Origin of the sequence: Gabonia massiliensis, assembly GCF_001403595.1 — a bacterium.
GTDB classification, from domain to species: domain Bacteria; phylum Bacteroidota; class Bacteroidia; order Bacteroidales; family Coprobacteraceae; genus Coprobacter; species Coprobacter secundus.
This window is the reverse complement of sequence record NZ_LN877940.1, coordinates 376,151-582,575: the sequence shown is the minus strand read 5'-3', so window position 1 is coordinate 582,575 and position 206,425 is coordinate 376,151. Positions and strand designations below refer to the sequence as shown.

General features: G+C 38.6%; 170 protein-coding genes, 7 tRNA genes and 5 pseudogenes (1 of these 182 only partly in view). 106 read left to right on the top strand and 76 right to left on the bottom strand.

What is annotated here, in order from left to right:
• The 4 genes from uppS to ribD form a co-directional block, all read right to left on the bottom strand.
• A partial coding sequence (uppS, locus tag BN2628_RS12415) for a polyprenyl diphosphate synthase (RefSeq protein WP_411267753.1) occupies nt 1-277 on the bottom strand: 277 nt, incomplete at its 3' end.
• Nucleotides 278-351: 74 nt separating this feature from the next.
• The gene (locus BN2628_RS12410) at nt 352-1,026 is read right to left on the bottom strand and encodes a type IX secretion system protein PorG (RefSeq protein WP_044224792.1); all 675 of its coding nucleotides are present in this window, start codon (nt 1,024-1,026) and stop codon (nt 352-354) included.
• Nucleotides 1,027-1,098: 72 nt separating this feature from the next.
• A complete protein-coding gene (locus tag BN2628_RS12405; RefSeq protein WP_044224794.1) occupies nt 1,099-2,667 on the bottom strand; it encodes a DUF6242 domain-containing protein in 1,569 nt (522 codons plus the stop codon).
• A gap of 210 nt (nt 2,668-2,877) precedes the next feature.
• Entirely contained in the window at nt 2,878-3,927 is a 1,050-nt protein-coding gene (gene ribD, locus BN2628_RS12400; protein WP_055097550.1) for a bifunctional diaminohydroxyphosphoribosylaminopyrimidine deaminase/5-amino-6-(5-phosphoribosylamino)uracil reductase RibD, read from the bottom strand.
• A gap of 38 nt (nt 3,928-3,965) precedes the next feature.
• Between ribD and prmC the strand changes: the two genes are divergently transcribed.
• The 10 genes from prmC to BN2628_RS12350 all read left to right on the top strand — a co-directional run bounded on the left by prmC (nt 3,966) and on the right by BN2628_RS12350 (nt 10,442).
• Nucleotides 3,966-4,814 (top strand): peptide chain release factor N(5)-glutamine methyltransferase, encoded by an 849-nt coding sequence (gene prmC, locus BN2628_RS12395; RefSeq protein ID WP_044224800.1) that lies wholly within the window; start codon nt 3,966-3,968, stop codon nt 4,812-4,814.
• A 12-nt stretch (nt 4,815-4,826) separates the two neighbouring features.
• Nucleotides 4,827-5,291 carry a regulatory protein RecX gene (locus BN2628_RS12390; RefSeq protein WP_044224802.1) on the top strand — a complete coding sequence of 155 codons (465 nt, stop codon included), beginning with the start codon at nt 4,827-4,829 and terminating at the stop codon, nt 5,289-5,291.
• Nucleotides 5,292-5,295: 4 nt separating this feature from the next.
• Nucleotides 5,296-5,994, top strand: coding sequence for a ComF family protein (locus BN2628_RS12385; RefSeq protein ID WP_044224805.1), 699 nt, complete (start codon nt 5,296-5,298; stop codon nt 5,992-5,994).
• A 119-nt stretch (nt 5,995-6,113) separates the two neighbouring features.
• Nucleotides 6,114-6,752 carry an orotate phosphoribosyltransferase gene (pyrE, locus tag BN2628_RS12380; protein WP_044225171.1) on the top strand — a complete coding sequence of 213 codons (639 nt, stop codon included), beginning with the start codon at nt 6,114-6,116 and terminating at the stop codon, nt 6,750-6,752.
• 19 nt (nt 6,753-6,771) lie between these two features.
• On the top strand, nt 6,772-7,185 hold the full coding sequence (locus BN2628_RS12375) for an SRPBCC family protein (protein ID WP_055097546.1): 414 nt from the start codon (nt 6,772-6,774) through the stop codon (nt 7,183-7,185).
• A 79-nt stretch (nt 7,186-7,264) separates the two neighbouring features.
• Nucleotides 7,265-8,605, top strand: a complete 1,341-nt coding sequence (gene argH, locus BN2628_RS12370) for an argininosuccinate lyase (protein ID WP_055097543.1) — start codon at nt 7,265-7,267, stop codon at nt 8,603-8,605.
• Between the two features lie 137 nt (nt 8,606-8,742).
• Entirely contained in the window at nt 8,743-9,735 is a 993-nt protein-coding gene (locus BN2628_RS12365) for an aldo/keto reductase (RefSeq protein ID WP_257606481.1), read from the top strand.
• On the top strand, nt 9,732-10,220 hold the full coding sequence (locus tag BN2628_RS12360; RefSeq protein ID WP_055097540.1) for a hypothetical protein: 489 nt from the start codon (nt 9,732-9,734) through the stop codon (nt 10,218-10,220). The genes BN2628_RS12365 and BN2628_RS12360 overlap by 4 nt, the downstream gene beginning before the upstream one ends.
• Before the next feature lie 58 nt (nt 10,221-10,278).
• Nucleotides 10,279-10,354, top strand: a tRNA-Gly gene (locus tag BN2628_RS12355).
• 4 nt (nt 10,355-10,358) lie between these two features.
• A tRNA-Leu gene (locus BN2628_RS12350) sits at nt 10,359-10,442 on the top strand.
• Here BN2628_RS12350 and BN2628_RS16860 read toward each other — a convergent pair.
• The 3 genes and pseudogenes from BN2628_RS16860 to BN2628_RS12340 form a co-directional block, all read right to left on the bottom strand.
• Nucleotides 10,405-11,745: pseudogene (locus BN2628_RS16860) on the bottom strand (recombinase family protein); the annotation flags it as partial. The gene BN2628_RS12350 and the pseudogene BN2628_RS16860 sit on opposite strands and share 38 nt — an antisense overlap.
• A 325-nt stretch (nt 11,746-12,070) precedes the next feature.
• Entirely contained in the window at nt 12,071-12,448 is a 378-nt protein-coding gene (locus tag BN2628_RS17625; protein ID WP_257606480.1) for a hypothetical protein, read from the bottom strand.
• Nucleotides 12,441-12,635: a hypothetical protein gene (locus BN2628_RS12340; RefSeq protein ID WP_007848218.1), complete on the bottom strand. Its 195-nt coding sequence runs from the start codon at nt 12,633-12,635 to the stop codon at nt 12,441-12,443. The genes BN2628_RS17625 and BN2628_RS12340 overlap by 8 nt, the downstream gene beginning before the upstream one ends.
• A 914-nt stretch (nt 12,636-13,549) precedes the next feature.
• Here BN2628_RS12340 and BN2628_RS12330 point away from each other — a divergent pair.
• From BN2628_RS12330 to trpA, 12 genes are all read left to right on the top strand, one after another.
• Nucleotides 13,550-14,824 carry a reverse transcriptase domain-containing protein gene (locus tag BN2628_RS12330; RefSeq protein WP_055097533.1) on the top strand — a complete coding sequence of 425 codons (1,275 nt, stop codon included), beginning with the start codon at nt 13,550-13,552 and terminating at the stop codon, nt 14,822-14,824.
• Nucleotides 14,825-15,420: 596 nt separating this feature from the next.
• A complete protein-coding gene (locus BN2628_RS12325) occupies nt 15,421-15,795 on the top strand; it encodes a hypothetical protein (protein ID WP_055097531.1) in 375 nt (124 codons plus the stop codon).
• The gene (locus BN2628_RS12320) at nt 15,789-16,337 is read left to right on the top strand and encodes a hypothetical protein (RefSeq protein ID WP_154668471.1); all 549 of its coding nucleotides are present in this window, start codon (nt 15,789-15,791) and stop codon (nt 16,335-16,337) included. The genes BN2628_RS12325 and BN2628_RS12320 overlap by 7 nt, the downstream gene beginning before the upstream one ends.
• Nucleotides 16,338-16,868: 531 nt before the next feature.
• On the top strand, nt 16,869-19,769 hold the full coding sequence (locus tag BN2628_RS12315; RefSeq protein WP_257606479.1) for an ATP-binding protein: 2,901 nt from the start codon (nt 16,869-16,871) through the stop codon (nt 19,767-19,769).
• A 219-nt stretch (nt 19,770-19,988) separates the two neighbouring features.
• The gene (locus BN2628_RS12310) at nt 19,989-20,471 is read left to right on the top strand and encodes an SPOR domain-containing protein (RefSeq protein WP_055097523.1); all 483 of its coding nucleotides are present in this window, start codon (nt 19,989-19,991) and stop codon (nt 20,469-20,471) included.
• A 374-nt stretch (nt 20,472-20,845) separates the two neighbouring features.
• Complete coding sequence (gene trpB / locus BN2628_RS12305; RefSeq protein WP_055100357.1) at nt 20,846-22,033, top strand: tryptophan synthase subunit beta; 1,188 nt, start codon at nt 20,846-20,848, stop codon at nt 22,031-22,033.
• 12 nt (nt 22,034-22,045) lie between these two features.
• A complete protein-coding gene (locus BN2628_RS12300) occupies nt 22,046-23,452 on the top strand; it encodes an anthranilate synthase component I family protein (RefSeq protein WP_044224838.1) in 1,407 nt (468 codons plus the stop codon).
• Nucleotides 23,453-23,466: 14 nt separating this feature from the next.
• Complete coding sequence (locus BN2628_RS12295) at nt 23,467-24,036, top strand: anthranilate synthase component II (RefSeq protein WP_055097521.1); 570 nt, start codon at nt 23,467-23,469, stop codon at nt 24,034-24,036.
• Nucleotides 24,037-24,046: 10 nt separating this feature from the next.
• Nucleotides 24,047-25,042 (top strand): anthranilate phosphoribosyltransferase, encoded by a 996-nt coding sequence (trpD, locus tag BN2628_RS12290; RefSeq protein WP_055097519.1) that lies wholly within the window; start codon nt 24,047-24,049, stop codon nt 25,040-25,042.
• Nucleotides 25,043-25,045: 3 nt separating this feature from the next.
• The gene (gene trpC, locus BN2628_RS12285) at nt 25,046-25,831 is read left to right on the top strand and encodes an indole-3-glycerol phosphate synthase TrpC (protein WP_021930292.1); all 786 of its coding nucleotides are present in this window, start codon (nt 25,046-25,048) and stop codon (nt 25,829-25,831) included.
• Complete coding sequence (locus tag BN2628_RS12280; protein ID WP_055097516.1) at nt 25,828-26,460, top strand: phosphoribosylanthranilate isomerase; 633 nt, start codon at nt 25,828-25,830, stop codon at nt 26,458-26,460. Before trpC ends, BN2628_RS12280 begins: the two co-directional genes overlap by 4 nt.
• On the top strand, nt 26,447-27,223 hold the full coding sequence (gene trpA / locus BN2628_RS12275; RefSeq protein WP_055097515.1) for a tryptophan synthase subunit alpha: 777 nt from the start codon (nt 26,447-26,449) through the stop codon (nt 27,221-27,223). The genes BN2628_RS12280 and trpA overlap by 14 nt, the downstream gene beginning before the upstream one ends.
• Here the strand turns inward: trpA and BN2628_RS12270 are convergent.
• Both BN2628_RS12270 and BN2628_RS12265 read right to left on the bottom strand, forming a co-directional pair.
• Nucleotides 27,220-28,119: an energy transducer TonB gene (locus BN2628_RS12270; protein WP_055097513.1), complete on the bottom strand. Its 900-nt coding sequence runs from the start codon at nt 28,117-28,119 to the stop codon at nt 27,220-27,222. The two genes, trpA and BN2628_RS12270, sit on opposite strands and share 4 nt — an antisense overlap.
• Nucleotides 28,098-28,688, bottom strand: a complete 591-nt coding sequence (locus tag BN2628_RS12265) for an RNA polymerase sigma factor (RefSeq protein ID WP_055097508.1) — start codon at nt 28,686-28,688, stop codon at nt 28,098-28,100. Before BN2628_RS12265 ends, BN2628_RS12270 begins: the two co-directional genes overlap by 22 nt.
• Nucleotides 28,689-28,836: 148 nt before the next feature.
• Between BN2628_RS12265 and BN2628_RS12260 the strand changes: the two genes are divergently transcribed.
• Nucleotides 28,837-30,690 carry a YfbK domain-containing protein gene (locus BN2628_RS12260; RefSeq protein ID WP_055097505.1) on the top strand — a complete coding sequence of 618 codons (1,854 nt, stop codon included), beginning with the start codon at nt 28,837-28,839 and terminating at the stop codon, nt 30,688-30,690.
• A gap of 64 nt (nt 30,691-30,754) precedes the next feature.
• Here the strand turns inward: BN2628_RS12260 and BN2628_RS12255 are convergent, their stop codons facing one another.
• Entirely contained in the window at nt 30,755-31,732 is a 978-nt protein-coding gene (locus BN2628_RS12255; RefSeq protein ID WP_074024251.1) for an Acg family FMN-binding oxidoreductase, read from the bottom strand.
• Between the two features lie 83 nt (nt 31,733-31,815).
• Complete coding sequence (locus tag BN2628_RS12250; RefSeq protein WP_055097499.1) at nt 31,816-32,415, bottom strand: TetR/AcrR family transcriptional regulator; 600 nt, start codon at nt 32,413-32,415, stop codon at nt 31,816-31,818.
• Nucleotides 32,416-32,584: 169 nt separating this feature from the next.
• On the opposite strand from BN2628_RS12250, the gene BN2628_RS12245 reads away from it, so the two are divergent.
• A complete protein-coding gene (locus BN2628_RS12245; protein WP_055100353.1) occupies nt 32,585-33,595 on the top strand; it encodes an AI-2E family transporter in 1,011 nt (336 codons plus the stop codon).
• Nucleotide 33,596: 1 nt separating this feature from the next.
• On the opposite strand, the gene BN2628_RS12240 is transcribed toward BN2628_RS12245, so the two are convergent.
• The 4 genes from BN2628_RS12240 to BN2628_RS12225 are packed head-to-tail and all read right to left on the bottom strand — an operon-like array spanning nt 33,597 to nt 37,922.
• Nucleotides 33,597-34,907 (bottom strand): NCS2 family permease, encoded by a 1,311-nt coding sequence (locus BN2628_RS12240; protein ID WP_055097494.1) that lies wholly within the window; start codon nt 34,905-34,907, stop codon nt 33,597-33,599.
• Nucleotides 34,908-34,926: 19 nt separating this feature from the next.
• The gene (locus BN2628_RS12235) at nt 34,927-36,195 is read right to left on the bottom strand and encodes a DUF4861 domain-containing protein (RefSeq protein ID WP_055097491.1); all 1,269 of its coding nucleotides are present in this window, start codon (nt 36,193-36,195) and stop codon (nt 34,927-34,929) included.
• A gap of 17 nt (nt 36,196-36,212) precedes the next feature.
• The gene (radC, locus tag BN2628_RS12230; RefSeq protein WP_055097487.1) at nt 36,213-36,911 is read right to left on the bottom strand and encodes a RadC family protein; all 699 of its coding nucleotides are present in this window, start codon (nt 36,909-36,911) and stop codon (nt 36,213-36,215) included.
• Between the two features lie 15 nt (nt 36,912-36,926).
• A complete protein-coding gene (locus tag BN2628_RS12225) occupies nt 36,927-37,922 on the bottom strand; it encodes a glycosyltransferase (protein ID WP_044224853.1) in 996 nt (331 codons plus the stop codon).
• A gap of 247 nt (nt 37,923-38,169) precedes the next feature.
• Here BN2628_RS12225 and BN2628_RS12220 point away from each other — a divergent pair, with 247 nt between their 5' ends.
• Nucleotides 38,170-39,213: an acyltransferase family protein gene (locus tag BN2628_RS12220; protein WP_044224857.1), complete on the top strand. Its 1,044-nt coding sequence runs from the start codon at nt 38,170-38,172 to the stop codon at nt 39,211-39,213.
• A 21-nt stretch (nt 39,214-39,234) separates the two neighbouring features.
• On the opposite strand, the gene queC is transcribed toward BN2628_RS12220, so the two are convergent.
• Nucleotides 39,235-39,906: a 7-cyano-7-deazaguanine synthase QueC gene (gene queC, locus BN2628_RS12215; RefSeq protein WP_044224860.1), complete on the bottom strand. Its 672-nt coding sequence runs from the start codon at nt 39,904-39,906 to the stop codon at nt 39,235-39,237.
• A gap of 325 nt (nt 39,907-40,231) precedes the next feature.
• The gene (gene efp / locus BN2628_RS12210; RefSeq protein WP_044224863.1) at nt 40,232-40,795 is read right to left on the bottom strand and encodes an elongation factor P; all 564 of its coding nucleotides are present in this window, start codon (nt 40,793-40,795) and stop codon (nt 40,232-40,234) included.
• Between the two features lie 196 nt (nt 40,796-40,991).
• Here efp and rpmH point away from each other — a divergent pair, with 196 nt between their 5' ends.
• Complete coding sequence (rpmH, locus tag BN2628_RS12205) at nt 40,992-41,144, top strand: 50S ribosomal protein L34 (protein WP_055097481.1); 153 nt, start codon at nt 40,992-40,994, stop codon at nt 41,142-41,144.
• An 80-nt stretch (nt 41,145-41,224) separates the two neighbouring features.
• Here rpmH and BN2628_RS12200 read toward each other — a convergent pair whose 3' ends face one another.
• Both BN2628_RS12200 and BN2628_RS12195 read right to left on the bottom strand, forming a co-directional pair.
• Nucleotides 41,225-44,470, bottom strand: coding sequence for a UvrD-helicase domain-containing protein (locus BN2628_RS12200; protein WP_055097477.1), 3,246 nt, complete (start codon nt 44,468-44,470; stop codon nt 41,225-41,227).
• A gap of 17 nt (nt 44,471-44,487) precedes the next feature.
• Nucleotides 44,488-44,832: a translation initiation factor gene (locus BN2628_RS12195; protein WP_044224869.1), complete on the bottom strand. Its 345-nt coding sequence runs from the start codon at nt 44,830-44,832 to the stop codon at nt 44,488-44,490.
• 151 nt (nt 44,833-44,983) lie between these two features.
• Here BN2628_RS12195 and BN2628_RS12190 point away from each other — a divergent pair, with 151 nt between their 5' ends.
• The 6 genes from BN2628_RS12190 to BN2628_RS12165 all read left to right on the top strand — a co-directional run bounded on the left by BN2628_RS12190 (nt 44,984) and on the right by BN2628_RS12165 (nt 53,133).
• Nucleotides 44,984-45,634 carry a redox-sensing transcriptional repressor Rex gene (locus BN2628_RS12190; RefSeq protein WP_044224872.1) on the top strand — a complete coding sequence of 217 codons (651 nt, stop codon included), beginning with the start codon at nt 44,984-44,986 and terminating at the stop codon, nt 45,632-45,634.
• A 37-nt stretch (nt 45,635-45,671) separates the two neighbouring features.
• The gene (locus BN2628_RS12185; RefSeq protein WP_044224875.1) at nt 45,672-46,286 is read left to right on the top strand and encodes a fumarylacetoacetate hydrolase family protein; all 615 of its coding nucleotides are present in this window, start codon (nt 45,672-45,674) and stop codon (nt 46,284-46,286) included.
• A 49-nt stretch (nt 46,287-46,335) separates the two neighbouring features.
• On the top strand, nt 46,336-49,773 hold the full coding sequence (gene porU / locus BN2628_RS12180; protein ID WP_157256060.1) for a type IX secretion system sortase PorU: 3,438 nt from the start codon (nt 46,336-46,338) through the stop codon (nt 49,771-49,773).
• Nucleotides 49,774-49,849: 76 nt separating this feature from the next.
• The gene (porV, locus tag BN2628_RS12175; protein WP_021930798.1) at nt 49,850-51,067 is read left to right on the top strand and encodes a type IX secretion system outer membrane channel protein PorV; all 1,218 of its coding nucleotides are present in this window, start codon (nt 49,850-49,852) and stop codon (nt 51,065-51,067) included.
• A gap of 27 nt (nt 51,068-51,094) precedes the next feature.
• Complete coding sequence (gene ispF, locus BN2628_RS12170; RefSeq protein ID WP_044224880.1) at nt 51,095-51,574, top strand: 2-C-methyl-D-erythritol 2,4-cyclodiphosphate synthase; 480 nt, start codon at nt 51,095-51,097, stop codon at nt 51,572-51,574.
• Between the two features lie 617 nt (nt 51,575-52,191).
• Nucleotides 52,192-53,133 (top strand): malate dehydrogenase, encoded by a 942-nt coding sequence (locus tag BN2628_RS12165; protein ID WP_021930800.1) that lies wholly within the window; start codon nt 52,192-52,194, stop codon nt 53,131-53,133.
• A gap of 143 nt (nt 53,134-53,276) precedes the next feature.
• On the opposite strand, the gene BN2628_RS12160 is transcribed toward BN2628_RS12165, so the two are convergent.
• The 4 genes from BN2628_RS12160 to BN2628_RS12145 form a co-directional block, all read right to left on the bottom strand.
• Nucleotides 53,277-54,305 carry a calycin-like domain-containing protein gene (locus tag BN2628_RS12160; RefSeq protein ID WP_021930801.1) on the bottom strand — a complete coding sequence of 343 codons (1,029 nt, stop codon included), beginning with the start codon at nt 54,303-54,305 and terminating at the stop codon, nt 53,277-53,279.
• Between the two features lie 199 nt (nt 54,306-54,504).
• A complete protein-coding gene (gene priA / locus BN2628_RS12155) occupies nt 54,505-56,967 on the bottom strand; it encodes a replication restart helicase PriA (protein ID WP_055097467.1) in 2,463 nt (820 codons plus the stop codon).
• Between the two features lie 170 nt (nt 56,968-57,137).
• On the bottom strand, nt 57,138-57,746 hold the full coding sequence (locus tag BN2628_RS12150; protein WP_044224888.1) for a porin family protein: 609 nt from the start codon (nt 57,744-57,746) through the stop codon (nt 57,138-57,140).
• Between the two features lie 215 nt (nt 57,747-57,961).
• Nucleotides 57,962-58,576 (bottom strand): porin family protein, encoded by a 615-nt coding sequence (locus BN2628_RS12145; RefSeq protein WP_257606478.1) that lies wholly within the window; start codon nt 58,574-58,576, stop codon nt 57,962-57,964.
• Nucleotides 58,577-58,765: 189 nt separating this feature from the next.
• Here BN2628_RS12145 and BN2628_RS12140 point away from each other — a divergent pair, with 189 nt between their 5' ends.
• From BN2628_RS12140 to BN2628_RS12130, 3 genes are all read left to right on the top strand, one after another.
• Nucleotides 58,766-59,083, top strand: coding sequence for a metal-sulfur cluster assembly factor (locus BN2628_RS12140; RefSeq protein WP_021930804.1), 318 nt, complete (start codon nt 58,766-58,768; stop codon nt 59,081-59,083).
• A 19-nt stretch (nt 59,084-59,102) separates the two neighbouring features.
• The gene (locus tag BN2628_RS12135) at nt 59,103-59,843 is read left to right on the top strand and encodes a UDP-2,3-diacylglucosamine diphosphatase (protein WP_021930805.1); all 741 of its coding nucleotides are present in this window, start codon (nt 59,103-59,105) and stop codon (nt 59,841-59,843) included.
• A 217-nt stretch (nt 59,844-60,060) separates the two neighbouring features.
• On the top strand, nt 60,061-60,975 hold the full coding sequence (locus BN2628_RS12130; RefSeq protein WP_055100345.1) for a magnesium transporter CorA family protein: 915 nt from the start codon (nt 60,061-60,063) through the stop codon (nt 60,973-60,975).
• Nucleotides 60,976-61,042: 67 nt separating this feature from the next.
• Here BN2628_RS12130 and BN2628_RS12125 read toward each other — a convergent pair whose 3' ends face one another.
• Nucleotides 61,043-62,245 carry an acetate kinase gene (locus BN2628_RS12125; RefSeq protein ID WP_021930807.1) on the bottom strand — a complete coding sequence of 401 codons (1,203 nt, stop codon included), beginning with the start codon at nt 62,243-62,245 and terminating at the stop codon, nt 61,043-61,045.
• Between the two features lie 33 nt (nt 62,246-62,278).
• The gene (pta, locus tag BN2628_RS12120) at nt 62,279-63,289 is read right to left on the bottom strand and encodes a phosphate acetyltransferase (RefSeq protein ID WP_055097459.1); all 1,011 of its coding nucleotides are present in this window, start codon (nt 63,287-63,289) and stop codon (nt 62,279-62,281) included.
• Between the two features lie 258 nt (nt 63,290-63,547).
• On the opposite strand from pta, the gene BN2628_RS12115 reads away from it, so the two are divergent.
• Both BN2628_RS12115 and BN2628_RS12110 read left to right on the top strand, forming a co-directional pair.
• Complete coding sequence (locus tag BN2628_RS12115) at nt 63,548-64,894, top strand: helix-turn-helix domain-containing protein (protein WP_055097454.1); 1,347 nt, start codon at nt 63,548-63,550, stop codon at nt 64,892-64,894.
• A 196-nt stretch (nt 64,895-65,090) separates the two neighbouring features.
• Nucleotides 65,091-65,267 (top strand): hypothetical protein, encoded by a 177-nt coding sequence (locus BN2628_RS12110; protein WP_021930810.1) that lies wholly within the window; start codon nt 65,091-65,093, stop codon nt 65,265-65,267.
• A 131-nt stretch (nt 65,268-65,398) separates the two neighbouring features.
• Here the strand turns inward: BN2628_RS12110 and BN2628_RS12105 are convergent, their stop codons facing one another.
• The 7 genes and pseudogenes from BN2628_RS12105 to mnmA all read right to left on the bottom strand — a co-directional run bounded on the left by BN2628_RS12105 (nt 65,399) and on the right by mnmA (nt 73,635).
• Nucleotides 65,399-66,640, bottom strand: coding sequence for a 3-deoxy-D-manno-octulosonic acid transferase (locus tag BN2628_RS12105; protein ID WP_055100339.1), 1,242 nt, complete (start codon nt 66,638-66,640; stop codon nt 65,399-65,401).
• 33 nt (nt 66,641-66,673) lie between these two features.
• Complete coding sequence (locus BN2628_RS12100) at nt 66,674-67,762, bottom strand: hypothetical protein (protein WP_021930812.1); 1,089 nt, start codon at nt 67,760-67,762, stop codon at nt 66,674-66,676.
• Nucleotides 67,759-69,279, bottom strand: a complete 1,521-nt coding sequence (gene gltX / locus BN2628_RS12095; protein ID WP_055097450.1) for a glutamate--tRNA ligase — start codon at nt 69,277-69,279, stop codon at nt 67,759-67,761. Before gltX ends, BN2628_RS12100 begins: the two co-directional genes overlap by 4 nt.
• Nucleotides 69,280-69,380: 101 nt before the next feature.
• Nucleotides 69,381-69,584 (bottom strand): exodeoxyribonuclease VII small subunit, encoded by a 204-nt coding sequence (gene xseB, locus BN2628_RS12090; RefSeq protein ID WP_055097445.1) that lies wholly within the window; start codon nt 69,582-69,584, stop codon nt 69,381-69,383.
• A 7-nt stretch (nt 69,585-69,591) separates the two neighbouring features.
• A pseudogene (gene xseA, locus BN2628_RS12085) lies at nt 69,592-70,913 on the bottom strand (exodeoxyribonuclease VII large subunit).
• A 3-nt stretch (nt 70,914-70,916) separates the two neighbouring features.
• Nucleotides 70,917-72,521, bottom strand: coding sequence for a S8 family peptidase (locus BN2628_RS12080; protein ID WP_055097442.1), 1,605 nt, complete (start codon nt 72,519-72,521; stop codon nt 70,917-70,919).
• 4 nt (nt 72,522-72,525) lie between these two features.
• A complete protein-coding gene (gene mnmA / locus BN2628_RS12075; RefSeq protein WP_074024249.1) occupies nt 72,526-73,635 on the bottom strand; it encodes a tRNA 2-thiouridine(34) synthase MnmA in 1,110 nt (369 codons plus the stop codon).
• Between the two features lie 332 nt (nt 73,636-73,967).
• Here mnmA and BN2628_RS12070 point away from each other — a divergent pair, with 332 nt between their 5' ends.
• A complete protein-coding gene (locus tag BN2628_RS12070) occupies nt 73,968-74,906 on the top strand; it encodes an endonuclease/exonuclease/phosphatase family protein (protein ID WP_055097439.1) in 939 nt (312 codons plus the stop codon).
• Nucleotides 74,907-74,928: 22 nt separating this feature from the next.
• On the opposite strand, the gene BN2628_RS12065 is transcribed toward BN2628_RS12070, so the two are convergent.
• The 4 genes from BN2628_RS12065 to BN2628_RS12050 all read right to left on the bottom strand — a co-directional run bounded on the left by BN2628_RS12065 (nt 74,929) and on the right by BN2628_RS12050 (nt 76,391).
• A tRNA-Gly gene (locus BN2628_RS12065) sits at nt 74,929-75,001 on the bottom strand.
• A 7-nt stretch (nt 75,002-75,008) separates the two neighbouring features.
• Nucleotides 75,009-75,091: transfer RNA gene (locus BN2628_RS12060), tRNA-Tyr, on the bottom strand.
• 29 nt (nt 75,092-75,120) lie between these two features.
• On the bottom strand, nt 75,121-75,612 hold the full coding sequence (ribH, locus tag BN2628_RS12055) for a 6,7-dimethyl-8-ribityllumazine synthase (protein WP_021930819.1): 492 nt from the start codon (nt 75,610-75,612) through the stop codon (nt 75,121-75,123).
• A 92-nt stretch (nt 75,613-75,704) separates the two neighbouring features.
• Complete coding sequence (locus BN2628_RS12050; RefSeq protein ID WP_055097435.1) at nt 75,705-76,391, bottom strand: tetratricopeptide repeat protein; 687 nt, start codon at nt 76,389-76,391, stop codon at nt 75,705-75,707.
• A 207-nt stretch (nt 76,392-76,598) separates the two neighbouring features.
• On the opposite strand from BN2628_RS12050, the gene recF reads away from it, so the two are divergent.
• The 3 genes from recF to BN2628_RS12035 are packed head-to-tail and all read left to right on the top strand — an operon-like array spanning nt 76,599 to nt 78,437.
• Entirely contained in the window at nt 76,599-77,702 is a 1,104-nt protein-coding gene (gene recF, locus BN2628_RS12045; protein ID WP_021930821.1) for a DNA replication/repair protein RecF, read from the top strand.
• Entirely contained in the window at nt 77,699-77,989 is a 291-nt protein-coding gene (locus BN2628_RS12040; protein ID WP_021930822.1) for a DciA family protein, read from the top strand. The genes recF and BN2628_RS12040 overlap by 4 nt, the downstream gene beginning before the upstream one ends.
• A 13-nt stretch (nt 77,990-78,002) precedes the next feature.
• Nucleotides 78,003-78,437 (top strand): acyl-CoA thioesterase, encoded by a 435-nt coding sequence (locus tag BN2628_RS12035; RefSeq protein ID WP_021930823.1) that lies wholly within the window; start codon nt 78,003-78,005, stop codon nt 78,435-78,437.
• A 10-nt stretch (nt 78,438-78,447) separates the two neighbouring features.
• Here the strand turns inward: BN2628_RS12035 and BN2628_RS12030 are convergent, their stop codons facing one another.
• From BN2628_RS12030 to BN2628_RS12015, 4 genes are all read right to left on the bottom strand, one after another.
• Entirely contained in the window at nt 78,448-79,635 is a 1,188-nt protein-coding gene (locus BN2628_RS12030; protein ID WP_257606477.1) for a WG repeat-containing protein, read from the bottom strand.
• Between the two features lie 11 nt (nt 79,636-79,646).
• Nucleotides 79,647-80,765, bottom strand: a complete 1,119-nt coding sequence (locus tag BN2628_RS12025) for a WG repeat-containing protein (RefSeq protein WP_055097428.1) — start codon at nt 80,763-80,765, stop codon at nt 79,647-79,649.
• A 138-nt stretch (nt 80,766-80,903) separates the two neighbouring features.
• Entirely contained in the window at nt 80,904-81,851 is a 948-nt protein-coding gene (locus BN2628_RS12020; RefSeq protein WP_021930825.1) for a glycine N(alpha)-acyltransferase GlsB, read from the bottom strand.
• 19 nt (nt 81,852-81,870) lie between these two features.
• Entirely contained in the window at nt 81,871-82,695 is an 825-nt protein-coding gene (locus tag BN2628_RS12015) for a lyso-glycine lipid O-acyltransferase GlsA (RefSeq protein WP_055097424.1), read from the bottom strand.
• Nucleotides 82,696-83,007: 312 nt separating this feature from the next.
• Between BN2628_RS12015 and rsmH the strand changes: the two genes are divergently transcribed.
• From rsmH to serS, 14 genes are read left to right on the top strand one after another with little or no spacing between them, the layout of a single operon-like run.
• The gene (rsmH, locus tag BN2628_RS12010; RefSeq protein ID WP_055097422.1) at nt 83,008-83,919 is read left to right on the top strand and encodes a 16S rRNA (cytosine(1402)-N(4))-methyltransferase RsmH; all 912 of its coding nucleotides are present in this window, start codon (nt 83,008-83,010) and stop codon (nt 83,917-83,919) included.
• Nucleotides 83,920-83,935: 16 nt separating this feature from the next.
• Entirely contained in the window at nt 83,936-84,349 is a 414-nt protein-coding gene (locus BN2628_RS12005; protein WP_021930828.1) for an FtsL-like putative cell division protein, read from the top strand.
• Nucleotides 84,346-86,466, top strand: a complete 2,121-nt coding sequence (locus BN2628_RS12000; protein ID WP_021930829.1) for a penicillin-binding protein — start codon at nt 84,346-84,348, stop codon at nt 86,464-86,466. The genes BN2628_RS12005 and BN2628_RS12000 overlap by 4 nt, the downstream gene beginning before the upstream one ends.
• A gap of 50 nt (nt 86,467-86,516) precedes the next feature.
• Complete coding sequence (locus BN2628_RS11995) at nt 86,517-87,974, top strand: UDP-N-acetylmuramoyl-L-alanyl-D-glutamate--2,6-diaminopimelate ligase (protein WP_021930830.1); 1,458 nt, start codon at nt 86,517-86,519, stop codon at nt 87,972-87,974.
• Nucleotides 87,975-88,007: 33 nt separating this feature from the next.
• Nucleotides 88,008-89,267: a phospho-N-acetylmuramoyl-pentapeptide-transferase gene (gene mraY / locus BN2628_RS11990; protein ID WP_021930831.1), complete on the top strand. Its 1,260-nt coding sequence runs from the start codon at nt 88,008-88,010 to the stop codon at nt 89,265-89,267.
• 30 nt (nt 89,268-89,297) lie between these two features.
• Nucleotides 89,298-90,635: a UDP-N-acetylmuramoyl-L-alanine--D-glutamate ligase gene (murD, locus tag BN2628_RS11985; RefSeq protein WP_021930832.1), complete on the top strand. Its 1,338-nt coding sequence runs from the start codon at nt 89,298-89,300 to the stop codon at nt 90,633-90,635.
• A gap of 14 nt (nt 90,636-90,649) precedes the next feature.
• Complete coding sequence (locus BN2628_RS11980) at nt 90,650-91,882, top strand: FtsW/RodA/SpoVE family cell cycle protein (protein ID WP_021930833.1); 1,233 nt, start codon at nt 90,650-90,652, stop codon at nt 91,880-91,882.
• 7 nt (nt 91,883-91,889) lie between these two features.
• Nucleotides 91,890-93,005, top strand: a complete 1,116-nt coding sequence (gene murG / locus BN2628_RS11975; protein WP_055097416.1) for an undecaprenyldiphospho-muramoylpentapeptide beta-N-acetylglucosaminyltransferase — start codon at nt 91,890-91,892, stop codon at nt 93,003-93,005.
• A gap of 2 nt (nt 93,006-93,007) precedes the next feature.
• Nucleotides 93,008-94,375: a UDP-N-acetylmuramate--L-alanine ligase gene (gene murC / locus BN2628_RS11970; RefSeq protein ID WP_055097414.1), complete on the top strand. Its 1,368-nt coding sequence runs from the start codon at nt 93,008-93,010 to the stop codon at nt 94,373-94,375.
• On the top strand, nt 94,375-95,109 hold the full coding sequence (locus tag BN2628_RS11965) for a cell division protein FtsQ/DivIB (protein WP_021930836.1): 735 nt from the start codon (nt 94,375-94,377) through the stop codon (nt 95,107-95,109). The genes murC and BN2628_RS11965 overlap by 1 nt, the downstream gene beginning before the upstream one ends.
• Before the next feature lie 9 nt (nt 95,110-95,118).
• Entirely contained in the window at nt 95,119-96,441 is a 1,323-nt protein-coding gene (gene ftsA / locus BN2628_RS11960; protein ID WP_021930837.1) for a cell division protein FtsA, read from the top strand.
• Nucleotides 96,442-96,485: 44 nt separating this feature from the next.
• The gene (ftsZ, locus tag BN2628_RS11955) at nt 96,486-97,820 is read left to right on the top strand and encodes a cell division protein FtsZ (RefSeq protein WP_074024165.1); all 1,335 of its coding nucleotides are present in this window, start codon (nt 96,486-96,488) and stop codon (nt 97,818-97,820) included.
• Nucleotides 97,821-97,853: 33 nt separating this feature from the next.
• A complete protein-coding gene (locus BN2628_RS11950; RefSeq protein ID WP_021930839.1) occupies nt 97,854-98,303 on the top strand; it encodes a GatB/YqeY domain-containing protein in 450 nt (149 codons plus the stop codon).
• A 40-nt stretch (nt 98,304-98,343) separates the two neighbouring features.
• Nucleotides 98,344-99,615 (top strand): serine--tRNA ligase, encoded by a 1,272-nt coding sequence (serS, locus tag BN2628_RS11945; protein ID WP_055097411.1) that lies wholly within the window; start codon nt 98,344-98,346, stop codon nt 99,613-99,615.
• 192 nt (nt 99,616-99,807) lie between these two features.
• Here serS and BN2628_RS11940 read toward each other — a convergent pair whose 3' ends face one another.
• The 3 genes from BN2628_RS11940 to BN2628_RS16855 all read right to left on the bottom strand — a co-directional run bounded on the left by BN2628_RS11940 (nt 99,808) and on the right by BN2628_RS16855 (nt 105,532).
• Nucleotides 99,808-100,395, bottom strand: coding sequence for a DUF3109 family protein (locus BN2628_RS11940; protein ID WP_055100326.1), 588 nt, complete (start codon nt 100,393-100,395; stop codon nt 99,808-99,810).
• A gap of 90 nt (nt 100,396-100,485) precedes the next feature.
• On the bottom strand, nt 100,486-102,003 hold the full coding sequence (gene gpmI / locus BN2628_RS11935; RefSeq protein ID WP_055097409.1) for a 2,3-bisphosphoglycerate-independent phosphoglycerate mutase: 1,518 nt from the start codon (nt 102,001-102,003) through the stop codon (nt 100,486-100,488).
• An 88-nt stretch (nt 102,004-102,091) separates the two neighbouring features.
• Nucleotides 102,092-105,532: a family 43 glycosylhydrolase gene (locus tag BN2628_RS16855; protein ID WP_074024162.1), complete on the bottom strand. Its 3,441-nt coding sequence runs from the start codon at nt 105,530-105,532 to the stop codon at nt 102,092-102,094.
• A 184-nt stretch (nt 105,533-105,716) separates the two neighbouring features.
• On the opposite strand from BN2628_RS16855, the gene BN2628_RS11925 reads away from it, so the two are divergent.
• Nucleotides 105,717-109,682: a hybrid sensor histidine kinase/response regulator transcription factor gene (locus BN2628_RS11925; RefSeq protein WP_074024159.1), complete on the top strand. Its 3,966-nt coding sequence runs from the start codon at nt 105,717-105,719 to the stop codon at nt 109,680-109,682.
• A gap of 98 nt (nt 109,683-109,780) precedes the next feature.
• Here the strand turns inward: BN2628_RS11925 and rplS are convergent, their stop codons facing one another.
• Nucleotides 109,781-110,128, bottom strand: a complete 348-nt coding sequence (gene rplS, locus BN2628_RS11920; protein ID WP_021930844.1) for a 50S ribosomal protein L19 — start codon at nt 110,126-110,128, stop codon at nt 109,781-109,783.
• Nucleotides 110,129-110,483: 355 nt separating this feature from the next.
• Here rplS and BN2628_RS11915 point away from each other — a divergent pair, with 355 nt between their 5' ends.
• The 3 genes from BN2628_RS11915 to BN2628_RS11905 are packed head-to-tail and all read left to right on the top strand — an operon-like array spanning nt 110,484 to nt 115,143.
• On the top strand, nt 110,484-111,350 hold the full coding sequence (locus BN2628_RS11915; protein WP_074024157.1) for a bifunctional metallophosphatase/5'-nucleotidase: 867 nt from the start codon (nt 110,484-110,486) through the stop codon (nt 111,348-111,350).
• Between the two features lie 19 nt (nt 111,351-111,369).
• Complete coding sequence (locus BN2628_RS11910) at nt 111,370-112,131, top strand: 5'-nucleotidase C-terminal domain-containing protein (RefSeq protein ID WP_074024154.1); 762 nt, start codon at nt 111,370-111,372, stop codon at nt 112,129-112,131.
• A 27-nt stretch (nt 112,132-112,158) separates the two neighbouring features.
• Nucleotides 112,159-115,143: a serine hydrolase domain-containing protein gene (locus tag BN2628_RS11905; protein ID WP_055097396.1), complete on the top strand. Its 2,985-nt coding sequence runs from the start codon at nt 112,159-112,161 to the stop codon at nt 115,141-115,143.
• Between the two features lie 103 nt (nt 115,144-115,246).
• Here BN2628_RS11905 and BN2628_RS16850 read toward each other — a convergent pair whose 3' ends face one another.
• Both BN2628_RS16850 and BN2628_RS11895 read right to left on the bottom strand, forming a co-directional pair.
• A complete protein-coding gene (locus BN2628_RS16850) occupies nt 115,247-118,942 on the bottom strand; it encodes an exo-alpha-sialidase (protein WP_074024152.1) in 3,696 nt (1,231 codons plus the stop codon).
• 329 nt (nt 118,943-119,271) lie between these two features.
• Nucleotides 119,272-119,442, bottom strand: a complete 171-nt coding sequence (locus tag BN2628_RS11895; protein WP_021930849.1) for a DUF362 domain-containing protein — start codon at nt 119,440-119,442, stop codon at nt 119,272-119,274.
• A 290-nt stretch (nt 119,443-119,732) separates the two neighbouring features.
• Here BN2628_RS11895 and BN2628_RS11890 point away from each other — a divergent pair, with 290 nt between their 5' ends.
• Nucleotides 119,733-120,437, top strand: a complete 705-nt coding sequence (locus tag BN2628_RS11890; RefSeq protein WP_055100312.1) for a type IX secretion/gliding motility protein PorT/SprT — start codon at nt 119,733-119,735, stop codon at nt 120,435-120,437.
• Between the two features lie 78 nt (nt 120,438-120,515).
• Nucleotides 120,516-120,587: transfer RNA gene (locus BN2628_RS11885), tRNA-Met, on the top strand.
• A gap of 58 nt (nt 120,588-120,645) precedes the next feature.
• On the opposite strand, the gene BN2628_RS11880 is transcribed toward BN2628_RS11885, so the two are convergent.
• Together BN2628_RS11880 and BN2628_RS11875 are read right to left on the bottom strand one after the other, a co-directional pair.
• Nucleotides 120,646-121,281, bottom strand: coding sequence for an HAD family hydrolase (locus BN2628_RS11880; RefSeq protein WP_055097393.1), 636 nt, complete (start codon nt 121,279-121,281; stop codon nt 120,646-120,648).
• Nucleotides 121,282-121,307: 26 nt separating this feature from the next.
• The gene (locus BN2628_RS11875) at nt 121,308-122,975 is read right to left on the bottom strand and encodes a nucleoside kinase (protein ID WP_055097390.1); all 1,668 of its coding nucleotides are present in this window, start codon (nt 122,973-122,975) and stop codon (nt 121,308-121,310) included.
• Nucleotides 122,976-123,176: 201 nt separating this feature from the next.
• Here BN2628_RS11875 and BN2628_RS17815 point away from each other — a divergent pair.
• Both BN2628_RS17815 and BN2628_RS17810 read left to right on the top strand, forming a co-directional pair.
• Nucleotides 123,177-124,017: pseudogene (locus BN2628_RS17815) on the top strand (Na/Pi cotransporter family protein); the annotation flags it as partial.
• A gap of 146 nt (nt 124,018-124,163) precedes the next feature.
• A pseudogene (locus BN2628_RS17810) lies at nt 124,164-124,994 on the top strand (PhoU domain-containing protein); the annotation flags it as partial.
• 483 nt (nt 124,995-125,477) lie between these two features.
• On the opposite strand, the gene BN2628_RS11865 reads toward BN2628_RS17810, so the two are convergent.
• A complete protein-coding gene (locus tag BN2628_RS11865) occupies nt 125,478-126,170 on the bottom strand; it encodes an SIR2 family NAD-dependent protein deacylase (protein ID WP_021930855.1) in 693 nt (230 codons plus the stop codon).
• Between the two features lie 244 nt (nt 126,171-126,414).
• Between BN2628_RS11865 and BN2628_RS11860 the strand changes: the two genes are divergently transcribed.
• The 4 genes from BN2628_RS11860 to BN2628_RS11845 all read left to right on the top strand — a co-directional run bounded on the left by BN2628_RS11860 (nt 126,415) and on the right by BN2628_RS11845 (nt 129,498).
• The gene (locus BN2628_RS11860) at nt 126,415-126,999 is read left to right on the top strand and encodes a BamJ family beta-barrel-assembly machinery protein (protein WP_055097385.1); all 585 of its coding nucleotides are present in this window, start codon (nt 126,415-126,417) and stop codon (nt 126,997-126,999) included.
• A gap of 21 nt (nt 127,000-127,020) precedes the next feature.
• The gene (locus tag BN2628_RS11855; protein WP_055097382.1) at nt 127,021-127,887 is read left to right on the top strand and encodes a BamJ family beta-barrel-assembly machinery protein; all 867 of its coding nucleotides are present in this window, start codon (nt 127,021-127,023) and stop codon (nt 127,885-127,887) included.
• A gap of 89 nt (nt 127,888-127,976) precedes the next feature.
• On the top strand, nt 127,977-128,843 hold the full coding sequence (locus BN2628_RS11850; protein ID WP_021930858.1) for a BamJ family beta-barrel-assembly machinery protein: 867 nt from the start codon (nt 127,977-127,979) through the stop codon (nt 128,841-128,843).
• Nucleotides 128,844-129,027: 184 nt separating this feature from the next.
• Nucleotides 129,028-129,498: an Lrp/AsnC family transcriptional regulator gene (locus BN2628_RS11845; RefSeq protein WP_021930859.1), complete on the top strand. Its 471-nt coding sequence runs from the start codon at nt 129,028-129,030 to the stop codon at nt 129,496-129,498.
• Between the two features lie 43 nt (nt 129,499-129,541).
• On the opposite strand, the gene ribF is transcribed toward BN2628_RS11845, so the two are convergent.
• Nucleotides 129,542-130,471 carry a riboflavin biosynthesis protein RibF gene (gene ribF, locus BN2628_RS11840; RefSeq protein WP_021930860.1) on the bottom strand — a complete coding sequence of 310 codons (930 nt, stop codon included), beginning with the start codon at nt 130,469-130,471 and terminating at the stop codon, nt 129,542-129,544.
• A gap of 303 nt (nt 130,472-130,774) precedes the next feature.
• On the opposite strand from ribF, the gene BN2628_RS11835 reads away from it, so the two are divergent.
• Nucleotides 130,775-130,848 (top strand) — tRNA-Ile (locus BN2628_RS11835).
• Nucleotides 130,849-130,906: 58 nt separating this feature from the next.
• Here the strand turns inward: BN2628_RS11835 and BN2628_RS11830 are convergent.
• Nucleotides 130,907-131,841: pseudogene (locus tag BN2628_RS11830) on the bottom strand (DUF1848 domain-containing protein).
• A 183-nt stretch (nt 131,842-132,024) separates the two neighbouring features.
• Between BN2628_RS11830 and BN2628_RS11825 the strand changes: the two are divergent.
• The 10 genes from BN2628_RS11825 to BN2628_RS11780 all read left to right on the top strand — a co-directional run bounded on the left by BN2628_RS11825 (nt 132,025) and on the right by BN2628_RS11780 (nt 146,579).
• Nucleotides 132,025-133,602 carry a C25 family cysteine peptidase gene (locus tag BN2628_RS11825; RefSeq protein ID WP_055097379.1) on the top strand — a complete coding sequence of 526 codons (1,578 nt, stop codon included), beginning with the start codon at nt 132,025-132,027 and terminating at the stop codon, nt 133,600-133,602.
• A gap of 575 nt (nt 133,603-134,177) precedes the next feature.
• Nucleotides 134,178-137,930: a fibronectin type III domain-containing protein gene (locus tag BN2628_RS11820; RefSeq protein WP_055097374.1), complete on the top strand. Its 3,753-nt coding sequence runs from the start codon at nt 134,178-134,180 to the stop codon at nt 137,928-137,930.
• 261 nt (nt 137,931-138,191) lie between these two features.
• Nucleotides 138,192-138,743 carry a DUF488 domain-containing protein gene (locus BN2628_RS11815; RefSeq protein WP_044227133.1) on the top strand — a complete coding sequence of 184 codons (552 nt, stop codon included), beginning with the start codon at nt 138,192-138,194 and terminating at the stop codon, nt 138,741-138,743.
• A 23-nt stretch (nt 138,744-138,766) separates the two neighbouring features.
• Nucleotides 138,767-139,993, top strand: a complete 1,227-nt coding sequence (locus BN2628_RS11810; protein WP_055100304.1) for a quaternary amine ABC transporter ATP-binding protein — start codon at nt 138,767-138,769, stop codon at nt 139,991-139,993.
• Nucleotides 139,993-140,811 (top strand): ABC transporter permease, encoded by an 819-nt coding sequence (locus tag BN2628_RS11805; protein WP_044227128.1) that lies wholly within the window; start codon nt 139,993-139,995, stop codon nt 140,809-140,811. Before BN2628_RS11810 ends, BN2628_RS11805 begins: the two co-directional genes overlap by 1 nt.
• Nucleotides 140,812-140,877: 66 nt before the next feature.
• Nucleotides 140,878-141,759, top strand: a complete 882-nt coding sequence (locus BN2628_RS11800; protein ID WP_411267752.1) for a glycine betaine ABC transporter substrate-binding protein — start codon at nt 140,878-140,880, stop codon at nt 141,757-141,759.
• A 298-nt stretch (nt 141,760-142,057) separates the two neighbouring features.
• Nucleotides 142,058-143,518: an RNA polymerase factor sigma-54 gene (gene rpoN, locus BN2628_RS11795; protein ID WP_044227125.1), complete on the top strand. Its 1,461-nt coding sequence runs from the start codon at nt 142,058-142,060 to the stop codon at nt 143,516-143,518.
• A 24-nt stretch (nt 143,519-143,542) separates the two neighbouring features.
• Nucleotides 143,543-144,163, top strand: coding sequence for a hypothetical protein (locus BN2628_RS11790; protein ID WP_044226904.1), 621 nt, complete (start codon nt 143,543-143,545; stop codon nt 144,161-144,163).
• Between the two features lie 38 nt (nt 144,164-144,201).
• A complete protein-coding gene (gene purE / locus BN2628_RS11785; protein WP_044226901.1) occupies nt 144,202-144,708 on the top strand; it encodes a 5-(carboxyamino)imidazole ribonucleotide mutase in 507 nt (168 codons plus the stop codon).
• A 26-nt stretch (nt 144,709-144,734) separates the two neighbouring features.
• Nucleotides 144,735-146,579: a 4-hydroxy-3-methylbut-2-en-1-yl diphosphate synthase gene (locus BN2628_RS11780; RefSeq protein WP_044227122.1), complete on the top strand. Its 1,845-nt coding sequence runs from the start codon at nt 144,735-144,737 to the stop codon at nt 146,577-146,579.
• A gap of 279 nt (nt 146,580-146,858) precedes the next feature.
• Here the strand turns inward: BN2628_RS11780 and BN2628_RS11775 are convergent, their stop codons facing one another.
• The 10 genes from BN2628_RS11775 to BN2628_RS11730 all read right to left on the bottom strand — a co-directional run bounded on the left by BN2628_RS11775 (nt 146,859) and on the right by BN2628_RS11730 (nt 156,673).
• On the bottom strand, nt 146,859-147,746 hold the full coding sequence (locus BN2628_RS11775) for a carbohydrate kinase family protein (RefSeq protein ID WP_044226898.1): 888 nt from the start codon (nt 147,744-147,746) through the stop codon (nt 146,859-146,861).
• A gap of 451 nt (nt 147,747-148,197) precedes the next feature.
• Nucleotides 148,198-149,337, bottom strand: coding sequence for a type IX secretion system ring subunit PorN/GldN (gene gldN / locus BN2628_RS11770; RefSeq protein ID WP_257606475.1), 1,140 nt, complete (start codon nt 149,335-149,337; stop codon nt 148,198-148,200).
• A 2-nt stretch (nt 149,338-149,339) separates the two neighbouring features.
• Complete coding sequence (gene gldM, locus BN2628_RS11765) at nt 149,340-150,905, bottom strand: type IX secretion system motor protein PorM/GldM (protein ID WP_055097368.1); 1,566 nt, start codon at nt 150,903-150,905, stop codon at nt 149,340-149,342.
• 31 nt (nt 150,906-150,936) lie between these two features.
• Nucleotides 150,937-151,947, bottom strand: coding sequence for a type IX secretion system motor protein PorL/GldL (gldL, locus tag BN2628_RS11760; protein WP_021930874.1), 1,011 nt, complete (start codon nt 151,945-151,947; stop codon nt 150,937-150,939).
• Between the two features lie 40 nt (nt 151,948-151,987).
• On the bottom strand, nt 151,988-153,409 hold the full coding sequence (locus BN2628_RS11755; protein ID WP_044226892.1) for a T9SS ring complex lipoprotein PorK/GldK: 1,422 nt from the start codon (nt 153,407-153,409) through the stop codon (nt 151,988-151,990).
• A gap of 3 nt (nt 153,410-153,412) precedes the next feature.
• A complete protein-coding gene (locus tag BN2628_RS11750; RefSeq protein ID WP_052431445.1) occupies nt 153,413-154,363 on the bottom strand; it encodes a PorP/SprF family type IX secretion system membrane protein in 951 nt (316 codons plus the stop codon).
• Nucleotides 154,364-154,598: 235 nt separating this feature from the next.
• Nucleotides 154,599-154,955 carry a hypothetical protein gene (locus BN2628_RS11745; RefSeq protein ID WP_044226888.1) on the bottom strand — a complete coding sequence of 119 codons (357 nt, stop codon included), beginning with the start codon at nt 154,953-154,955 and terminating at the stop codon, nt 154,599-154,601.
• A gap of 77 nt (nt 154,956-155,032) precedes the next feature.
• Entirely contained in the window at nt 155,033-155,254 is a 222-nt protein-coding gene (locus BN2628_RS11740; RefSeq protein ID WP_021930878.1) for a DUF2795 domain-containing protein, read from the bottom strand.
• A gap of 65 nt (nt 155,255-155,319) precedes the next feature.
• On the bottom strand, nt 155,320-155,883 hold the full coding sequence (locus BN2628_RS11735) for a cob(I)yrinic acid a,c-diamide adenosyltransferase (protein WP_044226883.1): 564 nt from the start codon (nt 155,881-155,883) through the stop codon (nt 155,320-155,322).
• Between the two features lie 58 nt (nt 155,884-155,941).
• Nucleotides 155,942-156,673, bottom strand: coding sequence for an O-methyltransferase (locus BN2628_RS11730; RefSeq protein WP_052431444.1), 732 nt, complete (start codon nt 156,671-156,673; stop codon nt 155,942-155,944).
• Nucleotides 156,674-156,795: 122 nt separating this feature from the next.
• Between BN2628_RS11730 and BN2628_RS11725 the strand changes: the two genes are divergently transcribed.
• Both BN2628_RS11725 and BN2628_RS11720 read left to right on the top strand, forming a co-directional pair.
• On the top strand, nt 156,796-157,356 hold the full coding sequence (locus BN2628_RS11725; protein WP_021930881.1) for an NUDIX hydrolase: 561 nt from the start codon (nt 156,796-156,798) through the stop codon (nt 157,354-157,356).
• Nucleotides 157,357-157,374: 18 nt separating this feature from the next.
• Nucleotides 157,375-158,277, top strand: coding sequence for an alpha/beta hydrolase (locus tag BN2628_RS11720; RefSeq protein WP_044226880.1), 903 nt, complete (start codon nt 157,375-157,377; stop codon nt 158,275-158,277).
• A 103-nt stretch (nt 158,278-158,380) separates the two neighbouring features.
• Here BN2628_RS11720 and BN2628_RS11715 read toward each other — a convergent pair whose 3' ends face one another.
• The 5 genes from BN2628_RS11715 to BN2628_RS11695 form a co-directional block, all read right to left on the bottom strand.
• Entirely contained in the window at nt 158,381-158,764 is a 384-nt protein-coding gene (locus BN2628_RS11715; RefSeq protein WP_044226877.1) for a VOC family protein, read from the bottom strand.
• Complete coding sequence (locus BN2628_RS11710) at nt 158,761-159,390, bottom strand: HAD family hydrolase (RefSeq protein ID WP_044226875.1); 630 nt, start codon at nt 159,388-159,390, stop codon at nt 158,761-158,763. Before BN2628_RS11710 ends, BN2628_RS11715 begins: the two co-directional genes overlap by 4 nt.
• Nucleotides 159,391-159,413: 23 nt before the next feature.
• Nucleotides 159,414-160,031, bottom strand: a complete 618-nt coding sequence (locus BN2628_RS11705) for a CatA-like O-acetyltransferase (RefSeq protein WP_052431442.1) — start codon at nt 160,029-160,031, stop codon at nt 159,414-159,416.
• A 161-nt stretch (nt 160,032-160,192) separates the two neighbouring features.
• Entirely contained in the window at nt 160,193-161,209 is a 1,017-nt protein-coding gene (locus tag BN2628_RS11700) for a 2-oxoacid:ferredoxin oxidoreductase subunit beta (protein WP_044226871.1), read from the bottom strand.
• A gap of 3 nt (nt 161,210-161,212) precedes the next feature.
• A complete protein-coding gene (locus BN2628_RS11695) occupies nt 161,213-163,063 on the bottom strand; it encodes a 2-oxoacid:acceptor oxidoreductase subunit alpha (RefSeq protein ID WP_044226868.1) in 1,851 nt (616 codons plus the stop codon).
• A gap of 386 nt (nt 163,064-163,449) precedes the next feature.
• On the opposite strand from BN2628_RS11695, the gene BN2628_RS11690 reads away from it, so the two are divergent.
• On the top strand, nt 163,450-163,986 hold the full coding sequence (locus tag BN2628_RS11690; RefSeq protein WP_044226864.1) for a DUF4251 domain-containing protein: 537 nt from the start codon (nt 163,450-163,452) through the stop codon (nt 163,984-163,986).
• Nucleotides 163,987-163,989: 3 nt separating this feature from the next.
• Here the strand turns inward: BN2628_RS11690 and BN2628_RS11685 are convergent, their stop codons facing one another.
• Together BN2628_RS11685 and BN2628_RS11680 are read right to left on the bottom strand one after the other, a co-directional pair.
• The gene (locus tag BN2628_RS11685) at nt 163,990-165,189 is read right to left on the bottom strand and encodes an alanine dehydrogenase (RefSeq protein ID WP_044227106.1); all 1,200 of its coding nucleotides are present in this window, start codon (nt 165,187-165,189) and stop codon (nt 163,990-163,992) included.
• A 90-nt stretch (nt 165,190-165,279) separates the two neighbouring features.
• Nucleotides 165,280-165,828, bottom strand: a complete 549-nt coding sequence (locus BN2628_RS11680; RefSeq protein WP_044226861.1) for a shikimate kinase — start codon at nt 165,826-165,828, stop codon at nt 165,280-165,282.
• Nucleotides 165,829-165,936: 108 nt separating this feature from the next.
• Between BN2628_RS11680 and BN2628_RS11675 the strand changes: the two genes are divergently transcribed.
• The 6 genes from BN2628_RS11675 (at nt 165,937) to BN2628_RS11650 (ending at nt 172,153) form a co-directional block, all read left to right on the top strand.
• A complete protein-coding gene (locus BN2628_RS11675; protein ID WP_044227103.1) occupies nt 165,937-166,596 on the top strand; it encodes a ribonuclease H1 domain-containing protein in 660 nt (219 codons plus the stop codon).
• 151 nt (nt 166,597-166,747) lie between these two features.
• Entirely contained in the window at nt 166,748-167,956 is a 1,209-nt protein-coding gene (locus BN2628_RS11670) for a glycosyltransferase family 4 protein (RefSeq protein WP_044227100.1), read from the top strand.
• 109 nt (nt 167,957-168,065) lie between these two features.
• Complete coding sequence (locus BN2628_RS11665) at nt 168,066-169,241, top strand: glycosyltransferase (protein WP_052431440.1); 1,176 nt, start codon at nt 168,066-168,068, stop codon at nt 169,239-169,241.
• Between the two features lie 14 nt (nt 169,242-169,255).
• Nucleotides 169,256-170,224 (top strand): glycosyltransferase family 2 protein, encoded by a 969-nt coding sequence (locus tag BN2628_RS11660; RefSeq protein ID WP_157256094.1) that lies wholly within the window; start codon nt 169,256-169,258, stop codon nt 170,222-170,224.
• 121 nt (nt 170,225-170,345) lie between these two features.
• A complete protein-coding gene (locus tag BN2628_RS11655; RefSeq protein WP_044226858.1) occupies nt 170,346-171,215 on the top strand; it encodes a glycosyltransferase in 870 nt (289 codons plus the stop codon).
• Nucleotides 171,212-172,153, top strand: coding sequence for a glycosyltransferase family 2 protein (locus BN2628_RS11650; protein WP_044226856.1), 942 nt, complete (start codon nt 171,212-171,214; stop codon nt 172,151-172,153). The genes BN2628_RS11655 and BN2628_RS11650 overlap by 4 nt, the downstream gene beginning before the upstream one ends.
• A gap of 29 nt (nt 172,154-172,182) precedes the next feature.
• Here the strand turns inward: BN2628_RS11650 and BN2628_RS11645 are convergent, their stop codons facing one another.
• The 5 genes from BN2628_RS11645 to BN2628_RS11625 form a co-directional block, all read right to left on the bottom strand.
• A complete protein-coding gene (locus tag BN2628_RS11645; protein WP_082430170.1) occupies nt 172,183-173,208 on the bottom strand; it encodes a glycosyltransferase in 1,026 nt (341 codons plus the stop codon).
• Nucleotides 173,205-174,020 (bottom strand): glycosyltransferase family 2 protein, encoded by an 816-nt coding sequence (locus tag BN2628_RS11640; RefSeq protein WP_044227083.1) that lies wholly within the window; start codon nt 174,018-174,020, stop codon nt 173,205-173,207. The genes BN2628_RS11645 and BN2628_RS11640 overlap by 4 nt, the downstream gene beginning before the upstream one ends.
• 253 nt (nt 174,021-174,273) lie before the next feature.
• Nucleotides 174,274-175,170, bottom strand: a complete 897-nt coding sequence (gene rnc / locus BN2628_RS11635; RefSeq protein WP_082002229.1) for a ribonuclease III — start codon at nt 175,168-175,170, stop codon at nt 174,274-174,276.
• A 1-nt stretch (nt 175,171) separates the two neighbouring features.
• Nucleotides 175,172-176,434, bottom strand: a complete 1,263-nt coding sequence (gene fabF, locus BN2628_RS11630; RefSeq protein WP_044226853.1) for a beta-ketoacyl-ACP synthase II — start codon at nt 176,432-176,434, stop codon at nt 175,172-175,174.
• Nucleotides 176,435-176,455: 21 nt separating this feature from the next.
• The gene (locus BN2628_RS11625) at nt 176,456-176,692 is read right to left on the bottom strand and encodes an acyl carrier protein (protein ID WP_021930901.1); all 237 of its coding nucleotides are present in this window, start codon (nt 176,690-176,692) and stop codon (nt 176,456-176,458) included.
• 352 nt (nt 176,693-177,044) lie between these two features.
• On the opposite strand from BN2628_RS11625, the gene purN reads away from it, so the two are divergent.
• Nucleotides 177,045-177,629: a phosphoribosylglycinamide formyltransferase gene (gene purN / locus BN2628_RS11620; RefSeq protein WP_021930902.1), complete on the top strand. Its 585-nt coding sequence runs from the start codon at nt 177,045-177,047 to the stop codon at nt 177,627-177,629.
• On the opposite strand, the gene pdxB is transcribed toward purN, so the two are convergent.
• Nucleotides 177,609-178,715 (bottom strand): 4-phosphoerythronate dehydrogenase PdxB, encoded by a 1,107-nt coding sequence (gene pdxB / locus BN2628_RS11615; RefSeq protein ID WP_044227078.1) that lies wholly within the window; start codon nt 178,713-178,715, stop codon nt 177,609-177,611. The two genes, purN and pdxB, sit on opposite strands and share 21 nt — an antisense overlap.
• A 114-nt stretch (nt 178,716-178,829) precedes the next feature.
• On the opposite strand from pdxB, the gene BN2628_RS11610 reads away from it, so the two are divergent.
• From BN2628_RS11610 to BN2628_RS11585, 6 genes are all read left to right on the top strand, one after another.
• On the top strand, nt 178,830-179,438 hold the full coding sequence (locus tag BN2628_RS11610) for a DUF4254 domain-containing protein (protein WP_021930904.1): 609 nt from the start codon (nt 178,830-178,832) through the stop codon (nt 179,436-179,438).
• A gap of 22 nt (nt 179,439-179,460) precedes the next feature.
• A complete protein-coding gene (locus tag BN2628_RS11605) occupies nt 179,461-180,501 on the top strand; it encodes a glycosyltransferase family 9 protein (protein WP_044227076.1) in 1,041 nt (346 codons plus the stop codon).
• A gap of 131 nt (nt 180,502-180,632) precedes the next feature.
• Entirely contained in the window at nt 180,633-181,376 is a 744-nt protein-coding gene (locus tag BN2628_RS11600; RefSeq protein ID WP_044226850.1) for a lipopolysaccharide kinase InaA family protein, read from the top strand.
• A gap of 102 nt (nt 181,377-181,478) precedes the next feature.
• Nucleotides 181,479-182,501 (top strand): Holliday junction branch migration DNA helicase RuvB, encoded by a 1,023-nt coding sequence (gene ruvB / locus BN2628_RS11595; RefSeq protein WP_021930907.1) that lies wholly within the window; start codon nt 181,479-181,481, stop codon nt 182,499-182,501.
• 39 nt (nt 182,502-182,540) lie between these two features.
• Entirely contained in the window at nt 182,541-184,043 is a 1,503-nt protein-coding gene (locus BN2628_RS11590) for a lipopolysaccharide biosynthesis protein (protein WP_055097355.1), read from the top strand.
• A gap of 4 nt (nt 184,044-184,047) precedes the next feature.
• Nucleotides 184,048-185,409 carry a TIGR00341 family protein gene (locus tag BN2628_RS11585; RefSeq protein ID WP_044226843.1) on the top strand — a complete coding sequence of 454 codons (1,362 nt, stop codon included), beginning with the start codon at nt 184,048-184,050 and terminating at the stop codon, nt 185,407-185,409.
• A gap of 16 nt (nt 185,410-185,425) precedes the next feature.
• Here the strand turns inward: BN2628_RS11585 and BN2628_RS11580 are convergent, their stop codons facing one another.
• A complete protein-coding gene (locus tag BN2628_RS11580; RefSeq protein WP_044226839.1) occupies nt 185,426-186,502 on the bottom strand; it encodes a mannose-1-phosphate guanylyltransferase in 1,077 nt (358 codons plus the stop codon).
• Between the two features lie 240 nt (nt 186,503-186,742).
• On the opposite strand from BN2628_RS11580, the gene BN2628_RS11575 reads away from it, so the two are divergent.
• Nucleotides 186,743-186,826: transfer RNA gene (locus BN2628_RS11575), tRNA-Leu, on the top strand.
• A 231-nt stretch (nt 186,827-187,057) separates the two neighbouring features.
• Here the strand turns inward: BN2628_RS11575 and BN2628_RS11570 are convergent.
• Nucleotides 187,058-188,086, bottom strand: coding sequence for a DUF4365 domain-containing protein (locus tag BN2628_RS11570; RefSeq protein WP_055097351.1), 1,029 nt, complete (start codon nt 188,084-188,086; stop codon nt 187,058-187,060).
• Nucleotides 188,087-188,466: 380 nt separating this feature from the next.
• Here BN2628_RS11570 and BN2628_RS11565 point away from each other — a divergent pair, with 380 nt between their 5' ends.
• The 11 genes from BN2628_RS11565 to BN2628_RS11515 form a co-directional block, all read left to right on the top strand.
• Nucleotides 188,467-189,075, top strand: a complete 609-nt coding sequence (locus BN2628_RS11565) for a DUF2284 domain-containing protein (RefSeq protein ID WP_052431436.1) — start codon at nt 188,467-188,469, stop codon at nt 189,073-189,075.
• Nucleotides 189,072-189,785: a Dph6-related ATP pyrophosphatase gene (locus tag BN2628_RS11560; protein WP_044226836.1), complete on the top strand. Its 714-nt coding sequence runs from the start codon at nt 189,072-189,074 to the stop codon at nt 189,783-189,785. Before BN2628_RS11565 ends, BN2628_RS11560 begins: the two co-directional genes overlap by 4 nt.
• 43 nt (nt 189,786-189,828) lie before the next feature.
• The gene (locus BN2628_RS11555) at nt 189,829-190,611 is read left to right on the top strand and encodes a Cof-type HAD-IIB family hydrolase (RefSeq protein WP_055097346.1); all 783 of its coding nucleotides are present in this window, start codon (nt 189,829-189,831) and stop codon (nt 190,609-190,611) included.
• Nucleotides 190,612-190,978: 367 nt separating this feature from the next.
• Nucleotides 190,979-193,561, top strand: coding sequence for an AfsR/SARP family transcriptional regulator (locus BN2628_RS11550; protein WP_044226830.1), 2,583 nt, complete (start codon nt 190,979-190,981; stop codon nt 193,559-193,561).
• A gap of 351 nt (nt 193,562-193,912) precedes the next feature.
• Nucleotides 193,913-197,053, top strand: a complete 3,141-nt coding sequence (locus tag BN2628_RS11545; protein ID WP_052431435.1) for a SusC/RagA family TonB-linked outer membrane protein — start codon at nt 193,913-193,915, stop codon at nt 197,051-197,053.
• Nucleotides 197,054-197,064: 11 nt separating this feature from the next.
• Nucleotides 197,065-198,810, top strand: coding sequence for a RagB/SusD family nutrient uptake outer membrane protein (locus BN2628_RS11540; RefSeq protein WP_055097344.1), 1,746 nt, complete (start codon nt 197,065-197,067; stop codon nt 198,808-198,810).
• A gap of 30 nt (nt 198,811-198,840) precedes the next feature.
• Nucleotides 198,841-201,636 (top strand): SusC/RagA family TonB-linked outer membrane protein, encoded by a 2,796-nt coding sequence (locus tag BN2628_RS11535; RefSeq protein ID WP_044226821.1) that lies wholly within the window; start codon nt 198,841-198,843, stop codon nt 201,634-201,636.
• Nucleotides 201,637-201,660: 24 nt separating this feature from the next.
• Nucleotides 201,661-203,382 carry a RagB/SusD family nutrient uptake outer membrane protein gene (locus tag BN2628_RS11530; protein WP_044227067.1) on the top strand — a complete coding sequence of 574 codons (1,722 nt, stop codon included), beginning with the start codon at nt 201,661-201,663 and terminating at the stop codon, nt 203,380-203,382.
• 43 nt (nt 203,383-203,425) lie between these two features.
• On the top strand, nt 203,426-204,706 hold the full coding sequence (locus tag BN2628_RS11525; protein ID WP_044226818.1) for a discoidin domain-containing protein: 1,281 nt from the start codon (nt 203,426-203,428) through the stop codon (nt 204,704-204,706).
• Between the two features lie 79 nt (nt 204,707-204,785).
• Entirely contained in the window at nt 204,786-206,153 is a 1,368-nt protein-coding gene (locus BN2628_RS11520) for a glycosyl hydrolase (protein ID WP_154668470.1), read from the top strand.
• A gap of 5 nt (nt 206,154-206,158) precedes the next feature.
• On the top strand, nt 206,159-206,425 hold the beginning of the coding sequence (locus BN2628_RS11515; RefSeq protein WP_044226812.1) for a hypothetical protein. It continues 1,086 nt past the right edge of the window; the window shows 267 of its 1,353 coding nt (coding positions 1-267); the start codon lies at nt 206,159-206,161; the stop codon falls past the right edge of the window.

Sequence of the window (206,425 nt, the reverse complement as noted above, 5' to 3'; positions counted from 1 at the left end):
GCATACGAGATAAATCACCGATAGCCTGCAACCGTACATTATTCTCCATCAGTGTAGGCGTTTCATTCTCTATCGACATCACCATCAATGCCATCAAAGCATCCACTTCCTCATCGGGACGCTTCCAGTTTTCAGTAGAAAAAGCATACAATGTCAGATATTCAATCCCTATTTCTACAGAGGCCTCGGTCACCATACGTACAGCCTCGGCACCATACTGATGCCCGTAAGTACGTTCCTTGTTCCTCTCCTTCGCCCAACGACCGTTGCCATCCATAATGATGGCGACATGGCGGGGCAAACGGGTTCTATCTATCTGTTCCTTAAATGACATAGTCAACAGGTTGTTTATTACATATCATTATTACAAATTGCACGTTTCCGTCCGAAATCATACGTAACCGAAAACATGGTCAATGAATACCAGTCGGTATTTTTAAATGCAGAACTATCGATACCTACCGGATCGGACAACCGCCATCCGTCCAATTTATCTCCCAACGTTTTCCGCACCGAAAACTCCAAACCAATATTCCAGCGGGGAGCGACTTTATATTTAAGCCCGAACCCCAAAGGTATGTTTACATTAAAATACCCATCGTCTTTTTTAGGCACCCACGTAAATCCTATCCCTAATAAAAGATAGGGAGAAAAACGTTTTGTCCCCAAATACGAATACCCTATTCCATAATGGAAAAAATTAAATTCAGCCTGAGCTCCCAAATCGATGAGTTGCCGGCTAAAATTAAAATCTCCACCCGGAAAACGAGTATCAAAATCACGCGTATCACCCTTGATATGCGCTGTCGCCAAGTCAAATTTTATGGCCCAGCGATAATTTATGGTCCGGCGCAACAATGCAGCGAATGCAGCCCCGGGCTTATGGAACAATGCGCTCTGATTGGCATCTCCCATATAAAATCCTATACCTAAGCCACCACCCGCTTCATATTTATAATCTTGAGCGGTAGCTGTAAGTATCAGCCCCATCATAATTCCCAGTATGAGTCCTATCCTCTTTCTCATAATGATATCTCTTTATAAGAAAAACGAATACGGCAACTGAAAATTATCTTTATGCTCCATTATTTTCCCACTTTAGGGTATGGGAGCAAATGTCAACCGATTTATTACCCCTCTCCACATCTGCTGTTCGAGGTTCCCACCGGAATCTTTTCCACCGAACATATAGATATAGGGTACCAGCCCGTCGGTCAATCCGTCGGCCGATTTCATATATCGAGGCAATTCGGCAACCTTCAAGAAATTCCAGCCTGCCAAACTACTCTTTGTTATCACATTTTCCTTAAACACGACCACCGACGCAAACGACGTAGCCGGGAATGCTTCGGGCAAAGCCAATACCGACCCATCTTTTACCTTATCCCAATATTGCGCCGGATTACTGGTCGTATACATATCTTTGAGGCAATCATACCCATCCGAACCTCCTACGACAAAGAAAGTAGGCCATTCGGTACGAACCCCCGTAGACGAATCGTACGTATATGTGCAATAGGGGAAGAACATGGCTCCTTCTCTCGGAGTAATCAGAGACTTCATGCCCAACTTTGCCCAACCATCAGCCTCTCCATCATACCCCCAAACAGCTGCTGTCAACGAACCGTCAGCCAAACGCCCCCCGACAAATGCAGTCTGAGGCAATCCGTAATCACCCCCATCGTATATTACAATCATATTACTGTAACCTGATACGGGAAAATCATTTTCTATCGTCCGTGGCGCATAACCCTCGGGACGAGGATAACAATCATGCTTATAAGTATCACCATCCTTTATCACACCCAACAATCGGATATCTGCCGGTGCTTCTTCGGAATCGGTCCATACGCCAATCAATGAATAGAACGGTTTATCTATGGCTACACTCTCCCAAGACTTTCCGTCGGCTGAACGGTAAAGCTCTCCCGCATCGCTCAGGGCATATAAATAGTCTGGAGCCGATTGTATCGAACCTACATTCAGGACAAATCCGGGAGTTATCACCTCTTTGTTCCAAAGTGCTATCTCTGAAGGTCTCTGACTGGTAGCCAGTGAATAACTACTCCCATCTCCCGTAAAACAGAACAAAGTCTCTTTATATAATACAGTCTTTTGTACAGTCGGACTCGCGAGGGCAGAAGGTAACTCAGTTTTTGTCAGCTCTTTCCACTGTAACGAATCGGCCACGATCTGGTGCACACGCACATCAATATAATATATCTGTTTATTCCCGTTGGGAGCGGTTACCGTCATTTTTACAGAAGCTTTCTTATCGGTATCGGTCCACGGTTTTCCGGAGAAATCCAACGAATCGGTACTGTTTGTCAGATAGTCTACTGTCGTAACATTTTCTTCGTCCTGCTTGGTATAGGCAATCTCCACTGCCGAAGCAGATGAAAATGTGATATTAGCCACCAAAGATGATATATCGGACTTATAAGGAAGGGAATCGGCATTAAAAATGTATCCGTTCACTGCATCTATAGTAAAGAAACAGCTTGAATAAGGAACATCCGAACCCGATTTATTGCTTAATGAAAAAGATTTTACCAATGTATTTCCGGATACGGTATAAGGCTCCGACTCCTCGTCGCTATTACAACCTATCCCCATCAAAAGGATAAAAAAGGAGAACAGATATATACTTACTTTTTGCAATTTCATTATGAATGACTTTTCTTGATTACAGTTTTAGCTGCAAAAATAGAAACAATTTTTACTTTATGCGAGAGGATAGCATATTATTATAATAATTTAGTGATAAATTAATGAGAATTTTAACCCTTATACATTTTTCCAAATGTAGCAAACGCCAACTATTCACAATTATAAATATCGTCAGAAAACAACAATCAAACGACAAAAAATACATTTTCATCGATTGATGACCTTTATAATCTCCGAATTTCCATGTTTCTCAAAGGCAACTTTTGTGCCGGATATGACCGGAGAGGGGATACCCGCTTCTAACACTTGTTTACCTATTTCTATGTGAGCCTCGTCCCAATACTCCGAATCGATAAAACTCTGCAATGTATAACGCCCTCCTTCTACAATCAAAGACTGAATCTTTTTTTCATACAAGCACTGTAATATTGCCGGAACCACCGGTTTTGAAAAATCGATTGTTATATATTCTACCTCTCCTTCCGGAACATGCTTCCCGGAGGTAAATACCAAAGTCTTTATCCCATCGGTAAAAAGTCTCAGATTACGGGGCAACGACAAGTCTTTATCGATAACCACACGTAACGGGTTATCTCCGGTCCAATAACGCACCGTCAAGGAAGGATTGTCCATCTCCGCAGTCTTACGTCCCACCAATATGGCATCATATAATGACCGCATACGGTGCACCAAAGCAGATGTCACTGCATCGGATATCACACAGGCTTTTTCACTCTTATCCCGCAAGCAATCAATATACCCATCCGCACTTTGTGCCCATTTCAATATAATATAGGGCCTTTTTTTCGTCTGTACGGTTATAAAGCATTTGTTCAATTCAAGACATTCTTTCTCCAATACTCCCACTCTCACATCGAGACCGGCACGGCGCAGCATATCCGCTCCACGCCCCGAGACCTCCGGGAAAGGGTCGAGGCAGCCTATCACCACATGCGGTATTCCGCTGTCTATAATCAACCGGCTGCATGGAGGCGTCTTGCCATAATGAGAACAAGGCTCCAAAGAAACATATATCGTAGACCGCTTCAATAAAGAACGGTCCCGGACAGAATTCACCGCATTCACCTCTGCATGAGCTTCACCGCATTTGCGATGATAGCCCTCCCCTATAATCTTACCGTCGCACACGATAACGGCTCCTACCATCGGATTGGGAGATACATGCCCCTGTCCCAACGATGCAAGCTGCAAACAGCGGCGCATATACAACTCATCAGTCTTTTTCAGATTAGCCATAACATAATTTTATATTATCTTTGCATCAAAGTACTCATATGCAAGACACTATACGACACATAAAAGAGTCCTTAAAAGGATTATATCCACCGGAAGAGATAGGCAGCTTCATAAGACTTATCTTTGAAAAAGTATGCCGGTACTCTACCGTCGATTTTATTTTATGCAAAAATAAAACTTTATCGCCAACCCAGCATCAACAAATCATTGCAATCGTAAAAAGATTGCAAAAATATGAACCTATACAATATATATTAGGCGAAACCTGGTTCTACGGACTACGGCTCAAAACGGCTCCAGGAGCCCTGATTCCCCGACCTGAAACAGAAGAACTGGCCGACCTGATCATCAAACGGCATAAAAACGACATCGGCCGGCTCGTCGATATAGGTACCGGAAGCGGATGTCTGGCCATCGCTCTGGCCTTGAACATGCCCGGAATAAAAACAGAAGGGTGGGATATCTCGACAAATGCCCTAAAAATAGCACAAGAAAATGCATTGTCTTCAAACGCTCCCATAAAATTCAGACAGGTAAACATTCTTGAATATTCTCCCTCTCCGGACGAATATGGGAAATACGACATATGGGTAAGCAATCCGCCCTATGTGAGGGAGTGCGAAAAAAACGAAATGAAAGATAATGTGCTTAAATACGAGCCGTATCAAGCTCTGTTCGTCCCCGATAACGACCCGCTATTGTTTTACCGGAAAATCGGGACAACTGCCCTTGACACAGTAAAGCCTGGAGGAAATTTATATTTCGAGATAAATGCCAATCTAGGGAACGAAACCGTAAATTTGCTGGCCGGTCTGGGATACCGTAACATAGAATTACTCAAAGACATGCAACAAAGAGACCGCATCGTCTCCGCCATCCTTCCATAAAACCAAGCAATCATGCAGAAACAATTATCACCCGAAGAAGCTTTACACCGTGCGGCAGCCCTCTGCTCTGCCGGAGAACAATGTATCTTCGATATCCGTGAAAAACTTTTACGTTGGGGAATCGCCCCAAATGACTCAAAAGAAATTATCGAAAAACTGATACAAGGAAAATTTATTGACGAGGAACGTTATTGCAAAAGTTTTGTCAATGACAAATTCCGATTCAATAAATGGGGAAAAGTGAAAATTATATATGCTCTCCGGCAAAAGGGCATCCCCTCTCAAAGCATCAACAACGCCATAAACTGCATAGATGAAGAAAAATACCTGGAAACATTGCAGGAAACGATACTATCCAAAAGAAAAAGTATAAAAGACGATACTCCGGAAAATGTAAAGGCAAAACTGTTCCGCTTTGCAGCATCCCGAGGATTCGAGCCCGAATACATAAATCTTTGCCTGAAAACTATCCGATAAAAACATGTCCTCTCTCAAGCAACATATAAGTTATCTGGTCGATTTGTTTTATCCCCGCATCTGTCTGGTTTGCGGCCGTGCTCTGCAAAGCCACGAGAAGCATCTATGTATGTATTGCATCCAAAACATTCCCCGCACACAATTCCATTCCCACAGCGAAGACAATATCATGGAGCACCTCTTCCGAGGCAAAGTCCAGATAGAAAAAGCCGTCGCATTTTTCTATTTCACCCACCATGGAGACTACCGTCATCTGATACACCAAATCAAGTATCGGGGAGAAAAAGAATGTGCCCGTTATCTGGGTGAGATATATGCCCGGGAACTCGGAGCAGAATTCTTTACAGATATAGATTTACTGGTTCCCGTCCCACTCCATCCGAAACGGCACAAAAAAAGAGGATACAATCAAAGTGAATGGATTGCCATGGGCATCTCCGATTTCACCGGAAAAGATATCGACCGGTACCTCATCCACAGATGCGGAACAAGCGAAACCCAAACCAATAAAGGTATCTACAAACGATGGGAAAATACTCAAAACATATTCGCTTTAGGAAACACTTCGGATGCAGAAGGCAAACATCTGCTGCTCATCGATGATGTCGTAACCACCGGTGCCACCCTGCTTTCCTGCGCTAATACCTTGTCGAATATTAAAAATATCAAAATTAGCTTGTTAACATTGGCTATGGCACAATAAAAAAATAGAAAAAAGCAGATATAAATTTTCGGTGTACCACCCTTATTTCGTATCTTTGTTTCCCAATTGAAAACATAACGAAAATGGTCAGAAAATCAATACAAAATACAACAAGCAACATGAAAACATTAGAAAGAATCCTCGCTGAAAAACTGTTGAAAATAAGCGCTGTAAAGCTACAGCCTTCCAATTCTTTTACATGGGCTTCCGGCTGGAAATCGCCTATTTATACCGATAATCGCAGAACACTATCATACCCGACATTAAGGACCTTTATCAAAGTAGAGTTGTGTCGCCTTATTATGGAAAACTTTGAAGGAGTAGATGCCATTGCCGGAGTAGCTACCGGGGCTATCGCTCAAGGTGCCCTTGTGGCCGACGAGCTCGGATTGCCTTACGTCTATGTACGTTCGGCACCCAAAGACCACGGGCTGGAAAATCTCATTGAAGGAAACCTCATCCCAGGACAAAAAGTCGTAGTTATAGAAGACCTTATCTCTACCGGAGGAAGCAGCCTGAAAGCTGTAGAGGCTATTCGTAACGCAGGCTGTGAAGTCATAGGTATGGCTGCCATCTTCACGTATGGATTCCCCATTGCCATAGAACGGTTCAAAGAAGCGAAAGTAAAACTGTTGACACTCAGCAACTATAATGCTGTGCTCGAAGTAGCGCTTGAAACAAACTACATCGCAGAGGAAGACTTGGCAACTTTACACGAATGGAGAACCGACCCTTCTATCTGGAATCCTAATAAATAACAATAAAAAGATATTACGAATGGCACAATTCGAAAGTACGGTAAAAATGGTTCCGGCACCTGTCGAAACCATTTTTAATACACTCTCCGACTTGAACAATCTGGAGAAAATCAAAGACAAAATTCCGGTAGACAAAGTCAAAGATTTTTCTTTCGACGCTGATAGTTGCAGCTTCTCCGTCACACCGGTAGGGAACTTGAAAGTCGTTGTTATCGAACGGGAACCGTACAAAACCATAAAATTCGGTACAGAAAATTCGCCCGTTCCATTCTTCATGTGGATACAATTATTGCCTGTTACAGACAATGAAAGTAAAATGAAATTGACAGTCAAAGCCGAGCTAAACCCGTTTATACATAAAATGATAGCAAAGCCTCTGCAAGAAGGCCTTGAAAAAATGGCTGAAGTACTGTCCAACATTTCTTACCAATAAAGAAATGTTGCATAAAAAATACCAAACAATCACTATTCACAGTATATTGATACTGCTTATTATTTTTCGCATATAAACTATGGCTCAGAAACTTTGGGAAAAAAACGTACAAGTAGACCGTGATATAGAAAAATTCACCGTAGGCAAAGACCGGGAAATGGACTTATTTCTGGCCCGTTATGATATCTTAGGCTCTATCGCACATATCACCATGCTCGAAAGCATCGGCTTGCTGACTCGTGATGAACTGGACCGGTTGGTAGAAGAGCTTCGCCGGATATATGCCATCGCCGAAAAAGGAGAATTCGTCATCGAAGATGGAGTCGAAGACGTACATTCCCAAGTCGAACTCATGTTGACCCGAAAATTAGGAGATATCGGGAAGAAAATCCATAGCGGTCGCTCACGCAACGACCAAGTGCTCGTCGACTTGAAATTATTTACCCGTAGCGAAATCAAAGAACTTGTCACTCTTTGTTACCGGCTATTCAACATATTAGTCGACCAAAGCGAAAAATATAAAAACGTATTGATGCCCGGCTATACCCATCTGCAAATTGCCATGCCGTCATCTTTCGGACTATGGTTCGGTGCCTATGCCGAAAGCTTGGTCGACGACCTCACCGTTTTACAGGCTGCTTATCGGGTATGCAATCGCAATCCGTTAGGCTCGGCGGCCGGATACGGTTCGTCATTCCCGCTGAACAGAACCATGACTACCCGCCTGCTCGGGTTCGACTCGATGGATTACAATGTCGTATATGCACAGATGGGGAGAGGCAAGACCGAACGAATCGTTGCATCAGCCATGGCCTCCATTGCAGCAACACTGTCAAAACTGGCTTTCGATGCCTGTCTCTTCAATTCTCAAAATTTCGGTTTTATAAAACTGCCTGATGAGTATACCACCGGGTCGAGCATCATGCCTCACAAAAAGAATCCGGATGTATTCGAGCTGACCCGAGCCAGATGTAATAAAATACAGGCGTTACCATACGAAATTACATTGATATCAAACAATCTTCCTTCCGGATATTTCCGCGATTTACAAATAATCAAGGAAGCATTCCTACCCTCATTCAGCAATCTCAAAGAATGTCTGGTCATGGTTACACAGATGATGACTCATCTCACCGTAAACCAACACATTCTCGATGACGACAAATATAAACTGATATTCAGTGTAGAGGAGGTAAACCGCCTTACCTTGTCCGGAGTTCCTTTCAGAGATGCTTACAAGAAAGTAGGACTCGACATCGAAGCCGGAAAATTCGATCACGACAAAGAAGTGCACCACTCTCATGAAGGTAGCATCGGAAATCTTTGCAACGACCGCATACAACTACTGATGCAACAAATCATAGACGGCTTCAATTTCTATAAAATAGAAAATGCAGAACAAAATCTGTTAGGGAGATGACCTTGCCAAGCCCTGCAACACAATTATACATAAACAATGTTTAAAAGAGGGCTTGTGCATAACAAATTTCCAAAACAGCCGTTATGTAAAAAAGGAACATTCAATTTCAGGATTTTATTAAAAAAATACCGGAAGCAATGATATACAAAGCAAACGAACAACGTTACAGCTCCATGTCCTACAACAAATGCGGCAATAGCGGATTATGGTTGCCAGCCGTTTCCCTCGGACTATGGCATAATTTCGGAGGGACAGACTGCTATGAAAACGGATTGGAAATAGTCAAATACGCATTTGATCACGGCATCACTCATTTTGACCTGGCCAACAATTACGGGCCTCCTGCCGGAAGTGCAGAAGAGAACTTCGGCCGCATGCTGAAAAAAGATTTTGCCCCTTACCGCGACGAAATAATCATTACCAGCAAAGCCGGCCATTTGATGTGGGACGGCCCGTATGGAGACGGCGGCTCAAGAAAATACATCATGGCAAGTATCGACCAAACATTAAAAAGACTGCAAACCGACTATGTCGATATATTCTACAGTCACCGGTACGACCCCAATACCCCTCTCGATGAGACCCTACAAGCCTTGTGCGATATCGTACGGCAAGGCAAGGCCCTCTATATCGGTCTGTCGAAATATCCCATCGATAAACTGTTGTATGCATTTAATTTCCTGAAAAACGCAGGAACACCTTGTCTGGTATACCAGGACAAATATAATATGCTCGCACGCAATGTAGAAGAACATCATTTGCACGCTGTGGAAACTCATGGAACCGGATTCGTCGCTTTTTCACCTTTGGCACAAGGCATGCTTACCGATAAATATCTGCACGGAATACCTAAAGGTTCGCGAGCAGAACGCCCGGAAGGTTTTCTCAAAGCGGAACAAATCACCGATAAGGTCATAACAACCGTAACCCGGCTGCAAGAAATTGCACAAAAAAGAGGCCAAAGCACAGGACAACTGGCCTTGGCATGGGTACTGCGCCATACAGCTGTAACATCGGTCATCATCGGTGCCCGGAATGTAGAACAGCTAAAAGAAAATATGGAAACGCTAAACCACCTATCATTCACCGATGACGAAATCAAAAAAATAGAAGAAATCTTGCAAGCATGAAAATGTATAGAGCCATACCATCTGTCCTATTTTTGATATTCATACTCACCGGATGCGACAAAAATATTTATGACCGTATTCCTACATCGAACGTATATGTCAATATCGATGCTGCCCGATGGGTAACATTCGGTGTACACGGAATGGGCGACTCTCAAACATTTATCCTCAACCAGAAACCCGAAGGTTTCCAATATAATATATCCTCAGCTACCGGATTCGGGGGTATATTACTGGTCGGAGGCAACGAAAACCAGATACTGGCATTCGATATGGCATGCCCGGTAGAACGGTCGGCTCAAGTACGAATACACTTTGATGCCGATGCACTTTGCGCCCAGTGTGACAAATGCGGCTCCACCTACGACGTTTTTTCCGCAAACGGTGCACCCATGAGCGGACAAGCACATACACGCAAATTTTTTCTACAACGATATAACGTTGTTTACAATTCTTTGACCGGTGCATATACAATAACACGATAAAAATTTCACCGTTTATTTTGAAAAAACAAAAAACAGTTCTATATTTGCACTCGCAAATGCGAAAATAGCTCAGTTGGTAGAGCATAACCTTGCCAAGGTTAGGGTCGCGGGTTCGAGTCCCGTTTTTCGCTCCAGGCCGCCCGGATGGTGGAATGGTAGACACGAAGGACTTAAAATCCTTTGGCTATTGCAGCTGTGCGGGTTCAAGTCCCGCTCCGGGTACTCTAAGGGATGAATCATGTTTTTCACGGTTCGTCTCTTTCTTTTTATCCCCGTTATCTGTTGGATATGAATACTTTAGGAGAAAGAATTGGTTCACTCTTTTAGGTTCAATATGCTCGTTGTTTTTGTCGTAAATAAAGCCGTCAGGAAATACGAGCTTTTGCAGTCTTCTTCTTCCTTCTAATCCTTGCAACTCCCACAGTTCAAATAAGTTAGAACGCATTTTAAAAGTAAAATCAATGAATTTATCGAGGTTCAATATTTCTGTGTTCACTTTTGAAAGTTCGGTCTTTAAATCTCTGACTTCTTTCTCTAATTTCGTCATAACCTTTTCGCAAATGCTTTGTTTTTTCGCATCGGTACAGAGTGCATAATTTGTTTCTACTTGTTCCAACTCTTTTTCTTTAGCTTTGATGTTCGCTTTGATAGATTTGGCTCGTTCTCTGTTTTCTTGATTCATATATTCAAATGTGATAGTAAGTTGCATTTTTAAGAGTTCACTTACTTTGTCTGATAGGGCATACTTGTTTACTTCTTCTTCAAAGGCTTCATGCACTTTCTTAGTTGAGCTGTTATATTTGCATCCCTTTCGACAACAAACATAATAGCCTATATCAGTGCGTCCAAATTTCTTTCGCATTTTGGTTGATATGCTGGCAGATAGATTTTTTCCGCAACATGGGCACTTGATACTACCTAATAATGGGGCATATTCCTTGTCTATCTTTTGTTCATATCCGCTATAGTTTTTGGATAACTCCCCGTTTACTTTCAAAAAAATCTCTTTGGAAATCAACGGTGGGTGATTTCCTTGTACAATATCTCCTTGCAGGAATTTATGTGCCATATAGCCGCAATAAAAAGGATTCTTGAATAGTTCAGATAGCTTTTGTTCGCAGATGTGCAGTCCTTCTGCTGCCAGTCTGTACCTGATTTCTTCATTGGATAACTTGTTGTTTGCTTTCCAAAGAAATGCTTTCCGAATTAATTTACCTTCTTCATTGATAGTTATAATTTGTTCCTTCTTGGTCGTTTTTTGGTCATATCCTCTAGGGGCTTTTCCAATCCACCTCCCTTTTAATAATGCTTTTACGCTGTTTTCAATGGTAGTTGCCCGTTTTTCGTCATTCTGAAACCTTGCATTTGCAAGTTCCATGAGTTGCATATACTTTGCTACTGGGGTACGTGGGTCATAGTTGGAGGTTGCAGATACTACGTATGCTCCTCTAGCCTCAACTTCTTCAATGATAGTTGTACTTCCCGTTCTGCCGAAACGGGAGGTACTAAACACTATTACTGTTTTTACGGGTTGGCTGCTGCCTTTCTTATTACTTTGTTATAGTAGTTATTTATGTATGTTTTATCCGAACTATTGGTTATTTCAGCCTTCTTGTTGTATGCTATAAGGGTACTACCTTTGCTCTTATCCTTTATTGCTTTTTTCTACTTAATGTTGACGGTTAAGTATTTATCTTTATCCATATTCCCACTGAAAGTATATGTGATCTCGGGACGGTCTTCTTTGCGGTTGGTGATTCTTTTTCCGTTCAGAAGCGTTGTTATTTGTGGGTTTCGGATAAGTTTTCGTATCAGTCGGGCTATGTCGTTTGACATATCAAGACATAGGTCTAGGGTTGTTTATTATGTAATTCTAGACCTAAATTGCTTTCAATAAAATCTAAATAGTATATCTCATTGCTGTATAATACACGATTGGAAATACTAATCCATGCTTTTTTATATCCGTTTTGGTGGGTATTGCTTTCTTCTTTATTGTCATTGATGCCCAAACGTAGTTCTCCAAACAATTTATCTTTTCCCATGTCATTATAACGTATCTCATAAACAAATTTGAAGTGCTTCCCTTCTATTCGTCTTAGATAGAAGTACAGAAAATCAATTTCTTCTCCAATCTCTTTGTCTTTTATGACATTGATATTGTTGGGTTCTGTCACTTCGTAACAGAGCCTCAACGCATCTATATTTAAACCGTATATTTTATTCATGTTCTTCATTCTTATTTTCATTATTATTAGGTTGGTTGGGTACTGTTGCCCAGTACTTTTTCAATCCATTAGATATAGCTTGGGTGTGAGTGGCTGATTTTGTTCTGCCTCTTAGACTTTGGCTAATCTTTTGTTTGGTTGTATCATTCAGTTGGCGATACTGTCTTTTGTAGTTGTTATTATCCATAGTTTATTTGTTTTATACATATATAAATATATGGTTTAGTAGGAAAGTAAAGTCTAATAGGCTGAATTTTCAAAAAAAATATCTGGAAATTTTTTATGGAAGCCTAACCGTTAGGGCTTTATCATGCCTACTAAAATACTACTAATGGAGTGTCGGGGTACGGTGCTGATGCTTGTTTATCAGCTTGTTATGGCTGTACTCTGTAATGCTATTGATGTTGTTATCCTTATTACTGTACTTGCTAAAAACTCTCTAATATTTTGCAAATTTCTTATTATTTGCTACTTTTGTACCATACTGTAATAGCAAATAGCTCTTTGAGTAACTGGATATATGGATTTCGACTTTAGATTGCATCTTCAATCTATGGTCAGGATTGCCCAAGAACACGTTGGTTCACTTTGTTTAAGAAGTATGTTTGTCTTCTTGCTGTGTCTCAACTTATGTTGTTCTGTGTCTATCTCGTTTGATGCCATTGTGTATAACAGCACATCACATCCTTTAGAGACAGTGGTAACAAGCCATTTTAATGGTAGAGAGGACGGGCAGCCGAGCGATTTTCTTAAAAAACTAAAAAAGTTGCTTTGGTCAAAAAAATGCTTACCTTTGGGTGAGAAGACTATTGTAGAATCTTTAAAAATTAAGGAAATGAAAGAAATCCAAAAAATGTAATCCCAAGCGCCAAAGATTTTAGCTTAAGGATTGAACTTAAGTTTGCGCTCGACTTTAGATTGCATCTTCAATCTATGGTCAGGATTGCCCAAGAACACGTTGGTTCACTTTGTTTAAGAAGTATGTTTGTCTTCTTGCTGTGTCTCAACTTATGTTGTTCTGTGTGTCTATATTGTAAGGTGCTGTTATACGAACATCTGTTTTTCTAAAGGTCTTTGCAACTCAGGTTTAGATTAACAAAAATGAATCTTCTTAACAAAATATCCTCGGTAGAAAGTTTACGTTTGGCATGGGCTAAATTGGAAAAATTTAATAAAGAATCTCATGGACTAACGGGTGAGACTATTGCAGAGTTTGAACTTAATAAAGAGGATAAAATTTTATCCATCTCCAAACGACTTCAAGAAGGAACATATCAATTTTCTCCATATCGTGCTGTACTTATTCCTAAAAGTAAAGGGAAATTTCGTCCTCTTCAAATTCCAGAAGTTTCTGATAGAGTTGTAATAAAAGCAATTGCAATAGAATTGGAAGAACATTTTAAAGAACTTTTAGAAAAAAGTAGAGGGCTAAGTTTTGCATATCAAAAAGGATTGGGGGTTAAAGAAGCTGTTGAAAAAATAAACGAATATTGTCAGAATGGTTATTCTTATGTGTTGGAAGCTGATTTAATTAATTTTTTTGGTACTGTTGATAAAGATTCTCTTCTTAACGATGTTGTTTTTAAGAGATTGTCTGATACTACTATAAATACTCTTATTCAGCAAGCTTTAAATCAAAGTATTGGGAATTTGGATTCATTTAATGTTGAACAAAAAAAATATTTTGAAAATATAGATAAAGGGATTCCACAAGGAAATGCCTTGTCTCCTTTATTATCTAATATATTTCTTTCTCCTTTTGATTTGAGGTTAAAAGATAAAGGATTCAAGTTGGTTCGGTACGCTGATGATTTTGTTATAATGTGTACTTCTGAAAAAGAGTGTGAAGAAGCATATATAGAGTGTTGTACTGTTTTAGAAGAACTTAATTTGAATATTCATAAGTTGGAGGAAGGAGGCAAGACAAGAATCGTGAATTTTAATAAACATGATACTATGGATTTCTTATCTGTTACTTTTGATGGGAATGTGTTCTATCCTTCTTTTGCGAATGTAGAACGGTTGAAGAGTAAAATTAGAGATGTTTGTAATGGCAAAGATAAATATTGTGTTTCAACCTTATTAATTAAAATAAAGAATAAATTGGATGGTTGGGTATCTGCGTTTTATTATACAAATATACAGAGATATTCTTCTGAAATAGACGCTTTTATAAATAGACAACTTTATTTATCTCTTGCAAAAATGGGTTGGAAGTTTACGGCTTCATCTCTAGGAAAGTTGCCGCATAAATTTAGACATAAGAATGAAAGTCCCAAATGTCTTTCTTTTTTGCAAAGAAAAAATTCTGGCATTCCACTTTGTATGGAGTTGGTAAATGCAAAAATCACGGAATTGAAGAAGGCAGAGAAATGAAAAGGGGAAATAATATTTAGCATAACAAAGAAAACGCCAATTACAATATAGTAGTTGGCGTTATATTGTTTATAGTCCTCCAATGAGTTTCGTGATTGAAGAATTAGATTGCAGATAATCTACTATTTCTAGAAAATCATTCCAAAGGTTCAATATTGCATCCGTTAAGGGTACAGAGCTGCAAAAGGAAGAAGTTGATAATCAACGTCTTTTCTTTTTATATAGACCTCTTGTAAAACCATTTCAAATATTCAAAAGACAAATTGCATTTTATAATTCGGCTTTTTGTCTTTTTACATTTTTACTCTAAACCAACATTCTAAAACCGGAACGGAACCAAGAACAAACCATCGGAAAACCAAAAGTAAACCGATGGTTAGAGCGGGAGTTATACATCAATATCAATTGATGCCCCCTATTTTTATATAGTTATTATTATTATAATTATTTATATGGACGTTATATAGGACGATACTTAGAACTATATTATTAAAGAAGATGATTTTTAATATTTATTCACTTATACCCATTTTGAATAGATAAAGCATTTCAGTATCTTTGTTAGAAAGGCAGATAGAAATATATTTCAATAACACATGAACAAGAATCCTTTTATTTTAATCCCCTTACCTATATTACGAAATTTGATTATAGAGCCATATACTATAGAAATGATGTACGATACCGGAATATTCTATACGGCTCAAAAGATAAATATTTCTGAAAAAAACGCACTTAAAGAATTTGTTTATTGCATTTACAGAGCAATGAATGAACTTCCGGCATACCTTATACAAGAATATGAAGACATGGAAGATTTCCCTTACGATGAAGATCTTAACGGCTTTTGTCACGGGCAATTTGATCCTAAACCAGAAATAAAATATCTCTCCGATTACAGCCAATATAATCCGCATTTTTACGACCTGGTCATAGAAGGTACAGTATACGGCAAGTATACAAGATGTTAGATCTCAATACAAGAACCATACCGGTAAACATCTCGGCAATAAACAGTTATCAAAGAACGTATAATCTCAACAATTGTCCCTTTATCCTGCTCAACGCAAAGGTCATGCAGAATCTTTACAACCGTAAAGAGTACATAAAAGCGGACGAACGGGCCTTATGGGCCATGTATATGGGAATACTGTCCATCATCGGTAATAAAGAATTTGCCCAAACAACATCGAGCATGATCAAATGTCGGATGTTCGGAGCCAGAAACAAAGAAGAACTCAACGTATTGCTTAAAGATAAATCACTGAAAAAAGCATATGAAAAATATACGACCAAATACCGGTACAACAAACTCTTGAACATCATCCAAGACCGTAACATGATTACCGAAATCGCTTTGCACAGAAGAACCTATGTCAGTGCCAAATTGAAGAATGCAGATGCCTTAATCGATGCTATATTGACTAAAGAAAAAGAAGTGAAACAAAAAAAATTACGTGATGAGGCAAAAAAGAAAGCACTGAGAAGATACCATCTGGCAAAATCGATATAAAACCATATTCACAAACCTCACCACTACCCTAAAAGGCAATCCTACAAGCCACATAATATACATCAGTAAGGGATTATGTATCGAAATACCTTTGGACTCTCAGAACAATTTAAAAATAAAAAATACATACCCAGTTATATGCAACTATATAATTCACATTTTTCGTTAAATAATCTATAATTTATTCATAAATAACCTTAAAAAGAGAAATATCTTCAAACATTTTTTAACTTATATATTTTTAATGTTTATCTTTGCAACATCATAAATTTCCATTCAGATATGTCTAGAGGCTTAATTTATAATAAAGCTTTATCGATTCGAACATATCGTTCAATCGTTTGCATAATCTTGTTATCTTTTAACATAACAAATTCCTTTGCTCAAAAAAATAGCAGTATAGTACTTGACAAAAATATCCTGATCATAAATTCTTATACCGAATCCTCTTTATGGAGCAATGAATTTATAACTCCTATTTATAACGCTTTCCTATCCCAAAATAATCATGTCTATATCAGCACAGAACATATGAACATGTTACTGACTCAGAACGAGACTGATTTCAATGTTTATAAAAACTCCTTATTCCAAAAATATACAGACTATCATCCCGATTTAATCATATTGTTAGGTAACTCGGCATGGGTTCTATTGAAAGATGACATTGAGAAAAAATGGCCCGGAATTCCGGTCATACTCTGCGCCGAAAAAAATTTTACCGGTAATCGTGAAGCCTACTTAAAAAAAAACAACATTCCAGACAAAGATAAAGTACCTCTAAAAAATTATCGGGGAAACATACCATTAACCATTCTGTACCATCCTGTCTATCTTGAAAAAACAGTAAGCCTAATGGAACGGATGATACCTCAGATACATACACTCCTGTTCTTGTCCGATATGCGGTGCATCAGTGCAATAAACCGCCATGAACTTTCAGAGATTATCCGCACAAACCATCCTCAAATAAAAGTTGAATATCTAACTGCCGGAGAAATTACCGTAGACAGCCTTATCAACCGGCTCAAAAATGCCAACTCCCAAACCGGAGTCTTATTTTATTCTTGGGAAAGACGAGAAAAAGAAATGGGCAATATCATACTAACATCCAATATTTCGGGATTATTAGGCAACTACTCCAAAGCTCCTATCCTTACATTATACAACAAAGCCGAAGGTATCAACGGCCTCATAGGTGGATATTTTTGGGATAAAGAAAATCTAAACAAAAAATTTACCAACTTAGTCAAAGAAAAGCTTAACGGAAAAATCGAAAGGAATACACAATTCGTCTATTGGGGTGTTCCTTCTCCCTCTATAAATTATATAGACCTTATAAATGCAGGATTGTCTCCCGAAAATTGCCCATCAGATACCATATTTTACATGAAACCTCCTACATTTTGGCAACAAAACAAAATATCTATCATATTAGTAGCCTTAATTATCTCATCACTAATATTATACATCATATGGCTCAAGAGAATCAGTGACGAGAGAAAAAAGCAAATCAGTCTGATGAGAAACTACAGGAGCCTATTTGAGAACATGCCCATACTTTATTTGAAAGAAAAACTCCTTTTCGATAATACCGGACAAATAACAGATTTCCAATTTGTCGAAATCAATCCGATATTCGAAAAATATTTCCATATCAAAAATAATTTTATCGGTAAAAAAGGGAGTGAAATCAATTATGATAATTTTAAAGAACTCATCAACCTGTATAATCTGACTATAAAAAATAAAAAAGAGCTGACATTCCAATATTACTTTGCCCCCTCAGATAGACATCTGACAGTCATCATCTCACGCTCTAAACAAGAAGGGTTTATAGATGTATTCTGCGTAGACAATACAGAATTGTCCAAGGCTCAACAGATGCTGCGTTCAGTAAATCACAAACTCTCAATGGCCCTTGATGTCGCCAACATCGTTCCTTGGAAATGGGATATTGAAAAAGGTCAAATTCTCTGTGATGTGAACAAGCCGGTAGAATTGAGCCACGAGATTACTCCTCTCAACGAAGACAAACTCTCTGTACCCGATTATGAATATTTCGCCAAAATCTGTAAAACCGACCGGGAACGGGTGAAAGAATCCTACAAAAAGTTGATTCAAGGAGATGTGGACAAAATCAAAGAAGAGTACAGAGTCATCGTCAAACAGGATAATAAGACTCACTATGAATGGGTAGAAGCCCAAGCTGCCGTTGACAAAAAAGATAAAAATGGAAAAGCTCTTTCGTTGGTAGGCTCGTCCTTGGTGATTACCAAACGGAAAAAAATGGAAGAAGACCTCATAAAAGCCAAAGAAAAAGCAGAAGAATCGAACCGTCTCAAATCGGCATTCTTAGCAAATATGAGCCATGAGATACGCACCCCCCTCAATGCTATCGTCGGATTTTCAGGCATCCTAGCAACGACCCACGATGAAAAAGACAAAGAAGAATATATAAATATCATAGAAAGCAACAATACGTTATTATTACAGCTCATCAACGATATATTGGATATTTCCAAAATAGAGGCCGGAACTCTGGAATTTAAAACGAGTGACACGAATATCGATCATCTGTTCCAAGAACTCGAAAGTACGATACAAATTCACAATCAAAATGAAAATGTAGCAATTTCCTATAAAAGAGAGATGCCTGATTGCCTGGTCAATATAGAAAAAAACAGATTGACTCAGATAATAACCAATCTTATAAACAATGCTATAAAGTTTACCGAGAAAGGAAGTATTACATTCGGATACCATCTCAAAGACACCGATTTCCTATACTTTTATGTTAGCGATACCGGCTGTGGGATACCGGAAGACAAGTTAGACAGCATTTTCGGAAGATTTGTCAAACTTAATAATTTTGCACAAGGTACAGGCCTGGGGCTCTCTATCTGCCAAACAATTGTCGAACATCTGGGTGGACAAATCGGAGTAACATCCAAAGAAAATGTCGGATCCACCTTCTGGTTTACTTTACCCTATAAACCTATTGATAAACTTCCCGACCGGAAATCGATACCATACAAAGTGAAAAAAGCTGAAAAGGAAAAATTAAAGATTTTAATTGCCGAAGATAACGAGAGCAATTACAAACTGTTCTATTCTATTTTACGAAACAATTACGAAATCATACATGCCTGGGATGGAGAAGAAGCGGTAGAATTATTCAAGAAACATAGTCCTCATCTCATCCTTATGGATATTAACATGCCTAAAATGAATGGATACGAAGCTGCTGAAAAAATCAAAGAAATAGCTCCGGCTATACCTATTATTGCTGTTACCGCCTATGCTTATGCCGACGATGAACAGAACATTCTAAACAGCGGTTTCGACGCCTATACGTCAAAGCCTATTAATGCACAAAAACTAAATACCCAAATTATCGACCTATTGAAGAAACGGTTGATTTTTATCTAACAAAGTATTTGAATTTCACAGAAACACATTTATAAACATTGAAATCGCCTCAGAATACCCCAGAATTCAGTTCATTTCATCTTGTTCTGAAATTTTTCACGATAGTTTTTTCCCAATCGCATATCTATCTATAATTTATTTTGTACATTTGTTCCTTAGTTTCAACAGCCTAAAAATGGGTAAGATAAGGTATTAATAACAAGTAAATAAAAACAGATTATGAAGAAAAATTGGTTATTGATTGTCTCGGCCATTGCCATAGCAATAGGAATGGGTTCTTGCAAATCGAAAGAAAGCGCTTATAAGGCCGCATATGAAAAAGCTCAGGAGAAACCTGTGATTGAAGAACCAACAACAGCACCCGAACCTGTAGTCGTAAAACCGGCTACCCCAACGACCACTACGACACCTATACGGGTCAGCAGTGAAAAAATCACGACTGTAAACGCCGGAGATGCTTCAAAATTAAAATTATTTAATGTTGTAGTAGGAAGTTTCACTATGAAAACAAATGCATCCGGACTACAAGAGTCTTTAGTTGCCGACGGATACAACGCTTTTCTGGCACAGAATGCCCAAGGTATGTACCGCGTTATCGTCGGAAGTTTCGACGACAGACCATCTGCTACCGAATTGCGCGAAAGTATCAAAACAAAATATCCGAACCGATTCAACGATGCATGGCTATTGATTAACGAATAATCATATATCAATCGATATAAAGGACAAGAGGAAAACTATGAAAGTTATTCCTCTTGTTTCATTTTAATGCTCAACATCTCCTATTTACAACAACTTTTGTGACTATGGCAAAAGTTTCTTACATTTTTTTATATTTTTTTTCTTCATTCTGTTTGCATTTTATTTTACAATAATTACATTTGTACCCAACAAAAGTCAAACAAGATGAAATCTATTTTAGTAAATGCATATTGGTGGCATCACTTACAACTTCAAAAGTCGTGAGTAAACAGCCTCGTGTGTATATACTAAAACAATATAACCCTATTTAAAAGGCCTGTCGATCACGACAGGCCTTTTTTTATCACCCAAAAATCATTAAATCACATATGAAGATGGAAAATTATCAAGTCAATCAAGACGGTTTTTACGGAGACTTTGGCGGAGCATACATCCCCGAAATACTTTATGGATGTGTTGAGAATCTCAGGAACAACTATTTGAAAATTATCCAAAGCAATGATTTCAAAAAAGAGTTCGAGCAGCTTTTGCATGACTATGTCGGGCGCCCTTCCCCCCTCTATTACGCACATCGCCTTTCGGAAAAATATGGCTGTCGCATCTATCTGAAACGGGAAGACTTGAACCATACAGGAGCACATAAAATAAACAATACTATCGGGCAGATACTTTTGGCCAAAAGGCTGGGAAAGAAACGGATAATTGCCGAAACCGGAGCCGGACAGCATGGTGTAGCAACAGCAACTGTATGTGCTCTAATGAACATGGAATGTATCGTATATATGGGAAAGACCGATGTAGAACGGCAGCATATCAACGTACAAAAGATGCAAATGCTCGGTGCTACAGTCTACCCGGTCACTTCAGGAAATATGACATTGAAAGACGCTACAAACGAAGCTATCCGCGACTGGTGTTGCCATCCGTCAGACACACACTATATCATCGGGTCTACCGTAGGTCCCCATCCCTACCCCGATTTGGTAGCCCGGCTACAATCAGTCATCAGTGAGGAAATCAAAAAGCAACTACTCGAAAAAGAAGGACGTGACTATCCCGATTACCTGATAGCTTGCGTAGGTGGGGGGAGCAATGCTGCAGGCACTATATATCATTACCTCGACAACGAGAATGTAAAAATAGTATTGGCCGAAGCCGGAGGAAAAGGCGTAGACTCCGGACTATCGGCAGCCACCATACAATTAGGGAAAATCGGTATTATCCATGGTGCCCGTACCTTAGTCATGCAAAACGAGGACGGACAAATCGAAGAGCCTTACTCTATCTCTGCCGGATTGGATTACCCCGGTATAGGCCCTATACACGCCAATCTTTCGGCCGTCGGACGAGCACAGGTCCTGGCAATCAACGATAACGAGGCTTTAGACTCCGCTTTCGAACTGACCCGAACAGAAGGAATCATCCCGGCTCTCGAATCGGCTCACGCATTGGGGGCTCTACGAAAAATAAAATTCAATCCCGACGATATCGTAGTCCTTACAATCTCCGGCAGAGGTGATAAGGACATGGATACTTATATCAATTATTATCATCAAAAATAAAATCCGGAAACTATGAAACAATATTCTTATAAGACAATCAGTAAAAAAGTTCTGGGAGACTTGCATACTCCGGTAAGCATATATTTGAAGGTTAGGGATATGTATGCCCAATCGGCTCTTATGGAAAGCTCCGATTACCATGCCGATGAAAACAGCTTGTCATTCATCGCTCTCTGTCCGCTGGCCAGTATAGGAGTAAACAGGAATATCTGCACGACAACTTACCCTGACGGGCATAAAGAGGAACAAGCCATCAACAACGAATTTTCTGTGGAAAAAGCCATCAGGCACTTTATGGAAAAATTCAAAGTAACCGGTGATGACAAACAGGTATGCGGATTATATGGTTATACGACTTTCAATGCCGTAAAATATTTCGAATCTATCCGGATTAAGGAAAGCCACGACGAACAAAACGACGCTCCCGACCTGTTATATGTACTATTTAAATACATCATCGTCTTCAACCATTTCAAAAACGAACTGACATTGGTGGAAATGTTGACTGAAAATGAAAACAGTACCCTCAATGAACTTGAAGCTGCCATCGAAAACCGTAATTTTTCCTCATACAACTTTTCATTGACAGCTCCCGAATATAGCACCATAACCGACGAAGAGCATAAAGCCAATATAAGAAAAGGCATCTCGCATTGTATGCGGGGTGATGTATTCCAGATTGTTTTGTCACGGCGTTTCATACAGCCTTTTGCCGGAGATGATTTCAAAGTATACCGGGCTTTGCGCTCTGTCAATCCGTCGCCCTATCTTTTTTACTTTGATTTTGGTGGATACCGGATATTCGGTTCTTCTCCCGAAACCCATTGCAAAATAGAAAACGGAGTCGCCTACATCGACCCTATCGCCGGGACCACACGTCGTACCGGTGATGTATGTAAAGATAAAGAATTGACCGAAACCCTACTCAAAGACCCCAAAGAAAATGCCGAGCATGTTATGCTGGTAGACTTGGCACGGAATGATTTGAGCAGGAATTGCCGTCATGTGGAAATTCTATTCTATAAAGAACCGCAATATTACAGCCACGTCATACATCTGGTATCGAGAGTATGCGGAAAGATAAATAAGGAAAGCAATTCCATAAAGACCTTTATAGATACATTCCCTGCCGGGACACTTTCCGGAGCACCGAAAGTCCGCGCCATGCAGCTCATTTCCGAGATAGAGCCCCATAACCGGGGGGCATATGGAGGTTGTATCGGATTCATCGGCCTCAACGGAGAACTCAACCAAGCCATCACCATCCGGACTTTTGTAAGCCGGAATAACGAGCTTTGGTACCAGGCCGGAGGAGGAATCGTAGCTCACAGCAATGAAGAAAACGAACTTCAGGAAGTCAATAACAAGTTAGGTGCTTTGAAAAAAGCCATAGACATCGCCGTTACTTTAAAAAACTAAATCTGCAATTCATTATGGAAAAAATACTGATATTCGATAATTACGACTCATTTACCTATAATCTCGTACATTTGGTAAAAGAACTATGCAACGCACATATAGAAGTACACCGAAACGACTGTATTTCTTTAGAAGAAGTCGGACAATTCGACAAAATCATCCTTTCTCCGGGACCGGGAATCCCGGAAGAAGCCGGATTGCTGCTCCCTCTCATCCGGGAATATGCCCCGATCAAAAAGATACTGGGTGTTTGTTTAGGGCATCAAGCCATAGCCGAGGCATTCGGAGCCACGCTTACCAACCTTACCGAAGTTTTTCACGGAGTGCAAACACCTGTAAAGATTATTGGGGATGACATATTATTCAAGGGTTTAGAAAAAGAAATTCAAGTGGGAAGATATCATTCCTGGATTGTCAACAAAACAGGTCTGCCGGATGTGCTCGAAATCACGGCGATAGACGAAGACGGCCAAATTATGGCCCTACGGCATAAGCAGTATGACATACACGGGATACAATTCCATCCGGAATCGATATTGACTCCCGACGGACACACCATTATACGCAATTTCTTAACTGACTAAAACAAGACTCATGAAAGATATTTTATATAAGCTCTTCGAGCATCATTATCTTGACAGGGATGAAGCCCAAAAAGTGCTGCAAAACATTGCAAAAGGGGAATACAACGACGCCCAGATAGCCTCTCTCATTACCGTATTCCTAATGCGGAACATATCGGTAGAAGAACTGGCCGGATTCCGCGATGCCCTTTTGGAAATGAGGGTTCCGGTAGACCTATCGGAATTTGCACCTGTCGACATTGTCGGTACAGGTGGAGATGGCAAAAACACATTCAACATATCGACTACTTCATGTTTCGTAGTAGCCGGAGCCGGTTACCCGGTCGTAAAACACGGCAATTACGGAGCTACATCGGTAAGCGGAGCCAGTAACGTTATGGAGCAACACGGAGTAAAATTCACATCAGACACCGCAATCTTAAAGAAAAGTATAGAAGAAAGCAATATCGCCTATCTGCACGCACCCTTCTTCAATCCTGCGTTGAAAGTCGTAGCACCTGTACGTAAAGCCTTGGGGGTACGTACTTTTTTCAATATGCTGGGACCTTTGGTAAATCCTGTCATACCGGCATACCAACTACTGGGAGTATATAATCTGCCACTGCTCAGATTATACACCTATACTTTCCAACACAGTCATACCCGATTTGCCATAGTCCACAGCCTTGACGGATACGATGAAATATCTCTAACCGATAAGTTCAAAGTAGCATCTTCGGCAAATGAGAAAATATATTTGCCGGAAGACTTGGGCTTCACCCGTTGCAACGAAGCCGACTTGGACGGAGGTAACACTCCGGCAGATGCAGCACGCATATTCGACAACGTATTACAAGGGACAGCTACTCCGGCACAAAAAAGTTGTGTCATTGTAAACGCAGCCTTTGCCATACAAATCATTGAAAAAGATAAAAGTATCGACGAGTGTATAAACATCGCCCGGGAATCCCTCGATAGCGGAAAAGCTTATAACACATTCAAAAAATTCCTGCAAATCAACAGTTGACCTATGAACATCTTAGAACATATCATTGCAAATAAAAAGAAAGAAATCGAACGGCATCAAGAAGCATTCAGTATCGAACGTCTTCTCGAAACGGAACAAATAAACCGCCATACGATATCTATGAGCAAGTCCTTGCAAAAATCGGAAACCGGCATTATTGCAGAGTTTAAAAGGAAATCTCCTTCCAAAGGCTGGATACACCCAAATGCTCAAATCAAAGACACAATTCCTGCTTATGAAAAAGCCGGTGCATCTGCCTCGTCGATACTCACTGACGAAATATTTTTCGGAGGTACTCCGGGAGACCTTTGCCAAGCCAGAAAAATGGTAAATATGCCCCTTCTGAGAAAAGAATTCATCATCGACGAATATCAGATATACCAAGCCAAAGCAATGGGAGCCGATGCTATCTTACTTATTGCGGCAGCCATCTCCACGCAAGAATGCAACCGGTTTGTCCAGCTGGCACATCAACTGGGATTGGAAGTATTGTTAGAATTGCACGACGAGGCAGAGCTGTGTTATATCGAAAATTCCGACACAGATATGGTAGGTATCAATAATCGCGACCTGACATCTTTCGAAACAGACATAAACCGCTCTTTTGAAATGATAAAAAAACTACCTCCCCAAAAATTGTGTATCTCCGAAAGCGGCATCTCCGACCCCAAAACAGTGAAAGAACTAAGAGCTGCAGGTTTCCGGGGATTCTTAATGGGAGAAAATTTTATGAAACACGAATTGCCCGGTTGTGCATTATCAGCTTTTATAAAACAGTTGAAAATATGATTATAAAGGTTTGTGGCATGCGGGACGGCGATAATATACGCCAGATAGAAAAACTCGGAATAGACATTATAGGATTTATATTCTATTCCAAATCGCCCCGCTATATCTCCGAGAGGCCTGCATATCTACCGGAAAACATCCGAAAAGCCGGAGTGTTTGTCAACGAGAATCTTCATTCGATACAGGAAAAAATAAAATTATTCCACCTTGACTATGTACAGTTGCATGGTGAAGAACCTCCCGAACTATGCCAAACATTGCAAAAGAGCGGAGTAAAAATAATAAAGGCTTTTCCTATTGGGGACACTGACGACCTGAAGCCTTGTATCTCTTATTATACATGTTGTGACTTTCTGCTATTCGACACGCGCACTTCAACAGGACGGGGAGGTTCCGGAAAAACGTTTTCATGGGAAATATTGGATAGCTATCATGGTCCCGTCCCTTTTCTCCTGAGCGGAGGCATTGCACCGGAAGATTTCATTAAAATAAAACGGTTTTTCCATCCTAAATTTGCAGGAATAGATTTGAACAGCCGCTTCGAAATCGAACCGGGATTGAAAGATGCGGAAAAACTCAAAAGATTTATCGACCACATAAAATTTACAGATAGAAATGAACAGGATTAATATTCTTTTCGAACAGAAAAAACGGAACATTCTCTCCGTCTATTTCACCGCCGGATATCCTCATACAGACGATACCCGCAAAATAGTATACGAGTTACAAAATCAAGGAGTCGATATGGTAGAAATAGGTATTCCCTTTTCCGACCCTATGGCCGATGGCCCGGTCATACAAGCAGCATCTACCCGAGCTTTAAAAAACGGCATGTCATTAAAACTGCTATTCCGGCAATTAAGTGACATACGTACCGGAATACATATACCTATCATATTGATGGGATACTTAAATCCTATCATGCAATACGGATTTGAAAATTTTTGTCGAGACTGCTCCGGACGAGGTATAGACGGAATGATAATCCCCGACTTGCCATTCCAAGATTACCTTCAAGATTATAAACCGGTAGCTGACCGCTACGGACTGAGAATCATCATGCTTATCACTCCCGAAACGTCTGAAGAGAGAATCCGGTTTATCGACGAACATACCGACGGTTTCATCTATATGGTTTCATCAGCATCTACAACCGGTGCTCAAAAATCTTTTGCAGGTGATAAAGAACTCTATTTCAAACGTATAGAAAATATGCACCTTCGCAATCCTCGCCTTATCGGATTCGGAATCTCCAACAAAGAGACATTCGATACTGCCTGCCAAAATGCATCGGGCGGAATCATCGGGAGTAAGTTTATAGAACTCCTCGAAGAAAAAAACTGTACACAAGATGCTGTAAAAGAGCTATTGTACCGTATCGGACGAACTTAAAACTTCACGACAAACGATGATACCTCACCGGCAGGATTCCAGTCAGGACCGGCCTTAAGTACTCGCATCACCTCTTGGGCAAGTCCGGGAGAAAGGCTTTCGACAACGACAAAATCTCCCGGGCGTCCTTTCTCATCAATCTTAAATTTCAAAATTACAGTGCCCTTTTCTGGTACTCCTACCGAATCTACCGGAACAACAACACTTTTATACAGATAATCATAATACTTTTCATAGCCTATTACCGGAACCGGTTCAGGCAATTTCGGTGCAGCTGCCAATGCCATACTTTGGTTACGGGCTGTAGCCGAAGCTTGGACCAAAGCTGTATCTTTTCGGGTAGAAGACAAGGAGGCAATTTTACGTCGTGAAGAATAATTATCTCTTTTTTCGTCTACCGTAACTATACTTTCTTCCAGTCCGTCTGCCATATCAGAAACGGTTTGCAACTTCCTTTCAGCCGCAACCATCTCTTTTTTTTGAGATTTTTTCGACCGTACCGGCTCTGCATCGGCAACGACCGGAGACTCCTGTTTGCCTATTTGCTCCATATTCCCAGCAGGCATCATAATACTCAATGTATCCACAGTACGGCTCTCTGCCAAAACAGCGAGCTCCTCATCTGGAAGTTCATACCTTGTAAACAAATAGATTGAGACCGACAGGCTCAAAAGCAAAACTGCCGCTACTGCACCATATATAGGAACCCGCCTTTTACGAGTACGCCGGGACACTCTTTCCTGCAACCGAAGCAACCGCTTATCCGTATCTTGCACATCGGCATCATCGTAACCATCAAGTGCTTCCGATAAAAAAGGATCCTGCATTGCTTTACGTTCCAGCTCATGAGCAGCCTTTCCTTTCCTGTCACCTCTTATATAGGACAATAACCCCATTCCTTTGTCGTTTTTTCGATACACAATTTCAGATTTCGTTTTCCATTCTGTATATAGCTTTTCACACTCTTCAACAAATAGCCTGTCTGTTCGGCAATCTCAGCATAAGATTTCTCCGAGAGAAAAAATTCACACACACTGACTCTCTGCTCCTCCGGCAAACGGTCCAAACAATGATGCAAAGCTTTTAATTGCTCCTCATCGCCCTCTTCTTCCAACAAGTCCAAGAATTCGCCCGACTCGGCTACCAACGTATTCCAGTCTGCCGGAAATTCTCTGGCATCTCGACGCAGCAATTGCAAGCAATGATTCTTTGCCACACTGTAAAGCCATGTCTTAAAATTGGAAATCTCATAATGTTTTATCTTATCGGACAACTCCTCAAACAATTGCATCACAGCATCCTCGGCATCTTCCGGAGCATGAAGATATTTCAGACACAAACCGTACACCAACGGGATATAGCGGTTATACAGAATACCGAAATATTCTGCATCGCCCGAACGAAGATATTGCCGCAACAAGTCTTCATCACTCTCTGCTTCTCCTTTACGCTTGAATAAGAACATATTCCTATTTTCTTATAAAGATACATGTTTTGGCAAAATTCCATAAAAAACAGAGACAAAAAAAATTTTCAACCAATTTATGGAATTTACAAAAGTCCTGCATCTATAAAGAAACAAATCGAATCATTCATCATAAAAAAATAAAAATATGAAAACAAAAAATTATTTCAAAGCTCTCTGGTTGAGCATCGTATGTTCATTGGTTTCGAACATCCTTATGGCAGCAGTTCCCGATATAACCGTATCAGGTGTTGTGACCGACGCCTCCACAGGACACCCCCTCGCAGGAGTATCCATTACAATCGACGGTACTCATAAAGCTACAGTCTCTTCTCAGGAAGGAAAATACTCCATAACAACAAAAGTAAATACTTACTTACGCTTCTCCGCAACCGGCTTCAAAACACAGAAAGTCCGGGTAAAAAAAACGGTATTGAATATACGGCTCACACCGGACAATATCGTTCTGAAAGAAGAAGCCGTTACAGAATATGTAAGCTGCGACGAAGTAGCAAGACCCATGGCTAAAATGGTATGCCGGGCAGCATTACCGGCACCGTACCAAACATCATACAGGCCGGCCCACAAAGAAGAATATTCTTCATTTTCAGAAAACCGTTTCTTATCTCCCGACAAAAATCCGTTATCGACTTTTTCTATCGATGTAGATGCTGCTTCTTATGCAAATATGAGAAGATTCATCAATCAAGGCCAACTTCCTCCTAAAGATGCTGTTCGCGTCGAAGAGCTTGTCAATTATTTCTCATACAACTACTCCCTGCCATCGGGCAATCATCCGGTAAATATCGATACGGAAGTAGGAATCTGCCCATGGAACAAGGAGCATCGTTTGGTCAAAATAGGGCTAAAAGCCAAAGAAATACCTTCGGAGAATCTACCGGAAGCCAATTTTGTTTTTCTTATAGACGTATCGGGTTCGATGTATGGACCTACCCGTCTCGAACTGGTAAAATCATCTCTGAAACTTCTGGTCAATAATCTCAGGGAAAAAGACCGGGTAGCCATCGTCGTCTATTCCGGCTCTGCAGGAGAGGTGCTTCCCTCTACCTTAGGAAGCGAGAAACAAAAAATCAAAGACGCCATCGAAAAACTCACTGCAGGAGGCTCGACCGCAGGGGGCGAGGGTATCAACTTAGCGTACAAAATCGCTTCCCAAAATTTCATAAAAGGCGGCAACAATCGCATTATACTCTGTACCGATGGAGATTTCAATGTCGGCATATCTGACGACCAAGCGCTCGAAACTCTTATTTCTTCCAAAAGGAAAAGCGGCATCTATCTTACAATACTCGGATACGGTATGGGAAACTATAAGGATAAAAAAATGCAGGTACTCGCCGAAAAAGGGAATGGAAACCATGCTTATATCGACAACCTTCAGGAAGCCAATAAAGTTCTGGTCAATGAATTCGGCAGCTCGCTCTACACCGTAGCCAACGATGTAAAATTACAAATAGAATTTAATCCGGCACAGGTGCAATCGTACCGTCTCATTGGATATGAAAGTCGTATACTAAACGACGAAGACTTCAATGACGACACCAAAGATGCCGGTGAAATAGGAGCCGGACATACCGTTACAGCCTTCTACGAATTCATACCGGTCGGAGTCAAAGGGAATATACCGGGTACTATCGATGCCTTGAAATATCAGAGCAGCACATCGTTAAATACGCCTCAACTTCTGTCATCGAAAGAAATGTTGACCGTAAAGTTACGTTATAAAATGCCCGAAGAAAAACAAAGTCGACGAATAGAAAAAAGCCTTATCGACAAGGGTGGAGACAACGTTTCGGACGATTTCAGATTTGCTTCGGCGGTAGCCATGTTCGGGCAGCTTCTTCGCGATTCCGATTTCAAAGGAAATGCCTCGTTCGAAAAAGTCATAGAGACTGCACGCAAAGGGCTCGGTGATGACCGTGAAGGATACCGGCACGAATTTATCCGGCTGGCCGAAACAGCCGGAAATCTTAGCAAATAACCTCTGATTTCCGATAAGAGCCCGAAAAATTAAAAATCATTCGGGCTCTCTTTTTCCTTTAAAATTACTTATACCGGATAAATCCGCCGACTTCTTTTCTCAAAGAAAACGGCATCGGAGCTGCATATCCCACTCGTAAAAGAACCACGGGGAAGCGAGTCCCAAGCCCCAGATTCCGGCACAGATTCCCGGAAATATCCTCTATTTCACAAGGTTGGTTCATAAATGCATACGAAATTCCATGCTCAGTCAATTGTAACAACAAACGTTGCAGACACCGACCCAGATTTATCCACTCCTCCGGGACATTATGATTTACAGTAAACAACACGGCATGGGAAGACGATTTCATCTTTTTCAAATCACTTTTATTCTGAGCTTTCGGACGAAGTAAGCCATTCATTATCGTTTTGGATATGAACATCGGCAAATCCGGAGCTCCAAAAACGGCATAACTAAGCCCGTCCCGTTCCCGTTCTGTATGCCGCTTGTTATAACGCATCCATTCTTTCAGTTCTTTCTTAAACGCATCATTTCCCATTTGTTTCTCATTTCCTTGAAAAATCAAATTCCCAATATCCTCATACTCCTTACTTCCCCTTGCATAAGAAAATAACTCGACATTCCCTTCTTGAGACGAATTTATAAGCCTAACCATCAGAGAATCTTCGACACTTTTTCCCGAATACACACTCCGGTTCGTACTCCGCAGTATTATTTGAGGAAATAACGAAGCATACCTATATTTTTTCTCTTGAAGAGAAAAGGAAACCCGTACACATTTGTCATCCGTAACCTTTATATCAAAGCCATACCCTCTTACCGACGCAGCAATAACCAGGTTTTCCAGAGCACAACCCAAAGAGACAAACATCTCCCGATTGTCCGCATCGACAACTGGTAACGATTTTGACATATCCGGTTTCAAAGTTATACCGTCCTCTCCCACTTCAAATATCCACGGTTGGGTATTATGTCCCGAAGGAGCCTTTACTGCCTGCTCTATCATAAACATATAATCGTCTTCCATACTCTTCATCATATTTTTCCCCTTTTCCATAAAATTACTTGCGTCACATACTCCAAATATAGTCCAAAAAAATACCGCTATTATCCGACTTATCCTCATTTCTTATTTATCCAAAGGTCTACCATCAAATCTATTCCCTCCTCTATCTGTTTCCATCCGGCCTCTTCCTGTATACTGATTCCATTATATACCAGACAATTTTCTTCAAGTAGCACCAGATAACTTATAGCAGCTGTCATTACCGAAGCAATAGCCGCCACTTCTTTTCTCGGATGCCCGGACAAGCGACTCACTGCCTCAACCAACCATACCCCTTTCTCTTCCCGACGCTGCCTCAACTTTTCCACTAAAGAATTTTCATGCGACAATTCCCACCGGTACAACCGCCGAAGCGTATAATTCTCTCTCAAAAATGTTATCTGACGATGAAACATCTCCTTTATAAAAGGCCCCAGACCTTCCCTGCCCGACGGCAATGTTCCATTAAAATTTATCCAATAATCATATTGTTGTATATAAGCGGCTATCAATCCTTCCAAAGAACCGAAATAACGGTATATCAACATTTTCGACACACCGGCTTTCGCTGCAACAGCATTGATTCCCAACGCTTCATATCCCGACTCTTCAACCAAAGAATCTACAGCATCCAACAGACATTGTTTGGTCTGCTCTTTATTTCGTACAAATTCCATACTGTTATTTTATATGTTACCATTCGGTTACAAAAATAAGTTACCTATCGGTAACATAAAAATATTCTGAAATATTTTTTAAGCCTGTTCAAATTTTCGCTTAAATACCAGTCAGGCAAACATTGAGCCTTCAAATCTTGTTCTATACTTGTATATTAAAATTTCAGATATGAGTGCCAAAGAACAATATTGGAGATATTCATTAATAACTATCATCCTGGTACTGGGAATCATTCTATTCATAGAATTCATTCCCTTTTTAGGAGGCATATTGGGAGCCTCGACCATCTATATTCTGGTACGAAACCAGATGCTTTACTTGACCGAGAAGAAGAAAATCAGGCCCAGCATGACCGCCATTCTGTTACTGATAGAATCGATATTGATATTTTTGATACCGCTTACCCTCACTGTATGGCTATTTATAAGCAAACTGCAAAACATCAATCTCGACCCGAATGCTTTTGTACGGGAAGTAGAACATATTGTCAACCTGATAGAAAACAAAACCGGATACAATATTTTCGACCGAGATAACATATCATCTATTGTCTCCACGCTACCTCAGATAGGGCAAACACTGATGAGCGGAATCACCGGTTTCGTGGTAAATATCTTCGTACTGCTGTTTGTACTTTACTTTATGATTATAGGCGGGAAAAAAATGGAAAAATACATATACGAAATACTACCTTTCAGTCAAGAAAACAAAAAAAACGTAGTGAAAGAAATCGAACTCATCGTAAAATCGAATGCTATCGGGATACCTTTGCTCGCTATTATACAAGGGCTGGTAGCTCTCATCGGCTACGTGATTTTCGGTGTCCCGAATGCTCTACTTTTTGGTTTTCTTACTTGCTTTGCGACCATTATCCCTATCGTAGGGACATCTATCGTCTGGGCACCCCTGGTCGTATATCTGGCACTGACCGGAAACTGGATTTTTGCCATATGTCTGGCAGCTTACTCTCTCGCCATAATAACAAATGTAGACAACTTGATACGGTTTGTCCTGCAAAAGAAACTGGCCGATACACACCCTCTAATCACTATATTCGGTGTCGTCATAGGATTGTCCTTGTTCGGGTTCATGGGAGTCATTTTCGGCCCGCTCTTGCTATCTATATTCATTTTATGTGTCAATATCTTCAAAAAAGAATATCTCGAAAACAATAAATAGTTCAGATAAGATATTTCAACGTAAAAAACAGGGCCAATAAATACATAGCTACCGACAACTTTCTGCGCTTTCCACAAAACAGATTGACAAGCACATAGCTTATCAGCCCCAACACTATGCCATCAGATATGCTATAAGCCATGGGTATGGTTATAATACATATAAATGCAGGTATTGATTCGGAAAAATCATCCAAATCGATTTCCTTTATAGGCGCAAGCATAAACAGACCTACCAACACCAATACCGGAGACGTAGCTACTCCCGGAATAGAAAGGAACAGCGGAGAAAAAAGTATAGCCGCCATGAAACATAAAGCTACGACAAAAGAGGTCAGTCCCGACCGGCCGCCTTGTGCTACCCCCGACGCACTTTCTACATATGTCGAGACCGTACTTGTCCCCACAAGGGCTCCGAACGTCGTACCGATAGCATCGGCCATGAAAGCCTCCTTCACCCGAGGTATCTTTCCGTTCTGCAACATCCCGGCTTTTGCCGATACTCCGACCAATGTACCGATAGTATCGAACATATCGATAAAGAGCAATGTAAATACTGTAATCGCCATCTTGCCCGTAAACACATTCTCAAAATCAAACTGACAAAAGACGGGAGACAAAGACGGAGGAAGGCTCATGATTCCTTTATATTGTGTTATCCCCATCGGAATACCTATAATGGTCGTCAATACAATTCCTATCAACATGGCCCCCTTTACATTCTTAACCAATAATACCGATGTTATGGCCAATCCGGCAAGTGCCAATAAAGGAGAACGGGAAGTGATGTTCCCTAAAGAAACCAATGTGGCATCATTATGGGTTACAATACCGGCATTCTGCAATCCGATAAACGCTATGAACAAACCGATACCGGCACCAATAGCATTCTTCAATGACATCGGTATGGCATTTACAATAGCTTCCCGCAAATTTGTCAATGTCAATACGATAAACAATATACCTTCTATCAAAACCGCTGTCAAAGCAAATTGCCAACTATTCCCCATTGCCAGACACACCGTAAAGGCGAAAAAAGCATTCAACCCCATTCCCGGAGCCAAAGCAAACGGCAACTTCGCCCACAAAGCCATTACCAACGTCGCAACAACAGAAGACAGAGCCGTCGCTGTAAATACAGCCCCTTTGTCCATCCCTGCTTGTCCCAGAATTTCAGGATTTACGGCAAGAATATAAGACATCGTTAAGAAAGTAGTAATACCTGCTAAAATCTCGGTTCGGACATTCATGCTTTCCACATCGAAACCGAATAGTTTCTGCAGGCAAAAGGCTTTATCTTTAAATAACCACATCTTCTTAAGAACTTAATAGCTATTTCAATATCACTTTATAGGGTCGGTTCATCTTATCAGCATAATCCCCTATCAAAGAAAAGAAATATTCTCTGTCACTAAACTTAGAATCGGTCAGTTCCCATGCCGCATATGCATTAAAATGGTATAAACCTCCCATATCGGGCTTCAAACGGGCACACCATGTCCTTATGATATCCGCACTATCTTTAGGCGCATCAAAGGTTTCTGCTAAATTATCGTTGGGTATAATCAATGCCATCCCCATATACCATTCCTTATTATAGGTCTGCTTGTCATGAGTCATCATTGCTGTATAATCTCCAAATTGCTCTTTCTCATAAGGCATATCATTAAAGTTCGAAACAATACCCGTAACCAAATATGTATTATCAGGTAAAGCTGATGTTCTTACCTTATTCTCATAACCGAATTTTCCTGCCCAGATAGTAACCGTTTCCTTCACATCGATTTTACCTCCCGGCACTTCCCATCCATAAAAATCAAGGTCAAATACCGATCTCACCGGTCCCTCCGCAATCAGAGTATATCGAGTAGAATCGACATTATCGACCGTCTTATCTATAGTCACACCTAAACGTACAAGACTATCTTGAGTCTGCAACGCAAGTCCTCCCAAACCGAACGAATTGGCAGCGCTCATAATATCCCGGCCCCATTCGGCCAATACATGATATGTATCTCCCGGTATACCTTCGGGCCGAATACCAACAGTATCTAAAACCATATCCGAAACTCTCTTGCCGAAAACATCCCGACAATTCCGCCCATCAAAATAATGCCGGAACCCCATTTTGTCATTTTCCCAAGCAATACCATCCATCTGGTAAGGATACCCCTCACCCCTCGCCAGATTGTATTTACCATGCACATCGGTTTTCAATTCCCGGATATCTCCGGGTGCATACATCTTGCCATACCGTACATTCGTACGGGGAGCAAATTGAGGATAATCCTCCGGCTCTACCCATTCGAGAGACAAAACCGCCTTCTGGTCAGGCTCAAGAGAGTATACAAATGCAAATTCATCCCATTTTCCATCACCGTCCATATCATCGGCCTGGCAAGGGACCAACTCTCCTTTTTCATCCCGAATTACGGGAGACAACAACATCTTTCCGGCTTGTAGCTGTTCGCGTGTAAACGACAATGCCTCATCGACATGCGCTCTGCCATCTGTATTCTCTAAAACAATCTGTTTAACTTCCGAACTTCCGCATGCCGATAATACAAAAAGAAACGGAATGCACCATAGCTCTTTTTTCATACCTCCAATATTTTTATTTATAATATACCTTCGTCTGCAAAGCTAAAATAACCATCATCACAAAAGATTATGTGGTCTAAAATGCGGATATCAAACAAGGCTGCCGCCTCTTTTATTTTCCGAGTCAACTCAATATCAAGCCTGCTGGGTTTATTTGTGCTGGATGGATGGTTGTGGCACAATATCAACCCCGAAGCCAACTTCTGTACAGCGGGCTTCAACACCAGTCTTATATCTACCGGAGCAAAAGTCGTACCCCCTTGGCCTACACGGACTTTATCCATCACTTTATTCGATGAGTTTAAAAAAGCGACCCAAAATTCTTCATGCGGAAGGTCTGCCAGTTGAGGGTAAAACAAATCATACACATCCCGGCTCGAAAGTATCTTTTTACGCACCTCAGCCTTTTCGCTTTTCCTTCTCCGGCCCAGTTCCAACGCAGCAATAATACTGATGGCTTTTGCCTCCCCTATGCCATCATAAGTATCAGACAAATCATCCACACTCAACTTACCCAATTGATTCAGACTGTTATTCACATCATTCAATATCCGTTGCGACAGTTCCACCGCCGTTTCTTTCTTGTTTCCCGAACCAATCAAAATAGCAATAAGTTCTGCATTGCTCAATGCCTGAATACCTTTCAGAAGCATCTTTTCGCGAGGGCGGTCTTCTACTGCCCACTCGTTAATATTCAACTTTTCGGCCTTTCCCATGGCAATCTTTACAATTTATTTCCCCTTACGCAAACGTATCTCTTCTGTCTCATCCCGGCCCCTGCCCAACAATATTTTCAAGAAAAACGCCTTCATAAAACCGATACCATAGCCCCCCAACTGTATGACACTGGTTATCACCGATAATGCCGCAATCTTAAGATTCTTATTCGAAAACAGAGAAACGCCAAATATTGCCAACAAATAAAAGAGCAACGGCAATATGGCATATGGCCAAAAAAACGAGGCTATAATCATCGCCAACGAACCCAAGACAAAAGCTGCCGGTAATAAATGTACGATTTTCAAGGTATCGGGATATAAAAGATACAACGAAATCCGAGACATCCCGAATATATAAATCTGCCGGCAAAAAAGCTTCAAACTGGTACGCCGCTTATGATAGACATATGCCGGGCGAATGAGTCTAATCGAAAATCCGGCTTGCCGGATACGCGTACTCATATCGATATCTTCGCTGAACATCTCCCTGAAGCCTCCGACAGATTCGAATACTTTCCTGGAAAATCCCATGTTAAATGTACGTGGAGTAAACTTCTCCAACTGCATCTTTCCTCCTCGTATCCCCCCCGTTGTCAGAAATGAAGTCATCGAATAATTTATAGCTTTCTGTATGTCCGAAAAAGACTCATGTGCCTTATCCGGACCACCGAAACAATCAGCATAATTCCGTTCCAATTCCTTACGGACTATTTCAAAATAGGACTCAGGGATGACACAATCAGAGTCAAAGAAAATGAAATATTCTCCCGACGCCTTTTCCATACCATAATTTCGGGCAATACTTCGCCCCTCATTCTCTTTATAATAATAATGCACATCGAGCTTCTCCGAATAATCATTTGCAACAGAGCGGCAAGGCAATGTCGAGCCATCCTCCACCAACAAAATTTCAAAATCATGAGAAGTCTGATTACTAAGACTTTCCAATAAATCCCGTACTTCATCAGGACGATTATAAACAGGTATTATTACTGAAAAATAGGGCATATATGTATTTGTTCTTGTGATGATTACAAAGATAGGGTATTTTAAGAAACCAATAGAAAAATTTTATATAAAATAAGAGCTTGTTTGAATTTTGTCCGAGAAGAATTCTATAAATAATCTCCCGTAGAATCCAGCTCGGATTTGGCTCCACGTCATCCATACAATATATGCTCAAACCGAAATTTACGGTAACTATTCGATATTTTATTTATATATTTGCTTCTCTATTTCCAATTTCTACTTTTATATGACAGACATCCATAAGAAGCAACGAATAGAATACATAGATATAGCAAAAGGTATATGCATTATCTTAGTAGTATATGCACATATCGACACTACTATCCTTGACTATAAAATCGGTATCTTCTTCGATTCTTTCCGTATGCCTTTATATTTCTTTTTATCAGGTCTATTCTTCAAACAATATTCCGGTATTTTTGAGTTTACCATAAAGAAAATAAACAATCTCATCGTCCCCCTGTTTTTTTTCTTCATATTTTCCTACCTGTTCGACTTTATCTGGGCAGCCATAAATACACTTCATGGAAATAATATGTTGAATAATTTTAAATGGCAATTCTGGGACCCGATTCGGTTCGGAGGGGGAGGCTCCCACAATCCACCCTTATGGTTCCTTACTTGCTTATTCGAAATAAACATCATATACTACATTTTGCACAAGTTTCTAAACTTTACCTTGCTGAACATATCCATTATCATCATATCCGTCATAGGCTGGTATTTGGCTGCTAACGGAATCGTCCTTCCCTACAAAGGAACATCTGCACTTGTCTCCCTGCCTTTTTTTCATATCGGCTATCTAATTCGTAAAAGCGGATTCTTAACAGAAAATAAACACAGAGACAAATATTTATTTGCAAGTATTATACCCATTTCAGTCTTTGTATACTACATTGCCCAACCGGTAAATATTGCCGGGCTGCACCTCCCCGACCACTACTGGATATTTTACACTGCAGGCATCGGAGGAACCCTTTCTATCCTGTTCTTATCCAAATGGATAAAACATCTCCCCGGTATTGCTTATTTCGGACGATACTCACTCATAACATTCGGTACACATTGGTCTATTTTCACGACTGCCGGAGCACTGCTTTATCCGTTGATTTCCGAATCATTCACAAGCTATCTCCTGATTCTCCTGATCGTATTGGCTTGTGAAATGGTACTCATACCCATAGGCATAAAATATTTTCCTCGGTTTACTGCCCAGCAGGAGCTCATCCCCTCCGATTTACTAAACAAAGAGAAAATAAAAAAACAATGACCTATACCATTAACAACAATATCACTCGGTCTTCTTATGCCTGTGCGACAAGTATTTTTCTAATCCGTTTCTCCTAAGTTTACATGCCGGACAATGTCCGCACCCGTCACCCGGAATGCCGTTATAACAAGTCAACGTTTCTTGGCGAACCAAGTCAAAAACACCCAATTCATCCGAAAGTGCCCACACAGCTTCCTTATCCCTCCACATCAAGGGTGTATGTATTTCAAACTGCGCATCCATCGCCAGATTGAGAGATACATTCAGCGAACGGATAAAAGTATCCCTGCAATCCGGATAACCGCTAAAATCAGCCTGAGAAACTCCGGTCACCAAATGCCTGATTCCTCTTTGAAACCCGACAATAGCAGCAAAAGTCAGAAACACCATATTCCGTCCCGGAACAAAAGTATTCGGGTAACTATTCTCCGGTTTTTCCTCATCCATCTTCAACTCCGGATTCGTCAAAGAATTATCAGTCAATTGAGCCATCAACGATACATCGAGCACCTCAAAAGGAACACCGGCTTTCTCCGCAATCTTCCGGGCCATCTCTACCTCTAAAGAATGCTTCTGCCCATATACAAAACTTATAGCCTGTACCGACTCGAAATGTGCCAATGCCCAAAACAAACATGTTGTAGAATCCTGCCCTCCAGAGAAGCAGACCAACACCGTTTCTTTCTGTTTCATTTTCTATTATTATAATGTGTTGATAAAATAAGGGAAAGTTCCGCGGAAAAGCCAGCCATTTATTCATCGAGTCCGGTCAAAATTTTATCAGAGATTACCCCCCTTTCTCCTTAAGAGAAAACATCTGTAAAAAAATCTTCAATAATATCTACACCGGCTCTTATAATCCTTGTTTTTTACGTGGTATAGCAAGCACACGGAAAGGTCCCTTTCAGTAGCAAAGATAATGAATAATCTCTATATAAAAGACATTTGTCCCAATAAAAAAGGCATATCATATAGATATGCCTTCTCATAAGTTATTAGCTAAAATCAATAATTATTTTTATTTCACACGCCCAACATAAGTTCCTTCGCGGGTATCTACTTCTATAATTTCACCTTCGTTGATAAACAACGGAACGCGCACAGTAGCTCCCGTCTCTACAGTTGCAGGTTTCAATGTATTTGTTGCGGTATCCCCTTTCAAGCCCGGTTCGGTATAAGTCACCTGCAATTGCACTTTTACCGGTAATTCTGCAAAAAGGATAGTTTCGGTAGAAGTATCAGATACAACTTCGGCAATCATACCTTCTTTCAAGAAATCAACCCCTGTAATCTGGTCACGTGAAATAGGATGTTGGTCGAAAGTTTCCTGATTCATGAAAATATAATCATCTCCTTCTTGATACAAAAACTGATATGGACGACGCTCTACGCGTACATCTTCCAATTTTTCACCGATGTTAAAACGACGTTCCAAAACGTAACCGTTCACAACATCTTTCAATTTTGTACGCATAAAAGTGTTTCCTTTTCCCGGTTTTACATGCAGGAAATCGATACAGAAGTACAGTTTACCGTCCATACGGATAGCTGTTCCGATTTTAATGTCTTGGGCATTAATCATACTTTTTTAACTTATATGTGATTATTATTAGATTATTTACCTCGTTCGGTTTTTACTCTTGACTGCAAAAGTAATGTAAATCAAGAAAAAACACAAAAAGAATCCACTAAAAAATGAGCCATTACTTTGTTTATTAAAAAAAAGTATCTATTTTTGCAGTCCGAATTTTGAATAATAACGATAAATATATACGGCAATGAAAAGAACATTTCAACCTTCAAACAGAAAGAGAAAAAACAAACATGGCTTCCGCTCGAGAATGGCTACCGCTAACGGCCGCAGAGTATTAGCCAGTCGTCGTGCTAAAGGCAGAAAAAAATTAACTGTATCTGACGAATACAACGGATAAGATATATTTTCACAAAATATACTTATATATATGGAAGCAGGGATTCGATAATCGAATCCCTGCTTCCATATATATAAGTATCATACCTTTTCTATCTTCGACAACTCTACATACCATATGTATCCGGAAACATGATTATATCCCATCTTCTCCACCAACGAGACATACTGCCTCACCTGCCTACGATACGAGTCCCGCTCGGCCATACCGAATTTATAATCGATGACCGAAACTTCATTTCCTGCTATAACCACCCGGTCAGGACGATAAAAGATACCCTCGGACTGTAATATTTCAGCCTCATTAAGCACTTGGATTCCCGGAGCAAACCATCTGCTAACTTCCGGAGATGAAATCCATTTTTGAATATGCCCTTCTACTTCGGCAGCTTCTTCCCGTGTCAGTTGCCCGGAAAAAATATAAGGCTTCAATGCCTGGGACAAATCTTCAGGATAATGAATCGTACTCAATATCTCGTGCATCAAAGTACCATATCGGCGTTCTTCCCGGTCGCCAAAATACCCTTTCCCTTGCAACCGTAACCTCAAACGATTTTTAAAATCTATAGACAAATACTCAGGCATAGCTATTTCTTCGACCACAGACGGCTGCTCCGAAACCGTATGCGTTGCCTTCCCAAATTCAAAGACGCAAGTGTCCGGATTATAAAATGACCTTAAATCTACAAATTCCCGCCCGGTCCCATCTGAAAAAGAATTGGACACACAATAATAAAGCAACGACGACACAGAAGATATCGTATTCCCGCTTTTCGGTTTGGGGGCTATCAATACCAACTCTTCCTTAGCCCGGGTAAAAGCAACGTATGCCAGGTTGAGATTATCGATATACGAGTGCATCTCTTCATTAAAATAATCATAGGCATAAATCGTTTTTTCAAGACGGGAGCTATATCTTACCGGTACCAAAGGCAAGCGGTCAAAAGGAGCACTTCGGGGCCGGCACCACAAAATATTGGCATGTTGAGAATCATTATTATCGAGGCTCCAATCACAAAATGGCATAATCACAGCTTTAAATTCCAGACCTTTAGACTGATGTATAGTCATAATACGTATCGCATCCTGCGAATCGGGAGTCAAAATCGTTTTACTCTTTCCCTTCTCATCCCACCACTGTAAAAAGGACGCCAAATCGGCCGAATGCTTATCGATATAAGAAAGCACTATATCCTGAAAAGCCTGGACATAAACCTCATCGCTCTTATTCACCGGAGGGAAATACTCGATTATCTTCTCGCACATCTCAAAAAGGGGACGAGTTCTCAAATCCTCAAACAGGCTCTCTATCCGGGCAAAAAAGGTCAAATCATTCACATCCTCCCGCAAAGAAAAATAGGTACTCAAAGCATCCGAGGGAGCCTGATGCTCATGAAAAATTTCATACTCATATACTGCTTGCGTACGATTTATCTCAGAATCCGGATTTTGCAAATAATTTAAAATACTTATAATCAACTTGATTACAGGAGCATTTCCCAGATACAAAGCCTCGTCCGAAATAATATCGAATCGATAACGGCTATCCGTATTCTGAGCCTTATATGACAATAATTTATCGGCAATGAGCCGCCCGTCCCTCTTATACCTCACAAGAAAAGCAATATCCTTCAGTCTAAGCCCCTGGTCTTGCAACCGCTTCAATACATCGGGAATATCCTCCAATGCCCTTTCTCTCCAAGGAATTTCGTCTGCCGTATCTTTAAAAAATATGGAAACATGCCCCATATAGTCTTTGTTTTTCGGAGAGACATGTTGATACGTATCAGAATATGCATCGACGATTTTATTCTTGAAATCCTTGACCTCATCATCCGATACAGGTGCATCGGCCATATGGTCATTCAAAATATCCTGCAATACTCGTGACGACATCTGAAAGACAACATTATTAAAAGCTATTACCTGAGATGAACTTCTCCAATTGGTATCCAGTACATTATCCGCCATTTGCCCTGCTCCAAAGGATTGTTTCAAACGGTCATGCAATAATTTCCAATCCGAATTGCGCCATCGGTAAATGCTCTGCTTGACATCCCCCACGATAAGACTATTCTTGCCCCGGTCAAGGCTGTCTTTGAACAAAGGCGAAAAATTGGCCCATTGCATATTCGAAGTATCTTGAAACTCATCTATCATCAGATTATCTATCCGAGTACCTATCTTTTCATATACAAACGGCGTATCGCTACCGTCAATGACACGATTCAGCAATTCGGTCGTATCCGATAACAGCAACAAATTATGTTCCTGCTCATAAGCTCTCACATTCCGGTCGATATCACTTAAAATGCCTAATGTATAAAAATATCGCGAGGTCTCTACTACCGACAGATAACGAGGATACAACTCAAAACATTTCAAAACTTTTTCTATACAATCGTTAAGCCCCCCGTTGTAAGCTTCTTCTATACGGGCACGTATTTCCGGAGCCGTTGTTTTCGTATACCATTGTGCAATGTCACCCGCCAATTTAGCAAAAGTCGCCGTAGGCTCCTTTATTATACCCGACGCCCATTTTTCAAAATGAGAAAATGGAGAATTTTTCCCACCCTTGAAATCGGCCGCCTGCAATTGAAAGCGAGACAATAACCGCTGCCCCTCTTCCCCCAGTTCCTGCAAAAAACTTTCGAACATATTCCGTATCTTGGCAAGTTCCGAGATATACTCTTTCAGCACCTTTTTATCCGCTGTCAGGGCCAACAGTTCACGGCTATATGTCTTATAAGTCTCCTTAAATATCTCCCCGGAAAGAGCCTCAATATCCTTGCGTATATTCCAGCTCTCGGCATTCTCCACTTTTTCCTCAGAAAATTTCAACAACCAACTCAACAATTCTTTGCTCGAAGAGTCTTCCAGTTCAAACAACATCCGGTCTACCGCTTCAGACAATACACGAGAATTATCAATCTCCAGATTATATCCGCCCTGTAACCCTATCTCCCGAGTGAAGGCCCGAGTAGTCTGCTGAAAAAAACGGTCGATTGTATCAATGCTGAAAGATGAAAAATCATGGAGCAAGGAAAACAATATCTCTTTAGCCTTACCTTGCAAATCCGATTCATTAAAGCCGGTAAAAGAAGCCAATTCCTTAAAATAATCCGAACTCCTGACACCATGTGCCAATACAAACAATTCTTGTATGATACGCCGCTTCATTTCTCCGGTCGCTTTGTTAGTAAAAGTCACCGCAAGAATATGACGATATGCCTCTCTCTCTTTTGCAGAAAAAAGCAATTTTAGATACTCCAAAGTAAGCCTGTACGTCTTACCCGACCCTGCCGACGCCCGATATACCGTTAACACGAAATATTATTATTTTTTTAAATGACGCGAGCCTTATAATTCTCACCCAACAACACATCCCTGACTTTTGCCCTGAAATCGCCCTGTATCAAAATCTCTCCATCTTTTGCCGAACCTCCTACTCCACATTTGGTTTTCAACAATTTCGCCAGAGACTTCAAATCTTCTTCCGTACCTACAAAACCGGTTATCAATGTCACCGATTTTCCATTCCGGTTACGCTTGTCAAGTTGTATTTTCAATTGCTGCTTATCCGGCGGAAGAGTCTCTGTTTCCTCTTCGCTACCAGATTCATAATGAAAATTCGGATTTGTAGAATACACAATATTCAACCTGTCTTTCCAATCATTTTTTTTAGCCATTATCTCAATATTTAACTCCGATTATCCCTTAAGTCCTCGATATTCAGTATATTTGCGTCCAAATTTAATACAGATAAAGAAGGTTACCAAACAAAACCTTCAGATTAAAAAAAATTATTACTTTTGTAATAATGCAGAAAAATACGCATTTATGGCTAACGAAAACACTAAAATAAATATTAAATTGCCCGAACCTTCACTTCGTCGTTTGCCGTGGTATCTGGCATACGTCAAGTTGCTGAAAGACAAAGGTGAAGAATACGTCTCTTCTACTCAGATTGCCAAGGAGATTAATGTAGATGCATCACAAATTGCCAAAGATTTGTCTTTTATAAATATCTCGGGAAAAACAAGAGTTGGCTATGAAGTAAATTCTCTGGTAGAAGTATTGGAAAACTTTCTCGGATTTACCAATGTTCACAAAGCCTTTATATTCGGAGTCGGAAGTTTAGGTGCTGCATTGTTACAAGACTCCGGATTAGCACAATACGGGATGAATGTAGTAGCCGGATTCGATGTCAAAAAAGAACTTGCCGGAACTATGATAAATGGAATACCGGTATACCACATTTCCGAGTTCGAACAAAAACAAAAAGAATTGGGCGCAAACATAGGTATATTGACTGTACCGGTAGAACGGGCCCAGGAAGCCACAGAAAACATGATTGCCGGAGGAATAAAAGCAATCTGGAATTTTACCCCGTTCAGAATTCGGGTTCCCAAACATATCGTTGTCCAGAATACATCCATTTATGCACATTTGGCTGTTATGTTCAATCGGTTAAATAATCTAAAAAAATAACACCGTTCCCTATCAACCTTTCAGAAAAGAAAAATAAATGAAGATTATTGCTGTTGGATGGAATTATCTCTCTCACAATAAAGAGATGAATCGTACGTTATTACCTAAAGAGCCTGTCATCTTCTTTAAACCGGAGACTGCTCTTTTAAAAGACGGAAAGCCGTTTTTTCTTCCCGACTTTTCGGAAAGAATTGAATATGAAACCGAACTGGTATTCCGGGTTTGCCGGCTGGGAAAAAATATTGCCCCACGATTTGCGCACCGCTATTATGACGCTGTAACCGTAGGTATAGACTTTACAGCTCGCGATTTGCAAAGCAAATTACGGCAAAACGGTGAGCCTTGGGAAATATCCAAAGGATTCGATTCTTCTGCTGTAATAGGGAATTTTATAGAAATAGAAAAAATTGGAGATACATGCCAGTTGCCCTTTTCCCTATCCATAAACGGGAATACCGCCCAACAGGGGAATAGCAAGGACATGATATTCAATATAGATGATATTATTGCATACGTCAGCCGTTTTTATACGTTAAAAATCGGAGATCTCATTTACACCGGAACACCCGATGGTATCGGACCTGTAAAAATAAATGACCACTTGCAAGGGTATCTGAAAGAGGAAAAAGTCCTCGATTTTTATGTAAAATAAAATTTATATACAGAATATGCCATATCATTCTTTTTTAAGAATATTACTTTTGACCATAAGGACTGATTACACGATAGCATTATTTACTGCCATTGTACTAAGCATATTTACTGCTGGTGCACTAAACGACGGAAACAGATATACTCGTGAATCGGTATTAAACTCGGGTTCTTGGGTACGGGTAAAAGTATATGATAACGGCATATATCAGATTTCATACAGCGACTTGCAACAATGGGGATTTTCCGACCCTTCCAAAGTAAAAGTATACGGATATGGAGGAAAAATGCTTGAAGAAGATTTTACTACCCCCTATACCGATGACCTGCCTGAAATTCCGGTATATCATGCCGGTGATAAAATTCTGTTTTACGCACAAGGTATCATTTCCTGGTCATACAATACATCCAAAAGCATTTTTGTACACGACCGACATGCTTACTCATTGGCCGGATATTATTTTATCACACAAAATGATAACCCGGCGACCGAACTCCCGACAGACAATACACCCGATGACGAAAGTTTGAGTGCGACATCGGTATTCGACGACTACGACCTGTATGAAACCGAATCGGTCAATTTAGGAAAAACCGGAAGAGTTTTTTACGGAGAAGATTTCCGCTACACTACCCAACGGACTTTTTCTTTCGATATTGCAGGTATACCTGAAGACAATAAGACCGTAAGAATGCAAGTCGATTTTGTTGCCAAATCGCCTAATTCCAGCAGGGTGACCATCTCTCATAATGGCAGCAGACTAAATACCTATACTATAAAGGGGATGACCAGCAATAGCGACCTGAATTATAAAAATGCAGAATTACTTTCTGCCTATGATGTATGGGACAGTGACCTCTCGTCTGTAGATAATATTTCTATCGGTTACGAAGGCAGTGATGTAAGGAATGCAAGGCTCGACTTTATCCGCCTGACCTTTAAGCGTAAATTACAATTATACGGAAGCTCGGTCTTATTCCGTAATATAGAAGCCCAATCAAAAAAAATCAGGTATGCCGTGCAAACTGACAAATCGATACAAATCTGGGACATAACAGACCCTATAAATCCGGTATCGGTTCAGACCAAATCTCAAAATGGCGTTTATTATTTCACTGCTAAAGAAACAGGATTAAAAGAATATGTAGCGTTTGACCCAAGTGCCTCTTTTCCCTCGGCAGAGTACGTAGAAAACATGGCAAACCAAAATCTACATGGATGGGAAAAAGCCGATTTGTTTATCCTTGTTCCTCCCGAATTGGCAAGTGAGGCAGAACGCCTGGCGCAACACCATATAGAAAAAGACGGATTGACATGCAGAGTAGTACTACCTCAACAAATCTATAACGAGTTCTCTTCCGGCACTCCCGACGCAACAGCTGTACGACGATTCATGAAAATGTTCTACGACAGAGCCGGTGAAGACGAATCGTTAAAGCCTCGTTATTTATTGTTGTTCGGAGACGGAACATATGACAACAGGCTCATATCAAGTGAGTGGAACAGCTACAAAGACAGTTTTATCATCAGTTACCAATCTGTAAGCGGGCTTAGCGAAAGGAGCTCCTACGTCTCTGATGATTATTTCGGGTTCCTGGATGACAATGAAGGCAAAAATCTGCCCAGTGACAAACTGGACATTGGAATCGGTCGTTTTCCCGTTAGGACACTATCAGAAGCCCAAATTGCCGTAGATAAAGTCATTGCCTATGCCAATAGTACCGACTTCGGTGTATGGAAAAACAACCTATGCTTTGTCGCCGATGACGGAAATTCGTCACAACATATGAGTACATCCGATAAATTGGCCAATTCAGTCGAGACAAATCATCCTGAATTTTATTGCAATAAAATATATATAGATGCATTCAATAAGGTAACGTCGGCAACTGGTTCAACTTATCCGGACGCTAAAAAGAAAATGTTCGATTTGTTAGACGACGGACTGCTCCTCATCAACTATTGCGGACATGGAAGCACCAAAGGCTGGACGGCAGAAAGAATCCTGGAATTAAATGACATTCAGAAAATGTATTTGAAAAGATTGCCACTCTTTATAACCGCGACCTGCGATTTCAGCCGCTTTGACGACGCTGCATATTCGGGAGGAGAATATCTGTTCTTAAATGCCAAGGGGGGAGCCATCGCTCTGTTTACAACCACAAGGGTTGTCGAAACATACGGAAATGAGCTGATGAACATGGGACTCATTTCACATCTTTTCGACCGGGATGAAAACGGAAACCGATTACGTTTGGGAGACGTCATGAAATTAGCCAAAAGGAGTATTTCGGGAAGTGATGATAACAAACTGAATTTTGTATTACTGGGAGACCCGGCTTTGCATCTAACCTACCCGGAACACAAATTAATTGTAACCGAAATCAACGGAATCCCTGTCGAGAACTCTTCCGCTTCAGACATACAACTCCAGGCCCGGGCTATGGTTACAGTCAAAGGTGAAGTCAGGAGTTTTGAAAATAATGGGAGTGGAACGAAACTGACCGATTACAACGGTATCATATATCCCCGACTATATGATTCACAGACGACAGTAACTACCAACGGTAACGGAACCGACGGAAATGATAAGACCGGAGAACCTTTTACCTTTAAAGAACGAACCAACCTATTATATACGGCCAAAGATTCTATTAAAAACGGAGAATTTTCTTTTCAGTTCAAAATGCCTAAAGAGTTAAATTACTCTCTTGAATCCGGATATCTCAATCTATACGCAGGTTCTCTCCTGAATGGGGAAGCATTCGGGGCAAGTACGAATTTTATCATTGGAGGAATGGACAATACTGTGCCTGAAGACAATGAAGGTCCTGTCATCCATTCGATGTATCTTAACACTTCAGGATTCAAAGATGGAGATCTCGTAAATGAAAATCCTGTCTTTTTCGCCGAAATAGAAGACCCGTCTGGCATCAACCTTTCCGGTATCGGTCTGGGACACGATATGACGATAAATATCGATAATTCGGTATATACCGAATATGTTCTCAATGATTACTTCGACCCTCAATCCGGGACATACGGCAAAGGAACCGTGATGTATGAAATTCCGGAATTGGAAGATGGATACCACACCCTTACATTTAAAGTATGGGATACTGAAAGCAACTCCTCAGAAAAAACAATCACATTCTCAACCCAAAAAGGAATAAAACCGAATATTTTCGATTTATGTGTCAACAAAAATCCGGTCAGCGATGTCGCTCGGTTCTATATCGAACACGACCGGCCTAATACGAACATGAGTATCGCCATATCTATTTATAATCTGTTTGGAGAGCAGGTCTGGACCTATAAAGATGAAGGAAAGTCCGATATGTGGACTTCTCCGGTAATAGAATGGAATCTGACAGACCTTGCCGGCCGGCGGGTTACTTCTGGCATATACGTCTATAAAGCGATAATTTCTACAGACAATGAACATGAAGCCACCAAAGCAAAAAAAATAATTGTATTGGGGCAATAAACTAACTAAAAAGCTGTTTTATTTATACGACCAATTATAAAAATTGTCATTAATAGCCCGTTTAGAAGTGAAAAAGATGAAACAAATTCAAAGACTGACCATTTTTATTCTGATAGCCACAATGGGTATGTTTACTTCGATACATGCTCAAAACAATAAAAATACTTCAAAAAATGAATTCAACCCCATTACGACCGGGGTCATGTCTTTAGGTATCAACCCGGATGCCCGAGGTGGAGGTATGGGAGATTTGGGTGTCGCTACCGACCCGGATGTCAACTCCCAATACTGGAATCCGGCAAAATATGCCTTTGCATATAGCAACGCCGGAGTAGCTCTCTCCTATACACCTTGGTTACGCAAACTGGTAAATGACATTAATCTGGCATATCTTGCCGGTTATTGGAAATTCGGGAGTCGTGATTTACAAGCCTTGAGTGCCTCTTTACGCTATTTCTCCTTGGGAGCTATCAACATCACCGATGAAGGAGGAAATACAATCAACTCTATCAATCCGTACGAAATGGCCGTGGACCTGGGATACTCGCGTAAACTATCTCAATCATTCTCAATGGGGGTAGTATTCCGCTTCATTTATTCAGATTTAGGATACAACATGGGAACTGACGGAAGCGCTTCCGATGCGAAAGGCGGGGCTGCCTTTGCTGCCGATATAGCCGGTTATCAAACTTTCTACCCGATTGTAGGTAGAAGCGAATGCCAATGGTCTTGGGGATTCAATATTTCCAACATCGGCTCAAAAGTTTCTTATGACGGAGGGAATTCCAGTGCATTTTTGCCAACCAATTTGAGGCTGGGAACCACATTCCTATTTCCTTTAGCAGATTATAATACCCTCTCCTTAAACCTCGACTTGAACAAACTGTTGGTACCAACAAAACCCAGACAAGAAGACTATGCCGACAAAGAAGCCTATCAAGCAGCAGAAGACAAATACGAAAGCACTTCCCCGATAAGCGGTATATTCAAGTCTTTTTCTGACGCCCCGGGCGGATTCAAGGAAGAATTAAGAGAAATCAACTTCTCCATAGGAGCAGAGTATTCTTACAACCAGCAATTTTTTTTACGGGCAGGATATTACAATGAAAACAAATATAAAGGTAACCGAAAATTCTTCACTTTCGGTGCAGGTTTCGCTCTTAACGTATTCCGCCTTGATGCGGCTTATGTCGTAGCCGCAGCTCAAAGCAGCCCTCTTGACCAGACATTAAGATTCAGCTTGGCATTCGACATGGATGGAATCAAAGATTTAGTAGGAAGACGAAGAAGATAAAAGAACCTCAACAATTTGACATTTAACATGAAAATACGGACAGGATTCGGATTTGATGTACACAGATTAGTAGAAAACCGGGAACTTTGGCTGGGAGGAATACGTATAGAACATCCTATGGGGCTACTGGGGCATTCCGACGCCGACGTTCTCATTCATGCGCTATGCGATGCTCTATTAGGTGCAGCCAATCTGCGTGACATCGGTTACCACTTTCCCGATACAGCCGGCAAATACAAAAACATCGACAGTAAGATTCTACTGACCCGGACAATGGAGCTTCTTCGGAACAAGGGATATGAATTGTGCAATGCCGACATGACCATCTGTGCCGAACGTCCGAAACTCAATCCTCATATTCCTCTCATGCAGGAAACCCTGGCCCAAGTAATGAATGTAGATATCGATACTCTTTCTATAAAAGCTACAACAACCGAAAAATTAGGCTTCACAGGAAGAGAAGAAGGTATTTCTGCATATGCAGTCGTTCTAATTACACAACAATAGATACCTGCCCCCTATTCATTTTCGGACAAAACTCACACGCCATAAATTCCCAAGGCAACTGCTCGTCATTAAATTTATATACACAAGCACTCATGTCAATATCAGCAATATGTTGATATCTATATATTTTTCACCTTTTCAAAACAAACAATTGTTGTTGATAACACAAAAATAAAGTTTATAATAGATTATAATACAATAATTTAATGAGATATAAACAAGTGTTGACAAATATACATCATCAGCTATTTTTGCACATATCATACTTGTTTCCCGGCTGGTCCGGTTGTTAATATCCAAGTTATCAACAGGCATAACTTGCTTCCAAGTCAAAGTTATCAACAAAAAAGGGGTAAATTATAAACATCGACTGTTTATATCTGAATTCAATTTTTTACGTATATTGCTAATAATCAGAAGCATAACATTATCAACACCGGTTAATAAAAATTATAGACGATAATACGACAAATGATTTAACATAGTTAACACTGCAAGGAGATATTTATTAAAAATTTAATACGGAAATTTTTCTGTAATTAGAATAAATTGTACATTTGCGATGTAAAAAAAAATTCAAATACAGAATTTAAACATACAAATAAAAAACATTTATTATGTCAAAAGTAACTGTCGTAGGCGCAGGTAACGTAGGTGCTACATGTGCGAATGTATTAGCTTTTAAAGAAGTTGCCGATGAAATTGTTTTGCTGGATATAAAACAAGGTGTATCGGAAGGTAAAGCACTCGATATGATGCAAACCGCAACATTATTAGGATTTGATTCTAAAGTAATCGGTGTTACGAACGATTACGCAAAAACCGAAGGTTCTGATGTTGTAGTCATTACTTCAGGCATCCCCCGCAAACCGGGAATGACTCGTGAAGAATTGATTGGTGTCAATGCCGGTATTGTAAAATCCGTAGCAGAAAATGTATTGGCACACTCACCCAACGCCGTTATTATCTGCGTCAGCAACCCGATGGATACAATGACATATTTGATTAAGAAAGCAACAAATCTTCCTAAAAATCGTATTATCGGTATGGGTGGAGCCTTGGATAGCTCTCGTTTCAAATGCTACTTGAGCCAAGCTCTCAATGCAAACCCCAATGAGGTAGAAGGTGTCGTTATCGGTGGACACGGTGATACTACCATGATTCCGTTGACACGCTTGGCTACTTACAAAGGAGTACCGGTATCTCAATTCCTGGATGCTGATACATTGGCCAAAGTCGCTGCTGACACCATGGTAGGTGGAGCAACCTTGACCGGATTACTCGGCACATCAGCATGGTATGCTCCGGGCGCTGCAGCAGCATTTGTAGTGGAATCGATTATCCACGACCAGAAAAAACTCGTTCCTTGTAGTGTATATCTGGAAGGCGAATATGGAGAATCAGACATTTGTATCGGTGTTCCGGTTATCTTAGGCCGCAACGGTTGGGAAAAAGTGGTTGACTTCAAACTCAACGCAGAGGAAAAAGCAGCCTTCGAAAAGAGTGCAGCAGCAGTACACAAAACAAACAGTGTTTTGAAAGAAATAAACGCACTTTAATATCGGACAACCTGTCATTATAAAAGCCCTTGGTTTTACAAAACCGAGGGCTTTACTTTTTTACTCCCATGAATAAACCGGACAAAAAAACGAGGGTAACAAACTAACTACCCTCGTCTAAATATTACAGACTATAACAATACTTATCGTCTTGCATTTACCATAACTTTCTTACCGTTTACAATATAAATACCTTGTGGCAAATCATTAGTGGCCGAAGCAGCTTCAACTTGACGACGTACCAATATTCCCCCAAGTGTATATACATCTACTTTTCCATTGTCTGAAACCTTCACATCTTCAATAGACGAAAATTCACTGCCGAATTGCACTTTTATTACTTGACTAAGAGCCACCATATTTATATCAATATTACAATATAGTTTATCACCCTTAAACTTCCCGGTCATATCGATGGGAACCGGTCCTAAATTCGGGCCCATCCAACTCTCTTCCGGGTCATCACCCTTCTGAATCGTTACACTTTCATTGAAGGTCAATGTCGTAAATCCTTGTGCATCAGTCTCACCCTTAACACCTTCCAAAATAATGCTACCCACCGGCAATTCTATTTCGCCCATAGACAATTTAAAATTTTTCAGAGAGAAAGTATATTCCCCATTTCCTGTTTCGGTTACAGTTACCGTAGTAGACTGAGCAGGGGTACTATCCTCATTTACTTTAACCACCAAATCATCGGTAAATACATAAAATGGATTTCCAAACTGCACCTTTATTACTTGGCCAAGGGTTTCCATATTTATATCAATATCGCAGTATAGTTTATCATCCTTAAACTTTCCTGCCATTTTGATGGGAACCTCTCCTAAGCCCGGTCCCATCCAACTCTCGTCTGAGTCATCACCCTTCTGAATCGTTACACTTTCATCGAAGGTCAATCCTGTGACACCCTGTGCATAGGTTTCTCCCTTAACACCTTCCAAAATAATACTACCCACCGGTAATACTATTTCGCCCATAGATAGTTTAAAGTTTTTCAGGGAAAAAGTATATTCCCCATTTCCTGTTTCGGTTACAGTTACCGTAGTAGACTGAGCAGGGGTGCTATCCTCATTTACTTTAACTACCAAGTCATCGGTAAATACATGTTCTTGCGCATCAACGAACATCGTCATCAATGCAGCACATATCAAAAGTAAACATTTCTTCATAATCAATTCGTTTTAATTATTAATCTGATACTGATATTCTCTTTTTTATAAAAAAATATAAGGCAAAGTAATTGCATTCAAAAATCGTGTACAAGGTCTATTTTTAAGATTATATGTTCTAATATTAATATTATAACCTAAAATAAAGCTCTATTGCTCAAAATTTAAATAAAAATATTCTTAAAAATATACGAATTTATCACATAGGATCGACATCATAATACAAAATAACAGACTTAAACCTGTCGTCCTTAAGCATCTCATCCTGCACCTGATGCAACAAATCCTTTACTTTAGGCATAGAAGCCCTGTTTTCTATTTTCAATATTATCTTCCGTATATAGAGAGTTTGTATACGAGCAACAGGAGGATTGTCCGGTCCCAAAATACGCTTTCCGAATACCTGCTTCAGACAGGCAGCGTAAGTACGGGAAAGTGAATTGAGCAATTGTTCATCCCGGTGTTTCAAATAGATATAAATCAGCCTGAAAAAGGGTGGATAAGAAAATTGTTCCCGTTCAGCAATCTGAGTACGATACATCCCCTGATAATCATGATGTATAATCTGATGGATCAATGGGTATTCGGGATGGGCTGTCTGCAATACGACCGTCCCTTTATGATTCTTTCGGCCTGCCCGTCCCGCAACTTGGGCCATCAGCTGAAAAGCCCGCTCATGAGCACGGAAGTCTGGAAAATTCATCATTGTATCTGCACTCAATATTCCTACAACACTGACATTATCAAAATCGAGGCCTTTAGTCACCATTTGAGTACCGATAAGTATCTGCGACTTTCTTTGCTGAAAATCTTCTATAATCTGCTCATAAGCTTTCCGTGTTCGGGTTGTATCCAAATCCATCCGGGCAATCTTATATTCAGGAAAACACTGTTCTGCATCCTCTTCGATACGTTCGGTACCAAACCCCCTTATCTCTATCGAAGTATGCCCACATGCCGGACACTGCCGAGGTATTTCATAAGTATAACCACAATAATGGCAAACCAACTGATTATATCGTTTATGATAGGTAAGACTCACATCACAATGTTTGCATTTGGGAACCCAAGCACAAAGTTTACATTCTACCATCGGAGCAAATCCCCGCCTGTTTTGAAACAAGATAACCTGCTCTCCCCGTTTTAATGCTTCAGAAGACAGTTTCAATAACAAAGGAGAGAAATTTCCCGGCATTTGACGTTGCCGACGGAGCTCTTGCGTATTGGCAATACGTATCTCCGGTAATTCCATGCCTTCATACCTGGAATTCATCTCTACCAGTCCAAACTTACCTTGCAAAGCATTATAATAACTTTCGATAGAAGGAGTTGCTGTACCCAACAAAACCTTTGCCCCATGCATGGATGCCAGTATAATAGCAGCATTACGGGCATGATAACGAGGTGCCGGGTCTTGCTGCTTATAGGTATTCTCATGCTCTTCATCGACTATTACCAAACCTAAGTCTTTGAATGGTAAAAAAATAGAAGAGCGTACCCCCAATATAATTTTTATTCCTTTATCCAGCAATAAGCTATTCCAGACTTCGACTCGCTCATTATCCGAAAACTTGGAATGGTAAATAGCCAACGATTTGCCAAATACTTTTTGCAAACGTCCTGTAAGCTGAGTAGTCAATGCAATTTCCGGTACCAAATACAAAACTTGGCGGTTTTGCTTCAACACTTCTTGGATGAGATGTATATACACCTCCGTTTTCCCACTGGATGTAACGCCATGTAATAATGTCACATCTTTGTTATGAAAGGTCGAAATAATATCTTCTAACGCTTTCTTTTGGAATTCATTTAGATGATGAGCTTCTTCTGCCGAATCCATCGAAACAATACGGCTGATTTCTTTAGTGTAGGATACCAAAATGCCTTTCGCCAGTAATCCGTTCAACACCACAGATGTAACATCGGCACGTTTCAACAATTCCTTTTTCGATACTTCCCTTAACTCTCCCCGCTGCATAAAACCTGACATATCGATATATGCCATCAGCAGCTTCAATTGTTTTTTTACCGACGACAGTTGCTCGAATATTCCCCGAAGTTCATCTCTTCGTTCCTTTCCAAAAGACATCTTGATATAAACCTCGGTTTTAGGACGATACTTCGTCTTTACCTGTTCCGAAACAAAAACCGCCTCTTTATCGAGGAGAGTACGTACTATCGGCAATATGTTACGTAACCCACTCTCTTTTTCAAGGTCTTGAACCGAAATTTTTTCATGCCGGCTCAACGTATCCAGCAATGCAGCTTCTCTATCTTTCAGACGATTATCCTCATCTTCTTCATAATCAGGATTAGGAGAAATCAGCGTTTCGCTTTCCAGTTTCAACCCCGAGGGCAAAGCCGCTTTATATACATCCCCTACCGAACACAGATAATACTCTGCAATCCACTCCCAAAATTTCAACTGAGGCCGTCTCAATATCGGGCTCTCATCCAATAATGTCAATATATCCTTCGTCTCATAATCTGCGGGAGCATACGGATGTATATGCACAACAATAGCCGTATAATACTTTTTCCTTCCAAAAGGGACGATGACCCGGCAACCGGGATGCATATCGGACTGTAACTCTTCAGGAATACGATAAGTATAATACTTGCTCAACGGCAAGGGCAATATAACATCTGCAAACTGAAACATAGATAGAATTTAATCACTCAATATAACATAGAACTGCCCAGAAACAAAGCTTTAAAATCCCACATATATAGCCATTCTATATTTTCCAGATACAAATATAAAAAAATAAACGAAGCAATTTACATAGTCGGAAAATTGCTTCGTTCGGTTTATTGCCTAAATATACTTCTTCAGAACAAATATGCCGCTGTAATCGTCCAATAACGATTCTTGCCATTCAGAGTTTCATCCAGTGTCTTTACTTTTAACGTTTTGTTCAATCCCCAACCATATTGGGCGGAAATCTGCACTTTGCCCAATAATTCCAGTCCGGCACCGACATTTATCGAAGTATCAAAATTGCGTTCCTTAAACCCCTCCGATATCTTGTCACCCACCAAAAAGGCAAAGCTCGGCCCCGCAAAAATATACGGTTTGACAAGAGGTAAACCCAATTTATATTTCAAGTTAACGGGTATTTCGATATAATCGAGTTTCGTTGTTGATTTATTACTTCCAATCACATTTCCGGCAGCATCAACTATATCACTAAATTTCAATTCAGACCCTCTTCGGGTATACATCACTGCCCCATCAAGGCCGAAGCCCAACCCGGGAATAATAAATTCGGCCATTACACCTCCGGTAAATCCGGCTACATTAGAGCTCTTTACTTCTTTATTGAATTTCAAACTCGACATATTGGCTCCTGCACGGATACCCAATTTGAACTGTGCTTCAGCAGGCATAATCACGATTAACGCCAAAAACAAAGAAAGAAAAAAAACTTTTTTCATCATACATAATGTTTAAATTCCTACTTGCATTAGATAATTTACAGAAAAAAGTCAAAGTCTGTTTAAATTTTGCTCGAGTCAGTTTTATGAATCTTTGCTTATCAGAAAATTTAAATCAGTTTTTACATTTTCTGTAAATTTTTGTTCCAAATATACAAAAAAAGCAGGACCATCATCCTGCTTATAAAATAAATATCAGATTTTTTTACATTATCATATCAAAACAGATATGCTGCTGTAATAGTCCAGAAACGATTTTTAGCATTTATAGTAGTCGCATCATCACTAAATCGAAGAGTCTTATTCAACCCCCACCCGTACTGTACCGACACCTGCACTTTATTCAATAACTCCAAGCCTGCTCCCAGATTTATCGATGTATCGAATTTTTGCTTTTTAAATTCTTCTGAAATATTGTTCCCCACCAAAAAAGCAAAACTTGGCCCGATAAACAAATAAGGCTTCACAATAGGCAAAGTAAACTTATACTTCAGATTCAATGGAATTTCGATATAATCGAGCTTCTGAGTTTTCGAATTTCCCAGTCCTACCACATTTCCCGCAATTTCCGTCACATCTTTGAACTTCAATTTCGAGCCATGACGACTGTACATCAATGCTCCATCAACACCTACGCCCAAACCCGGAATCATAAACTCGGCCATCACACCTCCGGTAAATCCGGCCACATTCGATGATTTCATAATATCTTTACTGAAAGACAAGTCTGAAACATTGACCCCTGCCCGAATTCCAAACCTTAGCTGAGCCTCAGCCGTAGATATTGTCAAGAGTCCCACTACACACAATAAACCTGTTATCAATCTTTTCATTACATACTTTTTTAAACGATGTCTATATTCCTTATTATTGTAAAACAAACAAACAGGCCAAATAATCAATGAAAAATCAAAAATATTCTGAATAAAGCTAAAGTTCTGCTTCAGAAGTAATCCATTCGACATCTGTTTTTCCTATTTCACAAAAAAAGAGTATCTTCGTTTTATCAAAATCAGAATGATATGGAAAATGAAAATACAACAATAGAAGAAAAGATTGTAAAAATGTTACGAACTGTATATGACCCGGAAATTCCAGTCAATGTATACGACCTGGGGCTTATATACAATGTCGAAGTAGATGACGAGAAAAATGTAAAAATAGAAATGACCTTGACTGCCCCCAACTGCCCGGCTGCAGACTTCATCGTGGAAGATGTCCGTATGAAAATAGAGAGTATAGAAGATGTAAAAAGTGTGGATATACAACTGGTTTTCGAGCCCGAATGGGACAAAGACATGATGAGTGAAGAAGCCAAACTGGAACTTGGTTTTTTATAAAACACATAACCTTCTATCAATGAAGCAAATATATTTCATATCTGATTTGCATTTAGGTGCTCGCACATTAGATAACCCGAGAGAAACCGAGCGGAGAGTCGTCCGGTGGCTTGACAGTGTAAAGGACAATGCTAAAGCCATATACCTAATGGGTGATATCCTGGACTACTGGTACGAATACAAAACTGTAGTTCCCCGTGGATATGTCCGCTTCTTCGGAAAGATAGCAGAACTAACGGATATGGGAATAGAAATTCATTGGTTTATCGGGAATCACGATATTTGGATATTCGATTATATCCCTTCAGAGTTAGGAGTTATTGTACATACAAAACCTGAAATAAAAAATATCGAAGGGAAAAGTTTTTTTCTGGCCCATGGAGATGGATTAGGAAAAACACCTTTCTCATTCCGATTGATACGTAGTATATTTCATAATCGTTTTTGCCAAATTCTTTACAGTGCCATCCACCCCAGATGGACTGTCGCATTTGCCCACAAATGGTCGTCACACAGCAGGCTAAACGCTAAAGAAACTACCTATAAAGGAGAAAGTGAAGAATATCTGGTAAATTTTGCAAAAGACTTTCTATCCAAAGAACACATCGATTATTTCATTTTCGGTCACAGGCATATTATGCTCGACCTGATGTTAAAAAGAGACAGTCGTATCCTGATTCTCGGAGACTGGATAACACTCTTCTCCTATGCCACTTTTGACGGAGAAAACATCAAGCTGGAACAATTTGAAACCGAATAATCGGAACCTGTCTTTTCGCTCAGAATTACTGAAACTCTTCCCGAAAAATTCAGTATATTTTTTATCTGATTTTATTTCTCTTTCAACATAACTTTTTTACCTTTGCCCCGATTCATTAAAAAATACAAAATGGACGATTATCATTCGCGTTATTATTAATTTAAGGCAGAATTTTTCACATTACGAATTCTGCCTGTAAAACATGGAGGATTGTAATATGAAAAATTACATCATGGGAACAAACGGACTTATATTTGTAAAAGAACGGATACCCAATTGCTGGATTAATATAGAAGAACCGACTTCGGCCGAAATCCAATATCTGACACAGGAGCTAAAGGTCCCTCTCTCTTTTTTAAAGGATATAGAAGATGTCGACGAACGTCCACGCATCGAAAATGAAGATGATTGGCAGATTATCATTATACGCATACCGGTACGTAGCAACGATGAGAAGCTTCCGTTTATTACCGTGCCATTAGGCATCATCCTGAAAGGCGATATTATAGTCACCGTTTGCTATTACAAATCCGAGATGTTATCTGATTTTATCTCTTACAGTAATCGCAAAAATATAGGATTCAGCGGGAAATATGACCTTCTTCTCAAGCTCTTGCTTTCCTCTTCCGTATGGTACCTGAAATATCTCAAACAAATAAATATATGCATCAAGTCCTGCGAAAAAGAACTTGAAAAATCGGTACGGAACCAAGAACTCCAAGCGTTGCTACAAATAGAAAAGTGTTTTGTATTTTTCATCACCTCTCTCAAAGGTAATTCCATATTGTTGTCCCGCATCAAAGGTAAGCCGGGAATAGATTCTGATTTATTAGAAGATGTAGAAATTGAGATGAAACAGGCTCTCGAAACGACCAACGTATATAGCGATATACTTTCCGGAATGATGGATGCTTATGCCTCTGTAATAGGGAACAATATGAATAATATAATGAAACAGCTTACACTTATATCTATTATCCTAATGATTCCTACATTGATTGCAAGTTTTTATGGGATGAATGTCCCCAACGCTTTACAAGATAATCCGTTCGGGCTGACGATAATCGTCATTACATCTCTACTTATTTCCTCATGCGGAGTACTGCTATGCCGATACAGAAAATGGCTGTGAAATATAAACAAAAAAGGCCGGATTCCTAAAAGAAAAACCGGTCTTTTTTCATACGTAGTTTTTATAATTAACGGTTTAAGAGAATCTCCTGTGTGTCGGATGCTATCATATATTCTTCATCAGTAGGAATAACAACAACTTTCACTTTTGAGTCGGCAGAACTTATTACTGCTTCAGTTCCTCTTACAGTTTTATTGACCTCCGCATCGATCTTCACTCCCATAAATTCAAGACCTTGGCAGGCAACTTCACGGGTCAGAGTCTGGTTCTCACCCACTCCTCCGGTAAATACTATAATATCGACCCCACCTAAAGCTGCTGCATATGCTCCGATATATTTACGAATACGATAGTCATACATAGACAAAGCCAGACGTGCCCGTTCATTTCCCGCAGCAATGGCCGATTCTATTTCTCTCATATCCGAAGATACTCCCGATACACCAAGAACTCCACATTTTTTATTTACAAATGTCGATAATCCTGCTGCATCTAAATGTTCCTTTTCCATTATAAAAGAAAGGGCTCCGGCATCTATATCGCCCGAACGAGTTCCCATTAATAAGCCCTCAACAGGAGTCAATCCCATTGACGTATCTATCGACTTACCATCTTTAATCGCTGTAATAGAACCACCATTTCCCACATGGCAAGTTATAATACGCTGTGACTCATACGATACCCCCAAAAATTCACAAGCACGACGCGACACATAGCGATGGCTGGTACCATGGAATCCATAACGGCGTATTGCATACTTTTCATACATTTCATACGGGATACCATACATATAAGCGTGTTTAGGCATAGTCTGGTGAAAAGCCGTATCAAATACGGCAACTTGCGGTACATTCGGCAAAATAGCCTCTACTGCGTCTATACCCTTCAAGTTGGCCGGATTATGTAACGGAGCAATATCGATACATTCGACAATCTTATCTTTTACCTCCTTGGTTATCAATACCGACTGGTTGAATTTCTCTCCTCCATGCACGACGCGATGGCCGACAGCATCGATTTCTTCCAAAGATTTTATGCAGCCATACTTTTCACTGGTCAATGTATTCAATATGAAATCTATGCCAACGGTATGTTCTGGAATATCTTTTTCCAGAATCACTTTCTCCCCATCAGGTAAAGTAAGCTTTAAGAAAGCCCCTTTCAAACCGATTTTTTCAACTCCACCCTGAGCTAAAACAGCCTTCGTATCGGTATCAAATAATTTATATTTAATGGACGATGAACCGCAGTTCAATACTAAAACTTTCATGTCTTATCTTTTTATTATTTAAAATGCAATTCACTATTTACTTTTAATTCCGATAGCTTGGTTGGCGGTAATAGCAATCATCTTATATATATCATCCACAGAACATCCTCGCGAAAGGTCATTTACCGGAGCAGCAATACCCTGCAAAATAGGGCCAATGGCTTCTGCTCCACCTAAACGTTGAACAAGTTTGTACGAGATATTACCAGTCTCAAGAGACGGGAACACCAATACATTGGCATGGCCGGCAATAGAACTTCCCGGAGCTTTGCTCTCTCCCACCGAAGGAACAATAGCAGCATCAGCCTGCAACTCTCCCTCGATTTGCAAAGAAGGATCCATTTCTTTAGCAATGCGGGTTGCTTCTACTACTTTATCTACCATTTCATGTTTTGCACTACCTTTAGTCGAGAAACTCAACATTGCAATACGAGGTTCAAAACCTGCAATCGTACGAGTAGTATGGCCGGTAGAAACAGCAATTTGAGCCAATTCTTCCGCATTCGGATTCGGAAGCACTGCACAATCAGCAAATACCATGATACCGTTCTCTCCATATTCCTTATTAGGGACAAACATCAAGAATGCTCCTGAAACAACACTCACACCCGGAGCGGTCTTCACAATCTGGAATGCAGCACGCAACACATTGCCCGTCGTATTCATTGCTCCGGCTACTTCGCCATCCGCATCTCCACTCTTAATCATTAAACACGCCAAGAATAAAGGATCCTCAACTGTTTTTGCAGCCTGCTCCACAGTCATACCTTTTTTCTTACGCAATTCGAACAACAAATTTGCGTACTCTTCCTTTTTCTCGTGGTTTTTCGGGTCCACAATTACAGCCTTGCCAATATTATTCAAGCCATTTTTTTCAGCCAAAGCCATAATCTCGGCACGGTTACCAATCAATATCACATCAGCTACAGCATCTGCAATAACACGATCTGCAGCCTTTAATGTACGTTCCTCCGTTCCTTCCGGGAGGACAATGCGCTGCCTGTCTGCTTTTGCACGCGCAATAATCTGATTTATCAAATCCATAACTAAGGAAATATTTTGTTACACTTTACAAACTCTCCGATTCGCGGTACAAAAATACAAATAAATGCAATATAGAGATAGCAATTTTTAATAAAAATTCCAATCTCTGGTTATCAAAATCAACAAAAAGACTTTCGACACATTATAAGTTTTACATTTATCGGTAAAAAGCCCACCTAAAGTCTTTTCTTCCTTAAAATAAGCAATTATTATCTATTCTTAATTATTATATTTGTATTTTATGATAAGACAATAAGTATGAATATACAGAGCCTCAAACATACCTTTATAATATACATTATTTTGTCTTTTATTTTTACTCACGCTTATGCAAGAGAAAAAATAAAATTCAGACACGTATCTATTTATGGAAATAACCATCCTGTATCATTCCTTCAGACTGATTCTATTATAAAACTCAGGATAATGCCTCCTCACCTGCAAAGTATCATTTGTAAAATACAAAAACAAAAAAATATTATCGAATGCCCCAGAACTCTGTTCTATACCGATTATATTTACTTTTCTGATCCGGACATGAACGCTATTGCATTCAATTTATACATGACCTATTTATTTCTTGACAGAAACGACCGGACACATGCACTTGCTTTGTGCAATAAAATAGAAAACGATTTAGACTCTATTTCTGAAAAATTCCCCCGAGTGAAGTCTTTCTTAAAAGAATGGCTCAACTTATTATATGCAAATATTTATATCGGAAACAAACAAAACCATATCGCAAGACTTTATTTGAAAAGGTTTGACACACATAACAATCCAGCCTTGGATATACCCAAATTGGAAACCTTTGCCCGCTATTATTTTTCATCGGACAAATACGACAAGGCTTTAGCCGTAACAGACTCAATAATACAAAAAAGTCAAAAGTCTTCGATATATATACCCGCTCTTTATTATAAAGCTTCTATATTCGAAAAATGGGAAAACTACGAAAAAGCAAATGAAATATATAAGGAAATCAATCTGACGAAAGATTCTATCCTGAATGAACTAATATCCGAATATTCTATCCTCAAATTCAGAAAATATAATAAAAGCAAACATTTCCATGAAATTTCCGGAGCAACAATAAGCTCTATTTTTCTAATTATCACTTTGATATGTATAGGATTTTTTAATCGTTCTTGGATAGATACATTTTTACATAAACTCATTTCCCAAATACCGAAACGAGTTTCTACCTCCAACAGTAATATACAAAAGGAAAATACAACAAATCATGAAGAAATTCTCTTCAATCAGATACAAGATATCATGAAAAGAAAAAAATTGTTCAAGATACCTTCTTATTCTCTTGAAGAACTGAGCATGGAGCTTTGTACCAACCGTTCCTACATTTCCAAAAGTATAAACAAATATGGACAAATGAATTTTAACCAATGGCTCAATAGCTTACGAATAGACTATATCCTCTCACGATTACCGTCCGACTGCACTTTAGCCAACTTGAAAGAAATTGCCTTTGAGTCCGGGTTCGCTTCTATGGCCACATTTAACAGAGCTTTTTTAGCCGTTACTGGAGTATCTCCAAATCAATATTTAGAACAAAAAAAGGTCAATTTAGAAGAATCCAAATCGTAAAAATGCAAAAATCAAATCGTAAAAACAACATATATCATTGTTTATAAATTATTTATATAACAAATCGGCATTTTGCAATTTTCGCTTGTTTTGTAATTTTAGAATTATATCTACCAAAGAATCTCTTATTTTTGTTATTGGAAAATAAAAGGAGTTACCGCTCCTTATTTTAAAACACAACAAAAATCACATTGCTATGAATGAATTAGTTGAAAAAATCAACCTTCTGTGGGACTCATTTTCTAAAGACGCAGATGCATTAGTTACAAAAGGTAACAAATCTGCAGGCCAAAGAGCTCGTAAAACATCATTAGAGCTTGCAGCTTTATTAAAAGAGTTCCGTGCTCAATCTATCGCAGAATCAAAAAAATAAATTTCTGCGAAAAAGGAAGAACGCTACTCTTCCGGGATTTAGAAAAGTATTTGCTTATAGGTTAAAAAAAGTAGCGATAAAACGCCAAAACCAAGGATATCATCACATTATGAACTGAGGTTTTTTGCGTTTTATTTTTTATACGGAATTTGATATAAATCACGTAAAATAAGCTCTGAGGCTCCGGCATTATTCTTGATATAATCACCGGCAATAGTTCCTCTTGTTTTCAAATATTCAGAATCGGTGAGCAAACGCGATACTATGGGGACGAACTCTCTCTTATTCTTTACCGTAAACGCACCGCCACAAGCTATTAATTCTTTCGCTTCCTTAAATTTTTTAAAATTCGGGCCGAATATCACAGGTAAACTATAAACCGCAGCTTCCGGTACATTATGTATACCGGCTCCAAACCCACCGCCGACATAAGCTATATCTCCATATCGATAAATAGATGATAACAGCCCAAAACAATCGATAATAAGACAATCCGCTTTTTTTACAGATTCCTCATTAGCTTGAGTATAAAACACATAAGGGCGTTTCAGTAAAGAAGTTAAATGCCTAAAGTGTTCCTCATTGATTTCATGTGGAGCTATTATCAATTTAAGCTCCGGAGTATTATTAAAAAACTCGATAAATACATCTTCATCTTTGGGCCAAGAACTGCCAGCAATCATCGTAATATACCCTTGAGAAAAAGTTTCTACCAAAGGCAATTTCTTAGCATGAGCCTGAATCTCCAGTACCCTGTCGAAACGCGTATCGCCAACTACCGTAACATGCTCAACACCGATACCGGACAATAAAAGGCGGGAAGGCTCATCCTGAACATATAGATGAGTAAAATTTTTTAAAATCTTCCTGAAATAGCCGCCATAAGGTCTAAAGAATATCTGTTTGGACCTAAATATAGCCGACACAATATATGTCGGAATATGACGAGATGCCAATTCGTTCAAATAATTGGCCCAAAACTCATATTTAATAAAAATAGCTTGCGAAGGCTTCACTATGTCTAAAAAACGACGAACATTCCCCGGCAAATCAAAGGGCAAATAGCAAATCAGATCGGCATTTGAATAGTTCTTACGAACTTCATATCCTGAAGGAGAGAAAAAAGTAACTAATACTTTTTTCTCCGGCATCGCAGCTTTTATAGACTCGATAATAGGACGTCCCTGCTCAAACTCACCCAAAGATGAAGCATGTATCCATATATAGCCTCCTTGAGGATCGGCATTTTCACTTAAATAACGAAATATTTCTTTATGTCCTTGTATCATCTTTTTTGCCTTCTTATTCTTTAATGAAGCTAATGACACCAATTGCTTATAAACAAATATTCCGAAATTATATCCTACTTTCATGTTCATTACAGGTTTAAGTCTCCAAACAGTGGCTTACAATATATCTTTTAATTTTATACTTTTATTTACCGGATTTTTCCGATTCTTCCACCTCTCACTATCTAAATAAAACCGAACGCTTAATTGTTGCTGATAGCTTATTTTTCCCGGTGTAAAATGAAGATTGAATGACGCTTTACAATTGACAAAACTATTGTGAAATATATAAGCATAAATATCGGTACGATTATAAAAATCTGATTGGAAGAAAGGATCTCCTTGGTTCAATTGACTTCCGAACTGCTCATAAAACGGCATTTGACTTTCCCCCGTATACAACGTATTATGCAAACCGAGCCATCGCCACTCGCCCTGTATGTCACAAAGAAATCCTTGAGGACGATGCCACACCCCAAGACCTCGATGGCGCTCCATGCTCAACAAATAACCACATTTTACAGACAATATCGACAAAGGAGTATATCTCGCAAAGTCTACACCGATATATGGATTTACAATCATATCATCCATCACTGACTGATCATCTCCTGCAGCGATTGTTCGGGCCAGATGATTCATCATTATATGTCCACCCAAGAAAAACACCCCTGGCTGCCATTTACCACTCGCCACAATATTAAATGCTTCTCTTCTCTTTTTTGTCTGCATCTGACGCCAATCAATATACATCTCTATATATCCCCTACTGCCCGAATACTGAAACAAAGCACCGGTAATATTCGGATTATAATAAGTCAAAGAATCATATTGCATATACGAAGGCAACGGCTCTATCAATTGAGTACGGGGGAAAAGGCCAAAAGACATTTGAAAACGAGGCATTACACACCGATAATAAACAGTAGGATCGACTCTGCCTTCTTCTGCTTTCCCTCCAATAGGCTGTATCCAACTTACCCCTGCCATAAGGCGATGTGAGGCTTGCTTGGGACCCGACACAGCAACTCCTATTTCCGGAGACAGCCGAGTTGCAAATAAAGTTTGGGATTTCTGTTTATCGTATTTATATTCCCGATTATCGAAAAATCCATAAAAATCGACATCCCATAAAAAAGACTGTGCCGATACTTTTGTGACCAAAAACATCAGCACAAATAGCATTATATATAAACGATGTATCATCCAAGTATTTTTATTGCCTTGTATAGGCGACGCAATGTTTCTTCTTTTCCAAGCACGGCAGTAAGGTCAAACATCTGAGGGCCTTTTGACTCCCCGACCAAAGCCAACCGAAAAGCATTCATTATATTACCCAAATGATACCCTTTATCTGCAATCCATTCCTTAACCGTACTCTCTGTAGCCTCTACGTCATCAAAATTATCTATCGATTCGAGAATCCCGGCCAGTTCTGTCAGTAATTGGGCACTATCTTCTTTCCAGCGTTTTTTCACTGTTTTTTCATCGTACACTTCAGGCGCAACAAAAAAGAAACTGCTCTGGTCCCATAATTCCTTCACAAAACTTACTCTCGATTTCATTACAGCAACTACCCGAACTACTTTTTCCTGTTCTGCACTTATTCCTCTTGCCGCCAATTCCGGCATAAAAAGAGCAGCTAACTCTTCATTACTCTTTTCTTGAATATATTTGTGATTGAACCATTTTCCTTTTTCGTAGTCAAACTTTGCCCCACTACGGCTACACCGCTCCAACGAGAACAGTTTTATAAGCTCATCCATAGAAAGAATTTCTTGGTCATTCCCCGGATTCCACCCTAACAAAGCCAAGAAATTCACCACTGACTCCGGCAAATAACCGGACTCTCTATAGCCTGAAGATATATCGCCTGTCTTCGGGTCTTTCCATTCCAACGGGAATACCGGGAATCCAAGTCGATCACCATCTCTTTTACTCAACTTTCCATTGCCATCGGGTTTCAATAATAGAGGCAAGTGCGCAAAGAATGGCATTGTATCTTGCCAACCCAACGCTCTATATAACAAAACATGGAGTGGTGCCGAAGGAAGCCACTCTTCCCCTCTTATGACATGGGATACCTCCATCAAATGATCATCTACAATATTCGCCAAATGATAAGTTGGTAAATTATCCGATGATTTATAAAGAACCTTATCATCAAGAATCGATGAATTGATAATAACTTCTCCTCGAATCAAATCATTTACTTTTACATCTTCACCCGGCTCTATCTTTATTCGAACAACATATTGTTCTCCGTCAGAAATTAACTTCTCCACCTCTTTTTCAGACATAGTAAGAGAATTTCTCATTTGCATACGGGTAGAAGCGTCATATTGAAAATTAGGAATTTCTTTTCGCTTCTCTTCCAATTCTGCCGGAGTATCAAATGCAATATATGCCTTGCCATCATTCAGCAGCTGGTCTACATATCGCTTATATATATGCTTCCGTTCCGATTGTCGATAAGGACCGTAATCACCGCCATAGCTGACCCCTTCATCGAAATGTATGCCAAGCCACTCTAACGATTCTATGATATACGCTTCTGCACCGGGAACAAATCGATGTGAATCAGTATCTTCAATACGTAAAATCATATCTCCGTCATGCTGACGGGCAAACAAATAATTATACAACGCAGTTCTTACTCCACCAATATGAAGCGGACCCGTAGGACTCGGAGCAAAACGTACTCTCACTTTTCTTTCTGACATAATCTGCTTTCTTTGAAAATCAGGACAAAATTAACTTTTTTTTTTGATTTACTATCACTGCAAGGTAAAAAGAGTCTCTTTGGATGAAAGATACAAAAACTCTAATCTCCAAGCTCCTCCAATATCTTCTTGACCTCTTTATCCGTCTCAAAAAGTTTTTCTTTACAAAAACGTAACAAAGTCAATGAACGTGTAGTATAACTTTTCAACTCATCGATTTCACACTCATTATTTTGAAGTTTAGAAACAATGGCTTCTAATTCAGCTATTGCCTCTGCATAGGTTTGTTTTTTCTTTTCTGCCATAATTATATCATTTTATTACTTTTGATTTTACTTTTCCATCAGCAAAGTATGTACACAGCTCATCGCCTGAAGTAACTTCTTGAGTCGATTTAACAATTTTTCCATTTTTCAAAGTCAACGTATACCCTTTTTCCAACAATCTTTCCGGAGAAACCAGTTCGACAGTTTTTTCAATCATACTCAACTTGTTCTGCTCATCTTTCACATACCTCGGCAATTGCATTTTCAACGAAATGGTCAACCGCTCCAATTGAGCAAATTTTCCGGTTAAAATCCTTTCCGAAAGCAACGGAAACTGAGCTGCCAAAGATTGAAGATAACGACTGCCATTTTCTATACACTTACCTGNGCCAATATCCTCTCCGCCAGCAAAGGAAGCCATCGAGCCATATTCTGAATATTATGTTTTTCATTGTCCATTTTTTGCCCAGCAAATAAAACAATCGAATCACGAAGTTTCTGCCTATGCACATCGGCCATTTCCATCCTATCAATCAACCATTCAGCCGCAGCAGTAGGCGTCTTTACTCTGACATTTGCAACACTGTCTATCACCGTATCATCCCGGTCATGACCGATACCGGTAATAACAGGTAACGGAAACTGGGTTATATGTAAAGCCAAGTTATAACTGTCAAAACAACTCAAATCCGAAGTAGCTCCCCCCCCCCTAATAATGACTACCCCGTCAAAACAATCGGCACATTCATAAATTCTTTCCAATGCAGCAATAACAGATTCTTCTGCCTGCTCTCCCTGCATAATGGCATGAAACAAGGAGGTATAAAAGCAATAACCGTTCCGATTGTGATGTAACTGGTTCATAAAGTCTCCATAACCGGCAGCAGTAGGAGAAGATATGATGGCAATACGCTGAGGTAGCATGTCCCATTCCAATTCTTTATTCATATCCAGCACGCCTTCATCCTCGAGTTGTCGTAATATCTCGGCCCGGCGACGAGCCATATCACCCAACGTATAAGACGGGTCGATATCATGCACAGTAAGGCTATATCCGTATAACTCATGAAAGTCCATGCTGACTTCAACTAAAATTTTTATTCCGGAGGAAAAAGCCTGTCCTGTCTCTCCCTCAAAATAGGGTTTTAACAATCGATAAGTAGTAGACCAAATCATCCCCTTAGCTTTAGCTATTATCTGTCCGGAAGACGATTTCTCGACAAACTCCAAATAACAATGCCCGGATGACAAATTCTCTCTAACCTCACTCAATTCGGCCCGTACCCAATAACGGTCGGGAAAACTCTTATTTACAACATGTCGTAATAAGTTATTCAGTTCATATAAAGACAATTCATTCTGAGGCATATATCATTTCTTTATCATTTTTTGTATTTTCCTAAAGTTATCACCCATTACCAAAATAAAATATAATCCCGAAGGCAATGATTGCAATGGAATTACTTGCTCTCCACTCTCATGGAAATAGCGATGCAATTGCTCTCCATAAGCAGAATATATATCAATCGTGTAAGGATGAGACGAATACGGTAAATCTCTTAACAATAATATCTCCTCCGGAGCCGAAACTACACAAATTTTTTCCCCCGGATGTTCCTGAGACAATAAGGCAGACTCCCGAGCATACACTTCATAAAAACGAGGCAGACCATATCCCAGCAAAGTATCCGGTCGGTTATATAAGGTGGAACTCTTTCGTATCCGTTCAACAATTTCTTTGTTAGACAGATGCGGTAACGCTTGTCTCAAACAAGCGGTCAATCCTGCCACAACCGGAGCAGAAAATGATGTCCCGTCTGCTTTCACAACTTCACCACCCACTCCCAAAAGCGCCGTTTGTGTCCCTAATGCCACAATATCCGGTTTTACCGTATCATTTTTCGTATAGCCATGACCGGTAAAATCACTGGAAACATCTTCTCCATCTATAGCGCCTACGGCCAATACGCCATACACATCAGAAGGAAATATTATTTTACGCCATGGACGTCTTCCCTCATTACCGGCACTATTAACGACAATCATCCCTTTCTCTACTGCCTTTTTAGCAGCTTTAGAAATAAACGCCGACTCTCCGTTAAAATCTTTATAAGAATGATTCAGCAACGGATCGTCAAATTCAAAATACCCTAACGAACTATTAATGACATCGACACCCACGCTATCAGCAAACTCCGCAGCAGCAGCCCAATAATCTTCTTCGACAGGATACTCCGAATTACTATCCTCAGACCTTAAAAGCCAATAATCAGCCTCCGGTGCCGTACCGCAAAAAACATTCTCAATCTCTCCAAGCATAGCCGACAAAACCAAAGCTCCATGATTATGTACACTGTATATATCAGAATTCGATTCCACAAAATCACGAGTTCCCAAAATCCTGCTTTTATCAATTCCCGGATTTCTATCGACATTCAAAAATCCCGCATCTATTACGGCTATCGTAATACCTTTACCTCTAAAACCTGCAGAATGCAATCTATCTCCTTCAAGATGAGATATTTGCCACAAAGCTGCTCCGTATGGAGACGACATGCCTTTCTCTTTTTTGATTGGAACCGTCGTATCAACAAAAAAATCTCCTCCTACAGCCGTATTTTCCCATACCAGTTCAATTTCACGAACAAAAGGGAATTCCCGCAGAGCATCCAACCGGCTACTGTCCGATACTGAAACAACTACAGTATTCAGCCACTTCGACCGTGTAATCACAGGGAATCCTGCCATTTTCAGCTGTTCCACATACCGGCGGCTGACAGGCAAATCTGTCGAATCGATAGGAATACCATACCTCGCTCTTCTTGCTAAAGCCTTAGATGAAAGAATTCTTTCCGGCTTTTCCAAAGAAAAAGCCGTATCTTTCTTATCAGTAAGCCAAACCCTGAACTTATACTGCTCCTGACCGTAACCAAAAACCAGACAAAACAGAAGACCTATGATACATATATACCTCATCGACCTATATATACTTTTTCAAATACCGCTGGTCATCAATTATACTTCCACCCAATACCCTGTCTCCTCTATAAAACACGGCCGATTGCCCGGGGGTCACTGCCGAAGCTTCATCACAAAAACGGACAATAGCCCGTCCTTCTCCGACAGAACGCAAAGTTGCAGGAAGAGCAGCACTGCGGTAACGGATACGTACTGATATTTCTTCTTCCGGAGACAGCGGAATCGGAAGAAGAACATCCCTAACCAACATCTCTTTCGCCAACAGCTCACTCTTATCCCCCAAGCGAATTGTATTCTTCCGCGCATTTATTTTAATAACATATGCCGGATGTCCCAAAGCTATTTCCAAACCCTTTCTCTGGCCGACAGTATAAAAAGGAAAACCTTTATGACGACCTATTTTTCGACCCTCCTTATCGACAAAAAAACCTCCATTGACTTTTTCCGGCAATTCCGGAACCTCCTGTTTCAAAAATTCCCTATAATCATCTTCTATGAAGCAAACCTCCATACTTTCTTTTTTTTCGACTTTCTCTTTGAAACCTTTCGACAATACATATTTTTTTATGTCTTCTTTCTTCATTTCTCCTAAAGGAAACAACGTACGAGACAATTCTTTCTGTCCCAATCTCCACAGAAAATAAGACTGATCTTTCAACGGGTCGATACCTTTTAATAGATAAAACATATCGTTCTCCTTCCCAATACGGGCGTAATGACCCGTTGCAACCCATTTACACCCATAACGATCGGCCGCTTCAAGAAGATACCTCCATTTAAAATATAAATTGCACATAACACAAGGATTGGGAGTACGCCCCTGCATATATTCTTCGATAAAATCCTGAATGACAGTCTGTCTAAAATCCGATCTGACATCCATTGAATGATGTTCTATTCCCAATTTTTCGGCCAAAGTCCGCGCCTCTAAAACATGGACAGGCTCCATTTGTCCCGAGTGTGGAAAATGCTTGGGTAAATCCCACATGCGTAGTGTGACCCCCACAACATCATATCCTTGCTCCTGCAGCAACATGCACACTGCCGAGCTATCGACACCTCCGCTCATTCCCACTAAAACTCTCTTATCCAGACCTTTACTCTCATTCATTGTTTCGCCTTTGTATAATCCATTACCTTCCATACAAATGTAAGAACTTTATTCTAATCGACGAAATTTCAAAAACAGGCCTACACTATGAAATTAATTCTTTATTTTTGATTTATCTTCAGGACTTTTTCTAAATTTATAAAAACTATTTTGAGAAATCCTCTCAAGGATAATTCTTAAATTGGAGAAGGAAACAATAAGCAGTGCGACAAACAGAATCAAGGATAAAGACCGGAAAAAAAGTCAGAAAACAGACTAAATTACTTTATCAAAAAAATGAAATCAACCCTATGACTACCTATTGAAATAAATATCTAATATTTTTATTTATCATGAAAACTAAATTTATAATTTTTCTTTTGCTCTATTGTACTGGTTCTTTGTGTGCCCAGACTCTTACCATTGGCAGCTACAACCTAAGAAACAAAAATGACTGGGATACCTCCAACGGCAACGGATGGGACCAACGCCTACCCTACATCTGTGGATTGATACGTACCAATTTTTTTGACATCATAGGGACCCAAGAAGTTCTTAATAGTCAACTAAATGACTTACTAAAAGGTCTACCCGAGTACAACTATATCGGTGTAGCCCGAGATGATGGTAAAACCCAAGGAGAATATGCGGCTATATTTTACAGAAAAAGTCGTTTGAAACTATTAGAAAATGGGAATTTCTGGTTATCCGAAATCACCGACCGCCCCAATAAAGGTTGGGATGCGTCCTTGCCAAGGATTTGCACATGGGGAAAATTTCAAGAAATAAAAAGCAAAAAGCACTTTTGGTTTTTCAATTTACATATGGATCATATAGGAATAGAAGCTCGAAAAGAAAGTGCCAAACTTATATTGAAAAAGGTAAAAGAAATGTGCGATGACGATATCGTTATCCTCACCGGTGATTTTAATGTAGACCAGCATAGCGACAGTTACAAACTACTGCACAACTCTAATCTACTAAATGATTCTCACGAAGTAGCAGACATACGTTACGCTCCGAACGGAACATTTAATGACTTCAACCCTACTCTATTCACTGAAAGCCGAATAGATCATATTTTTGTAACAACACCTGTAAAAGTAAAATCATACAGTGTATTGACTGATACATATCGCGTTCCGGTAGCAGAAAGTAATAAAAATCTAAAATCTGGAAATTTTCCCAAAGAAGTTTCTTTAAAACAATATGAAATACGTGTACCCTCCGACCATTATCCGGTCAAAGTTCTTATCGATATAGCAAAAAATAATAAAAAGAAAGCGCACTAACAACTATTAGTGCGCTTATCAGAGCGGGAAACGGGACTCAAACCCGCGACCCTCAGCTTGGAAGGCTAATGCTCTATCAACTGAGCTATTCCCGCAAAAATGTGGGCGAAGATGGATTCGAACCACCGAAGTCGTAAGACAGCAGATTTACAGTCTGCCCCATTTGGCCACTCTGGTATTCGCCCGTCCCAAATGCGGAGCAAAGGTAGAAATTTTATTTTAACTTGCAAACAAAATCGTGCATTTTTATTGCAGTAATTGCTGCTTCGACTCCTTTGTTACCATGAACACCTCCGGCTCTATCAAGAGATTGTTGCATCGTATCGGTAGTTAACACCCCAAATATAAAGGGAATACCAAACATTGTATTCAATTTTGTAATGCCAATCGTCACTCCCTGACATACATAATCAAAATGTGGCGTATCACCCCGGACAACACAACCTAACACGATTACGGCATCAGGCTCATATGTCTCAGCCATCTGTTGAGCGCCAAATGTCAGTTCAAATGTCCCGGGAACCCGTGCGACCAAAATATTTTCACTTTTCACACCATTTTTTTCCAATGCATCACATGCTCCTTCAAGCAGCTTTTCAGTCACATTTGCATTCCATTCTGCACACACGATTGCTACACGCATATCCGATGCATCGGGAACCGAAGCCGGATCATAAGAAGACAGATTTTGATAAGCTGTTGCCATAAAAATTGTATCTATAATAATTTAATTTTAACTCAATAAAAAAGCCACCTTGGCAAAGGTAGCTTTTTTGTACTTATTTTAAAAATTCAATTTTATTTTCCTGCCTCTTCGTCACGAACGATATACTTCTCTATATCCTGATTTGACATTGATTTTGGATAAGAATTTTTTATTTTCTGGTACATTTCCAATGCCTTTTTCTTATTTCCCAACTTTTCATAAACAGTTGCTGCTTTTTTCAGATAAATAGGGCTTAGCATATCATTATCGGCTTTCTTCGCTGCTCTTTCAAAATATCCGACACCTTCTTCATATTTATCCATATTCACATAGCAATCTCCTATTGTACCGATAATTGCCGGAGAGATAAACTCTTCATCAGCATCAAAATTTTTCAAATAAGTAATAGCCTCATCATATTTACCCAGATTATATAAACTCAACCCTGAATATGCAGCAGCCAAATTTCCGGCTTTGGTAGAACTATATTCATCTGCTATTGCCTTAAAACCAATAAAATCGGCTTCATTTCCTTGTAATGCCAATTGGAATGAATCTTTTTCGAAATAAAATACTCCTTTATACATTTCTGCCTGAGCTTTATTTTCGCGAGGCAAAACATAAAAATGACGAACACCGATAATTGCCGATACAATAATAACAATAGCTAAAAGTCCCAATAAAATAGGTTTCTGATACTGTTGTATAAATTGTTCTGAACTGCTAAGAGCGGCGTTTACTTTATCCAACTCGTCTAATTCTTTCTTTTCGTGTGACATATTTCTTTTTATTTATTTCTATAAAACTGTAAGTATAAAGGTTTAATTGGTTGACAAAAGTAATTTATTTCTGTATATAAATAAAATTTCCGCCCTACTTTTTTATATCTGCTACCTTAATATCTCGTTTTTAGCCTGTTTTCACATATTGGAAACTCAAAAAGTAAAAAACTTTATGTACGTTTGCAACAATAAATTTTATTAAAAATGATATTGAATCGCCTTTCTATTCTAAACTTCAAAAATATTGCGCAAGCCGATTTGGAATTATCATCGGGTATCAACTGTTTTTTAGGTAATAATGGAATGGGCAAAACAAATCTTCTCGATGCAGTATACTACCTCTCATTCTGTAAAAGCAGTACGAATGTCATCGATTCGCAAAATATCAAACATGAAGAGAACTTTTTCATGCTGCAAGGATATTATGACAGAGACGGAGTGCCTGAAGAACTATACTGCGGGTTGAAACGAAAACAAAAAAAACAGTTCAAACGAAATAAGAAAGAATACAGCCGCTTGTCTGACCATATTGGATTCGTGCCCTTGGTATTGGTCTCACCGGCCGATTCCGAACTTATAAGAGGCGGGAGTGACGAACGACGGAAATTCCTCGATTTGGTAATTTCTCAATTCGATAAAGATTACCTAAACACACTTATCCGGTATAATAAAGCTTTGGCCCAACGCAATGCCTTACTGAAAGACGAAGTTACCGAAGCATCGCTATACGAAATCTGGGAAGAACAAATGGCTCTATATGGCTTGTCAATCTATAACTCACGCAAGGCCTTCTTACAAGAGTTTATCCCCGTTTTTCAAGAATTTTACAATTATATTTCCATCGGTAGTGAAGAAGTAAAATTAGAATATACATCCGACATTGCGCAAGGTGACCTATCAAAGCAACTCGCGTCAGTCAGAGACAGAGACCGTATTTTAGGTTATACTACCCGGGGTATTCATCGGGATGATTTGGAGATGAGGTTAGGCGAATATCCTATGAAACGAATTGGGTCACAAGGACAAAACAAAACGTTTTTAGTAGCTCTTAAACTTGCTCAGTTTGATTTCCTAAATAAAAACGGCACAACTCCTATACTTCTTCTCGATGATATCTTCGACAAGTTAGATGCCCACCGAGTAGAAAGAATCATAAAACTCGTCTCAGGGGAGCGTTTTGGCCAAATATTCATTACAGATACTAACCGGAAATATCTCGACGAAATTATCAAACAGACAGGAAACAGTTATCATTTGTATAATGTCGATAACGGAAATATAACTCGAAACAAGGAGGATGCTTTATGAAAAAACAAGAAGCTCAATCTATCGGTGAAATAATTTCCCAGCTATTAAAAGACCAAAATCTCGATGTAAAGTTAAACGAAACGAAACTCATAAAGTCTTGGAATAGTCTTCTCGGCGATTCTGTCGCCCGCTATACGACAAAACTCTATATACACAATCGCATATTATATGTGCAACTATCATCTGCAGTACTTCGTAACGAATTGAGCATGTGTCGAAATATGCTGATACAACGTTTGAACAAATACATAGGCACGGAAGTTATTACTGACATAATCTTTAAATAAAAACAATTATAAAATGGAAACTCCAAAATTTAGACATATCGTCCCCCTACAAATAAGATTCAATGATATCGATGCCTTAGGGCATCTCAACAATTCTGTATATTTTTCTTTTTACGATTTGGGAAAAGCCTCTTACTTCGAAACGGTAAAAGGAAAAGAAATCGACTGGAAAGATGCAGATATCGTCATTGCTAATATACACGCAGACTTCTTCTCTCCGGTATTTTTTAAAGATACCATCGCCGTACAAACCACCGTCGCAGAAATAGGCAATAAGAGTATGCGGGTTTTACAACAAATTATCAACACCCAAACAAACGAAATAAAAGCTGAATGCAGTACTATCATGGTCGGGTTCGACGTCAAACTATCTACTGCTAAAGAAATCTCTGAAAACTGGAGAAAATGTATAAGTCAATACGAAGGTAGAGACCTGAGCCGTAAATAGGCTCACTCTATCAATTATCGATACTTTGAGACTCTCCATAAACAGATGTTTCCGATATTGAGTTTGCCAACCGTTCGTTTTGCACATACAAATACGACGAATATCCGTAAGGCAGGCAATACACATCATCATTTATATCATCAAAACACAAAGGTACATGTAGCTCTCCCTGTCCGTTGACAAACCCAATCTTATTATCACTCTGAACAACCGCTACTTTCCCGGTAAAGGATACAGAATTTTCATATTGAGGCATTATCTTCATTTTACCCTTTTTATCGATAAAGCCCCACTTTCCGTTCAGTAGAACAGGAGCCAATGCAAACCCATTAAACGGCCGTACAGCATCATATACGGCATCAATAATTACGCGACCATCTTCATCACACCAACCCCACTTCTTTCCTTGCCGAATCATATAATTATTACTATCTACAGACATTGCATCAAAACGAGGAGTAACGACATATTTCCCGTCACGACCTATCAGCCCGCATTTTCCTCCAACTTGGACAATCGCCTTTTGGTTAGAGTCAAACCTCAGATTCCCCGATTCATATGGGTTATTATAATCTACCCTATTAAAATCTTTCTCAAATAAAGCAGGGATAACCATCGCTCCCGAACAATCTATAAATCCCCACTTCCCTTCCACCGTACGCACAGCAGCCAAACCATGAGAAAACAAATCGGCATCAATATATTGGGGTATAACTATAATTTCTCCTTTTTTATTGATATACCCGAAAAGTGGAGCATTTCGATTTTTTATAACTGAAAAAAGGGCCATCTCATCAAAAAAAGTACTTACAGAAAAAGCACTGTCCAAAACTATCTCAACTTCTCCTGACGTATTAATCGCTTGAGGTACATCCCCCGGAAGAACCACCCATGCCAAACCTTCATTAAAGCACGTCGCCTGGCTGTATCGGGCAGGTATCACAAAATCACCTTCCCTATCAATATAGCCATAATATGTGTTATTCCCTTCTTCTATGGATACGACCGCAAGGCCCTCTCTGAACAAAGATGCAGAACAAAAATTTTTATCAATGGCAACATTTCCATCTGCATCAATATATTGCCAATATTCTCCAGTCTGCACAGGATACAGCTCTATCCGATTCTTTTCACCTGTACAACCCCAAAGAATACAAAAGTATCCCAAAATCAAACTTCGGGTTATAAAATCCATCATAATTTTCATATTTACCGATGGTAAGAATGGTCTGTATCCACTATGACATAATATGATTGACCATCCAATGCATTAGAAATATAATCCCTACTGATTTTATCATATTGAGGATTTATTACATAACGTCCATCCTCATTTATAAAGCCTATACGAGTACCGGTCCACACAACAGCCTGTTTCCCTACAAAAGGCAACGCCATATCAAACTGACGTTTTATCTTGATTTTTCCCTTTCTGTTAATATAGGCCCATTTCCCATCTATCCGTACAGGAGCCAACGGTGCATCATAAAAATTAAAACCTTTCTCAAAACGAGGCTCTATAACTATAGAACCATCTTCATTGCACCATCCCCATTTTTTGTTCTTTTCTATCAAAAGCCATTTCCCGTCCGCACGCATATGACTGTATTCGGGAGCTACAACACCCTCACCTTTTTCATTAATTACTCCCCATAATCCATTCACACAGACAATTGCCCGATCTTCCCGATAAAAAGGCTTCACTTTATCAAACATATAATCGATAATCACCTCTCCTGTTTTATCGATATATCCCCATTTACCTTTTTCATTCATTACTGCAGCTTTCCCAAAAGAAAAACTTCCGGCATTCTTAAAATGAGTATCAATAATTGTTTCCCCATTACGATTTACAAATCCCCAAAAAGAGCCTTTGGGCTCTTTTACAGAATAGGCCGCCATACCCTCACTGAAACATAATACATTCTCTGCCTCACGGAGAGTAAACTTCAACTCACCTTTTTTATTGATGGCACACGGAGCCTCCCCCTGCTTAACGACCCATGCAAGGCCTTCGCTAAACACCGTAGCTCGTTTGTAAAGAGGCGCTACAACAAACTCCCCGTCTCCATCAATATACCCATATTTCTGTTCTCGACCCTGTGTCTGTACAAGTGCCAGATTTTCCCTAAAAAGAGAACTTTCCGAATACTTTCCCCAAAAAACTGATTCGTCATTATCGTTGATATAACGGCATGTATCTTCTGCCCATACAGGTACCAACGAAACAGAATCGATGCGACTTTTACCTTTATTTCCACAAGAAAAAGCTCCGAACACTATCAGCAAAAATAAAGATAAAAAACTTTTTTTTCCAAGAACAACCATAGGACTTATTATTTATGAGAAAATAAAATATTATACATATCACCTGCCTATACAAAGATACATCTTTTTTCAACACAAAAACGGAGAGTAATACATTTTTACCCTCCGCTCACAAAACTCTTTCCTTTATAAAAAATGCTATACAAGCTTGATTGTACCTACTTTATCATAAGTCTCAATATGTCTATTTCTCTTTTCTTCCAAAATTTCATTTACCGCAATCAATATGCCCGATTCCTCTACATCACCAAACTCATCATTGATTGCCGTCCCAAACATTTTCATCATAGGAGACAATCCCATATATGCATTTACCAACGGAGGAATATTATATCCCAAAGCCCGAACCTCTTGATTCAATATCCTATAATTTTCCTTAAAATCATCAGAGGGGAAAAGCTTCTCCATTTCCTTAACATCTGTAGTAGTCTGTAAAGGAGTACGCGGCCATACCAACTTTTCCTTATCAGGGAAATGTTTATTCAAAAAATAGAGAATCATATCCCGTCCACGTGTTGAGTAGCTCGGATACATAGTTACCTTTCCGAAAAAATATTCTATCTGCGGGTAATCTACGGTCAGAGCTCCCAATCCGTCCCAAAGATTATCTAAAACATATAAGCCCTTTGTTCCCGCCCGGGATGACTGATACTCCAAAGTTACGAACGAACGTCCGAGTTCAAGAGTATAAGGCATATATTCCTCTATAAATTTTTTAGAAAAATCAAACATATGGGAGGTTGCAATTATCGGCCTTCCGAGAGAGTCATATTTGACATTCTCCCCCAAAATAAAACGATATCCACCCAATATCTCCTCAGCCTCAGGATTCCAGACAATGAGCTGCTGGCACGGCTCCTCCATAGTATCATACTCATCAATATCACACGGCTTTCCCGTACCACCTCCCGCATAACGGAATGCAATTTCACGTAAACGCCCTATTTCTTTCAAAACATTGGGAGCATTATAACAATTAACGATATAAATTTCATTGTTTGCCTTACGCGTTTGGCGCATAAAACGTTCCGGAGTAAGTTCTGCCTTTATCAGTTTTTTATCCACCGGTGCTATTATCTCTTCCATAATACTGATAATTTTTCTATCATTTTTTTAAATCGTAAACCTGTTTTTTTACCTCCGTAGCCCACTGTCCCAAAGTCTTGGTCCGGTCGAATGTCTGCCAAGGTATCGGTTTACCAAAATATATAGTAAACGTTTTATTTTCACTTTTAAACATTTCGCTGGGTAAATATATCAACTCAATATTGAATTTCAGCCCTAACATTTTCCGAATTCTTGCAAAACGATAAAAGAATTTTGAGTTAAGACCATCAAAATATACCGGAACCACATCCCGTTGATATTGAATCGTTTTTGCGATGAATGTTTTCTTCCACTCTAAATCTTGTACTCCTCCCGGCTGCAACCGCGAACACAATCCGGCAGGAAATACTAAAATCTGATCATCTGACTCATAAGCCTTTCGTATCTCTTCGGCCGAGTCCTTTGCCTGTCCTCCATACTTATTAATAGGCAGAAAAACAGGAGCTAAGGGCTTCACATTCATCAATAAATCGTTGACCAGAAATTTTATTTTAGAATTATACTTGCTTCCTAAAACAGAAACTAAACTTATACCGTCGAGGCCTCCTAAAGGATGATTAGAGGCAAATGTGAAACGTCCCTTTTCCGGGATATTTTCTGTGCCGACAAGGTTGACGGTTACATTTAATTCATGAAGTAATGAATTTGCAAAGTCCACACCTTCATCTCCGTTATAAGTACGTAAGATGTAATTCATGCGCTCCTGGCAAATTGTCTTTTCAAGAAAACGGTAAGCGAACCCAGGGAGTTTTTTCCCCAGCCCCGGGGCTTTCGTCTTTATAATTCGCTCAATGTCTAATTGTAGCGGTAATTCTTTATCCATTTGACCTTTATACAAAAAGAAAGTGCACAAAAGTACATTATTTTTTTTAGAAAAATGCCAGTATTACACAATTCTGTTCTTTTTTTCGGAAATTATTATCGATTTGCCTCTTTTCAACGACTTTTTATACCATTTTTCATATCGCCTTTTTTTTAAATCTTTACAGAAAATAAACATTGCGAAATCCTTAATTATCAAAAACTAACTGTTGATAACTTTTACATAAAAAATCGCTCTTTTCGTAAAGACAGATAAAAGAATTATTTCTAACTTTACCTGCTAAATCCGAGATAGTTTTATTTTTAGGTGAAAATGACGCAAAATCCTATATATCACATACCTGCTTTGCTCAATGAATGCATAGACGGACTACACATTTCTCCTTCCGGGACATATGTTGATGTTACATTCGGTGGCGGTGGTCACTCCAATGCTATCCTGACACAGCTCAATGCATCAGGGCATCTCTATGCATTTGACCAGGATAAAGATGCCGAAAAAAATATTATCAAAGATTCCAGATTTACTTTTATAAGAAGTAACTTTCGATTTCTGAAAAACTTTATGCGTTATCATAATGTACAAGAAATCGACGGCCTATTAGCAGACTTAGGAGTTTCTTTTCATCATTTTGACGATGCTCAAAGGGGATTTTCATTCCGTTTCGATGGGAAACTTGACATGCGGATGAACAATCGAGGGGGAGAATCGGCAGCCGACGTAATCAATAACTACAATGAGGAACAACTCTCAGATATTTTTTATCTCTACGGAGAGTTAAAATCTTCACGAAAAATCGCATCTGCCATAGTCAAGGCTCGAAACAACAGAAAGATAACCGAAACTCATGAGCTTTTAGAAATTATACAGCCATTCATCAACCGAAAACAGGAAAAAAAAGAACTGGCTCAACTATTTCAAGCTCTACGCATCGAAGTAAATCACGAAATGGATAGTTTGAAACGATTGCTAATACAGTCGACAGAATTACTGAAACCAAGGGGAAGACTTGTCGTTCTTACCTATCACTCTCTCGAAGACCGAATAGTAAAAAATTATTTTAAAACCGGAAACTTTGAAGGAAAAATAGAAACCGATTTTTATGGACGGATAAATACTCCGTTAAAACAAATCAATAATAAAGTAATCACCCCCACGGAAGAGGAAATAGAAAAAAATCCTCGTTCCAGAAGTGCAAAGCTCAGAATAGCAGAAAAAATATAACTATCAGTTTCGACATATGGAAGAAGAGACAACAAATAATAAAGAGACAATAAATAATGATGCGCCAGAAGAGAAAAAAACGTTTATGCATTATATAAAAATTTTATATAAAGCCATGACCGATATTTTCAAAGGACGAGGTATTTCAAATGAAGTCCTTATAAATAGATGGAGAAGCATTGCCGTATTTATGATTCTTGTGCTCATTTATATAAGTAACAGATATACCTGCCAGCAAAAAATAGCCGAAATAGGCAGTTTGGAAAAGCAATTGACAGATATCCGGTACGAAGCTCTAACCTTGTCTTCTGAATTAATGGGCAGCAGTCGCCAATCACAAGTACAAGCACTGATAGAATCCAAAGGAATTTCTTTAGAAGAATCGAAACAGCCACCATTTAAATTGATAAAAAAAGCGACAGATAAATGACAGCAGATAAAGGTAACATATTGCTCCGTTATTCTATTATCATCATATGCATTCTTATTGTCTGTATAGCAATATTGACACGTGCCGGACGGACTATTTTCGTCGAAAGAGAGGAATGGCAGAAGAAAGCCGACTCCCTAAAAATCGAAAATGTTACTCTCTATCCCAATCGAGGGAATATATACGCGGCCGACGGTCGCCTGATGGCAAGCAGCATACCCCAATATTATCTGTATATCGATTTTAAAGCCGACGGGTTGAAGAAAGACACATTGATGAAATACATCAAACCTCTGAGCGAGGCCCTATCCAAAAAACTCGGAGACCGTTCCCCTCTCGGGTATGAAAAACATTTGTTGAACGGATATAGAAAAGGAAGCCGCCAATATCCGATTTGCAGAAAAAGAGTTTCATATACCGACATGAAAGAAATAAAGACTTTCCCATTCCTAAGAATGAGTCCTAATAAAAGCGGTTTTTATACCAAACGCATGGTAAGAAGAATCAAACCTTTCGGTTCATTAGCTTCCCGGACAATCGGTGACATATACGGTGAATATGAAAAGGGAGGGAAAAATGGCATCGAATTGGCCTATGACTCTCTCTTAAGAGGGAAACCGGGCTCTTGCACCAAACAAAAAATACGAGGCAGATGGGTAAATATAGCCAATAAAGAACCTATCAATGGATTAGATATCCATACGACCATCGATATCAACATCCAGGATATTACCGAGAAATCCCTTATTGAGATGTTAACAAAAACAGACGCAGAATCTGGCACTGCTGTGGTTATGGATGTAAAAACCGGAGAGGTAAAAGCAATTACCAATATAGGTAAAAATTATGCCGGAGTCTATGCAGAAACAAGGAATCATGCCGTCGCTGACGAATTGGAGCCGGGATCAACGTTCAAAGTCGCATCCATGATGGTCGCATTAGATGCAGGTGTTGTCAGACCCGACGATCCGGTAGATACTGGGAACGGAATATTTATGTATGCAGGCTCACGAATGACCGACCATAATGCACACAAAGGAGGTTACCATGTAATAACCGCAGCTCAATCAATCTGGTATTCTTCAAACATCGGTGTAGCTAAAATCATACTCAACGGATTCGGGAAAAGGCCGCAAGATTTCGTTGACGGTCTGTATGCCATAGGTCTGAACAAAACGGTAAAATTAAACATACCGGGAGAGGGGCATCCAATCATCAAACATCCGATAAAAGACCGGAAAAACTGGTCCATGACATCTCTGCCGTGGATGTCATTCGGATACGAAACCCAGATTCCTCCTATTTATACCCTAATGTTTTATAATGCCATCGCTAATGGAGGAAAAATGATAAAACCCATCTTCGTAAAAGAAATATGCAAAGACGGGGTAAGCTTACAAAAGATGAGTACTGAAATTATAAACCCGCAAATATGCAAACCTGCAACATTGTCGATTATCCAACAAATGCTGGAAGACGTCGTAACGAAAGGTACAGCTAAAGCCGTGCTTTCTGACTATATAAAAATTGCAGGGAAAACAGGTACGGCGCAAATAGCTCAAGGAAGCGCCGGATACCGCGGTGCCGGGAAAAAACATCGTGTATCGTTTTGCGGATATTTTCCTGCAGATAATCCCCAATATTCGGCAATCGTAGTAATAACAGCCCCCCGTATCGGTTATCCTTCCGGAGGAACGATGTCTGGTGGAGTAGTAAAAAACATCGCTGAGCAGATTTATGCCCAAGGAATACAATCCGCCATTACCCCCAACCAACCGGACACTGTTCACAGCCATTTGCCCCGTATCAAAAATGGTAATTTCAAGCAAACGGTCTTCGCCTGCGATAAAATGAATCTCTCTTACGAAGATTTCGTCCGAGACGAGAGCTGGACAAAAGTCAGTGACGACACTCATAAAGTCCTCCTAAAAGGGCTATCGATAGAACCGAAAACCGCACCAGATGTTATGGGTATGGGAGCTCGGGATGCCATATATTTACTGGAGCAAACAGGATTGAAAGTCTCTTTTTCAGGAAAAGGGCGAGTAATAAGCCAATCCATTCCTCCAGGACGTAACATTGTCAAAGGGCAGACGATTGCAATAGTTTTAAAATAAAAAATTCACACCGGAGATATTCTGGTTTTATATAATAAATGAATATAGGAATGACATTAGAAAGATTAGTACAACACATTACCGTAAAACAAATTTATGGTAAACCTGACATAAATATAGAAGGTATAGATTCCGATTCCCGAAATATCAAAGACAAATATCTTTTTATTGCCGTAAAAGGTACATCGGTCGACGGACATGAATTTATCGATAAGGCAATAGAACAAGGAGCAACTGCAATCGTATGTGAAAGCTTGCCACAAAAAATATCAGACAAAGTTGTTTATATTCAGACGAATGACAGTGCCGAAGCATTAGGACGATTGGCCTCGGCCTGGTATGGAGAGCCATCAAAAGAACTGACATTGGTCGGTGTAACCGGTACTAACGGTAAAACGACAACGGCTACTTTACTATATGAATTGTTCCGTCTTTTCGGTGAAAAAGTCGGGTTACTGTCTACTGTATGCAACTATATCGACACCCTTGCCATACCAGCGACACACACGACACCCGACCCCCTCAGCCTGCACAAATTATTGAGAGAAATGGTAGATGCAGGGTGTACCTATGCTTTTATGGAAGTAAGCTCTCACTCTGCCCATCAGAAAAGAATCGCTGGACTCGACTTTGATGGTGCCATTTTTACAAATCTGACTCGCGACCATCTGGATTATCACAAAACAGTAGATGCCTATTTGAAAGCAAAAAAGATGTTTTTTGATGATCTGAAAAAAGAGGCCTTTGCCCTCGTCAATCTGGATGACAAATCAGGGCTGGTCATGCTACAAAATACCCGAGCCCAAAAACATACATATTCTCTACGCACATTGGCAGATTTTAAAGGACGCATTATCGAAAGTCGTCTCGACGGTACTACACTCGAACTAAACGGGCGAGAAGTAGAAGTACAATTTGTGGGAAAATTCAATGCCTACAATTTACTGGCTGTTTATGGTGCTGCCTGCCTTTTAGGAAAAGATGCCGAGGACATCCTTGTAAAAATGAGTCTGCTGGTTCCGGTTGCCGGACGTTTTCAAACATTACATGCCCCTGAAAAATATACAGCTATCATAGACTATGCTCACACTCCCGACGCATTAAACAACGTACTCGGGTCCATCAAGGAAGTTATTGGAGACAAAGGTCATATCATTACTGTAGTAGGAGCAGGAGGAAACCGAGATAAAGGAAAGCGCCCTCTTATGGCCCAAGAAGCCGTAAATGCCAGTGACAAAGTAATATTGACATCTGACAATCCTCGCTTTGAAGAACCCGGAGATATACTGAACGATATGTTAGCCGGATTGGATTCTATTCAAAGGAAAAAAGTTCTTTCCATTGCAGACCGGCGAGAAGCCATACGTACCGCAACTCAGTTTGCACAACCCGGAGATGTCATTTTAATTGCCGGAAAAGGACATGAAGACTACCAAGAGATAAAAGGTGTGAAACACCATTTTGACGATAAAGAAGAAGTAGAAAAAATTTTTCGGGGAGAAATGTAATATCGATGTAAAAAAATAAAAATATATACGAATATGTTATACTATTTGTTCCATTACCTTGACCAATTAGACTTTCCCGGAGCGGGGATGTTCAAATATATTTCTTTCCGTTCAGGAATGGCACTTATCTTTTCGCTGTTTATATCTACGATTATCGGGAAAAAAATTATCGATAAACTCCAATACATGCAAATTGGAGAAATAGTCAGAGACCTCGGATTAGAAGGGCAGATGAGTAAAAAAGGAACCCCAACTATGGGTGGAATTATCATTATCATTGCCATAATCATACCATGCCTTCTATTTGGTCGCCTCGAAAATATATATATGCTTTTAATGCTCATCACAACGGTATGGCTGGGTGCTATCGGATTCCTCGACGATTATATAAAAGTATTCAAAAAAGATAAAGAAGGGCTGCACGGGCGCTTCAAAATCATCGGACAAGTCGGCTTAGGATTAATCGTAGGGCTAACCTTATATTTAAGTCCCGATGTTGTAATTCGAGAAAATGTATATGCCAAAAATACCAATAACGAAGAGGTTATAAAATACATGCCCGAAAATATAAAATCCACACAGACCACCATTCCATTTTTAAAAAATAACAATTTTGACTATGCTGATTTGGTTCCATTTTTAGGAGAAAATGCTCAAATAGCCGGATGGATAATTTTCATATTAGTAACTATTTTCATTGTAACAGCAGTCTCCAACGGAGCAAATCTTACAGATGGACTCGACGGATTAGCTACCGGAAGCTCTGCCATAATCGGAGTTACACTTGGCATTTTGGCCTACCTCTCAGGACATATTGCCTATGCGTCATACTTGAATATTATGTATATTCCCGGGACAGAGGAGCTTGTCGTATTCGCAAGCGCTTTTATCGGAGCGACAATCGGGTTCCTATGGTACAATGCATTCCCAGCACAAGTGTTCATGGGTGATACCGGAAGTCTTACGTTAGGTGGTATAATCGCTGTATTTGCCATACTGATACACAAAGAATTATTAATTCCGGTTCTTTGCGCCATTTTCTTGGTAGAGGACCTTTCGGTAATGATACAAGTAGCCTACTTCAAATTTACCAAGAAAAAATACGGAGAAGGCAGACGGTTTTTCAAAATGGCTCCCTTACATCACCATTTTCAAAAACAAGGAAATTCGGGAATAGATGCCATTATACAACGGCCCTTCCGAGCTATTCCCGAATCTAAAATTGTAGTGCGATTTTGGATTGTAGGCATTATATTGGCTGTAATCACTATCGTAACATTAAAAATGCGATAATAAAAACAACGTTTTTTAAGATAAGAAAAAATGAGTAAACGAATTGTTGTTTTAGGAGCTGGAGAAAGCGGTGCAGGTGCTGCCGTACTGGCCAAGGTAAAAGGATTCGACGTCTTTGTGTCAGATATGTCGCTTATCAAAGACAAATATAAAAACCTTCTCAATCAGTATGATATCGTTTGGGAAGAAGGGCATCACACACAAGAACTGATACTCAACGCCGATGAAGTAATAAAAAGTCCCGGAATACCCGAAAACGCCCCTATAATAGAGGCTTTACGGGAACGGAATATCCCTGTCATTTCAGAAATAGAATTTGCCGGACGATACACGCATGCCAAAATGATATGCATAACCGGCAGTAACGGCAAAACAACGACAACATTACTGACTTACCATATACTCAAAAACGCCGGGCTCAATGTAGGGCTTGCCGGAAACGTAGGGCAGAGCCTTGCTTACCAGGTAGCGACACAAAATTACGATTACTATGTCATAGAGTTGAGCAGTTTTCAACTTGATAACATGTACAATTTTAAAGCCAATATTGCCATTTTACTGAACATAACCCCCGACCACCTTGACCGATATGGATACAATATGCAAAACTATATAGATGCAAAATTCCGTATCACTCAGAACCAAACGGAAGACGATGTATTCATTTATTGGAATGACGATCCAGTCATATCAAAAGAATTGAAAGCCCATCATCTCAAAGCAAAGCTATTCCCGTTTGCGGAAACCCACGAAGATGGAGTCAAGGCTTATAAAAAAGATCATGATATCATTATAGAGGCTCCAGATACCACTTTTTCTATAACTGACCAGGAACTCGCATTACAAGGCAGGCACAACCTGTTCAACTCAATGGCTGCCAGCATTTCGGCCAATGTCCTGGACATAAAGAAAGAAGACATCCGCGCAGCATTGAGTGATTTCCAGGGAGTGGAACACCGGCTTGAAAAAGTTGCACGTATCCGGGGAGTAGAATTCATCAATGACTCAAAAGCGACCAATGTAAACTCCTGCTGGTATGCATTAGAAAGTATGAGAACCAAAGTGGTCCTGATTTTAGGAGGGAAAGATAAAGGTAACGATTATACCGAAATAGAATCACTGGTACACGATAAAGTAAAAGCTATCATTTGTCTGGGAGTCGATAATAGCAAACTTCATGCTTTTTTTGACGGAAAAGTAGATACAATACAAGATGCCTCATCCATGAAAGAAGCCGTCGATAAAGCTTTTGCCGTGGCTCAACCGGGTGATACCGTATTACTATCTCCTTGCTGCGCCAGTTTCGACTTATTCAAAAGTTACGAAGACCGAGGTACTCAGTTCAAAGAATGCGTTAAGAACTTATAAACTCAACAATAGATATGGAAGGAATCAAATCTATCCCCAAAGGAGATAAATATATTTGGGGTATTTATTTTGTCCTTTGCATTATTTCCATTTTGGAGATATATAGTGCATCGAGCACCCTGACTTACAAGATACAGGATTATTTTGCACCCACTGTAAGACATGCATTATTTCTGTTTTGCGGAACAATAGGTGTGCTCATTATACAAAATATCCATTATAAATGGTTCAAGGGAGTAGGTCTGCTCCTCTTGCTGATTTCTTTCATCTTGCTTATTTATGCCTTAGTTGCCGGACAAGTCGTAAACGATGCCAAACGGTGGATTTCCTTTTTCGGAATATCCCTTCAACCATCCGAGTTTGCCAAATTAGGAATGGTAATATTCACAGCTTTCATTCTGGCTAACAAACAACGGCCAAACGGTGTAGAAAAAAACACATTCACAATTATTTCTTGCACAGCCGGAGTATTCTGCCTGTTGATTTTTCCGGAAAACTTTTCAACAGCATTTCTTCTAGCATCTGTCATATTCTGTATGATGCTTATAGGTCGCGTAGAACTGAAAAAACTTTTCGGCATGGTAGGAATCATCGTTCTTGTGGGAGTACTTACATATCTCCTCGTACCTCATTTACCTAAGGAATGGACACTCTTTGATCGTGTGACCACTTGGGAAAACCGTGTCGACCAGTTCTTTCACGGCAGTGAAATACCCGAATATGAAGTCAAAACCGTAGATGGAAATTATCAGGTACATCATGCCCGTATGGCCATCGCCAACGGTGGAGTTTTCGGTAAATTCTGGGGAAACAGCCGAGAACGTGATTTCCTGCCACAAGCTTATTCCGACTTTATTTATGCAATTATAATTGAGGAAATGGGATACATTGGTGGCATATTTGTTATGTTCCTGTATATCTCTTTACTGATACGAGCAGGCATGATAGCGAAAAAATGTACTCGGGCATTTCCAGCATTTCTCATATTAGGAATTGCTTTAATGATTGTATTTCAGGCAATTATAAATATGGCTGTCGCTGTGGGGTTGATTCCTGTTACCGGGCAACCACTACCACTTATCAGCCGAGGCGGGACTTCCACCATCATTACATGTCTTTACTTCGGCATTATGCTAAGTATCAGCAGATATGCAACAATCGAAGGTATCGAAGAAGAGAAAAAATTAACCGGGACTGTAACCGAAATCCCAGAAGATCTTTCGGCTCCCAATCCCAATATGATGTAAAATATATATGGAAAATCATATCAAAGTACTCATTAGCGGCGGTGGTACCGGAGGACATATTTTTCCGGCCATCTCTATCGCCAATGCTATAAAAGCAAAAATACCTGATGCCGATATCCTCTTTGTAGGAGCAGAAAATCGGATGGAGATGGAAAAAGTTCCGGCAGCCGGATATAATATCATAGGTCTACCTGTTTGTGGATTTGATAGGAAAAACGTGCTTAAAAACTGCAAAGTCGTTGTTAAACTATTACAAAGTATAAATAAAGCCCGAAAAACAGTAAAACGATTCCAACCCGATATTGCTGTTGGAGTTGGAGGTTATGCCAGTGGTCCCACACTATGGGCTGCTGCACACATGGAAATACCGACAGTCATCCAAGAACAGAATTCGTACGCAGGAGTGACAAATAAATTGCTAGCATCCAAAGCAAAAAAAATTTGTGTCGCTTATGACAATATGGAAAAATTTTTTCCGAAAGAAAAAATTGTAATAACAGGAAATCCGGTTAGACAGGAATTACTCAACAAGACAATCAGCCAGGAAGAAGCTGTACGTTTCTTCAACCTTGACCCAGAGAAAAAAACAATATTAGTCATAGGAGGGAGCCTGGGAGCCCGCACTATAAATGAAAGCATACTTGATTGGATAACTCGGTCAAAATCCGATGAAGTACAAATCATCTGGCAAACCGGAAAAAACTTTGATGCAAAAGCTCAAAAAGCTTTATCTCAAAAAATTAGTCACCACATAAAGCAAATGCCTTTCATATCCCATATGGATATGGCGTATAAAGCTGCAGATTTGGTCATTTCCCGAGCTGGAGCAAGCTCCATATCCGAACTTTGCCTATTAGAAAAGCCGGTCATTTTAGTTCCATCTCCCAATGTAGCAGAAGACCACCAGACAAAAAATGCACAAGCCTTGGAATACAAAGGTGCTGCCATTCTCATTCGAGACAACGAAGCTCGAGACAAGCTCATGCAAACAGCATTGGCCGTCATAAGGGACAACGATAAGCTGAAAAATATGCAAGACAATATAAAAACGTTGGCTCAAGAAAATTCTGCTGCAAGAATCGCTGATATTATCATCCAAATTGTCAACGAAAGGAAAAAATAAAAATGGAAAATTTTACATCTCTTTATTTTATAGGAGCCGGAGGTATCGGCATGAGTGCCTTGGTACGCTATTTTTTAGCAAAAGGATACCATGTAGCCGGATATGACCGTACTCCCTCCGACCTCACCGAAGCCCTAATAAATGAAGGGGCAGAAATCGTGTATGATGAAAACTCCGCACTCATCCCCGAATACTGTCGCCATCCTAAAACAACACTGGTCGTATATACCCCTGCTGTACCGGAAAGCCACAATGGATTTTCATATTTTCGAGAAAACGGATTTACTATTGTAAAGAGAGCCAAACTTTTAGGTATGATTACCCGTACAAGCAAAGCGCTATGCTTTGCCGGTACTCACGGAAAAACAACAACTTCGAGCATGGCCGCGCATATATTGGCTCAATCACCCCTCGAATGTAATGCTTTCCTTGGCGGTATTTTGAAAAATTATAACAGCAACCTGATACTTTCCAATACCAGCGAATTTACCGTAATCGAAGCAGACGAGTACGACAGGTCGTTCCATCAATTATCTCCATATATGGCTGTAATTACAGCTACTGACCCCGACCATCTGGATATTTACGGTACGGAAGAGGCATATCTTGAGAGTTTCCGCTATTTTACATCATTGATACAACCAGGAGGAGCCTTAGTCATAAAAAAAGGTATCAAAGTACAGCCCGACGTGCAAAAGGGAGTGACTATATACCAATACTCGGCAGACAACGGGGGTGACTTTCATGCCCAGAATATTCGCATCGGAAAAGGAACGATTATATTTGATTTTGTTACTCCCAAAGAAGTTATTTCAGATATAGAGCTGGGAGTTCCGGTGAAAATCAATATAGAAAATAGTGTCGCTGCCATGGCCATCGCCTGGCTAAATGGTGTTGACGCAGTAGATATACGCAAGGCCATGGCATCTTTCAAAGGAGCAAAACGGCGTTTCGACTTTTGGCTGAAAACTGCCAATATAGTGATGATAGACGACTACGCTCATCATCCCGACGAACTAAAAGCCAGCATCACCTCTGTCCGAGCTTTATATCCTGACAAAAAAATCAGCGGTATCTTCCAACCGCACCTATATACCCGTACAAGGGACTTTTACAAAGAATTTGCAGCAGCACTGTCACTCCTTGACGAACTAATCTTATTAGATATATATCCGGCCAGGGAACACCCCATCCCCGGAGTTACATCCAAGCTCATCTTTGACAAAGTAACATGCAGCAATAAAGAACTTTGCCACAAAGATATGTTGTTAGAAAAAATAAAACAACGTAACTTTGAGGTCCTAATAACTCTTGGTGCCGGAGACATAGACCGGATGTTACCGGCGATAAAGGAGATATTGTCAGCCTGATGAAAAAGATATTTAAGTACATACTCGTAAGCCTGATGCCTATCTATTTGATTGTAACACTGGCCCTTTATGCTCCCGAAACCGGGAACATAAAATGCACACGCGTTCACATCGAGCTAGCAGACAGTCTGGAGACCCATTTCACTTCAGTAAAAGAGATTCAACGGGAAATTATGGATAAAGGAATAAACCCGATAGGAAAACTTTATTCACGAATAAACACCGAAAAAATGGAAAATGTACTTAAAAAAAATCAACTTATTGCCTCTGCCGAATGCTTCAAAACTCCATGCGGCACTGTACATATAAGACTGACCCAACGGATACCCATACTCAGAGTCATAAGTAACGGGGAAAATTATTATATCGACAAAGATGCCCAGATAATGCCTACTTCGGGAAACTTTACTGCATATCTTCCACTTGCTACAGGATACATAAATAAAGCATATGCAAAAAACAAATTATATCCTTTAGCCTGTTTTCTTGACCAAGATGAGTTCTGGAATGCTCAAATAGAGCAAATCTATGTCTCTCCTGAACAAGAGATTGAATTAATACCAAGAGTGGGTGATAATTTGATACTTTTAGGAAAAATAGATAACTTTGAACGGAAACTGGCAAATTTACGTTGTCTTTATGAACAAGCTCTGCCTAAAGTAGGTTGGAACAAATACGATACTATAAACATTAAATACGAAAACCAGGTGATATGCACCCGGAGAGCTTTATAACAAAACGCTATGGACGCAGAAAAATATATTGCAGCAATTGAACTCGGAACCTCGAAAATCATAGGTATAGTAGGGCAAAAAAACGAGGATGGCACTCTACAGGTGTTGGCAATCGAACGAGAAGAATCATCGGGATGCATAAAACGCGGATGTATTCAAAACGTAGAAGAAGCGGCCAACCGGGTAAAAAAAATCATTACAAAGTTAGGGAATCGAGTCCCTGGCTCCATCAATAAAATGTATGTTGGTGTCGGAGGACAATCGGTACGTACAATCAGCCACAAAGTACGCAGGCGCCTGGCCGAAGATACTCCGGTAACAGAAGTATTGATAAACTCTTTACATGCCGAAAGTCGTACATTCCCGGTATTCAACGCTGAAATCATGGATGTCGTCCCAAATGAATATTTAATAGACAATCATCTTGAAACTAATCCTGTAGGTACATTTTGCTCCGATATTGAAGCCAATTTGAAACTTATTATCGGGAGACCATCTATAAAGAAAAATATAGAACGGTGCCTATTCGAACGCAGCAAAATGCAAATTGCCGGCTACATCATCTCTGCACAAGCCACAGCAGCAGCATTGCTTACCAGTAATGAAAAAAGCTTGGGCTGCGCATTAATTGATTTCGGGGCCGGAACAACAACTTTGTCCATATATAAAGACGATTTGCTCCGATATATGATAACAATCCCATTCGGAGGGAAAAATATAACGAAAGACATCGGGACATTAAATGTTTTGGATACCGATGCTGAAAAACTTAAAATTGCATTCGGTAGTGCAATCAGCACTCCTATTACAGAAAAAGGCATTCGGCAATTAGGCATAGACGGACTCGATTCCTCAAAAATAAAATACCAGGACCTCTGCCATGTAATAGAAGCCCGTATCGAAGAAATTGTGGAGAATGTAAAAGAGCAAATTGACGCTTCGGGATACGCCGACCAGCTTTCGGCTGGAATTATTATTACCGGTGGGGCATCCCAGTTACGAGAACTACCCGAATTGCTTCACCAAAAAACCGGATTAGAAGTAAAAAGAGGTACTTTGCAAAAGAATATATCATTCGCCAACCGTACCGAAGCAGGAAATCCGGCATACTCTCAAGCAATAGGACTATTATTGCTCGGAGAAGAAAACTGTATGACTAAAAAAGTCTCCGTAACCGAGACTGAATCAGAAGTCGTTACACCTCCGGTTCAAAAAGAAAAACCGAAAAAAACGCCCAAGCCACCTAAAGATCCAGACGGTCCTTCTTGGTGGAAAAATCTAAAAAACAAGGCAGAACAACTTTTTGACGAAAATGATGCCAAACTTTCTTAATAACGAATCATAAAAACAAAAAAGTAATTTAACAATATACAACCATGGACGAATTGACGGATAACTTACCGTGGGATTTCCCCGGACCACAAAGTACTCCTTCCATTATAAAAGTAATCGGAGTTGGAGGTGGAGGTGGAAATGCTGTAAGCCATATGTATAAAGAGGGTATACAAGATGTAACGTTCGTCTTATGTAATACCGATAACCAAGCCTTGTTACGATCCGAAGTCCCCCGCAAAGTGCAACTGGGGAAAACAACGACCGAAGGCCTCGGAGCAGGGAACCGGCCTGAACGAGCTCGACTGGCGGCTGAAGAAAGCATCGATGAAATAAAAGACCTTTTCAACGATGGCACCAAGATGGTATTCATCACTGCCGGTATGGGAGGAGGAACAGGAACCGGAGCCGGACCAGTCATTGCAAAAATAGCAAAAGAGCTAGATATTCTTACTGTCGGTATCGTCACCATACCTTTCCTGTTTGAAGGAGAACGCAAAATATTGCAAGCACGCGAAGGAGTGAAAGAAATGGAACAATATGTCGACGCGCTATTGGTTATCAATAATGAGAATCTACGAAAGATATATCCCGACCTTGACTTTCTTAACGCCTTCGGCAAAGCCGATGATACACTGACTATCGCAGCCAAAAGTATTGCAGAAATTATCACAGTAGAGGGACATATCAATCTGGACTTTGCCGATGTAAACTCTATTCTCAAAAACGGAGGTAAAGCCATCATGAGCTCTGGTTACGGCTCCGGAGAGAAACGTGTATCAAAAGCTATTCAAGATGCCCTTAATTCTCCGCTTCTCAACGACAGCGATATATACGACGCTAAAAAGATACTATTCAACCTCTATTTTAGCAGTACCAACCAGATAAAAATGGAAGAAATAAACGAGGTAAACTCTTTCATGGCAAAATTTGGGAAAAATGTTGAAGTTATTTGGGGAGCAGCCATTGATGACAGTCTGGAAGAAACCGTAAAGATTATCATACTGGCTACAGGATTCAAAGACGGGGCATCCATGGCTTCACAAAACTTTATCGATCCGTTCGAACAGCAAAACGAAGAATCCTTCAATGATACACAAGATTCTATCACAGAGATGTATGGACCCGAAGCTGCAAAGGAAATAGAAAGGAACAGGGTCAGAGCATCTTTTATGATATTAAAAGCTGAGCAAATGGACGACGATGCTTTACTTGAATTGCTCGATAAGTCCCCTACATACAATCGCGACCCACAATTTGCTGCCCGTTTAGCCATCAACAGCAAATCGGGACAAAACAACGAATCGGCTCCGTCAGCACCCCAATCATCCGCCAATACGAATACAGCGGGAACAGCAGAAGGAACAATACGTTTTTAAAATAGTATAACATCATTAAAATCAGAATATAAAATGAATTTATTTGATCAAATCAGCAATGACATAAAAAATGCCATGCTGGCCAAAGACAAACTGAGACTGGAAACTTTAAGAGGAATAAAAAAAGAATTTCTGGAAGCAAAAACGGCTAAAGGTTCAGACGGTGAGCTATCTGATGACATAGCGATGAAAATACTGGTAAAAATGGTAAAACAGCGTAAAGACAGCGCTCAAATATATATAGAACAAAATCGTCCAGAATTGGCAGAAAGCGAATTAGGCGAAGCTAAAGTCATTGAAGAATATCTCCCGAAACAAATGACTGAAGCAGAACTGGAAGCCGAATTGAAAAATATTATCGCTGAAGTAGGTGCAACATCTGCCAAAGATATGGGAAAAGTAATGGGTGTTGCCAGTAAAAAATTGGCCGGACGTGCTGAAGGGAAGGCTATCTCTGCCAAAGTAAAAGAACTATTAGCCTGATAAATATCAGACATATCACAAATACAAACATCATATTTATATGTTAACACTGGCTGCAATAAAAGAAAATCAGGAAGAAATCGTCCGGAAATTAGCCAAAAAGCATTTCGATGCCAAAGAGCTTATTAATAAAGTATTAGATTTAGATAAAACTCGACGCAACTCACAATCCGAATTAGATGCACGTCTGGCAACTCTGAAAAATCTTTCGAGCCAAGTAGGTAAATTAATGAAAGAAGGGAAAAAAGAAGAAGCCGAAAAAGTAAAAACCGAAGTTGCCAGTTTAAAAGAAGGAAATGTTGCATTAGAATCGGCTATGAACGATGCAGAAAAACAGATTACTGATATTCTGCTTTCTATCCCGAATACTCCTTGTGATGCAGTTCCTGAAGGCCGTACTGCCGAAGATAATATTGTAGAAAAAAGTGGCGGAATAATTCCCGACCTTCCGGAAGACGCTCTTCCTCACTGGGAACTGGCAAAAAAATATGACCTCATCGATTTCGAATTAGGGGTAAAAATTACGGGAGCAGGATTTCCTGTATATAAAGGAAAAGGAGCTCGCCTTCAACGCGCTCTTATCAGCTTCTTTCTGGACAACGCCCGGGAAGCCGGTTACCTCGAAGTACAACCTCCTTACGTCGTAAATGCAGCATCTGGATACGGAACGGGGCAATTGCCCGACAAAGAAGGGCAAATGTACCATTGTAACGAAGATGACCTGTATTTGATACCGACAGCTGAGGTCCCGGTTACCAACCTGTACCGCGATGTTATTTTAAATGAATCGGATCTGCCTATAAAAAATACAGCATACTCTGCATGCTTCCGCCGAGAAGCCGGCTCTTACGGTAAAGATGTACGAGGGTTGAATCGTCTCCACCAGTTCGATAAAGTTGAGATTGTCCAGATACAACATCCTGACCATTCTTATGAAGCTCTTCAGGAGATGATTGACTATGTACAAACGTTAGTCGAAAAACTCGAACTCCCGTGGCACATCCTTCGCCTCTGCGGTGGAGATATGAGTTTCACATCTGCCATTACTTTCGACTTCGAAGTATTCTCCGCTGCCCAAAAACGTTGGCTGGAAGTAAGTTCGGTATCCAATTTCGAAAGCTACCAAGCCAACCGTCTGAAATGCCGTTTCAAAGGCACCGATAAAAAAACAAGACTGGTACACACTTTGAATGGCAGTGCTCTAGCTTTACCTCGTATAGTTGCCGCATTATTGGAAAATAACCAGACTCCCGAGGGTATACGTATCCCCAAAGCCCTAGTCCCTTATACGGGATTTGACATTATTGACTAATCTCATTTGTTCCATACTCATCAAAAACCGCCAATGAAAAATTTCTTTGGCGGTTTTTATTTGGTTGGCTCTCGGCATCCACCAATATCAAGCAAATAATAATCACACTAAATATTTACATACATCGGCAATTTATAAAAAAATTAGTTTTTACTCAAAAAATCGTCTCTACTAAACGATTTTTCTGAAAATTCAATCATCTTGAGCCTTTTGACGTTCGTATTCAATAGCAACTCCACAAAGTTCATTATACCACACTTCTCCAAACTTTCGAATCAATGGTTCTTTCAAAAACTGATAAACTTTTACACCCTCTTTACGCCCCAAAACTTCAGCTGCTTTACAAATTTTCCAACGGTTATAATTCACTGCAGTAAAACCACTATACTTCTTTGTTCGTATCGGATACAAATGACAAGATATGGGTTTATAAAAATCGATTCGCCCTTCCTTATACGCTTTTTCTATGGCACAATAACACATGCCATTAGCCCCATAACAGGTAAAAACACAATCCCTACCATTTACTATAGACGTAACCACATCGCCTTCCTGGTCGATATAAGCGACCCCTTGTTCTTGAATGACAGACTGTGCTGCAGGTAACAAATCATCCCAAATAACAGGTAATATCTCTTTAAGCTTTTGGCATTCTTCTTCCTCTAAAGGTGCTCCGGCATCTCCCTCAATACAACAAGCCCCCAGACAGGCTTCCAGATTACATACAAATTCCTTCTCAATAACATCGAGACTAACCAATGTATCTCCTATTTCCAACATAACAGGTTCCATATATAAAAATAACGGACAATGAGTAACGGCATTTATCCGCTGCCCGTTGTCCGCTACCATTTAATTATCGATAACTATTCAGTCTTTAATCAAACAACGTCCGGTCATCTCTTTCGGTGGAGTTATTCCCAATATATGACAAATTGAAGGAGCCACATCGGCCAATATTCCATTTTCGACTTTTGCGTCCTTATTATCTGTCACATACACAAACGGTACAGGATTCAAAGAATGTGCCGTATTCGGAGTTCCATCTTCATTCAAAGCATGGTCCGCATTACCATGATCAGCGATAATAATAGCTTCATAACCGTTAGCTTTAGCTGCTTCTATGGCATCTTTCACACAAGCGTCAACCGCTACTACAGCCTTTTCTATCGCTCCATAAACCCCTGTATGACCGACCATATCACCATTGGCATAATTTACAACGATAAAGTCATATTTATTCTCATTGATAGCCGCAACCAATTTCTCTTTCACTTCATATACACTCATTTCGGGCTTAAGGTCATAAGTTGCAACTTTAGGAGAAGGCACCAAAATACGATCTTCTCCTTCATATGGAGTTTCACGACCACCATTAAAGAAGAAAGTTACGTGTGCATACTTTTCCGTTTCAGCAATATGCAATTGCTTTAATCCTTTAGATGCTATAAACTCACCCAAAGTATTCACAACATTTTCCTTGTCGAAAAGAATATGAACACCCTTAAACGATGCATCATAAGGCGTCATACAATAGTATTGCAAGTTAGGAATCGTGTGCATACCAGCTTCAGGCATATCTTGCTGTGTAAGAACAATAGTTAGCTCTTTTGCACGGTCATTCCGGTAATTGAAGAAAATAACAACATCCCCATCCTTTATCGTTCCGTCAAAGTTCGCATTCACGATAGGCTTTATAAATTCGTCAGTTACTCCCTCATCATAAGACTCTTGCATAGCTTGAACCATACAATCGGCCTTCTTGCCCACACCGTTTACCAGTAAATCATACGCCTCTTTTACCCGTTCCCAACGTTTATCGCGGTCCATAGCATAATAACGACCAATAATAGAAGCTATCTTGCCTGCACTCTTATCGCAATGTGCATACAATTGTTCTATAAACCCTTTCCCACTTTTAGGATCAGTATCTCGGCCGTCCATGAAACAATGGATAAAAGTATTCTCAATCTGATACTCTTTAGCAATATCACAAAGTTTAAATAAATGTTCCAAAGAACTATGTACCCCTCCATCCGAAGTCAGTCCCATGAAATGGATATTCTTCCCGTTTTCTTTAGCATATGTAAACGCAGAAATAATTTCCGGATTCTTCAATATACTATTATCAGCACAAGCCCGGTTAATCTTAACTAAATCCTGATATACAACACGTCCCGCACCAATATTCAAATGTCCTACCTCCGAATTTCCCATTTGTCCGTCAGGCAAACCTACATTTTCGCCCGAAGCTTGTAATTGAGAATTAGGATAGTTTGCCAGCAAAGAATCCCAATAAGGAGTAGGAGTATTAAAGATAACATCATCCTTACCATGGTCACCTATTCCCCAACCATCGAGAATCATCAAAAAAGCTTTCTTGTTCATTTGTGTATCTGTTTTATAGTTTTATATCCTATTCTTTAACCGGGTACAAAGGTACGAAAAAGTATGCGATATTCAGAAATATAACAGATTATTTGACGACCTTAAAAACAGTACCATCTACGTTTACAATGTACACACCATTTTGTTGAATTAAAATTAATCGGTTTGTCATCTCCTGTACCAATAATTTCCCCTCCAGATTAAAGACTTTCACGACTTCTTCTGCTTCACTTTTCACAATAAACCCTTCAGAAGTCTGCAAGATACATTTTGTCGATTGTGACACATCTTCAATTTCAGTAAAATCGGTCTGAGCAAAGGTAAATTTACTTCCGGCATACGACTGGTCCAAAGCTTGCACTCCAACAGTATAATTACCTGCTTCGGGAACAGACATAATATACTCTTTCACAGTCGAAGATAGTGACGTCTGAAGGTCAGTCCCTACCTTCACTCTCCCAGTTGATATATCAGAAGGAATCATCATCCACTCTTTTCCTGTTTTATTATTTTTTAAATAGATATTATAGCGCAAGGCTTCCGTAGGTGTAATATCGTCAGTTGATTCACCCCATGAAATATAGATTTTTCCTTCTTTTTGTACAATATTTACTTTAGATGGAGCACTTGGAGCTCTATTATCGGACAATCCAGCCTCTAAAGGCCGATTTTCATAAATTCGTACTGGAGAACCATAGGCATCTCCGGTATCTGACCCTTTATATCCAGCAATCACAACGTCTATATTATTATCTCCATTCACATCTCCCATATTTATTCCTCCGTCTTTAATCGAAATCAACGGAAAATCTTCATCCAAAATAAATCTTTTTTTATCATCCTGATAAAAAACACGAGTCAAGTCTTTTGTCCCGTCATAACCATGAGCAATCAAATCCATACGTCCATCATTATTAAAATCCGCAATCAATAAATTTGCTTTATTCATAAGCGTTATTCCATTCGCTTCAGACTCAACTAACGTAAATTCAGGAAGCCCAGTCTGAGAATTGACCGTATTATAATAAATCGAAGAGTAGCGTACCCAATTATCACCATGACCAGTAACCAGAATATCCAAATCTCCATCTCCATCTAAATCGGCCAAAACAGATTGGCTTTCGAAAGAACCCTCTATGTTAGAAGGTGTAATATCTTTAAACGTCCCATCCTGCATATTTTTATAAATTCGAATCCCCCTCGATACATCACTATACCCAGTATAGAATATATCGAGCCACCCATCATTATCTATATCCCCAAACATAACCGAACCATTTGAAGCTCCATGAAAAGTTCCCGGGATATCTCCATCTTTCGGAATAGCATTCTGCTGTAATATAAATTTCCCCGAACCCTTATCATTTTTATATAAATCGATTCTCCGAGTATTATTTATATCATAGCACATAATAAGAATATCATTATATCCATCATGGTCATAGTCCCCGATTGAGATAGTATTAAAATACATTTCATCACACTCCTGTACCAAACCTGTATTTCCTACTTTTTGAAACATATAATCATTTTCCTTCCCCATATTCCGGTACAGCAAAGCATATTTTTCACTCATAGGGAAACGCCAATCTCCCCCTTTTCCGACTAAGAGTAAATCTAAATTCCCATCATTATCATAATCAAAAAAAACGCTGTTTGTCCATATCGATTGTTGGATATTCGCATCATATTCCTGTACTAATGAAAAAGTACCATCTCCATTATTTTTTACCAATGCTGCCAATTCATTCCAAACATGCCAATCTGCAAACCCTCCCGGGTCGCTTATTTGATTGACATATTTACCAGGACCATCATACTCATATCTAAACCAATTAAAATGTGCTTTTCCCTCTTCCTCTACCGTATTATAAGAATATATACCTACCCTCGGACCTTTCCAATCGCTCGACTGTAACGAATAAGAAGACTTACACTCGATATAAGTCACATTATCCAAACTATAATAAAGCTGATGATGATTTGTATTTCCGTTTAAATATACCTTAAAATAAAGAGTATTTTCTTGCGTCTCGATAATTTGCTCGGCATCGCCATTCATCTCGACATAAATATAATTTTTACCGCCCTTTCGTTCTACCCCGATTGCATTATATTGACTACCTGCACAAAATAATCCAGCACGTTGACCATCAGCCAAATCATTACAATCTACCTCTGTTGATGCCTCTCCATAATATCCCATTATTTTCTGAGTAAACATATTTTTGGAAGCTTTCAGATGAGAAGCTTTCAATGCTCCGACCGTCAAATATCCGGGTTTCTCGGTAAGTGACCATTTCTCTCCCACCGGATTATGGTTCATTTGCCACTGAATTGCCAAACTCGGTGTCAAAAACTCATCACTCGTCTGCGGACCATAGACTGCAACATCTTTGCCTGTTACAGGTTTGGTCCACTCTTTTACCGGTTCTCCAATACCATTCCCATCTATATCGACCCCAATCATTGGCCAATCGTCTTTCCAACTCACCGGTTGCAAATGTACGACTCTCCCTTGAGGATCTCTCGACTGAAAATGATAAAACCACCATTCCCCATCCGGAGTATCGACCAATGCCCCTTGATGTGGCCCGTTCACTTTACTAACACCGTGTTCTAAAACAATCTTTTTTTCATAAGGTCCATATATATTATTAGAACGTAATATGGTCTGCCATCCGGTAGACACTCCTCCTTCTGGAATGCTGATATAATAATATCCATTTTTTTTGAAAAGCTTTGTACCTTCTGCTGTGGGTCCATTATATACTTCTTTTCCATCGTCCAATAACTGAGTCCCATCGGCACTCATCTTATGTATGATAATAGGGCCTCCGCCTAACTGGCTTCTTCCTAAATATGCTTGCCCATTATCGTCCCACAAAGGGCAAGGATCTTCCCAGCCACTAACATTTTTTACATTGATTAAAGGAGCCCATGGCCCAGCCGGATTTGTTGCTGTAGTCATAAATAGCCCTTCATCAGGAGTGCAAAAATATATCCAAAACTTATTATCATAATATCTGATGGCTGGAGCCCATGCTCCCCCTCCATACCGGTCATTAGAATCATATTCTGGGAAATCGATTTTATTGTAAACTTGCCCGATAATTTTCCAGTTCACCATATCTTCTGACTCCAATACCGGAATACCCATATAATGAAATTCAGAACATATCATATAATACTTTTCTCCCACACGAATGACATCCGGATCAGAATAATCGGCATTAAGAATAGGATTTACATATTTACCATTCCCTTGATCTCCCCAACGGGTATCTTCCAACACCTCTTTCAAATACCAACCTGTCGAACCTCCTAAATCCTGTCCTCCATAAAACAAATCCAAATAACCATTATTCGTAAAATCAGCCATAACCGGACGAGCTCGGTGAGAACCAGGAAACAAATCCTGCACCTTTTCATCCTGACTACCTAACCGATAAAAATACGTTTTTTGTTGTGCCTCCATTTTTACAAAAAACACAAACATCAACCCGAACAACAAAATCTTGTGCTTCATGATAAATCTTAATTATAAAAAGTTACATATAAAAAATCAGTACCTCAAAAGTAGATATCCTAACGTCTTTCCAGCATAACCAAATGTTGAAAAAAATGCCACAAATGTTGAAAGTTTTCTCTTCATATAGGTTTATAAATAGCTTTGTAATTATCTTTGTTCGAGACATACATACAATAAAATCATGAAAATCTACCCAACAATTCTAATACTATTATCTTTCTTATTCCCATCCTTACTACAGGCCGAGGAACACTACCTCTTTTCATCTATCAACAGTAGCAACGGGCTTTCCGGGAATAGAGTACATTGTATAACCCAACTACAAGACGGAAGAATAGTAATCATGACCGACGGGTTAGTCAATCTATATGACGGTACATCATTCCATTATTTACATATTGATGATAAAAACGTCTACCCTCTAAAAGATTATCACGGATATTATCATCCTTATGTAGAAAATGGGAAATATTTATGGCTTAAAGACTATCAACGTTTATTGCTATTCGATTTGGATAAAGAATGTTTTGTCCCAAACTTAGAATATTTTCTGAAACAACAAGGAATAACAACTCCTATATCAAATTTTTTCGTCGATTCTAAAAACCGATATTGGTTTCTGACTCAAAAAAATCAACTTATCTACAAAGACCCCGATTTGAACAACACAAAAATATTTATTTCGGATTTGACCTCCCTATCAGAAAAAACAGACAAACTATTAGAGCTGTCAACCTATGAAGACCAAGTCTTCCTCTCTTTTCAATCAGGTCAAACAATTTGTTTAAACCTCAATACCAAAGAAAAAATCTTTCGATACAATCCATTATCCAAACAAGGAAGAAAAAATCTCAGACAAGTTATATTCACCATCCAACATCGTCAGTACCTCTACCAAATACACAATGGTTCCGAAGGAATCCTGTTACGATACAATATAGAAAAAAAATCATGGGAGACTCTGCTACAACAAAATTATTGGCTGAATACTTTATCTATAGACCTCAACGGAGACATTTGGCTCAGTTGTGAAAAAGGAATATGGCATATTGATAAAACTCTACATAAGAAAGAATTTATTTCTCAGATTCATTTAGTCAACGGCCAAACCATAGAAACGGCAGTAAATACCCTATTTTGTGATAACCAAGGAGGAGTTTGGCTCGGAACTTCCAACCGCGGGCTCTTTTACTACCATCCCAACCGGTTCAAATTTAAAAATATCGGGAAATCATCTTTCGGTATCGACAGTAAAAAAGAATTCCGAGTAAATTGTTTTATCGAAAAAGATAGCAACATTCTGGTCGGAACTCCAATAGGATTATTTCAATACAACCCGAAAAACTCTCTTATAACACGATATAAAAATATTCCACACAAAATACAATGCTTCAGCATGCTGAAAGACCAAAAGAGCCAAATATGGATATGTGCTGCCGAACAAGGGCTTTACTGTATAGATGACAAAAAAATCAAAAACTACACATTCTCTCCTCATAGCGTCTTCTACATGTACGAAAACCCAGACGGCTCATTCTTTCTCTGCCTGGGACATGGTTTTGGCCTCTTTACCCCCGAAACCGGAATATATAAACCTATAAAAGGGACAAAACATCTGAATGTTATCTACCAAATAGCCGAATTTGATAACAACTCCCTGATAGGACTTTCCGACGCTGGAATATTCATCTTCGATCGAACAAAAAAAATATTGCAGCTTACACAGACCTTCGATAAACACAGACCTCCTATATTCCAGCAAAATAATTTTCGGTATGATTGTCTATACACTGATAGCCGGGGACTAACTTGGATAGGAACCCGGGACGGACTCAGTGTATGGAATCCCCAAAAAAAGAAACTACAAATGTTCCATACAGAAAACGGACTCGTTAACAATCGCATCCAAGCAATACAAGAAGACCTGAATCGCAATATTTGGGTTTCCACATCTGGGGGAATCTCCCGTATCGATATAAAAAAAGAGAACGATTCATACCGATATTTATTCTCCAACTACAATCAATACGATGGTATAATCGATAACGAATTCTTTGAAAGAGCGGCATATTGTACCCCTTCAGGACTCCTTTTATGGGGTGGAATAGATGGATTCAATGAAATCTCCCCCCAGAAAATACAAAATACATCATCTTTATTACCCAAACCATTGTTCACAAAACTTTTCATATCGGGAACAGAAATACGGCAAAATGAAAAATACGACGGAAAAGTTTTACTGAAAAAATCTATAACAACTACCACAGAACTGGAATTAGCACATAACCAAAACTCCTTTAGTTTACAATTTACAGCATTAAATTATATGAACCCAACACAAACATTTTATCGGTTCAAATTGGAAAATATGGATAACAGTTGGAGAGAGATAGCTGGAGAAAATGGCATAGGAAAGGCCAACTATACCAATTTAGCTCCAGGAAACTATATCTTTAAAGTATATGCAGCCAATAATAAAGATTGGGGAAAACACTATGCTGAACTTAAAATCAAAATCACTCCACCTTTTTATAAAACCACTCTGGCATATATTACGTACATTATCGGAATATTGGCACTTTTTTACTTGTCAACGTCATATTATCTAAAAAAGAAAAAAAGAAAACTGGAAAAGCAACAAATAGAAAATTTAGACAAAATGAAATACCGCTTTTACACCAATATGAGCCACGAATTACGAACACCTTTAACCCTCATTCTTACTCCATTAGAAATCCTGATAAAAAAAACAGCAGAAATAAGCATCCGGCAACAACTGGTTGGAATCTATCGTAATGCAAAAGAACTACTAACCATAGTTAACCAATTACTCGATTTCCAAAAATTAGAAACAACAGGAGAAACTCTTCGTTTGAGTTATTGTAATATTAATGAATTACTTAACAGCATCTGCCTTCCATTCAAATCTCTGGCACAAAATAAAGCTATCTCATTCGAGTGGAAACAAAACACTGCAAATCTCTTCCTATATGTCGATAAAGACAAATTACACAAAATAATCAACAACCTACTTTCAAATGCCTACAAATTTACACCAAAAGGTGGATATATAAACGTATCATTGAATAAATGCTACATGCCCGATAATACAACCGAGGCTTTCTCTATACGAGTGACCGATACAGGGTACGGCATACCTTCTAAAGATATTCCTCTCATATTCTCAAGATTTTACCAAAGTAACAACTCCAAAGAACTGAATACGGGAAGTGGCATTGGTTTACATCTGTCACAAGAATATGCCAAACTCCATAATGGTATCATACTGGCCGAAAGCAAACCCAATAAAGGCAGTACATTTACAGTATATATCCCGACAAACTTGCAACCGGAAATATCTGAAACAAAAACACATCTCGTTGATAAGAAACATACGTTATTAATCGTCGAAGACAATATCGAATTCCAGGACTTTCTGTGTTCTCAACTGACTAATCAATATTCCATACTGAATGCAAGTAACGGACAAGAAGGTTTAGAAAAAGCTATAACCGGTCAACCCAATATAATCATCAGTGATGTTATGATGCCCGAAATGAATGGATTCGAATTGTGCAGTAAACTCAAACAGAATATCCAAACATCCCACATCCCCATTATTTTACTTACTGCACTCTCTTCCGACGATGAGCAACTCAAAGGCTATGGAGCAGGAGCGGATGCATACATTTCCAAACCTTTCAATATGGAAATATTGCAACTCCGAATACAAAGTCTTATCGACCAGCAAGTAAAATATAAGGAATTATTCAAGAAAGCTATTATTATACATCCAGAATCGGTAACAACTTCGAATATCGATGAAAAATTAATCCGGGACGCTCTACGTTGTGTCGAGAAAAACTTAAATAATCCGCTATATTCTGTAGACCAGTTCGGAAAAGATATGAATATGGACCGAACAGGACTTTATCGTAAACTTATGGCCATTGTAGGACAGTCCCCAGTTGCTTTTATCCGGACTGTCCGGCTCAAACGTGCAGCACAGTTGCTGAAACAAGGATATACTGTATCTGAAGTTGCCGACATGATCGGCTTCGGAACTACCAGCTACTTTAGTAAATGTTTTCAAGAAGAATTCGGCATAAAACCCTCGCAATATGCCAAACAAGAGAAAAGCAATTAAAATATATTCTCTTTTGTGTTGCACATGGTTACTCTATAAAATAAAGGCCGCTTTGAAAATTTTCAAAGCGGCCTTTATTTTGCCTTTGACAGAAAAAATTATATTCTTTTTTCTTTGATACGGGCTTTCTTTCCGGTAAGGGCACGCAAATAGTACAATTTAGCACGACGCACTTTACCGACTTTATTTACAGTAATGCTATCAATGAACGGAGAATCCATTGGGAAAATTCTTTCCACACCTACATTTTCCGACATCTTGCGAACTGTAAAACGCTTTTTGTCACCGTGTCCCGAAATACGGATAACAACGCCCCTATACTGCTGGATACGTTCCTTGTTACCCTCTTTGATACGGTATGCAACAGTAATAGTATCTCCGCTTTTGAATTTCGGATGCTCTTTACCGCTGGCGAATGCTTCTTCTGCAATCTTAATAAAATCCATTTTTAATAGCTATTTAAAATGTTTGTACTGAAACGTAATATAACAGGTCTCTCTTTCCTGACAGAGATTACGAAAAGCGGTGCAAAGAAACAATATATTTGTCAGAAAACCAAATAGAAGCAAGAGAATTTTACAATAATAGTTAATACTCGTTTAAAAGCCTGTTCAAATTCTATAGAAACTTTTTTCTTTTATTTTCATTCTCTTTACAATACAAATAGATAGTTTTCCTCTTCCCAGATAAACCACCGCAGTAAATAAATAAAAGTTAATAAGTGACCAATAGCTTCTCCCCCAAACAAAGTTTTCTTATTTTCGCAATACTTAACCGATAACTGAATAATTCTTATTATATATGAATACCTTTTCTCTGTCTCGGAAAAGTCCGTTCAAAACCATATTTAAATACGGGCTTTTATTCTTTGCTTTCGGCTTATTTTCTCAAGCACAAGCTATTGATAAAACGATTGTTTTTATTCATACAAACGATACACACAGCCAAATCGAAGCTATTTCTAAGAATGCATCTAAAAACGCCGACATGGGGGGGGTATTACGAAGAAAAGCTTTTATCGACAGTGTGCGTGTTGCCGAAAAAAATGTAATCCTTGTCGATGCTGGTGATTATGTACAGGGAACTCCTTATTTTAATTTCTTCAAAGGGAAAGCCGAAATCGACCTGATGAACAAAATGGGCTATGAAATAGCTACTTTGGGCAATCATGAGTTCGACAATGGAGTAGAAGCCCTGACTCAAATGTTAACTCCTGCCAAATTTGACATCGTTTCGGCCAACTATGATGTCAATAACACTCCTTTAAACACTCTGGTAAAACCATACGTGATAAAAGAGATAGACGGAGTGAAAATAGGGATTATTGGCTTATGTGTAGACCCCAAAGGCCTAATCGATAGTAAAAACTGTGAAGGAATCATTTACAAAGACCCCATAAAAACGGCTAACGAACTGGCTGCTAACTTAAAAAAATCGGGAGTAGACCTGATTGTCATTCTTTCCCACTTAGGATTAGAAACAACCCCAGGAGATAAGGAATTGGCCGCAGCCAGTAAAGATATAGATATTATAATAGGCGGTCACAGCCATACTTTACTTTCAGAAGCCATTAAAGTAAAAAACCTTTCGGGAAAAGATGTCCTTATCGGACAAACCGGAAAAAGCGGATTAAATATCGGACTCATAAAAGTCAAACTCAAAAAATAACCAATTCAGAGAAACAAATATGAAAACCATACTATACACACTACTGTCGATATTTCTGACATTTACAACATCGTGCAATTCGCCGCGTTACCGCGTTATCGAAACAGAGGGACACACTATACCTATGGATAGTTTGCAGAAAGAGACAAATGATACAGACTTCATTGCAGCCGTAGACAATTATAAAGCTCAAGTCGACAGTATTGCCAATCAGGTTATCGGTCATTCCGCCATTTTCATGGATATACAGAGGCCGCAAAGTCTTTTATCAAACTATACATCAGACTTACTATGTGACAAAGTCAGCGAATATTCCAAAGAAAAATGTGATTTTGCTATTATGAATATCGGTGGCATACGCACCTCCTTAAATAAAGGGGAAATTACGATAGGAGATATTTTTAATATATTTCCTTTCGAAAACTCCTTATGCTTGATAAAGCTAAAAGGAAATGATGTAAAAAAGATATTCGAATCAATCGCTTCCCGCGAGGGTGAAGGCGTAAGCAAAGAAATACAAATGACCATCACTTCCGATAATAAAATCAAGAATGTGACGATAAACGGGAAAAATATCGATGATAATCGGATATATACGATAGCCACCATCGATTATTTGGCCAATGGCAATGATGGCATGGATGCTTTCAAAAATGCGACAGAACGCAAAGATATACCCGTACATTTAAGAGATGCAATGCTCGATGAAGTTAAAAAACAGGAAGCTGCAAGTAAACCATTGAACTCTAAGATGGATAATCGGTTAATATATGAGAAATAAATCCTAAAACAAAAGAAATTACTCGGAATGAAAAAAGCAGGGCTACTAATAATATATCTAATTTGTTTATCGGTCCATTTGTTTTCTATGGGAAAAGAGCCGTCGTTATATCGCAATATCGATGAAAAACAAATGGAACATTGGGTAGACTCTGTATTCGATTCCATGACGTTTAAAGAACGAGTAGGGCAACTTTTTGTTTTAGGAGTAGACGTCAACCTTTCTGCTCGTAACAAAGAGTTAGTAAAAAAATACATACAAGAACTCAAAATCGGAGGCATTCTGTTTACTAAAGGAACAGCAAAAGCCCAGGCCGAACTGACAAACTATTGTCAATCACTGAGCAAAGTCCCACTGATGATTACTCTTGACGGAGAATGGGGGCTATCCATGCGTCTGACCGACACACCCAAGTTCCCCATAAACATGACATTAGGAGCAATAGAAAATGATAGTCTTATATATGCTTACGGGAAAGAAGTAGGACGTCAGTGCCGCCGGATGGGAATCCATGTAAATTTTGCTCCGGTACTGGATGTCAACAGTAACGAAAATAATCCGGTAATCGGGCGTCGCTCTTTTGGAGAGTCGCCTGAAAAAGTAGCTCACAAAGCCATCGCTTACGCCCGCGGCCTTGAAAGTGAAGGAGTTTTGTCGGTAGGTAAACACTTTCCCGGGCATGGGGATACCTCTGACGACTCTCATAAGACTCTTCCAATAGTTAACCAAACACGGCACCATCTGGAAAAATTCGAACTCGTTCCTTTCAAAAAATACATCAACAGCGGTCTGGGCGGGCTCATGGTCGGCCATTTGAACGTACCGGCTTTCGACAATTACTCTCAACTCCCAGCTTCACTTTCCCCGGCTATCACCGATACTTTGCTACAACAAAAAATGAAATTCAAGGGTCTTGTTTTTACAGATGCATTGGAAATGAAGGGGGCATCAGAATTTCCAAATCTGGCAGCCAAAGCTTTATTGGCAGGAAACGATATTTTATTGAAACCCCTCTCCCCTATCACTAAAATGGATGAATTGCTAAAAGCGATAGATGACGGAGTAATACCTCATTCTCTCATTGAAGAAAAATGCCTTAAGGTTTTAAGATATAAATACATTCTCGGACTCAACCACTATTCTGCCATTCCTTTAAAGAACCTGAACGAAGACTTAAACACTAGACAAACCCAGTTATTAATACAGGAACTATATGCGGCAGCCATCACAATACTAAAAGATACCAAAGAGATTCTTCCGTTAAAAATGCTGGGACAAAGAACCATCGCAGCAGTAGCTGTCGGAAAAAACGATGAAACCCCATTCCAAAAAATGCTGGGAAACTACGCCTCTGTCGAACCCATTTCCTTAACCGGGAAAATGCCTACGGCCAAACAATCCGAAATTATATCACAATTGGATAAATACAACACAATTATTGTCGGTATTCATTCAGGGAAAAAAGCAGATATAACTCTGGCCCGACGTATTTGTCAGAATAGGAATACCATACTCGTATTCTTCACTTCTCCATATCAAATCAAAGGATACCAAGAAGTTATAAAAAAATCACAAGCTGTAATTCTGGCCTATGAAGATAATGTAACAGCACAGGAATATGCTGCCCAAATTTTGTTCGGGGGATACGGTGCACAAGGCAAACTCCCGGTCAATATCAATAATCTATTCACCTTAGGCAAAGGTACTGAAACCCAGGCGACCCGTTTAGGATACACTCTGCCGGAAGCAACAGGGATGAATAGTGACTCCTTGGACAAAATCGCTCCTATAGTAAAAGAGGGCATCTCTGCCAAAGCTTTTCCCGGATGTCAGATATTAATCGCACACAAAGGAAAAATCATATATTCAAAATCATTTGGTTACTTCGACTACGCCGGTACTCATCCAGTACAAAATACCGATGTATACGACTTGGCATCCGTCACTAAAGCCACAGCTACTTTACCTGCAATCATGAAATTATATGATGACCATAAATTATCTTTTCATCAAAAATTAAGCAATTACATCCCTCAGCTAAAAGCGGATACACACAAAAAACAAATCACTATAAAAGATGCTCTTTACCATGAAACCGGGCTAGCAAGCACCTTATCGGTATTTCCCCTATTTCTGGACAGAAACTCTTACGGAAATCATTTGTACCAAAAGAAAAGAGACAACGACTATCGTATACAAATAGACCGCCAATTATATGCGCATAAAGATGCCCGACTACGCAAAGATATGTTTTCTACCAGCCGGTCAGATACCTTTCCCATAAATATAGCAGAAAACTTATATGCCACCCCCAAAGTTCCCGATACATTATTTACCTGCATTGTAAAATCTAAAACAAGAAACAATAAAAACTATTTATACAGTTGCCTTAATTTCATACTATTACAAAAAGCAGTCGAAAACATAACCCAGCAACCTCTGAATCTGTTTTTAAACAAAAATTTCTATGCCCCCTTAGGAGCTACAACTACAACATACCTACCGCTTACACATATCAGCAGAGAACGAATCGCCCCAACTGAGAACGATGCTTTACTAAGAAATCAAATTATTATCGGTTACCCACACGATGAGTTGGCTGCCTTCTCCGGCGGAGTAAGCGGAAATGCCGGTTTGTTCTCAAGCGCCAATGATTTGGCTAAACTTTTACAAATGTATCTCAATCAAGGAGAATACGGTGGAGAAAGATATATCTCTGCCCATACCGTCGCAAGCTTTACCAGGGCCAAAAGTGAAAATAGTCGTAGAGGATTAGGCTTTGACAAACCCAATACCAATAAACCGGAAGCCAGTCCTACCTGCCCCGAAGCCCCAGCCTCCGTATACGGCCATACAGGATTTACCGGTACAGCTTTTTGGGTCGACCCGGACAACGACCTCATATTTATATTTTTAAGTAACCGGGTATATGCCCATAGATGGAACAAAAATCTAATGACCCTGAATATACGTCCTCGCATCCAGTCGATAATATACAGTGCTCTAAAATGACAGTAACTATATAAAACAATCCCCCTATCTGAATTGGATAAGGAGATTGTATAAAATTAGATTCAATTTATCAATGAAACCTCACAAAAGGAAATATTAACAATTATTTTTTAACCAACTTATAATCTCGACTTTCATTATTGTCGGTTAATTTTAATATATATACTCCTGGCATAAATTCAGTTGAATGTACAACTAAAGTTTTAGCACCGGCAACTTTCGAAAATACACAAACGCCAGACATATTATATATCTGAATCAGTGAGCCTGCCGATATGCCATTGACCATAAAACTACCTGTAAAAGGATTTGGATAAATATGAATACCGTTGTTCCACTCATTTGTCAAACTACTAACTAAAGAAAATTCTGCATCAATTACAATATTCTTTTTTACAGTCTGAAGATAAACTCCATCTGATAATAAATCTTTTATCTCATTGTCATTCAATAACAAAGAATGTAACTCATAACCGTCATTTGCAACGGGCTTGATTGATAATACAACGCCATCCTCAACTTTACTGTCATTACCCAACAATTCACCCAATACTCCGTTCTCTGATATACGTACTTCTATCACTCCATTTTCAACTTTTCCCATTGTCAGGGTATGTACTCTTTTAAATGACACAGAAATTCTCAAATCTTTTGTAACTTGATGCTTATAAATACCGTCCTCCAAAAATCCTATCTGTTCATAACCATTTATTTTCAAAGAAGACACTTTATAATTTTCATCAGAAATGGGCTTAATCAGCACTACCGCATTTTCCTGTATCTTGTCTCCATTTTGCAAAAGCTCATCCGAATCTTCCAAACGTACTTCTATGCTCCCATTTTGAGGTTCATCAATAGTCAGGCCATATAAAGTTGCAAATTCCGCAGAAATCATAATATTATCCTTACCTTCCATTACGGTATAAGTATATGTTCCATCTACTGATTTTATATCTTCTCCATTTACCTTGACAGATACCAACTGCAATTTATTAGGTATATCAGAATAAGCATCAATAATCAACTTAGTCCCTATCTCTATTTTATCTCCAGAATTTACAACCACAGGCATAATAGAACCCGATTTTCTATAATACACATCCAAATGAGCACCTATTTGGCTTGGTGTTTCAATAAGGACTGTACGTGGCAATTGCATATGCTCCTCTACCATCACCGGAATATCATATACCATACCTTTATCTACTTCACTACAAGGACCATCCAAATATGCAGGATCTGATGGATTCTTACGATTATGCCATGCATCGGTATATTTAATACGTATACAAGTTTTCCCGATTTTGGCATCAGCAGGTACCCGAAACTCTTGTACGATATTTTCCATCCGCTCCCCATTATTCCAATTATTCGTCACGGAGGGAGCACACTCACCCACCATTGCTACACGCTCGCCATCGGCTTCTGTAAAGTCCCCATCTCCATTCCAGTCTGCAAAAATTTCAGCATGTGTATATTTCAACCCATTACTGGCGGCATTATTTCCTACGAAAGAAATAGTAAATGTAGAAGACTGTTCTACAGTCAGAGACTGATTCAATTTCGTATAAACAACCGCAAGCGGAGCATTGGCCGTATAGTTGATTTCTTCCGTCCCTTCTTTTGCCCCTACAGAAGTAATTGCCGTAAGATATCTTTCATTAATCTTCGTTCCTGCGGGAATACAATATTCCGGACCAGCATCTTCCAAACGTTCAAATTCTACAGTAACAGTAGTAATCCCTGTTACTGTGAACGTGTTAACTCCTGCTGGTAGAGGTGTGCCATTAATCAAAATACTTTTCAATCGATAACCTTCAGCAGGAATAGCTTCAACTGTCAGGATTGTATTCTCTGCAATATTTATGCCACTAATTACCTCTGCATCTCCATTCAATACCTTTAACGTACCTTGAACTTCATCTGGTGAAGTTATAGTCACCGGATAGCGAGATGCCACATCCGGGAAATTAACCAAAATTCCGTCGTGACCATGTCCCGAGATATCCGGTACCGTCGTGCCCGATATATTTGCAAAATCATAAGCAGCAATAAGACCCTCCGTATTCTCACCTACAACAGACGTCATGTCGGCAATAACTTCTTCTCTTGTCAACGCTTTACTATAAAAACGTACATCATCCATCTCCCCATCCATAAAATATGAGGGGACTGATAATGCTCCATTCTCATTGAGCCATCCGGCTCCGACTAAAATATCAAAATTATTGGCCAAAGGTTTTGTTTTAAACGCACCGTCCAATGTTTTATTTTCTTTTTCTACTCCGTCAACATAAGCTATCGTTTTATTATTCACCGCATCGTAAACCCAAGTCAAATGAGCCCATGTATTCTCAGGAAAAGAAATCCCAATGCCATGACCTTTTCCTCCCCATGGATCGCCCTGAGGAGACAAATTCACTGAATACTTTGTATTACCGCTACCATCACCCCATAATTCATAACCGGTTGTACCACTATTGTTTGTTCCTTCATAAGAACGCTTTGCTACAAAACGGCATGTACTACCTGTAAACCCCATTTTTACCTTACAAGTTACTGTAAATGTACCTCCTATTTGTGGATTCAGCTCTTCGGCATTAGGAATACGCATATAACGGTCGACACCATTCAATTGTAATGTATTACTCACTTGAGGAGCCGGTTCTGCATTCCCCGTCAACCAATCCATCGTAAAACGATAAAAAGCAAGTTTAAATCCATCATCACCAGGCAAACTCGAATCCCATTTACCTTCTTCTACCAAAGCACCAATACTACCATCCGGTAAAACAGCCAGAGAAGAATAGGCCGAATATCCCTCAAATAATTGCCTTTTTACTTTCCAAGATTGGCCTTCGTCATAACTCAAATAAACTGTAACATTTTCACGAGTAGTAGAACTCGCCGGCAAAGAATGCAATAGGCAACTTTGCCCATCAGAGGAATACGAATAGCGAATAATATCCCCATTACAAGCAGGGTCGTCCAAATCGGAAACCATATAAGACCGTCCCCATGTCTCCCCCCTATCTGTAGATTTGCAAAATTTTCGATATCCCTTATTCGGATTTCTGATACTCATCAATATATCTCCATTTTCAAGTTCTACAACTTTAGCCTCATCCCCAATAGTTTCCGCAACACCAGACACATCCCATGTATCTCCTCCATCATCCGAATAACAAACATAATTATAAAGCGGACCATTTGAGCGACTATCCGGTCGAACAGCCAACACAAACATTAAACGCCCGTCTCTCAATTGCAGTGCATTGCCAGAACCGGCAAAAGCGGCATACCAATCGGAATGCTCTTTATAAATCTGGTCGGTAATAGCCCGGGGAGCACTCCATGAAATTCCATTATCCATACTCTTTGAGATATAAATACCCTGCCGATTCGAAGGAGCTGCTGTCCATAAACCCTGGTCACCGACAAAAATGCAAAGTAAATGCCCGGAGTTCTTATCCAATACCACAGCCGGGTCTCCATACGTTTTACCATTACCACCTTGCGCTACCACGACCGGAGCCGACCATGTCTTTCCATAATCAGTACTACGTCTCGATACAATACTGATTGTATTGGGCAAGTCCTGCAACGAATTGCCGCGTTTATCTACTACCGCAATTAAAGATTTATCTGCAGCTACTGTCAAAGCCGGAATACGGTAATATTTGGAACCGTCATAGTTCATATCAAAAACCAACGTCCGCTCCGGTAAATTTTGTGCTACTAAATAGGATGAACACAAACATAACAAAAAGAACAATACAAATTGTGTGCTTTTTTTCATGATATTACTATTTTAAATTAAAAAATTAATTTTTGAGGCAAATATAAATAAAAATATTTAATATAATAACTTTAATTATAAAAAATATATATTGTGCTTAACTAATAAATATATTTTTAATATAAAAATAGTGCAGAAATAATAGATTTAAGTATTTTCTCGCGATTAATCAATTTTTTTTATTTTATAGAATACCAAGAAAAAATCCTTTAAATACTCTCTAACAAAAAAGAGAAGAAATAATTAAGACAATAAATCATAGAGCTATTTATCAAAAAATAAGGGATGTGCCGATTGGCACATCCCTTATTTTTTACTTTAATTTCATATCATTCTGCAGGGTGAATTGCTCCGGTCGGACAAGCGTCTGCACAAGTACCACAATCTGCACAAACATCCGGATCGATTTTATAAATATCACCTTCAGAAATAGCTTCAACGGGACATTCACTAATGCAAGTACCGCAAGCAATACAATCTTCACTAATTACGTAAGCCATTGTTTTAAAGTTTTATTGATAAATAGTACTAATTATGTCCTGCAAAAATAATGGATTTTTATCATTATCTCCAAAAAATAGATACTTTTTATGCCTTATTTTATCTCAATATAAATTAGACCAAAAGTAAAGCCCATAATAAAACTCTATCGATATTTATAGTAAGCCCAGATTCTCAAATTTATTCCAAAACCTGATTATGTAAATCATAAAGCAACTTTAAAATGTTATCTTTGCAAACAATAAGCATCAGCATTTACCGTTTAATAGGTATATTTTTCGAAAATAATATGTCCAAACGTTCGCTAATATTTTCTTTATTACTATTCTTTACGTTGGGAGTTCAGGCTCAACGAAACAAAGTACAACGTTTGCCATATATTGACCAAAGACTTCTACATTTCGGATTTTCGATAGGTACTCACGTTCAAGATCTCCGTTTTGTAAACAGAGGGGAACCCGGCGATAACGGAGAAACCTGGTATGCAGAAATTCCCAGCTTTTCTCCAGGATTTAATGTAGGGTTGGTCAGCGACTTATATCTTTGTGAATATCTAAATCTCCGCTTTTGTCCCACTATGTATTTTGGAAATAAAACCATCGAAATGCGAGAGAATACCTCTGACGAACGAAAAATCGTAGATATAAAATCAAACTACCTTTCTCTTCCCATAAGCATAAAATATGGAGCTAAACGCTTGAACAATTACCGCCCCTATATCACTGCCGGAATAAGTCCTACTCTGGACCTTGCCAAAAAGAAAAATGACATATTGCGTTTGAAACCATACGATACTTACTTGGAAATAGGATTTGGATGTGATATCTATTTACCCTTTTTCAAGCTTATCCCCGAACTAAAATTCTGTTTCGGATTGGGCAATATGCTTGAAAAGAAAAGAAATGACCTACAAGACCCACTCGATTATAAATATACTCAATCTCAGAAAAAAATTACCTCCCAGATAGTAGTCCTTTCATTTTATTTCGAATAATATTTTGAAATTAAAAATATTTAACATACAAATTCTTGCAGATAGGACAGATTATTGTACCTTTGCACTCACAAACATCGCGGGGTGGAGCAGTGGTAGCTCGTTGGGCTCATAACCCAAAGGTCGTCAGTTCGAGTCTGGCTCCCGCAACTAAAAAAGAGCGTCAAGTGGTTGACGCTCTTTTTTTATGTCTATCATTCTGGCCTTATCATTTCTGATTTGTATGCAAGCAGGCTTCAACTAATTTATCCAAATCATCTAACGGAGATACCGGACATACCCTGAATCCCATTTCCCAACCAGCCTCAATATTTGCCGGACTGTCATCCAGATACAAAGTTTCTTCAGGCTTCAACCCAGCATCCTTTATCACATAATCGAAAAATGCTTTTTCAGGCTTCGAAGCGCCTATTTCATAAGATAAATATAACTTATCAAAAAAGTCATCTATCGTATGACCTCCGTCCTTAAACAGATGCTCCTTGGTATAATCCATATGGATTTTATTAGTATTACTCACCATATACACTGAATAATTTTTACGTAGCCCCAATAGCAAATCCAGCTTATACAACGGAATGTCTTGTATTATCGCACTCCATGCAGCTCGTAATTCTTCATCTGTTGCCTGCAAACCCAAGGAAAAGTTCAGATTATCAAAAAACTCACGTTCTGTAATTTTTCCATTTTCAAAATCACGAAACATCCCGTCAAAAGACCACGATGCCGGGACAATCTCATCTGCAATTTCTGCACCTAAAGCACGAAATGCAGCAACAGCCTTTTCTCGACTTAGGGTTACCAAAACTTCCCCAAAATCAAAAAGCAAGTTCTTTATCTTCATATTTTTATATATTGTTTCTTTCGATATTAGTATTTAAAACTGCTCCCTCCCAAAAACTCTCTCAACAATGAAGTCGGAGGTATTTCATGCTCGGCCAATGGCAAAAAGAAGTCAAGAAATTTCAATAACCGGTTGGCCTCCCCATATTCTGGACAATCACGAGGGACAGCACTCAATATAGGAGTTGCATGACGTTTCATTACAGCCAGTTCAAACAACAAGGAAGAATTGAACATTGCGTCGGCATTTTCCTGATAAGGAAATATCCATTTTTCTTCACCTCGCCGGACACTCGGCCATCGAGCAATCGTGCTTTGCGCAGTACTACCCCGATATTTATAATCGCGAATGATACGCCGAAGCAATCGATTATCACCTGTAGGTATCCAATTATGATCATCTATTGATATGGATGTCAAAGCCGATACATATACCCGATATTTCAATTTATTTTCTATCTGCGGTGTCAAGTCAGGGTTCAACGCATGTATACCTTCTAAAATCAGAACCGATGCTCTATCCAGCTTCAGTTTATTGCCTCGATAAATACGTTTGCCCGATTCAAAATTATACGTAGGCATATCCACTTCTTCACCTTTTAACAAGCGATTCAAGTCTTTATTAAATAGCTCCAAATCAAGAGCATAGAGTGATTCATAATCATAATCTCCACTCTCATCTTTCGGCGTATTTTCCCGATTGACAAAATAATTATCCAAAGAGATTGTTACCGGACGCAACAGATTAGTCATCAATTGGATAGATAAACGTTTAGAAAATGTTGTTTTTCCTGAAGATGAAGGTCCAGAAATAAGGATAACACGAGCCTCCCCGTTCTTACATTTCTCTGTAATCTCATCTGCAATACCCGCAATTTTTTTTTCGTGCAGAGCCTCTATAACTTTTATAAGATCAGTGGCTCTTCGAGCCAAAATAGCCTGATTCAGATTTCCAACATTCGAGAGACCTACAATATGATTAAAGCGTACATATTCCTCGAAAGCCTTCAACATTTTCTCTTGTCGTACAATTTGAGATGTCACTTGCGGATTGTCCACCGAAGGAGGGACAAGAAGCAATCCCCCATTATATTTTATCAAATCAAACACTTTCAAATATCCGGTCGAAGGGACAAGGCAACTATAATAGTAATCTATCAGATTATCAAGACGATAATAGATAGTATACAGCCTCCTCGAAGTTTCCAATAAAGCTACCTTATCTTCCATTCCCTGACTTCGGAATATCTCAAGCGCTTCTTTAGTCGGACATTCAATTCGTTCAAAAGGCATATCTGCATCAACAATTTCCCTCATCCGCTGTTTTATACGGATAATGCTCTCCTCTGAAATCTTATCTTGAACATTAATTTCACAATAATATCCTTTCGATATAGAATGCTCAATACGCAGTTGCATCCCCGGCATTATATCTTCTATAGCCTTATACAAAACAAAACATAACGAACGGACATAAGCACGGGAGCCCGAACCGTGAGTAATATCTATAAACTCTATCTGCTTAGGATTATATACACAATAATTAAGGTCTTCTGTCTTATTATTCACTCTGGCACACAAAACCTGATGGGGTAATTCAACTCCCAACAATCGGTATATCTCAAGTAAAGTCAACCCTTCACGCACTTGTACCGACTTCTGTAAATTCACGCAATAAATAGTTATATCTTTCATGCATCCTCCTTCTTCAAAAACAAATATTATTTTCCTTTTTTACATTGAATAAATATTGTATTTACATTAAAATTCAAATATATAAACTTACGGCAAATCACTTATTTTTGCTATTTTTGCAAAAAAAATGATTTGACACATTATTTATCAAATATATCAAGAAGTCTTGTATAAAACAACAAATCAAATAAACTAATTGAAATGGAGTACACTTTTTTCGACTTTTTGACCCTTATTGGCTCTTTAGGGCTTTTCTTGTATGGGATGAAAGTCATGAGCGAGGGGTTACAAAAAGTGGCAGGCGACCGGTTGAGAAGCATACTTACGGCAATGACGACCAATCGGGTGACCGGAGTACTGACCGGAGTATTGATTACCGCTCTTATCCAATCATCATCAGCAACAACCGTAATGGTTGTCAGTTTTGTCAATGCCGGACTTCTATCTCTGACCCAGTCTATCACCGTAATCATGGGTGCCAACGTAGGTACCACCGTCACAGCCTGGATTATCTCCATTTTCGGATTCAAAGTCAACATAAGTCTTTTTGCCCTTCCTCTCATCGGATTATCTATCCCATTTATTTTTTCCGGCAGTAGCAAACGTCGTTCCTGGGGAGAATTCATTATTGGCTTTGCATTCTTGTTTATGGGACTCGACTTTCTGAAAAACTCGGTTCCCGACTTACAAAGCAATCCGGAAATCCTATCGTTCCTCAGAGAATACACCAACATGGGATTTTTCTCAGTACTGCTTTTCCTGTTAATCGGAACTATTGTTACCATTATCGTACAGTCTTCCAGCGCTACCATGGCTATTACTCTAATTATGTGCAGCAAAGGGTGGATTTCTTTCGATATAGCCGCTGCAATGGTATTAGGGGAAAATATAGGCACCACCATTACAGCCAATCTGGCAGCTCTATCGGGTAATGTCTCTGCAAAACGGGCTGCCTTTGCACACTTTATGTTTAATATATTCGGTGTCTGCTGGGTTCTCCTCTTATTTTATCCATTCACACGTTTCATCTCGTTCCTGGTGCATGAAATGACCGGTGGTTCCCCTACCGACCTAATGAATCTGATCAGCCATCAAAGTCCGGAGGTTGTAAATAAAATCTCTGCCGAGAATATAAGTAACCTTACTTCCGGGGAAGCGGCTTTACGGTCTCAATTTTTAGCCGCTCAAGTTACCGTCTCATACGCTCTGTCCTTGTTCCATACAGTATTCAATATCATCAACGTACTCATTATGGTATGGTTTGTAAAACTATATGTTTACATTGTGACACGAGTAATTACCGTCAAACACAGCGATGATGAAGAATTTCAACTTAAATTTATATCCGGCGGTCTACTGTCAACTTCCGAATTATCTCTTCTACAAGTAAAAAAAGAAATTGCCGTATATGCTGAACGCACCCAAAGGATGTTAGGTATGGTCAAGGACTTAGTACACGAGAAAGAAGGAAGTGAAGCTTATTCAAAAATATATAGTCGCATAGAAAAATACGAAAAAATAAGTGATCGTATGGAGCTGGAAATTGCAAATTATCTAAATAACGTAGCTGATGGACGTCTAAGTTATGAAGGTAAGCTTCAGGTAAGTGCCATGCTCACAATGACCTCAGAAATCGAAAGTATCGGAGACAGCTGTTTCCACCTGGCTCGGACTCTACTGCGCAAGCAAGAGTCGAAAGCTACGTTTACTGACGAAATCGTACAAGATGTAGATACCATGCTCCGATTGGTCAGCGAAGCTATTGAAAATATGATTATAATTCTCAATAAAAACGATGCTACAGATGCAGATTTCAACAAAGCATACAATAAAGAAATGGAGATAAATAATTATCGTAATCAGTTACGTACACAAAATATAGAAAATATAAACTCAAAAAAATACGAATACCAATCCGGGACTCACTTCATGGATATCATTTCAGAATGTGAAAAATTAGGAGATTACGTAATCAACGTTATAGAAGCCGTTAAGGAAAAACGAGGAATTAAGAATTAGAATCCTGTATTATTGAATACAAAAAACTAAAAAATGCATCATAGATTTTGGTATACTCTTATGATGCATTTTTTATTGCCAGATTACCCGTTCCCCAAATCCCTGATTCAAAGAATAATAAAACTGACAATTACAAAAATTTCCGGTCTATATCGATTCAAAAATAAAATTAACCCTTCTTCATGCTCTTCTTTTTATAATTTTTTTTTAGAAAAATCATGTAATTAAAAAACAAGTACATTTTAACCCCCAAACCGAGAGACTTATCAGTCAAACATTTTACGGCATCGGTCTTAGAGCCTATTGTGCAAAAATCACTCAATTACCATATCCTCTGAAGACACAATCGAACAATTTTCTTATACAAGACTACAAAAGATTTCCTGCCTGCAAAATGGAGGAAAAACAGAAGAACTCAACCTCTTTTTCAATATAATAATCTTACATTAGAAATTACAGAAACTTCAATTCCAATAATCCATTCTAACTATGTAACAATAGCTTTTTCAATTCTATTACACCTTCCGTCGCACCTTTACGGATAACTCGAGTTACATTTCCGGATGGGTCTTTTACTTCATTCGGGTCAATCAAATAAACCGGTGTACCCCGATGCACATAATGCAATAACCCTGCCGCAGGATAGACATTCAAAGATGTACCAATTACCACAAAAATATCAGCAGCTTTTACCCACTCAATTGCCGGCTCTATCATCGGGACAGCTTCTCCGAACCAAACAATATAAGGGCGCAATTGGGCCCCATCATCAGCGACATCGCCTAAATGAATCTCCGGATGTTCGGGCGATAACTCATAGACTAAATTTTCATCCTTTTCCGACCTTACTTTCATCAACTCCCCATGTAAATGCAATACATTATGGCTTCCTGCTCTCTCATGAAGGTTATCAACATTCTGGGTTATAATATATACATCAAAATTTTTTTCTAAATCAACCAATCCTAAATGTCCCCCATTAGGTTGGGAAGAAATAAGGGTTTTACGTAACATATTGTAAAAATTAAGCACCAATCCAGGATTCCTAAACCACCCTTCGGGAGTAGCAACATCTTCTACACGATGTTGTTCCCACAATCCATCACTACTGCGAAAGGTAGATAATCCGCTTTCTGCACTCATTCCAGCTCCTGTCAGTACAACTATTTTTTTCATAATCGACTTTTTTTAAGTTATAAAAACTATAAACCGGCAACTTTCACATCTTCCGCACAAAACAATATTATACTGAAATGTGTTTGATTTTAAAAGTTTGTATTATTCAGTTAGCACAAATTTATATTTTTTTTTAATAGAAAATAAGAGAACTATACAATAAAAACTCTATCTTCGCCCGTAATTTACGGAAATACATAAAATGGGTAGAGAAAATACAATATCCTAATTTTAACAAAAAAATATGGACAAATTAAGTTATGCATTAGGCCTGAGTATGGGCAACAATTTTAAAAGTTCCGGCATACAATCTCTGAATATCGATGATTTTGCCAACGGGGTGAAAGCAATATATGAAAATATAAAACCCGAAATGTCATACGATGAAGCCAAACAAATTATAAATGAGTTCTTTACCCGTATGCAACAAGAGATTACAGAAAAAAATCGTGAAATAGGAGAAAAGTTTTTGGTAGAAAATAAAAAACGTGCAGGAGTAATCACTCTACCCAGCGGACTACAATATGAGGTTATAACCGAAGGTAAAGGGGCAAAGCCTAAAGCCACAGATAGGGTTAAATGCCATTATGAAGGACAGTTAATAAACGGACAAGTATTCGACAGTTCCGTCAAAAGAGGAGAACCTGCCGTATTTGGCGTAAATCAGGTAATTCCGGGATGGGTAGAAGCTCTTCAACTTATGCCTGTAGGCTCGAAATGGAAACTATACATTCCTTCTGATCTCGCTTATGGAGAAAAAGGTGCCGGTGAAGCTATAGCTCCGAATTCGACATTGATTTTTGAAGTAGAATTGCTCGATATAGTATAAACTTTATTATAACAACAAAAAATGAAAAAAACAGTTTTATTTTCAATTATGGCTGCTGGCTGTGTTGCTTTCGGGCTAACATCTTGCGATAGCAAAGCCGGTGCAAATCTAAAAACAGATGTCGATAGTGTCAGCTATGCTTATGGTGTGCTCAATGGTACCGATATGGCTGAAGGCATCAAACAATACCCTAAAAAAATCGAAGCTTCTGAGTTGATTAAAGGTATCGCACAGACATTGAACAGCGATTCTACCAAAATGTCATACGAACTGGGTATGAACATCGGTGTAAACTTGAAACAACAATTCGAACAAATGGGACAGCAAGGTATCGAAATCAATAAAGCTACTTTCCTCGCCGCCCTTAGTAAATCTATAAAAGGAGATTCTACTATCCTATCAAGAAGTCAGGCAGAACAAGTTTACCAAGCTTTTATGACCTCTTTCCAAGAAAAAAGAATGAAAGCCGAAGAAGCGAAAATCGCTGAAAGCCCTGAAGCTAAGAAAAATGCAGCTGAAGGTAAAAAATTCTTAGAAGAAAAATCGAAAGAAGCCGGTGTACAAAAAACTGCGTCAGGATTGCTCTATAAAGTAATCAAAGAAGGTAAAGGTGAAAAACCGACAGCTACCAGCAATGTAAAAATCAATTACAAAGGAACTTTAATCGACGGAAAACAATTTGATGCCAATAAAAATACTACAATGAATGTAGGCCAAGTCGTTCCTGGATTTAGAGAAGCTTTGATGTTAATGACTCCGGGGTCTACATACCAAGTATATATCCCTGCAGAATTAGGTTACGGGTTACGCCAGACCGGCTCTATCCCTGTAAACTCTACATTGATTTTTGACATAGACCTTCTCGAAGTTGAAGCTCCTTCAAAATAAAATGTAAATAACCAGTCTAAATAAAAAGAGAACCGGGATGTTACTCCGGTTCTCTTTTTGTTCGTAACAATAACATAAATACATACCACATGATGAAAAAATATATCTTAATCCTCTGTTGCCTGCTTTCCATTTCTGCTTTTGGCAAAAAGAAAGATAAAACCCTGGCAACTCCTGCCGACAGTACCGGATACGCTTACGGCTTGCTCAACGGTGCAGAAATGGCTGAAGGAATAAAAAAATTTCCTCACAAAATAGAAATGAAAGCCTTCATCAAAGGGTTTAAGGCAACTTTTACAACCGATACAACAAAACGCTCATACGAAATGGGATTAAATTTCGGTATTGGGTTAAAAGAGCAGTTAGAAAAAATGTCTAAAGAAGGGATTAACCTTGATAAACAAGCTTGCCAAGATGCCCTTATTGCAGTATTGAGCGAACAACCAACTCTCTTGGATAAAGAAAATGCCGAAAAGTTATGGACAGAAGTTATGAACACTTATCGTGAAAGGAAACAAAAAGAAATAGAAGAACAGAAAAAAGCCGAAGCCGCCAAAAACTTAGCCGAAGGAAAAGCTTTTCTTACTGAAAAAGAAAAAGAGCCCGAGGTTATCAAAACAGCATCGGGATTATTATATAAGGTCTTAAAACAGGGAGAAGGTCCACTAATCACCTCCAATTGTAAAGTGAAAGTTCATTATACCGGAAAATTAATCGACGGCACCAAATTTGACAGCTCATATGACCGAGGGAAACCCCTTGAAATAGGTGTGACTAATGTGATTAAAGGCTGGACAGAAGCCCTTCAACTCATGAATAAAGGAAGTAAATATATTCTCTATATACCGGCAGAACTAGCATATGGTGAACGAGGAGCAGGCAGAGATATAAAACCAAATTCCGTATTAGAATTCGAAATCGAAATAATAGATGTCACTTGCCCGGACAAAAAATAAAATCATATTTACAATTAAAACTATAATTATGGATAGAAATAGCAAGATAAGTTCAATATATCTTTCTCAAAAACAAACAAATTTCTGATAAAAAGTGAATTTTTGAACTATTTCATTCATAATTTGCATATTTATTCCAAAAAAAGAGTTACTTTTGCTGACATAATGATTAAATTCTTCAGTAATGGAAAAAATTGATAACCTTGATAGACAAATACTAGAAATCATTATGCGCAATGCGCGTATACCATCTAAAGATGTAGCGATAAAATGTGGCGTCTCTCGGGCTGCTATTCATCAACGAATACAACGAATGATTGATATGGGTGTAATTATAGGTTCTGGATACCACGTCAATCCCAAAACTCTTGGATATCGGACTTGCACATATATCGGGGTAAAACTTGAAAAAGGCTCTATGTATAAAGATGTGGTTCCAGAACTTGAGAAAATACCTGAAGTTGTCGAATGTCATTTTACAACAGGCCCGTATACGATGCTTTGTAAATTATATGCACGGGACAACGAACACCTTATGGAACTTCTTAACGACAAAATACAAGAAATACATGGTGTTACTGCTACGGAAACATTGATATCTTTAGAACAAAGTATGAATCGGGAGATTCCCATCAAAAAGAAAGAAGATAAATAAATATAATAAGCTTCTACTCGAATTAAACAAAATTGAGGAAATTCTATTGACTAAGGAGTATACGAAGAGTATGCTCCTTATCTTTTTGTATTTTGGCAATCAACTTCTCTATATTCGAAAACCTCTCTTCCTCCCGCAAAAACGCAATCAAAAAGACCTTCAAGACACACCCATACAAATTTCCCGAAAAATCGAAAAGATTCACTTCTATACTCCTGTCACTTCCATTACTCACCGTAGGCCGTGTTCCAATATTCAACATCCCGTTCTTCAAACTACCGTTCGGCAACTGTACCCGCACAGCATAAACACCATTTGCCGGAATGATTTTATTATTGTCCGTCAATCTGAGATTTGCCGTAGGGAACCCCAATTCTCGACCCAATTTATGCCCTTCAATCACTTCTCCCTCCAGGCAATACGAATAAGTCAATAATGAAGCTGCCTCTTCAACTTTTCCCTGAGACAGTAACGTACGCACTACGGAAGAACTCACATGTTTACCACCAGGATGGTAGGCTTGAGCGCGAATAATATCAACACCTAACTCTTTTCCATACCGTACGTAATCTGAAAAACCTTCCAACCGATTATGTCCAAAACGATGGTCATAACCGACATATAAACAAGAGATACCATAATCTTCTGCTAAAAAAGATATAAACTGCCGGGCAGACAACATGGACATATCTTGAGTAAAATCAAGTACGATACAATAATCGAGTTCTGTTTCCGAAAGATGTTGCATCCGCTCCTCAAAAGAATTAATCAAATGTGGACAGTAATTATTGTGCAATACCTGACGTGGATGGCTCCGGAAAGTAACAACCGCCGAAGACATATTCCTTTCACGAGCTGTCTGGACAATATTCCCAATAAGAGCCTGATGCCCCAAATGGACTCCATCAAAAAAACCGATACCGGCAACCAACATGCCGGGAGAAATAATATTAGGCTTCTCAATTATCTTCATCGCATCATAAATCAGGCATCAAAGATACAAGAAAATTCTTTTTCATACATAAATATAGTTTTATAAAGAAACGAACATTAGTTCATACCGATAAACTCTTCCGAAACCTGCCAACTACACTTTATCCCTAAATCGACAGAAAACTTCGAATAAAAAATTTCAATAAAATTGTTCTGATATATTATTTGTAAACCAACTATTTAGCTTATTCATCAACAAGAAATCAATATAAAATCACAATATTTATTTGGTCATTTCAGAAAAAAGCAGTAATATTGCATCGCTTTTGAGAAAACTCAAGCCGGTCCTATAGCTCAGTTGGTTAGAGCATCTGACTCATAATCAGGGGGTCCTTGGTTCAAGCCCAAGTGGGACCACATCAGAAAAAGACTTACAATAAATTGTAAGTCTTTTTCTATTAATAGAAATCCTAAATTAAAATAATGAACTTTGTTCAATACGAAAGCTCCGAACATTCCGGTCTTTTATGATATCTTCATCAGATACACTTCCAATAAGAAGTGGGGAATTTACATTATGCTTTTCTCCATTACGTCGAATCTTATCGTAACACTTCTTATTGGCATAGCAATATACACAACCATTAAGGCAGCTATCATACATGCCTATATCGAGGCTTTCGATACAATTGCAAAACAAGCGCTGATTTTTATCTTTCCTGGCAGAAATAGAATAACCTGTAATCTGTTCAATAAGACTCTGACTAATACAAGCATCTTCGGAAACTCCCAAATAACCTAAATTTATTTTAGTAGCACACGTATTCAATTTGATAGCAAACTCTGAAGCAATTTCCTGAAAAGCAGAAACTACGTCTTCAATTACTTCTTTCTCCAAAGAATGTATATTGAATTTAGCCATAGCAGGACGAATATGACTATAACAATCTATAAATTCCAGTGTACATCTATCCGTATAATCTTTCAACTCAAATGCAATTCGGGCAAAAGCATCTTTGTGAAAAGATATACTATATTCTTCATTTATAAATATAGGATCATAACGCCAAATCACTCTTTCTTTACCAATTTTGTCAGAAAGGGTCTTAAATATCTTTAAACGTTCTGTCAACGAAGGTAGTTTTCTTTCTATTTCCTGCCCATAAGGATTCAAGGTAAATTGAAAATAATACTTATAATCCCCCAACTGATCTAATTCACCAATCATAGGTGCCGGATTTTTACTCCAAAACACAATACAATCAATCCAAGCCGGCTTTAAGCTAACACGACTTACCATTCTGGGATTATATGGATTAGGAACCAATACATATCCTTCTCTTAGCCGGTTGAAAACCACCGAGAATAAAATGCCGGAATATCAGTTCTTCGACTCGCACTTATTATCATACCATAAAATATTTATTATAAAAGTAAACGAAATGTCATCCAAGCACAATTTTCTTTCCTTAAAATATAAAAATAAATCATCCAAAACTTTACAAAATAATCCATATTCCTAAAAAATCCAAATAAGAAATCGTATGTTTATTCAATTTTTTGTACGTTTGTTATATATAAGTCACATTGAATATGAAAAAAGCTATCAAACTATTCCTTTACATTATACTATGTTTCATACCGACAGTCTTGTCTGCCCAAATGCTAATCGTTTGCGCCCCGGAATTCGCAGATGAAATGAAACCTTTTATCCAATGGAAAACACAGAAGGGCATGAAGGTGGAACTGATAACGATGGATAAAATAGGCTCGACGGCAGCTGAACTTAAGAATTACGTCGCTGATTATTACAAGAAAAATAACAATCGTTACCTTCTATTAGTCGGGGATGCTGAGCAGATACCTGTACATTTTTGTTACGGAATTACCAAGCCCGACCCAAATACCGCTTACTCTGACGCAGAGTACGGTTATATATCCGGTGACGAATATCCGCCATCTGTGCTGGTAGGCCGTTTTTCCGCAAAAACAACAGAAGATGTACGTACTCAGGTAGAAAGAGTTATCTACTATGAACGAGACATAGATGAGTCTGCAACATGGCTGGGAAACAGCATAGGCATTGCCGACCCCTCCTCCAATGAAAAAGGAGATAATGACGAAACAGACATCCAGCACATCCGGACCATAAATGATATTTTGAAAGATAACAACTATACAACCTATGAAATCAGTAAAAAAAATGACCTTGTAGAACAACTTGACAAAGGATGCGGCATTGTCAATTATACAGGACACGGTTACACCGAATCTTGGGCAACAACCGGATTCTCTGTCAACGATGTCAATAAGCTGACCAATATAAACCGGTTACCTTTCATCATTGCTGCCGGCTGTCAAAACGGGCACTTCAGATTGGGGACTTGCCTATCCGAAGCATTTTTGAGAGGACAGACTCAAGAAAGAAAGCCTGTGGGAGCTATTGGAATGTTAGGTTTTACCATTCAGATATACTGGAATCCTCCTATGTTAGGACAAGACGAATTTATAAAAATACTGACATCTGACAACTCCCCAAAAATCCTTGGAGAGGTTATAAACTCTGCTTATAAGAAAGTAATCGAAGTATATAAAGGCAGCGGTTCTGATGCAGCGAAACAATGGTCTCTGTTTGGAGACCCCAGCCTACTTTTACGAAGAAGAACCCCTCAAAACATGAATATCGTTTATGATAAAACTTTGCCCGTCGGCACGTCATCCATAAATATAGATTGTGATACAGACGGCGCTACCGTAGCTTTGTCGGCAAACGATAAACTATTGGACGTACAGACTGTTACCGACGGACAGGCATCTCTTTCTTTTCCGGAAATAGAACAGGATATAACCCTATATGTCACTATAACTGCTCAAGACAAAGTTACACACCAAGGCAAAATCATCGTGGGAAAAGGGTCTGGAATAGAAAAAAACAATATCAATAACTCCGTTCTGATTTATCCCAATCCTTCTACCGGAACCATCACATTATCTGGTATCTCATCTCTTCAAGAGCCTGTATTGGCTCTGATTTATTCTCCTGACGGACAGTTGATAAAAGAAATCGAGATAAAAGAAAATGTTCCTTTTACCCTTTCTGTTGAGCCAGGTACTTATTTTCTGCAAATACCAAACAAATCATTAACCCGGAAAATTGTCGTAATTCATTAATATATCATAAATTAGAAATATAACAGTATCTAAATTTTAAACCGCTATTCTGATTATTTTTTATCCAATTCTTCAAGGTCACATGCAAATTGCTAATTTATTCATTATTAAGAAATCTTCAGGGAAACAACACAAAAAAAACTTCTGCGCCTATATTATACGAATTAATAATAATAAATAAGGAATAATTAATTGTTCATCGTTAGCCATTCATCATTAATATAAAAATAATCCGAGAATAATTATACTTCTTCCTATCAAAGCACCGAATATACCGGGTCTCCATCAATTAAGGAAAAATTAAAGCTTTTTCAACGACTGATTCATATATATAACAGATACTTCCTCCCCTCAGTACCTGATTTCCAATTAATTTTTATTTAAAAATTTGAGTGAAATTATCATACTAATTATCATATATTTAACACCTCATCTATAATTCAAAAAGTAATAAAATTGCAATTCTATTACTCAATGTAGAAGTATAATAACAGAGTTTACCCCAATACTTCCAGCCTATCTATTTACATTTAAAAAAATTTTTATCATCATCACCTTTTAAAATCATACTAATTATGAAAAACTTCCTGTTATTATTTACATTCTTAGCAACAATCACACTGCCCTTGGACGCTGAAATAAAAAAACAAGTCTTGTTTCACGATAGTTCCAGCCCCGAATTTTACGACCAAAGCTGGCTCAATATCAAAGCACCAAGCAGTATTTCTCTACCCACAGGTAAAACCGATAAATTTCCTATATCGACACAGATAAAAAAAGATGGAGACAATGCAATAGAACTAACCTGGACATCTAAACCAAATGGCGAATGGAAAGCTTTAGTCGCAGGTCTAAACTGGGATATGTTCAGAATGGAAGGAGTATCTGAACTCAGATTCTGGATGTATGCCCCCAAAGCTTTTGACATTGAATATTTACCGGACATTAATATGGAAGGCCATTATGGCGGTCAATGCGGCAAATTGAAATTGAGTAATTATATTCAGTCTATCTCCCCTGAAAAATGGATACAGATACGAATTCCAATAAATGATTTCCGCACGGTTTCGAAAGACTTCGAAGGTTTTAATAGCATTAAAGGTGTCTTTTTCCATCAATCAGCTACAGACGGAAATACTCATACTTTATATCTGGATGAATTTGAATTTATTCCCATTTTAACAACCCCAGTTTTCAACAACGATAAACTCGTAGGATTATGGACATTCGACAACTTGGATAACCCCTTTATGGCAACTAAGGGTTCAGATATTGAACCTCATGGAAACTGGAGCAAGACGGGAGGCTATACCGAAACTGACCAAGCTATCGAAATACCCCAAGGGACAAAGAATTATCTGAAAGTAAGCCATACTATTTATCCCAACGGGACAAATGATGGTCAATTCGAACGGGTAAATAGTTACGCAATGCTATATGACATTATGGTAGAAAATGCATCTCAGTGGCACTGTCTTTTCCAGACAGACACAAATAACGATGTAGACGGCACTATATTTATTAATCCCGACGGAAAAATCGGATGCGGAACAACACATTATACGAATAATAGAGTTATCCAGAATAATACATGGACCCGGATTCTCATAAATGCCAGTCTGGCTGGAGATAAAACTATTTATGAATTTTGGGTCGATGGAGAAAAAGTCCTTACAACAGCCTGCAATCTTGCACCAGACAACAATCGTTTTTCTTTAGGTAAAGAATTTTTATTTTTTGCAGACGATAACGGAGACGACGGAGATATAAATGTTGCAGAATTAGTGCTATTTAACCGCCATTTAGATGACTCAGAAATAAAAGCGATTGGAGGTATTTCCCAAGAACTACCAGATTTCAGCCAAGATAACCGAGTCGACGGTTACTGGAATTTCGATGACAAAAACGACTTGAACCAAGCACAAAAAGGAAACAATCTGACTTTAAACAGTATGCAGGGAGAAGAAGTTCTTCAAAAAGCTGTCGACGGTCCGGAAGTGGGAAACGGTGCTATGCAAATAGGTGTTGGCAGTTTTTTGATCTGTACACATAACATCAGCCCGAATGGGCCTAATTTGCCAATATCGAGAGTAAATGAATATTGTATGATGTATGATATCAAATACACAGATATCAGTAAATCCCGTTCTATTTTTCAATCAGACCCAAACAACCAGAAAGATGGAAGTCTTTTTGTCCGAAGTGACGGAGCAATAGGTTTGGCCGGAACTATCGGATATAGTGACGGAGGGTATATTGAAAAAGATATCTGGAACAGAATCGTCATAAATGTTCGTTTAGGAAAAAGTGAAAATTGTTTTTTCTCCGTATATTTAAATGGCAACCTTATTTTTGAAGGTGATAAACCGGAGATAGACAATCCGAATATGTCATTAAAAGATGTATTCCTGTTATTCGCTGATGACAACGAGGAAAACGGGTATGTCGCAATATCTCAATTCGCCTTATTTAACACATGGTTAACCGATACTGAAATTCGGGAACTCGGAGGCTTCATAAAAGAAAAGGAAACTGAAATGTTACCTTACCTCCAGGCTCCAACTCCCCATTCCATCGTGATAAACTGGCATACTATGGAAAAAGAGAATACGCCGACCGTGGTATATGGAACCTGTAAAGATAACCTAAATAACACGATTTCAGGAAACAATGAAATGGTAGGAGATCACATTTGGAATACCGTCAAATTAATCGGACTAAAACCTGACACCGAATATTTTTATCAATGCAAATCGGGACCTTACCAATCGGATATTTGTGCTTTCAGAACTCCTATGGAAGGTAAGGCCTCAAAAGTCCGTCTTATCCTTGTCAGTGATTCCCAAGACAGCGACGAAGTTACTACTCAAATGGTAAAACGCTTCACCGAAATGTTAAAAGTAAAATATGGAAAAGATTTACATAATCATATCAATTTAATTTGTCATACAGGAGATATGGTAAGTGGTGGAGGAGTAATCGACCAATATGAAAATCGCTTCTTCCGCCCATTCTCACCTCTGACCAATGCCATCCCCGTCGCAACTACTCCAGGAAATCATGAAGTAGAAAGTAAATTCTATTATGGATATGTCAAATACGATGATTTTGCAAATGGTATCTCTGGCGTAAATCCGGAAAGCTTTTATACCCTAAATATAAACGGAGTACAAATTCTTATGCTTAACAGTAATACACCGTTAAGATTGCAATCGCAACTCGACTGGCTCAGAACCCAACTCGACAACAGCAAGAACGATAACAATACCGTCTTTTCACTGGGCTTTTGTCACCATGTATTTTATAGCGAATTATGGCCCGGAGGTTCTGGTACAGGATTGACAGAAGATACATATCAGGGAACACCTTATGTAGGAAAGATTATCGATATTTTGAAAAAATACCCCAAAGTACAATCGCTAATTACAGGGCATGTTCACGGATACGAGCGGCATGTTTTACCCGGAGAAAACTGTTCCGGACGAGACTTTCTGGAGATGGTTTTAGGTGGAGCTGGAGGAAATCTCGACCGCTGGGGAAGCAGCTCCACCGGACCGGATATATATGAAGTGAAAAAATCGTTAGATCATTACCATTTTGCCTTATTAGAATTAGACCTTGAACATAATTCCTTCGAAGGAAACATATATAGTTTCGGGAATCCTGATAAACCTCTCGACTGTATCATTGAAGATACCTGGTATGGAAAATTAAATCAGGACGCGCCACAAACGCCATCGATAGAAGCCTATGCAACCGATATAGTTACAGTATCCGATTATCATGGAACTGATAGTTTAATGACTATAGAAATACAAATCGATGAAAAAAATGGAAATTTTAGCTCTCCTATTTACAGTAAAAAAATAGACGCTATAAATATTTATGGAGTCGATAACAAATTTAATCCTGTAAATATCAACGCTGGAGTCAATCTGAAAAATATAGATATATCTCCCGCCGGATTATCCAACGAGAAATCTTATCTGATACGGGTCCGCTTTCGCGATTATAACTTAAAATGGAGTAACTGGTCAGAAACTTATCAGATACCAGTACTTACCTCTACAAAAAACGATATGAATAAGAATGTGAGAGCTTTCCAAAAAGAAAAAGTTCTACATGTGCAGTTACCAGCTACATTATCAGGGCAAGTCCAAATCGCATTGCACGACATATCTTCAAAATGCATCTTTAACAAAAAAATAGAAGGCATGACATCTAACCAAGATATTCCCTTTTCCATCGAAAATTTACCTAATGGAATATATTTTTTATCTGTCTTTTTCGATAATCAGAAAGAACATTTAAAATTACTTTTGCAATAAAACTATCCATTTTCATCTATACATAAACAAGGGTATTCCGATGACAGAATATCCTTGTTTTTATTTAAGCACATATATAAAATTTTCCAAATCTTCTGATAACTTATTATTTAGATCCAACTTCACAAGCCGTATTCTAAAGTATTTTATTACAAATAGTCTCATTATCACTAAATAAATAAACAAAACTCTCTTTTTTAGTGTTTTCATTATAGAACTCGAGAGATGCAACTCATCACTATTGACATTAAACAAACTATAATGAAAAAAGAATCAAAAAAAATATGGACTATCGGACATTCCACGCATTCTTTCGAAACATTTGTTGCAATGTTAGAAAACTTCCAAATAGAAGTATTAGCAGATGTAAGGCGTTTTCCCGGCTCTGAGAAGTTTCCACAGTTCTCCAAATCCTATTTTGAAAGGTACCTGCCTGAAAATGGCGTTAAATATCAGGCAATACCTTTATTAGGAGGAAGAAGAGAGCCAAAAGCTGAATCAGGAAATAAAGTTTGGCAAAATCCATCATTCAAGGGATATGCCGACTATATGGATTCGGAGAGTTTTAGAGAAGGTATTCGTGAGCTCAGCTCTACGGCAATTTATTATAAAACTGCAATTATGTGTTCTGAAGCTGTCTGGTGGCGATGTCACAGAGGGCTTATCTCTGATTATTTAAAAGCTGAAGGCTGGATCGTAATGCATATTATGGGCATTGAACAAATTATCGAGCACCCATATACGCGGACTGCCCGCATCATCAATGGCAAACTTAGTTATTCTCATCCGGTAGACGGAGACGAATGCAATTAATCACACTTACTAAATATAAATTTATGTCAAAAATAGAAATAAGAGATATATCTATCATTTTCGGTAGTGAAAAGACAAAAGCTCGAAAAATGCTCGATGAGCATAAAAGCAAACAAGATATCTTGAAAGCTACAGGATGTACTGTTGCTGTAAAAAATGCCAATCTATCGATAAATGAAGGAGAAATTTTTGTTATTATGGGATTATCAGGCAGTGGAAAATCTACTCTCCTGCGTTGCATCAATCGACTCATAAAACCCACATCCGGCGAGGTATTTATCGATAATATAAACATTATTAGAATCCCCGATAAAGAACTTCTGGGAATTCGAAGGAAAAAGATGTCAATGGTGTTCCAACATTTCGGACTATTACCGCACAGAAGTGTCCTCAGCAATGTCGCATTCGGACTCGAATTACAAGGTATAGATAAAACAGAACGGTTAAACAAAGCAAAGCAAAGTATCGACATCGTTGGTCTCAAAGGATATGAGGAACAAAAGGTAAGTGAACTTTCAGGTGGAATGCAACAACGTGTAGGATTGGCTCGAGCACTGGCAAATAATCCGGAAATACTATTAATGGATGAAGCATTTTCGGCATTGGACCCTCTTATCCGTGAACAAATGCAAGACGAGTTATTGGAATTACAATGCAAGATGCAAAAAACAATAGTATTTATCACACATGATTTAGACGAAGCTATAAAATTAGGGGATAGAATCGCCATTATGAAAGATGGAGAAGCTATCCAAACTGGAACTCCCGAAGAAATATTGACAAATCCCGCAGATAAATATGTAGCCCGCTTCACCGAAAATGTCGACCGTGGCCGGGTAATCACAGCAGCTTCTATCATGATAAAAAGACCCGTAACTGTACGATTGCAGCGAGAAGGCCCGGAAGCCATACTTCGAAAAATGAGAGAAAAAAACCTTTTTGCACTTCCGGTGATTGGCAAAAACGACGAATTCATCGGAGAAATAAGATTAAGAGATGTTATAAAACTACGTGAAAAAGGAGAAAAAAACATCGATTCGATCATATTTACAGAAATTCCTTCTGTTTTAGAAAATACTACTGTGGAAGACATGCTTCCCTTATTGAATAAGGTAAGACAAGCCATTCCGGTAGTAAATGAAAAAGGCCAGTTAGCCGGAATGGTCTCTCCATCATCCGTAATCATTGAAATGACCGGAAAAGACAAAATCGAAATAAACGAAATTATACAAAACGCTATAGACTTATGATAATTAATATAGGAAAATACATTGAAATCGCAATAGACTGGATAACCAAAAACTTTACATCTTTTTTCGATGGAATCGACCATATTGTGGGCAACTTCATCAATGGGTTCCAATATGGACTCAATTGGATACCCTTCTATATAACCATCGCGATAATCGCTCTACTGGCTTTTTATAAAGCAGGAAAAACAATCGGCATATTCACGATATTAGGCCTGCTCCTCATCTACGCAATGGGATTTTGGGCAGCCACTATGGAAACTTTGGCTCTTGTTCTATCTTCAGCAATCATAGCTTTAATTTTAGGCCTTCCATTAGGCATCTGGTCTGCAGAAAACAAGAAAGTAGAAAAAATAATGCATCCGATTCTGGATCTTATGCAGACGATGCCAGCCTTTGTCTATTTAATTCCAGCTGTTCTCTTCTTCGGGTTGGGCAACGTCCCGGGAGCATTTGCCACTGTCATTTTCGCAATGCCACCGGTTGTACGATTAACCACTTTAGGTCTGAAACAAGTACCCAAAGACATAGTAGAAGCCGGATATTCTTTCGGGGCTACCCGAAGTCAACTTCTGTTTAAGATACAGCTACCTCTGGCCCTACCTACAATAATGACCGGAATAAACCAAACGATTATGATGTCTCTATCAATGGTTGTAATCGCAGCCATGATATCTGCCGGTGGTCTTGGAGAAGTTGTCCTGAAAGGTATTACTCAAATGAAAATCGGATTAGGATTCGAAGGCGGTATTGCTGTAGTAATTCTCGCTATTATTCTGGATAGAATCACTCAAGGATTTGTAAAACAAAAGAAATAAACCAAACACGAATATCAAATTAATCCCATATCGTTATGAACAAAATCCAAAATCTATAAATTAAACATTTTACTATTGATTCTGACCACAATTATTTGTCTGCCATCATGTTCTCCCGGAGAAAAAAAGAATAATATATCTATCGTATATCCCAATTGGGCCGAGGGTATAGCTATAAGTAACATGGCTAAAAAAATCCTCGAAAAACAAGGATACAATATCACATTAATGAATGCGGATATTGCCCCCCTCTTTGCCTCCCTGTCAAACGGGAAAGCCGATGTCTTTCTCGATGCCTGGGTTCCGGTTACTCACCAAGATTATTTGAACCAATACGGAAAGAATCTCGAAACGTTGGGTGAAATCTATGACAGTGCACGAGTAGGCTTTGTCGTACCGGACTATGTCAACATAAATTCAATTGAAGAATTGAATGCCAATAAAAATAAATTCAGTGGAGAAATCATAGGTATCGATGTCGGTGCCGGGATTATGAAATCGGCCGAAAAAGCGATTCAAGAATATGGCCTTGACTTTCATCTCAAACCATCCAGCGGGCCGGCCATGACAGCTTTATTGAAAAAAGCCATTGAAAATAAACAATGGATTATCATTACCGGATGGTCCCCTCATTGGATGTTCTCAGACTTCAGACTGAAATTTCTGAATGACCCCAAAAATACATTTGGCAAAACTGAGACAATAGAATCTATTGCAACTAAAGGATTTTCGCAAAAGCAGCCCTTTGCCGCTGAATTATTGAAAAATATAAAGCTTGATACAAAACAGCTGGCTTCTTTAATATCTAAATTCAATAAAATACAAGACGAAGGAGAAGCTGCAGAAAGTTGGATTTCAGAGAATCAGGAACTTATAAATAGTTGGCTTCCTACTTCCTCTCCCGAGATATCCGAACCCAACAAAAAAATGAACCAATCCGTAAAATAAATATCAATCAGGTTGTCTCAAAATAAAAAAATGAAGTGCCCTCCAAAAGTTTTATGTCTAACTTTTGGAGGGCACTTCAAAATGAGGCAGCCTTACTTATAATCTGTAAGTTGGATTGTAATTATCTTCTCATACCAAAAGAAAAGTATGGCTCAATCCCTGATATCATCATTTAATAATCCTTGTAAAAAGTTCAATTTAGGGGATTACTATTTTTAACGGGCAAAAGACTGCTAATCGATACATATTAACAGAAAAAACACTATCTTCGTTTGCAGAAATCTTTACCCCGTAAATGATGCTGAAACAACAATTACAACAAAAGCTACAACAGAAGTTATCGCCTCAACAAATACAGGTTATCCGATTACTCGAATTGACAGCCATAGAACTGGAAGAACGCATCAAGCAGGAGTTAGTCGACAACCCGGCTTTGGAGGAAGGCAATAATGAACCGCAAAGTGATACCGATACCTTTGGTGACGATATGCAAAATGAAGAAAGCTCTAATGAGAGTGCTGAAGAGATTTCGCTCGGAGATTACAGAAGTGAAGATGATATTCCCGATTATAAACTCGAAGCCGATAACTTTTCACAAAAAGACCGACGGGAAGAAATTCCATTTTCCGGGAATTCGTCTTTTCACGACAATCTTTTGAAACAACTCGGACTTAGAAATCTTAGTGAACAAGAGTATAAAATGGCCGAATACATTATTGGAAACATAGATGACAACGGCTATTTACAACGACCGCTTTCCGCAATTTCAGACGACCTTATATTTCAAGTAGGAATAGATGTCAGCATCGAAAAACTCGAGGAACTATTGCAACTTATACAAGATTTCGAACCCGCGGGAGTAGGAGCATCCAATTTACGGGAATGTTTGCTATTACAACTTGAAAGGAGACCAGCAACCCCGGCAAACTTACTGGCATATAAAATTATTGACGAGTCGTTTGATGAATTCAGTAAAAAACATTATGATAAAATACTGAAACAATATGGTATTGACGAATCTCAATTAAAAGACGCTATCCATGAAATAACAACACTGAATCCTAAACCGGGTAATATATGGGGCGATTCGTTCAGTGACGGGATGAGTCAGGTTGTTCCCGATTTCATTGTAGATGTCCAAGATGGCGAAATTACTCTTAGCCTGAATAATAGCCAACTTCCCGAGTTACGAATCAACCGTTCTTATACTCAAATGTTAGAAGATTACATGGGCAACAAACAAAATCAGACCCGAGAACGTAAAGATGCCCTACTTTTTGTAAAACAAAAACTTGATGCTGCCCAGTGGTTTGTTGATGCTGTCAAACAAAGGCAGCAAACTCTATTGCAGACAATGCAAGTAATTATCGATTTACAAAAAGAGTTTTTCCTTACCGGAGATGAAAGCACTCTTAAGCCAATGATACTGAAGGATGTAGCAGAACGTACCGGATTTGATATATCTACTATATCCCGAGCCAGCAATAGTAAATATGTACAAACAAATTTCGGAATTTATCCCCTGAAGTTTTTCTTTTCTGAATCCATGCAAAACGATTCAGGCGAAGAAATCTCATCCCGGGAAATAAAAAAAATACTACAAGAATGCATCGAACACGAAGATAAACGCAAGCCCTTAGCTGATGATAAGCTTTGTGAATTGCTGAAAGAAAAAGGATACGTGATTGCACGTCGTACTGTCGCCAAATATCGGGAGCAACTGGGTCTACCGGTTGCCCGGCTACGAAAAGAAATATAATAAATCAGCCATAAGAGAAGAAATATGAAAATCCTGGCAAAAATTTTTTCAGAAATTTTACATCCATTACTTATGCCGTTCTATGGCATCCTTATGATGTTTTATTACTCATACCTTTATATTCTACCCCTTCAATATAAATGGCTTGTATTAGGTGGAGTACTATTATTTACTTGCATCATCCCGGCTTTATGTATACTTTTACTTTATAAAACAGGAAAAATAAAAACGATAGGACTCAATCATAGAGAAGACCGCCCTATCCCTTATGCCATCTGTCTTATATCATACATATGTTGTGGTATCCTCCTATATCGATTACTACTACCACCTTGGGTATTAGGATTTGTAGGAGGAGGACTTTTATCGGTCATTACCGCTGCACTCATAAATATACAATGGAAAATCAGTGCCCATATGACCGGTATTGGAGGCGTTTTAGGAGCAGCATTCGCTCTTGCGTCCATGCAACATACTTTCCCGATATATCTATTTATCGGGCTTATTCTGGCAACAGGGATTCTCGGAACTTCCCGTATAGGATTGGGATGCCACACTTTCATGCAAGTAATTGCAGGTACTCTTAACGGATTTATCTGGGTATTCGGATGCATGATTTTATGTGCCGGTATTCCTGTCGTTTAAAATCGAATTATACTAATTTTAGAAATAATATATACATTATGAATCCAATTGTAAGTATCATTATGGGCAGTACTTCCGACCTGCCTATCATGGAGAAAGCAGCTCAACTTCTCAATGACTTTGAGATACCATTCGAAATGAATGCTCTGTCGGCTCATCGAACTCCTGCAGAAGTAGAAGAATTTGCTACTGGAGCGCAAAAACGTGGTATCAAAGTCATTATTGCAGCTGCAGGAATGGCAGCACACCTGCCCGGTGTCATTGCATCCATGACCACTCTCCCGGTTATCGGTGTTCCTATCAAATCGAGTCTCGAAGGCATCGATGCCCTTTACGCTATCGTGCAAATGCCCCCGGGAATTCCGGTTGCGACAGTAGGTATCAACGCCTCTTTAAATGCCGCTATACTGGCAACTCAGATTCTGGCTTTAACAGATAAAGACATTGCTGAAAAAGTAAAATCTTATAAAGCAGGGTTAGCGAAAAAAATAAAAGATGCTAATTCAGAATTGGCAAAAATAGAATACAAATTCAAAACAAATTAAACCATTCCATAATGGACTTACTCGATATGGACTATTTCAACTATCATCGTAGAAAAAGCTCGGAAGTAAAAATAGGGAAAACGCCTTTGGGAGGCAACAACCCTATCCGCATCCAATCTATGACCAACACTTCGACAATGGACACTCTGGCTTGTGTAGAACAAAGTATTCGTATTATCGAAGCGGGTGGCGATTATGTCCGGCTAACGGCTCAGGGGGTAAGGGAGGCCGAGAATCTGGCAAATATAAAAAATGACCTACATAAAAAAGGTTATTATACTCCTCTGATTGCTGATATCCATTTCAATCCGAGTGCAGCTGAAGCTGCGGCCAAGATAGTTGAAAAAGTCCGTATCAATCCAGGCAACTTTGTCGATTGTGCCCGAAAATTCAAACACTTCGAGTACACCGAGGAAGAATATGCTGCTGAAATAGATAAAATACGAGCAAGGTTGGTTCCCTTTCTCCAAATATGCCGCAAACACAAGACTGCAATCCGCATAGGAGTAAACCACGGGTCGCTATCAGACAGAATTATGAGCCGGTATGGCGACACTCCGGAAGGTATGGTTGAGTCTTGCCTCGAATTTTTACGTATCTGTAAAGATGAGTCTTTTTCCGATATCGTTATTTCAATCAAAGCATCTAATACCGTCATTATGGTACGTACAGTACGCCTATTGGTTGCTGCCATGGAAAAAGAAAACATGCACTATCCTTTACATCTCGGCGTTACAGAAGCCGGGGATGGAGAGGATGGACGAATAAAATCGGCTGTAGGCATTGGTGCTCTTCTTGCCGACGGCATCGGAGATACAATCCGGGTATCCCTTAGCGAAGCTCCTGAGCAAGAAATTCCAGTTGCTAAAAAGTTGGTCGACTACATTTACAAACGTAATCACCATCCTATAATCCATGCCCAAAAAGCTCTCGAAATTGACTATTTCAACCCCCAAAAAAGAAATACCTGGTCATCCGGTAATATCGGAGGGACACAAGTTCCTGTTGTTATTGCTGATTACAATGAAAACGGAACTCCTCTATCCCAATATCCTTTCAAAGCAGATTTCTATTATACCGGGAAAAATGATTATAAAAATTTTCCGGCAGCATTGAACAGAATTATCGATTTTTCGCATTATAAACCAGCCCAAAATCAATACCCTCTGTTTTCGACCCATGAAATCGACAAAATAAAAGACTGTAATGCATCGATAAAATTTTTATCGATACAACTCTCCGATTATAATGGAACAATACAGCATATATTAAATGAAGATAAAAACATAGTCCTCATCTTAAACTCTTCCCATAACAATCCCGTCGGAGAGCAAAGAGCATTGTTCCACCAGCTGATAAACGATAAGATAAACGCTCCTGTTATATTGCGCAATGAGTACAACGAATCTTCAGAAGAAGATTTGCAGCTAAAGGCCGGAGCTGATTTCGGCGCTTTACTTTTGGACTATTTTGGTGAAGGTATTTGGCTCAAGAATAACGGAGAAATAGATACTTCAAATCTAGTCCAATATATGTTCGGCATTTTACAGGCAACGCGGCAAAGGATAAGTAAAACAGAGTACATCTCATGTCCGGGATGCGGCCGTACATTATTTGATTTACAACAGACTATCTCACGCGTCAAAGCTGCGACATCACACTTAAAAGGATTGAAAATAGGTATCATGGGGTGTATTGTGAATGGCCCAGGAGAAATGGCCGACGCAGACTACGGATATGTGGGTGCAGCTCGCGGGAAAATAAGCCTGTATAAAGGAAAAACTTGCATCGAAAAAAATATCCCCGAAGAAAATGCGGTAGATAAACTCATCGAATTGATAAAAGAAAATGGAGATTGGAAAGATAAATAATAAATCAAACAATCTCACTCTGTTTCCATTTCATGAGTATCTCAAAACTAAAGAAACCTTTGTTGTTTTGATTCACAAAACAACAAAGAAAAACGGTTGTACAACAACCGTTTCATGCATATATGTATCTCTCTTCAAATAATGGCATACAAGACAGTACAAAGAATCACACAATAATCAAAAAGATATCTTTCCGAAAGATTCCATAGGGGTATCAATTTCAATCCGTATTCTCTCGCTGACCCGACAAACGTTAAACAAGTTCTAAAATTATATTCTTTACAATAATTGTTCTCTTAAATAGGGAGGGAACTCCGGCATTGCCCCATTTTGCGTGCAAACATAGGCCGAGACCTCAACGGCATGCTTATGCACTTCGGATACATCTTTACCTTTCAATATACCTGTAATAAAAGTTGCAGTAAAAGAATCTCCTGCTCCTACAGTATCAGCGACATCGACTTTGGGAGTTTCTACAAACGAAATATTTCCCGGAGTAAATACATAACTACCATTTACCCCACAAGTCAATATCAACATTTTCAAATTATATTTAGCCAGAAGAATCCAGCATTTATCTTGAAAATCAATATCAGGGTAGCCAAACATACGGCTAACTGTAATCAATTCTTCATCATTAATCTTCAATACATTACACCTTTGCATTGAATTACAAAGAGTATCTTTTGTATAGAAGCCTTGTCTTAAATTTATATCGAATATTTTATACTGGCCTTCTCCGTCCGGCATTACATCCAAAAAGTAATTGATTGTTTCTCTGGATACAATACTACGCTGAGCTAACGAGCCAAAACATACAGCCCGGGTTTTCTTCGCTAACTCTTCCAATGCCGGTGTATATGGAATATTATCCCAGGCCACACCTTCTTTTATTTCATAACAAGGAATTCCTGTCTCATCCAGTTCTACTTGTACCGTACCGGTAGGATAAGGGACTTTTTCTATTAAATAATTCAATTTTTTCTTATCAAAGTTATCCAATATTTCATAACCCAATTTATCATCTCCTACTGCACTTACAACACAGCTATCCAATCCAAATTGTGATATATGATAAGCAAAATTGGCAGGAGCTCCGCCTATTTTCTTTCCTTCGGGCAGGACATCCCAAAGGACCTCACCCATTCCAACAATAATATTATTCATCTATTATCTCTCTATTTTTTGTTACTTCTTTTGTTGTCATAGAAACCGTTCTCCTCCACCGAAATATCCTTGGTAATTGATAACTAAAAAGAATATACTATCTCCTAAACACCCCCCAATTATCAATTCTGAAATTTCATTCTTTTCATTTAATATCAAACAAAGCTTACGAGAACATGTTAGAGTTACCAAATCCTATCTCTACAATACAAATATACACATTTGTTTCGGTAGAAACCATACATAATCCAACCATTACCAAGAATATAATAAACAAACAGTTTTTCAAGATAATGTTTTCATCGATATCAAATATTTTCAGACTAAAAACCGATATATCCAGATAGCGACATAACACATCTATACATAAAAGTAACAAAATCTATAATTATATGCAAAAAAGAGGCAATCAGAAAACTGATAGCCTCCTCAACTATTATTATAAATAAATCTATTTCGTTCGTCTTACCGAGCGCACTGGTGCCGACTTAGAAGTTGACCGGGAAGAAGAACGGGATACTTTAGACGATTTGGAGGATGATTTAGATTTAGACACTGTACCTCTTGAAGAACGAGCAGACCGTGAAACCGTTGTTTTCTGCTCCTTCTTAGAATTATTATCTTCTTCCTTTACATCTGAACTATCTTTATCTTTGGCCTTAGATTTCACATCAGTATTCTCTTGTTCAGGCATCTTCACCCAAAGATTATTCTCAAAGTTTTTCAATTGATTTTCTATTTTGGTTTGAGCAGCCACCCGAGCAGTATCAGACGGATACATCTGCATAAGAGACATATTTCTTAAATTCGTCGTCTTATATATTTCCCCCTCGAACAAACGTAATTGGAAATAATCATCAAATGTATAATGTTGTACATTATTTTCATTATTCGTCAGAATATATTGTTGAGACAAATAAGGTTTGATATCATTATAACGTACCCAAAACATCGGATATTTTACAGCTTCACCCCCAAAATCTCCAGCTCGGTGCAATACCGGACAAAGGGCTTCTACTATCGGATAAAATTTTGAATTTCGCTGATCAAATACCCATTTCTCCCTCATATAATACGACAGGACCTCATTGGTCGGTATATCACTGTCTTCTATACCAAATGTCACCGTTTTGGAAGTACGCCCCTGCTTTTCCTCATAAGGGATATGATATCGGTCAAGTACATCCTTCACTTTTAATTGATAAGCCTCGGTAAATATTTCCCGGCCATCAAGATATTCATAAACCGGAACTTTTCCATCTGCCATCAAACGGACAATCAGCCGGAACATATTCTCTTGATTTTCCATCGATTCTTCAGGATAATACAAAGGCATATTTTTCTCCTTTGTAAGATCCACAGACCGATATATAACACGCATCCAAGGGATATCGGCTTCAGTTATCCCCGCTTTATCATATAATGATTGGGCCCGCACCGAAAGCTCATTTTTTTCCTCTTTTGGAGAAACGGTGCGCACCGTAGACCGATTTTGAGCATGCAGAGCCGGCATAGTACACGCAAAGGCGACTGCAGCTGCCACAATTTTTACAGTGACTTTCATACGCTCTATCTGTTTTTTACTTTTCATTTTCAGTTTACAATTACTTCTATCGGGGACAAATCTCGCTGTATTCCATCTGGACCAACAGCTTTTACACGAGATATATAGAATCGTTTCCCCCGTGACAATCGCCGGAAAGCTGTCCTTTGACGTTCAGAAAATGATGCTCCATCCGAAATCTCAGGCATAGCATTTCCCATTGAATCAAAAAATACTGTCTCAAATTGTAGCACTCGATAAGTTACATTCAACAAATCATCATCAATCGCTGCCTGTATGCCCGGTGCAGACAATAACAAACTCTTTGGGAAAGGTTTTCCCCCTTTATAGCGACGCTCGTACCCCTTATCATCCTTATATGTAATAAAGGGCATAGGATCGGGCAGCTGACGTACTCGGAACTGGGTTGTATTTACAACTTGCGAATGTCCTTCAAGTACAGCCGTAACCGTAATCGTCACATCTTGGCCGACACGCGCCGGACGAGCGACCCAATGGTCTCCCGAACGCGTCAATGAACCATTGGACATGGTTGCCGATACCGAATGCATCGGGACTCCGGGGACGGATATACTTATCGGATTATCGATACCCGCATATAATACATTCATCATGGTTGCCGATACCGTAGCAGTGGGTTCCACAACTGTATAAGATGAAGAAAAATCATGTCGTGTCAGTGTACCATCTCCATGTGGGACCTCCAAATAGCCAGAGAAGTCAAAAACACCTGTCTTGCCGCAAATAAACTCATATTTTCCCTTCCGTTCTTCCGGCAACTTAGTATCACCTATATATATCACAGGTGCTTGTGTCGTATCTATAGCAGCCAAAACAATATCTGCCGAGTATTTACCTCCACGAATAATAGTTTTGGAATTAGGTATAACGAACGCATTCAGACGATTCACCCTCACATCTCCTACATCGACATTTTTCAACAATGTGTGCAAAACCTCTCCTTCCGCATAGCGTATATCACTTTGGATTTTCGATAAAATGGTAACAGCGGCTGCCACAGGCATATTTTCGAACATAGCCTCTTCCCAGTTTTTGTGATTCTTTACCCCTGATACGGGTGTTCTGGGTGTTAAATAATCACTAATTACTTTCCGTTGTAATGTATCTGGTATCATTCCCGAAACAACCCGACTATATTCGGTCAAAGATTGCCTGAGCTTTTTACCTTCTCCCCTCGCAGGAGCCAACATAATACGAGAAGCGGCTTCCAAATCATCCTGATGCTTAATATCAAAAACATTTCCATCATCACCGTCAGCTTGGCGTACGATGCGTAATTTCAAATCAGCAATATAATCATAAAGTTCCTGTGTCCGTTTTTTCACTTCAGACGCTTTATCATACCACTCTTTGGTCTTTTCAGGATTTTTTTGATTAAATGATGATAATTCATTATATAACGCCTGGTTCTGTACCGTCGAGTTACCAGTAGAACGTACCAAACCCTCTTCGACCTGCTTAAACCCATTAAGCACATCAGAAGACACGTTCAACGCCAGCATGGCAGTTAAGACGATATACATCAGGTTTATCATCTTTTGCCGCGGAGAAAGGTTTGAATTAGGTGAAGCCATATTTTTTATACTTTATAATCCCAATCGGATTTTACTGCTGTTCCGTTTCTTTCTGTATTTCTTGTTTTTGAACTACAGGTTGTCCCTGCGGTTGCTGCGGCATAGGCCGCGTATACATATTTACAGTCATTGCTGTCAACATCTTTTCGTAAACCGAATTGAGTTGTTGCATATACTGAGTCATTTTTTCGGTCTCTTCACAATATCTTGAACTGTCGGCCATAGAATTTTCATACATATCACGAATACTCTTCAACCCGGCATTGACCCTGTCAATGCTGTCGAGTTGAGAACTGATACTCTTCAACTGGATTTCATAGATTGTATTCAATCCATTTAAGTTCCGGTTCAAATTTTCCATTTGAGTTACATAACCTTGAGAATGATTTGTAATACCCTCGGAATTATCGGTTATGCTCCTGTACGAATCGAGCAGGACATTAGAGACTTCAGTCAAAGAACGAGTAGCTTCGCCTAAATTAGTCATCTGTTCCGAAATTTCAGATAATTGACTCAGATATTGCTGAGTAGCATCCGTCAATTCAGCCATACGGGATAACTGGTCAGCGGCAGCAGACAGTTTCTGTATACTTTCGGTCAGACTTTTCGAATCCTCTTCTTCTAATTGGATACCTGGTATACCAGCAGCATGCTGGGCCATCTCAGGAGTAATATTTACAGCCCCCGATATTCCCCCGGCAACTCCACCTTTCGAGCCTCCACCATTCACAATAACCGTACCATTACCTCCGGCAAAGGACGGACGATCGTCCGGATTCTTACTGTCAAGTACAGGAAAAACTTCTTCCCAATTATATTCTTTGGCCGGATGGTCAAAAGCCGATAAGATAAACATCAGAACTTCAGTACCCATACCGATACATAACATAGCGTTGCCACCAGGTAAGTGCAATATTTTAAATAATGCTCCTAAAATTACGACAGCCGCACCTAAACTATACGCAAAATTAAAAAATCGTTTACCAGAATCTCCTGAAAGAAATTTCTCCAAACTGTTTTTATATCTCTTATATTTTCCCATAATTGGTAAAAATTAAATCATTACTATATATTTATTCCGGTTATTTACGGCCTTTAGCAAACCCTATTTGGGACCTTACACACCGGAATCCAATATAAGAACGCTGCTCGTTTTGGTATTCCCACATCCTGACATCGGCTCGGACAAAATTAGAAACATCCTTCCAAGAGCCACCACGTACAATTTTTCGCTTCATTTTATACGGATCCTCTTTTGCCGCATTATATTGATATTCAGGATTCATATCACTCGTATGCAAATTAGCCGTTTCCGTATATGCCGAAGAGGTCCATTCCGAAACATTCCCAGCCATGTCATACAGCCCAAATTCATTTGGAGAATATGAGCCGACTCTTGCCGTAATTAAATTTCCATCTTTTACATAATTACCCTTATCTGGTTTGAAATTAGCATAAAAACAGCCCTTTTCAGCCATTGGAGCATCTCCTTCCCAAGGATATTTATTCTCATTTTTTCCAGCACGGGCTGCATATTCCCATTCTGCCTCGGTAGGCAAACGATACGGTTCTATAAATACCGGACCTCGGCCTGCAAAAGAAGCTACCAAATAATTTGTTCTCCATACACAGAATGCATTGGCCTGTTCCCAAGATATCCCGACAACCGGGTAATCATTATAACCGGCATGGGCAAAATACATGCGCATATACGGCTCATTATAAGCATTATCAAAATCATTAACCCAAGCTGTCGTATCAGGATAAATATTAATAATATAAGTATGTAAAAAATCACATTCACTTTGTAGAGGACGGGTAATCGTCTCTCGTATTATACGCCCTTCATCATCAATAAATGCCGTATCTTTTGAAATCATTATCTGTTCATCATAGTTAGGCCGTATATCTGTATTCAGATTCCGGCGAGTCACATCAAAACGATGTTTCCGCTTTGCCGCCTCTGTATGATTAAAGACCTCATAACGATAATTCATCTGCGCGGCATCCAATTCTCTCTTACCTGTAATAGGATTAGTTCTATAAACACTTTCTATTGCCCGTGCTTCATCTTCTGTCGGGTTACGCCACGGAATCGCTTTATTCCAGTTCAAATGGGGAGTGACAGGATTACCTTCTCGATCTTCTTCTATCTTAAAAGCTTCATTACCTCCATAAGCAGGGTCTGCCAAGCGTTCACGAATAATGGAATCACGCACCCAAAATACAAACTGCTTGTACTTTGAATTAGTTATCTCCGTTTCGTCCATCCAGAAAGCATCGATAGAAATTCCTCTGGGTTCTTGATAAGTACCCCATAAGCTATCTTTTTGAGCCGGGCCCATCTCAAACGAACCACGCTTAACCAATACCATTCCATACGGAGTCGGTTCGGCCCAAGCCGTTCCTCCAACCCCCACCAATTCTCCGCCATTGCCCTGAGAGCCGGGAGCACATGATGTAAGGATGGCAATCGTCGCCAGAAACAATATTATTCTTTTCATAAATTACAATATGCGAATGCTCTTATGTTTGTTTTTATTCTTATCTGAAAAATCAATTTTCATACTATATCCTACAAATACCTCGTGGCTTCCACTGGTCGCTTTTACTATCGGTGATAATGAATAATCGTAAGAATACCCAAAAACCACATTTTTTATCTCAGCCCCAATCATCACCACCATAGCATCTTTCCATCGATACGACAGACCAGCCCATAAAAACTTTTTATATTTCAGCCGAGCCGTCAATTCTACCTGAGTAATATTAAAAGTTGTCTTCAGCATCATAGAGGGCTGCAACTCTAATAACGTGTTTTTAAAAGGAATATTGCCTCCGGCAATAAAATAATATGATCGTCCTATATAGGTTTCATATTTTTCATCAAATGTAATAGATGGTTTTGTCAAATGTAATGCGGATAAACCAGCATAAAAGTATTTATGTGTGTAATATGCTCCAAATCCCATATCAAATGCCATACCTTGCAATTCGGTTTGAGGTATCCCATCTTCTGTAGAGACATGTTCATCACTGGTCGGAATCGAAACTTTTGTACCATCAAAACGCTGATCAAGTAAACCGAGCTGCAAACCGAGCCCCAAATTCCCTCCCCACAATTTTACTTTAAAAGCATATTGAGCACCTATCGACATATTTGAAAACAAACCAATAGTCTCATTGGACAATAAAAGTCCCACTCCATGATTCTGTTTGAGAAAACGCAATGGCATATCTGCTCCTACCAAAAATGTCTTAGGAGCTCCCGGCATACCGACCCATTGCTGACGTGTTGCAGCTAAAATATTCAACTTCTCTTTCGCCCCGACACTTCCTGCATTATAATATGAAGGCAATGCCCAATACTGGCTAAATTGCGCATCGACTTGTGCCTGCAAGTCTAAACCTGCAAACATTATCAAAATACCCAATATAACCCTCTTTATTTTTTGCATTTACAATCCGGGAAAAGGCAATCACCGCATAACGATAAAAAACTATTGTATCTTATAAAACTCCGAATTCAATATTTCATTGTCCAAAATATCATAAAAATTCATATTTATACAAGAAATAACAGCTATATTGGTTCTCTTGCCAATTTGTAAAAGGCAAAAATACGAAAGAGATATGTCTCCGACAAATAAATGTTAAGAAACTGTTTCTATAAATTAAATACAGCCTCATTATCTAATATTTGTTTTTCATTCTATCTTTTCCCCGTTTATATCCAGCGTCATACCCTTCTTCATATTCCTCTTTATTTACAATATAACTACTTGATGCATCATAATTCTTTTTTTCATCATACGCTCTATTGAAACCCTCAACATAACCTCTTTCATACACTTCTTCCGGTGTCTCTTCTTCAAAAAGTATTTCTCGATACACTTTTTCTTTTGGAATCTTTACACTGTCATATCTGAAAGTACAACCAGACGAATCTGAAATATCTGAAACTTCAATAGACTCATAATCATCTGACTTATAAATCCAAAAAATAAAAAGTAATACCAAAACAATTATAAACAGCCTCAGTATCCGCATTCTTTTTTCTAATAAAAAAGCAGCCTCATCGAAGCTGCTTCAATCTCTTTATTCCATTCATATTTACCAAAATACGCTCAATATTCTTCCTCGTTGAAGAAAAAGTCTTCTTTGCTGGGATAATCGGGCCAGATATCTTCGATACATTCGTAAATATCACCCTCATCTTCCATTTCCTGAAGATTTTCTATCACTTCCAACGGAGCACCCGAACGCATAGCGTAATCGATCAGTTCATCTTTAGTGGCAGGCCACGGTGCATCTTCGAGTTTTGATGCCAATTCCAACGTCCAATACATAGTATATTGATTTTAATTGTTCCTTCCGTTTTTAAATTTCCGCAAAAATATAACAAAAATTCCCATTAGCAATTCTTATCCCAATAAATTTCATTTCCCGAAGTTTTATAATTGTTAAATCTTGCAAAAACGAATAGATAATCAGATAATCGGTTCATAAAACTTAACAAATTACTATCTACAGAGCATTGCGATGCCAATTCACAAATACGTCTCTCTGCTCTCCGACATATTGTCCGGCATATATGAGCAACCGAAGCCGCCTGAGTTCCTCCCGGCAATATAAAATTTGTAATCTTGGGCAATTGCGCATCCAATTCATCAATACGTTGTTCGATACGCAACACATCATCAACTTTCAATTTACTGGCATCCCTTAATTCTGCAAACGAAACATCTGTTGCTAAATACGAACCTATAACAAACAATTTATTTTGAACAAAACGCAACAATTCTACTTCTTCCTCTACTTCGGGCATTTGTAATAACCAACCAAGGAAAGAATTCAGTTCGTCAATCGTACCGTAAGCCTCTAATCGGGTATCCCACTTATTTACTCTTGTTCCTCCAACTAACGCTGTCTGGCCCTTATCTCCCGTGCGAGTATAAATTTTACTTTTATTTGCCATACATCTTTATTTTTAATTTTCCATAATTGTATTATACTTCGGTCAACAATAAAACAAATCAAAAAGCCACTACATAATCCTGCTTATTCAGTTTAGGATTATTAAATGCAAGCCCGATATCATACAAATCCATCGTCACACGAACCTTATTATCAGCAATCAAAAGTCTCCAAGCTGCTGCTATCCTCTCATGGGAACGAATACCATTTATTACCCAAACGGTTTTATCTCCAGAATGTTCAATAAGCAAGGGAATAAGCCAGGTATAATCTGCCGGATTACTTAATTGGTGGACATACACAAAATTCAGCTCTGTTCCAGAAATAAAATATAAATCCAGCGAATGAGATAAAGAATCTGTCAAAAATGAAATTGACTCTTTATTATCCCCAACAACTTTTTTTGCCATTTCCGCAACAGCATTATCCGGCTCTATACATACCAAGTGAGAAGTACTATGCCCATTATGTAGATATAATGTGGATATCCCCCATGCAGTACCTATTTCTAAAATGGATGATGGTGTAAAACGATTCACCAGACGAAATAACAACGACCCTTTTTTAAAAGATATTTCTGCTCGTCGATTCAAAGATTTACGATTGAGCTTCCCCTGTAATTTCTCACGCCTTATCTGTTCTATCTCGGCATAACTATAATACATAAAATTCTCCTCAATCACTTTTGTTATCAAGTTAAATGCGAATGGAGAGTGCACACCAAATCCCCGGCGATGCCGTAACCGGCGTATTGCTTTTATATAATATTTTTTGAAAATCCTTTTTGCCATGAATGCAAATATAAAAAATTATTAAATGTACGATATACTAATTCTAAAGAACAATCCGTTTTTATATTAAAATTATAACAAAGATAACTATCTTAGCTCAACCATTTTTAATCCAACTTTATATGGACAAAGAACGTAATATGAAATGGGAAGTACTTTCAAGTGATTATATTTCTCATGAACCGTGGTTCACTGTCAGGAAAGAGAGTGTCAAGCTCCCAAACGGTAATATATTAACACCTTACTATGTTATGGAATATCCTAACTGGATAAATGTCATAGCAATTACTAAAGAAGGTAAATTTATATTTGAACGGCAATATCGGCATGGAGCTGGAGTGGTCTCATATGAGCTCTGTGCCGGTGTATGCGAAAAAGAAGATGATTCTCCTCTAATATCGGCACAGCGGGAATTAATGGAAGAAACCGGATATGGAAACGGCAAATGGGAGCTTCTTATGAAAATATCCCCCAATCCCGGTACCCATACCAATCTGACTTATTGTTTCCTGGCCACTAATGTAGAAAAAATAGGAAGTCAACAGCTCGAAGCCACTGAAGACATTGAAGTTTTTCTTTTATCAGCAGAAGAAGTCAAACAGTTAATGATGAATGATGCTATACTTCAAGCCCAACATGCAGCTCCTTTATGGAAATATTTTGCACTGTATGAAAACAAATAACCCAACAATCATACCGACATGAAAAAAATTATTTTATCAAGAGTACTCACCATCTGGTGCTTAATCTTCTTTTTACCGGGAATGGCATGCGCGCAGAGTTACCTTTCCGAAAATAAATCAATGAAAAGTAGCATCCTCAAAGAAGATGTAAAATATTCTATCTATCTGCCCAAAAGCTATCAGACCTCAGAAAAATCTTACCCTGTGCTATATTTGTTACACGGTTTAGGAGACAACCACACATCGTGGAGCCTCTTAGGGCAAATACAGGCTATTGCGGATCGAGTCATCGATTCAGGCAAAGCCGACGAAATGATTATTGTAATGCCCGATGCAAAACAAAGCTGGTACATAAATGACTGTAAAGGAAAAGCCCAAATGGAAAAAATGTTTTTTGAAGAATTTATTCCTCATATTGAAACTACCTATCGGGCTATATCACAGAAAGAACAACGAGCTATTGCAGGACTGTCGATGGGCGGATATGGATCTTTGCTTTACGCATTAAAACATCCGAACATGTTTGTTGCATGTTTCCCGATAAGTGCTGCCGTCTTTTCTGACGAAGATATACTTAATTTCTCAGAGGAAGATTACAAACGTCGTTTTAAAGATATCATTGGAGGAGGAAATACAAAAGAAAGCCGACTTACACCAACTTGGAGAGAAAATGACATCTATACTATACTGAAAAACTATCCGAAAGCTGATAAGAAAAAAGTAAAATATTATATAGCTTGTGGCGATGACGATTTCCTATACAGGAATAATTTACAATTAGCTTTAGCCATGTATGACACTCACATTCCGACTATTTTCCGTTTACGGAACGGGCAACACCACTGGCCTTTCTGGCGTCGAGAAATAAAAGAAATACTACATACAGCATCCAGCCACTTTCATCGAGGAGAAGATTTCTAAACAATAAAAAAACTTCCTTTAAAGTAATAAAACATAGACAGTTTTTGTTATCTTGGATAAAAATTTATCCAAGATAACAAAAACAAAATTCTCAAAATAGTTATTATTTCACAATCTCAATCCGATTCCCCTCATTATCCAGAATTACAGCTTCATAATATCCGTCCCCCGTTATACGGGGTTCACCGACCACACAATAACCATCAGCCCTTAACACCTCTACCAGTTCATTTACTCTCTGCTCAGAGCCAAGAGTAAAAGCCAGATGTGCCCAGCCTAGCCTCTCTCCATCGGGTGCTTTGCAGGAAACATCTATACGTGTCATTATCTCAAGGGCCGTCCCATCTTCAAAGCTAAGCATGTAAGAAGCAAATCCTTTAGTTACATTTTCATATCGCTCACCGCACTTACCGCCAAAATAATATTCATAAAACCGTCTTGATGCTTCTAAGTCAGAAACCCAAAGACCAATATGGTGTATTTTCATCTTTTGTTCAATATTTCATTCAATGCTTCCCTCCAATCTTCTCCATTTGCCGGCGTATAAGTCACAAACCCCATACCAGAGGCCATATCAGTATTGCTTTTGCCATCATCGACAAACAGGGTCTCTTCAGGATTCATATCTGCATCCTTCATCATAAAATTAAAAATACGGGCCGCAGGCTTACAAACTCCCATTTCATAAGATGTGTATATTTTATCGAAATAATGTGTTATGGGATTCCCCGTAGAGGAAAATTCGCCAGTCCTTGCCCAACCCATAATAATAGGGTTGGTATTACTCAACAAATATACTTTATAGTTCTCCCGTAACTTTAATATATAATCAAGCTTATATTCGGGCAACGCAACGACAAAACCCATCCAAGCATAATCAATATCCTTTTCCGGGACATCTTTTCTCATGTGCTCCCGTAACAAACGATAAAATTCGTTCCGATCGATACGTCCTTCTTCCAAATCGAGAAAAATTCCTTTCTGATGATACGGGTCTATAAGTTCTTCTGCATCAGATAGGCCTATTTGTTCAAAACGACGCACCGCTCTATCCCTGTCAAGGTCAAGAATAACTCCGCCTAAATCAAATACAATATTTTTAATTTTTCCCATATAAAAATCCAATTATTAACATATTAAGCACAATATTCTTCAAGTAACTGAAAATAACGGCTCATCTGATAGCCATCCATCAAACCATGGTGAGCCTCTATATTTACCGGCATCCATACTTTTCCTTCCCTCTTTATCAACTTTCCGCACGTGACTTTGGGAATATCTGCATCGGACAAATCCCTGTGCGGATGTTTTACCGCAGTAAACGATACCCATGGCAATACAGAATTTTGTAACACATCTTTCCGAAATGCGTCACCGTCATGTTCTTTTCGTTGCAAATGTTCTTGTAAATGTTTTGTCGCGACTTCCATAAATTCTTTATAAGTTTCCTTATACGCAAAACTGGCAAAAGTTATCATCCCTCCTCCATGCGATATGATAGTACCGGCATCCATATGGTCTATTTCCCAAACTTCTCCATCGATAATACGCAAACGAAACTCAAGAATTTCGTTCGCCACTCTCGTCATATAATACAAAGAAGCCAAGAAGAAACTATCTCCATTTATCTTACAATCATTGTACAGACGGGTTACATCAACATTAGCCGTAATATGAAAAGAGGGATCGGCATAATTTCTGAATATTTCATAACTGGGCTTCCGCGCCCAACCATTTACATCGAATTTTTTCATTCTTTCTATTATTGAAATCGTGATAAAGTTACAAAAAATCATGAATACTCACTGACTAAAATTCAATTTATAACAGCTTTTATCCTTTACAAATAGATACATAAAACAAAACCGGGACATAGAAACTATCTTATCCCGGTTTTATACAATATGGAAATCTTTTATTTCACTTCCCAAGTATCACGCGTAAGCAAATAATCTCTCAATGTTCGTCTATTTGTCTGGGCTCTTACCGACTCAATTTGAGCTTTTACTTCCTGGTCATAGACCGGAGCTTCCACCGAACGTATTACTCCGACTGCCAATGGTAATTCATGACCATCCATCATAGCCAGCATACGATGTAATGTCCCATCTTGGTCTGTAACATCATGAGTCAGGATATCGTCCAGTGTAACTCCATTTTCCCCGATAGTAACGACTTTTAATTTCAGACCATCTAAGACCAAACCTTTCTCGTTATTTTTACCAAAAAGCATTTTCTCTCCATGTTTGAGATGGATAGTACGTTCTGCCCGGAACTCCTTATCTGCAACAAAACTATGAATCTTATCATTAAAAATCACACAGTTCTGTAATATCTCGACCACCGACGCCCCTTTATGTCGAGCCGCCTCTACCATAACTTCTTTTGCTACAGACAAATCCACATCTATAGAACGGGCAAAGAAAGTACCCCGAGCCCCGAATGCCAATTCTGCCGGAATAAAAGGATCTTCGACAGTCCCATAAGGAGACGACTTAGTTACGGCACCCCGGTCTGACGTAGGAGAATATTGCCCCTTCGTAAGACCATAAATCTTATTGTTCAGTAGTATGATATTCAAATCGACATTCCTACGGACAGCATGAATAAAATGATTTCCCCCGATAGCCAAGCAGTCCCCATCTCCCGTAATCTGCCAAACCGTCAGCTCAGGATTAGCAACTTTAACTCCTGTAGCAATTGCAGATGCCCGGCCATGAATTGTATGAAAACCATATGTATTCATGTAATAAGGGAGCCTTGAAGAACACCCAATACCGGATATTACGGCAGTCATATGAGGAGGTATTCCCAATTCGGCCATAGCCTTTTGCAAAGTATTCACAACAGCATGGTCTCCACAACCGGGACACCAGCGAACATACTGATCGCTTTTAAAATCTTTTGCTGTATATATGGTATTATTTTCCATTTGTTATTCCTCCATGAGTTTATTAAAACATTCGACAAGCTCGCTTACCATAAAAGGCTGCCCCTGCACTTTATTGAATTTTTCAACATTCAGTCCCGGAATCTTAGAACATAAATGAGTAGCTAACTGCCCATTATTCAGTTCACATACCACAACTTTTCTGTATTTTTTCATAACTTCAGCCGTATTTGCAGGTAGCGGATTGATGTAATTAAAATGGACCATAGCAACTTTTTTCCCCTCTGCATTCATCTTTTCAACAGCTGAATATAAATGCCCGTATGTTCCACCCCAACCAACAACCAATAAATCTGCATCCGGATTTCCTAAAACTTCAAGAGCCGGAATACACTTCGAAATATAATCAATTTTAGCCTGACGGATATCTGTCATCTTTTGATGGTTGGCCGGATTTGTAGAAATTGCACCTGTAATACTATCCTTCTCCAGACCGCCCAATCGATGCATAAAGCCCTCCATACCGGGCTTAGCCCAAAAACGAACTTGTGTCTCTGTATCCCGATGATAGGGTCGCCAATTTTTTTCCAACAAATCAGGAGTCACATAATGAGGAACTATTTCAGGATATTCTTCCATCTCAGGTATACGCCATGCCGACGAGCCATTTGCTATGAATCCATCTGTCAGTAAAATAACCGGAGTCATATGTTCAAGGGCAAGTTTTGCTGCATTAAAAGCCATATCAAAACAATCAGCAGGTGTCGACGCTGCCACAACGACAATGGGAGACTCTCCATTACGGCCATAAAGCGCTTGTAACAAATCGGTCTGTTCTGTTTTTGTCGGAAGCCCCGTAGAAGGCCCTCCTCGCTGGACATCAATAATAACTAACGGTAATTCTGCCATTACAGCCAAACCGATAGCTTCGCTTTTCAATGCCAACCCTGGACCGGATGTAGATGTCGCAGCCAAATTTCCGGCAAAACTTGCTCCTATAGCGGTACAAACCCCAGCAATTTCATCTTCTGCTTGAACGACTTTTACACCCAAATCTTTTCTTTTTGCCAGTTCATGCAAAATATCACTGGCCGGAGTAATAGGATAACTACCCAAGAATAAAGGAAGACCTGATTTTTCAGAAGCGGCAATCAATCCTAATGCCGTAGCTGTATTCCCATTTATATCGGTATAGATACCTTTTTTTGCTGTTGCAGTTTCAATACGATATGTCGAAACCGTTGCATGTATATTATTTCCGTAATTATATCCATCGGTCATTACCTTAATATTAGCTTCAAGTACCGATGGCTTTTTAGCAAATTTATTTTTTAACAAATGTGTCGCTTGGTCAAGTGGGCGGTCGAAAAGCCAACATACCAATCCTAAAGCAAACATATTTTTACAACGCAAGACCGCCTTATTGTCCAATCCCGATCCAGCTAAAGAATCTTTTACCATGCTGGTTATTGCAACTGGGACTAACTGCATACCTGTAAGCCCTAGTTCATTAAATGGATCATCTGTTACGAAAGCCGCTTTCTCTAAATCATTGGCTGTAAAAGAATCTGTATCATAAATAATCACAGCATTCGGCTTAATATATGCAACATTCGTTTTCAGTGCCGCCGGATTCATCGCGACCAAAACATCAGCTTGGTCACCCGGAGTATATACACCTTTACCAATATGTACCTGAAAACCGGATACTCCCCCTAAAGTACCTTGTGGAGCTCGTATCTCTGCCGGATAATCAGGGAACGTGGAAATCTCATTCCCAATTGCTGCCGAAACATTAGAAAAAAGATTTCCCGCCAGCTGCATTCCATCACCAGAATCTCCGGTAAAGCGAACAGCTACTTTATCTAATGTTTTCACCTTTGTTTGTTCTAACATAATCCCATTATTTTGTTTCTGAATCTTTCAATTAATAAGAAAAAAGAGTTTTTCAAAGCATAATCAATAGTAAAACTATTATTTTTTATTCTATTTGTAAAAAAAATCGGGTAATTTCTATCTTTTTTCTCGCAAAATGCAAAGAAACAAAATATTTATTAATATCCTAACTATTCTTCTTTAAATTTTATTGCTTCTGGCCAATTTTTAGAAATCCGGTTAAATTATCTAAATTTTAGTTTTATCTTATTTTCTCCCCAAAAAGTAGGCATGAATTTTGTTTTTTCATAAAAAAGAATCTACAAATAATCAAAATCGTAAGAAACCTGTTATATAAATATAAAGGAGCTGATGAATAGAATATTAATTTAAAAAATTCAATGATTATGAAAAAATTTATGACGATTACTTTTGCTCTTCTCTCTCTGATAACGATACAGGCTCAGAATAAGCAAAACAATAAAAACGAACAAAAAGAAAAGTTAGATGTAATATACCATAACAATGCACTTATTTCATTACAAGACAGTACTTTCGTTTTAGAAGCTGACCGAGTCATCTTCAAAAGAGGAAGAAGTGTTTATGTAAATCCAACAAGTAATTTTATATCTCTCAACAAAAACTTTGGAGTCGTACAGACCAGTTTCAATATTCCGGCAAGTGGACCTAATGGTATGGGAGGCGTAACGGTCGAAGGCCAAATTTCCAACATAAAAATCACAAAAGACAAGAAAGGGACAACCTATTACTCTATGAATATCATGGGAGCAGGCATTTCTGCTCTAGTAAACATTACCCTATATGCAGGGAGTAACAAGGCTTCTGCTACAATAAGCCCCAACTTTAACAGCAACCGTATCACATTAGAAGGAAGTCTAATCCCCTACAGCCAATCCAATATAATCAAAGGACGGTCTTTTTAATATCTAAAACATATTGATAAACAGCGATATATCACAATAAGGCAAATTAAACCTATGGGCAATATCGCTGTTTACGATTTTTGTATTGAATAGATAAACTGCATCTCTGAAACCTCGCTCGCGTTTTATCATATTTTCCACTCCCTGACACTCCCCAATTTCCAAAAGAATAGGGACCAATAAATTACTTAGTGCCATTGATGCCGTGCGTGCTACAGCAGATCCTACGCTCGATAAACAATAGTGCAAAACCCCATACTTCTCAAATATAGAATCTTTCGGTTTATTAGGACACAAAGAAGTTTCAAAACAACCACCCTTATCTATACATAAATCTATCAGCAATGCTCCTTTTTTCATCTGGCGTATTAACTGCTCAGACAATCGATGAGTCATGTCACAGGATGTTCCAATAACAACATCCGCACTACGAAAAGCATTTGTCAACACATTCGGATGCAAATTGGATGTAAATAAGGGTTGTCCACACGTGTCTAATGCCATACGCAATCGAGAAATATTTTCATCAAATAATTTTACCAAGGCGCCCAACCCTCTCGCTGCACAAATCGCAGCACGTCCACTTAAACCGGCTCCGATGACAACTACTTCAGCAGGAAAAACTCCCGGAATTCCTCCCATCAATATACCTTTACCGCCATAAAGATTGGTCAGTAATCCAGCAGCTACAATCACTGCAGCCCGGCCGTCAACTTCATCCAGACAATCGGCAAAAGAACACTCTCCCGTATCATTTTTTATTTTATCAAACGCTATTGCAATGGCACGTTTCTGCATTAGCAGTTGTAAAACTTCTGTATTTTGATACTGTGGTTGTAACAATGATATTATAGTACTACCAGGTTTCAACATACCAGCTTCCTCAGCTGTTAATGGAGATACTTTGAGTACTATATCAGCCAAAAAGACTTCCGCACGCTGCTCAGTCACCTCTGCACCCGCCTCTGCATATAACAAGTCTGAATAATTTATCCCGATGCCTGCCGATGCCTCCATAATTACACGATGGCCTGCGTTGACCAATAACGCAACAGCTTCCGGTGTCAGAACAAATCTTTTTTCCTTTTCACAAGACTCTTTAGGCAAACCGATACAAAGAGCATGATTTTGCTGAGAAACAGCACATAAATGCTCTTGAGGACACAATCCCTCACGGGTTATATGCAAAAAACGGTCTTTCATATGCATTCAAATAATAGTGGAAAACGAAGTTACAAAAAACAACCTGTAAAATCTTATAAAAGAGAATGAAAAATAAACATATTTCGCAAATTATCTATAATCTGTGCCCAAACGTTCCAACACGAGCTCAGCCAGTAAATTTACCGAATGCTCTAATTCCTCATACGTATCGAGCTTATCTGCATTAAAGACCAAAACAGACTTCTCATACATCGGAGAACGACGCTCCAAGTTCATACAAATAAAATTCATAAGCTCCTGATCGCTCTTTCCTCTTAATAAAGGTCTCTTTCCTTTTGCTATCCTCAATCTCCGATGTAGCACCTCAGGCGTAGTTTTCAAATAAACTGTTATTCCTTGTTTATTCATATATTCCATATTATCATGAAAACATGGGGTCCCTCCTCCCGTAGCAATCAGGACATTCTCAAACTCCCCCACTTCATGCAACATATTACTCTCGATCAAGCGAAATTCTCCTTCTCCTTTTTCAGCAAAAATAGAGCCTACTGTTTTATGATAACGGTTTTCTATATAATGATCCAAATCAATAAATTCAAGGTTCAATTTATCCGCCAGCAATTTTCCCAATGTCGTTTTCCCGGCACCCATATATCCGACAAGAAATATTTGTTTCATATCCAATTGTTTGTATCAATCATTTTGGCAAAAATACAGTATTTTATCTCTTCGATGAATAAAAATGCCTATTTTTGTATTTTAGCTGGCAAAATAGTCATCTGCAAAATGGGAAAATTCAAATACTATGTAGTCTGGGAAGGTTTCGCCCCAGGAATTTATGAATCCTGGGAAGAATGCCGATTGCAAGTCGAAAACTTTAAAGGTGCAAAATACAAAAGCTTCGACTCCAAAGAAGCCGCCATACGTGCATTCCGAGGAAATCCGGAAGAGCACCTATTTATTCTTAATCGAGTCGCAGAAGCGATTGCACATCCTGAACTGGCAAAACCCAGACAAACCCAAACACCCATGGCTCCGCAATGGATTGTCGATAGTTTGGCTGTAGATGCAGCATGCAGCGGAAATCCCGGAGATATGGAATATCGAGGTGTCTACGTACGCACAGGACAAGAATTATTCAGAGTCGGCCCCATGCCCGAAGGGACCAATAACATAGGAGAATTTTTAGCTATAGTGCATGGCTTAGCCTATTTGAAACAACAGAACAGCAATATTCCCATCTATTCGGACAGTCGCAATGCTTTATTATGGGTACACCATAAAAAATGCAAAACAAAATTAGTTCCAACCCAAAGAAATACACAAATATTCGACTTAATCAAACGAGCCGAAAAGTGGTTAGCAAATAACTCGTACACAACACAATTACTAAAATGGGAAACTAAAGATTGGGGAGAAATCCCTGCAGATTTCGGTCGGAAATAGACAGCTTAGGAACTTTTTTCATCAAATTTGTTATTTATTTGAACGCAATGCAGCAAAGCCATTATAATTTGCATCTTATTAGTAGAAGATTTTTATGAAAAATAGAATCGACAAAAAACTAAAACGGAAAAAACGTATAAATCGCAAAGAAATGATTATAGGTTTGGATGCAAAACGGGCTGTTGCCAACCATACAGGACTGGGAAATTACAGTCGCTTTATGGTAGACATTCTGGCTACTTATCATGAGGGACATAATTACCGGTTATTTATTCCCAAAAAGAAAAAAAATAGTTCTTATGATAAATTGCTGACACATGTCAATGTGCATTCAGAACTTCCACAAACGACCACGATGAAGAGATTCTCGTCTCTTTGGCGTTCATTTTTTATCAAAAAAGACCTTTTGAAAAAAGGGGTTCAATTATATCACGGCTTAAGTAACGAATTACCAATTGGTATTCATAAAACGGGAATTAAAAGTGTCGTTACCATTCATGACCTTATATTTTTGAGATATCCCGAATACTATAAACCTATCGACAGAAAGATTTACAATTTTAAGTTCAAATATGCCTGTCATGTAGCCGATCGCATTGTGGCTATCAGCGAATGCACAAAACGGGATATCATGAATTTTTACCAGATTCCTGCCGAAAAAATAGATGTAGTATACCAAGGTTGTGATCCTCAATATTCCGAAATCGTAAGCGAACAGAAGAAAAAGCAAGTAAAGGAAATTTACCAGTTACCGGAAAAATACATATTGAATGTCGGGAGTATAGAAACCCGAAAAAATTTAATGTTAGCATTAGAGGCATTAAAAGACATTCCCGCAGATATCCATTTAGTTGCTGTCGGGAAGAAAACGCCGTATGTGGATAGCTTAATGGAATATGCAAATGAAAATGGCCTAAATGACCGTTTACATCTCATCCATAATCTTCCCCACTCTGACCTTCCAGCGGTTTATCAACAGGCTCTTATGTTTGTATACCCATCACGTTTCGAGGGTTTCGGAATTCCCATTATCGAAGCAATGCATTCCCAGCTTCCTGTCATTGCTGCTACCGGATCATGCTTGGAAGAAGCGGGAGGTGCTCATTCCATCTATGTCGACCCAGATGATGTCAAAGGAATGACAGATGCCATACTTCGGGTATTATCTGACAAAGAACTTCGAGAAGAAATGATAACAGAAGGAAACAAATACTTGCAAAGATTCAGAGAAGACGTCCTTGCCGACGATATGAACCGAGTATACAACAAATGCTTTGCCACAGCAAATGATCGTATTCCAATACAGGCAATACAGACAGTACCCTACCAGTCTCGGAAATTGGCAGCATCGGATAAATAACATCTTTCTTGGACTGGATATATCCAAAGAAGATTGGCAAATATCAAAAATATAATGAAAAGTATCAGCAAATTTATAGTTTGTATTTACCAGCTTTAATACTAANTTTATGAAAAATATTCTCTTTGTATTAAATAAATTTCCAAATATCGGAGGTATAGAAACAGTCACAACCCAATTAGCAAATCGATTATCAGAAAAATATAACATTTCCATTTTATCTACTGGAACCTCTTTAGACAAACAACCCGGCCTAAAAAATGACATCTCTATAACAGTCATTCCAGAAAATATTTCTGCTTTAGAAAAAAATGTCCTATTCAATCAATATCTTTCCGAAAAAAAAGTTGATGTTATAATCAACCAAGGTTGTAATGAAAATATTACACAACTTTTTTTCGACAAGAAATTATCTGACAATATAAAAATAATCTCCGTCTTACATGGCCAACCTATGAACGAAATTGTTCTTGCCAAACAATTTAAGCGAGAGCAGATAATTCGGAAAAAATCGGGATTCTCTAAATATTTGAAACTTTGGTTAAATCATTATGGCCAAAATGCCATGTGCAAAACTGCCCGAAAAAAGGCTTTATCAAATCAAAAAAAACTATATCAAATCAGTAATTATATTATCGTATTACAGGATTTCTACATTGATGAATACGCTCTAAAATATCATATACCGGATATACAAAAAAAGCTAAGAGCTATCCCTAATCCTTCGATATATGGACAAAGGCCAAATGTGTCCGAAAAGAAAAATGAAATCCTTTATGTCGGACGGCTTAGCAACTCAGATAAAAGGGTAGACCGACTTCTAAAAATATGGAAACTCGTAGAACCTCAATGCCCCGACTGGTCTCTGAAAATATTAGGAGATGGAGAGGATAGAAATAAGCTGGAAACTTTAGCACAATCGCTAAAACTAAACAATATAGCATTCCTCGGATATCAAAATCCAGAGCCATTCTATAAATCGGCACGCATAGTATGCTTGACATCCCAAACAGAAGGCCTGCCCATGTCCCTTATCGAAGCTCAAACTTTCGGAACCATACCTATTGCTTTCGAATGTAGTTCTGGAATCAGTTATATTCTCGAAAAAGGAAATAGCGGAATATGCGTTCCTCCATATAAAATGAATATCTTTGCCAATGAATTAGCTACATTAATAAAAAATCAGGAACTATTAGAGACACTCTCCCAGAGAGCAAGATTTAGTTCCGGCCGATTCAATGAAGACGTAATTGTTTCTCAATGGATACAACTAATAGAGTCATAAGCAAATCAAAAGATATGCCGTTACTGTCAATCATAGTTCCGGCATATAACGTAGAAACATACATTAATGCCTGTATTGATTCAATTTTGTCTGATACTTATCCAAACAAGGAAATCATCGTTGTAGATGATGGAAGTACAGACCAAACCACTCAACTCTTACATGCCTATTCCAATTTAGGAAAAATCAAATTAATAGAAAAAGAAAACGGAGGTCAAAGCGATGCCCGCAATATTGGAATAAAAAATGCAAATGGGCAATACATTACATTTATAGATAGTGACGATACCATCGAGAAAAATACCTTGCTCAAAAATATGTCAATTCTTACAGAAAATCCCAGCATTGACATCCTGCAATATCCAATCCTTTATTTTTGGACATCAGATCATGAAATTAGCTACAAAAAAAATAAAGACGAAATTGTCGATAACCCACAAGAAATTGCCCAATTATTGATTACAGAGCGTATATCGGGTTCCCCTTGTGACAAAATATACCGAAAATCATTATTCAATACGGTCCAGTTCCCAGTTGGCCAACTATATGAGGACATGTACACACAACCAGCCTTATTTAAACAAGCTCATAAAATATATTTATCAAACCAAGGAGAATATAAATACAGATTCAGAGAAGGCTCCACTTTAAACCATACACCCTCTTCAAAAATAATTTTCGATAGATTGGCTGCAAGGCTACAACTTATATCATTCGGCATTCAAAGTGGAGTAGAATCGCATCGTATACACAAAACGCTCATAAAATCATATACAGAAACAGCTTCTGACTTTAAATATCTTACTGACAAAGACCAGAATAATATATACCGATTGTTCAATAACATACATGGCATACGTAAAGTAGATTGTTTCCGTAACCTATTATTAGGAAAATACGGTTACACCTCATTCAGAATGTGTCTCCTGCATAATAGACATAATGTTGCCGCCATATTTCAATATCTACTTCGTAGCCAATAGTTTTATCCCTGATATAATAGACAAACATTAACTAACCCTCTATCTTTCTTTTTAAATCGGTGATATTCCTATCAAAGTAAAATATATAATTACTACTTTTGCAAAAAGTAGATAAAACATAATGCTTTCAATAATTACATGTTCTATAAAGCCAGAGCAATTAAAAGCTTTCAAAAAAAATATTGAGGATACTATTGGGATACCTTTCGAGCTCATTGCTTTTGATAATAGAGTCCATCAATATGGTCTTTGCAAAGTATACAACGAGTGTGCCCGACAAGCAAAATATGATTTCCTTTGCTTTGCTCACGAAGATATTTCTTTTCAAACATATGACTGGGGGAAAATCATCATTTCAGAACTGAGTAAACCGGATTGTGGCGTAATCGGATTTGCAGGAGCATCACACAAATCCCTTACAATCTCGGGATGGCATTCATCTGCTCAATATGACCGTTTCAACTTTATACAACAATCTCCTCAAGAAACAAGCCCCAGGCCTCATTATTTCAATCCGACAAAAAAAGATTTCCCAGAAGTCATTGTATTAGACGGTTTCTGCATGTTCGTTCGTCGTAGTGTATGGGAAAAAATGCCTTTTGATGAAAAGACATTTACCGGATTCCATCTCTATGATTTGGATTTCAGTATGCAAATTGCCCAGAGATACACCAACAAAGTGTGTTTTCCAATAAAAGTCATACATTTCTCAGACGGCAATTTTACAAACGATTGGCTCAATAATTCTATCATTTTCCATAAAAAATGGGAGAAAAGCCTACCTCTCTATATATCAACCCCTTCTAAAAAGGATATTTTGGCAGATGAGAGAAGAACTTCTCGAAAATTAGTAAAAATGCTCATTCGCAATAAACTTAACTCTCAGACAATAAAGCCCTTTCTCTTAAAACATACACGTAAATATCCACTCAGATGGGGAACATTAACTTTATGGTTTAAATTTTTACGTTACAAAAAACAACTATCATGACACCACCTCTCGTCTCAGTCATCATTCCCAACTATAACCATGCACCTTATCTGGATGAACGTATCAGGTCGATTGCAGGACAATCATTCCAGGATTTCGAGATTATACTTCTCGACGACTGTTCCACAGACCAAAGTATAAGTATCCTGAACAAATGGGCCAAGCACCCCAAAATATCCCACTTTATTGTGAATAAACAAAATAGTGGAAGCACTTTTCTCCAATGGGAAAAGGGATTCTCTCTTGCTAAAGGGAAATATATATGGATTGCAGAAAGCGATGATGTTGCTCATCCTGATTTTCTAAATATAACAGTCAATTATTTAAATCAATTTCCCGACGCCAGCTTGTGTTTTACCGGCTCCTTTCTGATAGATGCTTCTGGAAATATAGATTCCAGAAATTGGGACAGATGGACGAAAAGCGAGGCAACAAAAAATTTCAGTTACATTGAAAACAAACATTTCATAACGCACCAATTACTATGGTTCAACACGATATACAATGCCAGTGCTGTGTTGTTCAGGCGCTCTGCCTTATCTGAAATTGACAATACATATAAGCAACTGCACTATTGTGGCGACTGGTATTTCTGGTCTGAACTTATCCAAAAAGGTCATGTTATCATTGTCTACAATAAACTAAACTATTTCAGACAACACAATATAAAAGTCTCCCCTAAAGCAGAAGCTAACGGTCTACAATTTAAAGAGGGATTTATTGTGATAGAACATATATCTAAATCTTTCCACTTATCAGCTTTTATACAAAATGCAGCAAAAGGCGCCTTATACAGAAAAATCAAAAAATACAATAAATTCTCAACTCCCGACATTAAGGCCAAACTATTGGAGGAATTTAACCAAAGATACAAAACCCGTCCTATCTTTCTCCGTATTTGCTACCGTATACAGAAACTTATCAGCAAACATAAATAAGACCTCATCAACTAAACATTCTCATAAATCTATATTCTACATCTTCGCTTTTTCAACAAAGAATAATACCGGGCAAAGAGCATAGGATTCCAATTAAAAAAACAAGAATAAAAAGATAGAGGTTTCATCCGCAAAGGCAACAATCCGGCACCTTGCATCGCATCCAGCAATTTTTTCTGTATCGGATATCCCTCACGTATACTGCGCTTAAAAATCATAAGACACATCTTACCTATACGATTATCAAAAAAATCCTTTATTTTCTTATCGGACGAGATATGTATGCTTTTTTTAAATTTATTCAGGCTTTCCATTGCCTTTATCATATCAAAAAAATTGCTTTCCCGGTACCTGCCCATATAAGAGTTTTTATGTTGTACATACTGATAAAAAGCCAACGGAATAAATTTTATCCGACGGGACAGATAAATTGCCCGAGGAGTGAATTCTTCATCTTCATGACCAATAGGCAACATATACAAATCATTAGAAATCAACCAGTCCTTTCGATAAACGTTAGCCCAAACCATCGGAGCAAAGAAATTTGTCAATATATAATCTCTACCAGACAAAACAGCCGATTTATTTTTTGCCATTCTCCGAAAATAAGGATTTCGACACCCCTTGCCATAGTCATCCACGTAATTATAATTCAAAGCCAATATATCCAGATGATTAGCATCCATTTCACTACATATATGTCCATAGCAGTTCTCTAAGACATAATCATCTGCGTCTACAAACATAATATATCTGCCAACAGCTCTTTCTATACCATAATTACGAGTCAGACTCAATCCCTCATTTTTCTTAGTATATACATGTATTTGGGAATATTTCCGGGATAATTCAAGTGCTACTTTTTCTGTATCATCGGTAGAGCCATCATTAATTACTATAATCTCATATTCATATTTCGATAAATCCTGGTTCAATAGAGATTCGACACACTTTTTTAAATATTCAGACACATTATAAGCCGGAACTATTACACTTAATTGAAGTCCCTGCATCTGCTTTTTATTATTATCCAAAGCTGGTATCTCCTCCATCATAAAACCTTATACGGATATTGCTCTCCTTGTGCATATCCATCTTCACAATATGTAATTTTCTTCTCAAGGACTTTTTGATACACATCATAATTGCGTAATTCTTGTTCCCGAGAATTTATATTATGATACAAATGAAATGCAATACCCTTCATTTTTATTTTTTTCATCTTTACACCAGAAAGGTAAAAACGTGCTGCCAATTCGATATCCTCATGCCCCCATCCCAACAGCATATTATTATAGCCATTAACCTTTACAAAGTCATTCTTCCAATAAGAAATATTACAGCCTTTTACATGAGCAATATCAGCAGACATCCTTGTCAGGAAAAGAGAAAGAAATGGATTTCGCACAGAGTTTAATCTGTTTTTTAACTCTTTCGATAATATATGTGCATCTATTTCAGACGAGACAATTGTCCTTTCTGTCTGTTCAGGAGATAAAATTGCCCTTCCTCCTCTCAGAAAAGTATTTTTCCGGGCCTCTGATAAATGATCTTCAATAAATTTAGGATGCAAAATAATATCCCCGTCTATCTGGATGATATAATCACCATCTGTTTCACGAATAGCATTATTGAGAATTATCGTTTTTCTGAAACCTTCATCCGTATGCCAGACATGACGAATAGGAATTGATGATTCGCTTCGGAGCTGCTCTATTACTTCTAAGGTTTTCTCCGTAGAACCATCATCCGCAACAACAATCTCATCTGGCAAAACAGTCTGACTCAATGCACTCCTTATACTTAATGATAATGCTTCTGGCCAATTATATGTTGAAATTAATAATGTAACTCGAAATTTATTCATATATCCCCTATTATAATCGAACATCCATGGTACCCAATTTTAGCAATAACAAAAATACTCAAAAAATATTCCTTTCTACTTATTTGCAAAGGAAAATAATCCGGTCACTATATATTTTATCCAACTTGGTATATTCTTTATATAAAATCCAAGATTATTATTTCTAATCAACCAAATAAAAGAAGATTTTTCATCAAAACCCAACTTATTCAAGCTCCATGTTTTTATGAATGCAAAATACCTTTTAACAAAATCAATTTTGCTCTGTTATAATCTCTGCATGATATTCCCGTTCCTCAAGCTCATCACCGTGTGACAATTCATTTAAATCCGAATTTTCATTAGCATCAGAGATTTCCTCGGTATCAACTTTACTGCGTCTTAATATTTGAGATTCAAGAACAGACTCTAAAAATGATTTATCCGTTTTGATTTTCTTCAAAGCCATCTGAGCAGCATTTTGCTGAGACTCTTTCTTGGAGTAACCAATACCTACACCTCCAGAAATACCGGCTAAAAGGGCTTGAAATTGAAATACCGGATTATTTTCATGGTCAGTAAAAGATTCGACTAAAGCAAACTCTACATCAACTTTATTCTTTTGACTCCATTCTATCAATTTAGATTTAAAATTTACTTCCTTTTTTGCAATCAATGATAAATCGATATAAGGTTTTATGATACGCTCTTGCACAAATTTTTTGCAAACATCATATCCCCTATCAATATAAATAGCTCCAATAAATGCTTCAAACGCATTACCATAGATATAGTTATTATGAGAACTCGTCCGAGTAGATGATACAATCAATTTATCCAAACCTATTTTAAGAGCAATTTTATTCAAGGTATCCCTTTGTACAATTTTTGACCGGGTATTCGTCAAAAAACCCTCTTTCTTCGACTCAAATTCATTAAATACAATATCTGCGACAATAGCATCTAAAACTGCATCGCCTAAAAACTCAAGCCGTTCATTATTAATCCAATGACCCTTTTCTGTTCTCACTGAAGAAGAGCGGTGCAAACATGCCTGCTCATATATTCCCGGATCATGGGGATAAAATCCCAAAATCTGATAATATAGAGAATAAGGCTCTTTACGCCGAAGCCTAAAGAGCCTTATTTTATTATACATCTTTTTAAGCACGTTACTTCACAAATTTTTTTACTATTATACTTGCATTATGACCACCGAAACCAAATGTATTCGACAACGCCACATTTACAGTACGCTTTTGAGCTTTATTAAATGTAAAATTGAGCTTATAATCAATTTCCGGATCCTCATCTCCTTCAGTAAAATTAATCGTCGGAGGGACAATATCATTTTCTACAGATTTCACGCAAATCATTGCTTCTATAGCTCCTGCAGCTCCCAATAAATGTCCGGTCATTGACTTTGTCGAGCTAATATTCAAGTCATATGCATGTTGTCCAAAGACTTTCTTGATAGCCTTTACTTCAGAAATGTCACCCACAGGAGTAGACGTTCCATGTACATTGATATAATCGACTTCTTCCGGTTTCATTTCTGCATCGGCCAAAGCATTTTCCATAACCAATGTCGCACCTAAACCTTCAGGATGTGTAGCTGTAAGATGATAAGCATCTGCCGACATACCCCCGCCAGCAACTTCTGCATATATTTTAGCTCCACGAGCTAATGCATGTTCCAATTCTTCCAAAACAAGGCATACACCACCTTCTCCCATCACGAAACCATCACGACTTGCACTGAATGGACGCGAAGCCCCTTTGGGATCATCGTTCCGCGTAGAGATAGCATGCATTGCATTGAATCCACCGATACCGGCTACAGTAATAGCAGCCTCAGCACCACCGGTTACAATCACATCGGCCTTACCTAAACGAATATTATTAAATGCATCAATCAATGCGTTAGTCGAAGAAGCACAAGCTGAAACTGTAGCATAATTGGGCCCATGAAAACCATACATCATAGAAATATGACCAGCAGCAATATCTGCAATCATCTTCGGTATGAAAAACGGATTGAATCGGGGACCTTTATCTTCATTCAAATAAAAACCGCCTACTTCTTCTTCGAAGGTACGAATACCCCCAATGCCTGCAGCAAAAATAACTCCTACCCGATTTTTATTAACCTTTTCCAAATCGAGGCCAGAATCTTCGACACCTTCTTTTGCAGCAATTACTGCATATTGTGCGTAACGATCATATTTACGAGCCTCTTTCCGGTCAAAATAAAGACTGGGATCGAAGTCTTTCACTTCGCATGCAAATTGCGTCTTGAATAACGAAGCATCAAAACGAGTAATAGGCCCGGCACCACTTACTCCATCAACCACTGCTGCCCATGTATCGGCAACATTATGTCCTAATGGGGTAATTGCTCCCAGACCTGTTACTACAACTCTTTTCAATTCCATACAAATAGAGTAGTGTTGGATTTACTTCACATTAGCTTCAATATAAGCTATTGCATCTCCTACAGTTTGGATTTTTTCAGTTTGATCATCGGGAATGCTAACACCGAATTCTTTTTCAAAATCCATGATCAATTCAACGGTGTCAAGAGAATCAGCACCCAAATCATTTGTAAAGCTTGCTTCAGGTGTTACTTCCGATTCTTCTACGGCCAATTTATCAACGATAATCGCTTTTACTCTTGATGCAATTTCAGACATAACTTCCAGTTTTTAGTTAATTAATAAATTACTTTCTTATTTTTGCAGTGCAAAGAAATACAATTTTCTCCAAACAAAAAAAATATTTACCGTATTATTTCATTAAAATTGCACACACATACATATTTTGTGCAATTTTCACTATCCAAATTAGTATTTCATCGTCTTTTTTCTTTCGAATATAGTCTTTTGGAAGCCACTATATTAAGACAACTACAAATAAAATGCCCCTTTCCCAGCACAACTTTATGTATATTCATTTTTATTGTTTACACATTACATTTCAAAAATGTCTGATTTTCTTAGTTTTTTAGTAATTTTGTTTTTTCGAATAACAAGCTGATTATTATTTATGACAAAACATATCGCCATATTCGCATCCGGTTCTGGAAGCAATGCAGAAAATATAATTCGATACTTTTCAAATTCCTCCAACGTTGAAGTATCTCTGCTTATTTGTAACAAACACAATGCTTATGTCCTGGAACGAGTGAAGAAATTCGACATAGAAACTCAAATCATTACTCGGGAAGATTTCCAAAAATCCGAATATGTTCTGTCCATACTTAAAAACAAACATATAGATTTTATCGTATTAGCAGGATTTCTATTGCAAATACCATTATACATCATCGAAAGCTATCCTAAATCAATTATAAATATACATCCTGCACTTTTGCCTCGTTTTGGCGGTAAAGGTATGTATGGAAATAATGTACACCGGGCAGTCATAGATGCAGGTGAAACTCAGACTGGTATTACCATACATTACATAAATGAACATTATGATGAAGGCGAATGTATATCACAGTATACCTGTCCTGTCTTTCCGGATGACACTCCAGAGACCGTCGCTGCTCGAGTACATGAATTAGAATATAAATACTATCCCCAAACAATCGATTTGCTATTGTCCTCAAGAAACTTGGAAACCTAATTTTTGAAGTAACTCTATATCTCGTGAAACTGCATGATGCACCGTATAGGCGTTGAACTCTCTCCGTAAGCCATATTCTCCTCGCAATTTTTCAAAAGTTCCAGGAGCTGCCCGTAAAGCTGCAGTATCGTTTCTGGGGTCATAAGTAGCCAATACTGCTGAAGCCAGTATATTATCAGAACACAGGCTTAAGTCTATATCCGGAAATACCGGAGCCGGAGGCTGTATCAAAGACGTATCTATAGATATACCCATCCATCGACTTATAGCCTGCACTATCTGTCTCGTTGCATTCGCTTTTCCATCAGCCGAGTACCCTGCAATATGGGGAGTCCCAATAAATACATTAGACAACAAAACATCATCTACATCAGGCTCATTTTCCCAACAATCTAAAATCATTTCCGAAACGTTGCCGCTTTGATAGGCGTTATATAGAGCTCTATTATCTACAACTTCTCCTCGCGAAGAGTTTATAATGACAGGTCTTTTTCTCAACCGAGAAAAAAAATCCGCTCCTGCCAAATGATATGTACAATCCATACCTGATTTATTCAACGGAGTATGGAAAGTAATGATATCACATTCCTTGGCAACCTCATCAAGGGAGACAAAACAAGTAGAATCCTCTAAGCGGGCTCTTGGTGGGTCATTCAACAAAACTTCCATTCCTACCATTCGGCAATAATCGGCAACAATACGCCCCACATTACCGACACCTACAATCCCGATAACCTTACCTTCCAGAACAAAATCCTTTCGTTCTTGCAATGACAACAAAGATGATAAAATATATTGCCCGACTGAAGATGCATTACAGCCCGGAGCATTCGTCCATACAATACCATTTTTGCCGCACCACTCCGTATCGATATGGTCATACCCGATAGTTGCCGTCCCAATATAACGCACCTTACTACCCTCCAATAATTCTCTATTGCAACGAGTCCGTGTCCTTATAATAAGAATATCGGCATCACAAACTACCTCCCGGTTTATATCGGCCGGAGCATAATACTCCACATCAGCAAAAGGCTCAAGTATACCTTTTATATATGGTATTTTATTATCAACAATTATTTTCATCTCACATTTTTTCTTTTGTAAAGATAATTTCTTTTTTAGTTCATTATCAAATGTTCTTTGGTATTTTGTAAAACTATTCTTATGTTTGTAACAAAGAATTAAAAAATAAACAAAATGGATTTCAGCGAAAAAAGCAACCGCATTTTTTGGAATGCGACTCAATATTACCATACAATGGATGATGTCAATGCAGAAATGAATAATCCTTTTGAAGAAAAAAGCATCGAATATTATTTGTTTCTCAAAAACTGGATCGATGCCGTACAATGGCATCTTGAAGATATCATACGAAATCCCGAAATCGATCCGGTCGAAGCTCTGAAAATAAAACGAAGAATAGATAAATCTAATCAAGACAGGACAGACTTAGTCGAACTTATAGACAGCTACTTCTTAGACAAATATAAAAACGTAATCCCTGCCCCTGATGCCACAATAAATACAGAAAGCCCAGCTTGGGCACTCGACCGGTTATCGATACTTGCATTAAAGATATACCATATGCAGCAAGAAGTTGAACGCAAAGAAGCGTCTCCTGAACATATCGAAAAATGCAGAGAAAAGTTAAGGATACTACTTGAACAAAGAATAGACCTAACAACCGCCATCGACCAATTGCTTGCCGACATTGAAACCGGACGGAAATACATGAAAGTCTATAAACAAATGAAAATGTACAATGATCCGGCCCTTAATCCGGTGTTATATGCAAACAAAAAATAATTAAGTTTTGGATATCAATAAGATAAAAAAAGTCTTGATTATCCGTCTATCTGCTTTAGGAGATGTTGCCATGAGTATACCTATTGTATATTCGGTATGCCGTGCATATCCTCAAATAGAATTTACGATGCTTACATCTCCTCATGCATCGAATCTGTTTATTGAAAAACCCGCTAATCTGGTTATCATATCAGCACAAATCCGAGGGAAACACTCCGGTATTAAAGGGCTCTATACATTATACAGGGAATTGAGAAACAGCTCTTTCAATATCATAGCCGATTTACACGATGTGTTACGATCCAAAATCTTGCGCTTCTTATTTGCACTTTCTGGATGTAAAGTTGCTCATATAAATAAAGGTCGTAAAGAAAAAAGAAAGCTTACCACCCGCGAACACAAGCAAAAAAAACAATTAAAGTCATCATTCGTACGATATACAGAAGTATTCAATAAATTAGGATTTTCTTTTAACGAAACTTTTATTTCCCTATTCCAAAATACAGCCATACCTCCATTACCTAATGGCATAAATATATCAGATAACAGCAAAAGCCTAATCGGTATAGCTCCCTTTGCTAAGCACAAAGGTAAAATATATCCTATAGAATTGATGGAAATTGTCGTTTCCCAACTATCCTCCTCAAACAAATATCAAATATTCTTCTTCGGCAGTAAAGGACACGAAGAGACTATTATAAACGAATGGGCAAATAAATATAGCAATACTATATCATTCGCAGGGAAAAATTTGGGTTTTGAGACAGAACTCTCTATTATGAGCCAACTCGACGTTATGCTCAGTATGGACTCTGCAAACATGCATCTGGCTTCATTGGTAAATACCCCTGTAATTTCTATTTGGGGGGCCACGCATCCTTATGCAGGGTTTATGGGATGGAGACAAGACAAATCAAATACGGTAGAAATAGAGCTGCCATGCCGCCCATGTTCCATATTTGGGAATAAACCTTGCTGGAGAAAAGATTATGCTTGCCTTTACGAAATCACCCCCGAAATGATAATAGAAAAAATAAAACTATTAATAAACTCAAAAAAATAAAGTAATAGCCTGCATATGTAACTAAAATAGGTATTTTTGCGACGGTAAGAGAACTTTTATTTTCTCACCATGCAAAAGACAAGATTCACCCATACAATTTACACAAATAACTATAATAAAACCTATTTCACATGAAAATTGTGATAAATCCTAAATATAAAAAATTGGGAAGCTTTATAGAAAATCTCCCATATGAATTCGAAAACAGTGGGGAAACTATATATAGTGCACGAAATATCATAAAAAGATTCATTATCGACGATATCGACCTTACCGTCAAACGATATAAAGTTCCTTTACGCATCAATCAACTGGCATATACATTTTTTCGTCCAAGTAAAGCCGAAAGAGCATATAAGTACGCACTATATTTATTAAAATGCGGCATTAGAACACCTGAACCAATTGCTTATATAGAAGTGAAACGTGGCCATATTTTTTACCAAGGATACTTTATTTCATTAACTGAAAATTATCCTCGCTTAATGAGAGAATTCAATGACGGAATCCACGGCCAAGAAAATATCTTAAATGCTTTTGCCGACTTTACAGTAAAATTACACGAAGCAGGTATACTGCATCTCGATTATTCGCCAGGAAATATACTATTCAAAATAGATCAAGATAAAATTTCATTCAGCTTGGTAGACCTTAACCGTATGCATTTTGGCAAATTAACACCGAAACAATGCTTACGAAATTTCGAACGGCTGACTTGGGATCCGAATGTCATACGTTATATTGTTACAGAATATGCAAAAAAACGGGGATGGGATATTGATAAATCAGTAAAGGCTGCGCAACATTTTCAAGCTGAATTTTTTCGGAAATGGGCAAAAAAAATGGAGCTGAAAAAACGAATAAGACGGAAATAATCTTTAAATATTACAATATAAATAAGGACTTTTTTAAGTCGAAACATTTATATTCCCAGAATTATTGGTTAAGTTTGTCATCCGAAAGAGAAAATCCGAACAATGGAAAATGATTTTGACATACGAGATCAAAACTTATCAGATACCGAAAGGGAATTTGAGAAGGCTTTACGTCCTTTAGCTTTCGAAGATTTTAGCGGACAAGATAAAATAATCGAGAACTTAAAAGTTTTTGTTATGGCTGCTAAAATGAGGAAAGAAGCTCTTGACCACGTTCTCTTACATGGACCTCCCGGACTTGGGAAAACCACTTTATCAAATATTGTTGCCAATGAATTGGGTGTGGGATTCAAAATTACATCCGGACCGGTATTAGACAAACCCGGAGACCTTGCCGGGATATTGACATCTCTGGAACCTAATGATGTATTATTCATCGACGAAATACACCGATTAAGCCCAGTTGTAGAGGAGTATTTGTATTCTGCAATGGAGGATTACAGGATAGATATAATGATAGACAAAGGGCCCAGTGCCCGTTCTATCCAGATAGAATTGAATCCTTTTACTTTGGTCGGAGCAACTACCCGTAGCGGATTGTTGACCAGCCCGCTACGTGCAAGATTTGGTATCAATTGCCACCTCGAATATTACGACCATCAAGTTCTGTCCCATATCATTTTACGATCGGCAGCAATCATGCAAGTTCCATGTACACAGGAAGCTGCAATCGAGATATCGATGCGAAGCCGGGGTACGCCTCGTATTGCAAATGCCCTACTCCGCCGAGTAAGAGACTTTGCTCAAGTAAAAGGCTCCGGCAAAATAGATATAAGTATAGCCCGTTTTGCCCTGGAAGCTTTAAATATCGATAAATACGGATTGGATGAAATCGATAATAAAATACTGACAACAATTATCGATAAATTTAAGGGAGGCCCTGTAGGACTCACAACAATAGCAACGGCATTGGGTGAAGATGCAGGAACCGTAGAAGAGGTATACGAACCTTACCTGATAAAAGAAGGCTTTATCAAACGAACTCCCCGCGGACGAGAAGTTACAGACTTAGCGTATACTCATCTTCATAGAACCAGATTTTCAGATCAGGGATCTTTGTTTTAATAAAAATCAGATTTATTCATTTTCAAGAACATCAAGCTTATGTCGGGAATGAAAAGTTTAGCCAAAGACACGGCTATATACGGGTTGAGTAGTATCGTCGGACGCTTCTTAAACTGGTGTTTTGTATTTTTATACATCAATGTGCTCAAAACTACGGCAGAATATGGTATTGTTACCAATCTGTATGCTTATATGGCACTATTACTTATCATACTAACATACGGATTGGAAACCGGATTTTTCAGATTCGCCAACGACGAAAAATACGAAGACCCCACCAAGGTCTATACTACCGGCTTGATATCTCTGGCTTGCACTTCCTCACTTTTCTTCATCTTAATACTCATATTCCTTCAACCGATTTCGCGTTGGCTAGGATATCCAGAACATACCGATTATATATGGATGATGGCTCTTATCATCGCCATAGACGCTTTTACAGCACTGCCTTTTGCCTACCTTAGATATCAGAAAAGGCCGATTCGTTTCGCTACAGTCAAATTATTATCCATATTCATCAACATATTTTTTAATCTATTTTTCATTTTACTTTGTCCATGGCTATATCAGCACTATCCGGCAACAGTCTCTTGGTTTTTCGAACCTACATTTATGGTCGGTTATATTCTGGTATCTAATATCATCAGTTCGGGTATCATTCTCGTCATCCTCTTACCCGAAATATTCGGAGTCCGTTACCGATTCGATACAAAAATATGGAAACAGATGCTGAGCTATTCGTTTCCTCTTCTCATATTAGGAGTTGCGGGAATAATGAATCAGACATTCGACAAAATGTTATACCCTATATTAGCAGCCAACCGACCCGACCCCATGTCTGAACTCGGAATTTATGGAGCTGTATATAAAATATCTATTGTAATGTTGATGTTCACGCAAGCTTTCCGCTTTGCATACGAACCTTTTATCTTTGCAAAAAATAAAGAAAAAAATACAGGCGACAATAAACAAGCATACGCTGACGCCATGAAATATTTCATTATTTTCGGACTACTCATTTTTTTAGGAGTAATGTTCTATATTGATTTGGTTCAATTCTTCATGCCTGCCCAATATTATGTAGGAATAGACGTCGTACCAATTGTTATGATGGGACAATTATTTTTTGGCATATTCTTCAATTTGTCTTTATGGTATAAATTGACAGATAAAACCCAATGGGGAGCATGGTTTTCTCTTTTCGGATTTATCATTACCATAATTATAAATGTAGTATTTGTACCTCAATACGGTTACATGGCATGCGCGTGGGCAGCCTTTGTCTGTTATCTCTGCATGATGCTGGCTTCTTATTTTATCGGCCAGCACAATTATCCGATAAATTACGATTTAAAGTCAATAGCTTTGTATACTGCTCTGGCCGGAATATTATATTTAATAAACAATACAGTAACTATTGATAATTTAATATTGAGATTATTGTTCAGGACCATTTTATTAGCTACTTTTATTATCTGTTTTATACACAGAGATTTACCATTAAAAGAGATTCCAATCATAAATCGATGGATAAAAAGATAATATTATGACTTTCAATAATGCATTAAATGCCGTAAAGCAATCTTTAAAACGCTATCTCGATCAAAAACAAGACCGGGAAAATGAACAAACTACCGTACAAGCAATACGGGAAGGGATAGAATTTAAAGGTTCTAATATATGGATATTGATTTTTGCCATTTTTATGGCATCATTAGGGCTGAACACAAATTCTACTGCCGTCATTATAGGGGCCATGCTTATATCTCCATTGATGGGCCCTATTATGGGAATAGGATTGGGCCTTGGTATCAATGACTTCGAGCTTATTAAACGTTCTTTTTATAATCTGGGAGTAGCAACCATATTCAGTGTGTTGACTTCAACTCTTTATTTCCTTATTTCCCCTTTAAATGAAGCCCGTTCTGAACTGTTGGCCCGTACCGCTCCGACAATCTATGATGTACTTATCGCATTTTTTGGTGGAGGAGCTGGTATTGTAGCCATGTCCTCAAAACAAAAAGGGAATGTATTACCTGGTGTTGCTATTGCTACTGCACTGATGCCTCCTCTTTGTACCGCAGGTTTTGGGTTGGCAAACGGTAATCCTCACTACTTTTTTGGTGCATTTTACCTATTCTTTATTAACTCCGTTTTTATCGCCTTTGCAACTACACTGGGAGTAAAACTCATGCATTTCTCAAAAAAACAATTTGTCGACCCTAAACGAGAAAAAACAGTACAGCGTATAGTATACACTATACTTACACTCACCATAGCTCCAAGCATAATACTGACCTACAATATGATACGGCAAAACTATTTTGAAGCAGCCGCTTACCAATTCGTAAACACTCAACTCAATTTTCCAGAGACACAGATATTAGACAAATCAGCCAATATCATAAACGGACAACGAACCATCAAAGTAAGTCTTATCGGCAAAGAAGTACCCCAAGACTCTATTGCTATGATAGAATCTCGCCTACCTCAATACGGACTTGGCGGTACACGTTTGCTCATTTCTCAAGGATACGGACAAAACAACATAGACATAAACAGCTTGAACAGCATGATGTTCCAAGACATTTATAAAGATAACCAACAAAAAATAGAAAGACAAAACCGTTGCATAGATTCACTTTTAGCAGTTGTCGAACATTGTCGTCAATACGATTCAATCGGCATAGCCATAGCTCCCGAGCTAAAAGTATTATTTCCCAAAGTAAAAGAAATAGCTATCTCACAAATGATATTCAGCGATATCGATTCGTCAAGACTCGATACAGTGACCACAGCCATCACCCGATATTCTCACCCTTTAAATCAAGAAGAAGAAAAACAATTCCAAAAATGGCTCGAAGCCCGTATAGGCGCAAAAAGCATATATGTCCTGAATGAAAATTAGAACATCCCCAAAAACATCAAATAAAATCGTCGCCAAAATTGACTTTGGCATCCGTTATAAATTTACGTATACGCTGTTCTTCTTTTTTTTGACAAATTAATAATACATTATCTGACTCTACAACGATACAATCATTCAATCCTTGTAGCACAACCAATTTATTTTCAGGGACAGCTATTACATTATTATTGCAATCATATCTCAACTGCTTGCCCTTAGCTCCGACATTTCCATTACGGTCTTTCGCCGAGAACTCATACACAGATCCCCACGTTCCCAAATCGGCCCATCCAAACTCCGCGCAGAGCACAAACACATTAGAGGCCTTTTCCATCAAACCAAAATCGATAGAAATATTAGGACATGCCATATAATTTTCATTGACAAATTCCTTTTCTTTAGGAGTATTAAAGACCTCTTTATTGGCTTCACATCTATTCACAATTTCCGGCAAATGACGCTGCATCGCTTTAATTACAGTCTGCACATTCCAGATAAATATGCCTGAATTCCAGAAAAACTCTCCACTCTCAACAAATACTCGGGCCAACTCTATATTCGGCTTTTCAGTAAAAGTCTTTACAGTCTTTATATCTTCATTATTATCATCCTCTATCTGAATATAGCCATATCCAGTTTCAGGTCGATTAGGTTTTACACCCAACGTCAACAACGCCGGATATTTCTCCACGAATTTCATGCCTTTATCAATGCACTCGGCAAAAGAATCCTCTTTCAAAATAAGATGATCAGCCGGAGTAACCACAATATTGGCATTCGGATTCAGTGCCTGTATATGATATGCCGCCCATGCAATACAAGGTGCTGTATTACGCCGTTGAGGCTCAGCCAAAATACGCTCATCAGCAACTTCAGGAAGTTGCTCTTTAACCAAATCGACATACATCTCATTGGTAGAAATAAAAATATTTTCCGGAGAAATAATCCGGCTAAAACGGTCATATGTCGATTGTAATAATGAACGACCCGTACCAAAAAAATCAAGAAATTGTTTCGGTCGGTAAGTGCGGCTAAACGGCCAAAAACGGCTTCCAATACCCCCGCACATAATAACACAATACCTATCTTTCATGAGTCTGATATTATATTCTAAAGTAAAGTGGAGCAAAGCCACTTTATTTAAGTATTACTGCTCGGCTAAGATAGCTAATATTTTGAGGATAGTATTTAAAAAAATATTTTTTTGTCAAAAACTTTATGTTCGACAACTCATATAAAAACCATCTTCATATCTTTTTCCCCAATTTATTCAAAAAAAACAATATTTCCTTTGGATAATTCAAAAGATTCACTACTTTTGCACCGTCTTTACGCCCAGATGGCGGAATTGGTAGACGCGCTGGTCTCAAACACCAGTGGAGTAACATCCATGCCGGTTCGATCCCGGCTCTGGGTACTGAAGCGGAGAAAGTTGAAAAACTCTCTCCGCTTTTCTTTTCTACTCCTCGTAACTTGTTGGCTTGCAGATAGATTAAATCAAGAACTTTATTGTAAGAATTGGTTCGATATGTTTTTCTGTCAAATTCGATTTTAACCAGTTAACTTTTCTGGGGCAGTCCGACTTTTCTTTATTAGCTATATAGCACATGAATCTTGTTCAAGATAATTCGAATTTATTCTATATTGTTTATGAATATGGATTTATACTCTCATATTTGTTGATGTAATCTATCAATGACAATAAATCATGTTTTTTTTCATAAGCTTTTTTAAGAAGTGGGAGATTTTTTTTTCCTATGTAATAAGCTAGAATAATACTCGCGTTTTTGATGATATCGGCTGAGGTACTATCTTCAGTAATAATATCTGCTAAATATGAATTTATGTTTTTGACTTTTGATAGAATGGCTTCAATCGATTGCCCAATACTTCCTCGACATATCATATTGTCGCCAATAATAGATAATAATTTAATTACGGTTGCTTTGTTATAGTTATATATCTTATTTAAAACTAGGACTTTGATGTTATTGGAAATATTATTACCAGAATACCATATATCTGGATGCCAAGGGATGTGTGCCAAGTAATAAATTAGTTTATGAGGAATTTCGTGTGCCTCCTTTTCTTGTATATAGTCTAAAAATGTATTCCAAGTCTTTTCTTCATTTATATATTTTTCAAACATAATAGTCATTCCCAAATTAAATTCAGAAATATCGTCTGAATTGAAATATGATAAGGCTTCGTTGAAAGAAACTAATGGTATTGTGTCTAATATTAAAGGTTGAAATAATCGTTTGAAATCTATTGTATTAAATTGATTTATTCGAGTCACTGGAAATTTTATGAGTGAAGAATTACATATAGTTTCTATGTATGTTTTGATATTAACCCAAAAAGCATTCTTTAAGTTAGGAATATATACAATTCCGAAAACTGGTAATGGATAATTTAGCCAATAATTATAATGGCTATCTATTGGAATAGAAAGTTCTTGATTCCTACTGTTAAAGTAGGAATCTCCTGATTTTATTTGTATAGCTATGCTTTTATTTGTAGGAGTACCATCTTGGATAAATTCAATAATTCCGTCTATCCCTAAATCATTTTCTTGTTCAATTTTATGGAATAAAGACCCAGATTCTTCAACTATAGTTCTAATGTAATTTATTCCGATTTTAGCTGTTATGCTTGAATTTGAATATTTGGGCATCTTGTTTTTTATTTTATTATTCTTATAATCTTATATGGTAAAACATCGTGTTGCAAATATAAGAAATCAGAAGTTCAATACATTCAAAATTTTGTTTTAACTGGCATTTTATAATATTATGTTATGGATGAGGTATCCATTCTCTTAATTCCCAAATCAAGTTCAAATCATGCAAGAATTGGTTCGAGAACAGAACGGTTAAGGGTACTGAAGCGGGGAAGGTTGGAAAGCTCTCCCCGCTTTTGTTATTTTCTTATTCTATTCCTGTCTTATTTCTTATCTATCCAAATAAAATAATAACTGCTTCTCTTGGTAAAATGCCATATCGGAAGTACTTTTGAGAAAAAGTACAATCAAAAAGAAACCCTTGTCAAAAAGAAATGACAGTATGTAATTACAATACAAAAACCGATATGTATACCATAAAAGAAAAATCTGTCTGTATAAATACAGACCTATACATAGAACGTTATCATAATCCTCAAAAATTTATACAATTCTGCAAAGAGTGCAAAATGTATAACTCCTGTTGGAGCTGTCCTCCGTTCGATTTCGAAACAAAAGCTTACTTACTAAAATATACCTCAATTTGGATTATAGGTACTCAAATCTTTCCTTCCCAATTTGAGCGTTCTTTTGCTACTAAAGAAGAACTCATCTTATACGAACAGGATTTATTAGCTAAAGTCAGAGGCCAGCTCGATCCCCTCCTTCTTACTTTAGAAAACAAATATCCGGAAAGCCGAGCTTGTTTTGCCGGGACATGTCATTTTTGCACCCCCTCGAAATGCAAAAGAAATAAAAATCTTCCTTGCATATATCCTCAAAAAATAAGACCTTCTCTGGAGGCTCTGGGATTTGATATAGAACACACTACATCCGATTTATTAGGCATTGAACTATTGTGGAGCAAAAACAATATTCTCCCAGAATATTATACCTTAGTCAGCGCATTTCTTACCAACAATAAAATCAAAAAATTAAGATGACAAATCTTTATCGAAAAAAAGCTGTATTCAATTGGAGCGGAGGGAAAGATTCGGCACTTGCCTTATACAAAATATTACAAGATAAGAATTATGAAATAATTTCTTTACTCACGATCGTAAATAAAGAAACTCAATACTCATCGATGCATAGAATCCCTGTCTCTCTTCTCAAAGCTCAAGCAAAGAGTATTGGACTGCCCATCTATATTGTAAACCTCCCTCCTAAAGGTGATATCAACGACTACGAAACAAATATGGCAGAAGCTGTACTTTATTTTAAATCCCTCGGTGTCAATTACTTTGTCTTCGGAGATATTTTCCTCGAAGACGTACGAGCCTATCGGGAGAAACAACTAAAACCGTTCAATATCAAAGTCGTAGAACCATTATGGGGACAATCTTCACAAAATATTATGAAAGATTTTTTATCCTCAGGGTTAAAAACCATTATTATTACCACCGATGCCGAAAAATTAGGGGAAGAATATATCGGCCAAGAAATCAACATGGATTTACTCAATAGTTTTCCCAAGGACATTGACATTTGTGGCGAAAACGGAGAATATCATACATTCTGTTATGATGGAAAAATATTCAAATCTCCTATCAAATTTTCATTAGATAGAGCAAAAATTCAGAATTACAAAATAAAGGACGAAAACGGAATAGAAAAAGAATTCCGTTATTGGTATGGTTCTATAGTTCCCTAAAAAGTGAAATATTTATTATTTTTACAAATAAATAAAATAAGTTATGATAAAGGCTGCTTTTTTCGACATAGATGGAACTCTAATCAGTTTCAACACTCACTTAATACCTGATTCTACCATAAATGCAATAAAAAAATTAAGGCAACAAGGAACAAAAATATTTATTGCCACAGGAAGGCCTCTATCCTTGATTTCCTTACCCAAGGACATCATTATAGATGGTATCATCACATTAAATGGAGCATTCTGCATATCTTCTGACAAAAAAGTAATATACAAAACCTCTATTCCTAAAGAAGATATCAATACAATCATCCGTTACCAAAAAGAGACCGAACATTTCCCTTGCCAGTTTACGACACAAGACAATACTGCAATAAACTTTATCAATCAACAAGTCATCGACCTTTGCAAATTAATAAATGTTCCCGTACCTCAAATTAAACCCTTAGAAGATATTGCTCAAAAAGACATCTTACAAATAAACATATATGTTGACAAACAAAAAGAAGAAGAACTTCAAAAGACTGTTTCTACCCATTGTGAAGCCAGCCGATGGAATCCCCATTTTGCAGATGTCAATGTAAAAGGCATTGACAAAAGTACCGGTATAAAACATATATTGGAATATTATCAGATAAATTTAGAAGAGACCATCTCTTTTGGAGATGGAGGTAACGATATTCCCATGCTGAAATATACCCATATAGGTGTTGCTATGGGTAATGCTTCCGATGAAGTAAAGCAAGCGGCCTCATATATTACTGACACCGTAGACAATGAAGGTATTGCCAAAGCTTTAAAATATTTCTCTCTTATTCGGTAAAAATTTTACTGATAGCTTTATATAGTTACGTATCATTTGTTTTTTTGAAATCTTTAAAAAATATATCGGTAATACAGAAAATTTTTATATTTTTGTTTCTTGACAAGTCTTAAGACAATTTTGTATTTTACTGATTGTCAACTATGAAAATACAAAAGATTCTTAGATTAGTGATTTTTAATAACAGTTTTAGTTAAATTAGAACAATACATACAGAATTTACACATATTGCAGAACTTTACTATATTATTAGTCTACAAACTATTATTATAGATTCGATCCAGTTCGATATAGTACATTCATTAAAACTTGGAAAAAGACAAAAGACATATTGTTGAATTATCTTTTTCAGACAAATACTTTTAATATGCTTTACAGACGAATTCTTCTGTTACTCATAATTATCAATTCTTTTTTCAATACAAAGAGTGAATCTGCTGATAATAATATGCGTTACGGACTTACGTTCCGCTCTCATTCTGTCAATCAAGACCAAAGAACCGGTGTTGATTTAAGTAATTGTAACCTGTTTTTAAAACCAGGAAGTACCATTGAATTTGACCTCCGTTTAGACAAAAAACCAGAAGGAACCTACGGATATATCTTCAGGCTTATCTGTAATGATACATTAAGTTTAGACTTTATTGCCAATACTTCTTTATTAAAAGTAAACTTCGTAGTGGCCAGTACCCGGCATATTTATTGCAATAAAGAGTTTCATTTAGACAACAATTACGACGAAAAACATTGGTTTCCTGTAAAAATTCGTTTCAACATATCGGATATCGAATGCTCTTTTAACGAAACCACTTCAAAAATACCATTTTCAATTCCTAACCTAAAAAATGCTCAATTGCATTTAGGCAAAAATCATCATGGTAATTTTTATACAACGGATGTACCCCCTATGTCAATCCGAGACTTAAAAGTATGTGATGAAAAAGGAAAAACCTTACGACATTGGAAATTTGCAAAGCATCTCGAATCATCAGTTTTAGACGAAATAGACGGCTGTATTGCATTAGTAAAAAACGGAGAATGGGAAATTGATAGACACATTTCATGGAAACCCGTAATATCCATGCATTTCAAAGAAACTAATCCACAAATTGCTTATGATAGCGATTCAGGACGTATTTTTATTGCAACGGCAGATTCTCTAATAACTTATTCTGTTACTACAGATATAGTATCCCGAGTAAAGACAAATAAAGGTGCACCTTTTCGATGTGGAGGAGGAAGCGCCTTGTTATATGATAAAGAAAGAAACTGTCTGATTTCATATAGTACACAATTCCCAGATCTCAATATTTACAATTTCCAAACCCAAAGTTGGTCGGGTTCTGGAACTGAAATTTTACCACCTATACAACAACACAACCATTTTATAGATTACAAAAATCATAAACTGGTTTTATTCGGTGGATATGGCATGCATCAATACAAGGCAAATTTAATTGTCCGGGACTTATTTGACGGTGCATGGAAGACCACAGATTTGAAAACTCAGATAATGCCACGTTATCTAAGTGCAGCGGGGCTTTATGAAGACAGCATCCTGATGGTAATGGGAGGCTATGGTTCCCCTTCCGGAAAGCAGGAAGAGCTTCCCCAAAATTTGTATGACCTCTACAAAATCGATTATCCAAACGCTCAATGCGAAAAAGTTACCAATTTTTCAATTGCCGGAGACCCCATCGCTATGGGCAATTCACTATTAATTGATAAAAACGAGCATACAGTATATACATTAGCATACAACAATGACCGTTACAATTCATTATTGTATCTCATATCTCTTGACTGGGAATCATCACGAACAACAATTTTAGGAGACACGATATTATACCATTTTTTCGATAGTGAATCATATTGCGACCTTTTCTTAGATAAAGAAAGCAATAATCTTTATGCCATAATTTTACAACAAGCACCCAACCAAAATGGATACTTTGTATCTATTTATTCTATGGCCTATCCCGTATTACAGTCCAAAGATGTTTTGCAAGCGGAGAAAACATCCCCTCAGCCCCGGGCTAAACTTATCTTTGGAGGGATAGGTATAATCTGCCTTATCTTAATCAGTTATTGGATTTGGTCAAAAAAACAAAAAAAACATTCTCAAATAATATCTCCCGAAATTATTACTTCGGCCAATACTAAAGTCAATCCTATACCTAACGAACCCTCTCCTATCCCAGTAACATCTACTATCAATTTACTCGGAGGATTTCAAGTATTCGATCGACAGGGTATAGATGTCACAGGAGGCTTCTCTTCCGTCCTGCGCCAACTATTCCTATTTATTCTCTTACATTCAGTAAAAAATGACGGACGAGGAGTCAGTTCACTAATGTTAGACGAAGCTTTTTGGTCAGGAATGGATAAAAAATCCGCATCAAATAACAGAAGTGTAAACATAAGACGCTTACGTCTCTTGTTAAATAATATAGGGGATATTACTTTGACCAATGAAAATAGTTATTGGAATATCAAGTTAGGGAAAGATGTTTTCTGCGATTATATAGAAATATGGAAACAACTAAAAAAATACCAAAAACGAAATAGCAATTATAACCGAGAGACAATAGAAACAATTATCGCTCTATCCTCTAAAGGCATGTTATTGCCAAATGTCAATGCTGAATGGGCTGACGAGTTCAAATCAGAATATGTTTCTCGCGTATCGGACATTCTATTATCAGCAATAGCTCTTCCTGAATACAGTTCTGACTCCAAGCTTTCACTCCAAATAGCAGATGTCGTTTTATTACTATATCCTACTGAAGAAGAAGCTGTAAAACTAAAATGCCGCTTATTATATCAGCTGGGACACAAAGTTCTATCAAGACAATGCTATGACAAATTTTGTGCTCAATATATGTCTTTATTAGATGCTCAGCCAGACTTCAGCTATGAAGATATTATTTCTTCCAAGAATAACGATTAAAAAATAAGCATATCATATATTAAAGTATCATAAGCAAGAATTTTTAGTAGTTCTTGTTTATGATTTTCATTGCTAATTTCTTCTTATAAACACTAAAATTATTCTTCCTAATAAAAAACGTATATATATTTATATTACTGATAATAAATGAATTATATATACATTAATACATTTTTAAGGGGTTTTTAATCCACCTTTAAGCACCTATTAAAAAAAAATTAATTGTTCTCACATATATTTGCATATATTTTAAATTTAAGAATTAAAATAACATATGAAAACATAACCATATAAAAAACACAAATCATGACCTTTTATTATTAACCGTCTAAATTAAAACGATGCAGACGTATGAGAAAAAAAAGTAAACCTGAAAAACTCAATCACAAAGTCCTTTATCTTAGCATTTGCCTTCTATTCGTGGGAACACCACAAATAAATGCAGTCATTGGAAAAGAGGATAAATCTGAGGCCGTAGTACAGAAGGCTGAAATCATAGTAACCGGAACTATTAAAGACTCAAGTGGAGAGCCTTTGGTAGGAGCTTCTGTAGCAATACCCAAGTCAGCGATAGGAACCATTGCCGATTACAATGGGAAATTTACACTAAAAGTACCTGAAGGGACTAAAACAGTGATGGTCTCATGTGTAGGGTTTGTATCACAAACTCTGAAATTAGATGGAAAAAATACATTTTCCATTACTCTACAAGAAACAACTACAGATTTAGATGACGTAGTTGTTGTCGGATACAGTACTCAGAAAAAAGAAACTGTAACAGGCGCTATTTCCATGATATCAACAAAGGAATTAGTGCAATCGCCACAAGCTAATATTAGTAATTCTTTAGTAGGCCGCATGCCAGGCTTATTTGCTGTACAAAGAAGCGGAGAACCTGGAAAAGACCAATCGACATTACGCATTCGAGGTATCGGGACATTTGCAGAAGGTGAGGGCTTACAAGACCCTCTCGTGATGGTTGATGGTATCGAAACTCCTAATTTCAATACTATAGACCCTAACGAAATCGAATCTATCTCAATCCTTAAGGATGCCTCCGCAACAGCTGTATACGGAGTACGAGGTGCAAATGGTGTCATATTAATTACTACTAAGCGTGGAGAAAAAGGCAGGCCCAAAATCAGCGTAACATCAAGTGTTGCTGTCACCGATTTTCCATTCCTAAGGAAAAGTATGAATGCGTATGATTTTGCATACAATCGAAATATGGCAGCAGGTTATGACTTTTATCGTACAGGCAGCTATGACCTTCCATATACAGACGAGGAACTTATGAAGTTCAAAGACCATAGCGATCCTATCTTCTACCCTGATGTCGACTGGTTCGATGAAACATTAAAAAAATCTTCTTTACAGCAACAAAGTAATATTTCTATCAGTGGAGGTACAGACCGAGTACGATATTTCTTCTCCATGGGTCAATTTTTACAAAACGGGATGTTCAATACCGCTAATTATGATCCGGGATATGATTATCAATTAAAATATCGTCGATATAATATACGTTCAAACTTCGATATCGACGTAACAAAAGATCTTCTATTGAGCTTTGATTTCTCTACGCAGATAGACAATAACCGAGGCATAAATTGGTCTACTCAAGGCTTTATGGAATGGATTTCTTCTATCCCATCCAATGCTTCACCGGGTATAGTAGATGGAAAAATTACAACAGCGCAAACTACGACAAAACGAGGAGATAATCCATTTACTGCATTCGATAAGGGGTGGCATAGTGACTACAGCAATACATTAAACGGGTCAATACGTCTAAATTACAAAATGGATTGGCTCCTAAAAGGACTTTCTGTTCGGGGAGCAATATCTTACAAAAATTACATTACAGATGTAAAAAAATATGATGCATACGGTCAGACATATGATGCACGTCCTACAACAGAAGGAGGATATATTTTAGTACCATTATCCTCATCTACCCCTATGCGTTTTGGAGACACTGTATCCAAAAACCGACGTATTTATCTCGAAGCGGGAGCTTCCTATGACCGTAGTTTCGGAGCTCATCATGTAACAGCCTTAGTGTTATATAATCAAAGTAAATATATAGATCCTAATCTTGCATATTTAGTTCCAAATGGATATCAAGGCATTGTCGGTCGTATAACTTATAACTATGACAGCCGTTATTTGGCCGAATTCAATATCGGCTATAATGGTACTGAAAATTTTGCTGAAGGCCATCGTTTTGGCGTATTTCCTGCTTATTCATTAGGATGGGTCTTAAGTGAAGAACCTTTTTTCCCAAGGAATGACTACGTTTCATTTATAAAAATACGAGGGACATACGGGGAAGTAGGTAATGATAAGATTGGAGGAGACCGATTCTTATACCGCCCTACATCTTATACCTATGTCAATGATGTATATCACTTTGGAGAATTCGGTATTTCAGAAAAAACTTATAACGGAGCAATCGAAGGGAAATTAGGAAATCCTGATTTGACTTGGGAAAGGGCTCGTAAGATGAATATCGGTGCCGACTTGAAATTCTATAAAGACAAGATAGGCTTAACCTTTGATTTCTTCCGTGAAAAAAGAGACAATATTTTATGTAACCGAGGTACTGTTCCCGACATAACAGGTGCCAATATGCCAGCTTACAATTTAGGGAAAATGACCAATGGAGGTTTTGAAGGAGAACTTTCTTATATGGATACTTTCGGAGACTTCAAACTCGGTATCAGAGGAAACTTCTCATATGCGCATAATACAATCGACTATATGGACGAAGTATACCAAAAATACTCTTATCGGTACTCTACGGGAAGACGTTATGGCCAATTTTTCGGATTAATAGCTGAAGGTCTGTATAATACATGGGAAGAAGTAAACGATATCAACCGCCCTGTATACACTTTTACAACTAATAAAATACAACCGGGAGATGTAAAATATCGTGATGTTAACGGAGATGGAAAAATAGATTGGGACGACCAAGTTCCCATCGGTTATTCTACATTCCCTGAAATTACTTATGGCTTCTCTTTGACCGGGGAATACAAAGGATTTGACTTTTCTGTATTATTTCAAGGAGCTGCTCATGTATCTAATATGCCTTCCCGTCGTACACAAACCGGATTCTATAACAATACCGGTGCGGGCGAGCATCTATTGGAAAGCTGGTCACAAGAACGGTACGAACAAGGTTTAAAAATCCGATACCCACACGTATCAACTTATAATGACCACAATTATTATACTTCTACATTCTGGTTGGAAGATGCATCTTATTTACGATTAAAAAATGTAGAAATCGGCTACACTTTTCGCAATAAATTTTTCGACCGTATCGGTGTAAGTTCTTTACGCTTATATGCAAACGGCAGTAATTTATTAACCTGGTGTGATATGTTACCCGGTGAAGACCCTGAGGTTGCAAATTTAGGAGCAAATAACGAACCCTATCCTTTGACACGGGTATTCAATTTCGGAGTAAATATTAACTTCTAAGAGTAACAAACATGAAAAAGATATTTTATTTAATGCTTTTGACCTTGCTGATTTCAATCTGGTCATGTGAAGACAGCAGTTTTTTAGAAAAAGCTCCGGGGATAGATGTCACTGAAGACACAATCTTCTCATCGGCAGCTCAAACTGAACTATTCTTGAATACAATATATCAGTATGGCATGCATTCTAATTTGCCTTATTATAATGATGATGGTATTCCTAATATTTTTGTCAACCCAGAAGGTCATATAGGTGGTGCATGCTGTGATGAAGCAGAACAATGCGCCGACTGGTATCCTCCTCAAAAATGGAATACAGGTTCTATTACGGCCGATAATACTGAAGATGCTCGTTGGGTATACCGGTGGAAAGCTATCCGTTATATTGCAGTAATGCTCGAAAGAGTAGATGAAGTACCGGATATGTCTCCAGACTATGCCAAACAAATCAAAGCCGAAGTAAAATTTTTACGAGCACTGAATTACTTTGAAATGATGAAACGATATGGAGGTGTACCCGTCATCGACCATAGTATAAAATTAGATGAGGATCTTAAAATACCTCGTAGTACATTAGAAGAGACATATAATTTTATCATGAAAGACCTGAAAGAAGCTATTCCAGACTTACAGTCAGACCAGGCTGGAGCTTTGAGAGGCCGAGCTCATAAAGGTGCAGCATTGGCTTTAAAATCAAAAACCATGTTATACGCTGCCAGCAAAATGTTTAACACCTCAACTCCATTTATGAGTTTAGGGGCTAATAATAACCTGATATGTTTTGGAAATTACAAAATCGAACGTTGGCAAGAAGCGGCCCAAGCAGCTTACGATGTATTAGAATGGGCAAAAGAGGCAGGTTACCATTTAATTACCGACCAAGGTGTTGATGAAAATTATCGATATTCCTGGGAACATTATGACAATGCCGAAATCATTTTTGCTGAAAAATCAAACGGCAAACGAGGACGTTGGACTTGGCCATGGAGCAGTATCGCTCCTCCTACGATAGCTGCTGGAAATTCGGGATACAGTGGAGTAACTCCCACTCTAAACTTCGTCAGCAAATATGAAGACCGCCAAGGAAGAAAGGTCGACTGGAGTGGAGGAACAGGACTGCAAGCCAAAATGGCCAATTTGGATCGTCGCTTCAACCAAACCGTTGTTGGGAATTTAGGATATTGGAATGTTGACTGTCAGACTGTCGAACTATTTGAAGGAGGTAAACACACAACCTCATGTTTTGGAGGTTTTTGGTTACACAAATTATACCCAAGAGAAATTAGTCAACAAGTATGGTCTTACCAGCCAAACTCAACATTATTCCAACTCAACGAAATTTATCTCAATTTCGCTGAAGCCATGACCGAAGCTTATGGTCCGGATGATCCTCAAAGTTTCGGAATGACAGCAAGAGATGCTATAAATATTATACGTGATCGTTCGGGACAACCTAAAATAACATCAGGAAGCGGTATATATTCTGACTTCATGGAATTGATAAGAAACGAGCGAGCTCTTGAACTGGCTTTTGATGAACACCGATTCTGGGATGTCCGTCGCTGGTTAATAGCTGACCAAGAAGGAATTATGCAAGGGGCCATGAAAGGTATCAAAATCTATAAAGATACGGGCAATGAATACAGTTATGAGCCATATGTTTTTGAGACTCGTACTTTCATGAAACGCATGTATCTGCATCCATTCCCCACTGGAGAGATCAACAAAGGATACTTAATCCAAAATCCGGGTTATTAATAGTTATATCACATCGTTAATCAAGCTAATATGGAAAAACGAATAAAATATAAATCAATCGGTAGGAGCCTTTTGATAACATGTGCCATATCAAGCATCTTCGGGACAATACAAGCCCGTACTGCTATTGATGCAGATTCGGCAAAAGTAGCTCTTGGTATCGAGTCTGCAGGATTACATACAGGCGCAATCTCTACCGTATCTGGTGAAGAACTAAGAAAAGGCTTCGTCTCTAACATTGCCAATACCTTATATGGAAAAATTTCGGGTTTGACCGTTGAACAAGGAAGTGGAGAAGCTGGAGCCAACTCACCCACTTTATCAGGACGAGGGTTGGCAACCTATGGTTCCGGATATGGACTCATGTACGTTATTGACGGAATGCCTTCCACTAATTTATTTTTTGAACAGCTGGTTCCCGAAGAAATTGAATCGGTTTCTTTATTAAAAGATGCAGCAGCGACAGCATTATATGGAAACCGGGCAGCAAATGGTGTTTTAGTCGTAAAAACTAAAAGAGGGTTCAATTCTCCATTAAAAGTTTCAGTCGGTGCTGAATACGGATTCCAACAAGCAGTTCGCTTGCCCAACTTTTTAGATTCATACGACTATGCTACCCTCTACAATGAAGCATTAGCCAATGAAGGAAAATCACCGATGTATTCAGCCGCAGATTTAGAAGCTTATCGCAATGGCTCCGATCCCTTATTACATCCCAATGTAAATTGGTATGACGAACTATTACGTAAAGCTGCACCCGTAGCAAATTACAATTTTTCAGCCAGAGGAGGAAATGACCGTATAGCATACTATGTGATGTTCAATGCAGTAACACAAAACGGGCTGTACAAGCGAGTTGAGAGCCTTTCTGACAACTCCAAAAACTCTACCTATTCTAGATTCAATTTTCGAACGAATATCGATTTGAATATCTCTAAAAATTTATCTGCTCATGTATCCATGGGTGCTACTGTAGAAGATAAAACTAATTCCGGAGTGGATGCTAACACCTATAACGTATTTGAGCTCATGAACACTATTGCTCCCAACGCATTCCCGATATATGTCAGTCCCGGAATGTTGGGTGGAACATCCACTTTTAAAAGTCCATTAGGAGAAATCGCACAAGCCGGCTCAAACACCGCTAATGGTCGCTCCGCACAAGCCCAAGCCCGTTTGACAGAAAAACTTGACTGGATTACCCCAGGTTTAAGCATCTCCGCTGGAGTAGGATTCAATACTTATTTCGTTTCCAATTCAATAAAATCCAGAGATTACGAGCGTTTTTTGATAGAACGCGATAATGCCGGAGAATTTTTATATACCAAATTCGGAGAAAATACATCTCTTACCGGAAACGAAAGTGCATTCACTCTTTGGAGAAACTTAGTTGTACAAGCTTCATTAGATTACAAACGAACATTCGGAAGACATTCTGTCGAAGCCATGTTTATGAGTAATTATGATGACTATACCATTACCAGTGGTTCTCTTCCATATCGTAATGCAGGCATTGCTGGTCGTGCTACTTATGGTTATGACAAGCGATATATCGCAGAATTCTCATTCGGGTACAATGGAACTGAAAATTATCCGCGGGGACATCGTTTTGGATTTTTTCCGACAGGTTCTGTGGCATGGGTAATTTCCAATGAAAAATTTTTAGAAAATAACGATATAATCGACTATCTAAAACTACGGGCATCTTATGGTCTTACTGGGAATCACAGCATCGGAGGTCAACAATTTATGTTTAACCAATATTACGTATGGAAAGGCTCCTATTATTTAGGCTCCAGTAATAGCAGCGTCGACAGATACGAAATGGGGTCTTTGGCAAACCCTGATGTAACATGGGAAAAAGAAAAACAAACCAACATTGGGCTTGATGCAACATTATTCAAAGGTTTAGATATCTCCGTCGATTACTATATTCGCAACAGATATGACATTCTTTCCAAGCCCTATAGTACCGTACCGGATTTTTTAGGTATAAACTTACCGGATATGAACGTCGGGAAAGTTCGCAACACAGGTTTCGAAACAGCTTTACGTTATAATACAACAAGTAAAAAAGGTGTAAATTATTTTATTGGAGCCAATATTTCCTTTACCCGTAACGAAGTAACATATAATGCCGAAGCTCCTCAAGTATATGACTATTTATACTCCACCGGGCACCGTATCAATCAACCATTTGCTTTCGAAGCTATCGGTTTCTTTAAAGATCAAGCCGATATAGATAGGTCTCCTAAACAAGTATTCGATGAAGTCGTCCCCGGAGATATCAAATATAAAGACCAAAATGGTGATGGAATTATCGATAACAACGATAAAAAGGCATTCGGATACACTCAATCTCCCGAATGGTCATTCGGCCTCCACGGTGGTTTCAATTACAAAGGGTTCGATCTTGACATAATGTTTCACGGTGTTGCTAATCGCACCGTATATTGGGAAGGAAAACGCTTCCAGGCATTCCAGAACTCAGGAAAAATATCAGAAGTTGCACTAAAACGTTGGACACCAGAAACAGCTGAAACAGCAACTTACCCTCGTTTGTCCACTGACGGAAACCAGAACAACTATCAATATTCTACCTTCTGGCAAAAAAATGGAAATTTCTTAAAACTAAGAAACCTGGAATTCGGATATACGTTACCAGAAAGATTGACAAATAAAATAAAACTCGAAAAACTAAGAGTTTTTGCCAATGCGACCAATTTATTCTCATTGGATCACATGGAGGGACAAGTCGACCCGGAGACATTATATGGACACCCAGCTATTCGCACTTTTAGTTTAGGCTTAAATCTCCAATTTTAATATTGACTAAAAATGGATATACTTATGAAAAATAGATGGAAATATATAGCAACAACCGTATTTTCGATATGCATGTTGACTGCTTGTAATGATAAGCTCGACCCTGAAGTAGACCTAAATCAAAGCGAAGAACAGATACTTAGGGACTATAACAATACCGGTGCATTGCTAAACAATATATACGCCTATATGCCTAACGGTCTATATTATATAGACAATGCCATGATGGCATCGGCATGTGATGAAGCTGAGCATACATTGGAAACGTCAACCATACAAAAGTACAATACCGGCAACTGGAATGCAAACGACAATCCGGACGGAGCTTGGGGAAATTGTTTCAAAGCAATAAACTTAGTAAATGACTTCTTACAGAAAAAAGACCAAGTAGATCTCGACTATCTGAAGTATGACCAATCTGAGTCAGTTCAACAACAGTACAAATTATACGTTGAAAATATGAAACGCTGGGAATTTGAAGCCAGATTTTTACGCGCTTTCTTTTATTTTGAATTAGTAAAACGCTATGGAGGCGTACCTCTAATGACAGAAGTACAGGGCATGAACCCAGACTATTCAAAACTCGGCCGCAAATCTTTAGATGAGTGCATTAAGTTTATTGATAAAGAATGCGAAATCGCTGCAGAAAACTTACCTGCCGTGTATGCAGATCCCGGAGATTTAGGGCGCGCAACAAAAGGTGCAGCTTTGGCTCTGAAAAGCAGAGTATTATTATATGCTGCCAGCGACTTGTATAACAATCCTGCTTGGGCAAATGGGTTTGCTCATCCTGAATTAATTTCCCTCACAGGAGATAGAACAGAAAAATGGGATACTGCAGCTCGAGCTGCCAAAAAAGTTATTGACCTGACAAGTGCCAATTATTCTTTTGCAACAGATTATACAGGATTATTCCGGACATATAATAACAACGAAATCATTCTATGTTTTAGAGATGGAGCAAATAATACCTTCGAAAAAAATAACTATCCTATCGGGTACGATGGTGGTAACAGCGGTACTACTCCAAGTGGAAATCTGGTAGATGATTATGAAATGGCCAACGGAACGCCCTTTGACTGGAACAATCCCGAACATGCAAAAGCTCCATACTCAGGTCGAGATCCAAGACTAGGATATACAATTCTGACAAACAATACACAATTCAAAGGACGAGCAGTAGAATGTTGGACAGGAGGTCGTGATGGGAAAGGCGTCATGCATGCAACTCGCACAGGTTACTATCTGAAAAAATACATTGACCCAGATGTAGATTTATTATTAAATCAATCATCTGTACATAGCTGGATTCTTATACGCCTTTCTGAAATTTACCTAAATTATGCTGAAGCAATGAACGAAGCTTATGGCCCGGATGACCCTCACGGATATGGAATGACGGCTCGTGAAGCATTAAATGCCGTTCGTACTCGTACTGCAGTAGGTATGCCGGCCGTCATGGATGGAGGGCAAACTGAATTAAGAGAAAGAATTCGTCATGAACGCCGTATCGAGTTAGCATTTGAAGATCATCGTTTCTGGGATGTTCGTCGATGGATGATTGCTCCCGAAACACTTGGTAAGCCATTGAAAGGCGTCGAAATAACTCGGGCGGGGTCTTCATTCTCATACAACGTCATCAATGTAGAAAATCGTACATTCCAAAACCGAATGTATTTTTACCCTATACCACAAAAAGATTTAAATATAGTTGGTACTTCATGGCCCCAAAACCCAATGTGGTAAACCAATTTTACAGTACATAAGAACTTAATTTTTATATACAATTATGAAACGAAAAGGATTTTATAATATAAGGACTGGCCTGTTAACGTGTATTGGGGGGTTCCTACTGACATTCACAGCTTGTAACTATGATGAGATCGGAGATGGCGACTATCCAGAACAGTCAGTATATCTACCTATTACACAATACAACGAAGGCATACTAACGATAGATAATGTCCCGGCACCCATTGAACATTCGCCATCAAACGGACGATTAATACCTTTCTCTATTGAAAATAATCGAATGTTAATACCTTTAAGCGTATATCGTGCTGGAGTTGACCGTAAAGGCTCAGTAAATGTTTCCATCGAAATCAATACCGATACAATCCAGTCACTTATTGCAAACGGTACATTAGATAACAGTGTAGAGATATTACCTGCTGATAAATATTCCATACCCCAAACTGTATCTATCCCCGATGGTACTGATATAAGCACATTTCATCTTAATGTCGACCTCGATTTCTTAAAGACAAACACTCCAAATAAAAAATATGGGATAGGGATTGCCATTGTAGGTGCAGACAGAGAAATCAAATCTACTATGGCAACAGCTATAGTCGTGATAGATACAAAATTTCTGATACACCAGCCGACTTTTTCTTCTAAAGCCGATAACACAAAATGGACACAAGTAACTTTTACTAACACATCCTCCAACGCATTATCATGGTCTTGGGATTTTGGAGATGGAACTACCTCTAACGAATATTCCCCCGTCCACACTTACAGTAAAGGAGGAATCTATAATACAACACTTACTACCTATGGAGCTGGTGGAGATGCGCTATCTTCCACACAAAAAGTTGTAATTATCAAAATTGACAATATTGCACATGAAAGTTGGAGTGTAGTAGATTTTAGTAGTGAAAGAGCCGTAGGAAACGAACAATATCCTGACCAAGGAAAGGCTATATCAGCAATCGACGGAGACATAAATACATTCTGGATGACAAACTCCACTTCTTCTTATCCACATCACATAACAGTAGATATGGGCAAAGAATACATCATGAGTAGTTTTGAAGCTTGTCGCCGACCGGGCTCAAGTTCTGTCGCCCAAACTGAGATAGAATTTTATACCAGTAATGACGGACAGAATTGGGAGAAATGGGGACCATTCGAATTTGACAACAAAAGTGCTGACATGCAAAAATTTGAACTGACAGAATATCCGACTGGACGTTACTTCAAGTTCCAGTCTACAAAAGGTTCTACAAGCAAAGCTGCTACAACCGTTGGCGAAATTAATGTATACGGGGCACTAAATGAAGAATAAAAGATGTGTGATAGGGAAAAGATGTTCTTTTTATCTCTTCCCTATCCGACCGTCAAATTAAAATCTTAAAAGTATCAACATGAAAAAGATATTGCAAGGAATATTAACAAGTACTATCGTTATGTTCACAGCTGCTTGTGACGATGAACTAAAACCAGATAACTTTTCTGGACAATTGACCGAAACAGTAACAGCTAAACCTGTAAATGATTTTCTGAACTCAATCGGGATCAATACGGCTATATACACCCGAGGAGAGACCTTAGACAAGACTATCGAATGTGTAAAATACTGTGGATTCCGTTGGGTACGAGCTGGATATGAAGGAACTGCATTCTTCAATAACGGAGTTTTTCAAAAATTACATGACGAAACGGGAGTCCTTTTCTCATACGGAATGGGCAGTGGAGGGACAGATACTGCACGAGTTATGGCCGATGCCCGAAAATTGCATGAAATGGGAGCTTTTCTTGCTTTTGAAAGTTTGAATGAACCTAATAATTGGGGTATAATATGGGATGGTGAAGCCGGTGGAGGTGAAAATTCCTGGCTCCCTGTAGCAAAATTCCAACGAGACTTTTATGCCCGGGTAAAATCCGACCCAGTTATGAGCCAATACCCTATGTTTGGGATTAGTACCATCGGTGCAGAAAATGATAATGTCGGGTTACAGTACCTGACTATTCCTGAAGGAGCCGGAACACTGATGCCGGATGGAACACAGTATTATGATTATGGTAACTGTCATAACTATGCCTTCGGTGGAGATAATGATGTCTTACGAGACAACCAAACTTGGCTGGCTTCTTCGCCCGGAAATGATAACCCGTTTGATGGTCCTTACGGAAATTTTGTAAAAACATGGGCTAAAGGATTTTTGGGATATGACGAAGAAACCGTAGTAAACATGCCTCGTGTCTCAACAGAAACTGGAGTAACAATCCATACCGGAGTGGATGAAGACATGCAAGGACGAATGTTTTTAAATATTTATCTCAGTCAGTTCAAACGTGGCTGGGCCTATACTTCTATCTACATTTTACGAGACCGCATTGATGAAGGAGGAAACCAAACCTATGGTTTCTACGCTCCAGGATATGTAGCCCGTAAAGCAGCCCACTACATACATAATTTTACGACAATCTTAGCCGATGACCGGGATAAATCTACAACAGCAGGAACACTCACCTACTCAATCCCTAAAAAACCGGAAACGGTACACCATTTACTGTTACAAAAAACAACAGGGAAATATTACCTAATAATATGGGGAGAACGTTATACCGGAGGTACCAACAATATCTCAATCTCTTTTGACCAAAATATGTCTTCGGTGAAAGTATATGACCCGACTATCGGCACAGAAGCCATTTCTACACACAACAACACCGGTTCTATTTCTTTAGAAATGGGAGTAGATATCGCAATTCTGGAAATCGAAAAATAAATAATATGATGAGAGAAATCAGACAAGGATTATTCCTAATATGCTCTATAATAATATTATTCAGCTGTAACAGAAACCACACCTCTGAAAATATTACCGGTATCCGAGCACTTCCTGTAGACAGCTTTTTAAACTCCATAGGAATAAATACAGCAATATATACAAGAGGTGAATCTTTAGATAAAACCATCGAATGTGTAAAATATTGTGGATTCCGGTGGATACGCAGCGGATATGAAGGCACTCCTTATTTCAACAAACTGGTATATCAA

What these genes read in the sequence shown, in the direction of transcription:
- BN2628_RS12410 (WP_044224792.1), bottom strand. Translation starts at nt 1,026, where the DNA reads ATGAGAAAGAGGATAGGACTCATACTGGGAATTATGATGGGGCTGATA.
- BN2628_RS12405 (WP_044224794.1), bottom strand. Translation starts at nt 2,667, where the DNA reads ATGAAATTGCAAAAAGTAAGTATATATCTGTTCTCCTTTTTTATCCTT.
- ribD (WP_055097550.1), bottom strand. Translation starts at nt 3,927, where the DNA reads ATGGCTAATCTGAAAAAGACTGATGAGTTGTATATGCGCCGCTGTTTG.
- prmC (WP_044224800.1), top strand. Translation starts at nt 3,966, where the DNA reads ATGCAAGACACTATACGACACATAAAAGAGTCCTTAAAAGGATTATAT.
- BN2628_RS12390 (WP_044224802.1), top strand. Translation starts at nt 4,827, where the DNA reads ATGCAGAAACAATTATCACCCGAAGAAGCTTTACACCGTGCGGCAGCC.
- BN2628_RS12385 (WP_044224805.1), top strand. Translation starts at nt 5,296, where the DNA reads ATGTCCTCTCTCAAGCAACATATAAGTTATCTGGTCGATTTGTTTTAT.
- pyrE (WP_044225171.1), top strand. Translation starts at nt 6,114, where the DNA reads ATGAAAACATTAGAAAGAATCCTCGCTGAAAAACTGTTGAAAATAAGC.
- BN2628_RS12375 (WP_055097546.1), top strand. Translation starts at nt 6,772, where the DNA reads ATGGCACAATTCGAAAGTACGGTAAAAATGGTTCCGGCACCTGTCGAA.
- argH (WP_055097543.1), top strand. Translation starts at nt 7,265, where the DNA reads ATGGCTCAGAAACTTTGGGAAAAAAACGTACAAGTAGACCGTGATATA.
- BN2628_RS12365 (WP_257606481.1), top strand. Translation starts at nt 8,743, where the DNA reads ATGATATACAAAGCAAACGAACAACGTTACAGCTCCATGTCCTACAAC.
- BN2628_RS12360 (WP_055097540.1), top strand. Translation starts at nt 9,732, where the DNA reads ATGAAAATGTATAGAGCCATACCATCTGTCCTATTTTTGATATTCATA.
- BN2628_RS17625 (WP_257606480.1), bottom strand. Translation starts at nt 12,448, where the DNA reads ATGAATAAAATATACGGTTTAAATATAGATGCGTTGAGGCTCTGTTAC.
- BN2628_RS12340 (WP_007848218.1), bottom strand. Translation starts at nt 12,635, where the DNA reads ATGGATAATAACAACTACAAAAGACAGTATCGCCAACTGAATGATACA.
- BN2628_RS12330 (WP_055097533.1), top strand. Translation starts at nt 13,550, where the DNA reads ATGAATCTTCTTAACAAAATATCCTCGGTAGAAAGTTTACGTTTGGCA.
- BN2628_RS12325 (WP_055097531.1), top strand. Translation starts at nt 15,421, where the DNA reads ATGAACAAGAATCCTTTTATTTTAATCCCCTTACCTATATTACGAAAT.
- BN2628_RS12320 (WP_154668471.1), top strand. Translation starts at nt 15,789, where the DNA reads ATGTTAGATCTCAATACAAGAACCATACCGGTAAACATCTCGGCAATA.
- BN2628_RS12315 (WP_257606479.1), top strand. Translation starts at nt 16,869, where the DNA reads ATGAACATGTTACTGACTCAGAACGAGACTGATTTCAATGTTTATAAA.
- BN2628_RS12310 (WP_055097523.1), top strand. Translation starts at nt 19,989, where the DNA reads ATGAAGAAAAATTGGTTATTGATTGTCTCGGCCATTGCCATAGCAATA.
- trpB (WP_055100357.1), top strand. Translation starts at nt 20,846, where the DNA reads ATGGAAAATTATCAAGTCAATCAAGACGGTTTTTACGGAGACTTTGGC.
- BN2628_RS12300 (WP_044224838.1), top strand. Translation starts at nt 22,046, where the DNA reads ATGAAACAATATTCTTATAAGACAATCAGTAAAAAAGTTCTGGGAGAC.
- BN2628_RS12295 (WP_055097521.1), top strand. Translation starts at nt 23,467, where the DNA reads ATGGAAAAAATACTGATATTCGATAATTACGACTCATTTACCTATAAT.
- trpD (WP_055097519.1), top strand. Translation starts at nt 24,047, where the DNA reads ATGAAAGATATTTTATATAAGCTCTTCGAGCATCATTATCTTGACAGG.
- trpC (WP_021930292.1), top strand. Translation starts at nt 25,046, where the DNA reads ATGAACATCTTAGAACATATCATTGCAAATAAAAAGAAAGAAATCGAA.
- BN2628_RS12280 (WP_055097516.1), top strand. Translation starts at nt 25,828, where the DNA reads ATGATTATAAAGGTTTGTGGCATGCGGGACGGCGATAATATACGCCAG.
- trpA (WP_055097515.1), top strand. Translation starts at nt 26,447, where the DNA reads ATGAACAGGATTAATATTCTTTTCGAACAGAAAAAACGGAACATTCTC.
- BN2628_RS12270 (WP_055097513.1), bottom strand. Translation starts at nt 28,119, where the DNA reads ATGGGGTTATTGTCCTATATAAGAGGTGACAGGAAAGGAAAGGCTGCT.
- BN2628_RS12265 (WP_055097508.1), bottom strand. Translation starts at nt 28,688, where the DNA reads ATGTTCTTATTCAAGCGTAAAGGAGAAGCAGAGAGTGATGAAGACTTG.
- BN2628_RS12260 (WP_055097505.1), top strand. Translation starts at nt 28,837, where the DNA reads ATGAAAACAAAAAATTATTTCAAAGCTCTCTGGTTGAGCATCGTATGT.
- BN2628_RS12255 (WP_074024251.1), bottom strand. Translation starts at nt 31,732, where the DNA reads ATGATGAAGAGTATGGAAGACGATTATATGTTTATGATAGAGCAGGCA.
- BN2628_RS12250 (WP_055097499.1), bottom strand. Translation starts at nt 32,415, where the DNA reads ATGGAATTTGTACGAAATAAAGAGCAGACCAAACAATGTCTGTTGGAT.
- BN2628_RS12245 (WP_055100353.1), top strand. Translation starts at nt 32,585, where the DNA reads ATGAGTGCCAAAGAACAATATTGGAGATATTCATTAATAACTATCATC.
- BN2628_RS12240 (WP_055097494.1), bottom strand. Translation starts at nt 34,907, where the DNA reads ATGTGGTTATTTAAAGATAAAGCCTTTTGCCTGCAGAAACTATTCGGT.
- BN2628_RS12235 (WP_055097491.1), bottom strand. Translation starts at nt 36,195, where the DNA reads ATGAAAAAAGAGCTATGGTGCATTCCGTTTCTTTTTGTATTATCGGCA.
- radC (WP_055097487.1), bottom strand. Translation starts at nt 36,911, where the DNA reads ATGGGAAAGGCCGAAAAGTTGAATATTAACGAGTGGGCAGTAGAAGAC.
- BN2628_RS12225 (WP_044224853.1), bottom strand. Translation starts at nt 37,922, where the DNA reads ATGCCCTATTTTTCAGTAATAATACCTGTTTATAATCGTCCTGATGAA.
- BN2628_RS12220 (WP_044224857.1), top strand. Translation starts at nt 38,170, where the DNA reads ATGACAGACATCCATAAGAAGCAACGAATAGAATACATAGATATAGCA.
- queC (WP_044224860.1), bottom strand. Translation starts at nt 39,906, where the DNA reads ATGAAACAGAAAGAAACGGTGTTGGTCTGCTTCTCTGGAGGGCAGGAT.
- efp (WP_044224863.1), bottom strand. Translation starts at nt 40,795, where the DNA reads ATGATTAATGCCCAAGACATTAAAATCGGAACAGCTATCCGTATGGAC.
- rpmH (WP_055097481.1), top strand. Translation starts at nt 40,992, where the DNA reads ATGAAAAGAACATTTCAACCTTCAAACAGAAAGAGAAAAAACAAACAT.
- BN2628_RS12195 (WP_044224869.1), bottom strand. Translation starts at nt 44,832, where the DNA reads ATGGCTAAAAAAAATGATTGGAAAGACAGGTTGAATATTGTGTATTCT.
- BN2628_RS12190 (WP_044224872.1), top strand. Translation starts at nt 44,984, where the DNA reads ATGGCTAACGAAAACACTAAAATAAATATTAAATTGCCCGAACCTTCA.
- BN2628_RS12185 (WP_044224875.1), top strand. Translation starts at nt 45,672, where the DNA reads ATGAAGATTATTGCTGTTGGATGGAATTATCTCTCTCACAATAAAGAG.
- porV (WP_021930798.1), top strand. Translation starts at nt 49,850, where the DNA reads ATGAAACAAATTCAAAGACTGACCATTTTTATTCTGATAGCCACAATG.
- ispF (WP_044224880.1), top strand. Translation starts at nt 51,095, where the DNA reads ATGAAAATACGGACAGGATTCGGATTTGATGTACACAGATTAGTAGAA.
- BN2628_RS12165 (WP_021930800.1), top strand. Translation starts at nt 52,192, where the DNA reads ATGTCAAAAGTAACTGTCGTAGGCGCAGGTAACGTAGGTGCTACATGT.
- BN2628_RS12160 (WP_021930801.1), bottom strand. Translation starts at nt 54,305, where the DNA reads ATGAAGAAATGTTTACTTTTGATATGTGCTGCATTGATGACGATGTTC.
- priA (WP_055097467.1), bottom strand. Translation starts at nt 56,967, where the DNA reads ATGTTTCAGTTTGCAGATGTTATATTGCCCTTGCCGTTGAGCAAGTAT.
- BN2628_RS12150 (WP_044224888.1), bottom strand. Translation starts at nt 57,746, where the DNA reads ATGATGAAAAAAGTTTTTTTTCTTTCTTTGTTTTTGGCGTTAATCGTG.
- BN2628_RS12145 (WP_257606478.1), bottom strand. Translation starts at nt 58,576, where the DNA reads ATGAAAAGATTGATAACAGGTTTATTGTGTGTAGTGGGACTCTTGACA.
- BN2628_RS12140 (WP_021930804.1), top strand. Translation starts at nt 58,766, where the DNA reads ATGGAAAATGAAAATACAACAATAGAAGAAAAGATTGTAAAAATGTTA.
- BN2628_RS12135 (WP_021930805.1), top strand. Translation starts at nt 59,103, where the DNA reads ATGAAGCAAATATATTTCATATCTGATTTGCATTTAGGTGCTCGCACA.
- BN2628_RS12130 (WP_055100345.1), top strand. Translation starts at nt 60,061, where the DNA reads ATGAAAAATTACATCATGGGAACAAACGGACTTATATTTGTAAAAGAA.
- BN2628_RS12125 (WP_021930807.1), bottom strand. Translation starts at nt 62,245, where the DNA reads ATGAAAGTTTTAGTATTGAACTGCGGTTCATCGTCCATTAAATATAAA.
- pta (WP_055097459.1), bottom strand. Translation starts at nt 63,289, where the DNA reads ATGGATTTGATAAATCAGATTATTGCGCGTGCAAAAGCAGACAGGCAG.
- BN2628_RS12115 (WP_055097454.1), top strand. Translation starts at nt 63,548, where the DNA reads ATGAATATACAGAGCCTCAAACATACCTTTATAATATACATTATTTTG.
- BN2628_RS12110 (WP_021930810.1), top strand. Translation starts at nt 65,091, where the DNA reads ATGAATGAATTAGTTGAAAAAATCAACCTTCTGTGGGACTCATTTTCT.
- BN2628_RS12105 (WP_055100339.1), bottom strand. Translation starts at nt 66,640, where the DNA reads ATGAAAGTAGGATATAATTTCGGAATATTTGTTTATAAGCAATTGGTG.
- BN2628_RS12100 (WP_021930812.1), bottom strand. Translation starts at nt 67,762, where the DNA reads ATGATACATCGTTTATATATAATGCTATTTGTGCTGATGTTTTTGGTC.
- gltX (WP_055097450.1), bottom strand. Translation starts at nt 69,279, where the DNA reads ATGTCAGAAAGAAAAGTGAGAGTACGTTTTGCTCCGAGTCCTACGGGT.
- xseB (WP_055097445.1), bottom strand. Translation starts at nt 69,584, where the DNA reads ATGGCAGAAAAGAAAAAACAAACCTATGCAGAGGCAATAGCTGAATTA.
- BN2628_RS12080 (WP_055097442.1), bottom strand. Translation starts at nt 72,521, where the DNA reads ATGAGGTATATATGTATCATAGGTCTTCTGTTTTGTCTGGTTTTTGGT.
- mnmA (WP_074024249.1), bottom strand. Translation starts at nt 73,635, where the DNA reads ATGAATGAGAGTAAAGGTCTGGATAAGAGAGTTTTAGTGGGAATGAGC.
- BN2628_RS12070 (WP_055097439.1), top strand. Translation starts at nt 73,968, where the DNA reads ATGAAAACTAAATTTATAATTTTTCTTTTGCTCTATTGTACTGGTTCT.
- ribH (WP_021930819.1), bottom strand. Translation starts at nt 75,612, where the DNA reads ATGGCAACAGCTTATCAAAATCTGTCTTCTTATGATCCGGCTTCGGTT.
- BN2628_RS12050 (WP_055097435.1), bottom strand. Translation starts at nt 76,391, where the DNA reads ATGTCACACGAAAAGAAAGAATTAGACGAGTTGGATAAAGTAAACGCC.
- recF (WP_021930821.1), top strand. Translation starts at nt 76,599, where the DNA reads ATGATATTGAATCGCCTTTCTATTCTAAACTTCAAAAATATTGCGCAA.
- BN2628_RS12040 (WP_021930822.1), top strand. Translation starts at nt 77,699, where the DNA reads ATGAAAAAACAAGAAGCTCAATCTATCGGTGAAATAATTTCCCAGCTA.
- BN2628_RS12035 (WP_021930823.1), top strand. Translation starts at nt 78,003, where the DNA reads ATGGAAACTCCAAAATTTAGACATATCGTCCCCCTACAAATAAGATTC.
- BN2628_RS12030 (WP_257606477.1), bottom strand. Translation starts at nt 79,635, where the DNA reads ATGATGGATTTTATAACCCGAAGTTTGATTTTGGGATACTTTTGTATT.
- BN2628_RS12025 (WP_055097428.1), bottom strand. Translation starts at nt 80,765, where the DNA reads ATGGTTGTTCTTGGAAAAAAAAGTTTTTTATCTTTATTTTTGCTGATA.
- BN2628_RS12020 (WP_021930825.1), bottom strand. Translation starts at nt 81,851, where the DNA reads ATGGAAGAGATAATAGCACCGGTGGATAAAAAACTGATAAAGGCAGAA.
- BN2628_RS12015 (WP_055097424.1), bottom strand. Translation starts at nt 82,695, where the DNA reads ATGGATAAAGAATTACCGCTACAATTAGACATTGAGCGAATTATAAAG.
- rsmH (WP_055097422.1), top strand. Translation starts at nt 83,008, where the DNA reads ATGACGCAAAATCCTATATATCACATACCTGCTTTGCTCAATGAATGC.
- BN2628_RS12005 (WP_021930828.1), top strand. Translation starts at nt 83,936, where the DNA reads ATGGAAGAAGAGACAACAAATAATAAAGAGACAATAAATAATGATGCG.
- BN2628_RS12000 (WP_021930829.1), top strand. Translation starts at nt 84,346, where the DNA reads ATGACAGCAGATAAAGGTAACATATTGCTCCGTTATTCTATTATCATC.
- BN2628_RS11995 (WP_021930830.1), top strand. Translation starts at nt 86,517, where the DNA reads ATGACATTAGAAAGATTAGTACAACACATTACCGTAAAACAAATTTAT.
- mraY (WP_021930831.1), top strand. Translation starts at nt 88,008, where the DNA reads ATGTTATACTATTTGTTCCATTACCTTGACCAATTAGACTTTCCCGGA.
- murD (WP_021930832.1), top strand. Translation starts at nt 89,298, where the DNA reads ATGAGTAAACGAATTGTTGTTTTAGGAGCTGGAGAAAGCGGTGCAGGT.
- BN2628_RS11980 (WP_021930833.1), top strand. Translation starts at nt 90,650, where the DNA reads ATGGAAGGAATCAAATCTATCCCCAAAGGAGATAAATATATTTGGGGT.
- murG (WP_055097416.1), top strand. Translation starts at nt 91,890, where the DNA reads ATGGAAAATCATATCAAAGTACTCATTAGCGGCGGTGGTACCGGAGGA.
- murC (WP_055097414.1), top strand. Translation starts at nt 93,008, where the DNA reads ATGGAAAATTTTACATCTCTTTATTTTATAGGAGCCGGAGGTATCGGC.
- BN2628_RS11965 (WP_021930836.1), top strand. Translation starts at nt 94,375, where the DNA reads ATGAAAAAGATATTTAAGTACATACTCGTAAGCCTGATGCCTATCTAT.
- ftsA (WP_021930837.1), top strand. Translation starts at nt 95,119, where the DNA reads ATGGACGCAGAAAAATATATTGCAGCAATTGAACTCGGAACCTCGAAA.
- ftsZ (WP_074024165.1), top strand. Translation starts at nt 96,486, where the DNA reads ATGGACGAATTGACGGATAACTTACCGTGGGATTTCCCCGGACCACAA.
- BN2628_RS11950 (WP_021930839.1), top strand. Translation starts at nt 97,854, where the DNA reads ATGAATTTATTTGATCAAATCAGCAATGACATAAAAAATGCCATGCTG.
- serS (WP_055097411.1), top strand. Translation starts at nt 98,344, where the DNA reads ATGTTAACACTGGCTGCAATAAAAGAAAATCAGGAAGAAATCGTCCGG.
- BN2628_RS11940 (WP_055100326.1), bottom strand. Translation starts at nt 100,395, where the DNA reads ATGTTGGAAATAGGAGATACATTGGTTAGTCTCGATGTTATTGAGAAG.
- gpmI (WP_055097409.1), bottom strand. Translation starts at nt 102,003, where the DNA reads ATGAACAAGAAAGCTTTTTTGATGATTCTCGATGGTTGGGGAATAGGT.
- BN2628_RS16855 (WP_074024162.1), bottom strand. Translation starts at nt 105,532, where the DNA reads ATGAAGCACAAGATTTTGTTGTTCGGGTTGATGTTTGTGTTTTTTGTA.
- BN2628_RS11925 (WP_074024159.1), top strand. Translation starts at nt 105,717, where the DNA reads ATGAAAATCTACCCAACAATTCTAATACTATTATCTTTCTTATTCCCA.
- rplS (WP_021930844.1), bottom strand. Translation starts at nt 110,128, where the DNA reads ATGGATTTTATTAAGATTGCAGAAGAAGCATTCGCCAGCGGTAAAGAG.
- BN2628_RS11915 (WP_074024157.1), top strand. Translation starts at nt 110,484, where the DNA reads ATGAATACCTTTTCTCTGTCTCGGAAAAGTCCGTTCAAAACCATATTT.
- BN2628_RS11910 (WP_074024154.1), top strand. Translation starts at nt 111,370, where the DNA reads ATGAAAACCATACTATACACACTACTGTCGATATTTCTGACATTTACA.
- BN2628_RS11905 (WP_055097396.1), top strand. Translation starts at nt 112,159, where the DNA reads ATGAAAAAAGCAGGGCTACTAATAATATATCTAATTTGTTTATCGGTC.
- BN2628_RS16850 (WP_074024152.1), bottom strand. Translation starts at nt 118,942, where the DNA reads ATGAAAAAAAGCACACAATTTGTATTGTTCTTTTTGTTATGTTTGTGT.
- BN2628_RS11895 (WP_021930849.1), bottom strand. Translation starts at nt 119,442, where the DNA reads ATGGCTTACGTAATTAGTGAAGATTGTATTGCTTGCGGTACTTGCATT.
- BN2628_RS11890 (WP_055100312.1), top strand. Translation starts at nt 119,733, where the DNA reads ATGTCCAAACGTTCGCTAATATTTTCTTTATTACTATTCTTTACGTTG.
- BN2628_RS11880 (WP_055097393.1), bottom strand. Translation starts at nt 121,281, where the DNA reads ATGAAGATAAAGAACTTGCTTTTTGATTTTGGGGAAGTTTTGGTAACC.
- BN2628_RS11875 (WP_055097390.1), bottom strand. Translation starts at nt 122,975, where the DNA reads ATGAAAGATATAACTATTTATTGCGTGAATTTACAGAAGTCGGTACAA.
- BN2628_RS11865 (WP_021930855.1), bottom strand. Translation starts at nt 126,170, where the DNA reads ATGAAAAAAATAGTTGTACTGACAGGAGCTGGAATGAGTGCAGAAAGC.
- BN2628_RS11860 (WP_055097385.1), top strand. Translation starts at nt 126,415, where the DNA reads ATGGACAAATTAAGTTATGCATTAGGCCTGAGTATGGGCAACAATTTT.
- BN2628_RS11855 (WP_055097382.1), top strand. Translation starts at nt 127,021, where the DNA reads ATGAAAAAAACAGTTTTATTTTCAATTATGGCTGCTGGCTGTGTTGCT.
- BN2628_RS11850 (WP_021930858.1), top strand. Translation starts at nt 127,977, where the DNA reads ATGATGAAAAAATATATCTTAATCCTCTGTTGCCTGCTTTCCATTTCT.
- BN2628_RS11845 (WP_021930859.1), top strand. Translation starts at nt 129,028, where the DNA reads ATGGAAAAAATTGATAACCTTGATAGACAAATACTAGAAATCATTATG.
- ribF (WP_021930860.1), bottom strand. Translation starts at nt 130,471, where the DNA reads ATGAAGATAATTGAGAAGCCTAATATTATTTCTCCCGGCATGTTGGTT.
- BN2628_RS11825 (WP_055097379.1), top strand. Translation starts at nt 132,025, where the DNA reads ATGAAAAAAGCTATCAAACTATTCCTTTACATTATACTATGTTTCATA.
- BN2628_RS11820 (WP_055097374.1), top strand. Translation starts at nt 134,178, where the DNA reads ATGAAAAACTTCCTGTTATTATTTACATTCTTAGCAACAATCACACTG.
- BN2628_RS11815 (WP_044227133.1), top strand. Translation starts at nt 138,192, where the DNA reads ATGAAAAAAGAATCAAAAAAAATATGGACTATCGGACATTCCACGCAT.
- BN2628_RS11810 (WP_055100304.1), top strand. Translation starts at nt 138,767, where the DNA reads ATGTCAAAAATAGAAATAAGAGATATATCTATCATTTTCGGTAGTGAA.
- rpoN (WP_044227125.1), top strand. Translation starts at nt 142,058, where the DNA reads ATGCTGAAACAACAATTACAACAAAAGCTACAACAGAAGTTATCGCCT.
- BN2628_RS11790 (WP_044226904.1), top strand. Translation starts at nt 143,543, where the DNA reads ATGAAAATCCTGGCAAAAATTTTTTCAGAAATTTTACATCCATTACTT.
- purE (WP_044226901.1), top strand. Translation starts at nt 144,202, where the DNA reads ATGAATCCAATTGTAAGTATCATTATGGGCAGTACTTCCGACCTGCCT.
- BN2628_RS11780 (WP_044227122.1), top strand. Translation starts at nt 144,735, where the DNA reads ATGGACTATTTCAACTATCATCGTAGAAAAAGCTCGGAAGTAAAAATA.
- BN2628_RS11775 (WP_044226898.1), bottom strand. Translation starts at nt 147,746, where the DNA reads ATGAATAATATTATTGTTGGAATGGGTGAGGTCCTTTGGGATGTCCTG.
- gldN (WP_257606475.1), bottom strand. Translation starts at nt 149,337, where the DNA reads ATGAAAAGTAAAAAACAGATAGAGCGTATGAAAGTCACTGTAAAAATT.
- gldM (WP_055097368.1), bottom strand. Translation starts at nt 150,905, where the DNA reads ATGGCTTCACCTAATTCAAACCTTTCTCCGCGGCAAAAGATGATAAAC.
- gldL (WP_021930874.1), bottom strand. Translation starts at nt 151,947, where the DNA reads ATGGGAAAATATAAGAGATATAAAAACAGTTTGGAGAAATTTCTTTCA.
- BN2628_RS11755 (WP_044226892.1), bottom strand. Translation starts at nt 153,409, where the DNA reads ATGAAAAGAATAATATTGTTTCTGGCGACGATTGCCATCCTTACATCA.
- BN2628_RS11750 (WP_052431445.1), bottom strand. Translation starts at nt 154,363, where the DNA reads ATGCAAAAAATAAAGAGGGTTATATTGGGTATTTTGATAATGTTTGCA.
- BN2628_RS11745 (WP_044226888.1), bottom strand. Translation starts at nt 154,955, where the DNA reads ATGCGGATACTGAGGCTGTTTATAATTGTTTTGGTATTACTTTTTATT.
- BN2628_RS11740 (WP_021930878.1), bottom strand. Translation starts at nt 155,254, where the DNA reads ATGTATTGGACGTTGGAATTGGCATCAAAACTCGAAGATGCACCGTGG.
- BN2628_RS11735 (WP_044226883.1), bottom strand. Translation starts at nt 155,883, where the DNA reads ATGGCAAATAAAAGTAAAATTTATACTCGCACGGGAGATAAGGGCCAG.
- BN2628_RS11730 (WP_052431444.1), bottom strand. Translation starts at nt 156,673, where the DNA reads ATGGCAAAAAGGATTTTCAAAAAATATTATATAAAAGCAATACGCCGG.
- BN2628_RS11725 (WP_021930881.1), top strand. Translation starts at nt 156,796, where the DNA reads ATGGACAAAGAACGTAATATGAAATGGGAAGTACTTTCAAGTGATTAT.
- BN2628_RS11720 (WP_044226880.1), top strand. Translation starts at nt 157,375, where the DNA reads ATGAAAAAAATTATTTTATCAAGAGTACTCACCATCTGGTGCTTAATC.
- BN2628_RS11715 (WP_044226877.1), bottom strand. Translation starts at nt 158,764, where the DNA reads ATGAAAATACACCATATTGGTCTTTGGGTTTCTGACTTAGAAGCATCA.
- BN2628_RS11710 (WP_044226875.1), bottom strand. Translation starts at nt 159,390, where the DNA reads ATGGGAAAAATTAAAAATATTGTATTTGATTTAGGCGGAGTTATTCTT.
- BN2628_RS11705 (WP_052431442.1), bottom strand. Translation starts at nt 160,031, where the DNA reads ATGAAAAAATTCGATGTAAATGGTTGGGCGCGGAAGCCCAGTTATGAA.
- BN2628_RS11700 (WP_044226871.1), bottom strand. Translation starts at nt 161,209, where the DNA reads ATGGAAAATAATACCATATATACAGCAAAAGATTTTAAAAGCGATCAG.
- BN2628_RS11695 (WP_044226868.1), bottom strand. Translation starts at nt 163,063, where the DNA reads ATGTTAGAACAAACAAAGGTGAAAACATTAGATAAAGTAGCTGTTCGC.
- BN2628_RS11690 (WP_044226864.1), top strand. Translation starts at nt 163,450, where the DNA reads ATGAAAAAATTTATGACGATTACTTTTGCTCTTCTCTCTCTGATAACG.
- BN2628_RS11685 (WP_044227106.1), bottom strand. Translation starts at nt 165,189, where the DNA reads ATGAAAGACCGTTTTTTGCATATAACCCGTGAGGGATTGTGTCCTCAA.
- BN2628_RS11680 (WP_044226861.1), bottom strand. Translation starts at nt 165,828, where the DNA reads ATGAAACAAATATTTCTTGTCGGATATATGGGTGCCGGGAAAACGACA.
- BN2628_RS11675 (WP_044227103.1), top strand. Translation starts at nt 165,937, where the DNA reads ATGGGAAAATTCAAATACTATGTAGTCTGGGAAGGTTTCGCCCCAGGA.
- BN2628_RS11670 (WP_044227100.1), top strand. Translation starts at nt 166,748, where the DNA reads ATGATTATAGGTTTGGATGCAAAACGGGCTGTTGCCAACCATACAGGA.
- BN2628_RS11665 (WP_052431440.1), top strand. Translation starts at nt 168,066, where the DNA reads ATGAAAAATATTCTCTTTGTATTAAATAAATTTCCAAATATCGGAGGT.
- BN2628_RS11660 (WP_157256094.1), top strand. Translation starts at nt 169,256, where the DNA reads ATGCCGTTACTGTCAATCATAGTTCCGGCATATAACGTAGAAACATAC.
- BN2628_RS11655 (WP_044226858.1), top strand. Translation starts at nt 170,346, where the DNA reads ATGCTTTCAATAATTACATGTTCTATAAAGCCAGAGCAATTAAAAGCT.
- BN2628_RS11650 (WP_044226856.1), top strand. Translation starts at nt 171,212, where the DNA reads ATGACACCACCTCTCGTCTCAGTCATCATTCCCAACTATAACCATGCA.
- BN2628_RS11645 (WP_082430170.1), bottom strand. Translation starts at nt 173,208, where the DNA reads ATGATGGAGGAGATACCAGCTTTGGATAATAATAAAAAGCAGATGCAG.
- BN2628_RS11640 (WP_044227083.1), bottom strand. Translation starts at nt 174,020, where the DNA reads ATGAATAAATTTCGAGTTACATTATTAATTTCAACATATAATTGGCCA.
- fabF (WP_044226853.1), bottom strand. Translation starts at nt 176,434, where the DNA reads ATGGAATTGAAAAGAGTTGTAGTAACAGGTCTGGGAGCAATTACCCCA.
- BN2628_RS11625 (WP_021930901.1), bottom strand. Translation starts at nt 176,692, where the DNA reads ATGTCTGAAATTGCATCAAGAGTAAAAGCGATTATCGTTGATAAATTG.
- purN (WP_021930902.1), top strand. Translation starts at nt 177,045, where the DNA reads ATGACAAAACATATCGCCATATTCGCATCCGGTTCTGGAAGCAATGCA.
- pdxB (WP_044227078.1), bottom strand. Translation starts at nt 178,715, where the DNA reads ATGAAAATAATTGTTGATAATAAAATACCATATATAAAAGGTATACTT.
- BN2628_RS11610 (WP_021930904.1), top strand. Translation starts at nt 178,830, where the DNA reads ATGGATTTCAGCGAAAAAAGCAACCGCATTTTTTGGAATGCGACTCAA.
- BN2628_RS11600 (WP_044226850.1), top strand. Translation starts at nt 180,633, where the DNA reads ATGAAAATTGTGATAAATCCTAAATATAAAAAATTGGGAAGCTTTATA.
- ruvB (WP_021930907.1), top strand. Translation starts at nt 181,479, where the DNA reads ATGGAAAATGATTTTGACATACGAGATCAAAACTTATCAGATACCGAA.
- BN2628_RS11590 (WP_055097355.1), top strand. Translation starts at nt 182,541, where the DNA reads ATGTCGGGAATGAAAAGTTTAGCCAAAGACACGGCTATATACGGGTTG.
- BN2628_RS11585 (WP_044226843.1), top strand. Translation starts at nt 184,048, where the DNA reads ATGACTTTCAATAATGCATTAAATGCCGTAAAGCAATCTTTAAAACGC.
- BN2628_RS11580 (WP_044226839.1), bottom strand. Translation starts at nt 186,502, where the DNA reads ATGAAAGATAGGTATTGTGTTATTATGTGCGGGGGTATTGGAAGCCGT.
- BN2628_RS11570 (WP_055097351.1), bottom strand. Translation starts at nt 188,086, where the DNA reads ATGCCCAAATATTCAAATTCAAGCATAACAGCTAAAATCGGAATAAAT.
- BN2628_RS11565 (WP_052431436.1), top strand. Translation starts at nt 188,467, where the DNA reads ATGACAGTATGTAATTACAATACAAAAACCGATATGTATACCATAAAA.
- BN2628_RS11560 (WP_044226836.1), top strand. Translation starts at nt 189,072, where the DNA reads ATGACAAATCTTTATCGAAAAAAAGCTGTATTCAATTGGAGCGGAGGG.
- BN2628_RS11555 (WP_055097346.1), top strand. Translation starts at nt 189,829, where the DNA reads ATGATAAAGGCTGCTTTTTTCGACATAGATGGAACTCTAATCAGTTTC.
- BN2628_RS11550 (WP_044226830.1), top strand. Translation starts at nt 190,979, where the DNA reads ATGCTTTACAGACGAATTCTTCTGTTACTCATAATTATCAATTCTTTT.
- BN2628_RS11545 (WP_052431435.1), top strand. Translation starts at nt 193,913, where the DNA reads ATGAGAAAAAAAAGTAAACCTGAAAAACTCAATCACAAAGTCCTTTAT.
- BN2628_RS11540 (WP_055097344.1), top strand. Translation starts at nt 197,065, where the DNA reads ATGAAAAAGATATTTTATTTAATGCTTTTGACCTTGCTGATTTCAATC.
- BN2628_RS11535 (WP_044226821.1), top strand. Translation starts at nt 198,841, where the DNA reads ATGGAAAAACGAATAAAATATAAATCAATCGGTAGGAGCCTTTTGATA.
- BN2628_RS11530 (WP_044227067.1), top strand. Translation starts at nt 201,661, where the DNA reads ATGAAAAATAGATGGAAATATATAGCAACAACCGTATTTTCGATATGC.
- BN2628_RS11525 (WP_044226818.1), top strand. Translation starts at nt 203,426, where the DNA reads ATGAAACGAAAAGGATTTTATAATATAAGGACTGGCCTGTTAACGTGT.
- BN2628_RS11520 (WP_154668470.1), top strand. Translation starts at nt 204,786, where the DNA reads ATGAAAAAGATATTGCAAGGAATATTAACAAGTACTATCGTTATGTTC.